The 174,472-nt window shown below is 64.9% G+C and carries 154 protein-coding genes and 2 tRNA genes; 59 read left to right on the plus strand and 97 right to left on the minus strand.

What is annotated here, in order from left to right:
- Nucleotides 1-116 precede the first annotated feature (116 nt).
- Nucleotides 117-431, minus strand: coding sequence for an ABC transporter substrate-binding protein (locus RBR52_RS07155; RefSeq protein WP_320376516.1), 315 nt, complete (start codon nt 429-431; stop codon nt 117-119).
- Nucleotides 432-673: 242 nt separating this feature from the next.
- Between RBR52_RS07155 and putA the strand changes: the two genes are divergently transcribed.
- Complete coding sequence (gene putA / locus RBR52_RS07160) at nt 674-4,528, plus strand: trifunctional transcriptional regulator/proline dehydrogenase/L-glutamate gamma-semialdehyde dehydrogenase (protein ID WP_320376517.1); 3,855 nt, start codon at nt 674-676, stop codon at nt 4,526-4,528.
- An 83-nt stretch (nt 4,529-4,611) separates the two neighbouring features.
- Here putA and mdoH read toward each other — a convergent pair whose 3' ends face one another.
- From mdoH to RBR52_RS15430, 5 genes are all read right to left on the minus strand, one after another.
- The gene (gene mdoH / locus RBR52_RS07165) at nt 4,612-6,417 is read right to left on the minus strand and encodes a glucans biosynthesis glucosyltransferase MdoH (protein ID WP_320376518.1); all 1,806 of its coding nucleotides are present in this window, start codon (nt 6,415-6,417) and stop codon (nt 4,612-4,614) included.
- Between the two features lie 3 nt (nt 6,418-6,420).
- Nucleotides 6,421-8,031, minus strand: a complete 1,611-nt coding sequence (locus tag RBR52_RS07170) for a glucan biosynthesis protein D (RefSeq protein ID WP_320376519.1) — start codon at nt 8,029-8,031, stop codon at nt 6,421-6,423.
- A gap of 33 nt (nt 8,032-8,064) precedes the next feature.
- Nucleotides 8,065-9,264: an efflux RND transporter periplasmic adaptor subunit gene (locus tag RBR52_RS07175; protein ID WP_320376520.1), complete on the minus strand. Its 1,200-nt coding sequence runs from the start codon at nt 9,262-9,264 to the stop codon at nt 8,065-8,067.
- On the minus strand, nt 9,257-10,207 hold the full coding sequence (locus RBR52_RS07180) for a type I secretion system protein TolC (RefSeq protein WP_320376521.1): 951 nt from the start codon (nt 10,205-10,207) through the stop codon (nt 9,257-9,259). The genes RBR52_RS07175 and RBR52_RS07180 overlap by 8 nt, the downstream gene beginning before the upstream one ends.
- Before the next feature lie 234 nt (nt 10,208-10,441).
- Entirely contained in the window at nt 10,442-10,633 is a 192-nt protein-coding gene (locus RBR52_RS15430) for a potassium-transporting ATPase subunit F (RefSeq protein ID WP_413818303.1), read from the minus strand.
- Nucleotides 10,634-10,814: 181 nt separating this feature from the next.
- On the opposite strand from RBR52_RS15430, the gene RBR52_RS07185 reads away from it, so the two are divergent.
- The 3 genes from RBR52_RS07185 to RBR52_RS07195 are packed head-to-tail and all read left to right on the plus strand — an operon-like array spanning nt 10,815 to nt 12,494.
- The gene (locus RBR52_RS07185) at nt 10,815-11,354 is read left to right on the plus strand and encodes a septation protein A (RefSeq protein ID WP_320376522.1); all 540 of its coding nucleotides are present in this window, start codon (nt 10,815-10,817) and stop codon (nt 11,352-11,354) included.
- The gene (locus RBR52_RS07190) at nt 11,354-11,650 is read left to right on the plus strand and encodes a BolA family protein (RefSeq protein ID WP_320376523.1); all 297 of its coding nucleotides are present in this window, start codon (nt 11,354-11,356) and stop codon (nt 11,648-11,650) included. The genes RBR52_RS07185 and RBR52_RS07190 overlap by 1 nt, the downstream gene beginning before the upstream one ends.
- 55 nt (nt 11,651-11,705) lie before the next feature.
- Nucleotides 11,706-12,494: a peptidylprolyl isomerase gene (locus RBR52_RS07195; RefSeq protein WP_320376524.1), complete on the plus strand. Its 789-nt coding sequence runs from the start codon at nt 11,706-11,708 to the stop codon at nt 12,492-12,494.
- 99 nt (nt 12,495-12,593) lie between these two features.
- Here the strand turns inward: RBR52_RS07195 and RBR52_RS07200 are convergent, their stop codons facing one another.
- From RBR52_RS07200 to RBR52_RS07240, 9 genes are all read right to left on the minus strand, one after another.
- A complete protein-coding gene (locus tag RBR52_RS07200; RefSeq protein ID WP_320376525.1) occupies nt 12,594-13,841 on the minus strand; it encodes an NAD-binding protein in 1,248 nt (415 codons plus the stop codon).
- Between the two features lie 407 nt (nt 13,842-14,248).
- A complete protein-coding gene (locus RBR52_RS07205; protein ID WP_320376526.1) occupies nt 14,249-14,614 on the minus strand; it encodes a cytochrome c in 366 nt (121 codons plus the stop codon).
- An 11-nt stretch (nt 14,615-14,625) separates the two neighbouring features.
- Complete coding sequence (locus RBR52_RS07210; RefSeq protein WP_320376527.1) at nt 14,626-15,018, minus strand: cytochrome c; 393 nt, start codon at nt 15,016-15,018, stop codon at nt 14,626-14,628.
- Between the two features lie 133 nt (nt 15,019-15,151).
- Nucleotides 15,152-15,886 carry a cytochrome c oxidase assembly protein gene (locus RBR52_RS07215; protein ID WP_320376528.1) on the minus strand — a complete coding sequence of 245 codons (735 nt, stop codon included), beginning with the start codon at nt 15,884-15,886 and terminating at the stop codon, nt 15,152-15,154.
- On the minus strand, nt 15,883-16,548 hold the full coding sequence (locus tag RBR52_RS07220; RefSeq protein ID WP_320376529.1) for an SCO family protein: 666 nt from the start codon (nt 16,546-16,548) through the stop codon (nt 15,883-15,885). The genes RBR52_RS07215 and RBR52_RS07220 overlap by 4 nt, the downstream gene beginning before the upstream one ends.
- Nucleotides 16,549-16,552: 4 nt before the next feature.
- Entirely contained in the window at nt 16,553-18,256 is a 1,704-nt protein-coding gene (locus RBR52_RS07225; protein ID WP_320376530.1) for a cbb3-type cytochrome c oxidase subunit I, read from the minus strand.
- Complete coding sequence (locus RBR52_RS07230) at nt 18,253-18,789, minus strand: cytochrome c oxidase subunit II (protein ID WP_320376531.1); 537 nt, start codon at nt 18,787-18,789, stop codon at nt 18,253-18,255. The genes RBR52_RS07225 and RBR52_RS07230 overlap by 4 nt, the downstream gene beginning before the upstream one ends.
- Before the next feature lie 8 nt (nt 18,790-18,797).
- The gene (locus RBR52_RS07235; protein WP_320376532.1) at nt 18,798-18,992 is read right to left on the minus strand and encodes a hypothetical protein; all 195 of its coding nucleotides are present in this window, start codon (nt 18,990-18,992) and stop codon (nt 18,798-18,800) included.
- A 159-nt stretch (nt 18,993-19,151) separates the two neighbouring features.
- Entirely contained in the window at nt 19,152-19,637 is a 486-nt protein-coding gene (locus tag RBR52_RS07240; protein WP_320376533.1) for a group III truncated hemoglobin, read from the minus strand.
- Nucleotides 19,638-19,707: 70 nt separating this feature from the next.
- On the opposite strand from RBR52_RS07240, the gene RBR52_RS07245 reads away from it, so the two are divergent.
- Together RBR52_RS07245 and RBR52_RS07250 are read left to right on the plus strand one after the other, a co-directional pair.
- Nucleotides 19,708-20,193 (plus strand): Rrf2 family transcriptional regulator, encoded by a 486-nt coding sequence (locus RBR52_RS07245; protein WP_320376534.1) that lies wholly within the window; start codon nt 19,708-19,710, stop codon nt 20,191-20,193.
- On the plus strand, nt 20,183-20,635 hold the full coding sequence (locus RBR52_RS07250) for a DUF2214 family protein (RefSeq protein WP_320376535.1): 453 nt from the start codon (nt 20,183-20,185) through the stop codon (nt 20,633-20,635). Before RBR52_RS07245 ends, RBR52_RS07250 begins: the two co-directional genes overlap by 11 nt.
- A 6-nt stretch (nt 20,636-20,641) precedes the next feature.
- On the opposite strand, the gene RBR52_RS07255 is transcribed toward RBR52_RS07250, so the two are convergent.
- The 5 genes from RBR52_RS07255 to map all read right to left on the minus strand — a co-directional run bounded on the left by RBR52_RS07255 (nt 20,642) and on the right by map (nt 29,644).
- Nucleotides 20,642-20,911 carry a hypothetical protein gene (locus tag RBR52_RS07255; protein WP_320376536.1) on the minus strand — a complete coding sequence of 90 codons (270 nt, stop codon included), beginning with the start codon at nt 20,909-20,911 and terminating at the stop codon, nt 20,642-20,644.
- A 3-nt stretch (nt 20,912-20,914) separates the two neighbouring features.
- Nucleotides 20,915-21,637, minus strand: a complete 723-nt coding sequence (locus tag RBR52_RS07260; protein WP_320376537.1) for a heparan-alpha-glucosaminide N-acetyltransferase — start codon at nt 21,635-21,637, stop codon at nt 20,915-20,917.
- Nucleotides 21,638-22,070: 433 nt separating this feature from the next.
- Nucleotides 22,071-26,078 (minus strand): phosphoribosylformylglycinamidine synthase, encoded by a 4,008-nt coding sequence (gene purL, locus RBR52_RS07265; RefSeq protein ID WP_320376538.1) that lies wholly within the window; start codon nt 26,076-26,078, stop codon nt 22,071-22,073.
- Nucleotides 26,079-26,166: 88 nt separating this feature from the next.
- Nucleotides 26,167-28,779, minus strand: a complete 2,613-nt coding sequence (locus RBR52_RS07270; protein ID WP_320376539.1) for a [protein-PII] uridylyltransferase — start codon at nt 28,777-28,779, stop codon at nt 26,167-26,169.
- 46 nt (nt 28,780-28,825) lie between these two features.
- Nucleotides 28,826-29,644, minus strand: a complete 819-nt coding sequence (gene map / locus RBR52_RS07275; protein WP_320376540.1) for a type I methionyl aminopeptidase — start codon at nt 29,642-29,644, stop codon at nt 28,826-28,828.
- 178 nt (nt 29,645-29,822) lie between these two features.
- Between map and ftsH the strand changes: the two genes are divergently transcribed.
- Nucleotides 29,823-31,658 (plus strand): ATP-dependent zinc metalloprotease FtsH, encoded by a 1,836-nt coding sequence (gene ftsH / locus RBR52_RS07280; protein WP_320376660.1) that lies wholly within the window; start codon nt 29,823-29,825, stop codon nt 31,656-31,658.
- A gap of 12 nt (nt 31,659-31,670) precedes the next feature.
- Here ftsH and RBR52_RS07285 read toward each other — a convergent pair whose 3' ends face one another.
- A complete protein-coding gene (locus tag RBR52_RS07285; RefSeq protein ID WP_413818304.1) occupies nt 31,671-32,975 on the minus strand; it encodes a D-amino acid dehydrogenase in 1,305 nt (434 codons plus the stop codon).
- 129 nt (nt 32,976-33,104) lie between these two features.
- On the opposite strand from RBR52_RS07285, the gene RBR52_RS07290 reads away from it, so the two are divergent.
- The 5 genes from RBR52_RS07290 to RBR52_RS07310 all read left to right on the plus strand — a co-directional run bounded on the left by RBR52_RS07290 (nt 33,105) and on the right by RBR52_RS07310 (nt 37,081).
- A complete protein-coding gene (locus tag RBR52_RS07290; protein WP_320376661.1) occupies nt 33,105-33,572 on the plus strand; it encodes a winged helix-turn-helix transcriptional regulator in 468 nt (155 codons plus the stop codon).
- A 73-nt stretch (nt 33,573-33,645) separates the two neighbouring features.
- Nucleotides 33,646-34,644, plus strand: a complete 999-nt coding sequence (locus RBR52_RS07295) for an LLM class flavin-dependent oxidoreductase (protein ID WP_320376542.1) — start codon at nt 33,646-33,648, stop codon at nt 34,642-34,644.
- Nucleotides 34,641-35,066, plus strand: a complete 426-nt coding sequence (locus RBR52_RS07300) for an RNA-binding S4 domain-containing protein (protein ID WP_320376543.1) — start codon at nt 34,641-34,643, stop codon at nt 35,064-35,066. Before RBR52_RS07295 ends, RBR52_RS07300 begins: the two co-directional genes overlap by 4 nt.
- Before the next feature lie 168 nt (nt 35,067-35,234).
- Nucleotides 35,235-36,101 carry a CoA transferase gene (locus tag RBR52_RS07305; RefSeq protein WP_320376544.1) on the plus strand — a complete coding sequence of 289 codons (867 nt, stop codon included), beginning with the start codon at nt 35,235-35,237 and terminating at the stop codon, nt 36,099-36,101.
- On the plus strand, nt 36,089-37,081 hold the full coding sequence (locus RBR52_RS07310) for an alpha/beta hydrolase (RefSeq protein WP_320376545.1): 993 nt from the start codon (nt 36,089-36,091) through the stop codon (nt 37,079-37,081). The genes RBR52_RS07305 and RBR52_RS07310 overlap by 13 nt, the downstream gene beginning before the upstream one ends.
- Here RBR52_RS07310 and RBR52_RS07315 read toward each other — a convergent pair.
- A complete protein-coding gene (locus tag RBR52_RS07315; RefSeq protein WP_320376546.1) occupies nt 37,057-38,001 on the minus strand; it encodes a folate-binding protein in 945 nt (314 codons plus the stop codon). The genes RBR52_RS07310 and RBR52_RS07315 overlap by 25 nt on opposite strands.
- Before the next feature lie 112 nt (nt 38,002-38,113).
- Here RBR52_RS07315 and mltG point away from each other — a divergent pair, with 112 nt between their 5' ends.
- The 6 genes from mltG to RBR52_RS07345 are packed head-to-tail and all read left to right on the plus strand — an operon-like array spanning nt 38,114 to nt 42,645.
- Nucleotides 38,114-39,112, plus strand: coding sequence for an endolytic transglycosylase MltG (mltG, locus tag RBR52_RS07320; protein ID WP_320376547.1), 999 nt, complete (start codon nt 38,114-38,116; stop codon nt 39,110-39,112).
- A complete protein-coding gene (gene tmk / locus RBR52_RS07325; RefSeq protein ID WP_320376548.1) occupies nt 39,109-39,756 on the plus strand; it encodes a dTMP kinase in 648 nt (215 codons plus the stop codon). The genes mltG and tmk overlap by 4 nt, the downstream gene beginning before the upstream one ends.
- Nucleotides 39,753-40,748, plus strand: a complete 996-nt coding sequence (locus RBR52_RS07330) for a DNA polymerase III subunit delta' (protein WP_320376549.1) — start codon at nt 39,753-39,755, stop codon at nt 40,746-40,748. The genes tmk and RBR52_RS07330 overlap by 4 nt, the downstream gene beginning before the upstream one ends.
- Nucleotide 40,749: 1 nt before the next feature.
- Nucleotides 40,750-41,121, plus strand: a complete 372-nt coding sequence (locus RBR52_RS07335) for a PilZ domain-containing protein (protein WP_320376550.1) — start codon at nt 40,750-40,752, stop codon at nt 41,119-41,121.
- 20 nt (nt 41,122-41,141) lie between these two features.
- Nucleotides 41,142-41,924 (plus strand): TatD family hydrolase, encoded by a 783-nt coding sequence (locus tag RBR52_RS07340; RefSeq protein ID WP_320376551.1) that lies wholly within the window; start codon nt 41,142-41,144, stop codon nt 41,922-41,924.
- A gap of 31 nt (nt 41,925-41,955) precedes the next feature.
- Entirely contained in the window at nt 41,956-42,645 is a 690-nt protein-coding gene (locus RBR52_RS07345; protein WP_413818305.1) for an ankyrin repeat domain-containing protein, read from the plus strand.
- Between the two features lie 130 nt (nt 42,646-42,775).
- Here RBR52_RS07345 and RBR52_RS07350 read toward each other — a convergent pair whose 3' ends face one another.
- Nucleotides 42,776-45,040, minus strand: coding sequence for an arginine/lysine/ornithine decarboxylase (locus RBR52_RS07350; protein ID WP_320376552.1), 2,265 nt, complete (start codon nt 45,038-45,040; stop codon nt 42,776-42,778).
- Between the two features lie 92 nt (nt 45,041-45,132).
- On the opposite strand from RBR52_RS07350, the gene RBR52_RS07355 reads away from it, so the two are divergent.
- Nucleotides 45,133-45,606, plus strand: coding sequence for an NfeD family protein (locus RBR52_RS07355; RefSeq protein ID WP_320376553.1), 474 nt, complete (start codon nt 45,133-45,135; stop codon nt 45,604-45,606).
- Nucleotides 45,607-45,645: 39 nt separating this feature from the next.
- The gene (locus RBR52_RS07360; RefSeq protein ID WP_320376554.1) at nt 45,646-46,551 is read left to right on the plus strand and encodes an SPFH domain-containing protein; all 906 of its coding nucleotides are present in this window, start codon (nt 45,646-45,648) and stop codon (nt 46,549-46,551) included.
- A 62-nt stretch (nt 46,552-46,613) separates the two neighbouring features.
- On the opposite strand, the gene RBR52_RS07365 is transcribed toward RBR52_RS07360, so the two are convergent.
- From RBR52_RS07365 to RBR52_RS07390, 6 genes are all read right to left on the minus strand, one after another.
- Complete coding sequence (locus tag RBR52_RS07365) at nt 46,614-47,159, minus strand: DUF924 family protein (protein WP_320376555.1); 546 nt, start codon at nt 47,157-47,159, stop codon at nt 46,614-46,616.
- The gene (locus RBR52_RS07370; protein WP_320376556.1) at nt 47,156-47,557 is read right to left on the minus strand and encodes a DUF488 domain-containing protein; all 402 of its coding nucleotides are present in this window, start codon (nt 47,555-47,557) and stop codon (nt 47,156-47,158) included. Before RBR52_RS07370 ends, RBR52_RS07365 begins: the two co-directional genes overlap by 4 nt.
- A 13-nt stretch (nt 47,558-47,570) precedes the next feature.
- A complete protein-coding gene (locus RBR52_RS07375) occupies nt 47,571-48,071 on the minus strand; it encodes a cyclic nucleotide-binding domain-containing protein (RefSeq protein ID WP_320376557.1) in 501 nt (166 codons plus the stop codon).
- Between the two features lie 91 nt (nt 48,072-48,162).
- A complete protein-coding gene (locus RBR52_RS07380; protein ID WP_320376558.1) occupies nt 48,163-48,759 on the minus strand; it encodes a MarC family protein in 597 nt (198 codons plus the stop codon).
- A gap of 17 nt (nt 48,760-48,776) precedes the next feature.
- Complete coding sequence (gene xerD / locus RBR52_RS07385) at nt 48,777-49,730, minus strand: site-specific tyrosine recombinase XerD (protein ID WP_320376559.1); 954 nt, start codon at nt 49,728-49,730, stop codon at nt 48,777-48,779.
- Nucleotides 49,723-50,235 (minus strand): methylated-DNA--[protein]-cysteine S-methyltransferase, encoded by a 513-nt coding sequence (locus RBR52_RS07390; RefSeq protein WP_320376560.1) that lies wholly within the window; start codon nt 50,233-50,235, stop codon nt 49,723-49,725. The genes xerD and RBR52_RS07390 overlap by 8 nt, the downstream gene beginning before the upstream one ends.
- A 100-nt stretch (nt 50,236-50,335) precedes the next feature.
- Here RBR52_RS07390 and RBR52_RS07395 point away from each other — a divergent pair, with 100 nt between their 5' ends.
- Both RBR52_RS07395 and msrB read left to right on the plus strand, forming a co-directional pair.
- Nucleotides 50,336-51,877, plus strand: a complete 1,542-nt coding sequence (locus RBR52_RS07395) for a protein adenylyltransferase SelO (protein WP_320376561.1) — start codon at nt 50,336-50,338, stop codon at nt 51,875-51,877.
- An 11-nt stretch (nt 51,878-51,888) separates the two neighbouring features.
- Nucleotides 51,889-52,323, plus strand: coding sequence for a peptide-methionine (R)-S-oxide reductase MsrB (msrB, locus tag RBR52_RS07400; RefSeq protein WP_320376562.1), 435 nt, complete (start codon nt 51,889-51,891; stop codon nt 52,321-52,323).
- Here msrB and RBR52_RS07405 read toward each other — a convergent pair.
- From RBR52_RS07405 to smc, 10 genes are all read right to left on the minus strand, one after another.
- Nucleotides 52,287-53,270: an ROK family protein gene (locus RBR52_RS07405; RefSeq protein WP_320376563.1), complete on the minus strand. Its 984-nt coding sequence runs from the start codon at nt 53,268-53,270 to the stop codon at nt 52,287-52,289. The two genes, msrB and RBR52_RS07405, sit on opposite strands and share 37 nt — an antisense overlap.
- Before the next feature lie 108 nt (nt 53,271-53,378).
- Nucleotides 53,379-53,879, minus strand: coding sequence for a GNAT family N-acetyltransferase (locus tag RBR52_RS07410; RefSeq protein WP_320376564.1), 501 nt, complete (start codon nt 53,877-53,879; stop codon nt 53,379-53,381).
- On the minus strand, nt 53,848-54,171 hold the full coding sequence (locus RBR52_RS07415) for a DUF1778 domain-containing protein (protein WP_320376565.1): 324 nt from the start codon (nt 54,169-54,171) through the stop codon (nt 53,848-53,850). Before RBR52_RS07415 ends, RBR52_RS07410 begins: the two co-directional genes overlap by 32 nt.
- 72 nt (nt 54,172-54,243) lie before the next feature.
- Nucleotides 54,244-56,841, minus strand: a complete 2,598-nt coding sequence (locus RBR52_RS07420; RefSeq protein WP_320376566.1) for a DEAD/DEAH box helicase family protein — start codon at nt 56,839-56,841, stop codon at nt 54,244-54,246.
- Nucleotides 56,834-58,507 (minus strand): Eco57I restriction-modification methylase domain-containing protein, encoded by a 1,674-nt coding sequence (locus RBR52_RS07425; RefSeq protein WP_320376567.1) that lies wholly within the window; start codon nt 58,505-58,507, stop codon nt 56,834-56,836. Before RBR52_RS07425 ends, RBR52_RS07420 begins: the two co-directional genes overlap by 8 nt.
- Nucleotides 58,504-59,325 carry a KilA-N domain-containing protein gene (locus RBR52_RS07430; protein WP_320376568.1) on the minus strand — a complete coding sequence of 274 codons (822 nt, stop codon included), beginning with the start codon at nt 59,323-59,325 and terminating at the stop codon, nt 58,504-58,506. Before RBR52_RS07430 ends, RBR52_RS07425 begins: the two co-directional genes overlap by 4 nt.
- Before the next feature lie 2 nt (nt 59,326-59,327).
- On the minus strand, nt 59,328-60,038 hold the full coding sequence (locus RBR52_RS07435; protein WP_320376569.1) for an N-6 DNA methylase: 711 nt from the start codon (nt 60,036-60,038) through the stop codon (nt 59,328-59,330).
- 36 nt (nt 60,039-60,074) lie between these two features.
- Entirely contained in the window at nt 60,075-62,141 is a 2,067-nt protein-coding gene (gene ligA / locus RBR52_RS07440; RefSeq protein WP_320376570.1) for an NAD-dependent DNA ligase LigA, read from the minus strand.
- Complete coding sequence (locus RBR52_RS07445) at nt 62,141-63,196, minus strand: cell division protein ZipA C-terminal FtsZ-binding domain-containing protein (protein ID WP_320376571.1); 1,056 nt, start codon at nt 63,194-63,196, stop codon at nt 62,141-62,143. The genes ligA and RBR52_RS07445 overlap by 1 nt, the downstream gene beginning before the upstream one ends.
- Nucleotides 63,197-63,230: 34 nt before the next feature.
- Entirely contained in the window at nt 63,231-66,758 is a 3,528-nt protein-coding gene (gene smc / locus RBR52_RS07450; RefSeq protein WP_320376572.1) for a chromosome segregation protein SMC, read from the minus strand.
- A 133-nt stretch (nt 66,759-66,891) separates the two neighbouring features.
- On the opposite strand from smc, the gene nth reads away from it, so the two are divergent.
- Nucleotides 66,892-67,533, plus strand: coding sequence for an endonuclease III (gene nth, locus RBR52_RS07455; RefSeq protein ID WP_320376573.1), 642 nt, complete (start codon nt 66,892-66,894; stop codon nt 67,531-67,533).
- Nucleotides 67,530-68,435 carry a cobalamin-binding protein gene (locus tag RBR52_RS07460; RefSeq protein ID WP_320376574.1) on the plus strand — a complete coding sequence of 302 codons (906 nt, stop codon included), beginning with the start codon at nt 67,530-67,532 and terminating at the stop codon, nt 68,433-68,435. The genes nth and RBR52_RS07460 overlap by 4 nt, the downstream gene beginning before the upstream one ends.
- A 283-nt stretch (nt 68,436-68,718) precedes the next feature.
- Here RBR52_RS07460 and RBR52_RS07465 read toward each other — a convergent pair whose 3' ends face one another.
- From RBR52_RS07465 to acs, 3 genes are all read right to left on the minus strand, one after another.
- Nucleotides 68,719-70,329, minus strand: a complete 1,611-nt coding sequence (locus RBR52_RS07465) for a glucan biosynthesis protein (protein ID WP_320376575.1) — start codon at nt 70,327-70,329, stop codon at nt 68,719-68,721.
- A 521-nt stretch (nt 70,330-70,850) separates the two neighbouring features.
- Nucleotides 70,851-70,941 (minus strand) — tRNA-Ser (locus RBR52_RS07470).
- A 72-nt stretch (nt 70,942-71,013) separates the two neighbouring features.
- A complete protein-coding gene (gene acs / locus RBR52_RS07475) occupies nt 71,014-72,993 on the minus strand; it encodes an acetate--CoA ligase (protein ID WP_320376576.1) in 1,980 nt (659 codons plus the stop codon).
- 189 nt (nt 72,994-73,182) lie between these two features.
- On the opposite strand from acs, the gene RBR52_RS07480 reads away from it, so the two are divergent.
- The 8 genes from RBR52_RS07480 to RBR52_RS07515 all read left to right on the plus strand — a co-directional run bounded on the left by RBR52_RS07480 (nt 73,183) and on the right by RBR52_RS07515 (nt 81,340).
- The gene (locus RBR52_RS07480; protein WP_320376577.1) at nt 73,183-74,709 is read left to right on the plus strand and encodes a fumarate hydratase; all 1,527 of its coding nucleotides are present in this window, start codon (nt 73,183-73,185) and stop codon (nt 74,707-74,709) included.
- A gap of 6 nt (nt 74,710-74,715) precedes the next feature.
- Nucleotides 74,716-74,955: a cysteine-rich CWC family protein gene (locus tag RBR52_RS07485; protein ID WP_320376578.1), complete on the plus strand. Its 240-nt coding sequence runs from the start codon at nt 74,716-74,718 to the stop codon at nt 74,953-74,955.
- On the plus strand, nt 74,952-75,743 hold the full coding sequence (murI, locus tag RBR52_RS07490) for a glutamate racemase (protein WP_320376579.1): 792 nt from the start codon (nt 74,952-74,954) through the stop codon (nt 75,741-75,743). Before RBR52_RS07485 ends, murI begins: the two co-directional genes overlap by 4 nt.
- A 335-nt stretch (nt 75,744-76,078) precedes the next feature.
- Nucleotides 76,079-77,593, plus strand: a complete 1,515-nt coding sequence (locus tag RBR52_RS07495) for a cytochrome c (RefSeq protein ID WP_320376580.1) — start codon at nt 76,079-76,081, stop codon at nt 77,591-77,593.
- Between the two features lies 1 nt (nt 77,594).
- Nucleotides 77,595-78,830 (plus strand): hypothetical protein, encoded by a 1,236-nt coding sequence (locus tag RBR52_RS07500; protein WP_320376581.1) that lies wholly within the window; start codon nt 77,595-77,597, stop codon nt 78,828-78,830.
- Between the two features lie 23 nt (nt 78,831-78,853).
- Nucleotides 78,854-79,228, plus strand: coding sequence for a c-type cytochrome (locus RBR52_RS07505; RefSeq protein ID WP_320376582.1), 375 nt, complete (start codon nt 78,854-78,856; stop codon nt 79,226-79,228).
- 10 nt (nt 79,229-79,238) lie between these two features.
- Nucleotides 79,239-80,576: an FCSD flavin-binding domain-containing protein gene (locus RBR52_RS07510; RefSeq protein WP_320376583.1), complete on the plus strand. Its 1,338-nt coding sequence runs from the start codon at nt 79,239-79,241 to the stop codon at nt 80,574-80,576.
- Nucleotides 80,573-81,340: a c-type cytochrome gene (locus tag RBR52_RS07515; RefSeq protein ID WP_320376584.1), complete on the plus strand. Its 768-nt coding sequence runs from the start codon at nt 80,573-80,575 to the stop codon at nt 81,338-81,340. Before RBR52_RS07510 ends, RBR52_RS07515 begins: the two co-directional genes overlap by 4 nt.
- Here RBR52_RS07515 and RBR52_RS07520 read toward each other — a convergent pair.
- From RBR52_RS07520 to RBR52_RS07535, 4 genes are all read right to left on the minus strand, one after another.
- Complete coding sequence (locus RBR52_RS07520; protein ID WP_320376585.1) at nt 81,337-82,347, minus strand: PA2778 family cysteine peptidase; 1,011 nt, start codon at nt 82,345-82,347, stop codon at nt 81,337-81,339. The genes RBR52_RS07515 and RBR52_RS07520 overlap by 4 nt on opposite strands.
- 10 nt (nt 82,348-82,357) lie before the next feature.
- A complete protein-coding gene (locus RBR52_RS07525; RefSeq protein ID WP_320376586.1) occupies nt 82,358-82,735 on the minus strand; it encodes a PA2779 family protein in 378 nt (125 codons plus the stop codon).
- Between the two features lie 98 nt (nt 82,736-82,833).
- Nucleotides 82,834-83,640: a sulfite exporter TauE/SafE family protein gene (locus RBR52_RS07530; RefSeq protein ID WP_320376587.1), complete on the minus strand. Its 807-nt coding sequence runs from the start codon at nt 83,638-83,640 to the stop codon at nt 82,834-82,836.
- 159 nt (nt 83,641-83,799) lie between these two features.
- A complete protein-coding gene (locus tag RBR52_RS07535; protein WP_320376588.1) occupies nt 83,800-85,089 on the minus strand; it encodes an FAD/NAD(P)-binding oxidoreductase in 1,290 nt (429 codons plus the stop codon).
- A gap of 434 nt (nt 85,090-85,523) precedes the next feature.
- Here RBR52_RS07535 and RBR52_RS07540 point away from each other — a divergent pair, with 434 nt between their 5' ends.
- The 12 genes from RBR52_RS07540 (at nt 85,524) to RBR52_RS07595 (ending at nt 108,730) form a co-directional block, all read left to right on the plus strand.
- Entirely contained in the window at nt 85,524-86,033 is a 510-nt protein-coding gene (locus RBR52_RS07540; protein WP_320376589.1) for a YeeE/YedE thiosulfate transporter family protein, read from the plus strand.
- The gene (locus tag RBR52_RS07545) at nt 86,030-86,638 is read left to right on the plus strand and encodes a YeeE/YedE thiosulfate transporter family protein (RefSeq protein ID WP_320376590.1); all 609 of its coding nucleotides are present in this window, start codon (nt 86,030-86,032) and stop codon (nt 86,636-86,638) included. The genes RBR52_RS07540 and RBR52_RS07545 overlap by 4 nt, the downstream gene beginning before the upstream one ends.
- 103 nt (nt 86,639-86,741) lie before the next feature.
- Complete coding sequence (locus RBR52_RS07550; RefSeq protein WP_320376591.1) at nt 86,742-86,966, plus strand: hypothetical protein; 225 nt, start codon at nt 86,742-86,744, stop codon at nt 86,964-86,966.
- A 69-nt stretch (nt 86,967-87,035) separates the two neighbouring features.
- Nucleotides 87,036-87,755 carry a DUF6969 family protein gene (locus RBR52_RS07555; RefSeq protein WP_320376592.1) on the plus strand — a complete coding sequence of 240 codons (720 nt, stop codon included), beginning with the start codon at nt 87,036-87,038 and terminating at the stop codon, nt 87,753-87,755.
- Between the two features lie 85 nt (nt 87,756-87,840).
- Nucleotides 87,841-88,827: a sulfurtransferase gene (locus RBR52_RS07560; protein WP_320376593.1), complete on the plus strand. Its 987-nt coding sequence runs from the start codon at nt 87,841-87,843 to the stop codon at nt 88,825-88,827.
- Nucleotides 88,828-89,096: 269 nt separating this feature from the next.
- Nucleotides 89,097-89,714 carry an XrtA/PEP-CTERM system exopolysaccharide export protein gene (locus RBR52_RS07565; protein WP_320376594.1) on the plus strand — a complete coding sequence of 206 codons (618 nt, stop codon included), beginning with the start codon at nt 89,097-89,099 and terminating at the stop codon, nt 89,712-89,714.
- A 40-nt stretch (nt 89,715-89,754) separates the two neighbouring features.
- Nucleotides 89,755-91,413, plus strand: coding sequence for a TIGR03016 family PEP-CTERM system-associated outer membrane protein (locus RBR52_RS07570; RefSeq protein ID WP_320376595.1), 1,659 nt, complete (start codon nt 89,755-89,757; stop codon nt 91,411-91,413).
- A gap of 8 nt (nt 91,414-91,421) precedes the next feature.
- Nucleotides 91,422-93,569, plus strand: a complete 2,148-nt coding sequence (locus RBR52_RS07575; protein ID WP_320376596.1) for an XrtA/PEP-CTERM system-associated ATPase — start codon at nt 91,422-91,424, stop codon at nt 93,567-93,569.
- 52 nt (nt 93,570-93,621) lie between these two features.
- Nucleotides 93,622-95,217: an XrtA system polysaccharide chain length determinant gene (locus RBR52_RS07580; protein ID WP_320376597.1), complete on the plus strand. Its 1,596-nt coding sequence runs from the start codon at nt 93,622-93,624 to the stop codon at nt 95,215-95,217.
- Between the two features lie 22 nt (nt 95,218-95,239).
- Complete coding sequence (locus RBR52_RS07585; protein WP_320376598.1) at nt 95,240-96,184, plus strand: XrtA-associated tyrosine autokinase; 945 nt, start codon at nt 95,240-95,242, stop codon at nt 96,182-96,184.
- Nucleotides 96,185-96,419: 235 nt separating this feature from the next.
- Nucleotides 96,420-103,754: a polyketide synthase gene (locus RBR52_RS07590; protein WP_320376599.1), complete on the plus strand. Its 7,335-nt coding sequence runs from the start codon at nt 96,420-96,422 to the stop codon at nt 103,752-103,754.
- Complete coding sequence (locus RBR52_RS07595; RefSeq protein ID WP_320376600.1) at nt 103,754-108,730, plus strand: non-ribosomal peptide synthetase; 4,977 nt, start codon at nt 103,754-103,756, stop codon at nt 108,728-108,730. Before RBR52_RS07590 ends, RBR52_RS07595 begins: the two co-directional genes overlap by 1 nt.
- Before the next feature lie 8 nt (nt 108,731-108,738).
- Here the strand turns inward: RBR52_RS07595 and rnhA are convergent, their stop codons facing one another.
- A complete protein-coding gene (rnhA, locus tag RBR52_RS07600; RefSeq protein WP_320376601.1) occupies nt 108,739-109,194 on the minus strand; it encodes a ribonuclease HI in 456 nt (151 codons plus the stop codon).
- Between the two features lie 5 nt (nt 109,195-109,199).
- Complete coding sequence (locus RBR52_RS07605) at nt 109,200-110,090, minus strand: class I SAM-dependent methyltransferase (protein WP_320376663.1); 891 nt, start codon at nt 110,088-110,090, stop codon at nt 109,200-109,202.
- Between the two features lie 24 nt (nt 110,091-110,114).
- Between RBR52_RS07605 and gloB the strand changes: the two genes are divergently transcribed.
- Both gloB and RBR52_RS07615 read left to right on the plus strand, forming a co-directional pair.
- Nucleotides 110,115-110,933 (plus strand): hydroxyacylglutathione hydrolase, encoded by an 819-nt coding sequence (gene gloB, locus RBR52_RS07610; protein WP_320376602.1) that lies wholly within the window; start codon nt 110,115-110,117, stop codon nt 110,931-110,933.
- A gap of 57 nt (nt 110,934-110,990) precedes the next feature.
- Nucleotides 110,991-112,547: a transglycosylase SLT domain-containing protein gene (locus tag RBR52_RS07615; RefSeq protein ID WP_320376603.1), complete on the plus strand. Its 1,557-nt coding sequence runs from the start codon at nt 110,991-110,993 to the stop codon at nt 112,545-112,547.
- A gap of 33 nt (nt 112,548-112,580) precedes the next feature.
- Here the strand turns inward: RBR52_RS07615 and RBR52_RS07620 are convergent, their stop codons facing one another.
- From RBR52_RS07620 to RBR52_RS07670, 11 genes are all read right to left on the minus strand, one after another.
- Nucleotides 112,581-113,921 (minus strand): CaiB/BaiF CoA-transferase family protein, encoded by a 1,341-nt coding sequence (locus RBR52_RS07620; protein WP_320376604.1) that lies wholly within the window; start codon nt 113,919-113,921, stop codon nt 112,581-112,583.
- Complete coding sequence (locus tag RBR52_RS07625) at nt 113,914-114,312, minus strand: MAPEG family protein (RefSeq protein WP_320376605.1); 399 nt, start codon at nt 114,310-114,312, stop codon at nt 113,914-113,916. Before RBR52_RS07625 ends, RBR52_RS07620 begins: the two co-directional genes overlap by 8 nt.
- Nucleotides 114,313-114,406: 94 nt before the next feature.
- Nucleotides 114,407-115,948, minus strand: coding sequence for a monocarboxylate uptake permease MctP (gene mctP / locus RBR52_RS07630; RefSeq protein WP_320376606.1), 1,542 nt, complete (start codon nt 115,946-115,948; stop codon nt 114,407-114,409).
- 4 nt (nt 115,949-115,952) lie between these two features.
- Complete coding sequence (locus RBR52_RS07635; RefSeq protein ID WP_320376607.1) at nt 115,953-116,165, minus strand: DUF3311 domain-containing protein; 213 nt, start codon at nt 116,163-116,165, stop codon at nt 115,953-115,955.
- 208 nt (nt 116,166-116,373) lie between these two features.
- A complete protein-coding gene (gene moaE, locus RBR52_RS07640; RefSeq protein WP_413818306.1) occupies nt 116,374-116,865 on the minus strand; it encodes a molybdopterin synthase catalytic subunit MoaE in 492 nt (163 codons plus the stop codon).
- 4 nt (nt 116,866-116,869) lie between these two features.
- The gene (gene moaD, locus RBR52_RS07645) at nt 116,870-117,127 is read right to left on the minus strand and encodes a molybdopterin converting factor subunit 1 (protein ID WP_320376608.1); all 258 of its coding nucleotides are present in this window, start codon (nt 117,125-117,127) and stop codon (nt 116,870-116,872) included.
- A gap of 3 nt (nt 117,128-117,130) precedes the next feature.
- A complete protein-coding gene (glp, locus tag RBR52_RS07650; protein WP_320376609.1) occupies nt 117,131-118,366 on the minus strand; it encodes a gephyrin-like molybdotransferase Glp in 1,236 nt (411 codons plus the stop codon).
- Nucleotides 118,363-118,884 carry a molybdopterin-guanine dinucleotide biosynthesis protein B gene (gene mobB, locus RBR52_RS07655; protein WP_320376610.1) on the minus strand — a complete coding sequence of 174 codons (522 nt, stop codon included), beginning with the start codon at nt 118,882-118,884 and terminating at the stop codon, nt 118,363-118,365. Before mobB ends, glp begins: the two co-directional genes overlap by 4 nt.
- Nucleotides 118,884-120,326 carry a threonine synthase gene (thrC, locus tag RBR52_RS07660; RefSeq protein ID WP_320376611.1) on the minus strand — a complete coding sequence of 481 codons (1,443 nt, stop codon included), beginning with the start codon at nt 120,324-120,326 and terminating at the stop codon, nt 118,884-118,886. Before thrC ends, mobB begins: the two co-directional genes overlap by 1 nt.
- A complete protein-coding gene (locus RBR52_RS07665) occupies nt 120,326-121,648 on the minus strand; it encodes a homoserine dehydrogenase (RefSeq protein ID WP_320376612.1) in 1,323 nt (440 codons plus the stop codon). The genes thrC and RBR52_RS07665 overlap by 1 nt, the downstream gene beginning before the upstream one ends.
- 17 nt (nt 121,649-121,665) lie before the next feature.
- Nucleotides 121,666-122,904 (minus strand): pyridoxal phosphate-dependent aminotransferase, encoded by a 1,239-nt coding sequence (locus RBR52_RS07670; protein ID WP_413818307.1) that lies wholly within the window; start codon nt 122,902-122,904, stop codon nt 121,666-121,668.
- 216 nt (nt 122,905-123,120) lie between these two features.
- On the opposite strand from RBR52_RS07670, the gene RBR52_RS07675 reads away from it, so the two are divergent.
- The 3 genes from RBR52_RS07675 to RBR52_RS07685 all read left to right on the plus strand — a co-directional run bounded on the left by RBR52_RS07675 (nt 123,121) and on the right by RBR52_RS07685 (nt 126,002).
- Nucleotides 123,121-123,495: an Mth938-like domain-containing protein gene (locus tag RBR52_RS07675; protein WP_320376613.1), complete on the plus strand. Its 375-nt coding sequence runs from the start codon at nt 123,121-123,123 to the stop codon at nt 123,493-123,495.
- A gap of 132 nt (nt 123,496-123,627) precedes the next feature.
- Nucleotides 123,628-124,092: a peroxiredoxin gene (locus RBR52_RS07680; RefSeq protein ID WP_320376614.1), complete on the plus strand. Its 465-nt coding sequence runs from the start codon at nt 123,628-123,630 to the stop codon at nt 124,090-124,092.
- A 233-nt stretch (nt 124,093-124,325) separates the two neighbouring features.
- Nucleotides 124,326-126,002: a PhoH family protein gene (locus RBR52_RS07685; RefSeq protein WP_320376615.1), complete on the plus strand. Its 1,677-nt coding sequence runs from the start codon at nt 124,326-124,328 to the stop codon at nt 126,000-126,002.
- A gap of 24 nt (nt 126,003-126,026) precedes the next feature.
- On the opposite strand, the gene dnaB is transcribed toward RBR52_RS07685, so the two are convergent.
- From dnaB to ppsA, 6 genes are all read right to left on the minus strand, one after another.
- A complete protein-coding gene (dnaB, locus tag RBR52_RS07690; RefSeq protein ID WP_320376616.1) occupies nt 126,027-127,385 on the minus strand; it encodes a replicative DNA helicase in 1,359 nt (452 codons plus the stop codon).
- Nucleotides 127,386-127,578: 193 nt separating this feature from the next.
- Nucleotides 127,579-128,031 (minus strand): 50S ribosomal protein L9, encoded by a 453-nt coding sequence (gene rplI / locus RBR52_RS07695; RefSeq protein WP_320376617.1) that lies wholly within the window; start codon nt 128,029-128,031, stop codon nt 127,579-127,581.
- A 15-nt stretch (nt 128,032-128,046) separates the two neighbouring features.
- Nucleotides 128,047-128,334, minus strand: a complete 288-nt coding sequence (gene rpsR / locus RBR52_RS07700; protein WP_320376618.1) for a 30S ribosomal protein S18 — start codon at nt 128,332-128,334, stop codon at nt 128,047-128,049.
- A 2-nt stretch (nt 128,335-128,336) separates the two neighbouring features.
- Nucleotides 128,337-128,630, minus strand: coding sequence for a primosomal replication protein N (priB, locus tag RBR52_RS07705; RefSeq protein WP_320376666.1), 294 nt, complete (start codon nt 128,628-128,630; stop codon nt 128,337-128,339).
- A complete protein-coding gene (rpsF, locus tag RBR52_RS07710) occupies nt 128,627-128,989 on the minus strand; it encodes a 30S ribosomal protein S6 (protein ID WP_320376619.1) in 363 nt (120 codons plus the stop codon). Before rpsF ends, priB begins: the two co-directional genes overlap by 4 nt.
- 161 nt (nt 128,990-129,150) lie before the next feature.
- Complete coding sequence (gene ppsA, locus RBR52_RS07715; protein ID WP_320376620.1) at nt 129,151-131,538, minus strand: phosphoenolpyruvate synthase; 2,388 nt, start codon at nt 131,536-131,538, stop codon at nt 129,151-129,153.
- A 151-nt stretch (nt 131,539-131,689) separates the two neighbouring features.
- On the opposite strand from ppsA, the gene RBR52_RS07720 reads away from it, so the two are divergent.
- On the plus strand, nt 131,690-132,508 hold the full coding sequence (locus RBR52_RS07720; RefSeq protein ID WP_320376621.1) for a pyruvate, water dikinase regulatory protein: 819 nt from the start codon (nt 131,690-131,692) through the stop codon (nt 132,506-132,508).
- Between the two features lie 15 nt (nt 132,509-132,523).
- Nucleotides 132,524-133,582, plus strand: coding sequence for a hypothetical protein (locus RBR52_RS07725; RefSeq protein WP_320376622.1), 1,059 nt, complete (start codon nt 132,524-132,526; stop codon nt 133,580-133,582).
- A gap of 8 nt (nt 133,583-133,590) precedes the next feature.
- Here the strand turns inward: RBR52_RS07725 and RBR52_RS07730 are convergent, their stop codons facing one another.
- The 16 genes from RBR52_RS07730 to rpsB all read right to left on the minus strand — a co-directional run bounded on the left by RBR52_RS07730 (nt 133,591) and on the right by rpsB (nt 148,941).
- Complete coding sequence (locus RBR52_RS07730; RefSeq protein ID WP_320376623.1) at nt 133,591-134,379, minus strand: RNA methyltransferase; 789 nt, start codon at nt 134,377-134,379, stop codon at nt 133,591-133,593.
- 13 nt (nt 134,380-134,392) lie between these two features.
- Complete coding sequence (rnhB, locus tag RBR52_RS07735; RefSeq protein WP_320376624.1) at nt 134,393-135,007, minus strand: ribonuclease HII; 615 nt, start codon at nt 135,005-135,007, stop codon at nt 134,393-134,395.
- Nucleotides 135,004-136,143, minus strand: coding sequence for a lipid-A-disaccharide synthase (lpxB, locus tag RBR52_RS07740; protein WP_320376625.1), 1,140 nt, complete (start codon nt 136,141-136,143; stop codon nt 135,004-135,006). Before lpxB ends, rnhB begins: the two co-directional genes overlap by 4 nt.
- Before the next feature lie 88 nt (nt 136,144-136,231).
- A complete protein-coding gene (gene lpxA / locus RBR52_RS07745; RefSeq protein ID WP_320376626.1) occupies nt 136,232-137,023 on the minus strand; it encodes an acyl-ACP--UDP-N-acetylglucosamine O-acyltransferase in 792 nt (263 codons plus the stop codon).
- An 8-nt stretch (nt 137,024-137,031) separates the two neighbouring features.
- Nucleotides 137,032-137,481: a 3-hydroxyacyl-ACP dehydratase FabZ gene (fabZ, locus tag RBR52_RS07750; RefSeq protein ID WP_320376627.1), complete on the minus strand. Its 450-nt coding sequence runs from the start codon at nt 137,479-137,481 to the stop codon at nt 137,032-137,034.
- Nucleotides 137,478-138,533, minus strand: a complete 1,056-nt coding sequence (lpxD, locus tag RBR52_RS07755) for a UDP-3-O-(3-hydroxymyristoyl)glucosamine N-acyltransferase (protein ID WP_320376628.1) — start codon at nt 138,531-138,533, stop codon at nt 137,478-137,480. The genes fabZ and lpxD overlap by 4 nt, the downstream gene beginning before the upstream one ends.
- Nucleotides 138,534-138,565: 32 nt before the next feature.
- Nucleotides 138,566-139,054, minus strand: coding sequence for an OmpH family outer membrane protein (locus RBR52_RS07760; RefSeq protein ID WP_320376667.1), 489 nt, complete (start codon nt 139,052-139,054; stop codon nt 138,566-138,568).
- 90 nt (nt 139,055-139,144) lie between these two features.
- Nucleotides 139,145-141,430: an outer membrane protein assembly factor BamA gene (gene bamA / locus RBR52_RS07765; RefSeq protein ID WP_413818308.1), complete on the minus strand. Its 2,286-nt coding sequence runs from the start codon at nt 141,428-141,430 to the stop codon at nt 139,145-139,147.
- Nucleotides 141,431-141,446: 16 nt separating this feature from the next.
- Nucleotides 141,447-142,811, minus strand: a complete 1,365-nt coding sequence (rseP, locus tag RBR52_RS07770; protein ID WP_320376630.1) for an RIP metalloprotease RseP — start codon at nt 142,809-142,811, stop codon at nt 141,447-141,449.
- Nucleotides 142,808-144,007 carry a 1-deoxy-D-xylulose-5-phosphate reductoisomerase gene (ispC, locus tag RBR52_RS07775; protein ID WP_320376631.1) on the minus strand — a complete coding sequence of 400 codons (1,200 nt, stop codon included), beginning with the start codon at nt 144,005-144,007 and terminating at the stop codon, nt 142,808-142,810. The genes rseP and ispC overlap by 4 nt, the downstream gene beginning before the upstream one ends.
- On the minus strand, nt 144,004-144,840 hold the full coding sequence (locus tag RBR52_RS07780) for a phosphatidate cytidylyltransferase (protein ID WP_320376632.1): 837 nt from the start codon (nt 144,838-144,840) through the stop codon (nt 144,004-144,006). Before RBR52_RS07780 ends, ispC begins: the two co-directional genes overlap by 4 nt.
- Nucleotides 144,841-144,864: 24 nt before the next feature.
- Nucleotides 144,865-145,602, minus strand: a complete 738-nt coding sequence (gene uppS, locus RBR52_RS07785) for a polyprenyl diphosphate synthase (RefSeq protein WP_320376633.1) — start codon at nt 145,600-145,602, stop codon at nt 144,865-144,867.
- A 69-nt stretch (nt 145,603-145,671) separates the two neighbouring features.
- The gene (gene frr, locus RBR52_RS07790; protein WP_320376634.1) at nt 145,672-146,232 is read right to left on the minus strand and encodes a ribosome recycling factor; all 561 of its coding nucleotides are present in this window, start codon (nt 146,230-146,232) and stop codon (nt 145,672-145,674) included.
- An 87-nt stretch (nt 146,233-146,319) separates the two neighbouring features.
- Nucleotides 146,320-147,030 (minus strand): UMP kinase, encoded by a 711-nt coding sequence (pyrH, locus tag RBR52_RS07795; protein WP_320376635.1) that lies wholly within the window; start codon nt 147,028-147,030, stop codon nt 146,320-146,322.
- Between the two features lie 116 nt (nt 147,031-147,146).
- The gene (gene tsf, locus RBR52_RS07800) at nt 147,147-148,025 is read right to left on the minus strand and encodes a translation elongation factor Ts (RefSeq protein ID WP_320376636.1); all 879 of its coding nucleotides are present in this window, start codon (nt 148,023-148,025) and stop codon (nt 147,147-147,149) included.
- A 157-nt stretch (nt 148,026-148,182) separates the two neighbouring features.
- Nucleotides 148,183-148,941, minus strand: a complete 759-nt coding sequence (gene rpsB / locus RBR52_RS07805; protein ID WP_320376637.1) for a 30S ribosomal protein S2 — start codon at nt 148,939-148,941, stop codon at nt 148,183-148,185.
- A gap of 387 nt (nt 148,942-149,328) precedes the next feature.
- On the opposite strand from rpsB, the gene RBR52_RS07810 reads away from it, so the two are divergent.
- A complete protein-coding gene (locus tag RBR52_RS07810) occupies nt 149,329-150,636 on the plus strand; it encodes a DUF3422 domain-containing protein (RefSeq protein ID WP_320376638.1) in 1,308 nt (435 codons plus the stop codon).
- A 1-nt stretch (nt 150,637) separates the two neighbouring features.
- Here the strand turns inward: RBR52_RS07810 and rlmB are convergent, their stop codons facing one another.
- Nucleotides 150,638-151,372: a 23S rRNA (guanosine(2251)-2'-O)-methyltransferase RlmB gene (gene rlmB, locus RBR52_RS07815; protein ID WP_320376639.1), complete on the minus strand. Its 735-nt coding sequence runs from the start codon at nt 151,370-151,372 to the stop codon at nt 150,638-150,640.
- Entirely contained in the window at nt 151,369-152,064 is a 696-nt protein-coding gene (locus RBR52_RS07820; RefSeq protein WP_320376640.1) for an ABC transporter ATP-binding protein, read from the minus strand. Before RBR52_RS07820 ends, rlmB begins: the two co-directional genes overlap by 4 nt.
- A gap of 12 nt (nt 152,065-152,076) precedes the next feature.
- Here RBR52_RS07820 and RBR52_RS07825 point away from each other — a divergent pair, with 12 nt between their 5' ends.
- Together RBR52_RS07825 and mnmH are read left to right on the plus strand one after the other, a co-directional pair.
- Nucleotides 152,077-152,766, plus strand: a complete 690-nt coding sequence (locus tag RBR52_RS07825) for an arylesterase (RefSeq protein WP_320376641.1) — start codon at nt 152,077-152,079, stop codon at nt 152,764-152,766.
- A complete protein-coding gene (gene mnmH / locus RBR52_RS07830; RefSeq protein WP_320376642.1) occupies nt 152,763-153,893 on the plus strand; it encodes a tRNA 2-selenouridine(34) synthase MnmH in 1,131 nt (376 codons plus the stop codon). Before RBR52_RS07825 ends, mnmH begins: the two co-directional genes overlap by 4 nt.
- Here the strand turns inward: mnmH and dusA are convergent.
- The 5 genes from dusA to RBR52_RS07855 all read right to left on the minus strand — a co-directional run bounded on the left by dusA (nt 153,863) and on the right by RBR52_RS07855 (nt 158,838).
- Nucleotides 153,863-154,918 carry a tRNA dihydrouridine(20/20a) synthase DusA gene (gene dusA, locus RBR52_RS07835; protein WP_320376643.1) on the minus strand — a complete coding sequence of 352 codons (1,056 nt, stop codon included), beginning with the start codon at nt 154,916-154,918 and terminating at the stop codon, nt 153,863-153,865. The genes mnmH and dusA overlap by 31 nt on opposite strands.
- A 92-nt stretch (nt 154,919-155,010) precedes the next feature.
- On the minus strand, nt 155,011-156,534 hold the full coding sequence (locus RBR52_RS07840; protein ID WP_320376644.1) for a lipopolysaccharide biosynthesis protein: 1,524 nt from the start codon (nt 156,532-156,534) through the stop codon (nt 155,011-155,013).
- Nucleotides 156,521-157,690: a glycosyltransferase family 4 protein gene (locus tag RBR52_RS07845; RefSeq protein WP_320376645.1), complete on the minus strand. Its 1,170-nt coding sequence runs from the start codon at nt 157,688-157,690 to the stop codon at nt 156,521-156,523. Before RBR52_RS07845 ends, RBR52_RS07840 begins: the two co-directional genes overlap by 14 nt.
- A gap of 83 nt (nt 157,691-157,773) precedes the next feature.
- Nucleotides 157,774-158,340: a serine acetyltransferase gene (locus tag RBR52_RS07850; RefSeq protein WP_320376646.1), complete on the minus strand. Its 567-nt coding sequence runs from the start codon at nt 158,338-158,340 to the stop codon at nt 157,774-157,776.
- Between the two features lie 141 nt (nt 158,341-158,481).
- On the minus strand, nt 158,482-158,838 hold the full coding sequence (locus RBR52_RS07855; protein WP_320376668.1) for a hypothetical protein: 357 nt from the start codon (nt 158,836-158,838) through the stop codon (nt 158,482-158,484).
- On the opposite strand from RBR52_RS07855, the gene RBR52_RS07860 reads away from it, so the two are divergent.
- On the plus strand, nt 158,783-159,262 hold the full coding sequence (locus tag RBR52_RS07860) for a hypothetical protein (RefSeq protein ID WP_320376647.1): 480 nt from the start codon (nt 158,783-158,785) through the stop codon (nt 159,260-159,262). The genes RBR52_RS07855 and RBR52_RS07860 overlap by 56 nt on opposite strands.
- An 8-nt stretch (nt 159,263-159,270) precedes the next feature.
- Nucleotides 159,271-159,717, plus strand: coding sequence for a hypothetical protein (locus RBR52_RS07865; protein ID WP_320376648.1), 447 nt, complete (start codon nt 159,271-159,273; stop codon nt 159,715-159,717).
- 1,016 nt (nt 159,718-160,733) lie between these two features.
- On the opposite strand, the gene RBR52_RS07870 is transcribed toward RBR52_RS07865, so the two are convergent.
- The 4 genes from RBR52_RS07870 to RBR52_RS07885 form a co-directional block, all read right to left on the minus strand.
- A tRNA-Ser gene (locus RBR52_RS07870) sits at nt 160,734-160,823 on the minus strand.
- Nucleotides 160,824-160,899: 76 nt separating this feature from the next.
- Entirely contained in the window at nt 160,900-162,192 is a 1,293-nt protein-coding gene (serS, locus tag RBR52_RS07875; protein WP_320376649.1) for a serine--tRNA ligase, read from the minus strand.
- A 72-nt stretch (nt 162,193-162,264) separates the two neighbouring features.
- On the minus strand, nt 162,265-163,260 hold the full coding sequence (gene ispH / locus RBR52_RS07880) for a 4-hydroxy-3-methylbut-2-enyl diphosphate reductase (protein WP_320376650.1): 996 nt from the start codon (nt 163,258-163,260) through the stop codon (nt 162,265-162,267).
- Nucleotides 163,257-163,721: a transposase gene (locus RBR52_RS07885; RefSeq protein WP_320376651.1), complete on the minus strand. Its 465-nt coding sequence runs from the start codon at nt 163,719-163,721 to the stop codon at nt 163,257-163,259. Before RBR52_RS07885 ends, ispH begins: the two co-directional genes overlap by 4 nt.
- Before the next feature lie 132 nt (nt 163,722-163,853).
- On the opposite strand from RBR52_RS07885, the gene radC reads away from it, so the two are divergent.
- Together radC and RBR52_RS07895 are read left to right on the plus strand one after the other, a co-directional pair.
- Entirely contained in the window at nt 163,854-164,534 is a 681-nt protein-coding gene (radC, locus tag RBR52_RS07890) for a RadC family protein (RefSeq protein WP_320376652.1), read from the plus strand.
- Nucleotides 164,531-165,253, plus strand: coding sequence for a Smr/MutS family protein (locus RBR52_RS07895; RefSeq protein WP_320376653.1), 723 nt, complete (start codon nt 164,531-164,533; stop codon nt 165,251-165,253). Before radC ends, RBR52_RS07895 begins: the two co-directional genes overlap by 4 nt.
- Before the next feature lie 39 nt (nt 165,254-165,292).
- Here the strand turns inward: RBR52_RS07895 and RBR52_RS07900 are convergent, their stop codons facing one another.
- The 5 genes from RBR52_RS07900 to RBR52_RS07920 all read right to left on the minus strand — a co-directional run bounded on the left by RBR52_RS07900 (nt 165,293) and on the right by RBR52_RS07920 (nt 173,102).
- Nucleotides 165,293-165,760 (minus strand): group II truncated hemoglobin, encoded by a 468-nt coding sequence (locus RBR52_RS07900; RefSeq protein WP_320376654.1) that lies wholly within the window; start codon nt 165,758-165,760, stop codon nt 165,293-165,295.
- Nucleotides 165,761-165,870: 110 nt separating this feature from the next.
- A complete protein-coding gene (locus RBR52_RS07905) occupies nt 165,871-168,399 on the minus strand; it encodes an ABC transporter permease (RefSeq protein ID WP_320376655.1) in 2,529 nt (842 codons plus the stop codon).
- Nucleotides 168,400-168,501: 102 nt separating this feature from the next.
- Nucleotides 168,502-170,766: a nitric oxide reductase activation protein NorD gene (locus tag RBR52_RS07910; protein ID WP_320376656.1), complete on the minus strand. Its 2,265-nt coding sequence runs from the start codon at nt 170,764-170,766 to the stop codon at nt 168,502-168,504.
- A 25-nt stretch (nt 170,767-170,791) separates the two neighbouring features.
- Nucleotides 170,792-171,598, minus strand: coding sequence for a CbbQ/NirQ/NorQ/GpvN family protein (locus tag RBR52_RS07915; protein ID WP_320376657.1), 807 nt, complete (start codon nt 171,596-171,598; stop codon nt 170,792-170,794).
- Between the two features lie 118 nt (nt 171,599-171,716).
- Nucleotides 171,717-173,102, minus strand: a complete 1,386-nt coding sequence (locus RBR52_RS07920; RefSeq protein ID WP_320376658.1) for a ribulose-bisphosphate carboxylase — start codon at nt 173,100-173,102, stop codon at nt 171,717-171,719.
- 140 nt (nt 173,103-173,242) lie between these two features.
- Here RBR52_RS07920 and RBR52_RS07925 point away from each other — a divergent pair, with 140 nt between their 5' ends.
- Nucleotides 173,243-174,193 carry a LysR family transcriptional regulator gene (locus tag RBR52_RS07925; protein ID WP_320376659.1) on the plus strand — a complete coding sequence of 317 codons (951 nt, stop codon included), beginning with the start codon at nt 173,243-173,245 and terminating at the stop codon, nt 174,191-174,193.
- Nucleotides 174,194-174,472 lie beyond the last annotated feature (279 nt).

Consider the following 174,472-nt stretch of genomic DNA (forward strand, 5'->3'; position numbering starts at 1 on the left):
GAGGACAGTTTTTGCCGATTTCGCCGGGCAATAGTCGAACTATTGCCCAAGAAAACGGTGAAAAATGGACCGGCGAGGCCGTTTTGCAGCCGACGATCCTCAAGTCCGACAGGCTCCTAGCTACCGATCACGGCAAGCACCCCGTCATTGACGAGCTGGCGGGCGCAGATCGCCGCAGGCGCCGCCTCACCCTGGTCGTCGCAGACCCTGACCTCCAGCGGATGGCCGAGCAGCCCGCCCTTGGCGTTCTGCTGCTTGACCAGCAGCTTCACCGCGTCGGCGATGCCCTGGCCTTCGTTGGCGTATTGCCCGGTGATCGGTGCCTGCACGCCGATCCTGATCGGGGTCGCAGCCAGCGCCTGGGTCGCCCCCAGGCCCGGCGCGACGGCCATCAGGGCCCACAGCATCGTCTTGTAAAACGGTCGCATCATGGTCTCCTTGTGAAAACGAACCAGCGATTTCGCCCTCCGCGGCGATCCGCGAGGGTTCTCCTGCCGCTGCGGCCGGGATCGCCGGCCACGCCGCAGCCGTGCAACATAGCGTGAGCACAATCGTTCGACATTAGTGGTTGTACCAATCAAACCGCAAAAGGTTGCACTTATAGTTGGCGCGCTCTTCCCATTTCCTCGGGCGGTGCAACCGCTGCCGATTCGAACGCAAACCAGGTGCAACCATGACCATCACGACCATTGGTGTGAAGCTCGACGAACAGGTGCGCCAGCGAATCCGCGCCGCCGCCGAGGCGCATGGCCGCACCCCCCATTTCGTCGTCAAGCAGATGATCCTGCAGGGCCTCGAGCGCCTCGAGCGCGGCGAGCCGCTGCAACCCGCCGCCGCAGGCGATGACGGCGAAACCCCGCCGCCCCCGCCGGCCGAGGCCGACGCGGCGCAGATCGTGCCGTTTCTCGATCTCGCGCAGGAGGTGCAACCGCAGACCGTGCTGCGCGCCGCGATCACCGCCGCCTACCGTCGCCCCGAGACCGAATGCGTTCCCGCGCTGCTGTCTCAGGCCGCCTTGCCGCCCAGGCTGGCCGCTGCCGCGCAGCAGACCGCGCGGTCGCTGGCGACCAGGCTGCGCGCCAAGCGCACCCGGGGGATTGTCGAGACCCTGCTGCAGGAATACGCGCTGTCGAGTCAGGAGGGCATCGCGCTGATGTGCCTGGCCGAAGCGCTGCTGCGCATCCCCGATACCCCGACGCGCGATGCGCTGATCCGCGACAAGATCGGCTCGGGCGACTGGCAAAGCCACCTCGGCACCGGTCGCTCGCTGTTCGTCAACGCGGCGACCTGGGGACTGCTGCTCACCGGCAGGCTGGTGGCGACCAGCAGCGAGGCCAGCCTGTCGTCGGTGCTCACCCGGCTGGTTGCGCGCAGCGGCGAGCCGGTGGTGCGCGGCGGCGTGAACATCGCGATGCGGCTGATGGGCGAGCAGTTCGTCCTCGGCCAGACCATCGCCGACGCGCTCGCCAACAGCCGCAAGTGGGAGGCCAAGGGCTTTCGGCATTCGTACGACATGCTCGGCGAGGCGGCGCTGACCGCGCATGACGCCGAACGCTATCTGCGCGACTACGAGCAGGCGATCCACGCCATCGGCAAGTCGGCGCAGCGCCGCGGCATCTACCAAGGCCCGGGAATTTCGATCAAGCTGTCGGCGCTGCATCCGCGCTACGGCCGGGCGCAGCGCCGCCGGGTGATGGACGAACTGCTGCCGCGGCTGACGCACCTGGCGCGGCTGGCACGGCAGTACGACATCGGTCTGAACATCGATGCCGAAGAGGCCGACCGGCTGGAGATTTCGCTCGACCTGCTCGAAAGCCTGTGCTTCGACCCGGCGCTGCAGGGCTGGAACGGTATCGGCTTTGTCGTGCAGTCCTACCAGAAGCGTGCACCCTTCGTGCTCGACTTCCTGATCGACCTCGCGCAGCGCTCGAGGCGCCGGCTGATGGTGCGGCTGGTCAAGGGCGCCTACTGGGATACCGAAATCAAGCGCGCGCAGGTCGACGGTCTCGAAGGCTTCCCGGTGTTCACCCGCAAGGTGCACACCGACCTGTCCTACCTCGCCTGCGCGCGCAAGCTGCTGGCTGCGCCTCAGGCCGTGTTCCCGCAGTTCGCCACCCACAACGCGCACACCGTCGCCGCGATCCACGCCATGGCCGGGGAGAATTTCTACCTCGGCCAGTACGAGTTCCAGTGTCTGCACGGCATGGGTGAACCGCTGTACGAGGAGGTCGTCTCCGCTGCCGGGATGAACCGCCCCTGCCGCATCTACGCCCCGGTGGGGACGCACGAAACCCTGCTCGCCTACCTGGTGCGCCGGCTGCTCGAAAACGGCGCCAACACCTCGTTCGTGCACAGGATCAACGACCCCTCGCTGAGCCTGGACGAAATCATCGCCGACCCGGCCGAGGTCGCCGCGCGCATCACTCCGCTGGGCGCGCCGCACGACAAAATCGTGCTGCCGCGCGCGCTGTACGGCAGCGAGCGCGCGAACTCGGCGGGGTTCGACCTCAGCAACGAGCAGCGCCTGGGGTCGCTCACCGCGGCCGGGCTGGCCGGGGTCGACACCGCCTGGATCGCGCGGCCCATCCTCGCCAGCGGCGAGGTCGACGGGCCGTCGCGCCCGGTGCGCAACCCGGCCGATCTGCGCGACCAGGTCGGCTCGGTCACCGAGGCCACGCCCGAGCTGATCGACACCGCCGTCGCGCTCGCGCTGCAGGCAGCGCCGGTGTGGCAGTCGACTCCGGCGGCGGACCGCGCTGCGATTCTGTCGCGCGCCGCGGACTTGATCGAGGAACGCCTGCCGCGGCTGGTCGGGCTGATCGTGCGCGAGGCCGGCAGGACGCTGCCGGCGGCGATCGGCGAGGTGCGCGAAGCCGTCGACTTCCTGCGCTACTACGCCGCGCAGGTGGCCGCGCGTTTCCACAATGCCGAGCACCGTCCGCTCGGGCCGGTGGTTGCGATCAGCCCGTGGAACTTCCCGCTGTCGATTTTCACCGGCCAGATCGCCGCGGCGCTGGCCGCGGGCAACGTGGTTCTGGCCAAGCCGGCGGAGCAGACCCCGCTCGTCGCCTACACCGCAGTGCATCTGCTTCTCGAGGCCGGAGTGCCGCCTGGCGCGCTGCAACTGCTGCCGGGCGACGGCCGGGTCGGCGCGGCGCTGGTCGCCGACTCCCGGGTGCGCGCAGTGCTGTTCACCGGATCGACCGAGGTGGCGCGGCTGATCCAGGCGCAACTCGCCCAGCGGCTGGACGCCGGCGGACTGCCGATTCCGCTGATCGCCGAGACCGGCGGGCAGAACGCGATGGTCGTCGACTCGTCGGCGCTGCCCGAGCAGGCAGTGGCCGACATCATCGCGTCGGCGTTCGACTCGGCTGGCCAGCGCTGCTCGGCGCTGCGCATCCTGCTGGTGCAGGAAGACGTCGCCCCGAGGCTGCTCGACATGCTGCGCGGCGCGATGGCCGAACTCACCATCGGCCGCCCCGACCGTCTCGACACCGACGTCGGCCCGGTGATCAGCGCCGAAGCGCGCGACACCATCGATGCACATATCGACGCCATGCGCGGCCGCGGCCTGCGCGTCGACGCGCCCGCGCTTGCCCCCGACACCCGGCACGGCTGGTTCGTCGCCCCGACGCTGATCGAAATCGAATCGATCGACGTCCTCGGCCGCGAGGTGTTCGGCCCGGTGCTGCATGTGCTGCGCTACCGCAGCGGCGAGCTCGACGCCGCGATCGACGCGGTCAATGCGCTCGGCTATGCGCTGACCTTCGGCATCCACAGCCGCATCGACGAAACCATCGCGCATGTGATTTCGCGCATCGAGGCGGGCAATATCTACGTCAACCGCAACATCATCGGCGCGGTGGTCGGGGTGCAGCCGTTCGGCGGCCACGCGCGCTCGGGCACCGGGCCGAAGGCCGGCGGGCCGCTCTACCTGCGCCGGCTGATCGCTCCGGCATGCGCCCCCTTCCTGCGCTGCGCCGATCCGCCCGACGCACTGCGGCAGTTGATCGCGGCGCTGCACGGCCACGGCATCGACATCGAAGCGCTGCGCACCTACGCCCGCCAGGCGCCGGCGCTCGAACCCGCGGTGCTTCCCGGCCCGGTGGGCGAGCAGAACCAGTACCTGGTCAAGCCGCGCGGCGCGCTGCTGTGCCGCGCCGACAGCCGCGACGACCTGTTGCGCCAGGTCGGCGCGGCGCTGGCCAGCGGCAACCGCGCGCTGCTGTCCGGCCCGCACGCCGACGCCGTTGCCGCGCTGATTCCCGAGGCGCTGCGCGGGCGCGTCCGCCAGGTCGCCGCCGACGACGCCCCGGACGCGGCGCTGTACTGCGGCGATCCGGCCGGACTGCTCGCGCTGCAGGCCGAGGTCGCGCGCTACGAACACGCTGTGGTTCCCGTCCACGCCCTGCCCCGCGACAGCCTGGTCGATGCCGACTACCCGCTGGAACTGCTGCTGCACGAACAGTCGATCAGCGTCAACACCGCCGCCGCCGGCGGCAATGCCAGCCTGATGACCATCGGCTGACGCCGCGCGGCGCCATCGGCTCGGTCGCCCGCGCATGTCCCGGCCCAGAGGGATCAAGAACACTTGCGGCGGCCCTGCATTTTTCAGGAATCCGCCACCGGTGCGTCTTCGCCCAATTGCACAGGCGGCACCCAGAAAAAACCCCAGGCATGGGTCAGGGTGCCCAGACGCTCGCTCGAAGTCCAGCTGATTAGCCACGGTGAACTGAGCAGCCCGAGCGCGATGGGCGAGAACCACAGGCCGATCTGCGGATCGAACCAGGCCAGCGAGGCGAAGGCCAGGCCGAGCAGCAGGTGCTCGCGCAGTCTGCGCAGCACCGACAGCACCGGGATGCTGCGGGCCTCGCGCACCTGGGCCGCCCAGCCGGAGGGAATTCCCACCACCATTTCCACAAGGCTCTTGGTCTGGGCCACCATGGTCACCGGCGCCATCAGGACCGCCAAGGGAATGTCGAGCGCAACGGATCGCAGGATGCGCGTGGTGCCGCCGAATCTGCGCCTGCGGGCGGCGGACGCCAACATCCAGATCAGGCCCATCAACTTGGGACCGAACAACAGCAGCAGGGTCAACCACAGCACCCAGGAGGTCGACAGGCTCTGCAGCGCGGCGTCGCTGGAAAAGAACACCTGCGCTGCGCTGGCCAGCAACAGCACCAGCCAGAACGGGGACATCAGGTAGGCCGCAGCGCCCAACAGCAGGTGCAGCCGATTGACCCAGTGCAGCCCCGAGGTGCCGAGCAGCCGCAGATGTTGCATATTGCCCTGCATCCAGCGCCGGTCGCGCTTGACATAGTCGACGATCGACGGCGGGAATTCCTCGTAGCTGCCGTCGATCATCACCATGTGCACCGCCCAGCCGCGGCGGCGCAGCAGTGCCGACTCGAAAATGTCGTGGCTCTGGATATGGCCGCCGAAAGGAGGTTTTCCCGGCAACTCGGGCAGGCCGCAGCTTTGCGCGAACGCGCGCGTGCGCACGATCGCGTTGTGCCCCCAGAAACTGGCCTCCGATCCCGACCACCACAGCAGCCCGGCACTGGCGATGGGGCCGTAGGCCTCGCTGGCGAACTGCATCCAGCGCTGGAACAGGGTGCGCGCGTTGGTGATCATCGGCACCGTCTGCAGCAGGCCGATCGATGGCCGTGCCTCCATGATCGACGCCATACCGACGATGGCGTCGCCGCTCATCAGGCTGTCGGCGTCGAGCACCAGCATGCACTCATAGGCCGCGCCGAACCGGCGCACCCATTCGGCGATATTGCCCGGCTTGCGCGCGGTGTTGTGTTCGCGCCGGCGGTAGTACACCGCGATGGGAGCCTCGCGGGCGACTTCGAGCCACGCCGCCTGCTCGCGCCTGCCGTTGCTTTCGTCCGAGTCGCTCAGCACGAAAAAGTCGATCCAGGGCGCTCCCCCCGCGGCGGCGATGGAGCGCGCCATGGTGAGCACACGGCCGAAGGTGGCGTCGACATCCTCGTTGTAGACGGGCATCAGTACCGCGACCCGATGCCGCAGCGTCTGCGCCGGACGGGGCACCGCGGTGAAGCCTGGATGACCCCCGCTGATCAACTGGTAGAAGCCGATCGCGGAGTTCACGAAGCCGAAGGAAATCCACGTGAACAGCGGCATGAACACCACCAGCAGCACGATGTCGATGGCGTTGACCTGCTCGCGTGCGAGCACCATGCGCAACTGCGTGGACGCGGCGAGCGCCAGCACCAGCGTCAGCGCAATGAGCAGCAGGCGTTTGACCAGCAGACCTTGCGGCTGGGTCTTGACTTCGATCGACCCCGGCGGCGGGCCGTCCAGTCGCTGGATGGGCATGTCCAGCGCGGCTTCGGGGGGCAGCATCGCGGGCGTGGATTCGGCTGCGCGATCGGCGGACGATGGGTTCAAAGCTCAGTCTCCGAGCGCGATCACGACGGTTTCACTCAGCGCCTGCGCGCCGCGGCGCAGGAACAGGCGGAACTCCTTTTGCGCCAGACCGGTCAGCCGCAGGTCGAGCACGACCCGCCAGGCGTTGTTGCGGCCGTACAGCGGGTGAGCGCGCAGGCCGATGACCGCGGCGGCCGGCAGGTTGGCCACCGCCTGCACGCCGCAGGCCTCGTCGAGCCCGGCGAGCACGTCGCCGTGAAAGTCGATCACGTACTTGCGCTGGGTCGGATCGGGCGGCTCGTGCACCGGGCCGGAGGGTCCGATCAGCAGATTGCGGCAATGCGCGTTGGTATCGGTGCTGGGATCGGCCGAAGTCCAGGTCAGGCGGTATGCCAGGTCGCGGCGCTGCCCGGCACGGGCCGGTTCGTCGGCGACCCAGAACGCGCCGATGTTGTCCACGGTCTCCGAAATCGACGCCATTTCGTAGAGCATCACGCTGCCCGTGCCCCAGTCGCCCTGCGGCTGCACCCACAGCGAAGGCCGCAGTTCGTAGAACAACTCGTCGTCCTCGTAGCTGCAGAAATCGCGGTTGCGCTGCATCAGGCCAAAGCCGCTGGGGTGATCGGCGCGAAAGGCGTTCATGCGCGCCGCAGGCGGGTTGCGCAGCGGACGCCAGATGCGCTCGCCGATCCCGGTGCGGATGGCCAGACCCCCGGAGTCGTGCACCTGCGGGCGCCAATCGCCAATGGCATGGGCATGCGGCATGCCGTCGGCGCGCGTCTGGTCGTACAGGAACATGCTGGTTTGCGGCGCGATGCCCAGGCGCTGCACGTCGCGCCGCAGGAACAGGGTGCAGCGCACGTCCTGCACCACGTCGACGCCCTCGCGCCGCCGGGTGTCGATGGCATACGCCCCGGTCAGCGACGGGCCGTCGAGCAGGGCGTGGGCGATCACATGGTCGTCCGACGGCTGCTCGATCCAGAAATCGGTGAATGCCGGAAACTCCTCCAATTCGCCCAGGCCGGTGTCCACGGCGATGCCCCGCGCCGAAAGACCGTAGCGGTTGGACGTTCCCGAGCAGCGAAAGTACGACGCCGAGAGAAACGCCATCCAGTCGGTGCGCGCGTCGGGTGCGAGCACGCGCCACCCGGCCGCATCGACCGCCTGCCCGCCGCCGAACAGCCCGCGGGTGTCAATCAGCTTGCGCGCCACGCCGTGGTCGACGACATGGATCGACACCGGCAGCGGCGCCACGCCGCGGCGCGTCGGGAACAGGCGCACCGTGCCGGTGACGTACTCGGCGGCGCCGTAGGCCATGCGCACGAAACTGTCCCAGTCCGCCGCCGCGTGCGCCGACGGGCGCGGCGCGACGTAAGGCTGAGTCGCCATTCGGCGCGCGCGATCGACCAGCAGATCCCAGGAGAACCGGCGTGGCGGCCCCCAGCGCCCGCCGCCGGGCCGCCCCAAGGCGGGGTGCGCCCCCCCGGGGGGCAGCGACGGCGAAGCCGGAGCGTGGGGGCCGTCCACCCCGCCGCCGGCGGCAAATGCCACGCCAGGCTGAAGCAATCCGGCGGCCAGCGACGCAAGGGCTCCGCCAACCTGGCGGCGGGTAAATCGGGGAGTGGAATCGGACATGGTTGGTGACGGCCGTTGGGGCATTGCGTTGGATCAGGGGCCGGAGGACCCGGATTTCGGGCTTGATGCGGCCGGCGCCTTGCGCCAGCCGATGATCGCCAGTTGTCCCGAACGCACCGGCCCGCCGACGATCTGCGTGCGACGGCCGTCGCTGGGGCCGGCGATGATGGCCACGCTGCGCGCCGTGCCGTCGCGATCGAGCACGCAGATGCTGCTGCCTTCGTGTTCGGGTTGTGTCGAGCAAAAGGGGGCAAAGGCGAGCGCTGCGTTGGGCACCAGCAGCACATCGTGGCGCAGCGGCAGGGTCAGCTTGACCGTGGCCGCGGAGGTCGGCGCAATGCTCGGGTCGGGGGCGAGTGCGAACACGGCCTGGCGCACCCCCGTCGGATCGGTGTCGATTCGCAGCAACCTGGCATCGCGCTCTGCACCGTCGGTCCCGGCGACGATCACGCGCGCCGGCATGCCCGCAGGCAGCGGCCCGATGCCTGCGGGAAGCGGGACGACCAGGTGAGCGGCGGCCCCCAGAGGCGCCAGCTCGAGCAGCGCCTGTCCGGCCTGTACCCGGCTTCCCGGCTCGATCAGCCGCTGCACCACCACGCCGGCGAACGGAGCGCGCGGCAGTGAAGTCAGCAGATCGGCCATATCGTCGTCCAGGCGGCGCCTGGCCGCCTCCAGCAGCTCGCGATCGCGCCGCACCGCAAGCGCGGCTCCGGCCGCCGCGACACGCGCGGACTCCATCTCGTTCAGCGAGGGCACGCGGTGGTCCGACTCGCGCCACACCCTGGCGTAACGCGCCAACCGATTCCGGGCCAGCCTGGAATCGATCGAGGCGCGCGCGAGCTGGTCGTGCGCGGCCTGCAGCGCCGAGCGATCGGCGGCGAGGGTCTGCGCGAAGCCGCTGGTATCGACCACGGCCACCGCCTGGCCGGCCGCCACGGTCGTGCCTGCAGCCGCCGGCAGCGCGATGATCAGCGCGTTGCGCGGCGCGCGCACCGTGACCTCGCCGGTCAGGTACACCCGGCCCGAGAGGGTCAGATGCGGACGCAGGTCGCCCTGAACGATCGGCGCCATGTAGTACGGAGTGGTATTGCCTTCGAGAAAACGCAGCAGCAGCCAGCCCGCCACGCCCAGCGCCAGCAGCAATAGCGCAATGCTGATCCAGCGACGCGCGCGACTGCTCGGACGCACATCGAGCAGGGCATCGACCTGAGACGGCTCCCCCGGCTCAATCACCGCAGCCTCCGCAGTCCCCCGGCGCGCTGCCGGCCGTCGTGCACAGTCTGGCCCGGATGCTGCGCAGACCGGCGTCGGTCCACAGGTCGATCGCCGCCTGCGCCAGGCTCGCCTGGGCGTCGATGTGCGCCTGGCGCACCGCCAGCACCGCGGTTTGCGCCACGTAGACGGTGGCGAAATCGCCGGTGCCCAGGCGGTAGGCAGCGCGCGCGTCGTCCGCAGTGCGCTCGGCGTCGCTTTCGGTCTTGGCCAGATCCGCCTCGCGCTCGCGCGCCGCGGTCAGCGCGGCGCGCACGCTAGCCGCTTGCGCGTCGTCGCACGCCGCCGCAGCGCCGTCGGCGTCGAGCCGCGGCACTTGCGCGCCGCCATCGAGCCACGACCCCAGTTGCGCGGGAGCAACGGCGGCACGCCGCGCCAGTGTCGCCTCGGCTGCAACCAGGCGGGCCTGTGTGTCGGCCAGCGCGCTGGCATGGGTGCCCAGCAGCGACTGCGCCAGCCCGCCGTCGACCGCCGAGACCAGGCCGGCCTCGCGGCGCCAGCGGGCGTAGTCGGCATCGTCGTGGAATCGGTCCTGGAAAGCCTGGCGCAAGTCCAGGATCGCCTGCAGGCGGCGCACCTCGACATAGGCGCGCGCGATGCGCGCGGCCTTGCGCTGACGCGCCTCAGCCAGCCGCATAGCCTGCAACTCGGGGTCTACGGGTGGCCGATGCAGGCCGCCTTCGATCCAGCGCGCCAAGCGAACGCGCCAGTTCTGCGGACGCGGCTGCAGGTTGTTGTCCAAATCCCGGGCTTGGCGCCTCAGCAGCGGATCGGCCGCCAGCCCGTCGTCGATCAAACGCGCCAGTAAGGGATCGCCCGCCGCCGTCCACCACGGCATGGCGGCAGCGGCGTCGGCGCTGAGCGTGACCTCGGATGCCTGCGGGCTGGCCGGGTTTTGCAGCACGGCGCAACCGCCCAACGCACACAGTATGAGCAACCCGCTCCATAGGGCTTGGAATGTTCGATACAAGGTGCGTCGGAATCCGCTTCGAGAAGCAAGAATTGCTGCTGTGATGGGAGGATTGTAAGAAGTATCGCGAACGGCCTGCGCGCCCTTCGCTTTGTGCCGGGCCATGCGCAAGCCCTCGTGCCTGGGCTAGGCGCAGGGCGACGGCCAACGCCCAGAACTGGGGCGTCATCAGAAGTCCTCCGCACGAATCAGCGCATAGTCGAGATGGTCGAACAGCAGCACGGTGACGACACCGCCCAACACATAGAGCGCGGTACTTACTTGCGGTTGCCGGTAGTCTTGCTCAGGTAGCGCTGCAGCGTCTTCTGCGTGGGCGGCGCAGCTGCGACGTGCGAATCTCCCCCTCCCAGCCTCCCCCACGAGTGGGGGAGGTGAGGATAGAGCAGAAAATCAGAAAAAAACGCACTGAAATACCCTGCCGCCTGAGCGCAGACGGCTGAACATGGGACAATTTTCACTTGAGCATTCTGCACTATCCGCCGCGCCCTCGAGTTGAGTTCATCCCCCGCGACACAAACAAACCTTCGATCTGGCAGACACCTTGAAGATCCTGTTCGATTTCTTCCCCATCATCCTGTTTTTCATCGTGTTCAAGGTGGCGGGCATCTACGCCGCCACGGCGGTGACCATCGCCGCAACCTTCGCGCAGATCGGCTGGGTCTGGTTCAGGCACCGCAGAATCGAGCCGATGTTGTGGCTGAGCCTGGCTGTCGTCGTCGTCTTCGGCGGCGCCACCCTGCTGTTTCACAACGACACCTTCATCAAATGGAAACCCACCGTGCTGTACTGGCTGTTCGCCCTGATTCTCGCCGGGGCGCAACTGCTTCAGGGTAAGAATCTGATGCGCGCCCTCATGGGCAAGCAGATGCAGCTCCCCGACCCGATCTGGAACCGGGTCAACTGGTCGTGGGTGGCGTTCTTTGCGCTGATGGGCGTGCTCAACATCGTGATCGCCTACAACTTTTCCACCAATCTCTGGGTGGACTTCAAGCTGTTCGGCAGCCTGGGGCTGACGCTGGTGTTCGTCCTCGGGCAGTCGCTGCTGCTGGCCCGGCACATGAAGCTGGACGAAAACGCCTGATGCCTGTCTCGATGTCCCGACTGGCGCGTATCGAAATGCTGTTGCAGCAGGCGCTCGAACCCGAAACCCTGCAGGTCATCGACGATTCCGCCGCGCACGCCGGACATGGCGGATTCGATGCGCAGGGCAGTCATTTCCGCGTGCGCATCGTCAGTGCGCAGTTCATCGGCAGGTCGCGCCTTGCCCGGCATCGCCTCGTGTATGATGCCTTGGCTTCGATGATGCACCACGAGATTCATGCGCTGGTGCTCGATTGCCAGGCCCCCGGAGACCCCCCCGAGGTCAGTGCACACTAAAAAATGCCGGTCCGTGCCCCCTGGCCATTTGTTCCCTCCCCTTTTGGATGACTTCATGTTCAAACTCTCCCGCATTCTGGCCGCCGCAGCGTTGAGCTGCGCGTTCGCCGCCCCCGTCTGGGCGCAGAACATTGCCACGGTGAATGGCAAGCCCATCCCGCAGTCCCTGGCCGACTCCGTGGCCAGCAGCATGGCCAAGCAGCAAGGTCAGCCCGTCACGCCCCAGCTCAAGGAAATGGTCAAGAACGAGCTGATCAGCCGCGAAGTGATGGTGCAGGAAGCCGACAAGCTCGGCCTCGACAAAGAACAGGCGGTGCAGGACGAAATCCGCATCTCGCGGCAGAACATCCTCATCCGCGCGCTGTTCAACGCCTATCTGCAAAAACATCCGGTCACCGATGCGCAAATCAAGGCCAAGTATGACGAATTCACCAAGAACTTCGGCACCACCGAATACAAGGCGCAGCACATCCTCGTGCCCAGCGAAAAGCAAGCGCAGGACATCATCGCCCAACTGAAAAAGGGCGCGAAGTTCTCCGAGCTGGCGAAGAAATACTCCAAGGACACCGGCAGCGCGGCCAACGGCGGCGATCTGGGCTGGTCCACCCCCAACAACTATGTGCCGCCCTTCGCCAAGGCCCTAGAAGCCCTCAAGCCCGGCCAGTACACCCAGACCCCGGTGCAGAGCCAGTTCGGCTGGCACGTGATCAAGCTCGACGCCACCCGTCCGGCCAAACCGCCCACCCTGGAGCAGATCAAGCCGCAGATTCAGGCCGAACTGCAGCGTGAAGAAATCACCAAGTATCAGGACGAACTGCGCGCCAAGGCCAAGATCACCGAGTGATCCGTCCGCTTCCTGCTGACAAAACGCCTGCGACTGCGGGCGTTTTTTTCATCTGGCCCGCGACTGCGGACATTTTTTCATCGCGCCTGCCGCCGTGCTTCAAGACCCTGGAAACAGCAGTTTGTGCACCGTACTGTTGTCGATGGGCTCGTCGAACAGGTCGCGCGCGAGCAACTGGCTGCCGAGAAGCTGCGGGGCGAACAGCACATCGGGCTGGACGCGCCGGATTTTGTTCACATGGCGCACGTCGTTGACCCCGGCGATGGTCTTCACGCCCGGGGCCAATTCCTTCACGGCGAGCACGGCGAAGGCGTTTTCGGCATCGTCGTCATGCAGGGTGAGCACGGCTTTCGCCCTGGGCACGCCGGCGAGTTCGAGGACATCGCTGTGCTTGGCGTCCGCGGTGACGACGTCGGCGGTTTCAGGAAAAGGAGAGGGATGACCGCTGGGCGCGATGATGGTGACCGGCACGCCGCGGCTGCTGAGTTCCTTCCACATGGCGTAGGCCAGGCTGGATGTGCCGATGATGACGTAATGGTTCTTGCGCTGCTCGCGTTGCATTTTGCCCTCCAGGGTCCGTTTCAGACTGCCGCCGATCAATGGCCCGATCACCACCGACAGCGTGGTGGCGAAGATTGAAATGCCCAGCACGATCATCGACACGGTGAACATGCGCGCCTGCGTCGTGTGCGGCACGATGTCGCCGTAACCCACCGTGGACATGGTCTCGATGGCGTAATAAAACGCCGTGGGCAGACTGTGGATCGGCGGGGTGTATCCGGCGCCAAACCACAGGCTGCCCAGTGTGCCATAGATCAGCAGGCTGCCCACGCCCAGCAGGGCGAACAGCGAGCTGGCGGCCAGACTGCTGCGGGCGAAGCGCCTGGCGTACAGCAGCAGTGCCAATTGCAGCAGGCCCGAGAGCACGAAGGTTGCGCTCAGGCCATGCGTGGCCCACAGCGCCAGCCCGGCTGACAGGGCGCCGAGCAGCAAGGCGAGCACCCAGGCCACGCGCGCCTGCAGCAGCAGTCCCGGCACCATCAGCATGAGCCCGATGCCGATGATCACATGCGGAAACGCGGCCAGATCGGCCAGGCCAGACAGACCATCCGCCCCATGCGCCAGGATGCCGAGCACGGCTTGGCGCATCTGCACGAATTGCGGACTGATCTGCACCACGCCCGTCAGCACCGCCAGCACGGCGATGAGCCAATGCGGCCCGTTTTGCTCCAGCCAGTTGAAAAACAGCCGCGCCGCCGTGCTCGCCCTGGCCTTGAGAACCCGCCAGAGGCTGGCCTTGGGCAGCGGGGGCTTGGGAGTGTCGCGGGGAAGGGAGGGTGTCGCCATGGCGTAAGTATCGGCGATCCGCGGCTCTCAAGGAAACGCAGGGCCGCCCCAAGTTTCCTTGACCCCCACGGGGGGCGGGTCGGCGAGCCGACCCTGGGGGCGCTCATGAGGAAACGCACGGCCGCCCGAAGTTTCCTCATCCCCTCGGGGGGGCTGACGCGAAAGCGGCAGGTCTGGGGGCGCTCTCAAGGAAACGCCGGGCCGCCCCACTCGGTTCAAGTGGTTAAAGTAACACCTCCACTTTGGCACAAAGATGCCGCTGCGGGTGGGGGCGTCCATCGCATTGCCTTCAACTTGAGCGAAGTAGCGTTGGTGGTGCGCTGGAGCGAGAACGTGTCCACACTGCCCGTTTTCGCCTTCCGCGCCCCAAGCCCGACAGTCTCCCAGGGCATTCCCCTCCGGCCCACTCAATGCATTTCGCCCCGGATGTACAGATCGCCCTTGAGGCTGGCGATGTAGGCGGCGATGTCCTGCAGATCCTGCGTGTCGTACTGCGCCACCATGCCGCTCATGATGGGGTTGTTGCGGCCGTACAGCGGGGTCTGGTGCTTGGCCTGGTATTGCTGCAGGGCGTGGAACAGATAGCTCTGGTACTGGCCGGCCAGCTTGGGGTAGTTGGGGGCGATGGGCTTGTCCAGACCGGCGCCGTGGCAGGCGATGCAGCCGCCCTTGTTCACCAGTTCTTCACCCCTCTTGATGTCGGCGGCGTGGGCGGCGCTCGCAAGGGCAAGAACCGCGGCGGCCGCAGCCAGTGAGTCAGTGAATCGTTTCATGTCGGATCTCCTCATTTGATTTTTTGGTTTTTGGCAACGGCGTAGTACGCCGACAGATTGGCGATCTGCTGCGGGGACAGTATGGAAGCGACCGACTGCATCGTCGGGTTGTGGCGCACGCCGCTACGGTAATCCTCAAGACATTGCGCGATGTAGGCGGCGCTTTGCCCATCGAGCATGGGCGCGCGGTAGACCTCGGGGAACTCGGTCTTGAACCCGCCATGCGCGTTATGGCAGCCTTCGCACATGACGACTTCGTCTTTGCCTGCGGCGGCGTTGCCCGTCACGGTTTGCGCTTGTGCGCTGGCGGCGAGGAAAAAGCTCATCAAGAGCGCACTGATGTAAGGTTGTTTCATGATGGATCCAGAGTGAGTCGTGCAATGAAAACTGAGGTCGAGCGCCATGCCGACGATTGCATTGCATTCGGCGGCGCTGCGCGGGTCTTGGGATGAAGCCGCTGCGAATACCGCATGGCCCCACTCCTGCGCAATGCGCAGGCGCGGTCATTCGCGCAAGCAGACATGGAGATGCCCTGCATCAGCGCGCATCCTCGTCGCCTGGCATGATGAGCAGCCACGCCGCGCGCAGTTGCAGCGGCAGGCCCGCGATGAACATCACCAGACCGGCGTAGTGCTGATCGTCCAGCGGGCTGAGGTTCCACAGACACAGGACATCGAGGTAGGGGGTGTAGAGCACATGGCCGCTCCAGACCCAGATCGAGGCGATGATCATCATCGGCAGACTGCCCAGCCAGCCGTAGAGACCGGCTACCCAGCGGTGCGCCAGGCTGCTGCAGCCGGACAGCAACTGGGCCCAGAACATCAGCCCGGAGGCCAGCAGAAACAAGCCGATCGGCCCGGAAAACAAGGCATTCGATAGGGCGCTGTTGAACACGCCGGGAAGATTCACCCCCAGGGTCAGGATGATGAAGACTGCCGCAGCCACCCAGGCATCGAGCAGCCAGACGCTCCAGGCGTCGTGCCGGGGTGCATGCCATTGCGCGCGCACCTGCGGCGGAAATCCGATCAGGATCAGCGGCGAGACGATCTGCCCCATGGTCATCAAGGCGATGGTGTAGCCCGTCATCGAGGCCAGCGGGTTGTGCAATCCCCAGGCCGAGAGCAGCACGAGAGCGCAGCCCGTTGCGAAGACCCAAACGCGCCACCAGGGCCAGCGCCCGCGCCAGGCAGCCAGGCCGTAAGCCGCCATCGCCGCGCCGACGAACGAGAGCCATCCTCCCCAGAGCGCCAGCGGCCATGTGCTGCCCGTCATCCACGCTCCAGAACGGCGCGCAGGTCATCCGCCAGCCAGTCGGGGTTGGTGAGCTGGCCATAGCCATAGCGTGCGAGCCACCGGCCGTTCGGCCCGACCAGAGTGACCGCGGCGGTGTGGTCGATCCAATATTGGCCCCCGCCGGTATCGACGCGCCGCCAGGTGACGTTCCATTGCCGGGTCGAGGCGGTGACTTGAGGCAGGGTGGCGCGCAGGCCGATGATGTCGGGCATGAATGAATCGAGGTAGGCGCGCAGCACCGGCGCCGTGTCGCGCGCGGGGTCGAGGGTGACGAACACCACGCGAACCCGCTGACGCAAGGGGCCGAGTTGCCTGAGGCTTTGCGCCAGAGCCGCCAGCGTGAGGGGGCAGACGTCGGGGCAGTGCGTATAGCCGAAAAACACCAGCACGGCCCTGCCTCTTTCGTGCGCCCAGGAGAACGCCTTGCCCTGCGTGTCCGTGAGTCCGGGCAAGGTGGGTGCCGGGAGGGGTTTGAGCGCAGTGCCATGAAGATCGACTGAGTGGGATTGCAGGTGCGCCCAGGCCCATACCGCAGCCAGCAGCACGAGAGAAGCCAGCGCAGCCCGCCGCGCGGAACCCTTCCAGCCGCCATGCCGCCGTGGCGACGCGACGACTGGGCCGGCGACTTCGGTCTGCGTCATCCGGTCACCACAGCACGAAGCCCGGCGCGTGGATCGGATGGGTGAGCATGGGCCAGAACACGGGGATGTAGACCGCCAGGGTGATGACGAAGGTAATCAGCGTCCACAGCCCCAGTGGCTCGGCGACACGCGCCAGCACCGATCCCTCGGCGGGGGTGATGTAGTCGGTGAAGGGAATCTCGACCATCGCCCCTGGCTCCTTCTTGCCGAACAGGGTGCCGAAAAACACGATGAAGTAGAGAACCGCGCCGATGGCCGCAATCGCCCCGCCGATGCCCACGATGATCAGCGCCGGGTGTACCGCGCCATAGAGCTGCATGTACTGGTCATGCGGCAAGGCCGAAACCCAGGCTCGCCGCGGCACCCCGTCCATGCCGGCCCAGTGCCCGCCCAGGCCCCAGGTCATCAGGCCGAGAAACCACAGCCAGACGCCGGCCAGGGCCATTTTCGGGCTGTAGAGCTTGCGGCCCGTGAGGTGCGGCAGCAGCCAGAAGCTCACGCCCATGAACACCAGCGTGGTCATGGTGCCGACGGTGAGGTGAAAGTGCGCCGGAATCCACAGGGTGTTGTGCACCACGTTGTCGAGCTGCCAACTGGCGTTGACGATGCCCCCTGCGCCGCCGAAGATGAAACTCACCAAGGCCAGCACCTGCGCGGCCACCGAGGGATCTTTCCACGGCAAGGCCGTCCACCAGCCCATCAGCCCTTTGCCGCCGCGACGGCGACCGCCATATTCCAGGCTGAGCGCGATGGTGAAAGCCGTGATCAGGCTGGGCACCGCGACCGACAGCGTCAGCGCCGTCACAATGCCTTTCATCACCGGCGAGATGCCGGGATCGGTGTACTGGTGATGGGTGCCCACCGGCAGCGAGAACACGAACAACAGCAGAAACGCCAGACGGGCCAAAGGATCGGAAATCAGCTTGCCTCCCGCCTGGCGCGGCAGCATGGCGTAGATCGAGATATAGCCCGGCATCAGCCAGAAATACACGATGGGGTGACCCGTCCACCAGAACAGCGTGCGCGCCAGCAGCGGGTCGATGGTGTGCGTCAACCCGAGCGACCAGGGGTCGAGCAGGAACACCGCCTCGGTGCCTGCACCCAGCGCGGCGAGCAGCCACATCAGCAGCGTCGTGGCGCTCATATACGTCACCAGCGGGGTGAACTGCCCCGGATGCGCGCGCTTCCAGCGGGCGCGCATGTCCAGCACCACGAACAGCGGCAGAAGGCTCGCCACCACCACCAGGGTGATGCCCAGGTAGAACCAGGCACTGCCCTTGAGCGGGGCATACATGGTGTAGAGCACGCTCGACGAGTTGTCGAACATGGCGTAAGCCGCCATCAAGGTGCCCAAGAGCATCAGCGCATAGGTCAACCACGCGATGCTCATATTGGGTTTGAGTTTGAGCTCGCGCGCCGGCAAATACATCAGCCAGCCCGAAATGGTGAAAAACGTGAACACGTAGGCGTTGAGCACGCCGTGCAGGGTCAGTCCCTGGTAGTACGACTTGAGGAAAGGCTGCAGATAGGGATAGAGATCGATCCCGGCGTAGTTGGTGCTTTGCAGCACGCCGATGGCGATGCCGACCGCCAGCGCCGCAAAGCCCGTGACCCAGAAGGCCAGAAGCATGGCTTTTTCACCGGCGATCTCTTTGACAGAAGGCGCCGCCAGGCTGTGCGGCGCGTTATGGCTCAGGGTTGCGCTCATGATTGTTTTGCTCCGGTGATGATGATCCGACCGATCATGGCCTGATGGCCGGCGCCGCAATACTCATTGCAGATGATGTAGTAGGTGCCGGGCTTGTCGAAGGTGTAGCTCACATGCCCGACCACGCCGGGGATGGCGGTGAGGTTGATGCTGGTGCCCTGCACCTCGAAGCCGTGCAGCACGTCGCCGCTGGTCACATAAAACGTCACATGCGCGCCGACGGGAAGCCTGATCGGCGTGGCGGTGCCCGGCGTCCAGCTCCAGGCGCGGCCGATTTCATACACCTCGTAGCTGTTGGGCCCGGTCTGCTTGATGCCCGAGCCCTGGAAACCGGCCATTTCCGCAGGGGTGTTGGGGTTGGAGTAGAACTGCGTGGTCTTGGCGACCAGGCCGTAGTCGTGCACCACGAACCACACCGCCACGATGAACAGCACGGCGATCAGGGCCAGTGAAATAAAGATCCAGATGCGCTCGTGCCGCAGGGCGACATGATGGAACCGGTCTTCGAAAGCGTCAGGAAGGGTTGTTGACATGACGGGTCTCAGGCATGGATGGAGAAATAGGTGGCGACCATGGCCCACAAGCCGACCACGACGACGAACAACGCGGCGACGATGACCCACGCCCCCATCGGTCTGGCGTAGCCCAGGTCGGGCGCGGGCATATCTGCCGCGGCGACGGCTCGCCCGCTGGAATCGGTGACCGGCAGGGGTATGTAAGGCATTTCGTCAGGCATGGCTCTCTCCTCGGGGTGGCGCGACAAAATGTCGCATATCGTGATGACAGAATAAGTAGTGACTTATATGTCCGCTTGCGATGGATCAAACGTCCGAGAGAGGCGATGTATCGTTTGTGAACCGATGTAAAACTCTTCCGGGAAAACCCTGGAAAAGAGCTACGACGGGCACAGGCGGCTGCTCAGAGTCGCCGCGATCCGCCGCGCGATGGTCAGCAGATGGTCTCGCGCGGGCGCCGAGACTTGTTCCTGCAAGGCCTGATCGAACAGGCCCAGCCAGCGCTCGAAGTGCTCCGGTCGCAGTTCCATGGCACGGTGCGCTGCAAGCGCGTTGCGGTGGTAGCGTCCGGCGAGCAGGCCGACCGAGGCCCAGAAATCGACCATGCGGGCGAAGTGAGCCTCCCAGTCGACGATCTGTGCGTCGAAAATCGGCCCCAGATCGGGATCAAGACGGGCCAGACCGTAAAAGCGCCGTACCAGGCGATCCAGAGCAGCGTCATCCAGGCCGGTTCGATCGCGCAGTTGGCGGGCCAGAACAGCGCGGCGGTCTGCCGGATCGACCGAATCGGGCGTTTGGTCCAGAATGTGCCGAAACAGGCTTTGTTCCTCGCCCGGCGACTCGGCTGGAATCGCGTTAGGATGCATCATTTTCTCCGCATAAGTGGATTACGAAATACCACTATAGAATTGCGCGACTTCACGGGCAAGTAAGCAATTGAAACTCACCCAATTCACCGATTATGGCTTGCGCGCACTGATGGTGCTTGCTTCCAGGCCTAATGTATCCTTGAACAGCCATGAGATAGCTGCTGTACTTGATATATCACGTGAACATCTGGTGAAGGTCCTCCAACGGCTCTCCGCAGGAGGCTATGTGCAGGTCCAGCGTGGCGCCAGAGGTGGTGTGCGGCTGAAACAACAGGCAGATGAAATACTTCTTGGCAATCTGGTGCGTTGGATGGAGGAAGGTCAGGGCCTGGTCGAATGCCTGCGGCCCGATGGCGGGCATTGCAATCTCACCCCGCTCTGTCTGCTCAAGCCGCTGCTGGGCGATGCCGCGCAGGCGTTTTATGCGCGCCTGAACGCCGCCACCCTGGCCGACTGCCTGCACCCTCCGCTGCAGCATTTCGTCGGGGTGCGCCAGCAGGCGATCACGTTATTGACCCAGGGCAAACCGGAACAAACCGATCATGCTGGCTGATGCCCTGCTGCTTTACCTTCATCTCTCCGCCATGCTCGGGCTGGCGGTCTTTCTCACCGCCAAAACCAGCCTGACCCGGGCGGGCGCCGTCGATGTTCAGGCGCTGACCCGTCTGCGCAGGCTGGATGTGTGGGTCTGGGGCAGCTTTGCCGCGGTGCTGCTCAGCGGATCGGCACTCGTGTTCTGGGGCATCAAAGGCCCGCAATGGCTGCTGCACAACCCCTTGCTGTGGGCCAAGGTGATCCTGCTGGCGCTGATGGCGGCGATGTCCTGGCCGTCCACGCGGCAACTCGCGCGCTGGGACGTTCAGGCGCGGATCATGGCCGCGTGGCAGCCTGCCGAAGATGAGGTGAAAAAAGAGCGCCGCTGGCTGATGGCGCAATCGCATGTGATGGTGGTCATTCCCTTGCTGGCCACGCTGATGAGCCACGGCTTTGGCTGAAATGCGTCACGACCCTTCTTCCGCTTCGCGCCGGGCGCGAATCTCCCGCCGCATGCGCTCGACGCGGCGCTCCACAGCGTCTCGATCCTGCAGATACTCCTGCAGCGGGATGAGCACGCAAAGCTCGCGCCGCAGGGTGCCGAACTGGCGGCTCTGGCCGTAACCCTCGATGCAGAAAAAATAGCGCAGCGCGTCTTCTTCATCCCTGGCCTGCGGAATGAAGAACCAGTGATCGCTGTCGCCGTAGTGCAGCAGATAGTCGATGGCTTGGTCCATCGCTCACCCTCCTCGCAGGTGTGCGGCCAGCCACACCAGCCCGACAAAAACGGGTTGATGCAGCAGATAAATGGTCAGCGGCCAGCGCCCGAGGAATGACAGCGGGCGAATTTCTGGCAGATGGCGCAGGGGTCGGAATTGCACTCGCGCCAGCAGCCAGCCCAGTCCCGCGCCGATCCACAACACGCCGATCCAGGGCAGCAGCGGCGCATAGTCTTCGGTGACGGGTTTTTGCGTGATCAGCCCGGTCCAGTTCCACCAGGGCGGGTTGAAAAACGCATGTCCCCAGAGCTGCGGCGCAACGATAGCGATGGGGGCGAGCAGCAGCACCCAGGCGCGGGCGTGGCGGAACACCAGCCGATGCAGCAGCAGCATCGCCGCGATGCCCTGCAGAATGCCGAAGTAAATGAAGCTTTGGGGAAACGCGGCATAACTGCCCGCCGTGACCAGCAGCGAGCTACCTACGATCTGCGCCCAGCGCTTCCAGAAATGCCGCGCCGGGCGGCCGCTCACGTCGGTGAAGGTCTGCGTCAGCCCGACGGTGAACAGAAACAGGCTGACGATGGCGATGCGCTGATCGAGCCACCAGGGATTGGTGTAGAAGTCGGTGTGGATGAAGCCGAACCAGTTCAGGTCGAAGCTGAAGTGAAAAAACATCATCCACACGATCGCCAGACCGCGCAGGGTATCGACGCCGCCGTAGCGGCTGGGTTGTCTGGCTTGCATGCTCAGCTCACTGCGTTCGCCGCGATTCGGGTCGAGGAGCACGCCGTAAAGCGCTGCGGGTCAAGGCGCACCCGCTCTGCCACAGTGCCGTCCCAAGGCGGGCATCTCCCCCTCCCGACCTCCCCCAGCAAGTGGGGGAGGAGAGAACGGCGCTGCGCAAGACAAAGGATGCCCCTCCCGACCTCCCCCAGCAAGTGGGGGAGGAGCAATCCACTCCCTCCCCACTCGTGGGGAGGGTTGGGGTGGGGTGCGCTCCCTCGGGGTTGAGTGCCGCGGCTCCAGTCTGGCCTGCGCCAGACTGGACGGCACGAAGAGGCTTCGCCTCGGGCGAAGCCGGAGCGTGGGGGCCACCCACCCCGCCGCCGGGCCGTCCCAAGGCGGGGTGCGCCCCCTCGGGGGGCAGCGACGGCGAAGCCGGAGCGTGGGGGCCACATCACTCACACCACACCCGCGCATTGCGGAACAGGCGCATCCACGGGCTGTCTTCCCCCTGATCCGGATCGGTCCAGCTCATCTGCACGCTGCGGAACACCCGCTCGGGATGCGGCATCAGCGCGGTGAAACGGCCATCGGGCGTGGTCACCGCCGTGATGCCCTCGGGGCTGCCGTTGGGGTTGAAGGGGTAGCGCTGCGTGGCCTTGCCGTGATGATCGACGAAGCGCAGGGCGACCTGCAGCAGCTTGGCGTCGCCCTGCTGCGAAAAGTCGGCCCGGCCTTCGCCATGCGAGACGGCGATCGGCGCGCGGCTGCCGGCCATGCCCTGGAAAAAGAGCGACGGCGACTCGGTCACTTCCACCAGCGACAGCCGCGCCTCGAATTGCTCGGAGCGGTTGCGGGTGAAGCGCGGCCAGGCGCGGGCGCCCGGAATCATGGGGGCCAGCGCGGCCAGCATCTGGCAGCCGTTGCACACGCCCAGCGCGAAGGTGTCGGTGCGGCCGAAAAAGCGCGCGAACTGGTCGGCGAGCTCGGGGTTGAACAGGATGGAGCGCGCCCAGCCTTCGCCCGCGCCGAGCACGTCGCCGTAGCTGAACCCGCCGCAGGCGACGAAGCCGCGGAAATCGTCCAGCCGGGCGCGGCCCGCCATCAGGTCGCTCATGTGCACGTCCACCGCGTCGAAGCCGGCGCGGTGCATGGCGTAGGCCATTTCCACCTGCGAGTTCACACCCTGCTCGCGCAGGATGGCGACCCGCGGGCGCGCGCCGCGGGCGATGAAGGGCGCGGCGATGTCTTGCTGCGGGTCGAAAGTGAGGTAAAGGTGCAGGCCGGAATCGGCGCAGTCGGCCAGCGCGTCGTGCTCGGCCTGGGCGCATTCGGGGTTGTCGCGCAGCATCGCCATGCGCCACGACACGCTGTCCCAGGTTTGTTGCAGCCTGGCGCGCGGGGCGGTATAGATGCACTGCGTGTCGCGCCAGATTTCGATGACATCACCATCGTTCACCGTGCCGATGGCATGGCTGTGCGCGGACAGGCCATGCCGCCGCAGGGTCTGCAGCACGGCGTCGCGCTGCGCTGCGGGCACTTGCAGCAGCACGCCGGGCTCTTCGTTGAACAGCGCGCGCAGGGTTTGAATGTGCCGGCGCGGGCCGACCTGCCTGGCCCAGTCGTTCGCGTCGCCCCAGTCGTCGGCTTCATTGCCTTCGAGCGTGAGCACGTCGACATTCAGGCTGATGCCGCAATGCCCGGCAAAGGCCATTTCGCAGGCAGAGGCCCAAAGGCCGCCGTCGGAGCGGTCGTGATAGGCCCAGACCTGGCCTGCGGCGCGCAGTTCGGCCAGCGCGGCGGCAAACGACTTCAGCAAATCCGGGTTGTCGAGATCGGGCGTGATGTCGCCGATTCTCCCGAGCGTCTGCGCCAGGATGCTCGCGCCCATGCGCTTTTTGCCCTGTCCCAGATCGACCAGAATCAGGCTGCTGGGCGCATCGGTGCGCAACTGCGGCGTGAGCGTGCCGCGCACTTCGGGCAGGGTGGCGAAGGCCGACACCACCAGCGACACCGGCGATGTCACGCTCCGGGTCTGCCCGGCCTCTTCCCAGCGCGTGTGCATCGACAGCGAATCCTTGCCCACCGGCACCGAAATACCCAATGCCGGACATAGCTCCATGCCGATGGCGTGTACGGTGTCGTACAGCGCGGCGTCCTGTCCGGGCTGGCCGCAGGCGGCCATCCAGTTGCACGACAGCTTGATGTCGGCAAGGCGCGGCACCGGCGCGGCCAGCAGGTTGAGCACAGCCTCGCTCACCGCAAGCCGGCCCGATGCCGCCGGGTTGAGCACCGCCACCGGTGCGCGCTCGGCCACGCTCATGGCCTCGCCGCGGAATCCGGCGTAGTCGGCCAGGGTGACGGCGCAGTCGGCCACCGGCACCTGCCAGGGACCGACCAGGGGATCGCGATGGCTCAGCCCGCCCACCGTGCGGTCGCCGATGGTGATGAGAAAGCGCTTGCTCGCCACCGTGGGATGGCGCAGCACCGCTTCGCAGGCCAGGGCGAGGTCGACCTCGGCCAGGTCAAGCACCTCGCCATGCGGCAACTGCCGCTGCGCCTGACGATGCACGCGCGGCGGCTTGCCCAGCAGCACGTCCAGCGGCAGATCGACCGGGCGGGCCAGATCGGGCTGGTCGGCGTGCAGGCGATCCTCGACGATCAGGGTTTGCTCCTGGGTTGCCACGCCCACCACGGCGAAGGGGCAGCGCTCGCGGGCGCACAGCGCGGCGAAAACCTCCTGCTGCTCGGGCGCGATGGCCAGAACATAGCGCTCCTGGCTTTCGTTGCTCCATATTTCACGTGGACTTAAACCAGTTTCTTCAAGTGGAATATCACGCAACTGGAACACCGCTCCCCGGCCTGCGCCTTCGACCAGTTCGGGCAAGGCATTGGACAGCCCGCCCGCGCCCACATCGTGGATCGACAGAATGGGGCTGTGCTCGCCCAGCGCGCAGCAGGCGTTGATGACCTCCTGCGCGCGGCGCTGCATTTCCGGGTTGCCGCGCTGCACCGAATCGAAATCGAGATGCGCGGCATTGCTGCCGGTGGCCAGACTCGACGCCGCACCGCCGCCCAGCCCGATGCGCATGCCCGGCCCGCCGAGCTGAACCAGCAGCGTGCCGGCGGGAAAGGCCATCTTGTGCGTCAGACGGGCATCGATGGAGCCCAGACCGCCGGCGAGCATGATGGGCTTGTGATAGCCCCAGACCTGGCCATCCACCGGCTGCTCGAACACACGGAAGTACCCGGCCAGATTGGGACGGCCGAACTCGTTGTTGAACGCCGCGCCGCCCAGCGGCCCGTCGAGCATGATCTGCAGCGGGTTGGCGATGTGGCCGGGTCTGCCCAGGTCGGCGGTGGCGGCCTCCCAGGGTTCTTGCGCTCCTGGCAGGCGCAGATTGGAGACCGAGAATCCGGTCAACCCGGCTTTGGGACGCGAACCGCGGCCGGTGGCACCCTCGTCGCGGATCTCCCCGCCAGCACCGGTTGCGGCGCCGGGAAACGGCGAAATGGCCGTGGGGTGGTTGTGCGTTTCCACCTTCATCAGCACATGCCGCAGCGCCTCTTGCGCAGCGTAATGATGCGTGCCCGGATCGGGCTGCCAGACCTGTACCGTGCCGCCCTCCATCACCGAGGCGTTGTCGGCATAGGCCACCACCGTGCCCTGCGGCGCTAAGGCGTGGGTGTTGCGGATCATCTGGAACAGGGTGTGCGGCTGCTCCACGCCGTCGAGGGTGAAGCGGGCGTTGAAAATCTTGTGGCGACAATGCTCGCTGTTGGCCTGGGCGAACATCATCAGTTCGACATCGCTGGGGTTGCGCCCGAGCCTGCGGTAAGCCTGCAGCAGGTAGTCGATTTCGTCTTCCGACAGCGCCAGTCCCTGCTCGACATTCGCCCGCGCCAGCGCCAAGCGCCCGGCCTCGATGGAGCCCGAGAGCACGTCCACATGCTGCAGCGGCTGGGGGGGCAGTTCGGCGAACAGATGCTCCAGATCGCTGCGCTGCAGCGCCACGGTTTCGGTCATGCGGTCGTGCAACAGGGCCGCGACGCGCAGCAATGCGTCATCCGTCAATGGTTTGGCCGCGCGCATCATGCCGCCTTGCATTTCGAGACGGTACTCGACCGCGCGCTCCACCCGGTGCACGGGCGCGCCGCACAGACGGGCGATGTCGGTGGCCTTGGACGCCCAGGGCGAAACGGTGCCCAGGCGCGGCATGACGTACAGACTCTGGCCGTGCGTGGGCCCGCCGTAGGGCTCGCCATAGCGCAGCAAGCCTTCGAGCTTGTCGTGAAGCGCGCGAGTCGGCGCGTTGTCGAGCGCCACCGCATGCACATACCGGGCATGGATGCGGCGCACGCGGGCGGCGAGGTCCGGCTCGATCTGGCGCAGGCGCGCCTGCAGAGCGTCCTGACGAAAGGCGGACAAGGCGTTGGCGCCTTCAAAGTAAAGGATGTGCATGCGAGAACCCGCAACGGGCGGGCAGGGGAGGGAGATCGGCGGCAAGCGCCGAATTATAGAAATCGCAGGTTTCTGGCGCCGCTGGCGCTCAATCCGCAATCGCCTGCAGCAATTCGTTTTCGATGAGGTTCTGAATCCGCGTGTCTCCCAGGCCGGGGCCGGAAACGAGGAAGGTGTCTTCTACGCGTTCGCCCAGGGTGGTGATCTTGGCCAGTTGCAGGTCGATGTGATGCCGCGCAAGAACCTGCGCAATGCCGAACAGCAGCCCGGCCCGGTCGTGCGCGGTCACGCTGAGGATCCAGCGCTGTCCGCGCTCGTCAGGACGCAGGCCGACGCGCGGGCTGACCGGGAAGTTGCGTACCCGCCGCGACAGCCGCCCGTGATGCGCAGGCGGCAGCGGCGCGGTGCTGTCGAGCTCTTGCAGCAGCGTGGTCTCGATCACGCCGATCATCGCGCGGTCGTGCACCGGGGCGTGCGGTGAGACGGCGACGAAGCTGTCGAGCGCCCAGCCGTTGTGCGTGGTGTGGATCTTGGCGTCGAGGATGTTGAAATTCTGGCGGTCGAAATAACCGCAGATGCGCGCGAACAGATCGGGGCGGTCGGGCGCGTAGACCAGCACTTCCAGCCCTTCGCCTTCGGGCGCCAGGCGCGCGCTGACCACCGGCCTGGCGCTGGCGACGCGGGCGTAGAGTTTGCGCGTGTGCCAGGCGATGTCCTGCGGATCGTTGCGCAGGAAGTAGCCCATGTCCAGCGTGTCCCAAAGCGGCTTTTGCGCACCTTCGGGCAGGGCATAGAGGTTGAGAATGCGCAGCGCTTCCTGCTGGCGCAACTGCAGTTCGGTCTGGGGCTGCGGCGTCTGCCCGCCGAGCGCGCGCAGGGTGGCGCGGTAGAGGTTTTCCAGCAGCCTGCCTTTCCAGGCGTTCCAGACCCTGGGACTGGTGCCGCGAATATCGGCCACGGTCAGCAGGTAGAGCGCAACGAGATGGCGCTCGTCGCCGACGCGCCGGGCGAAGGCGGCGATGACCTCGGGGTCGCTCAGATCTTCCTTCTGGGCGACACGCGACATCGTCAGATGCTCGCGCACCAGGAACTCGGCGAGTGCGGCGTGTTCGGCGGCGATGCCGTGGGCCTTGCAGAATTTGCGCACCTCGATCGCCCCCAGCTCGGAATGGTCGCCGCCGCGGCCCTTGGCGATGTCGTGAAACAGCGCCGCGAGAATGAGCACCCACGGCGGATCGAAACGCGCGGCCAGCTCAGAGCACAGCGGGTATTCGTGCACATGCTCGGGCATGAAAAAACGCCGCACGTTGCGCACGACCATCAGGATGTGCTGATCGACGGTGTAGACGTGAAACAGATCGTGCTGCATCTGGCCGACGATGCGGCGGAACGCCCACAGGTAACGCCCGAGCACGCTGGTGCGGTTCATCAGCCGCAGGGCGTGAACGATGCCTTGCGGCGCCTGCAGAATGCGCACGAACTGGGCGCGGCTGCGGGGATCGTGGCGGAAGGCGCTGTCCATGCGGTTGCGCGCCAGATAAATGGCGCGCAGACAGGCGGGCGTCAGCCCCCGGGCGCCGGGTGCGCGCTGGAACACCGCAAAAATCTCCAGCAAAGCCCACGGCTGTTGCTCGAAAAGCTGCAGGTTGGCCGGCTCGATCATGCCGTCGCGCAGCACATAGCGGCCGTCCTGCACGCCCTCGATGCCGACCACGGGCTGCGCCACGGCCACCGACTGCGGCCACAGTCGCCCCTCGATGTCGAGCAGCACGATCTGGTTGATCTGCTCGACGGCCTTGGCCGCCCAGTAATAGCGCTGCATCAGCCGCTCGCCTGCGCGCTTGGTCGACGTCGGCGCGAAGCCGAGCACCCGGGCGACGGCCGATTGCAGATCGAACACCAGCCGGTCCTCGCGCCGCCCGGCCAGCACATGCAGATGCGCGCGGATGCGTTTGATCACCGTCTCGTTGCGCCGTATCTGACGGACGGAGTGGGCATGGATGACGCCATGCGCGGCCAATTCCTTCCAGCTTCGGCCCAGACCGCTGGCCTGCGCGACCCAGAGCAGGATTTGCAGATCGCGCAGCCCGCCCGGACTCTCCTTGCAATTGGGTTCGAGCGCATAGGGCGTATCCTCGAACTTGAGGTGGCGCTGCTGCTGCTCGCGCATCTTGGCCTGGAAGAAGGCGCGTGCATCGAGGTGGGCGAAAAACGCGCGGCACATCGCTTCGGCCAGGGCGCGGTCGCCGCAGAGAAAGCGCGATTCCAGCAGCGCCGTCTGCACCGTGATGTCCTTGGCGGCCTCATCGATGCAGGCCTCGACGGTGCGCACGCTCGCGCCGATTTCCAGGCCGATGTCCCAGCACGCGGTGATGAAGCCTTCGGCGGCTGCATCGGTGGCGCCATCGCTGCCCTGGGCCTGCGGCAGCAGCAGCAGCAGATCGATGTCGGAATAAGGAAACAGTTCGCCGCGGCCATAGCCGCCCACGGCGATCAGCGCGGCACCGGGCGGCATGCCGGTTGCCCTCCACAGCGACTGCAGGGTCTGGTCGGCATGACGGCTGAGGCCATGCAGCAGCGGCACCACCCGCATGGGATGCTGCTTGAAGTGGTCGAGCAATGCGCCGCGACCCTGCTTCCAGCTCAGGCGTATTCGGTTCAGCGCGGCGCCAGCCGGGCCGGCGACGGCGGACGCGGTCATGGGCGTGGCGGGCACGAAATCGCGATGACGGCGGACGCTGCGTCGCTCAGGCGGCCAGGGCAGACTGGCGCACGAAGGCGGGTGCAGGCTGGCAGCCGGCGGAGGTGGTCAGCACCTCGAAACCCGCGGGCGTGACCAGCACCGTGTGCTCCCACTGCGCCGAGAGCGAGCGGTCCTTGGTGACGATGGTCCAGCCATCGGCCATCTCGCGGATGTCGCGCCGACCGGCGTTGATCATCGGCTCGATGGTGAAGGTCATGCCTTCGCGCAATACTTCACCCGTACCCGCCTTGCCGTAATGCAGCACCTGCGGGTCTTCGTGGAATTTGCGCCCGATGCCGTGGCCGCAGAACTCGCGCACCACGCTGTAGCCGGCGTTCTCGGCGAAGGTCTGGATGACGTGACCGATGTCGCCCAGACGCGCGCCGGGTCTGACCAGCGCGATGCCATGCCACATGGCCTCGAAGGTGATGTCCACCAGCCGCTGCACATGCCTGGGCACGGTGCCGATGCAGAACATGCGGCTGCTGTCGCCGTGGAATCCGTCCTTGATCACGGTGACGTCGATGTTCATCACGTCGCCGCTTTTCAGCGGCTTGTCGTTCGGAATGCCGTGGCAGATCACGCTGTTGACCGAGGTGCAGATCGACGCGGGGTAGGGCGTGTAGCCTGGCGGGGCGTAATTCAGCGGCGCCGGTATGGCCTGCTGCACCTGGGTGATGTAGTCGTAAGCCAGCTTGTCGAGCGCCTTGGTGCTGATACCGGGCTGCACATGAGGGGTGAGATAGTCGAGCAGTTCGGAGGCCAGTCGCCCGGCCACGCGCATTTTCTCGATTTCTTCGGGGGTTTTGATGGTGATGCTCATGGCGCAATTATCACACTCCTGAAATGTATTCATGACGTGCCATCGAAAAGAGCCCCACGGGGCGACCCTGCGATTCGTTTCGAGAAGCTATGCTTCTCGCGGCATGCAAAAGGAGAGATATCCCATGGCAGACGAACAGAACCCGCAGCCGCCCGGGGGCGGCAAGAACCGGCCCAAGATCGACCCGAAGACACAGGTGCATCTGGGCTACTGGCTGCTGGCCATCACCCTGCTGTTTCTGGTGCAGAGCCTGTGGACCTCGTACAGCAATGTGCAGACGGTGCCCTACAGCGAGTTCCAGACCTATCTCAAGGAGGGCCGCATCAAAAACGTGGTGATCGGCGGCCAGACCATCACCGGCACGCTCAAAACCCCGGACGCCAACGGCAAGACCCTGGTGGTCGCGGTGCGCGTGGAGCCGCAACTGGCCAGCGAGCTGCAGAAGTACGGCGTGACGTATTCGCAGCAATATACCGACACCTGGCTGTCGAACATTCTGTCGTGGGTGCTGCCCGCTGTGGTGTTCGTCGGACTGTGGTTTTTTCTGGTGCGCAAATTCGCCGACAAGGCGGGCGGCATGGGCATGGGCGGCTTCATGTCCATCGGCAAGAGCCGGGCCAAGGTTTATATGGAAAACCGCACCGGGGTGACTTTTGCCGATGTCGCCGGGGTGGACGAAGCCAAGGCCGAGCTGGAGGAAGTGGTCGACTTCCTCAAGAACCCCGTCGAGCACAGCCGCCTGGGGGCGCGGGCCCCCAAGGGCGTGCTGCTGGTGGGGCCGCCGGGGGTGGGCAAGACGCTGCTGGCGCGCGCCGTGGCGGGGGAGGCCGGCGTGCCGTTCTTCTCCATCAGCGGCTCGGAATTCGTGGAAATGTTCGTCGGTGTGGGCGCGGCGCGGGTGCGCGATCTGTTCGAGCAGGCGCGGCAGAAGGCGCCGGCGATCATTTTCATCGACGAGCTCGACGCACTGGGCCGCGCCCGCGGCGCCGCGCCCTTCGGCGGCGGACACGATGAAAAGGAGCAGACGCTCAACCAGTTGCTGGTCGAGCTCGACGGCTTCGACTCCTCCTCGTCGATCGTCATCCTCGCCGCGACCAACCGGCCGGAAATCCTGGACCCCGCCTTGCTGCGCGCCGGGCGCTTCGACCGTCAGGTGCTGGTCGAACGCCCCGACAAGGTGGGGCGGGTGCAGATTCTCAAGGTGCATGTGGCCAAGATTCGCCTCGATCCGGCGGTCGATCTGGAACAGGTGGCCGCGCTCACGCCGGGGTTCTCGGGCGCCGATCTGGCCAATCTGGTCAACGAGGCGGCGCTGCTGGCCACGCGCGAGAACGCGCGCACCGTCACCCTGTCGCATTTCACCCGCGCGGTCGAGCGCATCGTCGCCGGGTTGGAAAAGCGCAACCGCCTGCTCAACCCGAAAGAGCGCGAGATCGTGGCGCACCACGAAATGGGGCATGTGCTGGTCGCCATGACGCTGCCGGGAAGCGATGCGGTGCACAAGGTGTCCATCATTCCGCGCGGCATCGGTTCGCTGGGCTATACCATCCAGCGCCCCACCGAAGACCGCTATCTGATGACCCGCGAGGAATTGAAAAACAAGATGACCGTGCTCATGGGCGGACGCGCCGCCGAACATCTGGTGTACGGGCATTGGTCCACCGGCGCGGCAGACGATCTGGCGAAAGTCACCGACATCGCCCGCAGCATGGTGACGCGCTACGGTATGGTGGAAAAGCTCGGCGGCGTCAGCCTGGAAGAAGTCCAGCAGCCCGTGCCCGGCATGCCGGGCCTGCCGCCGAAGCACGAATACAGCGAGCAGACCGCGCGCGAAATCGACTGCGCGGTGCGCGACCTGGTGGGCGATGCCTTCAACCGCGCCCAGGATATCCTGCAGCGCGAACGCGCCATTCTGGAGGAGGGCGCGCGGCAATTGCTGGAAAAGGAAACCCTGAGCGAAGCCGAACTCAAGGCACTGTTCGCGCCGCTGGCGGCGGCGCATGCCGAAGCTTGATGTGCCGCTGGCTCAAGCGTGACTGGAATGCAGCACCTTGGGCGGCGCGGCGGTGCGCGCGTAGCGCTCGATGCCCAGTCCGGCGATGCTGATCTCTGGCTTGCGGCCAAGCACCAGATCGCTCACCACGCGGCCTGAGCCGCAGGCCATGGTCCAGCCCAGCGTGCCGTGGCCGGTGTTGAGGTAGAGGTTGGAATAGCGCGTGGCGCCGACGATGGGCGTGCTGTCGGGCGTCATCGGGCGCAGGCCGGTCCAGAAGGTGGCGGCAGCGAGATCGCCACCGGGAAACAGGTCGCGGGTGACCATCTCCAGCGTTTCGCGCCGACGCGGGTTGAGGCGCAGATCGAATCCGCCCAGTTCGGCCATGCCACCCACGCGGATGCGCCGGTCGAAGCGGGTGAGGGCGATTTTGTAGGTTTCGTCGAGCACGGTGGAACGCGGCGCGAGCGACTCGTCGGTCAGCGGCACGGTGAGCGAGTAACCCTTGACCGGATATACCGGCAGATCGATGCCCAGCGGGATCAGGAAGTCGCGGGTGTAGCTGCCCAGCGCCAGCACATAGCGGTCGGCGGTGAGGGTGCGCTCGTTTTCGGGATCGACAACGCGCACCCCGGTGATGCGTTGGCCGTCGCTGCTCAACCCGCGGATCGTCTGGCCGAATTCAAATTTCACGCCGAGTTCGCGCGCCATCTCGCCAAGCCGGGTGGTGAAAATCTGGCAATCGCCGGTTTCGTCGTGCGGTAGCCGCAAGCCGCCGACGAGACGGTCGCGGGCGTGCGCCAGGCCGGGTTCCACCTGGGCGAGCTGGTCGCGGTCGAGGAGTTCATAGGGCACGCCGCATTCATCGAGCACGGCGATGTCGCGCTGCACGGCATCGAGCTGCGACTGGCTGCGGAAAATTTCCAGGGTTCCGCCAGTGCGCTGTTCGTAAGCGATGCCGGTCTCTTCCCGCAGGGTCTGCAGGCTGGCGCGGCTGTATTCGGCCAGGCGCATCATGCGTTCCTTGTTCACCGCGTAGCGCTCTGCGGTGCAATTGCGCAGCATCTGCATCATCCAGCGCAGTTGCCACAGCGTGCCGTCGGGGCGGATCGCCAGCGGCGCGTGACGCTGGAACATCCACTTCACCGCCTTGAACGGAATGCCCGGCGCGGCCCAGGGGGTGGAATAACCCGGCGAAATCTGCCCGGCATTGGCATAGCTGGTTTCCATCGCGCAGGCGTTCTGCCGGTCGATGACGGTGACCTGTGCGCCCGCTCTGGCCAGGTAATACGCTGTGGTCGTTCCAATCACACCTGCACCGAGAACAATGACTTTCATTGCAAACACCCGTTCAATAACTTGATGAACGAAATTTACTCGTTCATCAGCAAAAAGTTTTCTTGTATTCGTGGTGCACCGCGGTGAAAATCACTGAAACCACTTCCTCTTTTGGTGCGCCAACCCGCCATGTACGAACTCGACCGCATCGACCGCCGCATTCTGGACATCCTGCAGCGCAACGGCCGCATCACCATGACCGAGCTGGCGGGCGAAGTCGGCCTGTCGGCCTCGCCGTGTACCGAGCGGGTCAAGCGCATGGAGCGCGCCGGAGTCATCACCGGCTACAACGCCCGCATCGACCCGCAAGCGCTGGGCAAGACCCTGCTGGTTTTTGTCCAGATCAAGCTGGCGGCCAAGTCGGGCGATGTGTTCGATCGCGTGCGGCAGGAGTTGTTGCACATGCCCGACGTGATGGAATGCCATCTGGTGTCGGGCAGCTTTGACTATCTGGTGAAGTTCCGACTTCGGGGCATGAAGGAATACCGCCATCTGCTGGGCAACATTCTCAAGCGCCTGCCGGTCCCGGCCGAATCGCACAGCTATGTGGTGATGGAGGAGATCAAGGAAAGTTTTTACGTCCCGACCGACCGTTGAGGTCGCATCTATTCGCTGCTCGCGTGCCCAGGCTCCGTCTGCAAGGCTCGCGCAACCGCAGCAAAATGCAGTCATGCACGCTCTGAAAAAAATCGCTCTATCGCTTCTCGATCTGGTGGCCGTGCGCGAAAACGGCACCGTGGCCGAAGCGCTGCACATCGCCCTGCGCACCGCGCAACATGCCGAAGCGTTGGGCTTCAAACGATACTGGCTGGCCGAGCATCACAATCTGCCCGGCGTGGCGAGTTCGGCCACGGCGGTGCTCGTGGGCTATGTGGCGGGCGGCACCCGGCGCATTCGCGTGGGCTCGGGAGGCGTGATGCTGCCCAACCACGCGCCGCTGGTCGTGGCCGAGGCCTTTGGCACATTGGCGGAGCTGTATCCGGGGCGCATCGACCTCGGCCTGGGCCGCGCTCCAGGAACCGATCCGCTGACCATGCGGGCGCTGCGCCGCGACCGCGTCGAGCGCGAAGACGATTTCCCGAGAGACGTGGCCGAGCTGCAGCACCTGCTCGCCCCGCCCGAGCCGGGCCAGCGCCTGGTCGCCATCCCCGGCGCGGGAACGCAGGTGCCCATCTGGCTGCTGGGCTCCAGCCTGTTTTCCGCACGGCTGGCGGCGCAGCGGGGGCTGCCGTATGCGTTTGCCTCGCACTTCGCGCCGCGTCTGCTGCATCAGGCGCTGGCGCTGTATCGGCAGGAGTTCAGTCCCTCGAACGTCTTGGCCCGGCCCTACGTCATCATCGGTGTGCCGATGATCGCCGCGCCCACCGACGACGAGGCGCAATTTCTTGCCAGCAGCACCTATCAGCGCGTGCTGGGCATACTCACTGGCCAGCGTGGTCGGCTGCAGCCGCCGGTGGCGCATTATCTGGAGCAGCTTCACCCGCAGGAGCGCGCCGCGGTGCAAGACTTTCTCGCCGCCGCCGTCATCGGCGGACCCGAAACGGTCCGGCAGGGTTTTGCCGCGCTGGCCGAATCGACGCAGGCCGATGAATTCATGCTGGTCTGCGATGTGTTCGACCCGTCGCTGCGGCTGCGCGCGCTCGACATCGCGGCGCAGGCGATGCAATGAGCGCCAGGACACGTTCCATCCCGGCTGCACCCGCCGCCCAATCGCAACGCCTGGACAAATGGTTGTGGGCGGCGCGCTGGTGCAAGACCCGCGCGCTCGCGGCGGCGCAATGCGAGCTGGGGCGCGTGCTGGTGAATGGCGCCCCGGCGAAACCGGCCAGGGAGGTGCGCATCGGCGACGTGCTGGTCATTCAACAGGAGCGGCAACGGCGTGAGGTGGAGGTGCTTCAGCTCGGCCTGCAGCGACAGTCCGCGCCGCTGGCGCAGGCCATGTACCGCGAGACCGAGGCCAGCCGTCTGCAGCGCGAAAGACGGGCCGAGTTGCAGCGCCTGAGCCCGGAGCCCGAAACCATGCGCCACGGGCGGCCGAGCAAAGTCGATCGCCGCGAGCTGCAGCGTATGCTCGACAGAAACCTCGACTGAGAGGGTGTGAACAAATCCGCCATGCCCGCTCATCGCGCCCAAAGCGCCCCACTCTACGTTGCAAATGCGCGCCGTGCCTACGGGCACGGCTGTGCTTTGCGCCTTGATTGGAACGCTTTGGGCACGCCGCTCGGCCACGCCGGATTCATTCACACCCTCTGACCCGCCATGCCGGACACCGCACGCCTCTACCCCCGTCATCCCCGAAGCTACAAGCCGCTGCAAGGCGTGCGCATCGTCACGCTTGCTTTGAACCTGCCCGGTCCGGCCGCCGCTGCCCGGCTGCGGGCGCTGGGGGCGAAGGTGCTCAAAATCGAGCCGCCCGGCGGCGACCCGATGGGGCAACTCTCGCCCGATCTTTACCGGGCCATGCACAAGGGCGTGCCGGTGCGCAGCCTCGATCTGAAAACCGCCGAGGGCCAGACCGCGCTGCATGAGCAACTGCAGCAAAGCGATCTGCTGCTGACGGCGTTTCGCCCCGCCGCGCTCGAGCGGCTGGGGCTGGACCGACACGGTCTGGCGGCGCGCCACCCTCATCTGAGCGCGGTGTTCGTCGTCGGCTATCCGGGCAGGCAGGGACATCTGCCGGGGCATGACCTGACCTTCCAGGCCGAGGCCAGGCTGATCGACGGCGCGCATCTGCCCACCACGCTGCTGGCCGACATGATGGGCGCGATGCTGGTGAGCGAGGCGGCGATGGGCGCGCTGCTGCACCAGCGTGCGCAGGGCAGGGGGGCGCTGCTGGAGGTGGCGCTCTCCGATGCCGCCGGTTTTGCCGCCGTGCCGCGCGCGCTGGGCATCACCGCGCCGGGGCAAGTGCTCGGTGGCGCCTTACCCGAGTATGGCGTCTATCGCTGTGCCGACGGCCTGGTGGCGATCGCCGCGCTGGAGCCGCATTTCCAGCGCGCGCTGACGCAGGCCGCCGGAGGCATGACGCGCCGCGCCATCGCCCACTGGTGCAAGGCGCGCACTGCCGCGCAGTTGAGCGAACTGGCGCAGCAACACGATCTGCCGCTCAAGGCGTGGGCGAGCTGAAGCGCCAGGGTCCGCCCGAGGCCGACCTCACGCCGCGCATGCGCGAGCTGCTGCTGCGCATCGCGCGCGCGGGGCAGCCCGCGTTGCAGCAGTTGAGCCCAGAGCAAGCCCGCCTGGCCTATGCACGCAGGGCCGAGGTGCTCGATTTCCGCCCCGCCGAACTGCCGCTGTGCGATATTCTCGATTGCCCGAGCCGCGACGGCGAGCGCCTGGCGCTGCGCCGCTACGCCTGCCGCGCCGCCGACTGGCAGGCGCCGCAGCCTGCCTTGCTCTACCTGCACGGCGGCGGCTTTGTCATCGGCAGCCCGGCCACGCACGATGCGCTGTGCCGCCAGCTCGCGCTGCGCTCGGGCTGGATGGTGCTGTCGCTCGATTACCGGCTTGCGCCGGAACACCGCTTTCCCACCGCGTTCAACGACAGTTGGGACGCGCTGCAATGGCTGCACGCGCATGGCGAGATGCTCGGCGCGGACCCGCATTGCCTTGCTGTCGGCGGTGACAGCGCCGGGGGCACGCTGGCCGCCGCCTGCGCGCTGGCGGCGCGCGATGCCGCGCTGCCGCTGGCCTTGCAATTGCTGTTCTACCCCGGCATGGGTTGTGGACACGAGACGCCGTCGCAACAGCGCTATGGCCATGGTTTTCTGCTCGAACGCGAACAGATCGACTGGTTCTTCGGCCACTACCTGCGCGATCCGAGCGACTGCGACGACTGGCGTTTCTCCCCGCCGCGGGCGGCGCAGCACCGGGGCCTGGCCGCGGCGTGGATCGCAGTCGCAGGCTGCGACCCGCTGCGCGACGAAGGTCTGGCCTACGGCGCGCTGTTGCGCAGCGCCGGGGTGAAGGTCGAGGTGACAGAATGGCCGGGCGTCACCCACGATTTCGTCAAAATGAGCCGCGCCTTGCCCGAGGCGGTTCAAGCCGTGGAGTCGGCCGCGCTCGCATTGCAGGCGGCGGCTCAATCTGGCGTGCCGAGCGCGTAGGGCAGGGCGCCCAGCTTCAATTCCGGGCCGTCGACGCTGCCCAGATGCAGCCCCGGCTGCTCGGCCAGGGCGATTTTCAGCTCGGCCAGCGCCCACCCCAAGCCAGCGTCATCCACCGCCGCATTCACCACCACGCCGCAGGGCTGGCCGGGATCGGTGGCATGCACCAGTTCCTGCCCCGGCTGCATGGCGGCCGGGCCGCTGACCAGATACATCCGGCGCTTGAGTGTGCCGCGGTACTGGCTGCGCGCCACCACTTCCTGCCCCGGATAACAGCCTTTTTTGAAGTTCACCCCGCCGATCAGCTCGAAATTGATCATTTGCGGCACGAAGAGTTGCTGAGTGGCCGCGGTGAGATGCGGCAGCCCCGCTCGAAGGTCCTGCAAGGCCCATTGCGACGGCGACAGCGCGGGCAGGGCGGCGAGTTGCGCCTGCAGCGCGGCCTGCGCGGGCTGATCTCGCTCGGTCAGGAGCACACAGCGCACGCCTGAGCCGACCTGCGGCAGGCGCAGCAGCAGCGCACCATTCTCCAGCCGGCGCACGCTCCAAGGCTGCTCGGGCGGGGTGAGCGACGCCGGATAGTCGTTGGCCGTGTCGCCCAGCAGTCCGCGCCGCATCCACTGCGCGCTGGCATCCTCCAGGGTGCATTTCAGACGCAGCACGAACATGCTCAGGCGCTGCAGCGCGGCGGTCGCAATGGAAGAATCGAGCAGCAGGCCGATCTGCTGGGGCGCGAGTTGCACGGCGATGAAGTCGGCCAGCATCCGTCCCTGCGGATTGAGCAGGGCGGCCAGCCTGGCCTGCTCGGGCGGCCCATGCTGGAAGTCCTGGCTCAGTTGGGCGTGCAGCAGGTCCGCGCCCTGCGGCCCGGAAACACGCAGGAGAGAGAGTTGATCGAGAGGGCAGCAGAGCAGAGGCATGGGCGGCGGGTGTCAATGAGAGCCCCCCATAATCGGGGGCTAGGCTAGTATAGGAAGGTTATTCGCGCCGGGCTCGCGATGATCTGCCCGGCGCTCCTTCCTCATTCACAACGTGCGTTTGCTGCGAAAACTCTTTCTGCTCGGCTTGATCGTTCTGGCGCTGATCGGCGCGGCGTTTGTCTGGTGGGCCAACCAGCCCATCGCGCTGAGCGAGAGCCCGCTCGATTTTTCGGTGCGTCCCGGCAGTTCCGCGCTGTCCGCCGCGCAACAGATCAGGGCGCAAGGCGCCGACCTGCAACCGCGCCTGTTTTACTGGCTGGCCCGTCTGAGCGGGCGCGGCACCGAAATCAAGGCCGGCAGCTATGAAATCAGCACCGGGATGACGCCGTGGATCCTGCTCGAACGCATGGCACGCGGCGATCAGACGCTCAAATCCATCACCATTCCCGAGGGCTGGACCTTCGGACAGATGCTGCAGGCGCTGGCCAAGGCGCCCGGCCTGCAGCACGATGTCGGCAGTCTCACCCCGGAGCAGATCATGCAGCGCATCGGCGCACCGCCGCGGACTCCGCCCGAAGGCGCATTCTTCCCCGACACTTATCTGTATGCGCAGGATTCCTCGGAGCTGGACGTGCTGCGTCGCGCCTATCAGTCCATGCAAAAACGACTGGCCGACGCCTGGGCGCAGCGCGCACCCGACCTGCCGCTGAAAACCCCCGAGCAGGCGCTGATTCTGGCCTCGATCATCGAAAAAGAGACCGGCAAGCCGTCGGACCGGGAAAAGATCGCCGCCGTGTTCATCAACCGTCTGCGCGCGGGCATGCCGCTGCAGAGCGATCCCACGGTGATCTACGGCATGGGTGCGCGCTACCAGGGCAATCTCAGCAAACGCGATCTGCAAACCCTCACGCCCTACAACACCTACGTCATCAACGGCCTGCCGCCCACGCCGATCTGTCTGCCCGGCGTAGCCTCGCTGCACGCGGCGCTGCATCCGGCGCCGATCAAGGCGCTGTATTTCGTGTCCCGCGGCGACGGCGCCAGCCAGTTCTCCGACACGCTGGCGCAGCACAACGCTGCCGTGGCGCGTTACATTCTCAAGACTCCATGAGCGCACTCAATCCCTACCGCCCCGGTCTGTTCGTTTCCCTGGAGGGCATCGACGGCGCTGGCAAATCGACCCAGTTGCAGACCGTGGTCGGGGTGCTTCAGGCGGCCCATCGCCAGGTGCTGCTCACGCGCGAGCCGGGCGGCACCGAAATCGGCGAGAAAATCCGCGAACTGCTGCTGCATCAATCCATGCGGGCCGCCACCGAAGCCCTGCTGATGTTCGCCGCAAGGCAGGAGCATGTGCTGTGCGTCATCGAGCCCGCCCTGCTCGGCGGAACCGACGTGGTGTGCGACCGGTTCACCGCGGCGACGCTCGCCTATCAGGGCGGCGGCAAGGGCATTCCAGTCGAGCGGCTCCAGGCGCTGGCCCGTTGGGTGCACCCGGGACTGTGCCCCGACTGCATTTTTCTGATCGACGTGCCGCCGGAAGTGGCCGCGCAGCGTCTGGCGCAGACCCGGCGGCGCGACCGCTTCGAGCGGGAGAGCGTCGATTTTTTCGCCCGGGTGCGCGCCAACTACCTGCAACAGGCGGCCGGCGCGCCCGAAAAATGGTGCGTGATCGACGGCACGCAAGCACCGTCCGAAGTGCAAAAAGACATCACAAATCACTTGAACAAAGTCTTGCAAGAGTTTGATGCAAAATGAATTCAGCCTGGCTGATTCACGCACCGCAGGGCTATGGCAAATGGCCGCTGCTGCAACGCGCCGCCCACGCGCTGTTGTGCGAGTCGCCCCAAGTGCTCGATGCCGCCGAGCGTGAGGCGGCCCGGCTTCCTGATGCCCTGTCCACACACAAGGCCTGCGGACACTGCGCCAGTTGCGCGCTGCTGGCGGCAGGCACGCACCCCGATCTGCTGATTGCCGCGCCCGAGGCGATGTGGCCTGAACTCGGACTGAATCTGGCAGACGATGCCCCGTCGCGCTCAGAAACCAGGACGGCGAGCCAGGAGATTCGCATCGAGCAAATCCGCCGTCTCAACGACTGGTCGGTGGGCACCAGCCATCGTGGCCGCGCCAAGGTGGCGCTGGTCTATCCCGCCGATGCGCTGGGCGCGGCGGCCGCCAACGCGCTGCTCAAGACGCTGGAAGAGCCGCCGCAACACGTGCAGTTTCTGCTTGGTGCGCATCGGCTGGATGCCCTGCTGCCCACCCTCCGCAGCCGCTGCCGACTGGTGGCGCTGCCACGTCCGGCGGCTGCCGAAGCGCAACGACAGATCGGCGATGCGGCAGGGCGGCAGCAGGCGGTGCTGGCCTGGTGTCAGCACGCGGTTTATCAGACCAACCCGGCGCAGGGCCTGGAATGGGCCGAAAGCCTGCTGCACGCGCTGTCGCCTCAAGCCGCCAGAGCGCAGTCTTGCGCCCTGCCGCCACCGCCCGATCAGGCGGTCGGTCTGGCGACCCTGTTGAAAATCGGCAGCGATCTGCAGCGCGTGCAGGCGGGCGCACCGCCGCTTTATCTGCCGCAGAAGTCGCAGGCCCTGTCCCTGCTTGCCCAGCGCGTCGCGCCGCTGAAACTGGCCGAGACCCTGAGCGCCTGGAGACAGAAACAACGGCTGGCCGGATTTCCTCTGAACCAGGCGCTCGCCAGCGACGCACTGCTCCTAGAATTTGCCCAGCTTTTCTCCCAGGGAGATTGACATGGCCATCGCCCCCCGCGTCACGACCGCCGCCAGCAAGCCCCGCGTGCTTCAGCTCGCCATCAAGGAAAAACCGGCGCTGTATGCCTCGTACATCTCCTTCTTCCCCGAGGGGGGCATCTTCGTGCCCACGCCGCACGACTACCGGCTGGGGGAGAACGTCTATCTGCTGCTCACGATTTTGGACGACCCGCAGCGCTATCCGGTGGAAGGCAAGGTGGCGTGGATCAACCCCGCCAACGCCGCCAACCATCGACCGCAGGGCATCGGCGTGCGGTTTCCTGCGGACGACAAAGCCCGGCATCTGAAGGTCAAGATCGAAGAAGCCCTGGGCGCCGCGGAGGCGAGCGGCAAGCCGACCAACACGATCTGATTTCCACTGGAACCCCTTGCATGAGCGCTGCGCTGACCGATTCCCACTGCCACCTGGCCTATGCGGGCCTGGAAGAACGCCTCGATGAGGTGATCTCGAACATGCACGACAGGGGGGTGACAAGGGCGCTCAACATCTGCACCACCCTCGAAGAATTCGACGCGGTGCACGCCATCGCGCTGCGCTATCCCGGCGTGTGGGCCTCGGTGGGCGTGCACCCCGACAATGAGGACGTGCGCGAGCCCACGGTCGAAGACCTCACCCGCCTGGCCCGGTTGCCGCGCGTGGTCGGCATTGGCGAAACCGGGCTGGACTATTTCCGCCTGGGCGAGCGCACCGTGGCCGACATGGCCTGGCAGCGCGAGCGCTTTCGCGTCCACATCCGCGCCGCGCTGCAGCTCGACAAGCCGCTGATCATCCACACCCGCGCTGCGGCCGAAGACACGCTGGCCATACTGTCGGAGGAAGGGCAGGGGCGCGCACGCGGGGTGATGCATTGCTTCACAGAAAACTGGGATGTCGCGCGCCGCGCGCTCGATCTGGGTTTCTACATTTCCATCGCCGGCATCGTCACCTTCAGGAACGCGCAGGCGCTGCGCGACGTGGCGGTGCGGATTCCCGCCGATCGCCTGCTGATCGAAACCGACAGCCCCTATCTGGCGCCCGTGCCGCATCGCGGCAAGACCAACGAACCGGCTTATGTGAGCTTTGTGGCCGAGTTCCTGGCCGAGTTGCGCAGGGTTGACCTGGAAGCCCTGGCGGAGCAGACGAGCGACAACTTCACCCGACTTTTTCTTCAATGAATCAATCGGTTGAAGGATTATATTAAAGCAAATGATGAATCATTTACGACGCCGTTTCCTTCGGTCTGCGACTGCTGCGACCCTGCTTGCAGCCTCAGTTGCAGCCTCAGGAAAGTGGGCTTTCGCCGGCGCCTACACCGATTTTTTCCGCGCCGTCAACATCGACGACGCAGGCGCGGTGCGCAGTCTGCTGGCGCAAGGGTTCGATCCGAACGCGGTGGACAGCCACGGCAATTCGGCGCTGTATCTGGCGCTGCGCTACAACTCGCTCAAAGTCGCCAGGGTGTTGATCGACGACCCGCACATCCATCTCGATCAGCTCAATCCGTCGGGCGAAAACGCGCTGATGATTGCCAGTCTGCAAGGCGATCTGGACATCGTCAAGTTGATGGTCGACAAAGGCGCCGAGGTCAACAAGCCGGGCTGGACGCCGCTGTCCTACGCGGCAACCCGCGGGCATACCGAGATCGTCAAGTATCTGCTGGAACATTCCGCCTACATCGACGCCGCCGCGCCCAATGGCTCGACGCCGCTGATGATGGCCGCGTACTTCGGCTACGACGGCACGGTCAAGCTGCTGCTCGAAGAAGGCGCCGACCCGAAGCTGAAAAATGCCATGGGCTTCACCGCGCTGACGCTGGCGACGAAGATGGGTCATCAGGACATCGCCGACATGATCGCCAAGGCGCTGGGCAAGGACAGACCGCAGGGCTCATGGTGAGCGCCATTCCTGCGCACGGCAGGCACCCAAATACAAGAGCATATGTGCATTATGTTAAATGCAATCTACGGCAGCTCTATCGAGTACCCAACCCCGCTCTTGATTCCGCTCGGGGTCGGCTGCCGCTCTGTTACGCCGCGTTGCGCACGCAGTCCACGAAATAGCGCTTGTTGCCGCTGTCGTCGGTTTGCGTCACCAGCCCGTGCACGTCGGTGGCAAAGCCTGGGAAGCGCAGATTGAAATCGCGGGCGAATTGCAGGTAGCGCATGATGGGCGCGTTGAAGCGCTCGCCCGGGATGAGCAGCGGAATGCCCGGCGGGTACGGCGTGACCAGTGCCGCGGTGATGCGCCCTTCGAGCTGATCGATCTCCACGCGCTCGATGTCGCGGTGCGCCATCCTGGCGTAGGCGTCGGTCGGCGTCATGGCCGGCTGCAGATCGGAGAGATACATCTCGGTGGTCAGGCGGGCCACGTCTTTTTCCCGATACGCCTCGTGGATCTGCTGACAGAGATCGCGCAGGCCGATGCGCTCGTAGCGCGGGTTCTGCGCGACGAATTCGGGCAGGATGCGCCACAGCGGCTGATTGCGGTCGTAGTCGTCCTTGAACTGCTGCAGCGCGGTGACCAGGGTGTTCCAGCGGCCTTTGGTGATGCCGATGGTGAACATGATGAAAAAGCTATAGAGCCCGGTTTTTTCGACGATCACGCCATGCTCGGCGAGGAAGCGGGTGACGATGGCGGCCGGAATGCCGGTGGCGTCGAAATCGCCGTTGATGTTCAGCCCCGGCGTGACGATGGTCGACTTGATGGGGTCGAGCATATTGAAACCCTCGGCCACGGCGCCGAAGCCGTGCCAGTCGTCTGCGGCGTGCAGCAGCCAGTCGTCGCGCTCGCCCGTGCCCTCCTCCGCCAGCGCGTGGGGCCCCCAGACCTTGAACCACCAATCCTGGCCATAATCGGCCGCGACCTTGCGCATGGCGCGGCGGAAGTTCATGGCTTCCAGAATGCTTTCCTCCACCAGCGCGGTGCCGCCGGGCGGCTCCATCATGGCCGCGGCCACGTCGCAAGACGCGATGATGGCGTACTGCGGCGAGGTGGAGCTGTGCATCAGGTAGGCCTCGTTGAAGCGGTAGAAGTCGAGCTGCTGGTTTTGCGCGTTCTGCACCAGGATCTGCGAGGCCTGGCTCAGGCCCGCGAGCAACTTGTGCGTGGACTGGGTGGAGAACACCATCGATTCCTGGGTGCGCTCGCGGTCGGGGCCGATGGCGTGCATGCCGCGGTAGAAGTCGTGAAACGCCGCGTGCGGCAGCCAGGCCTCGTCGAAATGCAGGGAGTCGATGTGGCCGTCGAGCATCTGCTTTATGGCGTCGACGTTGTAGACCACGCCGTCGTAGGTCGACTGGGTGAGGGTGAGCACACGCGGCTTGACTTTGCCCGCCAGATGGCGCGTGAGCGGATTTTCGGCAATCTTGCGGGCGATGTTGTCGGGGTGGAACTCGGCCAGCGGGATCGGCCCGATGATGCCGTAATGGTTGCGCGTGGGGGTGAGAAACACCGGCAGCGCGCCAGTCATGATGATGGCGTGCAGGATGGACTTGTGGCAGTTGCGGTCCACCACCACCACGTCGCCCGGCGCCACGGTCGAGTGCCAGACGATCTTGTTCGAGGTCGAGGTGCCGTTGGTGACGAAAAACAGATGATCGGCGTGGAAAATGCGCGCGGCGTTGCGCTCGCTGGCCGCTACCGGCCCGGTGTGATCGAGCAACTGCCCCAGCTCATCCACCGAGTTGCACACGTCGGCGCGCAGCAGGTTTTCGCCAAAGAACTGGTGGAACATCTGCCCCACCGGGCTCTTCAGGAAGGCCACGCCGCCGGAATGTCCGGGGCAATGCCAGGAGTAGGAGCCGTCTGCGGCGTAGCCGACCAGGGCGCGAAAGAACGGCGGCGCGAGCGACGCCATATACGCCCGTGCCTCGCGGATGATGTGACGCGCCACGAACTCGGGCGTGTCCTCGAACATGTGGATGAAGCCGTGCAGTTCGCGCAGGATGTCGTTCGGGATATGCCCCGAGGTGCGCGTCTCGCCATACAGGTAGATGGGAATCTCGGCGTTGCGAAAGCGTATCTCCTCGATGAAGGCGCGCAGCGAATGCAGCGCGGCGGGCTCGACGCCCTCCTCCGCCGTGGCGAGCTCCTCGTCGTCGATGGACAGAATGAAGGCGCTAACCCGGCTTTGCTGCTGCGCGAAGCTGGATAGATCCCCATAGCTGGTCACACCCAGCACCTCCATGCCCTCTTTCTCGATGGCCTGCGCCAGCGCACGGATGCCCAGGCCCGAGGAGTTTTCCGAGCGGAAGTCCTCGTCGATGATGACAATGGGAAAACGAAAGTGCATGACGGCTCCGGCGCGGAAGGGATAAAGTGCGAGAGTGTAGGAAATCTGTGTGAAGCACCCTGCTTCGCGCCACATAAAAGGAAGCCCCCGAGATGGACAACCCGACCGCCTGGTGGATTCTGGCCGGTTTCTTTGTCGCCATGGAACTGGTGACCGGCACGTTCTACTTGCTGATGCTGGCCGTGGGCGCCGCAGCGGGTGCACTCGCCGCGCACGCCGGGTTGCCGCAGCCCTGGCATTGGGTCGCGTTCACCGGGGTCGGCGGCGGTGCGGTGGTGGCACTCTATCTCGCGCGTCGGCGTCTGGGCAAGCGCTCGGCTGAGGATGTGCGGCACGACAACCTCGATCTCGGTGCCACGGTCGACGTCTCCGCCTGGTCTGCCGACGGCATCGCGCGGGTGCATTACCGCGGCTCGGAGTGGTCGGCGCGGTTGATCCGGCGCGGCCCGCTGCATACCGGAGCGCACCGCATCGCCGGGCAGGATGGCAATGTGCTGCTGATCGAGCCGCTGCCTGCCCAGCCCACCGCATCGATCGACACCAACGCACGACATAATGCGGGCTGAGCGCAGGGCCGAAGAATCACCCCCTCAACGGAGACTTGTATGGAAATCGCCATCATCCTGGCCGTCATCGCTGTGCTGTTCGTCAGCCGCGGCATCAAGATCGTGCCGCAGCAAAACGCCTGGATTCTTGAGCGCCTCGGGCGTTATCACTCCACGCTGCAACCGGGGCTGAACATCATCATCCCCTTCATCGACAGCGTGGCCTACAAGCACTCGCTCAAGGAGATTCCGCTGGACGTACCCAGCCAGGTCTGCATCACCAAGGACAACACCCAGCTCACCGTCGACGGCGTGCTGTATTTCCAGGTGACCGATCCCATGCGCGCCAGCTATGGCTCGTCCAATTACATCGTCGCCATCACCCAACTGGCGCAGACCACGCTGCGTTCGGTGGTCGGCAAACTGGAGCTGGACAAGACCTTCGAGGAGCGCGAATTCATCAATCACAGCGTGGTCAATTCGCTCGACGAGGCGGCCGCCACCTGGGGGGTCAAAGTGCTGCGCTATGAAATCAAGGACCTCACGCCGCCGAACGAAATCCTGCACGCCATGCAGCGCCAGATCACCGCCGAGCGGGAAAAACGCGCCGTCATCGCCACTTCCGAGGGCGCGCGGCAGCAGGCCATCAACGTGGCCGAAGGAGAACGTCAGGCCTTCATCGCCCGCTCCGAAGGCGAGCGGCAAGCCGCGATCAACACCGCCCAGGGCGAAGCTGCGGCGATCGAGGCGGTGGCCAATGCCACGGCGCACGCGCTGGAGGTCGTGGCCGCTGCCATCCAGAAGCCCGGCGGCGCCGATGCGGTCCAGCTCAAGGTCGCCCAGCAGGGGCTGGAGGCTTATGCGAATCTCGCCAAGACCGGCACCAGCCTGATCGTGCCCGGCGACATGAGCCAGGCGGCTGCTCTCATCGCCTCGGCCATGACGGTGTTGAAAAAAACCCAGTGAATGAGTTGCCTCGGCCCTCATCGGCCCGCGAGTCGGTGCGTTGCCGAAGCGCTTTCCGACGCTCAGAAACTCGAACCCGGCTGCTTCAGGAATTCGATTTCCTCGGCGGTCGATTCCCGACCGAGGATGGCGTTGCGGTGCGGATAGCGGCCAAAGCGGTCGATGATGGCCTTGTGGCGCAACTCGAAGTCGAGGTTGTTCGCCAGCCCGTTGGCGCGGAACAGGGTTTCGGCCACGACGTGAATCGCGGCGGATTCGCTGTGCATATAAGGCATGTAGGCAAAGGCGCGCTGTTGCTGCGTCAGTGACTGATCGGCGCCGCAGGCCACGACCTCCTGCGCGAGAGTGAGCGCCTGCGCGTCGGCGGCGAAGGCGCGTGAATCGCCGCGGTACAGATTGCGCGAAAACTGGTCGAGCACGATGATTTCCGCCAGCCTTCCCTGCGGCGTCGCCCGCCACGCAAACAGCTCGCAGCGCACCGCCTGGCTGTGAAGCGCGCCAAAACGCGCCCGCAGCAACTCATCGAAAGCGGGGGCGGACTTGAACCACTGCGCGGCCTCGATGTCGCGGAACCAGAAATCGAGAATGGCATCCGGCGTGAAAGTCATGTGTCTTGTTTTGCCGAGAGCCAGGCGTGCGGCCGGCGCAGCCAGTCTTCGAGCACCCGGGCGTGGTTGATCTGCGGATCGTGTGCGGCGAACAGCAGGGTGACGCGCCCTGCCCTCAGCGCGTGGCTCAGGGTTTGCAGCGCGGCGGCGTCAGCGGGCATGGCATCGAGTTCGGCCGTGTAGCGGCTGGAAAACTCGGCAAAGCGCTGCGGTGCATGCCCGAACCAGACGCGCAGCGCCGGGCTGGGGGCGAGGTCTTTCAACCAGTGGTCGATTTGCGCACCGTCCTTGCGCAGACCGCGCGGCCAAAGGCGGTCGATCAGGATGCGCGTGCCGTCGTCAGGGCTCGGCGGGTCGTAGGCCCGCCGAATCTGCAGATCGAGGCGCGGGGCGGACATGGCAGCAGAGCGCTCAGCGCCCGGTGCGGTACATATAGCGGTTGATCTGCGCCATCTCCGACGAGGTGCGGCGGTAGAGGTGGTCGAGGCTGATGATGGCCACTTCGAGCAGCAGCACGGCGAGCAGCGGGCGCTCCAGGCGCAGGCGATCGTACATCGTGCGGCTGATGCGCAGCAGACGGGTGTCTTCGCCGGCGCGCAGGCGTACCTCGCGCGGCTTGCGGTCGAAAAAGCTCATCTCGCCCAGCATCTCTCCCGGCATGATCTTGCCGATTTCCATTTCGCTCTCGGGCAGTTGCGCCATCAGGCAGCCCTGCCCTTCGAGCACAAAAAACAGACTCTCGCCGACCTGACCGATGTCGGCGATGACTTCGCCCTTTTTCGGCGCCATGAGGTCGCAGTAGTCGAGAAAATCGTGGATTTCGCGGCGGGTGAGGATGGTGGTGTCGACGAGCTGGCCCAGAAAATGGGCCAGGGCCTCGCGGTCTTCCGGGGTGAAGGACAGGCGTTCCATGATGGGTTTGGAGTGGATGAAAGTTCTGCGCGGCGCGTGGCGGCTATCGTAATGGCGGCCCAAGGGTTTTCCAATGGGTTTTGATCGCGCATCAAAGTCCGAAATAACTGCGTATGCCTGACAACAACATGTTCACCGCAATCGCCGTGAGGATGAGGCCCATGAGCTTTTCGGCGGCGTTCATCACCGAGTCGCCCAGCCACCTCAGCAGCGTTTCGCTCATCAGCAGCAGGCCGCCCGTCAGCGCCACCGCGGAACTGAGCGCGCCCACCCAGGTCCAGATTTCACCGGGCTGGCGCGAGGCGAGCAGCAGCACCGTCGCCAGCGCCGACGGCCCGGCCAGCAGCGGCACGGCCAGCGGGAAGATCAGCGGCTCGCGCGCGCCCTCGCCGCCGAAAATCTCGGACGTGGTGGAAAAAATCATCTTGATCGCCACCAGCAGCAAAATCACCCCGCCGGCCACTTCGATGGAAGGCTGGCTGAGGTTCATCAGTTTGAGAAAGCCATGCCCACCGAACATGAAGGCCAGCAACACGACGTAGGCGATGCCGATTTCGCGCAGCGCCACGGGCAGGCGTCGCGCGGGCGGCAGCTTGCGCATGATGGCGATGAAAAACGGCAGATTGCCGAACGGGTCGAGAATCAGCAGCAGCAGGACGAAGGCGGACCAGTAGTTGTCTTGGGCCATGATGGAGCCCTGCGCGATCAGGCGCGGGGATGGTGGCGGGCGTGCAGCGTCTTGAGCCGCTCGCGCGCGATGTGGGTGTAGATCTGCGTGGTCGAAATATCGGCGTGGCCGAGCAGCAATTGCACCACACGCAGATCGGCGCCGTGGTTGAGCAGATGCGTGGCGAAGGCATGGCGCAGGGTGTGGGGCGACAGCGGCACGGCTATGCCGGCCTGGCGCGCGTAGGCCTTGATGCGCATCCAGAACATCTGCCGCGTCATGCCCGCGGCTTCGCGCGCGCTGTGCCCGCTGCGGGCGGTGACGAACACAAAGGGGCTGTCGCGGCCCTGCAGCAGCGCGGGCCGCGCGGTGCGCAGATAGTTCTGCAGCCAGTCCTGCGCCGCGCTGCCGAAGGGCACGAGCCGTTCCTTGCCGCCCTTGCCCGCGATCTGCACCACACCCTGATCGAGCGACAGCCGCACCACCGGCAGCGCCACCAGTTCGCTCACCCGCAGGCCGCTGGCGTAGAGCAGTTCGAGCATGGCGCGGTCGCGCAGGCCCAGCGGAGTGTCCACCTCGGGGGCGGCGAGCAGCGCCTCCACCTGCGCTTCGCTCAGGGTCTTGGGGCGGCGCGGCGGCTGGCGGGCGGTGTCGAGCTGCAGCGTGGGATCGTCGCTGCGCAGGTGCTCGCGCAGCGCCCAGCGGTAAAACCGGCGCAACACCACCAGCCGGCGGTTGGACGATGTCGCCTTGCTCTGCACGAAACGCGCTGCGATATAGGCCTGCACGTCGCGCAGCGCCGCCTCGATCAAGGGCGGGCGCTGCGAAAACGCCAGCCAGCGCGCCATCAGGGTGAGGTCGCGCCGATAGGCCGCAAGCGTGTTGGGAGACAGGCCGTCTTCCAGCCAGAGGGCGTCGCAAAACCGGTCGATCAAGGCGGCGCAGGCTGGCGGCGCGGGCGGCCAATCGAGGTGAACCGGCGCTTCAGGCATGGCGCTGAGTCGATTCCAGGCCGGCTTCGTGCTGCAGCAGCCAGCGTTTGATGCCCAGCAGATACCCGTCTTGCGCCGTGGAATGGGCGAACCCGCCCAGCCCGCCTTGCGCGACGATGCGGTGACAGGGCACGATCGGCGCGAAGGGGTTCGCGGCGCAAGCCTGTCCCACGGCGCGCGCGGCGCTGTGCAGTTCCCCGGCGGCATCGCCATAGGTGCGCGTCCGCCCCGGTGGGATCTGCTGCAACAGTGCCCAGACGCGCTGCTGAAACGCCGTCCCCGCCGTCGCCAGCGGAAGGTCGAAGCGATACGCCGGGTCGCCGGCATAGGCCAGCAGTTGCGCGGCCAGTTCGCTGCACAGCGGGGTAGCCGGTGTGGTCAACGGAGTCTCGGGTGGGAGATAGTCCAGGTGCAGCACCTCCTCGTCCGAGCAGAACAGACCCATGCGGCCGAACGGCAGCGCGATGACCGCATCGGGTTTGACGTCGCTTGAGGGCATAGACATGGAAAAAGGAACAGGCCAACTCAGAAGAGCCGGGAACGGCTCAAGCGCACAGGATACCCCGCCGCCCACTGGGGCTGCGGCTTTCTCCGAGAATGCGGGCATGACTTCCGCCGCTCTGGATACTCCCGCCTCTGCGCCGGCTGCAAGCCGCGCCTGGCCGCCGCTGGCACAGCACTTCGCCGCGCTGGGCGAGGCCTTCAGCGTGCCGGTTGCGGTCAGCGCCCTGCCCGATCCCGTGCTGGTCGCCAGCAGCGCCGAGGCGGCGGCGCTGGTCGGGCTGACGCCGACGCGTAGCCTGGATGACGAGCGCGACTGGGCGCTGGCCTTTGGCGGGCATGTGGCGGCGATCAGCGCAAACAGCCGCGCCACCGTGTACGCCGGACATCAGTTCGGCAACTGGGCCGGGCAGCTCGGCGACGGCCGCGCGCTGCTGCTGGGCGACTGGCCAGATGCCAGCGGCGGGCAGCACAGCGGCGGCCATGCGCGCTGGGAAGTGCAGTTCAAGGGCAGTGGCCGCACCCCGTTTTCGCGCATGGGCGATGGTTGGGCGGTGCTGCGTTCGTCCATCCGCGAGTTTCTGTGCTCCGAGGCCATGGCGGCGCTGGGCCTGCCGACCACGCGGGCGCTGTGCATCGTGGGCTCCAGCCGCCCGGTGCGCCGCGAGCGCATCGAAACCGCAGCCATGGTCACCCGGCTGTCGCCGAGCTTCGTGCGCTTCGGTCATTTCGAGCATTTCAGCTACAGCGGCCAGACCGCGCCACTGCGCGCGCTGGCCGACTGGGTCATCGCCCAGTATGCCCCGCAATGCGCCGAAGCGCCGCAGCCCGCGCTGGCGCTGCTGCAATGGGTGGTCGAGCGCACCGCGCGGCTCATCGCGCAGTGGCAGGCGGTGGGCTTTATCCACGGGGTGATGAATACCGACAATATGTCGATTCTGGGCTGGACCATCGATTACGGCCCGTTCGCCTTTCTCGACGCCTACGATCCCCTGCACACCCCCAATACCACCGACCGCGAGGGCCGTTACGCCTACGGCCGCCAACCGGCGGTGGCGCACTGGAACCTGCTGGCGCTGGGCCAGGCGCTGCTGCCGCTGATCGACAAGCCCGAATCCGCGCTTGAAGCCGTGAACCGATTTCGCCCGCAATATGTGCAGGCCATGCAGCAACAACTCGCGGCCAAGCTCGGGCTGACCGAGCCGCAGCCGGATGATGGCGATCTGTTTCAGGAATTGCTCGACACGATGCAGGCCAACCGCAGCGACTGGACGCTGACCTTCCGCGCGCTCGCCAAGCTTGGCGCCGATGCAAGCGAACCCATCCCTGCTGCGCTGGCTGACCAGTTTCGGCGCGAGCCGCAAGCCTTTGCCGACTGGGTCGCCCGCTACCGCGAGCGCCTGCGGGCGGAAAACCGCGACGACGCGGCGCGTGCCGCGGCGATGAATGCCGTCAACCCGCACATCGTGCTGCGCCACTATCTGGCGCAGGCCGCCATCGCCCAGGCCGAGGCGGGCGACTTCGCCGAAGTGCGGCGCCTGCTGCATGCGCTGCAGCGGCCCTTCGATGCGCAGGCCGCGCCGCCGCATTACGCCGAACCTCCCCCGGAACACGCCCCGCCCGCCTGCCTGTCCTGCTCGTCCTGAAAGGAATCCCGATGAAGACGCCGACTTCCAACGACGCCAACGACGCGCTGTGGCGCAGCAAACTGACCGAAGAGCAATACCGCGTGACGCGCTGCAGCGCCACCGAACCGCCGTTCACCGGCCTGTACTGGGATCACCACGGCGACGGCGTCTATCGCTGCGTCTGCTGCGGCACGCCGCTGTTCGACTCGCGCACCAAGTATGAATCGGGCAGCGGCTGGCCCAGTTTCTGGCAACCCACCGCACAGGCCGTCATCCGCGAAGTGCGCGACGTCAGCCACGGCATGGTGCGCACCGAGGTGCAGTGCGGAAATTGCGGCGCCCACCTCGGTCATGTGTTCCCTGACGGCCCCAACCCCACCGGCCTGCGCTACTGCATCAACTCGGCCGCGCTCGACTTTTCCGAACGTCAGGAGGCTGATAAAGGCGTATCCGACAAAACCTGATCGCGCCACAACCAGGCCGCCCCGCGCACCCCGGAAGAGTCGCCGTGCCGCGCGGGCAGCAGCCGGGTGCGTACCGTGTCGGAGAACACCCACGCCCCCCAGCGCTGCGGCACTTCGTCGTAAAGCTCGCTCACATTGCTCATGCCGCCGCCCAGCACGATGACATCCGGGTCGAGCAGGTTGATGACCTGCGCCAGCGACCGGGCCAGACGGTCGGCATAGCGGATGAAACTCGCCCGCGCGGCGCTTTCGCCTGCGCGCATGGCCGCAATCAGATCCTTGGCGCTGCGCTGCTGCTCCGTGTGCGCGAAATGATCGGCGGCGAAACCCGGCCCGCTCAACCAGGTTTCGATGCAGCCTTGCAGCCCGCACCAGCAGCGCGGCCCGGGCAGTTCACGCCAGGCTGCGGATGAGCGCGGCCAGGGCAGCGGGTTGTGCCCCCACTCGCCCGCCACCGCATTGCAGCCCAGCCAGTCGACGCCATCGATGGCGATGCCCGCCCCCACGCCCGTGCCCAGAATCACCGCAAACACCACGCGAGCGCCCTGCCCTGCGCCGTCCACCGCCTCGCTGATCGCCAGGCAGTTGGCGTCGTTGTGCAGCCGCACCGGGCGAGCCAGCCGCTGTTGCAGGTCGTGCAGCAGCGGCTGGCCGTTGAGCACGGTGGAATTGGCGTTGCGGATCAGCCCATTCACCGGCGACACCGAGCCGGGAATCGCCGCGCCCAGCGGCAGCCTGCAGCCGAGTTGTGCATCGGCGGCTTCCACCAGCCCAGCGATGGATTCAATCGTGGCGGCGTAATCGCCCTGCGGCGTGTCGCAACGCTGCCGCAGCAGAAACCGGCCTTCGCCATCGAGCGCGGCGATTTCGATCTTGGTGCCGCCCAGATCGAGGCCGAGGCAGGCCGTCGGTTCAGACCGGTCCGCGTGGCTGGGTGGGGCGGGCATCAGGGCCGCAACCGAAACGTGAGGCAACTCAGGCATGTGCAGGAACGCTGAATATCCATCGATTGAATAGCCATGCAGCGGGCTGGCGAGGGAGTGCGGGCAAGCCGCTCACCACAGCGACAGGAACAGCTTCAGTGGCTGGTCGGCGCAAGGGGTGAATCCATAGCGTCGGTAGAAACGCGCGGCTGCTTCATTCTTCGCGTCCACGAACAACCCTGCGCTACCCACGGCCTGCGCCGCCGTGCGGTCGCGGTTGACGGCATCGGCCAGCAACAACCGGCCCAAACCTTGGTCTTGCATATCGGATCGCGTGGCCAAGCGCCCGAGCCGAGTGACCGGGATCTGGCGCGGATAGCGCCTGGACTGCTGGGCAGGCAGGCCTTCGGTCAGCACGAACGCCGAGGTCAGCGTGTAGAAGCCCAGAATGCTGGAGGCCTGCACCGGGTAGCCGGACTTCGCCCATGACTGCACCGCCGATTCATCGGCGGGCACGGCGACGAAGCTGCGCGAGATCCCCTTGCCCTGATGCTGGAGCGCGGTCTGCTTCAGCCAGACGTTGAGAACCTCGACGCCGCAATCAAACCCGTTTCGGTCGTGGCGCCCAGTCAAGGGTTCCAGTCTGATCATTGCGTCGTGTCGCGTAGTCTGCGAGGGCCGCCTTCAGCGTGGCGTTGGGCGGCAGCGGCTTGTCCAACGCCGCGAGAAACGCCTCGGTATCACGGGCGCAAAGACGGATGACGCGTTCCTGCTCGATGATGCGTTCGGCCTCGCGCAGGGCGGCCTGGACGACGAACTGGTTCAGGGTCGCGCCCGTCAGGCTGGCGGCCATCTCCAAGGTTTCCTGCACGGTCATCGGCACACGGACCGTGATGCGGCCACGGTCAAGCGTTGCGGTTGTCATCAGTCGGACTCCACCGGGTTGAGGGGCGAAGTCTAACAGGGTGGTGTCAAATTGTCACCAATATATGCCGTTCTACCTGAAACCATCCGCTGTAACCGATCGTCGACCCGCAGTCGCGTAGGGCGCCGCATCTTCCCTCGCCACCACCGTGTCATACAGCCCGATGTGCGCCAGTCCCTCGTGGCTCTCAATGCCCGTATAGCGAAGCGAAGCATCTTCATAGCGGCGAAAGGCGAAGACCGCCTGGTTCATCTGCTCGGTGTTGAACACCCTCAGACGCACCAGTAAATGGAAGTCCTGCACCGTCAGGCCGGTGACGGCCAGGAACAGGTCCGGCTCCAGCCTGGTGATCACATCCTGCAGCGTGTTTTCGCGGAAATCGGTGAGGTACATGAAAGCCGGGATGCGGGTGGCGAACTTGATCAGCTTTTCCTGCACCAGCTTGCGCTTGGACTTGTATTCCTTTTCCTCGGCGGTGAGCTCCTTCTTCTCCTTGGCCGACAATTCCTGTTCCTTCGCCTTGTTCTTGAGCGCCTTGACTTTTTCGCTCTTGTTGATGATGGTCTCGATGATGTTGTCGCCCAGCGCGCGCCAGCCCTCGATGCGCTCCACGGCAGACATCGCCTCGGGGCTGTCCATGATCCGTCGCAGCGTATCGTTGTCCACGTTCACCAAGAGCGCCGACTCCCACTTGCGCGCCAGCAGCGTGGCCGAGGTGCCCGCCATGGCGATGTCGAGAATGCCGCCGGCGTCGATCTGCGTCATGTTGGCGCCATCAAAAGCCAGCACGGGCAGGAAGGACACCAGTTCCTTGACCGCGTTTTCCGGGTTCGGCTCGTTGGGCGACAGGCCGATGCCGTACTCCGAGAGTTGCCGCAGGGCGCGGGTCGGCGCGAAGTCGAACACGAAGCAGACCGGCTTGAGGATTTCCTCCTCCTTCGGGTTGTCGCCGTTCGGGTTCTTGATCGACCACGGCGACTGCACGCGGAACGCCGCCTGGAAATAGGTCTCCGGCGACTTGAGATTGCGCAGCATGAGGATGGACGACCACTGCGGCACGGTCACGCCGGTGGTCAGCTTGCCGCAGGACAGCGTGATGGTCTTGGTGTCGAATCCGCTGCCGATGGAGCGGCGCACGGGGGGCAAGGCATCCAGCCCGATGCCGGCCTGCGCCCCGGCCGCGACGATCACGTCGTAGTCGTGCCAGAAGGTGTTGTGCTTTTCCGCCAGCAGGTTGGCCATCGCGTGGCAGGCCGCCACATTGGGCAGGAACCAGAACGAATGTTGCAGATAGGGCAGCAGGCGCACGTCCGAATACGGAAACGGCGGCCGCGTGCCCGTCTTCAGATGTTCGACCGACCGGGGCGCGTAGCCGCCACGGATGATGTCCAGCCACTTCTGCACGTCGCTCTTGTGCTTGAACTGCGCCGCCTTGCCTGACCCCGTTGCCTCGAAGAATGCATTGAGATCGAACTCGTCGAATTCCCCCGCGCTTGCAATCGCCACCAGCTCGTCCGGCATCTGGTAGGTCAGCAGGCGCATCTGCGGCAGCGCGCCGTAGGGATTCCGCTCACCCGGATGCGCCGCGGCGAACGCCGCCTTGGCGCGCTGCTCGTCGGTGTAGGTCCAATTGAAAATCTGCTCCTCGATGAACTCGCCGGTCGCCAGCGCCTTGAACGGCGTGCCGGACAGGTACAGATACGCCCGGGTGGTGATGGGCAGAAACTCGGATTCCTGCTCCGAAAGCACGGTGAAGTCTTCGTTCACCACCTCCAGGTCGGCGGCATATTCGAGTCCGGCCTCCTTCCTGGCGACGGCCTCTTCCTCGCCCTCGAACAGCTCCTTCGCCGTCTCGCGCCAGGCCCCGAAGTGGTACTCGTCGAACACCACGAGGTCCCAGTTGATGGTGTGAATCCACTCGTTCTTGGGCTTGATGTTGCCGGTTTCCTTATCACGCCCCAGCAGGTCCTGGAAGGAGCCGAAACAGATGACCGGCTTCTCGGCGTCAATCTGCCTTGGATCGCCGTTGGTGTTGCGCGACAGGTACTGCCAGCCGTCGAAATCCACGTGAGATTCCAGGTCCGTCTGCCAGGCATCCTCAACGGCCGGCTTGAAAGTCACCACCAGCACCCGTTTCGCGCCGAGCTTCCTGGCCAACTGGTAGGCGGTGAAGGTCTTGCCGAAGCGCATCTTCGCGTTCCACAGAAAACGCGGCGCGGCGTTCTTGTTCTCGGCCCGGATCGACTGGTAGTAGGCGAAGGTCTTGTCCACTGCCTCCGCCTGTTCGCGGCGCATCGCAAAAGTTTCGTGATGCGTGCCCGTGAGCGGTTTCCCGGTGCGCAACTCGGTCAGCACGGTTTTCACGTCCTCGACCGAGCACCGCACCCATTCCAGTTCCGCGCTCGGCAAGCCCTTCCTGACCAGCGCCGCGCGCACATCAAAGTCGCTGAAGAGGGTGCCGTCCTCACGCTCGGCGGGTTCGTCGAGCTCGATGGTGTAGTTCCTGATGGCGGCCGTTCGGAGTTGCTCGGCCACACGCTGTTTTACATCGCGCGTGGTCTGGCCGATTTTGAGCAACCCTGCGTGCGCCGCGTCGGCGATCGAGTAGGCGTAGATGCGCGGCCGGGCCTCCGGCTTGGGCGCGAGGATTTCCTCGATGGTCTTACTCATCGTCGCCTTCGTCCACGGAGACTTCATCGAACAGATCGGTCGTCAGTTCCATCGGGCGGACAATCTTCTCGATAAAGGCGACTTCCTCATCATTCAGGCCGTATTTCGCATAAAGATCAGCGTCCGTCCAGTGCCGTGTCCAATCCTGCGTTGGCACGAAGGTGTAGACCTTGCGTGTGGTGTCTTGGGATGGCTTGTGCAGCAGAATCAGCAGCCGAGTCAATCGGCAAGTCAGGTAGGACAAAACGCTTTCGGCTTCGCTCTTTGAATCGAACGGGCCGATGCAGAGATAGGTCTCCGATGAAATGCTGCCCGGCTCGCCGATGAAGGGGGTACTGATGATTCTGTGCGGGTAAGTGTCTCGGTTGCCGGTTCCCGGCGCGGCTCGCCCCACGAACACCTTCCACGAATCAATTAGCTCAGTGCCCGTTGTGATGGCGTTTCTCGGCGCGTAGCCCGTCCCGCCGTTCTGATAAACCAGAACATCGCCGGGTGATTTTTTCGCCTTGCCTTTGAACTTTGTTTCAAGCCCAAACGGTTTTCTGGAACTAACCAATCGATCGAAGCGCTTGGGAGCAGGCAATTCCAATTGAGCCGCATTCCCGCTCTCCACAGCCATAACCTTTTTCAGAATCGACAAACCCTCGTTGAAGCGGATGAATACATCCGCACCCTTTTCAAGCAGCGGTCGCGTGGCGGTGGAAACCGGCCAATCCTTGAAGTGCGTCGTCACGCGACATGGGCCGGGGTTGTCCCGTTCCCAGAGGAAATAGCAAACGCCGCCCTTGAGCCCAACACCCGGAAAAACATCGGCAGCGCTGAGATAGTCGTCAATCGAGCGCACGCGATCATCGGCAAGCATGGCCTCACGGAACTCGTCCAGTCCCTTGCCGCCAGCAAACCAGCGCGAGGGAATGACCAACGACAGATAACGCGGCTCCAGCTTCTTTGCCTGCTCTACAAACAACTGGTAAATCGGCGCGGCGCTCTTGCCGTGCCCGCCATCGTCCAACTGATACGGCGGATTTCCAATAATCACATCGAACTGCATATCGCCTCCAAACAACTCGGTGAGCCGAGTCTTGATGTCGTCGGTGTGGATGAACGCATAGGCGTGGCTTTCCAGCCCTTCGCCGCGATCCAGTGCGCTTTGGCTGGCCCCGCAAAAGGCGCATTTGCCATTGGCCCACGTGTGCTCTGTGCGCTCGAACCAGATGTTGCCCGAGTCGCTCTTGAAAGATTTCGCAACGGAGTGCGGCCCATTGGCGTGCTTGCTGCAATACACGCTGCGCCGCGCCAGCATGGCGGTGAGCCGGGTGATGCCAATGCCGAACACCTGTCGGGTGAGGATGTGATCGACGCGCGCCTGGAGGTCCGGTATTTCGTCGGCCAGCCCCTCGGTCAGGCGGCCGGTGATCTCGCGCAGGAACACGCCGGACTTGGTGCAGGGGTCCAGAAACTTCACCGAGCTGTCGGCCCAGATATTCGCCCCGCCGTGACTGGCCGCCCACGCATCGGCCAGGGTATCCAGCATGCGGTTGGCGAACTCCGGTGGCGTGAACACCTCGTCGTTGGAGAGATTGGCGATGCAGGTCAGCACATCCGGGTTGCGCCCGCGCAGTGCAAAGCCGGCCTGTCCGGTCAAGGCTTCCCCCATCCCGCTCATGGTCGCTTCCCTTCCAGTCGCTGCACGCCCGTGTCCGCCAACAGCACTGTCATTTGCTGGATGGCGGTCTGGTTGAGCAGTTTCAGCCGTTCGGCCTGCGCCAGCCCCTGGTGGATGAAATGGGCGTTCAGCGTTTCCAGATTGGCGAGGCACACCAGTTGCGCGGCATTGGCCTCATCGCGGATGTTGCCCTTGCTGCCGGGGTTTTCATCGCGCCACTGTTTCGCGGTCTTGCCGAACAGCGCCATGTTCAGCAGGTCCGCCTCGCTGGCGTAGATGAGGTTGATCTGCTGCGGCGTCAGTTTGGGCGGGATCAGCCTGGCCTTGATGGCGTCGGTGTGGATGCGGTAGTTGATTCTGGCGAGGTTGCGGCGGATGTCCCAGCCGAGTTGCTGGTATTCCGTCTCCTTCAGGCGCTGGAATTCCTTGATGAGGTAGAGCTTGAATTCGACCGACACCCAGGAGGCGAACTCGAAGGCGATGTCCTTGTGGGCGTAGGTGCCGCCGTACCGGCCCGCCCTGGAAGTGATGCCGATGGCGCCGGTGGACTCGATCCAGCGTTTGGGGGTGAGCACGAAGCTGTTCAGCCCGGCCTGGTTTCTAATCCCATCGAATTCGATGGGTTTGAAATCCGGGTTGTTGAGATGCTCCCAGATGCCGAGGAATTCAATGGTGTTCCGATTCCTGAGCCAGTTCTGGATGATGTAGTCGGTACGTTCGCTATCCTTGTAGCGGGCGATGTCCGTGAGGGAAATATAGTCATCGACGCCGCCGGAAACGACGGTGACGGACGTGCCTTTTACGTCGATCTTTGCCATGTTCAATCTCCCTCCAGAGCAGCCAGATCACTCACGGTCATCGGCGGGTGGGACTTCACCGGCGTGAAGATTTCGTGCTTGGCAAAAAGCGAACCCTGCACGGTGTGAGTGGACATGCCGGTGAGGATGTCCAGGCGGAAGTCGCGGCGCTTGAATTTTCCCTTGCCGAGGTAGCCCCACTCGGCAAAGGTGATCGGCTTGCCATCGCTGGTAAGCATCGTCAAAGCGTCACCGTGGACGAGGTTCTGCGACAGCACATAGGACGCTGCGCGATACAGGTCATCCGATTCCTCGATCTTCAGGTAGTCGGCAAAAATCTCCAGCATATTCGCCCGGCACTCGGCAATGTTGTCCGGCAAGAGTTCAATTCCGTAGGCGCACATCAGGCCGAACAGCGCAAAGTGCCGCCGCTCGAAGTCCGACTTGCCGTACTTGAGTTCGACGGCGGCGAGCTTGCGTTGCAGTATCCGCACCAGGAAATTACCGCTTCCGCATGCCGGCTCCAGGAATCGAGAGTCAATGCGTTCGGCCTCCTCCTTCACGAGGTCGAGCATCGCTTCGACGAGCCACGCCGGGGTGAAGACCTCCCCGTGGTCAGCCACGCGTTGCTTGGATTTGATGTGGTTCATGGGGCTGATCCCTTTCGGGTCATGCGTCCTATCGGTCACTGCGGCCAATGCATCCCGCAAAGCTTGCGCATCAAACTGATCCATGCGGGATATTCTGGTCATCGTCTACCGATCCTTGCACTACGCCGAATATCCCGCCAGCAGCGCCATCAGCCCCGCTTCGTCGAGCACCGTCACACCGAGCTCCTGTGCCTTGGCGAGCTTGCTGCCTGCCTCAAAGCCGGCAATGACGTAATCGGTTTTTTTGGACACCGAGCCGGCCACCTTGCCGCCTGCGGCTTCGATGCGGGCCTTGGCTTCTTCCCGACTGAGTGTGGGCAGCGTGCCGGTGAGCACCAGGGTTTTGCCAGCGAGCGGTTTGGGGGCGTTGCGGTCGGGCGCGGCCTCACTCCAATGCACGCCGCAGGCGCGCAACTGCTCGATCACCTCGCGGTTGTGCGGCTGATCGAAAAAGGTGCGGATGCTCTGCGCCACCACCGGGCCGACATCGGGCACTTGGAGCAACTGCTCCAGCGGCGCGTCGAGAATTGCGTCCAGGCTGCCGAAGTGCCGCGCCAGATCCTTGGCGGTCGCTTCGCCGACGTGGCGGATGCCCAGGGCGTAGAGAAAACGCGCCAGGGTGGTCGATTTGCTGGCCTCCAGCGCCTGCAGCAGATTGGCCGCGCTTTTTTCGGCCATGCGGTCGAGCGCGGCGAGCCGGGGCAGGTCCAGGCGGTACAGATCGGGGAGCACGCGCACGATACCGCCATCGACGAGTTGATCGACCAGCTTTTCGCCCAGCCCTTCGATGTCCATCGCACGACGGCTGGCGTAGTGCAGCAGGGCCTGTTTGCGCTGCGCCGCGCAGTACAGGCCGCCGGTGCAGCGCCAGTCGGCCTCGCCCTCCTCGCGCACGATGGCCGAGCCGCAGACCGGGCACTTGCCCTGCAGCATCCGGTACATGTCGAAGGGCTCGCCCACATTCGCCGGGCGGGCTTCGAGCACCACGCTGACCACTTCGGGAATCACGTCGCCCGCGCGGCGCACGATGACGGTGTCGCCCACGCGCACGTCCTTGCGGCGCACTTCGTCCTCGTTGTGCAGGGTGGCGTTGGTCACGGTCACGCCGCCGACGAACACCGGCTCCAGCTTGGCCACGGGGGTGAGCTTGCCGGTGCGCCCGACCTGCACGTCGATGGCCAGAACCCGGGTGCTGCGTTCCTGCGCGGGGTATTTGTGCGCCACGGCCCACACCGGCTCGCGGTTGCGAAAGCCCAGTTCGCGCTGCAGTGCCAGGCTGTCGACCTTGTAGACCACGCCGTCGATGTCGAAGGGCAGGCTGTCGCGCGCGGCGGCGATGTGGGCGTGAAAGTCGATCAGCGTCTGCGCGCCCGGCCCGTGCACCCGCTCTTTCGCCACGGGCAGGCTGAAATTCTCGAAAGCATCGAGCATGGCGTGGTGGGTGTCTGGCTGATCGGCCCAGCCTTTGATTTCGCCCCAGCCGTAGGCGTAGAAGCTCAGCGGGCGCTGCGCGGCGATGGCCGGATCGAGCTGGCGAATGCTGCCGGCCGCGCCGTTGCGCGGGTTGATCAGGGTGGGCAGGCCCTTGTCGCGCTGGCGGGCGTTGTAGCGCTCGAAGTCGGCGCGCTTCATCAACACCTCGCCGCGCACTTCGAGCACGGCGGGCGCGGCGCCGCGCAGTTGCAGCGGCACGCTGCGGATGGTGCGCACGTTTTGCGTGACGTCTTCGCCGGTCTCGCCGTCGCCGCGGGTGGCGGCCTGCACCAGCCGTCCCTGTTCATAGCGCAGGCTGATGGCCAGGCCGTCGAACTTCAGTTCGGCGCTGTAGATCACCGGCGGATCGTCGGCGCTCAGGCCGAGACGGTTGCGCACACGCTGGTCGAAGGCCACCGCGCCCTGCGGAGTGGTGTCGGTTTCGGTCTGGATGGACAGCATGGGCACGGCATGCCGCACCGGAGCGAACTCGGGCAAGGGCGCTCCGCCCACGCGCTGGGTCGGCGAATCGGGGGCGATGAGTTCAGGGTGCGCCGCTTCGAGCTGCTGCAGTTCTCGAAACAGCGCGTCGTAGTCGGCATCGGCGACCAGCGGGGCGTCGAGCACGTAGTAGGCGTGATCGAGGCGGGCGATTTCGGCGCGCAATTGCGCCGCGCGCTCGGCGGGCCGCGCAGAAAGATTCGGCGGGGTCATCACGAGAACAAGCGCTGTGCGGCGGGGGAACCCGCGGGCAGGCCGCGCTGCTCCAGCACCTCATACAGCAGATCGAGCTGTTTTTCGATGTGGTCGAGCGCGGCGTCGGGCAGCGGCGCGTTGTTGTCGTCCACCACCGCGGCGTCCAGCGCACTGGCCAGTTCGCGCGCGGCCTGGCGCATGCGGGCGAATGGCTTTTGCGTCGCCGGAGCCTGCGGCACTTCGAGCAGCAGGGTGGCATGGCTCACGGCGGCGGCGCCGTCGGACAGATCGGCGCGCGCATCGAATTGCAGATGCACCAGCGGCGTGGGCGCCTGCTCCACGTCCTGATAGAGCAGGACCATGCGCCCGGCCTCGGCGCCGGGCACGAAGCCCGCGGCCTGGGCGCGCTGGCGCAGGAAGTCGATGCCCCAGGGCACGCTGCGGGCGCGCAGGGTGATCGAGAGCTGGGCGTCGTTGTCGCCGGCGAAGGCGTCGAGCGCCCGAGCCTGCTCCAAGGCCTCGGCCATGTCGGGCAGATCGGGCGCCACGCTCAGGGCTTCGCCGAGTTCGTGGCACTTGGCGATGAACTCGGAAAATTCGATGGCGTTGATCGGCCCGGCCCGGTTGCTGAGTTGCACCGCCGCCTGCAGTTCGGCGTAGGGATGCTGAGGCTGCAGCGGCTCCCATCGCCCGGTTTGGGCATGGCGTCCCTCGAACAGCATGCGCTTGCCGCCGGCGCGTGCGGTCTTGGGCAGGCGTGACAGCAGCATGTCTCCCGTTCTCACGGGGTCGAGCAGGAAGCTGGCGATGGCGTCGATCAGCGGGTCGATCTGCAGCGGCACCAGCCGTGGCCGGGGGGCGACTTCGGGGCTGAGCGCAAGGGGTTCGAGCAGGTGGCCGTGCGTGTCTGCCGTCAGGGTGTCGAGGCCCGCGGGTTCGATGGCGGTCTGCGCATCGTCTTCGACGGCGGCGCGCTGGCGCTTGAATTTGCCCGATTGCCAGGTGTTGTAGGCAATGACGGCGGCGATGATGATCGCGCCGATGACGATCAAGGCGATTTGCAACTGTCCCATCCAGGAATCCTCGGGGGTGTGTGGGTTGTGGGGCTCAGGCGGCCTGGGCAAAGCGTAGCGCCGCGTCCATTTCCACGGCAACGGTACGCGAGACGCCCTGCTCCTGCATGGTCACGCCGATGAGCTGGTCGGCCATTTCCATCGCAATCTTGTTGTGCGAGATGAACAGGAACTGCGTGCTGGCCGACATGTCCTTCACCAGCCGGGCGTAGCGCTCGGTATTGGCGTCGTCCAGCGGCGCGTCCACCTCGTCGAGCAGACAGAACGGCGCCGGGTTGAGCTGGAAGATGGCGAACACCAGCGCGATGGCCACCAGCGCCTTTTCGCCGCCGGAGAGCAGGTGGATCGAGCTGTTCTTCTTGCCCGGCGGCTGCGCCATGACCTGCACCCCGGCGTCGAGAATTTCCTCGCCGGTGATGATGAGGCGAGCGTTGCCGCCGCCGAACAGCAGCGGAAACATGCGGCCGAAGTGGTCGTTGATCTGCGCGAAGGTCGTGGCCAGCAGGTCGCGGGTTTCGGCGTCGATCTTGCGGATGGCGTCTTCGAGCGTGGTGATGGCCGTTTGCAGGTCGTCGTGCTGGGCGTCGAGAAACTGCTTGCGTTCGCGCGCCTGACCCAGTTCGTCGAGCGCGGCCAGATTCACCGCGCCCAGTGCGGCGATGTCGCGCTGCAGCCGCTCCTGCTCGCGCGCCAGCGCCGGGGCCTGCGCGCCCTCGGGCAGGCTGGCGCGCACCGCGTCGATGTCGGCCTGCGCCTCGGTGAGCTGCTGCGCGAACTGCTCGGCCTGCAGCCGGAACTCCTGCTCCTTGAGCTGCAATTCGGTGATGCGCTGCCGCAGCGGATCGAGGTCGCGCTCCAGCGCCAGCCGCGCCTCCTCGCGCTGGCGCAGTTGCAGCGCGATGTCGTCGGCCTCGCTGCGGCGCGCGCCCAGCACGGCCTGCGCGCCTTGCTGCTCGGCCAGCGCCGTCTGCAGACCGGCTTGCGCGCCTTGCTCGTCGAGCCGCGCGAGTTCGGCCTGTGCCGCCTCGCGCGCGCCGACTTGGCGGGCCATCTGTTCCAGCGCCATCTGCGCCTCGCGTTGCAGGTCGGCCAGCTTTTGCCGCAGGCTGCGCACCGCATAGCTGCCCTCACTCGCCTGCGATTCGAGCTGGCGCTGCTGCGCCCTGGCGGCGGCAAGCGCCTGCTGCGCATCGATCACTTCGGTTTCGAGATCGGCCTGTCTTTGTTGCTGGTCGGCCAGGCGGGCGTCGAGTTCCTCGAAGCGCGCTTCGCTCTCGGCCTGCTGCGCCTGCAGTTCGTCGAGCTGAGCGTCGATGTCGGCCAGGTCGGTGGCGATCTGCTGTTTGCGCGCGGCGCTCTGCTCGGCCTGCTGCGTGAGTTTGAGCAGTTCCACCTGCACGCCGTGCAGTTGCTGGGTGTCTTGTTGCTGGCGGCGCTGCAGCGCGGCGAGCTGTTCCTGCGCCTGACCCAGATCGTGCTCGGCCTGATGAAGCTGGGCGCGGCTTTGTTCGGCGATGAGCTGCTCGGCCTTGATCTGTCGCTCCAGATTGTCGATTTCCTGCTGCCGGGCGAGCACGCCGGACTGCTCTGAATCCGGGGCGTAAAAACTCATGCTCTGGCGCGATACCGCATGGCCTTCGCGCGTGAGCAGCACGGCTTGCGCGGGCAGACTGCCGCGCAGCGCCAGCGCCTGCTGCAGCGACGGGGCGATGAACACGGCGCTCAGCCAGTCGTCGAGCAAGCCGGCCAGCGCCGCATCACCGCTGCGCACGCCTTCGCGCAGCGGTCTGCATCCGGCTGGTGCAGTCGGCTTCGCCTCTGCTGTTTGGGTCTGCACTGTGGCCGAATAAAACGCCAGCTTGGCCGGCGGCGCATCGTCCGCGAAGCCCGCCGCCCTATCGAGCTGGCGCAGCTCAAGAGCCGAGAGGCGCTCGCGCAACACGGCTTCGAGCGCGGTTTCCAGACCGTTTTCCACTTGCAGCCGCGACCAGAGCGGCGACAGGCCATCGAGCCCGTGCCGGGCCAGCCAGGGCCGCAGCCTGCCTTCGGTGAGCACGCGATCCTGCAAGGCCTTGAGCGCGGAAATGCGCGCGCTGGTGGCCGCGAGCTGCGCTGCGGCGCCTTGCTGCGCCTGCTGCGCCTGCTGCCGCGCCTGCTGCAGATCGGGCAAGGCTTCGTCGAGCCGTTCGCGCTGCGCGCGGAGGGTGTCGAGCGCGTCGTTCAGGCTCTCCTGCTGGCGCTGCAGGTCGGCCAGACGCTGACTGTCGGGCGCGACCACGGTGCGCTGCTCGGCGCGCAGCCTCTCGGCGCGCTGTTGCAATTGCTGCATTTGCTGCCCGAGGCTGCGCTGCCGTGCGGCTTCGGCCTGCAGCGCCTGCTGGGCGCCTGCGGCCTGCGCGCGCTCGTCCGCAGCGCGCAACTGCGCCTCGCTCAAGGCCGCTTCGAGCGCGGGCACGGTCTCGCCCTGCTCCTGCGCGCGGGCCTGCGCCACTTCGGCCTGCACCTCGGCATCGGCCAGGCGCTCGGAAGTATCTGCGGCCTGCGCCATGGCCGCGTCGTGGCGCTGCTGCCATTCCTGCGTTTGCATGTCGATGGCCTGCAGCGCAGCCTGGGCGCGCTGGCGGGCTTCGACGACGAAGCGGATTTCCGCTTCGAGCTGGCTGACGCGCGACTGCGCAGCGTAGAACGCGGCCTGCGCCCGGTTGAGGGTGTCGCTGCTGGCGAACTGCGCCTGTCTGAGGGTTTCGATTTCGGCCTCGATGCCGCGCTGCTCGGCAATGCGGGCCTCCAGCGCATTCATCGCCTCGCCTCCGGCCAGCGTGATCTGCTGGCGTCTGGCCTGCGCCTCGTCCTGGCGCAGCAGCCAGAGCTGGTGCTGCACTCGCGTCGCACTGGCCTGCAAATCCTGATAGCGGGTGGCGACCTCGGCCTGTTGCTCCAGCCGCCCCAGATTGCTGCCCAGCTCGCGCAGGATGTCCTGCACGCGGGTGAGGTTCTCGCGGGTGTCCTGCAGACGGTTCTCGGTTTCGCGGCGGCGTTCCTTGTACTTGGACACGCCCGCGGCCTCTTCGAGCATCATCCGCAGGTCTTCGGGACGCGATTCCAGAATGCGAGTGATGGTGCCCTGGCCGATGATGGCGTAGGAACGCGGCCCCAGGCCGGTGCCGAGAAAAATATCGTGCACATCGCGGCGGCGCACGGCCTGGTTGTTGATGAAATAGCTCGACGTGCCGTCGCGGGTGAGCACGCGCTTGATGGCGATTTCGGTGAACTGCCCCCACTGCCCGGCGATGCGGTGATCGCTGTTGTCGAACACCATTTCCACGCTGCAGCGGCTGGCCGGCTTGCGCTGCGCGCTGCCATTGAAAATGACGTCCTGCATGGACTCGCCGCGCAGCTCGCTGGCCTTGCTCTCGCCCAGCACCCAGCGCACCGCATCGATCACATTCGATTTGCCGCAGCCATTGGGCCCGACGATGCCGCTGATGCGGCCGGGGAAAGGCAGCGTCACCGGTTCGGCAAACGACTTGAATCCGGCCAGACGGAGCGAGGTCAAACGCATCGATATGTTCTAACTCTATGATTTACAAAAGAAATTGTGAATTTCACCACAGCGGGAAATCATACCATCGCCATACTACCTGCCGCCGATGCCGACCGAGGGGCATCACCCGCCTCGCCTATCATCGCACCGCATGGAACCCGCCCAGATCCAGACCCTGTTCGAGCGCTTCGCCGCCGCCAACCCCGAACCGCGCACCGAGCTGGAATATCGCACGCCTTTCGAGCTGCTGGTCGCGGTGATGCTCTCGGCGCAGGCCACCGATGTCAGCGTGAACAAGGCGACCCGGCCGCTGTTCGCCGTGGCCAACACCCCGCAGGCGCTGCTCGACCTGGGCGAAGACCGGCTGCGCGAAGCCATCCGCACCATCGGGCTGTACAAGACCAAGGCGAAGAACCTCATCGCCACCTGCCGCATCCTCGTCGACCAGTACGGCGGCGAAGTGCCGCAAAGCCGCGAGGCGCTGGAGTCGCTGCCGGGCGTGGGGCGCAAGACGGCCAATGTGGTGCTGAACGTGGCGTTTGGGCAGGACACCCTCGCGGTGGATACGCATATCTTTCGCGTCGCCAATCGCCTCGGGCTGGCCAAGGGCAAAACCCCGCTGGAGGTCGAGACCCAGCTGGAGAAGGTGATACCGCCACGGTTCCGTCACCACGCGCACCATTGGCTGATCCTGCACGGACGCTATGTCTGCAAGGCGCGCAAGCCCGAATGCTGGCGCTGCGGCGTGGCCGATCTGTGCGCCTTCCAACCCAAGACCCCCGCGCCGCCATGAGCAGGTTCCGTTGGCTTTGCGCGGTCTTCACGGTCGCGTTCTGGACCGTGCTGTGGACGGCACCTGTCGTCTGGGCAGCTCCGGTGCGGGTGACGGACGACGCCGGACACGAGGTTTCCCTGCCCGCGCCAGCCAAGCGCATCATCGCACTGTCGCCACAGTTGCTCGAACTCAGCGCGGCGGCCGGGGCGAGCAAACAGATCGTCGCCAGGATTCAGGGCACGGACGATGTGCCCTGGGCGCGCAGCCTGCCCATCGTGGGCGACGCTTTCGCGCTCAATCTGGAAGCCATCGTCCGCCTCAAACCCGATCTGATCCTGGCCTGGCAATCGGGCACGCCACCGCGCGAGGCGGCTCGGCTCAAAGCCCTGGGTATTCCCATTTACTGGAGCCAGGCCAACACCTTCGAGTCGCTGGCTTCGACCGTCAGCCGCATCGGCGAACTCGCAGGTACGCAAAAGCAGGCCAGGCGCTGGGTCCGCGATTTCAACGCACGTCTGGCCGCCATCGAGCAGCGTTACGCCGCGCAAAAACCCGCTGTACGGGTGTTTTACGAGGTCTGGAACCAGCCGCTGATCACCGTGGGCGGCAAACAGCTCATCAGCCAGGCCATCACCCTGTGCGGCGGACGCAATGTGTTCGGCGCGCTTTCGGTTCTGGCGCCCACTATCGGCCTTGAAGCCGTGCTGCAGGCCGACCCGCAACTCATCGTCACCGCCAGCCCCCAGGCCGCGCAATGGCTCCGGGCGTGGAAACGGTTTCCGCAGTTGAGCGCGGTACGGCATGACCAGCTCGTCGCCCTCTCGCCCAATGCCCTGCCGCGCATGGGCGTGGATGTGCTCGACGGGGTGCAGCAACTCTGCAACGCCGTCTCGACGGCCCGCCGGGCCGTGCAACGCTGACGGTCCATGGGTTGCGCATAGCGTTTTTGGGGCGCAATTGAGCAGGAGCTGTCGTCGGACAACGCAAGCCCGTGCCTCGTCTTACTGCGTTATAGATCAATCCATTATCGGCACTTCTACAAGTCCGGTGGATCATCGACGACACGGGCTTTCCAGGCAGGGCCGGAATTCGGTGGGGTGGCGCGCACTGCCAGGGGACGCGCCGAAACCGCAGAAGCCGGCCGCCGCTGGCGGCATGCCGACGGCCGCCCGCTCGAACAGCAGGCCGAGCGCCAGACGTGTCTTAGCACGAGCGCGCGGCAATGTATTGGTACAACCAGGTCTCGGTCAGCACTCGCTCGCCCAGCCGTACGTAGCAGCGCAGTTCGATCGGGTCGTTGGCGCTGGCGTCGTCGGTGTACAGATCGAACGACGCCCGCCAACGGTCGGTGCCGACCACCTTGAGAACGTGGCGGTCGTCGATGCGCCCGCGCGAGGCGGTCACCACCGCGTCGAGGTCGTAGCGCTGCTCGATCGCGGCGAGCGGTCCCCCGGAAAAATCGATGACGAACTTGATGCCCGGCGGCAGCGCGGCGACCTGACTGGCCGACAGGCCGGCCATGCCGGGGCGCCCTTTCCAGGTGTCGCGCACGCGGCCCACCGGCGGCACGAACGGCTCGTCGTTGCCCCAGTACAGGCGGTAGTCGAAAGTCCAACTGGTTCCGGCGCGCACCGGCTGCCTCGGCGTCCAGTAGGCGACGATGTTGTCGTGAATCTCGTCGTTGGTCGGAATTTCCACCAGTTGCACGGCGCCCCCGCCCCAATCGCCCAGCGGCTCGACCCACACCGACGGCCGGAGGTTGTAGAACGCGCCGTCGTCCTGGTAGTGATCGAAGTTGCGATCGCGCTGCGACAGGCCGAAGCCGCGCGGGTTGTGGTCGACGAACGACGAAGTCTTGACCACCGGCGGGTTCTCCAGCACCCGCCACAGCCGCTCGCCGGCACCGGTCCACACGGCCAGACCGTCCGAATCGTGGATCTCCGGCCGCCAGTCGACCGCGCGCTGGCGGTTGTTCTCGCCGTACCAGAACATGCTGGTCAGCGGCGCCACGCCGAGCCGGCCGATGTCCCGGCGCATGAACAGCTCGGCGTGCACCTCGGTCACCACCGGATCGCCCCGCCGGCAAACGAAGCGGTAGGCGCCGCTCAGGCTCGGACCGTCGAGCAGCGCGTACAGCGTGACGCTGTCACCGACAGGCCGCTCGAGGTAGAACGCCGTGAAATCCGGAAACTCCTCGGGCTGCGGCATCGCGGTGTCGATGGCAATGCCGCGCGCCGACATGCCGTACTGCCCGCTGGGACCGCAACTGCGGAAATACGACGCGCCCTGGAAGGCCAGCCAGTCGGTTTTCGCCGGGGCCGGGTCCATGACCCGAAAACCGGCAAACCCGCGGTGATGGGCGAGCCGCCGCGCCAGCGCAGGGTCGCCGTACTCGAACAGATCGGTCGAAAACGGCACCTCGCGCGCCTGCCCTGCGTCGACCAGGTAGATGCGCACCGGCTTCTGCGCAAAGCGGTGCGGGTGAAACAGCTGCACGGGAAACGGCGCGTCCTTCCACAGGGCATCCTCCGGCCGGAAACGAATCTTCTGAATGGCATCGAAGTCGATGCTGTAGAGCAGGTCCGCATCGGAGATCACCGGCGCCGCATAGGGCTTGCTCGCCAAGGCCCGTGCCTGCTCGCGCAAATCATCGAAACTGAACGGGCGCGCCGAGCCCAGGCGCACGCGCGCTTCGGCCGATTGCGCAAACGAGCCGGCGACCGCCAGCAATCCACCGGCGCCGGTGAATTTCAACAGGTTGCGACGCGTGGTGCGCGGTGGCATGAAGCGCTTACTCCCAGGGAAAAGGCCCAAGAAACGACCTCTTGGGCGAAGGCGCGGCCACCCATGGTGGCAAACCGCGAAATCGGCGAGCGGTTCGCTGCGAGCAGGCGCAAAAATAGGCCGAAAATCGCCGGCGCACGCCGCCTTTCGCTCCAATTCTCACACGGCGGGCGCACCTCGGGTGTCGAGGCTCGAAACGCGCCTGCGCGCCAGCATCAGATTGGCCAGGGCAAAAACATTTTTGAAATTTGGCCGCGGAATGTGTGGAGGGGGTTGTAGCAATTTTTTCAGCCCTCCTCCCCCGGTGAATTCCAGAGTTTGCAGCCCGCAGCGCCTCAATCGCCGTTGCGCCTACGGCAACCCGCCTGACGATGCTATCCGAGGCAGTCAATGGCGTATTGATGCGCCGTTGCATCGTTGCGACGCCGCACTGAGCTATGGAACACGCTTGCTCATCCGGCGCATGACCACCCTATCCGTGCACGCGGGCAAGACAGCCGAGATTTCGAAAAGAAAAAATCCAATGAAATCACTGGATTAGATCATTGCATTGGCGGAGAGAGGGGGATTCGAACCCCCGAAGGGCTATTGACCCTTACACGCTTTCCAGGCGTGCGACTTAAACCGCTCATCCATCTCTCCGGGAACCCATCACTATACCAGGGTCAGGCGGGGTATTGCGGGATCTGTTTGGGCAGCGGCCTGCTCTAAGGCTCAGTGCGCCTTGCCGAGCTGATCGAGGATGGCGGGGTTCTCCAGGGTGGATGTGTCCTGGGTGACTGCTTCGCCCCTGGCGAGCGAACGCAGCAGCCGGCGCATGATCTTGCCCGAGCGGGTCTTGGGCAGGTTGTCGCCGAAGCGGATGTCCTTCGGCTTGGCGATCGGGCCGATTTCCATGCCGACATGGTTGCGCAGTTCGATCGCGATCGCCTTGGCCTCCTCGCCTTCCGGACGGGGGCGCTTGAGCACGACAAAGGCGCAGATCGATTCCCCCGTGATCTCGTCCGGCCGCCCCACGACCGCGGCCTCGGCCACCAGTGGGTGCGCCACCAGCGCGGATTCGATTTCCATCGTTCCCATGCGGTGTCCGGAGACGTTGAGCACGTCGTCGATGCGCCCGGTGATGGTGAAGTAGCCGTCGCTGGGATCACGGATCGCGCCGTCGCCGGCGAGGTAATAACCGCCGAGTTCCTCAGGGTAATAGCTCTTCTTGAACCGCTCCGGATCGCCGTAGATGGTTCGGATCATCGACGGCCAGGGCTTCTTGATCACCAGGATGCCGCCTGTTCCCCACTCGACGTCTTGGCCGGTTTCATCGACCACGTCGGCGATGATGCCCGGCAGCGGCAGCGTGCAGGAGCCCGGCACCATGGGCGTGGCGCCCGGCAGCGGTGTGATCATGTGCCCTCCGGTTTCGGTCTGCCACCAGGTATCGACCACCGGGCAGCGCCCGCCGCCGATGTTTTCGTAGTACCACTCCCAGGCGGCCGGGTTGATCGGTTCGCCCACGGTGCCGAGGATGCGCAGGCTGTCGAGCTTGTAGTTGCGCGGATGCACGGCCGCGTTGGTTTCCGCCGCCTTGATCAGCGAGCGGATCGCTGTCGGCGCGGTGTAGAAGACGCTGACCTTGTGATCCTGGATCATCTTCCAGAACCGGCCTGCGTCGGGATAGGTCGGAATGCCTTCGAATATCACCTCGGTTGCGCCGCAGGCCAGCGGGCCGTAGGTGATGTACGTGTGTCCCGTCACCCAGCCGATGTCGGCGGTGCACCAGAACAGGTCGTCGGGTCGGATGTCGAAGGTCCAGAGCATGGTGAGCTTGGCCCAGAGCAGATAGCCGGCGCTGGAATGCTGCACGCCCTTGGGTTTGCCGGTGGAGCCGGAGGTGTAGAGCAGGAACAGCGGGTGCTCGGCCTCGACCCATTCGGGCTCGCACTGCGCACTTTGCCCTGCGACGATCTCGTGCATCCACAGATCGCCCTGCGGGTTGAAGGCGACATGGCCGCCGGTGCGGCGATAGACCACGACATTGCGCACCGAGTCGCAGCCGCCGAGGCCGAGCGCCTCGTCGACGATGGCCTTGAGCGCAAGCGACTTGCCGCCGCGGCGCTGCTCGTCGGCAGTGATGACCAGCACGGCGCCGGCATCCTGGATGCGGTCGCGCAGCGAATGGGCGGAAAACCCGCCGAACACCACCGAGTGGATGGCGCCGATCCGCGCGCAAGCCTGCATCGCGACCACGCCCTCGATCGACATCGGCATATAGATCACCACCCGGTCGCCCTTTTTCACGCCCAGCATCTTGAGCGCATTGGCCATGCGCCCGGTGCGCGCCAGCAACTCGGCATAGGTCACGCGGGTGACCGTGCCGTCGTCGGCCTCGAACACGATCGCGGTCTTTTCCCCCTTCCCCGCCTGCACCTGCACGTCCAGGCAGTTGTACGAGACGTTCATACGGCCATCGTCGAACCACTTGTAGAACGGCGCCTGGCTGTCATCCAGCACATGAGTGAAAGGTTGCTGCCAGTGCAGATGTTCTCTGGCCAGCCGTGCCCAGAAACCGGTGTAGTCGGCCTCGGCCTCGTCGCACAGGGCGCGATACGCGTCCATGCCGGAAATGCGGGCCGACTGCACGGCTTGCTGGCTGGGGTAATACACCTTGCGTTCGTGCGGGTGAGTGGGGGTGTCGCTCATGACAGTCTCCTTGGTTTTTGGGTCTTGCTGGAAAAAATGCGGACCAGACAATGCTATGTGAATTTTGCGCCCTTACGCAGCCCTGACGCAGCGCTCCAAGCATAGTGCGATGCACAGGCACCAAGAGGGACCGGGTTGCCTTGACAGGCTCCTAGAATCGCCTTGTTCACTACAAAACACGTTCACGACATGACCCCCACAGTCCAAGCGAAAGACCTGCGCGACAGCATCGCCGCCGCGCTGCAGTTCATCAGCTACTACCACCCGGCCGATTACATCAGTCATCTTGCGCGCGCCTACGAGCGCGAACAGTCGCCCGCGGCGAAGGACGCCATCGCGCAGATCCTGACCAACAGCCGCATGTGCGCCGAAGGGCATCGACCGATCTGCCAGGACACGGGTATCGTCAACGTGTTCCTCGACGTCGGTTTGAATGTGCGTTTGCAGGGGTTTGACGACGGCCTCGATGCAGTGGTCAATGCCGGAGTGCGCCAGGGCTATCTCGACCCCGAAAACAAGCTGCGCGCTTCCATCGTGGATGACCCGATCTTCGCCCGCAGGAACACCCGCGACAACACCCCGGCCGTCATCCACGTCAACCTCGTGCCCGGCGACACCGTGTCGGTCAGGGTCGCGGCCAAGGGCGGCGGCAGCGAGAACAAGAGCAAGTTCATCATGATGAATCCCAGCGACAACCTGATCGACTGGGTGCTCGCCACCTTGCCGACCATGGGCGCAGGCTGGTGCCCGCCGGGCATGCTGGGCATCGGCGTGGGCGGCACGGCGGAAAAAGCCATGCTCATGGCCAAGCAAGCCCTGATGGACGACATCGACATGTCCGATCTGCTGGCGCGCGGCCCCCAAAACGAGCTGGAAGCGCTGCGCATCGAGCTGTTTGAGAAGATCAATGCGCTGGGCATCGGCGCTCAAGGGCTGGGCGGTCTGTCCACCGTGCTGGACGTGAAAATCAAGACCTATCCCTGCCACGCCGCCAGCAAGCCGGTAGCCATGATCCCGAACTGCGCCGCCACCCGCCATGCCCATTTCGTGCTCGACGGCAGCGGCCCGGTGTTTCTCGATCCGCCCAGCCTCGACCTCTGGCCGGACGTACATTGGCAGCCCGATGCTGCACGCAGCCGCCGCGTCAACCTCGACACCCTCACCCGCGAAGAGGTCGCGAGCTGGAAACCGGGCGAAACCCTGCTGCTGTCGGGAGAATTGCTCACCGGGCGCGACGCCGCGCACCAGCGCATCGCCGACATGCTGGCGCGCGGCGAAACACTGCCGGTCGATTTCACCAACCGGGTGATCTACTACGTCGGCCCGGTCGATCCGGTCCGCGACGAAGTGATGGGCCCGGCCGGCCCGACCACCGCCACCCGAATGGACAAGTTCACCGAGACCCTGCTGGCGCAGACCGGGCTGATCGCCATGATCGGCAAGGGAGAGCGCGGCCCCGTGGCGATCGAGTCGATCAAGAAGCACCGCAGCGCCTCGCTCATGGCTGTGGGCGGCGCGGCCTATCTCGTGGCCAAGGCGATCAAGGCTGCTCGCGTGGTCGCGTTCGAAGACCTGGGCATGGAGGCGATCTACGCCTTCACCGTGCAGGACATGCCGGTCACCGTCGCGGTCGATGCGCAGGGCATCTCGGTGCACCAGACCGGCCCGGCGCAGTGGAAGGCGCGCATCGCCCAGATTCCGGTCACCACCGTCTGAGCGGGTGTGAACAAATCCGCGATGCCCGTCGATACGCCTGCTTGCGACCCCACGCGCTGTCCGCTGTGTGGGCAGCCCAATCAGTGCGCCATGGCGTGCGGCATCAACGGCTCGAATTGCTGGTGCGCCTCGGTGCGCATCGCGCCGCAAACCCTGGCGCGCATCCCCCTCGCCCTGCAAGGCGTGGCCTGCCTATGCCCGAAGTGCGCGGCAGCAGCGCCCCAAGCGCAACATGACCCTCGATGAACAAACCCGCCTGCATCGGCGTATTCGATTCCGGCGTGGGCGGCCTCACGGTGCTGCGCGCCCTGCGCACGCGAATGCCCGGCGCCCGCCTGATGTATGTCGCCGACTCGGCGCATGCGCCCTATGGCGACCGACCCGATGCCTTTCTGCTGGAACGCTCGCGTCTCATCACCCGATTCCTCATTGAGCAGGGTGCGCGCCTCATCGTCGTGGCCTGCAACACGGCCACGGCAGCCGCCATCTCGACCTTGCGTGCGCAATTCGATCTGCCCTTCGTCGGCATCGAGCCCGGCATCAAACCCGCTCTAGCCCGCAGCCAGGCGCGGCGCGTCGGCGTGCTGGCCACCCCTGCCACCCTGCGCAGCGCCAAGTTCCGCGCGCTGCTGCGTGCCCATGCCGCCAGCGCCGAAGCGGTGTTGCAGCCCTGCCCCGGTCTGGCAGACGCCGTTGAGCGCGGCGATCTGAAGGCGCCGGATTTGTTGTCACTGATCCGCCAGTTCTGCGCTCCCTTGCGCGAGGCTGGCTGCGACACCGTGGTGCTCGGTTGCACCCATTACCCCCTGCTGGCTGAGCAGATTCAAGCCGAACTCGGCCCGCAGGTTCACCTGCTCGACACGGCCGAACCCGTCGCGCGGCAAACCGCCCGCCTGTGGCGTCATCCTGTCGACCCGCCCTTCGAGCCCCCGCGGCTCTATACCAACGGCAATACGGCCGTGCTGCGCCGCATGGCGCATCTGTGCGGGCAGCACGACGCAAGCGTGCATGAGTGGGCGGCAAACCCGAGCTGAACCCCTGCTTGCGCACGACTGAATCGGAGGGAAGGGCCAAGGTTTCCGCTTGATGCCTTGCGACAGATCAAATGAAACCGCGCCGCATGGAATACATGCTCCAGGCTGGAACGATGCCATTCACGGCAAAACAATCCGCATTAACCCTGATTTTTTGCCCGATGCCTGCCTTTTGTGACTGCCGTCACTCACACATAGATGAACCTGCACGTCTCAATTGGCAATTTGATAAAGATTAAACCCCCACTTCCCTTGAGTCCCGATACTCCCTCAAGTAACAAATTGTCGCTATTTGCAACAAACAGGCGTGGAACACGCCGAGACAAGGAGTCGAGATGGATTGGGTCGGTCTTTATCCCACTTGGTATGAACCGGGGGTAGGCAGCGGATGGGTGGTGGGCATCATGGCCACCATTCACGTGCTGGCCTCGCACACCTCGGTGGGCGCAGCCATTCTGTTTGCGTATCTGGCGGTCATCGCCTACCGCCGCAACCAGCCGCAGTTGCTGGACTACATCCGCAAGTACGGCATGTTCCTGCTGGTGTTCTCTTACGTCATCGGCTCCATCACCGGGCCGGGCATCTGGTATTCGACTACCGTGGCCAGCCCGCGCGGCATTTCGGCGCTGATCCACAGCTTTGTGTGGAAGTGGGCGACCGAGTGGGTGTTCTTCGTCATCGAAGTGGTCGGCGTGTATCTGGTGATCTATCTGGTCGGCCGGGTCGATCAGCGCACCCATATGCGCATCGCGGTGATCTTCGGCATGGCGTCCTACACCACCATGCTCATCATTCTGGGCATCCTGTCGTTCATGATGGTGCCGGGCAAGGAGGTCTGGTACACCGAAGGCGGCTATCTCAACGGCTTTTACGGCAGCAATACCTTCGCCCAGCTCGCCATGCGCACGGCGTTCATGTTCACCATGACGGCGGTTGTCGGCGGCATCGTGGCCGCACGCATCAACGATCCGGCCTTCAAGCGCGAGATCTCGCGCAAGCTGGCCTGGCTGGGCATCGTGTCGTCGATCATCGGCGCGGCGCTGTTTCAGTGGTATTTGCGCACCCTGCCAGAAACCGCGCACCTGGTGATGGACAACCGCCTGCCCTCGTATTTCCAGCCGGCCATCCTCACCGTGTTGCTGGGCATTCTGGCGTATTTCGTCATGACGCTGATTTCCTCGCGCACCCTGGTGGTATGGGGCGCCTCGGTGGCCACGGTGAGCATTCTGCTGTTCGGCCTGTGGCCGGAGGAAGTGGCGCGCGAATCCATCCGCAAACCCTGGGTAGCCGGGCAGTATGTCTATTCCAACCAGGTCATCGGGCGCGACGTGCCGGGCATGAACATCAAGAGCGAAATTCCGCTGCTGGAAACCCACGGGTTTCTCAAGACGCAGGTGTTCGTCCCTGAAAACCTGCGCGTGGTCACGCCCGACAACATGCTCAAGGTGGGCGAGTCGCTGGCGCTGACCACCTGCTCCAACTGCCACTCGCTGAGCGATACCGGCATGCGTCCGCTGCATCAGTACTTCGGCGGCACGACCAGCGTCACCGAGGTCGAGCACTACCTGCGCGGCGCGCTCTCCACCGGGGCCACGCTGTACATGCCGATGATTCCGCTCAAACCCGAGGAAGCCGAGGCGCTGGCCGTGTTCATCGTCCACATGAAACAGCCGCAGGCCGCCATCGCCCACATCCAGCACAAGGCGGCGCTGGCGCAAGCCGAACAAGCCGACGCGCTGCCCGCAACCCTGAACCAAGAGTGCCCCCTGACCTGCCGCGTTCGCGTCAGGCCCCCCGAGGGGGATGAGAAAACTTGGGACGGCCCGGCGTTTTCTCATGAGGTACGCTGACATGAATTCCGAAATGCTCTATGCCCTGCGCGATGTGGCCGGGGTTCCGTCTCACCCCATCATCTTTCTGGCGCTGGGCGTGCTGACCTTCGCGATGCATATTGCCGCAGTCCAGGTCATGCTCGGCGGCACCGCGCTGGTGCTCGCCAACGCCTTCAGCCGCAACCCCATGCGCCGGCGATTGGCCGCGGCCATGACCACCACCGCCAAGATCGCCGTCTCGGTGGCCGTGGTGCTCGGCGTGGCGCCGCTGCTGTTCGTGCAGGTGACTTACGACCCGTTCTGGTACACCAGCAATGTGCTGTCGGCCTGGTGGGTGATTGGCTTCATCGTGCTGTTGATCGCGGGCTATATGGCGCTGTATTTCTTTTACAGCCGCAACCATCACCTCGAAGACGCCCAGCAGACCACGCGCTCGGGCTGGAGCCTGGTGGCCGCGCTCGCGCTGTTTCTGCTCGTGGGCTTCATCATGCATGTGCTCACCCAGCAGATGCTCAGTCCCGAAAAATGGATGAGCTGGTACGCGCCGGGCGGCGTGATCGACCCCAGCGGTCGCACCCTGCACGACTACAACCTGTGGCGCTTCGGCTTTTTCATCGCCCTTTCCGCGCCGGTGACGGGCGCCTGGCTGTTCGCCTATCGCCGCTACCTCAGCGCAGGCCAACTCGCCGATGCTGGCTATCTGCAATGGATCGGCGCGCTCGCCAGCAAGCTGCTCAACATCGGCGGCGTCATCGCGCTGGTGTTTCTCGGCGGCTGGATGGCCACCCTGCCCGCCAACATTGCGGGCTTTGCCACCTCGCCCATCGTGCTGCTCAGCGTGGCGCTGCTGCTGTTGACCGTGGCGCTGCCCACTGTGCTGGGGCGGCGCACGCTGAATACCTCGCTGGGCTACGCCCCCTTCGCCCTCGGCGCCGTGGCGCTGATTGCCGTGGCGGCGCTGCGCGAAGTGCTGCGCTGGACCGTGCTCAAGGGTGTGCACGGGTATGACGTGTTCACCTACCCCGTCCATCTCGACTGGTACAGCAATGTGATGTTCTTCGCCACCTTCGCCCTCATCGGCGGCAGCACCCTGGCTTACTTCCTCACCATTGCGTGGAAGGTCGGACAGACGCCCAAGGGTCAGATCTACACCCCAACGCCCGCCGTCGACCGCATCGGCACCGTTTCGATGTGGCTGGTCGGTCTGTGGATCGTGCAGTTCTTCGTGGTCGGCTTCGTCGTCTGGGCGAGGTAAGGATTCAAGGACAAGGATTTCTCATGCGACTTCATCACCTCACTCTTGCCCTGATCGGGCTCGTGTTCGCCATCGGCCTGCTGGGCGCCCATGCCCCGGTCTTTGCCGCTCCCGCCTCCCCTGCGGCAGCCGCGCCGTTGCCTCCTGGACCGAAGGCGCCGCCCAGCGGCCCTGCAATGGCACAAACCTGCGCAGGCTGCCACGGCACCGACGGGCGGCTGCACGCCGCCGCCTTCATGCCCCTGGCCGGCATGCCCAAGGCGCAGTTCGTGCAAGCCATGCGCGACTTCCGCGACGGCAAACGCCCGGCCACGCTGATGCGCCATGTGGCCGAAGGCTTCAGCAACGAAGAGATCGACGCCATGTCGGTCTACTTCGCCGCTGTCAAACCGGAATAAGAGGCATCCCATGAACTCTCGTCGTCAATTTCTGCTCGCCAGCGCTGCAGCGCTCGGCACAGCCGCCTTCCCCGCCCTCGTCCGCGCGGGTCAGGCATCGGCCCGCATCGTCATCGTCGGCGGTGGTGTGGGCGGTGCCACTGCGGCCAAATACCTCAAGCTAGCCGATCCCAGCCTGCAGGTCACGGTGATCGAAAAGAATCCGGTCTACATTCGCCCTTACGGATCGAGCGAAGTGCTCAACCAGCATGCCAGCTTTCAAGACCTGGAGGTGCGCTATGACGTGCTGCGCCAAAAGTACGGTGTGGCCTTCGTGTTCGACGCCGCCAAGACGCTCGATCCGGTCAACAAGACCGTGACGACCGCAGGCGGCAAGGTGCTGGCCTACGACAGACTCATCGTCTCGCCCGGTATCAAGCTGCGCTACGACAGTCTGCCCGGTTACAGCGAACCATTGGCCGAAACGCAAGTGCCCAGCGGCTGGATTGCCGGCGCGCAGACCGCCCTGCTCGCCAGGCAGTTGCAAAGCATGCGCGACGGCGGCACCTTCGTTCTGGCCGCGCCGCCCAACCCCTACCGCTGCCCGCCCGGCCCGTATGAGCGCGCCGCATTGATGACCGAATGGTTCGCCAAACACAACCCGCGCGCCAAGGTCATCATCGCCGACCCGAAAGACAGCTTTGTCACCGACGAAACCGCGCTTCTCGGCTGGAACCGGCTCTACGGCTACCAACCGCCGCAGGAGTACCGCGCCAAGATCAAGGCCGAGCTGATGCCCTCCACCAAGCCCTGCGCGCTGGAGTGGATACAGGCCAGGGCCGGCGGTACGCCGCAGCGCCTGGACGTCAAGACCCTGACCCTGCACACTGCGGGCGGGGCGATCAAGGCCGATGTGATCAACATCATCCCGGCCATGGTGGCGGGGCAGATCGCCTTCGATTTCGGCCTGACCGATGCGAGCGGCTTCTGCCCGGTGCACCGCGCCACCTTCGAGTCCACGATCCACAAGGATGTGCATGTGATCGGCGATTCCAGCATCGCCGACGCCATGCCCAAATCGGGCTTCTCGGCCAATACCCAGGCCAAATGGGTGGCGCGGGTCATTACCGACGGTCTGGCCGGGCGCGACCCCGGCACCCCCGTCTGGGAAAACACCTGCTACGCCTTGGCCGGTAAAGACTACGGCCTGTTTGTCGCCGACGTATTCAAGATCAAGGAAGACGGCAGAATCGGCCGCGTCAACAAGGCGCGCTATCTGCCGCTTGACGCCTCGCCGGCGCAAATCCGTCTGTCCGCCGTCTATCAGCAAGCCTGGATTCAGGCCTTCACTCAGGACATCTTCGCATGACCCCCGCCGCATTCCCCACCACGTGGCGCACCCTTGCGCTGGCTGCTGCCCTGTTCGCCAGCCCCTTGGCGCAAGCCAGCGAACACGGCAAGACCGCGCCCAAGGCCTGGAGCCCCGTCACCCTGCAGACCGCGCTGCGCGACCTGCCCAAAGGCAACGCCGCAGCGGGCAAGTCGGTGCACGATTCCATGATGTGCGCCTCCTGTCACGGCGCGGCGGGCAACGCCCAGACGATGAACTGGCCCAGCGTCGCCGGTCAGCGCCACGACTACACCGCCAAGATGCTGCTCGACTATCGCAGCGGCCTGCGCGATGAAGACGGGCGCGCCGGGCTGATGACCAGTATCGCCCGCATGATGACCCCGCAACAGATCGCCGATGTCTGCGCCTACTACGCCAGCCTGCCCAAGCCCGTGGCGCCCCAGGCGCAGGCCGCGCTTGCCGCCCCGCTGAGCGCCGCCGAGCAAAAGCGCGTGGAGCAACTCGTGCGCAAGGGCGACGCCAATCGGCTCATCACCGCCTGCGCGTCCTGTCATGGCCTGCACGGCGAGGGCAAGGGTACGACGCCTGCCATCGCTGGCCAGACCACCGATTACTTCATCCGCACCATGCGTCTGTATCACGGCGGCGAGCGTCACAACGATGTGTACAAAGGGATGAGCCAGTTCAGCCGGCGCCTGAGCGATGCCGACGCGCAGCTCATCGCCCGCTACTACGCCAGCCTGGGAGTATCCCGAAGCGCCGAGGTCACCGAGGTCAATTAGGGCTGGGATCTGGGCTTGATGCCGAGCGCCGCCGCACGCGCCTTGGCGATCTCGGCCGCCGTGCTGCGATACGCCTCGGGGTGCGGCTGGCCCAGGCGCAGCGCCACATCGATCGCCCCTTGCGCGGCCTTCCAGTCTCCCGCGGCGAGCAAGGCCTGCGCGAGGTTGTTCATCGGATCGCCGTCCGTGGGGTTGACGCGCGCCGCTTCGGCGAAATGAATCGCGGCCTTGGCATAGTCCTTGCGCGCATAGGCCAGATTGCCCAGCCCCATCATGGCGATCCAGGCCTTGGGCCAGCGCTTGAGCGTCGCTTCGTAGGCCGCGCGCGCCGCATCCGGCGCCACACCTTCGAGCGGAGCCACCGCCCGCAAATAACGGGCTTCATCCACGCCCGGCGGAAACTGCCCCGGCTTGACTGCGATGAAAGCCCATCTGCCGCCCACCGCCCAGGAACGATCGAATTGCTCGATCGACAGTTGCAGATCGCGGGCCGTACTGGAACGCAGGGTGACGCGATCAGCCTGCAAGTCATACCCGATCAGCACGGCGTAGTGCCAATCGCGCGCGCCCAATCCGACCTTCTGCAGCACCACCACCGGAAATCCTGCAGCCACCTGCGCGAACACGACGCCCAGCTTGGGCGGCAGGACGATGGGAATGCGTCCGGCCCGGCGCGACGCCCCGAGCAGGTCGAATTGCAGGCTTCCTTCCAGCCCCGGCGTGAAAACCTGCGGGATCAACTGCCCCGGCGTGGTGTGTACCCCGCTGAAAACCAGCACGGAGGCGAGCGAGGCCGGGCCGCAATAGTGACTGTCATCCGAAAAAAACGGCACGCCAGCCACATTCGCCGAGGTCGGCAGGCCAGCAGGTTCATCGACCAAGCGTCCATGCTGAAACTGCAACGGCACCGTCGAAAAGACCCCGGGCGGCAAAGCGGAACAAGCGCCCAGCAACAGACTGAGTGCCAGAGCGAGGCGAGGTGCCGTGCGCAGGCGATGAACCGTCATGCGCAGGGACTCAAAGCGCCAGAACCACCAGAATCGCCACCAGCAGAATGATCACCATTTCCTGAAAACTCAGCGAACCGGCTGCCGGCATGTTGTCGATCCGCGCCGCCAGTTGCGCCACTTCGGCATTGCTCAGCGCGGCAAGACGTTGCTGCGTCACCTCCTGGCTCAGCCCCATTTGCTCGAGCTTGGCCTGCACATCGGCCCGCGCCATGAAATGGTCCAACGTCGCCCGGTCTTTGGCCAGCGTTGCCGCGCCCTGCCCAGACTGCGGCTGGGTGAGCTGCTGCGTACCGATCAGTTCGGCACGCGCGGCAGGAGCGGCTGCCATCAGACTCACACCCAATGCAGCGACCAGAAATTGACGGGAAATACGAGATGCAAACATGCGTCGGCCCTTTCAAAAAGTGAAATTTTCCAAATCCTACCCTCTGCAATCCGGGAATTTTTGCAACGGACCAAGTTTAGCGATCCGCGAGGTCCTCCTTATCCCCCCAGCGCAATCAGCACCCCCACGAACACCAGAAAAACCGCAAATACCCGCTTGAGCGCGTCGCCGGAAATGCGGTGCGCCACACGCACCCCATACGGCGCCAGCGCCATGGAGGCGACGGCAGTCGCTGCCGCAGCAGGCAGAAAAACATAGCCGAACGCCCCGGGCGGAAGGGGATGGCTGGGCGCATGAACCGAGAGCATATAGCTCAGCGCACTGGATATTGCGATGGCCAGGCCGCAAACCGTACTCGTCGCCACCGCCTTCACCGGCTGAACGCCCAGCGACACCAACAAGGGCACAGTCATCGATCCCCCTCCGATCCCCACGATGGAAGAAACCGCGCCGATACCCGCACCCGCCGGCAGCAACCAGGGCGAACGGGGACTGTGCTCCTGACCTTGAGCCGTCTTTTTGCTTTTTCCCGTCGCCATCTGCACCGCCATGAGCATGCAGAATCCGGCAATGACATAGCGCAGAGTCTGGCCGCTGAGCATTTGCGCCAGATGCGCCCCGACAAAACCGCCGATCACCATGCCCGGCGCCAGCCAGCGCCAGCTCGGCCACAGCACGCCGCCACGCCGGATATGCGCCGTGGCGGAGGAAACAAAGGTGAGCACGATGCTGGCCATCGACGTTGCCACCGCCACGTGAATGACTTCATCGGACGGAATGCCCAGCGCGGGCAAGGCAAAACTGAGGGCGGCGACCAGCAGCAAACCGCCCCCGATGCCCAGCAGCCCGCCCAGAAACCCCGCAGAGGCTCCGGCCAACAGAAAAATTGCAATCGACAGCCACATGGTCATTTTCTTTTCGTTGGGGTTCAGGCATTCGCGGCATGGCGAACAGGCCATGCAGCCTAACCGCTCCAACTTCCATTTGCAGATGCGTGATCGTCTTGACCCAAACAAAAAGCCCGCAGACCGGGCGGCCAGCGGGCTCGAATGAGACCGGATGGATCAGTCCTTGCGCTCGGGATGCAGCAGACGCTCCATGCCGATGAGCTTCATCATGTATTTTTCATAGATCGGCTCGGAATTGCCCTTTTTCATCTTGCGGATGAAATATTTCTCGAATGCGATCTTCGCCAGATGCACCCACTTGCCCTCGCCGAACCAGTTGACGTTGCGCGGCGGAATCTGCGGAATGGCGACGAAAGCCGCCCCGGTATTGCCGAAGTCGGCCAGACAGATGGCCTGCCAGGTGCCGCGGTGCGTGGGCTGCTTGCCGGCAAGCTCCTCCTCGATGTTGTGCACGATGGCCGTGACCATCGACTCGATCATGTACCCCGTCTTGGGCACGCCGCAGGCCACGGGAGTCGGACCGACGGGCGGAATGGCGATACAGACCCCTGCGGAATAGATGTTCTTGTACTTCGGGCTGCGCTGGTTCTGGTCGACGATGACAAAGCCGCGCGGATTGCACAGGCCCTCCACCGCAGCCACCGCATCCACGCCCTTGAACGCCGGCAGCATCATGGAGTGCTTGAAGGGCAGTTCGTGCTGCTTGACGAGGTTGCCCTGCATGTCGAGTTCGTCGACGAACATCTTGCCGTCTTCCACCTTGGTGGTCTTGGCGTTGGTGATCCAGCGCACGTCGTGACTGCGGAAGGCGCTCTCCATGATGCTCTTGGAGTCGCCCACGCCGTCGAGCCCCAGATGGCCGATGTAGGGCTCCGACGTCACATAGGTGATGGGCACCTGGTTGCGGATCTTCTTCTTGCGCAGCGCGGTGTCGAGCACCATGGTGTATTCGTAAGCGGGGCCGAAGCAGCTCGCGCCCGGCATGGCGCCGATGATCACCGGACCGGGATTGGCGACCAGCTTTTCATAGTCGGCATAGCACTTCTCGGCGTGGTCGATGGTGCAAATCGACTGGGTGAAACCGCCGTGCGGACCCGCGCCCGGCACTTCGTCGAACGAGAGTTTGGGCCCGGTGGTAATGACGAGATAGTCGTAACTGACCTTGGCGCCGTCCTGCAGGGTCAGGGTATTGCTCTCGGGCTCGATCCTGGTCACGGCTTTCGCAATGAAATCGATGCCCTTGCGTTCCAGGTAGGGCTTGATGCCGAAGATCACCTCGTCGCGGCTACGCCAACCCACGGCCACCCAGGGGTTGGATGGCACGAACTGAAAGTAGTCGACGGTATTGATCACCGTGACCTTGTGCGCCTTGCCGAGCGCTTCGCGCAACTCATAAGCGGCCGGCATGCCGCCTATGCCCGCTCCCATAACAACGATATGTGCCATACCCTGGTCTCCTGGTGTGCATGTCAATGCCCGAATGCGCTCGGGCGACCCTTCGACAACTCTGGCCGGACTCGATCCCCCGAGCAGCCAGAGCAGCCATTGTGGCGTAGCTTGTCAACATTGCCCGTCAATCCGGCGAAGACCCCTACAGGCTCGGGGATGGCAACGGCGTTGTCGAAGCATACGCACCTTCAAGCATATCCATACCGTTGATCGCGCCCCGTGAATTCCCGTCAAGCCCGTCGAAATGGTTTGATTAAACGCAAATTTGAAAAAACCGCATCCGTGTTAGTCCTAGTCTGGATAAACCCTAATACTCCCGGAAGCATTGTGAAATCCTTTCCTATACTTGGATCCGAGACAAGTTGATCCATCGATCAACGGCGGCTGAACACATAGATGTCACCGCACGACCACCTGGAGGAAGCCCACTCATGCGCAACACACCTCGCCCGCTCTGGAACCCTTACGTTGCCGGGGTTCTGCTGGGCCTTGGCCTGCTGGCCACCTTTCTCGTCACCGGCAACGGCTATGGCGTCACCGGGGCGACCACGCTGGCCACCGCTGCCGTAGCCGGCAGGGTCGCCCCCGATACCGTCGCCGCCCACACCTACTTCCACAACCTGTTCGAAGTCGGGCTCAATCGCTGGGTCGTCTGGGAAGTCGTCGGCCTGGCCATCGGCGCGCTGATTGGCAGCGTGCTCGCCGGTCGCTTCAAGTTCCAGATCGACGGCCCCACCCAGGCCGGTCGCACCCTGCGGCTGGTGCTTGCCGTGATCGGCGGCATTGCCGCCGGTTTCGGTGCGCGCCTGGCGCTGGGTTGCACCAGCGGCATGGGCCTGTCCGGATCGGCCACTCTGGCGGCTGCCGGATTTCTGTTCCTCATCGGCTTTTTCATCGCGGGCACCGTGTTCGGGCAACTGACGAAAGGACTCTGGAAATGAGCTTCCCTCTTGGGTACACCGGCCCGATATCGGGCATCATCCTCGGCCTGATTTTCGGCTATGTGCTTGAAAACGCGGGTTTTGGCAGCGGCTGCAAACTCACCGCCCAACTGCGCTTCAAGGACTGGTCCGTCTTCAAGGTCATGTTCACCGCCATTCTGGTGTCGTCTGGCGGTCTCTATCTGCTACAAGGTCTGGGCATTCTCCAGGTCAACGATATGTTCGTGCCCTCGGTGTTCATCTGGGGCAGTTCGCTCGGCGGCGTGCTCATCGGCGTGGGCATGGCGGTGGGCGGATACTGCCCGGGCACTTCGCTGGTTGCGATGTTTTCGGGCAAGCTCGATGGTTTGATTTTCCTGCTGGGCATCGCCATCGGCACCCTGGGCTTCAACTCGGTGTTCAGCTCGATCGAAGGCTGGGCATGGAAGCAGGTCGGGCCGGATGGCCTTACCCTGCCGCAACTGCTGCATCTGCCCGCCTGGGCCGTCTGGGGTCTGCTGTTCGCGGTACTGTTGATCGTCGGCTACCTCACTCGCACGAATATGCAGTCGCGCAGCAGCAAGAGTGGAGCTTCATCGAGCTCCCTGGCAGCACAGAATAGTTGAATCGATTGCGCCGTCAGCGCACAGCCCTGCCCGCACGTTGTCTGCGGGCAGGGTCGCGGACACGCTGCCCTGTCTTTCCCAACCCTTCCTTCAGGAGTTTCATATGGCTAAAACCCGCATCATCAAACTGTCTCAAGCCCTCCCCGCACTGGCCCTTGCCGCCGCTGTCGTGGCCCCCATGCCGCAAGCGCTGTCGAGCCTGTCGGCCACCGGCATTGCCCAGGCTGCAGGCAACCCCTGCGCGCCGAGCAACCCCTGCGCGCCGTCGAAAAAAATGGACAAGAAGATGAACAAGAAGAGCAGCAACCCGTGCGCGCCTTCCAAATAAATTGACTCCCCCCCATGGCGCGGTTCGCGGTGATCGACTCGTGATCTGCTTGCCGCGTCATGTTTGCTCATGAATCAGTCCACTTCGCTGTTGTCCGGTCATGCCCCTGGAGGTCGGCGTTTTGTCGTCGACCTTCTGCGTGAACTGACGGTACAAGAGCGAAGCGATCTGTATGCCGCCGGGCTGCGGGCGCTCGACGCCACGCAGTCTCTGCTGAAAAAAGGCAAGACGGTGATATCGGAAATCATCGGGCCATCCGCTTACGTCGAATGGGAGCACTACCCCAAGCGCGATGCCAAGAGCCGCGACGGGGCGCTGTTCTATTACCACGCGCACGCCGCCACGCAGCGCATGGCCGGAGAACATGGGCATTTTCATGTGTTCGCGGCCAACGACCGCGCCGCCTGCCCCTCCGACCAACGCTATACCCACATTGCGGGGCTGTCGGTCGATGATCGCGGCATGCCCCTGCGCGTGTTCACCACCAACCAATGGGTAACCGCGGAATGCTGGGAGGATGCCGATCGCGTGTGCGCCCTGGCCCGACAGACCGAGCTCAAGCACGCCAGGCCGCACAAGGTCGGCCAATGGCTCGATGCCGTGTTGGCTTTTTTTCGTCCGCAGATCGACCATGTCGTGCATCTGCGCGACGCGCGGATCAAGGCGCTGGAACAGCGCGGGCGTGCCCATCTGCTGGAAGACCGGCGCACGCACATCCTGAGCCAGTGCCGGATTGATTTTTCGACGCAGATTCTTGCGTTGGAGGAGTTGGGCGTGCAAGCGCCTTGAAAGTTGGGCGCGCAAGCGCCCTGAATCGAGCCGGGCGGGTACACGCCCTGTCAGTGCAGTTCTACCAACCAAACGAGGAGCCACCATGAAACTGAAACATCTGATCGGCCTGAGCATCATCGCCCTGGCCGCAGCGAAAACGGCGGGCGCAACCACCCTGCCCGGCCCGCTGGTCACGCCGCAATGGCTGAACGCCAACAAGGATGCGGTCACCCTCATCGACATCCGCGATGATCCCAAGACCTTCACCGAAGCGCCGAAATTCGAGGTCGATAAAAAGACCAAGGCCAAGACCCTGGTGAAGACCGGCGGACACATCGCAGGCGCCATCCCTGTGGACTTTGGCAAGATTCGGCAAGAGCGCACGATCGACGGCGTGAAAATCAAGGCACAGCTTCCAACCGCCGAGTATTTCACCAAGGTCATGGACGATGCCGGCCTGAACAAGACCGACAAGCCCATCGTGATCGTGCCCACCGGCGAAAGCGTCGACTCAATGGACATGGCCACCCGGCTGTACTTCCAGTTGCGCTATTTCGGCGAGCCGCGCGACAAGCTGGCCATACTCAACGGCGGGGTCAACGCCTGGATTCAGGCGGGTTATCCCGTGTCGACCGCCAAGGTGACCCCCGCCAAAGGCAACTGGACTGCAGGCCCCGAGGACAAGGCCATCCTGGCCTCGATGCAGCAGGTCAAGGAAGGACTGCAAGGCGGCAAGGACCAGTTCATCGATGCCCGCCCGACGGCGCAATTCCTCGGCATTGTCAAAAAGCCGGTCAACAAGACGGCAGGCCACCTGCCTGGCGCCCGCTCCTTCCCGACGGATGCGATCGTCAAGCCCGTTGGCGCCGCGCATGAATTCATGAGCGCAGACGATTACAAGAAAATCTACGCCGAGTTCAACATCCAGCCCGATGCGCCGACCATCACCTACTGCAACACCGGTCACCTGGCCTCGGGCGCGTGGTTCGTCTCCCACGAAATCCTGGGCAACAAGAACTCCAAGCTCTACACCGGCTCGATGATCGAGTGGACCAACCTCGGCAATCCCACCGTCGGCCTGCCGCAATAAAACAAACCCTGCGCGGCTTTCACGACAACGCCCGGGCATCCCCCGGGCGTTGTCGTTTCATCCCCCGTGTTCATGCGGGTGAACGACTCTTGCGGCCCTGCGTCCCACGCGCTCATTTGCGGGGGGTGGTGGTGATCACCGAGGCAGATGTGAGAAATTTCACACGCAAGCTCGACACAAAGCCGATCAAATGGGGGCTTGAACCTCCTGCACTGCCTGTCGACAATTCGCAGCGCTTTCATTCTTTCCCCTGACTTCAGAGGTCGAGCATGTTGATCCGCAACTCTCGTTTCAGTCTTTGGCGCTTGGCCGCCACCTCCATGGCGGCCCTCCTGCTGGGCGCCTGTGCCGCGAACAACTATCCGCCCGCACCGCAAAAGATCACTCAGGGCGCCTACCACTACCAGGTCGGCGCGGGCGATACGCTCAACGTCAACGTCTGGCGCAATCCCGATCTGTCGATGTCGATCCAGGTCCGCCCGGACGGCAGAATCTCCACCCCGCTGGCGCCTGATGTCCAGGCTGCCGGCAAAACCCCGGGCGAAATCGCCAAGGAGATCGAAACCAAGTTGTCCAAGTATGTCCGCGATCCGGTGGTGTCCGTGGTCGTGACCGGGTTCCAGGGGCCGTACAGCCAGCAGATCCGCATCGTCGGCCAGGCCGTGCGCCCGATCGCCATTCCCTACCGGGAAAACATGACTCTGCTCGACGTGATGATCGCCGCCGGTGGCCTGACCGAATTCGCCGACGGCAACGCCGCCGTGCTGCAGCGCCACGGCAAGACCTACAGCATCAAGCTCGGCGACCTGCTCAAGCGCGGCCAGATGTCGGCCAATGTACCGGTCGAACCGGGAGACGTCATCATCATTCCGCAGAGCATGTTCTGACCTGGCCCTGTCCTTTCATACCCCTCAACCGCATCCCGCCATGCAGACTCCTGGCCGCAAGGTCTTGTTCGCGCTGACCCCGCTGGCTTTTTGTCTGCTGCAGGCGGGATCGGCCTGTGCGCAAGCCATTCCCGGACTCAACCTTGCAGTCCCCGGTGGCGGGGAGTTGCCCCAGCAACTCGAAGGCGGTCAGGCGCAGGGCGGCCTGCTGGCGCCTCTGGGAACGGCCAGCGCGCCGGCTCCCGCCCGCGGCAACTTCATCCAGCCGTCCGTGGGCATGTCGGTCGTGCAGACCAGCAATGCCTACTTCGGCACGGCGAATCCTGCCCGCTCGGACACCATTCTCAGCATCACCCCGGGCATTGCATTTCAAACGCAGGGGCCGGATTTGCGCACCTTCGGCAACTTTGAGCTCAACGCCCAGTACTACGCCCGCAGTTCCTACAGCAACACGGTGCTGCCCTCGGGCACCCTGGGCCTGAGTGCCCGGCTGGTGGATCAATGGCTGTATTTCGATGCGGGCATCAACTCGCAGCAGAACGCCTTGCTCACCATTCCGTCCCAGTCCACCGGCACGGCGACGTACACCACCACGCAATACACCCTCAGCCCTTACATCGACCATCGTTTCGGCGACGATCTGCGGCTGCGGGCGCGCAGCGAAAACACCTGGACCCGCATCAGCGGCAATCAGACCGGCGCGGCCCTGAGCAATGGCCGCTATGGGCGGCAGACCATCCGCCTGGATCGGCGTCCCACCCCCCTGGGCTGGGGCCTCGATGCCCGGCAGGAGGAAACGGTTTACACCAACAGCGGATCGCTCGCCGTGCGTGACGAAATCGCTCGTGCCCGGGTTCTCTACGCCTTCACCCCGCATTTCGAGGGCGGACTGATCGGCGGCTACGAGCATTACTCCACGGGCTATGCCAGCCTGGGGCACAGCATTTATGGCGTGCAGCTCGACTGGCGGCCCAATGTCTTCACCCGTTTTCACGGCGTGGTGGAGCGGCGGTTTTTCGGCACGGGCTGGAACATCGACGCCTCGCAGCAGATCCAGCGCATCAGCCTGCGCCTGAACTGGAACCGCGCGCCTTCGTCCTACCTGGCCTCGCTGCAGACCCTTCCGTCCGGGGTGAGTTTGTCCACCCTGCTCGGTGGCATGCTGGCCTCGCAATACCCCGACCCGGCCGCACGGGCGCAGGCGGTGCAGAACCTGCTGGCCGTCACGGGTCTGCCCGCCACCCTGCCCAACGCCATCAACTTCTACACGCAGTCGGCCACGCTGCAAGACACGCTGACGCTTACCGGGGTGCTGCTGGCACAGCGCAACAGCTATACCGTCTCCGCGTTTCACACCAAGACGCAGGATCTGATTCTGCCGGGCTCGCCGCCGCTCAGCAATCTGCTGGCCGCCTCGGCCGATTACATGCAGAACGGCATCGGCGTGAGCTACGGGAGACGCCTCACCCCGGTGATGAGCCTGAATGTCGGGCTGCTGCGCGCACTGAGCACCGGGTTCGGCCGCAACGAGGGCTTCAGCAGCCGCCAGACCACCTTCATCGTGCAGCTCAGCCGCCGCCTGACCCCGCAGACCATTCTGGTCGTCGGTGCACGCAGGCAGTTGCTCGACACCGCCCATACCGGCATCCTCAGCGCCAACGAGTCCGCGATCTACGCCGGGCTCACGCATCGATTCTGAAACGGGCCATGTACGCCGCACACTTTGGTCTGAGCGCCCCGCCTTTCCAGCTCAACCCCGATCCCAGCTTTCTGTACGAAAGCAAGGGGCACAACTACGCGCACCAGTACCTGCGCTTCGGCGCCATGCAGGGCGAAGGGTTCATCATCGTCACGGGAGAGATCGGCGCGGGCAAAACCACCCTGGTGCGCGCGCTCCTGGCCGAGCTCGATCCGGCCAGAGTCGCCGCGGCGCAGATCGTCAGCACCCAGCTCGAAGCCGACGATCTGCTGCGCGCGGTGGCCAACGCCTTTGGCGTGCCCTCGAAAAATGCATCCAAGGCCGAGTTGCTGGCTGCGCTGGAAGCGCACTTCACCACCCTGATGCTGCAGAACCGTCGTGCGCTGCTGGTCATCGACGAAGCGCAGAACCTGAATGCGGCAGCGATTGAAGAGTTGCGCATGCTGTCGAACTTCCAGTATGGCAACCGCGCCCTGCTGCAGAGTTACCTCGTCGGGCAACCCGAGCTGCGCGAAGTGCTGCGCGCACCCAATCTGGAGCAACTGCGTCAGCGCATCATCGCCAGTTGCCATATCGGCCCGATGGACGCCGACGAAACCCGCGCCTACATCATCCACCGCCTCAAGCGGGTGGGCTGGACGGGCCGTCCGCAATTCAATGAGGCCGCCTTCGCCTCGGTGCACGACTGGACGGGCGGGCTGCCGCGGCGCATCAACATGCTGTGCAACCGCCTGCTGCTGTCGGCCTTCCTCGACAACACCGACCTGATCGACGCGAGCCGTGTCGCCACCGTGGCCCGGGAAATCCGCGAGGAAATCGGCGGTCTGCTGCGTCCCGTCGAGCCGACAGCGCCGCAGCCGCCCACCATCACCGCCCCGGTGCAGCGCACCGCGCCCGCAGCGCCTGCGCCGCATGCCCGGACGGAAACGGCATCGGAACTGCCCATTTTGCGCGATGTCGCCGAGGCCCTCGCCCGCGCCCCGGCGCCGCCAAGACCCGGCGAACCCGGCCCCCTGCTGTGTATCGCGCAAACCCAGGAAGATCGCATCGCCCTGCGCCCGCTGATGCAGGAATTGAAGGCCTACCCCGGCCTGCCCCAGCCCCTGCTGGTCGGCCTGGAACAACTGTCCTCGTCGGCCATTGCCCGCGACCCGGCGCTGGCCGAAATCGATCTCGCCCTGCTGCCCGACACGCAGGATGAGGCGCCAAGTCTTGCGGTCTGGGTGAACTGGCTCGATCAAATTTTCTCCACCTACCGCCCGGCTGCGGTGCTCACTTTTTCAGCCAGCGACGCCGCCCTGGCCGCCGGCCTGATGGCCCGGCGCCAGGGCATCTCGCTCGCCCACATCGAATCCGGTCTGCGGCACTCACAGCGCGCCGATGCGCAGGAAATCGACCGCATCGTGATCGATCAGTTGACCGATCTGCATCTGACCCTGGCAACGCGCTGCGCCGACCTGCTCACGCAGGAGGGCATTCCTCCCGAGTCCATCCGCGTCGTCGGCAATCTGCGCATCGATGCCGTCGCGCAGAGCCTGGCCGATTCGCCCGCCCCCGAGCAGTTCGCTGCGGAAATCGGGGTGCCCAAGACCTCTCTCTCCAACCCCCAGGGCTATGCGCTGCTGCTGCTCGAAGACGCCCAGTGGGCCGCCTCGCGCGACAACATGCTCGACATGCTGACCAACGCCAAGCGCCTGAGCCGCATCCTTCCCGTCATCTGGCCGATGCCGGCAGCCGTGCACAGCCGCCTGCTGCAATACGGCTTGAGCCAGGCCTTGCGAGGTTCGCGCGTGGCCTGCGTGCCCGAACTGAGCTTCGCGCAGACGCTGGGTCTGCTCAAACCGGCCACCTGCCTGTTGACCGACCGTGCCAATCTGCAGGATGCCAGCTCGTATCTCGCCGTCCCCTGCCTGACCCTGCGCGACCATTGCGCCCGCACCCAAACCCTCACCCAGGGCAGCAACCAGATCGTCGGGCGCGATTTCCGCCGCATTTTTCAAGCGATGGGCGACATCCTCGAAGGCGACAAAAAGGCGTTTTCCAATCCGTTCGACGGCGATGGCCGGGCCTGCGAGCGCATCGCGCAGGCGCTGGAAACCTGGCTGATGACCCAATGGGAAAACCGGGTGCTCGAAACCCTGGAGGCCCAGACATGATCCACCGGGACACGCGCGTTTTTTGCCATACACCACTTTGAAAAGCGACACCATGAACGACTTGCTGCGTCCCTTGTTCAATCTCCTGCCCGGCATGTGGGAAAGGCGCTGGGTCGGACTGCTCACCGCCTGGATCGTGATGGCGCTCGGTGGCGTCGGCGTGGCCATGTTCCATGAACGCTACATGGCCTCGGCGCGCGTCTATGTGGACACGCAGACCCTGCTCAAACCGCTGATGCAGGGACTGACCGTGCAGCCCGACATCGACGAGCAGGTCGCCATGGTGGCCCGCACCCTGCTGGCGCGCCCCAATCTGGAACGGCTGGTGCGAGAAAAGGGCCTGGCGATCGACGACGGCAAGCCCGAAGCCGTCAGCCGCACCGTCGATCAATTGCTCAAGAGCATCAGGCTGGGCATCAACGCGCGGGAAAACCTCTACAGCGTCAGCTACGTCAACAGCGATCCGCAAGTCGCGCTGGGGGTGGTCAAGGATCTGGTGCACATGTTTCTCACCTCGGGCATCGGCGGCAAGCAGCAGGACACCCAGCAGGCGCTGAATTTTCTCGATGCGCAGGTGGCCGACTATGGCCGCAAGCTCAGTGCCGCTGAACAAAAGCTCAAGGACTTCAAGACCCAGCATCCCGGCTACTCCGGCGCGGCCAATACCGACTATTACACCCGCGTCAACCAGGCTTCCGACCAGGTCGCGCAGCTTCAGGGCCAGCTCAGCGCCGCCATCGCCGCGCGCAATGCCATCAGCGGTCAGATGCGCGCCGAATCTCCCACCATCAGCGTGACTTCGCCTTACATGGCGGCAGCCGCCGGCCCCGCGGCGCCGGGCGTTCCTGCTGCCGTGCTCGATGTGGATCGGCGCATCCAGGAGCAGCGCGCCCGGCTCGACGACCTGCTGCAGCGCTACACCAACGACTACCCCGATGTCATCACAGCGCGCCAGACCCTGGCCCGGCTGGAGGCGCAAAGAAAATCGCGCCTGAAGGCCGCGGCCGAACATCCCGCGCAAGCCGCTGAACAAGCCCCCATCGGCGCCACCACCATCAGTGCCGCCAACCCCGCCTATCAGCAATTGCGGGTGCAGGTCGCGCAGGCCGATGCCAACGTGGCCTCGATTCAGGCCCAGGTGGGCGAGGCCCAGGCGCGCCTGGCCGAACTGCGCAGCCAGGCCAACAAAATGCCCGAGCTCGACCAGCAATACGCCGAACTCATGCGCGGGTACAACGTCATTCGCAGCAGCTATGACGATCTGGTTGCGCGCCGCCAGTCCGCCGGGCTGACGCAGAGCGTCGATGCCTCCTCGCAGCTTGCCGTGTTCCGCGTGGTCGACCCCCCGCGCGTGGGACACCATCCGCTGTTCCCGAGCAAGCCCATGCTCATTGCCATGCTGGTGTTTTTCGCCCTGGCCTGCGGGATAGGCGCGAGTTTCCTCGTGTCGCAAATCATGCCCACCTATCACAGCCCGCGCCATCTGCGCGAAACCATCGACCGTCCCGTGCTCGGCAGCATCTCGCTGCTGAATTCCCCGGAAATCCTCAGTCACGAGAGGCGCGGCAATGTGAATCTCGCGCTGGGCATCGCCGGGCTCGTGCTGATCGGCCTGCTCTGGGCCATAGGGTCCCATTTCACGCGATAACCCGGCGTTTGAGGAAAACACCATGAGCACCATAGAACAAGCCGTCAAACGCCTCGAGGAACTCCGCACCGCCGGGATGGATGTCCTCTGGAAGCCTGAATCTGCCGCAGAAGCCGCCCCGGCCGCACCCTCGCCCTTCCTGAGCGCACCGCCGGGGGCGGCGAGCGCGCAGCCGCAAACCGCCCCGGCCATGCCGCCCGAGACGACGCGGCGCGCTGCGAAGCCCCAGGACATGGGCACGCGTTCCAAGCAGGTCGAGATCGACCTGAACAAGCTGGCGGCCCTGGGCTACATCGTGCCGCACGCCACCCGCTCGCTGCTGGTCGATGAGTTCCGCGTCATCAAGCGCCCGCTGCTGGGCAACATCACCGGGGCCGCCTCGTCCAAGATCGACCGCCCCAACCTCATCATGGTCACCAGCTCGCTGCCGGGCGAGGGCAAGACCTTCGTCGCGGCCAACCTCGCCATGAGCATTGCCGCCGAGCTGAACCACACCGTGCTGCTGGTCGATGCCGACCCCTCGCGCAGCAGCCTGCTCGAACGCCTGGGCATCGCGCCGGCGCAGGGTCTGATCGACAAGCTGCTCAACCCCGAGCTCGATCTGTCGGACCTCATCCTTGCCACCAACGTGCCCAAGCTTGCCGTGCTGCCCGTGGGCACGCCCAGTGCGCAAGCCACCGAGCTGTTCGCCAGCGCCACCATGGATCTGCTGCTCGAAGAAATGGCGCACCGCTACCGCGACCGGGTCATCATCCTCGATGCCCCGCCGCTGCTGCCTTCCGCCGAAGCCCGCGCGCTGTCGCTGCACGCCGGGCAGATTCTTTTCGTCGTCCAGGCCGGGCGCACCCACCAGGGCACGGTGCAGCAATCGCTCAACGTGCTGCAGGATCATCCCATGGTGTTCACCCTGCTCAACCAGAGCCGCGGCCCGAAGGCCGGTTCGCCCTACGGTTATTACGCCTACTGAGCACCCCCAGCGACGGCCCGGCGTTTTCTCAGGAACGCATGCCGCAACCCTTGCCGCCACGAACCCAGGGGGGACTTTTTGTCCATCCGAGGAAAAGTTCACATATCGAGCGATAGATTAAACGTCCTCCCCCGCTTGGGTGCTAGTCAAACAGATTTTGATGCCGTGCAATGAAAGCCCATGAAAAAGTCTGTCGAACGAGGGTTCGCACAGATGCTCGACCTTGGTGGACCTCATGCACAGCCATGCAAACAGCGGCGTCACCCCTTCCCGGCTGGGCGATTTGACGACGCTCGTCCCGCCCGCGCAACGCACCCCCTTTCGTGCCGATCTGCCATCCCTGGCGGGCCTGCCCTCTGAAATGGCGATGGCCGCAGCAGCCATCGCGCTGCAACGGCTGTGCGGTACCGGCGCTGGCTTGTTGGTGCTGTCGCGGCAAGCCGCACCGTTCCTCCTGGCCGCCTGGCCCGATGAGACAGGTCTGCACGTCATGGAGCGTGCGGGCGGTGAACTCTCCGAGTCATCCGCCCCGCCCGCTCCGGAAGCGGTCGATCTGGTCTGGCTCGCCGATCCGGCTAGGCAAGGCGAAGCGCTCACCCGATACCCCTCGGCCCTCGTTCTGATGAACGAGCCGCAACGGCACACCCTGCAACGGGTCTCCACAGGGCTCTATCCCGAAGCATTCGTGCGGTCGCTGCTGCATACCTTCGGCGTCGTGGCGCGGGCGCTGCAGGCCGATCCGACGCAGCGCGTCGAGCGGTTCGGGCTGCTCGACGCCGAGCAGCAAGCCGAACTCCTGGCGCTCAATCCCGACTGCCGCAATGCCCCCGCTGCACCCAGCGTGCAGGCCCGCTTCGGCGAGATGCGAACCCAGTATCCCGATGCCCCTGCGCTGCGCTGGAACGGGGGCCAATGGACCTACGCGCAACTCGACGCCAAGGCCCGCGCGGTGGCGGCTGCGCTGCGAACGCAAGGCGTCGCGCCGGGCGATGTCGTCGCGCTCTGCCGCGATCGCGGCCCCGCCTCCATCGCCTCGATGCTCGGCATGCTGATGGCCGGGGCGAGCTATCTGCCCATCGACCCCAAGTTCCCGCCGGAGCGCGTGGCCCATATGGTTGAAGACGCGGGCGCGCGGCTCGCCCTCGCCCAGCCCGACACCGCCGGGCTGTTTCCCGACAGACTGCAGACCCTCGACCCCCAAGACCTGCTCGACAACGCCGGCACGCCGCGACTCAGCGGCGACGTGCCGAGCGCGCCCGAAGCGATCGCCTATGTGATGTACACCTCCGGCTCCACCGGAGCGCCCAAGGGCATCGCCATACCGCACCGCGCCATCCTGCGTCTGGTGGTCGATGCCACCTTCATGCCGCTCGACGCCGCGACCGTCATGCTGCACGCCGCGCCGCTGGGTTTCGATGCCTCCACGCTCGAAATCTGGGGACCCTTGCTCAACGGCGGTTGCTGCGTGCTGCACGACGAGTCCATTCCCACCGGCCCCGGCATCGCCCGCAGCATCGCGCGCCACGGCGTGCGCAGCGCCTGGCTGACCGCGGCGCTGTTCAACGCCATCGTCGATGATGATCCGCACGGGTTCAAGGGCCTGAGCCACCTGCTCACCGGCGGCGAAGCCTTGTCAGTCTCTCATGTTCGCCGCGCGCTGCAAGCGCTGCCGCAGACCACCCTGATCAACGGTTACGGCCCCACTGAGTGCACCACCTTCACGGCCACCTATCGCATTGCGCATGCGCTGCCGGCCGACACCCTGGCCATCCCCATCGGCCACCCCATCCAGGACACGCATGTGCTCATCCGCTCGGCCACGGGCGCGCTGTTGCCGCGGGGCATGGTGGGCGAGCTGTGCGTGGGCGGGCGAGGCGTCGCGCAGGGCTATCTCAACCGACCCGAGTTGAGCGCCGAACGCTTCGTGCCCGACCCGCTCGATGCCCAGGGCAGGCTCTATCGCAGCGGCGATCTGGTGCGCTGGCGCGACGATGGCGTGCTGGAGTTCATCGGCCGTGCCGACGGCCAGATCAAGATTCGCGGCTACCGCATCGAACTCGGCGAAATCGAAGCCGCGCTGGGCGCGCAGCCCGGTGTGCAGGCCTGCGCCGTGACCCTGCATACCGACGCCGCGCTCGGCCCGCAGCTCGTCGGCCATGTCGTCGCGCACAGCGGCGTGGCGCTCGATCTCGAAGCGGTGCGCCGTGCGCTCGCCGCCCGCCTGCCCGAATACATGATCCCCGCGCACCTGATCGCGCTCGAACGCCTGCCGGTCACCCTCAACGGCAAGCTCGACCGCAAGGCCCTGCCCGCGCCCACGCGCGCCACCAAGAGCGAACCCGCGGCCTCGTCGCAACCCGGCGGGCTCGCGCAGGAAATCGCCGCCGTGTTCGCCGAAGTGCTCGGCCTGGATCACGTCGGCCCGTCGGACCACTTCTTCACCCTCGGCGGCAATTCCCTGCTGGTCCTGCGTGCCCTGGCCGCGCTGCGCCAGCGCGGGCACGGCGAGCTTGGCGTCGCCGCGTTCTTCGGCGACCCGACGCCGCGCGGCATCGCCGCGCACATCGGCGGTCAGGTCGGCATCGCGGCCCACCGCCTCACCGCCGCCCACCGCGGTGAGCCTCATGGCGACACCCTGCGCGACGAGCCCATTGCGATCATCGGCATGGCCGGGCGCTTTCCCGGCGCCCCCTCGGTGGAAGCCTTCTGGAACCTGCTCGAAGAAGGCCGCGAAGGCATCCGCTTCTTTCGTCCCGACGAGCTCGACCCGGCCATCCCCGCCGCCTTGCGCGCCGATCCGGCCTATGTCGCCGCACGCGGCGTGCTGCAGGGCGTGGCCGATTTCGACGCCGCCTTCTTCGGCATCAGCCCGCTCGAAGCCGAGCTGATGGACCCGCAGCAGCGCGTGTTCCTGGAACTGTGCTGGCAGTGCATGGAGCGCGCGGGGCATGTGCCGGGCCAGACCGCCACCCCTGTGGGCGTGTTTGCCGGCATGAACAACGCCACCTATTTTCAGCGCCACGTCAGCGCCCATCCCGACAAGGTGCAGCGCCTGGGCGAGTTCCAGGTCATGCTGGCCAACGAGAAGGACTATATCGCCACCCGCACCGCCAACCGCCTCGACCTCACCGGCCCGGCGGTGAGCGTGCACACCGCCTGCTCGACCTCGCTGGTGGCCATCGGCCAGGCCGTGGACAGCCTGCGCAGCGGCCAGTGCGGCATGGCGCTGGCCGGCGGCGCGTCCATCACCTGCCCGCCCGACAGCGGCTACCTCTACCAGGAAGGCGCGATGCTCTCGCCCGACGGCCACACCCGCACCTTCGACGCGCAGGCGCAGGGCACGGTGTTTTCCGACGGCGCCGCCGTGGTGCTGCTCAAACCCCTGAGCGCGGCGCTGGCCGATGGCGACACTATCCACGCCCTGATCCGCAGCGTCGCCATCAACAACGACGGCGGCGGCAAGGCCAGCTTCACCGCACCCAGCGTGGATGGACAGTCCGCCGTGGTCGCCGCGGCGCTGGCGGCAGCAGGCGTGAACGCCGAAGACATCAGCTACGTCGAGGCGCACGGCACCGCCACCCCGCTGGGCGATCCGGTGGAGGTCGAAGCGCTCGCCCGCGCATTCGGCCAGTCCACCGCACGCAAACAGTTCTGCCGCATCGGCTCGGCCAAGAGCCATATCGGCCACACCGTGATCGCCGCCGGAGCCGCCGGGGTCATCAAGACGGCGCTTGCGCTGCAGCACGAGCGCATTCCGCCCACGCTGCATTTCACCGCGCCCAATCCCAAGCTCGCGCTGGAGCAAACCCCCTTCGTCGTCAACGACACCCTCACGCCCTGGCCGCGTGCTGCGAAGCCGAGGCTGGCCGGGGTCAGCAGCTTCGGCGTCGGCGGCACCAACGCCCACGCCATTCTGGAAGAAGCGCCGCTGCGAGCGCCCGGCAGCCCGGCGCGGGGACCGTTCATCCTGCGCCTGTCGGCCCGCAGCGAAGGCGCGCTGGCCGCTTCCGCCGAGCAACTCGCCGACCATCTCGCCGCCCAGCCCGACACCCCGCTGGGCGATTGCGCCTACACCCTGCGCGTGGGCCGCAAGACTTTTGCCCAACGCCTGACCGTGGTGGCCGACGACGTAGCCGACGCAATCCAGTCCCTGCGCGATCCCCAAGCCCCTTTGCGCGCGCAGCGCAAAGCGCCCGCCGCGCCGCCGCCTCTGGCCCTGCTCTTTCCGGGCCAGGGCGCGCAATACGCGGGCATGGGCAGCGGCCTTTACGACGCCCTGCCCGAGTTCCGCGACGCGCTCGACGCCGCCCTTGCCGCGTTTGCGCCCCACACCGCCTTCGATCTCGAGGCCCTGCTGTTCGGCGACGATGCCGCCGCGCTGCAGCCGACCGCAGTCACCCAGCCCGCGACCTTCTGCGTCGAATACGCGCTGGCGCAATGGTGGTTGCAGCGCGGCCTGCAGCCCAGCGTGCTCATCGGTCACTCGGTGGGTGAATTCGTCGCCGCCGTGCTGGCCGGGGTGTTCTCGCTCGAAGACGCCGCCGCCCTGGTGGCCTTGCGCGGCCAGCTCATGCAGGCCCAGCCGCCGGGCGCCATGCTCTCTGTGCGGCTCTCCGTCGGCGCGCTGCAACCCTACCTCACGGACGATCTCGACCTCGCCGGAGAAAACGGCCCGCAGGCCAGCGTGGTGGCGGGTTCGTTCGAGGCCATCGCGCGTCTGCAGGCCAGGCTGGACGCCGACGGCCTCGTCAGCCGTGCGCTGCAGACCTCGCACGCCTTTCATTCCGCCATGATGGATGCGGCGCTCGCGCCATTCGAGGCGGCGGTGCGCGCCGTGCCGCGTTCGGCGCCGCAGCGCACTATCGTTTCCACCCGCACCGGCCAGGCCCTCACCGCCGAGCAGGCTACCGACCCCGTCTACTGGGCCAGGCATCTGCGCGACACCGTGCGCTTCTCCAGCGCGGTGCGAACGGCGCTGAGCACGCAGCCCGATCTGGTCTGCATCGAGTGCGGCCCGCGCGGCTCGCTCAGCACCCTGGTTCGCCAGCACGCCACGCCCGGCCAGCCTGCGCCCATCGCCCTGCCCAGCCTGCACGATGCCGCCGCCAGCGAACTGCGCCAGCTCGCCGTCGCGGTCGGCCAGCTCTGGACGCTGGGGCACGACATCCCCTGGTTCGATGCCGCGGAAAAGCGCCAGCGCATCCTCCTGCCCACCTACCCGTTCGAGCGCAAGCGCTATTGGCTGGACGCCGCCATGGCGCCATCAGTCAGTCCACAACCCGCCAGCCCGCAACCCGCCGCATCGCAACCCGCCGCCATCCCCGCAGGCGAAGCGCCCTGCGCAGCCCCTCCCTGTCTTCCCATTCCGACGACCGCCGCCATGACCCAAGCCGCCTCGCGCCTGCCGACGCTCATCTCCCGCCTCAACACCCTGTTCGAAAACAGCTCGGGCATCGAACTGGCCGATACCGACCCGACCGCCGCCTTCGTCGAACTCGGGCTCGATTCGCTCACCCTCACCCAGGCCGCGCTGCAGATCAAGAAAGACTTCGCCCTGCCCATCACCTTCCGCGACCTGATGGAACGCTACCGCAGCGTCGACGCCCTGGCGCGCCACATCGACAGCCAGCTCCCGCCCGAAGCGGCCCAACCCGCCGCCACGCCGCAAGCCGCACCGCAAGCCCCGCTCGCGCCAGCTGCCGGAGACCTCGCCATGACCCAACCCGCCCCTAGCTTCGCCGCGCAACCTCTGCCCGCCCCCCAGACCGTGGCCGCGAACGCGCCCTTCATGCAACAGCTCATCGCCCAGCAGATGCAGCTCATGGCGCAGCAGCTCGCCCTGCTGGGCGGCGCTCCAGCCGCGTTCAGCGTCCCGGCATCCGCCGAGGCGCCGGTCGCCCCGCAAGCCATTCAAGCCGCCACGCCAACGGCCAGCGCAGCAGCAGCCCCCGCGCCAACCGCCGTCCCCGCCGCCGCGAGCGCCCCTCCCGCCGATGACGAAGGCCCGAACGCCAACGCCAGGTACGACGTGAAAAAGGCCTTCGGCGCCATCGCCCGCATCCACACCACGCCCACCGGTGACCTCAGCGCGCGGCAGCAGGCGCGGCTCGACGCCTTCATGCGCCGCTACATCCAGCGCACCCAGGCGTCCAAGGCCTACACCGTGCGCCATCGCCCGCATCTGGCCGACCCGCGCGTGGTCAACGGCTTCCGCCCGCAGATCAAGGAAATCATCTACCAGATCGTCATCGCGCGCAGCAAAGGCTCGCACATGTGGGACCTCGATGGCAACGAATATGTCGACGCCCTCAGCGGCTTCGGCATGAGCCTGTTCGGCTGGCAGCCGCCCTTCATCAATGACGCCGTGCGCAAACAGCTCGACGACGGCTACGACATCGGCCCGCAGCATCCGCTGGCCGGTGAAGTGGCCGAACTCATCTGCGAACTCACCGGCAGCGACCGTGCCGCGCTGTGCAACACCGGCTCAGAGGCCGTCATGGGCGCGGTGCGCGTGGCCCGCACCGTCACCGGCCGCAGCAAGATCGCCATCTTCGCCGGGGCCTATCACGGCATTTTCGACGAAGTCATCGTGCGCGGCACCAAAAAAGGCCGCTCCATTCCCGCGGCGCCGGGCATCATGCCCAACACCGCGGAAAACGTCGTCGTGTACGACTACGGCACCCCCGAAACCCTGGCCGCGCTCAAGGAACGCATGGAGGAATTCGCCGCCATCGTGGTCGAGCCCGTGCAGAGCCGCCGCCCCGATTTCCAGCCGCGCGAATTCCTCCACGCCCTGCGCGAGGCCACCGCGCAAGCAGGCACGCTGCTCATCTTCGACGAAGTGGTCACCGGATTTCGCTCGCACCCCGGCGGCATCCAGGCCCTGTTCGACATCCGCGCCGATCTGGTGAGCTACGGCAAGGTGGTCGGCGGCGGCTTCCCCATCGGCGTCATCGCCGGCAAGCGCCAGTTCATGGACGCGCTCGACGGCGGCCAATGGCAATACGGCGACGACTCCGTGCCCACCGTGGGCGTCACCTACTTTGCCGGCACCTTCGTGCGCCATCCCCTCGCCCTGGCCGCGGCCAAGGCCGTGCTGCTGCACCTCAAGGCCGCAGGCCCCGACCTGCAGCACACCCTCACCACCTCCACCGCCGCGATGGTGGACGAACTCAACGCCCACTGCCGCGAAGTCGGCGCGCCCGTCGTCCTCAAATCGTTCTCCTCGGTGTGGAAAATCTTCTTCACCGAAGACCACCCCATGCAGGACCTGCTGTTCGCCATGATGCGCAGCCGCGGCGTGCACATCCTCGACAACTTCCCCTGCTTCCTCACCACCGCCCACGCCCCGCAGGACATCGCCGTCATCAAGACCGCGTTCAAGGAAGCCGTGGCCGAACTGCAGGAAGCCGACTTCATCCCCCGCCACGTCGATACGGCCCCCGCCGCCTTCGACGCCAGCCGCCCGCCCGTGCCCGGCGCGCGCATCGGCAAAGACCCCGGCGGCAACCCCGCCTGGTTCGTCCCCAACCCCGAGCAACCCGGCAAATACCTGCGCCTCGACGCCTGATGAACGATCACGCCTACGCCTCGGCCGCCACGGCGGTCGACTACGACCCCTTCGCCGACGCCGCGCCCGTCGCCCGCGTCGCCCCCACCACCGAAGCCCAGCGCGAAATCTGGCTGGCCTGCCAGCTCGGCGGCGACGCCACGCTGGCTTACAACGAGTCGGTCAGCGTGCGTCTGCGCGGGCCCATCACGACCGATGCGCTGCGCAGGGCCATTCTGGGCCTTGTCGCGCGACACGACGCCTTGCGCGCCACCTTCGGCGCCGACGGGCTGAAGATGTTCATCGCCGAAAGCCTGGCGCTCGATATTCCGGAACAGCACCTCGACACGCTCGGTCAGGACGCGCGCGATGCCGCCTTGCAGGCCCACATCCGCACTCACGTCGAAACGCCCTTCGATCTGGAGCAGGGACCGCTGCTGCGCGCCAGCATCGTCCGCTTCGGGCCGGACGAGGTGGTTCTGATCCTGACCGCGCACCACATCATCTGCGATGGCTGGTCGTTCGGCGTTCTGTTGGGCGAGCTTCCAGCCTTGCTCCGCACGTCCGGATCGGCGTCCGACCTGCCCGCGCCCGAGGGCTATGCCGACTACGCCGAAAGCCGGTACGACTCCGCGCATCAGCAACAGACCGATCTCGACACACGCTACTGGATCTCGATCTACGACCGTTCAACCCCTGCACTCGATCTCCCTGCGGTACGTCCACGACAGCCGGTGCGCACTTTCGCATCGCGGCGCGAAGACCTGCGGATCGAGCCCAGCCTGCTGGACGCCGTGCGCAAGCTCGGTGCACGCCACGGCGCCAGCCTTTTCGCCACCCTTCTGGGGGTCTACGCCGCGTTCGTCTCCCGCGTCTGCGGGCAGGACGACGTGGTCGTCGGCGTATCGGCGGCGGGCCAGCCCGCCGAAGGCAGCCAAAGCCTGGTCGGACACTGCGTCAATCTGCTTCCCATCCGGTTCCGGATCGAATCCGAGTCCGACATCGCCAGTCTGCTGGACAAGTCGCGCAGTGCCGTACTTGACGCCTACGACCATCAAAGTGTGAGTTTCGGCGGCTTGCTCAAGCATTTGCAGATCGGGCGCGAACCGGGACGGCTGCCCCTCGTTTCGGTCCTGTTCAATCTGGATGCAAGGCTAGACACCAGCGCCTACAGCGCCCAGGGCCTGCAAGCCGATATCTTCTCCAATCCGCGCAGTGCCGAGAATTTCGAGCTTTATCTCAATGTCACGCAGGACGCCCAAGGCCTTCTGCTGGAATGCCAGTACAAGACCGACCTGTTCGATCAAGCCACTGTCCAGCGCTGGCTGGGGCTCTACCGGGAAGCGCTGGTGCGCGCCACGACCGACCCGGCCCAGACCTTGGCCTCGCTACTGGCGCCTTCCCCTGCTGAACAAGCCCTTTTGGCGCAATGGAATGACACGGCGCGCGATTACCCGGCCGGTCAACGTCTGGATGCGATGCTGGCCCAGGGCCTGCAGATCGATCCCGGGGCCATCGCGCTGGTGTTCCAGGGGCAGCATCTCAGCTACCAAGACCTGCACGCGCGTGCGCGGCAGCTCGCGCACATGCTGCGTGAGCGGGGCGCAGGCCCTGGCGTGCTCGTTGGCGTCTGTGTGGAGCGCAGCCTGGAACTGGTCGTGGCCCTGGTGGGCGTCATGCTCAGCGGCGCCGCCTATGTGCCGCTTGACCCATCCCTGCCCGCCGAACGTCTGAGCGGCATGGCCGAGGACGCCGACATCAAGCTGCTGCTCGCGCGACACGCCGACTACGCAGGCCGCGCCCATGCTTTCCCAATGCAGACGCAGGCGCTGTTCCTGGACGACATGGCCTGGCAGCCGCATGAGGCCGTGCCGTCGCTGCCTGCCATCGGCAGCGAGCGAGATCCGGCCTATGTCATCTTCACCTCGGGCTCCACGGGACGGCCCAAGGGGGCCATGAATGCGCATCGCGGCATCGTCAACCGTCTGCGCTGGATGCAGGAGGCCTACGCGCTTCAACCCGGTGAACGCGTACTGCAGAAAACGCCGTTCAGCTTCGACGTGTCGGTGTGGGAATTCTTCTGGCCGCTCACGGTCGGCGCCACCCTGGTTGTCGCGCGGCCTGATGGTCACCGAGACAGCGCCTACCTGGTCGACCTGGTGCAGCGTGAGCGCATCGACGTGATGCATTTCGTTCCGTCCATGTTGCGATTCTTCCTCGACGAGCCCGGCGCAGCGGCCTGCGGGCGCCTGCGGCAGGTGGTGTGCTCCGGCGAAGCCCTGCCGCTCGATCTGGTCGAGCGCTTTTTCACCCTGCTGCCGACGACCCGTCTGGCCAATCTTTACGGCCCGACCGAGGCCGCGGTCGATGTCAGCGCCTGGGAATGCCGCCCCGGCGAGCCCTCGGGCATGGTCCCCATCGGCGGGCCCATTGCGAACACCCAGTTGTACGTCCTCGACGCCCGTCTGCGGCCACTGCCCATCGGCACGCCGGGAGATCTGTATATCGGCGGGGACCAGGTCGGCATGGGCTATACCAAGCGGCCCGATCTGACGGCCGAGCGCTTCATCGCCGATCCATTCCGCAGCGGGGGCCGTCTTTACAAGACGGGAGACATCGCCCGCTGGCGTGGTGACGGCGCTCTCGACTACCTGGGCCGCAGCGATCATCAGGTCAAAGTGCGCGGCTACCGCATCGAGTTGGGCGAGATCGAGAACCAGATGCTCGCTTTGCCGGGCATCCAGCATGCAGTGGCCATCACCCGTGAGGATCAGCCAGGAGACCTTCGCATCGTCGCCTATGTCACCGCCGAGGAACCCGCCCTCGACAGCGAGGCGCTGCGTGATCAACTGCGCCGGGTTCTGCCCGACTTCATGGTCCCGCAGAACATCGTCCAGCTCGACGCCATACCGCTGCTGACCAGCGGCAAGGTCGACCGCCGCGCCTTGCCTGCACCGAACCCGGCGCAGAGCAGCGCCGGGCGCGAGCGCGTGCCTCCACGCAGCCCCACCGAGCAGATGGTGCTCGGTCTGATGGAGCAGGTGCTCAAGCTGCCCGAGATGAGTGTGCTCGATGACTTCTTCGCCATGGGGGGGCATTCCCTGCTCGCCGCCCGCCTCATCGCTCAACTCAACGCCGCGCTCGATCTCAACCTGCCCTTGAGACTGGTCTTTGAATCTCCCACGGCGCAGCGCATGGCCGTGGCCATCGACAAAGCCAAGGCGAAGGGCGGTGGAGGCCGCGTCGCCATCCGTCACGATCCCAGCCGGAAGTCCGCGCCGCTGACCGCGCAGCAGCAGCGCATCGCCTTCATGGAAGAGCTGCATCCGGGCCGTGTGGTCTACAACACGCCTTCCGCCCACCGCCTGCGGGGGCCGCTGCAGTTCGAGACGTTCAAGCAGGCATTGCACGACATGGTGCTGCGCCAGCCCGTGCTGCGCAGTGTCATCCAGACGGTCAATGGCCAGCATGAGCAATGGGTCCTCGATGAAGTGGCGTTCGACCTCCCGCTCATCGACCTGTCGGCGTGGGCGCCAGAGGCGCGCGAAGGCGAACTGATGCGACGCATGCAGGCCATCGTCGACCAGCCGATCGACATCCATCGGGCGCCGCTGTTTCGCGTGGCGCTGTTCAAGCTCGCGCCGGACGAACATGCCCTGCTGTTCATGCCGCATCACATCATCTGGGACGGCTGGTCCTTCGATCTGCTCTACAGCGATCTGGCCGCCTGTTACAGCGCCCGCCAACAGGGCACTGTCAACACCCTGCCCCCCTTGCCCGTCACTTATGCCGACTATGCCCATTGGCAGCAGGAATGGCTGGGCAGCCCCGCCTTTGCGGCTCAATTGCAGGAATGGAAGCTGCGCATGGCCCAGGCGCCGCAGCCCAGAGCGCCGCAGACCGACAAACCCCGCAGTGCAGGCATGAGCGGCGAAGGCGCCACGCAATGGGTTCGGATCAACAAGGCGGACACCGAGCAGTTGCGCGACATCGCTCGCCAGACCGACCTCACCCTCAACATGCTGGCGCTGGCTTTGTACGGGGCCATGATGGCACAGACCTCGGGTAGCGAAACCATCGTCATCGGCGTGCCGGTGCGTGGCCGCATGATGACCGAAGTCGAACCCGTCATGGGGTTTTTCAACAACCTGCTGCCCTTGCAACTGCGCCTCGTACCGGGCCAGACGACCCCAGACTATCTGCGCAGTGTCAAACAGGAATTCCTCGACGTTCTGAACTTCCAGGACATCCCGTTCGAGCGCCTCGCCATGGAGCCGGAAATGATGGCGCGTTCCCAGCGCGCTGGCATTTACCAAGCCTTGTTCTCCTTCCAGGATGCAAGAGAGCGCACACGACGCTGGGGCGATGTCCAACAGAGCAGCATTCTGATTTTCCAGAAGGGCGCCACGGAAGACCTGGGCCTGTGGCTGATGGAAGTTCCGGGTGGACTGGAAGGCGGCTTCACCTACAACGCCGACATCTACACCGAAGCCACGGCCTGCGCTTTCAAGGCGCGCTTCCTCGAACTGGTTGGGCGCGTGATCCGCAACCCGCAGCAGCCCCTCGGCGACTTGCTGGAGGCCGAACAATCCGACTCCGCGCGGGCTCTGCGACATCTGGCCACAGCCGAGGCAACCGGGCCAGCGATGCCCACCCACGCGGGGTCAGCAGTTTCTGCAACCCCCCGCGAGCGCACTCCCACCGAGCAGACCATGACCGAGGTCTGGTCATCCCTGCTGGGGCTCAAACCCGAGCAGATTGCGCTCTCCGACAACTACTTCGATCTGGGCGGCGATTCCCTCTCGGCCATGCAGGCCGTCCAGGGCATGTATCAGCGCACGGGCAAGCGAGGCAATGCGCGCCTGCTCATCTTTGAATCGCTCGAGCAAATCTCGCGGCACTACGACGAGACGCCCCAGGATGAGGTCGCGGTCACCGCCAAAGCCAGGGGCGGCTTCGTCAAGCGTCTGTTCGGCGGCCTGTCGCGCAACGACTGAGGCCGCCCCTACCCCCGCCCAGCCGCCTCCACGCCCTGGTTCGCCAGGGCGTCGGCGCGTTCGTTGTCGGGGTCGCCGGTGTGTCCGCGCACCCAGACCCAGCGCAGGGCGTGGGGTGCCGCGGCCTTTTCCAGTCGCTGCCAGAGATCGACGTTCTTCACCGGCTTCTTGTCGGCCGTGGTCCAGCCGCGCCGCTTCCAGCCGACGATCCACTCGGTCATGCCCTTGAGCACGTATTGCGAGTCGGTGTGCAGCAGCACGCGGCTGGGGCGCTTGAGGGCTTCGAGCGCCATGATGGCGGCCATCAGTTCCATGCGGTTGTTGGTGGTCTGCGGCTCGCCGCCGTGCAGGGTTTTTTCATGCGCGCCGCTCTTGAGCACCACGCCCCAGCCGCCAGGGCCGGGGTTGCCTTTGCAGGCGCCGTCGGTGTAGATGATGATTTCTTGTTCAGATTCGAGGGTCATGTGTTTCAGGAGTTTGTTTTCACCCGGCGCTGCGCGATGGGCCGCAACGCCACGGCGCGGCGCTTGGCGCGCAATTCCACCTTGCCGACCAGGCGCATGGCGGGCACGCGCTTGATCGCCGCGAGGAAGTACACCGCACCGAACACGGGCCACCAGCGGTCGCCCGCCTGGTCCATGAAGCGCCAGCGGTGCAGCCACAGCGGCGAGCACAGCGCGGGCCGGTAGCAGCCGAAGCGCCCCTGCGTGATTTCGAAGCTCAGCAGCCGCAGCCAGTCGCGCACGCGGCGGGGGGCGAGAAATTCGCCATGCTGCGGCAGATACCAGCCGCCGCCCACGCGCCCGACCAGTTGTCGCATGCCCCACAGGCTCCAGGTGTTGAAGCCGCTGATGACCACCTGCCCGCCGGGCACGAGCACGCGGTCGACCTCGCGCAGACAGGCGTGCGGGTCGTCCACCCACTCCAGCGTGTGCGGCAGCACTACCAGATCGAGCGACTGCGCGGGAAACGGCAGCGCGGTGAAGTCGCATTGCAGGTGTTCGGCAGGGATGGCGTGCGGATCGGGCGGCAGCGGCTCGGGCGGGAGCAGCGCGTTTTCGGCGGCCACGCCCACGGCGTCCACCAGACCGGGCTCGGCATAGACCGGCTCGCCGCCGTAATGTTCCGGCAGCAGGCAGGCCGGACGCACGCCGGGTCGATCTGGCTGCGCCGCCTCAGTGCCATCGAGCGCCAGCCAGCGATGCGGCATGCGGTTGTGCGCCAGACCCTGCAAGGCCGGATTGCCCAGTTGCAGCGCGTGATAGCCGAAAATATCGCTCACCACGCGGTCGATCTGGCTCTGTTCCCAGGCCAGCGCATAGCGACCGGGCGGGGTCTGCAACCAGTGCTGCAGGCTCATCAACGGCCACAGATCGGAGTCACCATGCATACAGAAGCGCTTGCAGCCTTTCGGGATAACTACATCTGGTTGATCCGGCCCGGCGTGGACGATCCGCGCACGCTGGTGGTGGACCCGGGCGACGCCGCGCCGGTGATCGACGCCTTCGAGCGGCGCGGCCTGGAACTGCGCGGCATTCTAGTCACGCACCACCACAGCGACCACGTGAGCGGCATCCGCGACCTGCTGCAGTGGTGGCGCGAAAAGCGCCCTGCCGACGCGCCGCCGGTCTGGGGGCCCGCCGCCGAGCCGATACCCGCACGAACACAGGCCCTGCGCGAAGGCGACGGGTTCACGCCGCCGGGGTGGCCGCTGCGGTTTGCGGTGCTCGAAGTGCCGGGCCACACCCTGGGGCACATCGCCTATGTCGCCAGTGCGCTTCAGGGCGATCAACCTGCCGCGCTGTTCTGTGGCGACACGCTGTTTTCCGCGGGCTGCGGCCGTCTGTTCGAAGGAACGCCTGGCCAAATGCACGGCTCTTTGAACAAACTGTCGCAACTCCCTGAAAATACGACCGTAAATTGTGCCCACGAATACACCCTCTCTAATCTACAATTCGCACGGGCCGCGGATCCCCTGAATGAGGCCGTGGTCGCGCATCAGAAGCGGTGCCTGGCGTTGCGCGCCGAAGGGCTGCCTACCTTGCCCAGCCATATCGGCCTGGAGAAGCAGATCAACCCGTTCCTGCGCACCGACCAGCCCGGCGTGCTGCAGGCGCTGGAGCGGCTCAGGGGCGAAAAGCCCAGGGACGCGGTACAGGCGCTGGCCTGGCTGCGAGAGTGGAAAAACGATTTCAAGGGGTAAGAACCGATGCGGCAACTGAGAAGACTGCGATTTTGGGCTTTGGCTGCAATGGTCGCCATGGCCGCCGGATGCGCCGCCGTCCCTCCCTCAGAAAAAACCGCCGCGCTCTCTCCTCCCGACAGTTCTCCTGCCGCAAGCTCCCCCGCCCTCACCACGCCGCTCGAGGCCGAGGTGGTCGGCAACGGCGCCGTCACCCCCGCAGAGCAGACGGCGCTGCAAGACGACACCCAGGACATCATCCCGCAGTACAACGACATCTGGCAGCGCATCCGCGCCGGTTTCGCCATTCCCAACATGAACAGCCCGCTGGTGCAGCAGGCGGCGCAGTGGTACACCACCCGCCCCGACTACGTCGCCCGCATGACCGAGCGTGCGCGCAAATACCTCTACTACACCGTGCAGGAAGTGCAAAAGCGCGGCATGCCCACCGAGCTGGCGCTGCTGCCCTTCATCGAGAGCGCCTACAACCCCAACGCCAGATCGGTCGCGCACGCAGTGGGCATGTGGCAGTTCATCCCGTCCACGGGCAAGCACTACAACCTGAAGCAGAACCTGTTCCAGGACGATCGCCGCAGCGTGCTGGCCTCGACCAACGCCGCTCTCGACTATCTGCAGAACCTCTACAACATGTTCGGCAACTGGCAGATCGCGCTGGCCGCCTACAACTGGGGCGAAGGCAGCGTGCAGCGCGCCATCGCCTACAACAAGGCGCACAACCTGCCGGTCGATTATCAAGACCTGCGCATGCCGAGTGAAACGCGCAGTTACTACCCCAAGCTGCAGGCGGTGAAAGACCTCATTTCCGACCCGCAGAAGTACGGCATCACCCTGCCCGACATTCCCGATCACCCCTACTTCAAGGCCGTCACCATCACCCGCGACATCGACGTGACTCTGGCAGCCAAGCTGGCCGGTCTGACCGTGGAGGAATTCCGCTCGCTCAACCCGGCCTACACCAAGCCAGTCATTCTCGGGGCGGGCAATCCGCGCATTCTGATGCCGTATGACAACGCCACGCATTTCGCCCAGGCGCTGCAGGCGTACAACGGCCCGCTGTCCACCTGGACGGCGTACACCGTCAAGAATACGCAATCGCCGCTGCAACTGGCTCGCGCCCTGAAGGTCAGCGAAGCCGTGCTGCGCGACATCAACGACATTCCGGCACGCCAGCTCATCCGGGCGGGTTCCACCGTGCTGATTCCCAAGGCCGATGACCACAGCAACAAAAACGTCAGCGCCGCAGTTGCCGAAAACGCCGTGCTGGCCTTCGCCCCCGAAGCGCCCGCAGGCCGCCGCATGCGCCTGCGTGTGGGCAAACAGGGCGACTCGGTCCAGGGCGTGGCCCGGCGCTACCACCTCAGCCCGCTGCAGGTGGCGCAGTGGAACCACACCACCGAGCGCGGCATCTTCCGCAACGGTCAGTACGTGACCATCTACGTCACGCACACGCCCAGCATTTTCGTGGCCGAACGCAAACCGCAGGCCAAACGCCGCCACATCGTGCGCAAGCCCGTCAAGGTCGCCGATCGCCAGCGCAAGGAACTGCGCTACAGCGTGCAGACGAACGACAAAAAGACGCGCGACAAAAAGCTGGTCGACGTGGCGCAGCAATAATCGGGACGGCGGACGCGACCAACAAGAGGACGTTCAAATGACGCCATCCTGCCGCAGCGTGGCGATCTGCCCCGCGTCCAGGCCCAGCTCGGCCAGCACTTCATCGGTATGCGCCCCCAATGCAGGGCCGAGCCAGCGCGTCGCTCCAGGCGTGGCGGACAGCCGGGGCGCAGGCGCAGGCAGATCGACCGGCGTGCCGTCTGCCAGGGCGTGCGCCTCGATCATGCCGCGCGATCGAAACTGCGGGTCGGCGACGATGTCGGCAATGCTGTAGATGCGGGTTGCGGGCACTTCAGCGGCGCGCATGGCCTGCACGATGGCTTCGGGCTCCTGCTGCGCGGCCCACTGCTGAATCGCCGCATCGATCTCGTCGGCGCGGGCCATGCGTCCCGGATTGCGCGCCAGACCCGCATCACCGGCCATATCGGGGCGGCCGATCGCCAGCATGAGACGCTTGAAAATCGCATCGCCATTGCCCGAAATCTGCACCCATTCCCCGCCCTTGCTGCGATAGACGTTGGACGGCGTGATGCCCGGAATGCTGGTACCCGTGCGCTGCCGCACCGTGCCATCCAAGCTGTATTCCATCAGCGTGCTCTCCATGAGGTTGAACACGCTCTCGGTCAGCGCCACATCGACCATCTGCCCTTCCCCGCAGCTTGTGCGCCCCCAGGGCCGGGCTGCGCCCGGCCCGCCCCCCGAGGGGGTCAAGAAAACTTGGGGCGGCCCTGCGTTTTCTTGAGCCCCGTTCCACCGCCCGCCGGTGGCGTCGCGGTGGCGCAGCGCCATGAGCGCGCCGATCACCGCATGCAGCGCGGCGACGGAATCGCCCAGTGACAGATTGGCGCGCATCGGCGGGCGATCCGGGTCGCCGGTGACATAGCGCATGCCGCCCATCGCCTCGGCAATCGCGCCGAAACCCGGCTGCAGGCGCATCGGTCCGGTCTGGCCGAAGCCGGAAATGCGCACCATCACCAGGCTGGGATTGACCGCACGCAGATCGTCCCATCCCAGGCCGAGCTTTTCGAGCGCGCCGGGGCGCATGTTCTCCACCACCACATCGGCGCGCTCGGCCAGGCGCAGCGCGATATCGCGCCCTTGCGGGTGCTTGAGGTTCAGGGTGATGCAGCGCTTGTTGCGCGCCTGCGCCGTCCACCACAGCGACTCGCCCTTGTGCAGCTTGCGCCAACTGCGCAAAGGATCGCCGCCGGGATCATCGCCCTGCGCGGGCGCCTCGACCTTGATCACATCCGCGCCGAACTCGGCCATCAGCCGGGCGGCAAACGGCCCGGCGATCAGGCTGCCGAATTCGAGCACGCGCAAGCCATCGAGCGCACCGCGTGCGGGCTGGATTGAGGCGGGTGACTCATCCATAGAACGGCGCAAACAACAGGGCGATGTTGACGAGCAGGGCGACCGACCACACCAGGGACCGCAGCGAGGCTTGGTCGTTGAGGTAGCACCACAGATACACCGCGCGCAGCACCAGCCAGGCGATGAGCAGGCCGTTGATCAGACCCAGCGGCGCTTTCAGATACAAGGCGAACAAGGCCGCAGCGAACAGAAACGGCAAAGCCTCGAAGCTGTTGGCCTGCGCCGCATTGGCGCGACGTCTGCGCGGGTCGGTCTGCCGCTCCATCCAGAGTCGGGGTTCGTGGTTGTCGTAGCGGTTTTCCTTTGAGCGAAAAGTACCCGACTTGGCCATGCCCGCGGCGACGATGGGCAGTTGCGAGGCGATGAGCAGCAAGATGGCGGTAAGCAGCATGACGAATCTCCAGGGTGAAACGGCAGCATACAAAAACACCAAGGGCCGACTGCTGTCGGCCCTTGGTGCGCAGTGTTTCACGCTGTCTGGAACATCAACCGGCGTAGTCCGCTGCCACGGTCGCATCCTGCTTGTCGGCCATGCCCACGGCGTTGAGCACCAGCGTGGCAACGATGGCCACGGCGAAGTTGAGCACCAGCGCATACAGGCCGATGTAGGCCGGAATCACCATCCCGCCCAGATGCAGCGCATAGCCGGACTTGTGGAAACCCGACAGCGAGGCCGCCCAGATACCCCAGGCCAGACCTGCGGCCCAGCCCAGCAGCAGCGCCTTGGCGTCGAACCAGCGGGTGTAGATGCCCGAGACGATCGCCGGCAGGGTCTGCAGAATCAGAATGCCGCCCAGCAGTTGCAACTGAATGGCGTAGGTCAGCGGCAGGAACACGATGAACAGCAGCGCGCCGAACTTCACCACCAGCGAGGCCAGCTTGGCCATCTCGGTTTCCCTGTGCGTGGAGCAGCCTGGGTTGATATAGGCCTTGTAGATATTGCGCGTGAACAGATTGGCTGCGGCAATCGACATGATGGCCGCAGGCACCAGCGCCCCAATCGCCACTGCAGCAAAACCCACACCGACGAACCAGCTCGGGAAGTAGTGCAGCAGCAGGCCTGGCATGGCGAACTGCGGGCCGTACTGCTTGAAGTAAGGCGCCAGATCAGGCAGTTTGGCAATCCCCGAGGCATAGGCCATATAGCCCAGCAGCGCAATCAGGCCGAGCATGAAGGAATACGCCGGCAGGAACACCCAGTTGCGCCGCAGGGTGTTGGGGCCCTTGGCCGAGAGCACGGCGGTGGTGGCGTGCGGATACAGCATCAGCGCCAGCGCCGAGCCGAAGGCCAGCGTGGGATAGAACGATTGCAGTCCCAGATTGCCGTCTTTCACCGGCGGCAGCAACAAGTGCTCTTTAGGGATCGCAGCAAAGATATTGCCGAAACCGCCCAGCTTGTAGGGCACGACGATGATCAGCGCAATCACCGTGATGTAGACCAGCAAGTCCTTGACTACCGCGATCGACGCCGGGGCGCGCAACCCACTGGTGTAGGTGAAGGCCGCCAGGATGATGAAGGCGATGATCAGCGGCAGATCGCCCACCAGCCCGTGCCCGGTCGGGAAGCCCAGCCCGCCGATCACCACCTGAATGCCCACGAGCTGCAAGGCGATATAGGGCATGGTGGCGACGATCCCGGTCACCGCGATGGCCAGCGCCAGCGCCGGGCTGCCATAACGCCCGGCGACGAAGTCGGACGCGGTGATGTAGTTGTGCTTTTTCGCCACCACCCACAGCCGCGGCAGAATGGCGAACACCATGGGATACACCAGCACGGTGTACGGCAGCGCAAAGAAGCCCAGCGCCCCGGCGCCGAACACCAGCGCGGGCACGGCGACGAAGGTGTAGGCGGTGTAGAGGTCACCCCCAATCAAAAACCAGGTGATCCAGCCGCCAAAGCGGCGCCCGCCCAGGCCCCATTCATGCAGGTGACTCATATCGCCCTTGCGCCAATGCGCAGAGAGAAAACCCAGGGCCGTGATGAACAGAAAAAGCCCGACGAAAACGATAGTGGCGACGATGTTCATGGCCTCAGTCCCCGCTTCCTGACGGCACGACCATCTTATAGACGATGGCGATGAACACCCCGGACAGCGGCACCCAGACGAGTTGCCACCAGTAGAAGAAGGGGATGCCGAACACACTGGGTTCGAGCTTGTTGAAGTAGGGAATGACGAGCACGGCAACACAGGGAATCGCCAGCAGAATGAACTGCAGCGGCCCCAGTTTTTTGGGTGTGGACATGGAACGGTCTCCTGGACTTGGCAGGCGCGCTTGTGGCGGCCTGCCTTGGTTTTGTTTACCGGCGCACGAGGCCGGTGCACTGACCCCACAGATTAGTCCAGCGATTGACGAATTCGTGTATCGGAATGCGTCAGACGCAAGCGAACGCAAACGAACGAGCGTTCGCAAGGGTTTTCACTGGGTCTGCGCAAAAAAGCCTGCGGTGTCTTCAAGCCGCGTTATCGGACTTCACCCCCCAGCGGCGCAGGGCGGCGTCGTCGGATTCGCGCGCGTCCACCCACTGTCCGCCGTCTGGCGTGGTTTCCTTCTTCCAGAACGGGGCCTGGGTCTTGAGGTAGTCCATGAGGAATTCGCAAGCCGCAAACGCTGCGGCGCGGTGGCTGCTGGCCACGAGCACCAGCACGATGTCGTCGCCCGGCAGTAAACGTCCCACGCGGTGGATCACCGTGACCCCGAGCAGAGGCCAGCGGCTTTGAGCGGCCTGCACCATGTCGGCAATGGCGCGCTCGGTCATGCCGGGGTAGTGCTCCAGTTCCATGGCCTGCACATGCCCCGGATCACAGACACCCGGATGATGGTCGCGGCACAGGCCGATGAAGCTGGCGATCGCGCCCACATCCGGCCGTCCGGCGCGCAGGGCCTGCGTTTCGGCGCCGAGGTCGAATGGCTCGGTCTGAATGCGGATCTGGATCGGCACCATGGCGTCAGCCCCCAGTGACCGGCGGGAAAAAAGCGACTTCACAGCCGGGTTGCAGAGCCGTATCCGCACCGCACATCACCTGATTGCAGGCCATGCGCAGCGGTCTGTCGGCAGAGAGCGCCAGGGCGTAGCGCCCGCCCTGCGAGCGCAGCCAGTCTCGCGCCTGGCCGACGGTGTGCACGGTTTCGGGCAGATCATGGGTCTCTTGCGCCAGGCCGACGATTTCGCGCACGCTGGCGAAGTAACGGACTTGCACTCGCATGATTCAGCCTTGCAACAGAGCGGAAAACGAAAAATAGCGGAGCACGTCGCCACGCTGAATGACGTGCTGCGGCGGATTGTCCACCAGCCCGTCCGCCCAGACCGTGGAGGTGAGCACGGCGGCATTCTGCGAGGGGAACAGCTCGGCCTCGCCTTGCGCATTGAGGCGCACGCGCAGATATTCGCGGCGATTGTCGGGCTTGGGCCAGTCGAACGCGGCGCGCACCGGCAGGGTTTGCGCCGCGGTGTGCGCGGCGCCCTGCAAGGCGCGCAAAAAGGGGCGCACAAACAGCAGAAAGGTGACGAAACTCGACACCGGGTTGCCCGGCAGACCGATGAAGGCGGCTACTCCCGCTTCACCTGAACGGCGCAGATGGCCGAAGGCCAGCGGCTTGCCGGGCTTCATCGCGATCTGCCACAGATCGAGCGTGCCTTCGGCCTGCACCGCGGGCTTGACATGGTCTTCCTCTCCGACCGACATGCCCCCGGTGGACACGATGAGATCGTGGCCCAGCGCAGCCCGGCGCAGCACCTCGCGCGTGGCATCGAGCCGGTCGGGAACGATGCCGAAATCAGTCACCTCGCACCCGGCGGCCTCCAGCAGCGCGCGGATGACGAAGCGGTTGGAGTTGTAGATGGCACCGGGGCGCAGCGGCTCGCCGGGCATGGCGAGTTCATCGCCGGTGAACAGCATGGCCACGCGCGGCTTGCGGCGCACGCGCACCGAGGCCACACCGACCGAGGCGATCAGCCCGAGGTCCTGCGGCCGCAGGCGCTGGCCCGCAGCCAGCACGACGCTGCCCGCAGCCACATCCAGCCCGCGCCGCCGCACCCAGTCGCCCGCCTTTGGTTTCGTGTCGATGCGCACCACATCGCCCTCGGCGGTGCATTGTTCCTGGATCACCACGGCATCGGCGCCTGCAGGCATGAGCCCGCCGGTAAAGATGCGCGCCGCCGTTCCCGGCTGCAGGGGCTGCGGCACGGTGCCTGCCGGTATGCGCTGGCTGACCGGCAGGCGGGTGCCCGCTGCAGACACATCGGCGCTGCGCAAGGCGTAGCCATCCATCGCCGTGTTGTCGGCTGGAGGGACGTCGAGGGTCGAGCGCACGTCTTGCGCCAGCACCCGCCCCAAAGCGCAGGAGAGCGGCAGAGTCTCGGTCTGGTCGATCACCTGCGCAGCGCTCAGCAGGCGCTGCAGGGCGATGTCGGGGTCCATCAGGGAAGAAGCCGGAGCAGTCATGGCTGATACTCGAATAGAACGGCATTGTCCAACAACCAGGCGGCCACCGCAGCCGGGGCGTTGATATCGAGGATGGCGTCAGGGGCGGGCTGCGGGAGTTGCTGCGGTGAATCGGTGGCGATGGCAAGCACTCGTGCGTCTTCGGCATAACAAACCGGACGCCCGGTGCTGGCGCGCCACACTTCCACCTTCGGCAGCCGGGCCTGCTTGAAGCCTTCGACGAACACCCAGTCTGCGGCCGAATCGAGCATGGGCAAGAGCTCCGCCACGCCCAGCTCCTGCGGCTCGGGCAGGCGGCGCTGCAGCGCGATCAGGCGGTCGGATGCGGCCAGCACCTCGTAGGCGCCGGCCTCTCGGTGCCGCCAGGTGTCCTTGCCCGGATGATCGAACTCGAAGCGATGGTGCGCATGCTTGAGCACCGACACCTTCACCCCCTGCTGCACGAACCGTCTGACCAGGGCTTCGACCAGCGTGGTCTTGCCGCTGCCGGAATACCCGGCGAACCCGACGACCTTCATCAGGAGGCGGCCGGCCCGGCGCCGCAGTGCATCGCGATATACGACTTGACCGCCTCGACCTCAACCGGCATCACCGCAAAGCGCTGCGGGCGGCGTTCGAGGTCTTCGAGCCCGGCAGGGCGCGGCGGGGCCATGCCCACGGCTTGCTGAAGGGTCTCGGGGAATTTGGCGGCCAGCGCGGTTTCGAGCACCAGCATGGGCACGCCCGGCTCCATGTGCTCGCGCGCGACCTTCACGCCGTCGGCGGTATGGGTGTCGATCAGCCGCCCGCTGCCCTGCCACACGCTGCGGAGGGTGGCGAGCCGGTCGGCGTGGGTGCTGCTGCCCGAGGCAAAACCGTAGTCCGCCGCGACCTTGGTGAATGCGGGATCGGCCGAAAGGTCGAAAAAGCCCTTGCCCTGCAGTTCGTTCGCAAACAGATCGTGCACCCGCGAGGCGTCGCGCCCGAGCAGATCGAAAACGAAGCGCTCGAAGTTCGACGCCTTGGAAATATCCATCGACGGGCTGGAGGTGTGATGCGTCTGCTCCGGCTTGCGCGGGCGATACACGCCGGTGCGGAAAAACTCGTCGAGCACATTGTTCTCGTTGGTCGCCAGCACCAGCTTGCGGATCGGCAGGCCCATCATGCGCGCCACATGCCCGGCGCAGATATTGCCGAAGTTGCCCGAAGGCACGGTGAAGCTGACCGGCTCGTCGTTGCCGCGCGTGGCCTGAAAGTAGCCGGCAAAGTAATAGACAATCTGCGCCGCCAGCCGCGCCCAGTTGATGGAGTTGACGGTGCCGATGCGCCAGCGCCGCTTGAAGTCGAGATCGCCCGACACGGCCTTGACCAGGTCCTGCGCATCGTCGAACACGCCCTGCACCGCGATGTTGTGGATATTGGCGTCGGCCAGCGAATACATCTGCGCCGTCTGGAACGCGCTCATCCTGCCGAAGGGCGAAAGCATGAACACGCGAATGCCGCGCTTGCCGCGCATGGCGTATTCGGCCGCGCTGCCGGTGTCGCCCGAAGTCGCACCGAGAATGTTGAGCTCGCTGCGCTGGCGCGCCAGCGCGTACTCGAACAGATTGCCGAGCAACTGCATCGCCATGTCCTTGAACGCCAGCGTGGGCCCTTCGGACAGCCCCAGCAGCGCCAGGCCAGGCTCTCCCTTCAGGGTTTTCAGCGGCACGATCTCGGCATGGCCGCCGAACACCTCGGGCGTGTAGGTCCTGGCGATCAGGGCGCGCAGATCGTCCGCCGGAATGTCGGTGATGAAACGCGACAGGATCTCGAATGCCAGATCGGCATAGGACAGCCCGCGCCATTGCGCCAGCGTGGCCGCGTCGATTCTCGGATAGCGCTCGGGCAAATACAGACCCCCATCGGGCGCCAGCCCTTCGAGCAGGATGTCGGAAAAACCGCGGGTCGCGGGCTCGCCGCGGGTACTCAGATAACGCATCAGCGCAACTCCTCTTTGCGAATGCGCACGATGGGCGCGTGCACGCTGGGCAGAGCCTGCATGCGGGCGATGGCCGCGTTCATGCGCGCCTCCACGGTGTCGTGCGTGAGGATGATGAGGTCCGTCTGCCGCTCGCCCTCCCCGGCCTCGCGCTGAATGAGTCCGTCGATGGATATGCCCTCATCGGCCAGGATGCGGGTGAGGTCGGCCAGCACCCCGGTCTGATCGGCCACGCGCAGGCGCAGGTAGTAGGCGGTGACCACCTGATCCATCGGCAGGATGGGCAAATCGCTCATCGCATCGGGCTGGAAGGCCAGATGCGGCACGCGGTGTTCGGGGTCGGCGGTGTGCAGCCGGGTCACATCCACCAGATCGGCTATGACGGCAGATGCCGTCGGCTCCGAGCCCGCGCCCTTGCCGTAATACAGCGTCGGCCCGACCGCGTCGCCCTGCACCACCACCGCATTCATCGCGCCTTCGACATTGGCGATCAGCCGCGTGGCCGGAATCAGTGTCGGGTGCACCCGCAGCTCGATGCCCGCGCCGGTGTTCTTGGTGATGCCCAGCAGCTTGATGCGGTAGCCGAGTTGCTCGGCGTAACGAATGTCGGCCGCCTGCAGCGCGGTGATGCCCTCGACATAGGCCCGGTCGAACTGCACCGGCACGCCGAAGGCGATGGCGCAGAGGATGGTCGCCTTGTGCGCCGCGTCCACCCCCTCGATGTCGAAGGTGGGATCGACCTCGGCATAGCCCAGCGCCTGCGCCTGCTTGAGCGCGGTGGCGAAATCCAGCCCCTTGTCGCGCATCTCCGACAGGATGAAATTGGTCGTGCCGTTGATGATGCCTGCGATCCACTCGATGCGGTTGCCTGCCAGCCCTTCTCGCACCGCCTTGATGATGGGAATGCCGCCGGCCACCGCCGCCTCGAAGGCCACCATCACGCCCCTGGACTGCGCCGCGGCGAAGATCTCGTTGCCATGCAGCGCCAGCAGCGCCTTGTTCGCCGTCACCACATGTTTGCCGGCGCCGATGGCCGCCAGCACCAGCTCGCGCGCGGGGCTGATGCCGCCCATGAGTTCGACCACGATGTCGATGTCGGGCCGGGTCGCCAGCGCCATGAAGTCTGTGGTAATCGCGGTGGTGATGGGCAGGGCATCACCCAGGGCCGCACGCGCCTTGTCGGGGTTGCGCGCGGCAATCGCCGCGATGGCAATGCCGCGCCCGGCGCGGCGCTGCAGTTCTTCCCGGTTGCGCGCCAGCACCTGGACCACGCCGCTGGCGACGGTGCCCGCGCCGAGCAGGGCAATCTGTAAAGGTTTCATGGAGAACGATGGGGGATTCAGGCCGCGGCGCGGCTGCGCTTGCGGAGGTGTTCGAGGAAGCGCGCCACGCGGCCGATGGCTTCGGTCAGATCGTCGGCATTGGGCAGGAAGACGAGTCGGAAGTGGTCGGGCTGCGGCCAGTTGAACCCGGTTCCTTGCACGATCAGCACCTTTTCCTGCGCCAGAAGGTCGTAGGCGAACTGCTGATCGTCGGCAATCGGGTAGATCCTGGGATCGAGCCGCGGGAACATATACAGCGCAGCCTTCGGCTTCACCACGCCGACGCCCGGAATCTGCGTGAGCAGTTCATAGGCCAGATCGCGCTGTTTCGTCAGGCGCCCCTGCGGCGCGACCAGATCCTTGATGCTCTGGTAGCCGCCCAGCGCAGTCTGGATGGCCAACTGGCCCGGCGTGTTGGCGCACAGCCGCATCGAGGCCAGCATGGTCAGCCCCTCGATGTAGTCGCGCGCATTGCGCTTGTCGCCCGAGACCACCATCCAGCCCGAGCGATAGCCGCAGGAACGGTAATTCTTCGACAGACCGTTGAAGGTGATGAACAGCACATCGTCGGCCAGCGAGGCGATGCTGGTGTGCGTGTTGCCGTCATAAAGCGTCTTGTCGTAGATCTCGTCGGCGAACACGATGAGCTCATGTTCGCGCGCCACCTGCACGATCTCTTCGAGCAATTCGCGCGGGTAGAGCGCGCCGGTCGGGTTGTTGGGGTTGATCACCACGATGGCCCGGGTATTGGCCGTGATCTTGCTGCGGATGTCGGCAATGTCCGGATACCAGTCCGACTGCTCGTCGCAGATGTAGTGCACCGGCTTGCCGCCGGACAGCGCCACCGAGGCGGTGTAGAGCGGATAGTCCGGCGCCGGGATCAGCACCTCATCGCCATTGTTCAGCAGCGCATTCATGCTCATATTGATGAGCTCGGATGCGCCATTGCCGATGAACACATCGTCGATGCCCACCCCGGCGATGCCCTTCTCCTGCGTGTAATGCACGATGGACTTGCGCGGCGCGAACAGCCCCTTGGAATCGGTATAGCCGGCCGCACTGGGCAGGTTGTGGATCATGTCCTGCACGATCTCGTCGGGCGGCTCGAAACCGAACACGGCCAGATTGCCGATGTTGAGCTTGATGATGCGCTGCCCATCCTCTTCCATCTGCCGCGCCTTGTCGAGCACGGGGCCGCGGATGTCGTAGCAGACATCGGCCAATTTGTCGGACTTGCGGAATTCGCGCACAACCACCTCACTCGCTGGGCTTGGAAAAACACTCCGGCTGTCATTGGCGCATGCCCGCAGCCCCCTGAGCGTCCGGGGAATCGAGCCATTGCACGCCAGTCACGCGCAGGGCGAACCCTATAATTTACCTTGATCTGCACTTCCTGCCCTTGTCATCGCGGCCGTTTGCATCCCTCATCTTCCTGGCGCGAACCCGATGTATCGGCCATTCCTGCCGCAGTCATGAAACTCCAGCCCGACTTCTCCCCCGATACGCAAATGGTTTCCGCTTATGGGCCGGGCTATGTCGAAGTCAACGGCGTGCGCTTCACCAGCGCCTGCGTGTTTACCCCGCAGCAAGCCCCCATGCCCTGGGGCGCCGGGCCCGTCGCTGCACTGCAAGCCTCGCACATCGAAGCCCTGTTGCGCGATCCGCTGCCCGAGGTCGTGCTGATCGGCACGGGGCGACAGCAGCACCTGCTGCCCCCCGCCTTGATGCGCCAGCTCATCTCGCGTCGCATCGGCTGGGAGGTCATGGACACCGCAGCCGCCTGCCGCACCTACAACATTCTGGCCGGTGAAGGCCGCCATGTTCTGGCCGCCCTGTTGATCGAATGAGCGGGTCGGTGCGAAGCGGATTTGTCCGACAGGATAAAATGAGGTTTCAAATCCTTGCGTTTCCCTCGGCAGTACGTACAAGACGGATCCAATCGAGGAGAAACACGATGCAGCAGCCCAGCAGGAGACTTCATGGCTTTGGTCTTGAATAAAGTGGTTCCCGATTTCGAAGCCGCCGCCACCAGTGGCGTGCAATTCAGCCCGAAAAACTACCTGGGCAAAAAAATTGTTCTCTACTTCTACCCCAAGGACATGACGCCCGGCTGCACGACCGAGTCCATGCACTTTCGCGACAACTTCGCGGCTTTCGAGCAGGCGGGTGCCGTGATTTTCGGCATCTCGCGCGACAATCTGCTGTCGCACGAAAAGTTCAAGGCCCATCTCGAATTGCCCTTCGACCTGATCGCCGACACGGAAGAAAAACTCTGCCACATGTTCGGCGTGGTGAAGAACAAGATCATGTACGGCAAGAAGGTCAAGGGGATCGAGCGCAGCACCTTCGTCATCGATGCCGACGGTGTCCTGCGCCAGGAATGGCGCGGGGTCAAGGTCGCAGGACATGTGGACGAAGTGCTCGACGTCATCCAGAAACTCTGATCCCCGATCATCCACGCGCGGCGCTTTGTTTTGAACATCGGACTCCGCAGCATCCTGAGCCGCCACGACGGGGTGCGCATGCTCCACAGTGGCAGCAGGCGCACATCTTCGCCAAGGGTGGCCAACATGCCAAAAACCGCTGCGCCATTTTGCGATGGCCAGCGGTTTTTTGTTGTCCAGCCGAGACCAGCGCCCTCTCCTTTCCCACGTCTGCAAGACCCTCCATTCGCCTCATGCCCCTGCCTCCCCCACCCAAATCCATGGGCAGCCTGCTGACCCAAGCCACCCCGTCGATCACTCAGGCGCCTCCCGCAGCGAGAAAGACGACGGCACGCAACAAGACCCGCCAAGAGTCTCCAGAGACCGCGCCAGCCTTTGCAAGTGCGCAGACTGCAACGCTGCCCGCGGCTTCCACGCGCCCATCGCGTCAGCCGACACCGCGTGAGATCACCCCCGCGGTGGTAGACCGCTGCGCCCAGAAAGCGGAGCAGCCCAAGCGCACGCCCGCTGCGCCGCAGCCCGCCAAACTCTTCGTCCTCGACACCAATGTGCTGCTGCACGACCCGATGTCGCTCTACCGCTTTGAAGAGCACGACATCTACCTGCCGATGGTCACGCTGGAAGAGCTCGATGCACACAAAAAGGGCCTCTCGGAGGTGGCGCGCAATGGCCGCCAGGTCAGCCGCGAGCTCGACGCCCTGGTGGCCGATACCGGCAGCGCCATCGACCAGGGCATCGCACTGAGTCGTACCGGCCATGCCGAGGCCAAGGGTCGCCTGTTTTTCCAGACCCGCGCCCACGAAGTCGAACTGCCCATCGCCCTGCCTCAGGGCAAGGCGGACAACCAGATTCTGGCCGTGCTGCAGGACCTCACGCACATCCACACCGAGCGACCCGTGGTGCTGGTGTCCAAGGACATCAATATGCGCGTCAAGGCCCGCGCACTCGGGCTCCACGCCGAGGATTACGCCAACGACAAGACGCTCGACGACGCCGATCTGCTCTACACCGGCATGATGATGCTGCCTCCCGATTTCTGGGAGCGGCAGGCCAAGTCGGTAGAGAGCTGGCAGCAAGGCGGCCACACCTTCTACCGCGTCCAGGGCAAGTTCGTCGGGCAGATGCTGGTCAATCAGGCGGTGTATTGGGAAAACGGCAGCGCGCCGCCGCTTTATGCCCGCGTCAAGGAAATTCGCGCCAACACCGCCGTGCTGCAGGTCATGCGTGACCATACGCACCTGAAAAACGCCGTATGGGGCATCACCGCGCGCAACCGCGAGCAGAATTTCGCCCTCAACCTGCTGCTGGACCCGGATGTGGACTTCGTCACCCTGGCAGGCCAGGCAGGAACGGGCAAGACCCTGCTCGCACTCGCAGCGGGACTGTCGCAGGTGCTTGACACGCGGCGGTACAACGAAATCATCGTCACGCGCGTGACCGTTCCCGTGGGCGAGGACATCGGCTATCTGCCGGGCACGGAAGAAGAGAAGATGAGCCCCTGGATGGGGGCGCTGGACGACAACCTCGAAGTGCTCAATCAAAGCGAGGGCGGCAACTCCGGCGGGGAATGGGGCCGCGCCGCCACGCAGGAACTGATTCGATCCAAGATCAAGATCAAAAGCCTGAACTTCATGCGCGGCCGCACCTTCCTCAACAAGTACGTCATCATCGACGAGGCGCAGAACCTCACGCCCAAGCAGATGAAGACCCTCATCACCCGCGCGGGCCCCGGCACCAAGCTGGTGTGCATGGGCAATATCGCGCAGATCGACACTCCCTACCTCACCGAGGGAAGCTCGGGCATGACCTATGTGGTCGACCGCTTCAAGGGCTGGGGCCATAGCGGCCACGTCACCCTGGCGCGCGGCGAGCGCAGCCGCTTGGCCGACTACGCCAGCGAAGTGCTGTGAGTCCGCTCGTGATCTGACGCGCGATCAGAACTCGCGCGTCAGATTCTCGAATCGCGTCAGCGGCTTGAGGAAGGCGAGGTGCACGACGCCGATCGGCCCGTTGCGTTGCTTGCCGATGATGACTTCGGCCACCCCGGCGTCTTTCGAGTCCTTGTTGTAGACCTCGTCGCGGTAGATGAACAGGATCACGTCGGCATCCTGCTCGATGGCGCCCGATTCCCGCAGATCGCTCATCACCGGGCGCTTGTCGGTGCGCTTTTCCAGATCGCGGTTGAGCTGGGACAGCGCGATCACCGGACAATGCAATTCCTTGGCCAGGGCCTTGAGCGAGCGGGAAATCTCGGAAATCTCCGTGGCGCGGTTCTCCCCATCGCGCGATGACGACATGAGCTGCAGGTAATCCACCACGATGAGCCCCAGACGCCCGCCGAACTGCCGTGCAAGACGCCGCGAACGCGCGCGCAGTTCCAGTGGATTGAGCGCCGGGGTTTCGTCGATGTGCATGTGCACTTCCTGCAGGCGTTCGATGGTTTCGGGCAGCCGCGTCCATTCGTCTTCGGTGAGTTGACCGGTACGCAAGTGGCTCTGGTCGATCCGCCCCATCGAACCCACCACGCGCAATACCAACTGCGACGCGCTCATTTCCATGCTGAACACCGCCACCGGCAACTGTTCATTGATGGCCACATGCTCGGCGATGTTCAGCGAGAATGCGGTCTTGCCCATCGATGGGCGGCCTGCGACGATGACCAGATCGCCAGGCTGCAAGCCAGCGGTCATGCGATCCAGATCGGCAAAACCGGTAGGCACTCCAGTCGTATCGGTGCCGCCGCGCTCGGCCAGTTCGGTCACGCGATTGAGCAATTCGCCCAGCAGCCCCTTCATCGACTGGAAACCCGCGGTGGACTTGGCGCCTTCTTCCGAAATGGCGAAAATCCGCGACTCGGCCTCGTCGAGGATCTGCTGTACGCCGCGCCCCTGCGGATTGAGCGCACTCTGCGCAATGTCGTCGCTGATCGTCACGAGCTGGCGCAGCACCGCCCGCTCGCGCACGATTTCGGCATAGCGACGGATATTCGCCGCACTGGGCACGCACTGCGCCAGCGAGTTCAGATAGGGCAGGCCGCCGCATTCCTCATGCTTGCCGATCGATTGCAGCGCCTCGTGCACCGTGATCACATCGGCCGGCTTGTTCACATTGATCAGGTCGGCAATGGCCTGAAAAATGGAGCGATGCTCGAAGCGGTAGAACTGGGCGCTCACCAGCAGATCGGCCACCTTGTCGAAAGCCTGGTTGTCGAGCAGCAGCCCGCCCAGCACCGACTGCTCGGCCTCGATGGAGTGCGGCGGGGTACGAATGACATCGATGGCGTGGTCTTGCATGGCGGGCGAAGGGCGGCATTTGCCGTCGGGAACGAGGAAAAACGATGGGGGCATTGTGCCGCACGACGGGCGCGCGACCAAACAGCGGCGCAGACAGCAGCGCAATCGACAAGGGCCGCATTCGCGGCCCCTGTTTCAAGCGTGCATGACACTGCAACGATCGCTGCAATGTGCACTGCAACGAGCGCCGCGATTACATCGCTTCGGCCTTGACCTGAAGGGTGATGTCGGCAATCACATCGGTGTGCAGGGCGATCGAGACCGGATGCTCGCCCGTGGTCTTGACATGGCCCGCCGGGAAGCGAACCTGCGCCTTGCTCACTTCAATGCCTTGCCTGGCCAGCGCCTCGGCCACATCGCCGTGGGTCACCGAGCCGAACAGTCGGCCATCCACACCCGCCTTCTGCACCAGGGTGATGACCAGCCCACTGAGTTTTTCCCCGGCGGCCTGAGCCTGAGCCAGTTTTTCTGCGGCCTGTTTTTCCATTTCGGCACGGCGTGCCTCGAATTCCGCCATGGCGGCGGCCGTTGCCCGGCGCGCCATTTTTTTCGGGATCAGGTAGTTGCGGGCATAGCCGTCCTTGACCTTGACCACATCGCCCAGGTTGCCGACGTTCAGAACTTTTTCGAGAAGAATGATTTGCATGATGTCGTCCCTGGATCAGCCCTTGTGCAGGTCGGTGTAGGGCAGCAGCGCCAGAAAACGTGCACGCTTGATGGCGGTGTTGAGCTGGCGCTGGTAGTGCGCGCTGGTGCCGGTCAAACGGGAGGGAATGATGCGGGCGTTTTCCGCGATCAGGTCCTTGAGCACATCGACATCCTTGTAGTCGATTCTCTCGACCTTGGCCACCGTAAAGCGGCAGAAGCGTTTGCGCTTGAACAGCGACGATTGCTGGTTGCGACGACGCTTGGGGTCATTCTTTTTGTCGAATTTGCGTGGTGGTGCCATGATTAAACCTCAATGTATTGCGTGACGTGCAACTTGATCTGGCGCGAGCCGCGACGCGTTGCACGCAAAAAACCGGAAACCTGCAGCAGGACTCCAGGGCTGAGACGGTGCATTTCGTGAGCAATCTTTCCGAACCCGACGCAGCCGATCTGAAGCTGTACCTCGCAAGGCATGTCCGCCTCGGACTGGGTGGATTGATGCTGCAACACGAAATCCAGCGCTTCGATGCCGGCCGGCGTATAGCGCAGTTCGCCCCGCTCGGCCAGAATGCCCTGAAGTTCGAGCCGATTGATCAGACCGTTTGCTCCTGCTGTGCCTTGCGCGCCTCATCGCGCTCGACCTGCTTCATCATGATGGAAGGCGCGGTTTCGGCCTTGTCCATCTTGATCACCAGGCTGCGCAACACAGCGTCGTTGAACTTGAAGCTGTGTTCGAGTTCACGCAGGGTTTCCAGATCGCATTCGACATTCATGCAGGCGTAATGCGCCTTGGCAAGCTTCTGGATGGGGTAGGCCAGTTGGCGCCGACCCCAGTCTTCGACCCGGTGGATCTGTCCCGCCTTGGCAGTGACGGCGCTCTTGTAGCGCTCGATCATCGCGGGCACTTGCTCGCTCTGATCCGGGTGGAAGATCAACACAATCTCATAGTGACGCATGCAGATTCCTTCAGTGATGGCCGCACACGGCCTCGATTGGGTTTGAGACCGGCGTGCTGTCCTTGTGGATAGAAGCCGCCCGAAAGCGCGTGAAGCGTCAATTCCGGCTCTTTTCGGTGCGGCAAGGAACCAAGCATTATAGACGAGTCGTTTTCATCGTCTCAATGTTTCGCCAATTGCTGCCACGTGGCGATCACGGTGTCCGGATTGAGCGAGATCGACGAGATGCCCTGCTCCATCAGCCATTGCGCCAGATCGGGATGGTCGGACGGCCCCTGGCCGCAGATGCCCACATACTTGCCCTCGGCGCGGCAGGCAGCGATGGCCTGCGCCAGCAGCACCTTCACCGCAGGATCACGCTCGTCGAAGGCCTGCGCCACCAGGCCGGAGTCGCGGTCCAGGCCCAGGGTGAGTTGGGTCAGGTCGTTGGAGCCGATGGAGAAGCCGTCGAAATGCTGCAGAAACTCCTTGGCCAGCACGGCGTTCGACGGCACTTCGCACATCATGATGACCCGCAGGCCGTTTTCACCGCGCTCGAGTCCGTGACGCGCCAGCAGATGGATGACCCCCTCGGCTTCGCCCAGGGTGCGCACGAACGGCACCATGATTTCGACGTTGTCCAGCCCCATCTGCTCTCGCACCCGCTTGAGGGCGGCGCACTCCATTTCGAAGCTCTGCGCAAATTCGGGCGACACGTAGCGCGAGGCGCCGCGGAAACCCAGCATGGGGTTTTCTTCGTCCGGCTCGTAGCGCGAGCCGCCGATGAGCTTCTTGTACTCGTTGGATTTGAAGTCGGACAGGCGCACGATGACCGGCTTCGGATAAAACGCCGCGGCAATGGTGGCGATGCCTTCGGCGAGCTTGTCCACATAGAAGGCGCGCGGGCTGGCATGGCCGCGCGCCACGCTCTCCACGGCTTTTTTCAGATCGCTGTCGACGTTGGGATACTCCAGCACCGCGCGCGGATGCACGCCGATATTGTTGTTGATGATGAACTCCAGCCGCGCCAGGCCGACCCCCTGATTGGGAATCTGAGCAAAATCGAAGGCCAGCGTGGGATTGCCCACATTCATCATGATTTTCGTCGGCACCTCGGGCATGGCGCCGCGCGCGACTTCGGTGACTTCGGTTTCGAGCAGGCCGTCATAGATCGCGCCGGTGTCGCCCTGCGCGCAGGACACCGTGACCAGCATGTCGTCCTTGAGCACGTCGGTCGCGTGCCCGCAGCCGACCACCGCCGGAATGCCGAGTTCGCGCGCGATGATCGCCGCATGGCAGGTGCGCCCGCCGCGGTTGGTGACGATGGCCGAGGCCTTTTTCATCACCGGCTCCCAGTTCGGATCGGTCATGTCGGTGACCAGCACATCGCCCGTCTGCACCAGGTGCATGTCCGCCGTGGAGTGCACCACGCGCACCGGCCCGGCGCCGATTTTCTGGCCGATTGCGCGCCCCGTCACCAGCACCGCGCCCTTGCCCTTGAGGGTGTAACGCTGCTCGGTGCGCGTGTGGCCATTGGATTTCACCGTCTCGGGGCGCGCCTGCAGGATGTAGAGGTGGCCGTCGATGCCGTCCTTGCCCCACTCGATGTCCATCGGCCGCTGGTAATGCGCCTCGATGGTCAGGGCAAAGCGCGCGAGTTCCTGTGCTTCATCATCGGTCAGGCAGTAGCGGTTGCGCAGCTCCGAGGGCGTATCGACCGTCTGCACCAGATGCGGCGAACCCGGCGGCGCAAATTCCATGCGGATCAGTTTGGAGCCGAGATTGCGGCGGATCACCGCCTGCTTGCCAGCCTTGAGCGTGGGCTTGAACACGTAGAACTCGTCGGGATTGACCGCGCCCTGCACCACCGTCTCGCCCAGGCCGTAGGACGCGGTGATGAACACCACGTCCGGGAAGCCCGATTCGGTGTCGAGGGTGAACATCACGCCCGACACCGCCTTGTCGCTGCGCACCATGCGCTGCACCCCGGCCGACAGCGCCACATCGCTGTGCACGAAGCCCTTGTGCACCCGGTAGGAAATCGCCCGGTCGTTGTAGAGCGAGGCAAAAACCTGCTTGATCTTTTCCAGCACGGCGTCGATGCCGCTGACGTTCAGATAGCTCTCCTGCTGTCCGGCAAACGAGGCGTCGGGCAAATCTTCTGCGGTGGCGGACGATCGCACCGCAAACGAAGCGTCGGGATGGCCCGCAGTGAGATCGGCATAGGCGCTGCGGATGGCCTGTTCCAGATCGGTCGGAAACGGCGTTTCGAGCACCCATTGGCGGATCTGTGCGCCGCAGCGCTCCAGCGCGCGCACGTCGTCGGCGTCCAGCGCCGTCAGCATGGTTTCGATGCGCTCTTCCAGCCCCCCGCTGCGCAGGAATTGCCGAAACGCATGCGCGGTCGTGGCGAACCCGCCCGGAACCCGCACCCCGCTTCCCGACAATTGGCTGATCATTTCCCCGAGCGACGCATTCTTGCCGCCAACTTGATCGATGTCGTTCATGCGCACTTCATCGAGCCGCAAAATGAGTTCATTGCCGCTATGCGCGGGATTTCGTTGAGTCATGATCAAAGTCCTTCATAGAATGAAAAAAAGGGCTCGGCGCGATAGGTGGCGAAAACGACAGGTCTTGTTCGAATCGTTGTCGTCGTCTTCGCCGCCATTTGGATGAACTACACCGACAATGCGATCCATTCTAGGTTTTGAACGCTGACCCATGCCCAACCGCTCGGTCTTTTTCGTCTCGGACGGCACCGGAATCGCTGCCGAGACCTTCGGCAACTCCGTCCTGGCGCAGTTCGACGTGCAGCCGCATCGCATCCGCCTGCCCTTTGTCGACACGGTGGAGAAGGCGGTGCACGCGGTCGAGCGCATCAACGAGGTCGAACGCATCGAGGGCAAGCCGCCCATCGTCTTCGTCACCCTGGTCCATCCCGATGTGCTCGACATCATTCAGGGCGCGCGCGCGCTGGTGCTCGATTTGTTCAACAGCTTCGTGCAGCCGCTCGAAGTCGCGTTCGGCGCCAAATCCAACCATCGCATCGGGCGGTTTTCCGATGCGGCTTACAGTCCGCAGTACCACAACCGCATCGACGCGATCAATTTTTCGCTGATGCACGACGACGGCCAATCCACCCGCAATCTGCACGAGGCCGAAGTCATTCTGGTGGGGGTGTCGCGCTGCGGCAAAACGCCGACTTCGCTCTATCTGGCCATGCAGCACGGCATACGCGCTGCCAACTATCCGCTGATTCCCGACGATTTCGAGCGCATGCGCCTGCCCGACGGGCTGAACGGTTTGCGGCACAAACTGTTCGGGCTTTCGATCACGCCCGAGCGTCTGAGCGAAATCCGCACCGAGCGGCGGCCCAACAGCCGTTATGCCGCGCTCGACAATTGCCGTTATGAAGTGAGCGAGGCGGAAAAGCTCATGCGGCGCGAGGGCATCCGCTGGCTGTCCTCGACGCACAAGTCCATCGAAGAGATCGCCACCACCATCCTGCAGCAGATCCGCCCGGATCGGCTGGAATACTGAGTTGAGCCCATACCCATGCGCAACAGCGAACGAAACGCCTACCTGCTCGGCTTTGCCTCGACCCAGCAGAAAATCCCCGAACGCGAGGAGGCGCTGCCCATCGATCCCGATCGGGCGCAGATTCCGCTGACCGGATTGATGGTCGATGCGGGCACCGATCTGTCGGGCACCCTGGCGGCGGATCGGCGGGTGCGCATTCTGCCGCTGACCATCCAGTGGCCGGGACGAACGCTGCTGGACAAGGGAACGGCGGAAGTCCGCACCGTGTCGCGCCAGCTCAGCCACGAGCGCATTCGCAGCGCCGAGGTCAGCGCGCCGTCCGTCGAGGCGCTGAGCTACCGCATGCACCCCCATCTGGCGCTCAACTTCGATCGTCTGTTGCTGCTCGCCACGCACCCGGCGCTGGTGGAGGCCAGCCGCAGCGTCGAGCAGATGATCAAGCATCATCAGGACGAAATCGCCCATCTGCGCCGCGAACGCCATCTCCGGCCCGACTATGCCCTGGAGGTCATCGACACCCGCTCGCTGCTCAGCGGCCCGGCCCTGCTGGCGCGCCTGCTGCTGAATTCGCCCGAGATGCGCATGGGCGACATCCCGGCCCTGCGACAACATGCCCAGACGCTGGCCGACCAGACCGAGGTGTGGCTGGCTCCGGGTCATCCCGCCGATGTCGCCTTCACGCTGGGGCGGCTTGAGCATCCCGACCTTTCCCCCTGGGTACAGGCATGCAGCACGCGGCTGACGCAGATCATGCACCGCTACCCGGTCTTGAGCTGCAAGGCCGGAGCGTTCGAGCTTGAAGCGCGAACGAGCAAGTGGAAGACCGCCGCCTCGCAGGTGATCGATGCCGCGGCGCAGGCCATCTGGACCAACGCCCTGGCGGCCCCGGTGATTCAGCTCAGCTTCGATGGCAGTCTGCGTGAACTGCGCGACTGGCCCGAAATGCAGGCGCTGAAAAAGCTGGCTGCCGAGCATGGCGTCAAACTCCACGTCACCCACATGAGCCTGGGCGGCCGGGTCTGGGCTTCGGCCCAGTCGCTGTCGCTGGCGCTGCTGCGCAAACCTGCCGCCTGAAACAGACTTCAGCCAGGGAGCACGTTGAACTGAGACTGCCGCACGCCTTCATAGAGGCAGATCGCCGCCGACGCCGCCACATTGAGCGACTCCACGCCATCGGCCTGGGGAATGCGCACCAGCGCGGAGCATTTGGCCACCAGCGCGTCGGAGATGCCCTGCCCTTCGTTGCCAAAGATCCAGGTCACGGGCTGCCTCAGATCGAGTTCATACAGCAGCGTATCCGCCTGCAGATGCGTGGCGTAGATCGGGCGCGGCACGATGTTGAGCACCTGCTCCCAGGGCGGGTCTTCGAACACCGGGATGACGAAATGCGCGCCCATGGCGGCGCGCAGCACTTTCGGCGACCACACCCCGGCGCAACCCCGCAGCAGATAGGCCGCGCCGCAACCCGCCGCGGCGGCGGTGCGCAGCATGGTGCCCACATTCCCGGCATCCTGCACCCGGTCGAGGATGAGCGCGCTGCCTGCGCGGGGCTTGGACGACTTGGGTCGAGCGATCAACATACCCACCGGCGGGCCGTTTTCCACCGCGGTGATCCAGTTGAACAGGGCCTGGTGGAGGACGACGGTCTGCGTGGTGCCGACCCGTTCGACCAAAGCGGCGATTTCGGGGTCGAGCAGGCCCGTGTCGGTGGTGATCAGCGGCTCGGCGGCATGGCCCGCGGCGAGCGCGGCTTCGATGAGATGAATGCCCTCCAGCCAGACCTGCCCGAGCTTGCGCACAGCACCCGGCTCGGTGGACAGGCTGCGCAGGGTTTTGATCAGCGGGTTTTCAGCCGAGGTGATGCGCTTCACGACACGACGTCCTTCAACGAGGGGGAACCAACAGACGGCGGATGGGGGCAAAGCTGCGGCGGTGTGCCGCGCAGGGCCCCAGTGTAAGCAAAGCCGCGCGGTGCGCCGCCGTGCCATAGCCGCTGTGGCGCTCGAAACCGTAGCCCGGGTGGCGCTGCGCCAACTCGGCCATCAGGCGGTCGCGGTACACCTTGGCGATGATGGAAGCCGCGCTGATCGCCGGGTGCGCGGCATCGCCGCCAACGATGGCGCGGCAGGGCATGGCGACCCGGGGCGTTTGCTTGCCATCGACGAGCAGCAGGTCGATCTGGCAGGGCAGCGCTGCCACCGCGCGCTGCATGGCCAGCAGCGTGGCCTGCAGGATGTTGTGCCGATCGATTTCTTCGACCGAACTCTCGGCGATGCTCCACCCCAGGCTGTACGCCCGGATTTGCGCATCGAGTTCCTCGCGGCGGCGGGCGCTCAGCAGCTTGGAATCGGCCAGCCCGGCGATGGGATGGGCGGGGTCGAGCACCACGACAGCCGCCACCACCGGCCCGGCCCACGGCCCCCGCCCGACTTCGTCGCAGCCGGCAATGCGGGCGACGGGGGCGTCGTGTGCTGCGGCGAACAAGGCGGTCTGCGTCATGCCGGCATCAAGTCGAGAATGGCCTGCGACGCCAGCGCCGCCGTATCCCGCCTCAGACTCAGGTGCATCTCGGCAAAGCGGTCTTGCAGTTGCTGCAATTGCGCCGGATGCTCCAGCAGATCACTGGCGGCATCGGCCAGAGTCTGTGGGGTGCAGTCATGCTGTAACAACTCGGGCACCAGACGTTTGCCCGCGAGGATATTGGGCAGGCCGACGTCGGGCAGATAGCCTCGTCCAGCCATCATGCGGTAAGAAATCCCCGACAGGCGATAGCCGATCACCATGGGCCGCTTGAACAACGCACATTCCAGCGTGGCCGTGCCGCTGGCGACCAGGGCGAGATCGCAGGCGGCCAGCACCGCGTGCGACTGGCCGTCGATCAAGTGCAAGGGCAGGTCAGGATAGGCGGCCGCCGCCTGCAACACCCTGGGCCGCAGCCCCGCGTGCGCGATCGGCACGACCACCCGCGACATCAGGCCGCGCTGCACCAACTGCTCAGCGGCTGCCAGAAAAGGGTCGATGAGATGCTTGACCTCCGCCCGGCGGCTGCCCGGCAACACGGCCAGACAGCGGCCTTCAGCAGGCAGGGCCAGCGCGCGCCGCGCCGCCTCGCGGTCGGGTTCGAGCGGAATGACCTCGGCCAGGGGATGGCCGATGTAAGTCGCCTTCACGCCCGTATCGGCATACAGCGCGGGCTCGAAGGGAAAAACACAGAGCATGTGATCGACGGCTTGGCGGATCAATTCGATGCGCTCGCGTCGCCAGGCCCAGATGGATGGACTCACCAGATGCGCCACCGGTATACCCGCCTGCCGCAGGCGCCGTTCCAACTGCAGATTGAAATCCGGCGCATCCACCCCGACGAACACTGCAGGCGGCGCGGCCAGCAGGCGTTGGCGCAGACGCCGCCGCATCAGCAACAGCTCGGGCAGGCGCGCCAGCACGTCGGCATAGCCGTTGACCGCGAGGCGTTCGCTGGGCCACCAGGCATCGAATCCTGCAGCCTGCATGCGCGGCCCGCCGATACCCACTGTGTTCAGCCCAGGAGCCCGATCGTGCAGTGCCCGCAGGATATGCCCGGCCAGCAGGTCGCCCGAGGACTCTCCGGCGACGAAGGCCAAGGTGCGGGCGTTCATCGCCATCCTGAGAAACACGCCGGGCCGCCCCAAGTGTTTCTCACCCCCTCGGGGGGCCTGACGCGCAGCGGCAGGTCTGGGGGCGCTCTCATGATCGGACGATGCCCCGGCCGGAATCGGCCAGGAACGCCAGCAGCACACCGAGCGATTCGGCCGCCTGCGGCCGCGCGGCGATCAGATCGGCCAACGCAGCGCGCGCCTGCTCCAGCGTGAGTCCCTGGCGATACAGCACACGGTACGCAGCACGCAGTGCGGAGATCTGATCAGGCGTGAATCCTCTGCGGCGCAACCCTTCGGCGTTGATGCCATGCGGCCTGGCCGGATTGCCGGCGACCAGGGCGTAGGGCGGCACGTCCTGCAGGATGACCGAGCTGATGCCCGTCATCACATGCGCGCCGATGCGCACGAATTGATGCACACCGGTATAGCCGCCCAGCACCGCCCAGTCGCCTACATGCACATGGCCCGCCAACTGCGCATTGTTGGCAAAGATGGTGTGACTGCCGACCTGACAGTCGTGCGCGATATGCACGTAAGCCATGATCCAGTTGTCGCTGCCGACCCGGGTGATGCCGCCATCCTGCACCGTGCCGATGTGCAGGGTGCAGTATTCGCGGATCACATTGCGATCGCCGATTTCCAGCGCCGTCTCCTCGCCCCCGTATTTTTTGTCCTGCGGCTCGCCGCCGATCACGCTGAAAGGGTGCAACCGGTTGAAGTCGCCGATGCGCGTTCGTCCCTCGATGATGACATGCGCCCCCACGCGCGTGCCCGCACCGATGCGCACCTTGGGACCGATCAGTGCATAGGGGCCGATCTCGACATCGTCGGCGATTTCCGCACCCGGATCGACCTGCGCCGTGGAATGAATCTTGGTCATGCGGAAATTCAGGACACGCTGCGCTCGGTGCACATCAGTTCGGCCTGCGCGACTGCCCGCCCTTCGACCGAGGCCTCTGCCGTGAATTTGTAGATGCCCCGCATATTGCGCGTCATCTCGACAAACAGATCCAGCCGATCGCCCGGAACGACCGGCTGCTTGAAGCGCGCGTTGTCGATGCCCACCAGGTAGTAGAGCGAGCCTTGCGCAGGGGTCTTGCCCACTGATCCAAACGCCAGAATGCCCGAGGCCTGCGCCAGCGCCTCCAGAATCAGCACGCCGGGCATGATGGGCTTTTGTGGAAAATGACCGGTGAAAAACGGCTCGTTGACGGTGACGTTCTTGTAGGCCTTGATGTACTGGCCATTGACTTGTTCGACCACGCGATCGACCAGCAGCATGGGGTAGCGGTGCGGAAGCAGTTCAAGGATTTGTGTAATGTCTTGCGTGATCGTCATGTCGATGGTTCTATTTTCAAAGACTCGATGTATTGCTCAAGATGGCGGATGCGGTCGCGCAATTGGTGCAACTGCCGCACGGTCGCTGCATTGCGTTCCCAGTTGGCGTGGGTGTCCAGCGGAAAGGCGCCTGTGTACATGCCCGGCTGGCGCACCGAACGCGATACCAGCGACATGCCGCCGATGACCACGCCGTCGGCGATGCTCAAATGCCCCGCGATGCCGACCCCTCCGCCGATGAAGCAGTAGGCGCCGATTTCCGCGCTGCCCGATACGCCGACACAGCCCGCCAGCGCGGTATGCGCGCCGATGCGAACGTTGTGCGCGATCTGCACCAGATTGTCGATCTTCACTCCCACACCGATTTCGGTATTGTCGAGCGCGCCGCGATCGATGGTGCTGTTGGCTCCCACCTCCACATCGTCCCCCAGCACGGCGATGCCGACCTGCGCGATCTTCACCCCGGCGCCGCTCGCATCCCGGGCATAGCCGAAGCCATCGCTGCCGATGACTGCACCCGACTGCAGCACGCAGCGCGCGCCGAGCCGACATCCCCACCCCACGCTGCTGCGCGGATGCAGGATGCAGCCAGGCCCGATGACCGCATCGCGCCCCACAAAACACCCTGCTCCGATATGCACCCCTTGCGCAATTTCGGCTCCTGCCTCGATGACGGCAAAGGCCTCGATGCGGGCATCCGGCGAGACCCGGGCAGCGGGATCGATCTGCGCAGTGTGATGACGCCCCGGCTGGAATGCCGGCTGCCCCAGCTGCCAGAACCACTGCGACAGGTGCGCGTAATACAGATAGGGGTCGCGGGTGTAAATCGCGTTGCCCGACTTCGGCAAGATGCCTCGCAGGGACTCGGGCAGGATGACCGCGCCCGCTGCGGTTTCGGCCAGCAGTGGGCGCAGTTTGTCCCGGTTCAGGAAGGTGATGTCGGATGCCGTGGCCGTGGCGATCGGCCGCAGGCGCTGAACGACCGCTTGCCCGTCGCCGACGAGTTCACCGCCGAGCCGAGCCGCGATCTGCTCAAGCGTCAGCCCGTCCATGGATGCATCAGGCGTCGACAAGGCCCACAGGCTCACTTGCCCGACTGTGCATCCAGCGCCTTGAGCACCTTGTCGGTGATGTCGATGCGCGGATTGACGTACACCGCTTCCTGGAAAATGATGTCGTAGTGATCTTTCTGCGCAATGTCGCGCACGACCTTGTTGGCCTTGTCGAGCACCGTGGCCAGCGCCTCGTTGCGGCGGGCATTGAGGTCTTCCGAAAATTCACGCTGCTTGCGCTGGAATTCCCGGTTCATGTCCACGAGGTTCTGCTGCGCCTTGATGCGATCGGCGTCCGACATGACCGGGCCGTTCTTTTCCAGGTTGTCGTTGGCTGCCTTGATCCTAGCCGCCATGTCCTGCAATTCCTTGTCGCGCCGGGAAAACTCGGCCTCGAGTCTCTGCTGCGCCGCCTTGGCCAGAGCCGAGTCCTTCAGAACCCGCTCGGTATTGATGAAGCCGATCTTGATCGGCGCATTCGCCGCAGCGACGGCCGCTGATGCCGTCGCCGTCTGCGCCATGACGGGCGCGCAGACCAAAAACGCAGTGGTGCAGACCGCGGCCAGAAGGGTGCGAGTTAGGGTGTGAAATTTCATGGAAATCGAATGAGGTTAGAAACCGGCGCCAACCGTGAACTGGAAGCGCTGGAGTTTATCGGTGGACTTGTAGCGTATCGCCTTGGCCACACTGAACTTCAACGGGCCGATGGGTGAAATCCAGGACACGCCGATACCGACGGACGAGCGCATATCGCTCAGGCTGACTTTCTGGTTCTCGCCCCAGACATAGCCGTTGTCATTGAAGAACGACATGCGCAGCGATTTATCCGCGCCCGTGCCGGGGAAGGGAAACTGATACTCGAAATCGGCGACCAGCATTTTGGCGCCGCCCAGCGCATTGCCTTGGGCGTCCTGCGGGCCCAGCGAGCTTTGCTCAAACCCGCGCACGGTGCCGATTCCGCCGGCGTACAGATTCTTGAATACCGGCAGCGGACGGCCGTTCAGCCCGTGGGCATAGCCCACCAGCCCGTTGAACGCCAGATTGGTGGTTCGTGTGAGCGGCAGGTATTGCTGGTATTGGTAGGTGATGCGGTCGTAGCGCAGGGTGCTGAACGGACTGATCTCGAAGCTCAGGCGCTGATAGCGGCCATCGGAGGGAACCAGGGCACTGTTGCGGCTGTCGCGCTGCCAGCCGATGGTCAGCGGAATGCCGCTGGAGGTCTTGCCGAACTGGTTGACATAGGCAATGTACGAGGCTGGCGCGCCGGGCGAAAGATCGAGGGTGTAGCGCTCGTAACCGGCGCCGAAGAACACCCGATCTTCCTCGGTGAACGGAATGCCGAACTGCAGATTGAATCCCGGCGTGACGATCTTGTAGTTGTTGCCCTGGCTGCTGTATGGCTGGATGGTGCGGTAGTACGCATTCACCGTGCGACTGATGCCGTCTTCGGTGAAGTACGGATTGGTGCTCGACACCGACAGGGTGCGGTAATAGCTCGACGTGTTGAAATCGACCGCAAGATTGTTGCCGCTGCCGAAGACATTGTCCTGGCTGATCCCGGCGTTGAACGAGAGCTTGTCCGCGCTCGAAAAGCCCACCCCCAGAGACAGACTGCCGGTGGGCTTCTCTTCCACGTTCATGTCCAGATCGACCTGGTCGTTGGTGCCGGGCACCTCGCGCGGCTGCAGGGTCACATTCTTGAAGTAGCCCAGGCGATCCACCCGGTCGCGCGAGAGCTTGATGCGGTCGGAGTCGTACCACGAGTCTTCGAATTGCCGGAATTCGCGGCGGATGACTTCGTCGCGCGTGCGGGTATTGCCCGCAATGTCGATGCGGCGCACATAGATGCGCTTGCCCGGTTCGGCGGTCAGGGTGAAGGACACCTGATCGGTCTGGCGGTCGATCACCGGCTTAGCCTCCACCCGGGCAAAGGCGTAACCATACACACCGAACTGGTTGGTGATGGCCTTGACGCTGTCGTTGAGCGCCTGTGCGCTATAGGTTTCGCCCGGTTTGAGCTTGACCAGGGCACGGAATTCATCGTCCTGTCCGAGATAGTTGCCCGCAAGCTGATAGCCCGACACGGTGTATTTCGGCCCTTCGTGGACGTTGACGGTGATGTAGATGCCATCCTTGTCGGGCGACAAAGCCACCTGCGTGGACTCGATGCGGAAATCGAGATAGCCCCGATCCTGATAGAAGGAACGCAGGGTTTCCAGATCGGTATTGAGCTTGGCCTTGGAATACTGGTCGTCCTTGGTATACCAGCTCAGCCAGCCCGGCGTACTCAGGGTAAACAGACCCAGCAGCGTGCCCTCGCTGAACACCTTGTTGCCCACGACGCGAATGGAACGGATCTTGGCGATCTGCCCCTCGACCACGGTGAACAGCACGTTCACCCGGTTGCGCGGCAGCGGCGTGGTCGTGACGTTGACCTCGGTGCCGTAGAAACCCTTGGCCAGATACTGCTGCTTGAGTTCCTGAACGGCCTGATCGATCAGCGCCTGGTCGTAAGGCCGGGCCTCGGCCAGCCCGACGGAGGCCAGCGCTGTCGTCAGGGCTTTTTTGTCGAACTCCTTGGTTCCGGCGAACTCGACCCCGGCGATGGTCGGACGCTCCTCGACGATGAGGGTGACGACATCATGGTCGGTTTCGATGCGGACGTTCTTGAACAAGCCGGTGGCGAACAGGGCGCGAATGGCTGCCGCCCCGCTCTCGGGCGTATACGTCTGACCCACCCGAAACGGCAGATAGCTGAACACGGTGCCGGGTTCGGTTCTTTGCAGACCAACGACGCGGATGTCCTTGATGGTGAACGACTCAGCTGCGTGTGCTTGCACGCCCGCAACGGCGGCCACGGCCACCGTCGCACAACGAAGTGCGGGAGAAAACCTCAAATTGACCTCGATGGAATCAGTGCATCTGGCCGAGCAAGCGCGCCAGATCGTTGTAGAGGGCGATGGCCATCATCATGGCGATGACCGCGAGACCGCCTTGCTGCAGCCTTTCCTGCCAGCGCTGCGAGACGCTGCGGCGGGTCAATCCCTCATACGCATAATACAGGAGATGCCCCCCATCCAGAACGGGCAGAGGCAGCAGGTTGAGCACGCCCAGACTGACGCTGACCACGGCCAGAAAACTCATGTAGGCCATCCATCCCAGCTCGGCGCTTTTGCCGGCGTAATCGGCAATCGTGATCGGGCCGCTCAAGTTTTGCAGCGAAGCCTGACCGATCACCATGCGCCCGAGCGTCTTGAGAGTCAGCACCGAAAGATCCCAGGTGCGCTGCACGCCGTCCTGCAGGGCCTGCAGCGGGTTGCGCTCGATTTTCACGGTGGGGATTTCCCCGCCCAGCATGGCCTCGATGCGCCAGACCTTGCGGCCACCCACCTGCACCGGCTCGGCTCGCAACTCGGTTTGAAAGAGGCGTCCGGCCCGGTCCACCTCGAGCCTCATGGGCTTGCCCTCCGAGGTTTGAATGGCGCGCATCAGCGCGTTGGCCGTAGCGATGCGCACGCCATCGACTGCAACGATGCGGTCGCCGGCAAGCAGGCCGCTGCGCTGCGCCGGTCCGCCCGCGACGACCTCCCGGATCTCGGCCGGCGGGCTTTGCAGATGCAATCCGTAGGTCGTGAGGAAACCGGCGCTTTCTGCTGCACGCATGCTGGCAGAGAAATCGAGCGGGATTTCATGCGTCGCTCCCCCCGCCTTGCGTTCCACGACAAGGATGATGCGCTGGCCGTTCATCGCTGCGTTCAACAGCGTCCAGCGCAGACCCGTCCAGCTCTGCACCGCCTGTTCCGCGCCATCGCGCACCACCGCGACGACCCGCTCGCCGCCCTGCACGCCCGCTGCGGCTGCGGCCGACTGTGCCGGCGGCGCGCCCAGAATGGCAACCGGCTCGCGCACGCCCACCATCGCCACCACGGCAAACAGCGCTACGGCGAGCAAGAGATTGGCCGCCGGGCCTGCGGCAACGATGGCCGCGCGCCTGGACAGGCTCTGCCGATTGAACGCGCGCGGCAGTTCGGCATCAGGCACTTCGCCCTCGCGCTCGTCGAGCATCTTCACATAGCCACCCAGCGGTATCCAGGCCAGGGTGAATTCGGTGCGGTCGGCGCCTCGCGTCCAGCGCAGCAGGGGCTTGCCAAAGCCGATGGAAAACCGCAGCACCTTGACGCCGCAGGCGACGGCGACACGGTAGTGGCCGTACTCGTGGATGGTGATGAGCACGCCGAGTGCAAAGGCAAACGCCAGCAGGGTGATGAGCAGGTTCATGGTTTCGCGCCTTCTAAACCCAATGCGCAGAGCTGTGCGACACGCTGCAGCGCCTGGCGCCGCGTCCGGGCGTCGAGTTCGGCCAGGGCCTCCAGCGAATCACAACCCACGCATTGTGCACTCTCCAGCAAATCCGCATTGATCCGGTAAATATCGGTGAACCGAATGCGTTGACCAAGGAAGGCTTCGACGGCGATTTCATTCGAGGCATTGAGCACGGCGCAGGCCCCCGCCGGCATGCGCAAGGCTTCGAACGCGAGCGCGAGTCCTGGAAACCGCTGCGGGTCGGGCTGTTCGAAATCGAGCCTCCCCACGCGAGCGAGATCGAGCCACGGCGCCCCCGATGCGATGCGCGCGGGATAGGACAGACCGTAAGCGATGGGGGTGCGCATGTCGGGCTGTCCGAGCTGGGCGATCACCGAGCCGTCGTGATAGTTGACCATCGAATGCACGATGCTCTGGGGATGGATCAGCACCTCGATCTGCTCGGGCCGCATGCCAAAAAGATAGTGCGCCTCGATGACCTCCAGCGCCTTGTTCATCATGGTGGCGGAATCGACCGAGATCTTGGCGCCCATGCGCCAGTTGGGGTGCGCGCACGCTTCTTCGGGCGTGACCGCATGCAGGGTGTGCGCCGCGCGCTGGCGAAACGGTCCGCCGGACGCCGTCAGCACGATATTGCGCACATCCGCCCGCCAACGGCTGCGATCGTCGGGCAGACTTTGCTGAATGGCGCTGTGCTCGCTGTCGATGGGAATGAGGTCACCGCCTCCCTGAGCCAGTGCCTGCAGCAGCAGATCGCCGGCGACGACCAGCGACTCCTTGTTGGCCAGCAGCAAGCGCTTGCCGGCGCGCGCAGCGGCGAGGCTGGCCGATAGTCCGGCAGCGCCCACGATGGCCGCCATCACCAGATCGACCTCGGGCGCGGCGGCCACGTCGTCGAGCGCCTTGGGTCCGCTCAACACCTCCGTGGGGCAGTTCTCGGCGCGCAAACGCTGCTGCAGGCGGCTTGCCGCCTGCGTACTGCCGAGCACGGCGTAGGCGGGGCGAAAGGCGAGGCACTGCGCAAACAGCTTGTCGGCATTGCGGTGCGCCGCCAGGGCAAACACGCGAAACCGCTCCGGGTGCAGCGCCAGCACCGCCAGGGTATTGGCGCCGATCGATCCCGTGGAGCCGAGAATGGTGACCGTTTTCATAGCGTCAGCAGCAGCAAGGCCAGGGGCAATACGGGCAGGAGCGAGTCGATGCGGTCCAGCACACCGCCATGCCCCGGCAACAACTTGCCGCTGTCCTTCTGCCCCGCCGCACGTTTGAGCAGCGACTCGAACAGATCGCCCCCGATGGCAAAGGCCAGCAGCACGACGACCCAAAAGACGAGCCCCACCCAGCCGAACCGCGTTTCGAGTTGCGAAAAATAATTGGGATGAAGCGGCGTCAGACTGACGCAGACCACGGCATAGAACAGCGTGGCGGCCAGCGCCGACCAGGCGCCCGCGCGCGTTTTCCCAGGGCTGATCGACGGTGCGAGCTTGCGGTGTCCCCAGGCCCTGCCGCCAAAATAAGCGGCGATATCCGCCACCCAGACCAGCGCCAGCAGCGACAGCATGAAAAGGGCGCCCTGCATGCGCAGCTGCACCAAAGCCAGCCAGGCGGCCTGCAACAGCAAAAAACCCAGCAGAGCCAACGCCAGGGGATGAGCCAGCACTGCGGGCAAATGGGCCCGGGGCAGACTCAGCCCCAGAGCGAGCAGCCAGGCCGTGCCGCAGGCCAGCCAGAGCCAGGTCGCAGCCAACTCCCACGCCTGCTGTTGCAACAGCCAGAGCAATGCGACAGCCATCACCGCCCAGATCGATGCCCAGAAAGTCAGAATGCCCCAACCACGATAGCCCGCCAACCGTGCCCATTCCCCCATGCCCACGGCGCAAAACGCCAAGGTCAGCAGCGCAAATGGCAGGGGATCACGCCAGAACAGCGTGGGCAGCAGCAGCGCCATCAACACCAGGGCGGTCAGGACGCGCTGTCGCAACATGATGCCGATCCGGTGACAGCCGCCTCAGGCGGCGGCCTGCGATGGGGCTTCGGGCACACCACCGAAGCGGCGCTGGCGGCTGGCAAAATCGGCCAGCGCGGCGTCAAAAGCCTCGGGGTTGAAATCAGGCCAGAGAATATCGCTGAAATAGAGCTCGGTGTAGGCCAGTTGCCAGAGCAGGAAATTGCTGATGCGGTGCTCGCCGCCGGTGCGGATGAGCAGGTCCGGGTCGGGCGAATGCGCCAGCGCCAGATGCCGCGCCAGCGCCTGCTGCGTAGGGGCCTCGTGCGCGGCGAACAGCGCCTGGGCCGCCTGCGTCATGTCCCAACGTCCGCCGTAATTGAGCGCAACGTTGAGCACCAGCAGCTCATTGTGGCGGGTCAGCGCTTCGGCCTGATCGATCAGTGCGCGCATCTCGCTTGAGAAGGCCGACAGATCGCCCACCACATGCAACTGCACACCCTGTCTGGCCAGTTCCGCAGACTCGCGCTGCAGCGCCTTGACGAACAGATCCATCAGGGTCTGCACTTCTTCGGCCGGTCGCGCCCAGTTTTCAGAAGAAAAAGCAAACACCGTGAGATGTCCAACGCCGATTTCGGCGCAGTGGCGCACGATTTTTTTCAGCGCATCCACACCGAACTTATGTCCGGAAGAACGCGGGAGAAAGCGGCGCTGCGCCCAGCGTCCGTTACCGTCCATCACCACGGCGACATGGCGCGGCAGCGTGGACGGGTCTCTCTTGGCGGGTTTTTTTTTGCTCATGCCATCTGAATAGGGGGAAACGCAGCTTTTGATGCCGATCGAAACAGCGAAACGTGCCGCCGCTTCAACTCAGACCGCCATGATCTCCGCTTCTTTTTGCGCCAGTTGCTTGTCGATCTCGGCGATATAGCGGTCGGTGATTTTCTGCACTTCGTCCTGCGCCCTGCGCTCCTCATCCTCGGAGATTTCCTTGGCTTTGACGAGATCCCTGAGGCTTTGGTTCGCATCCCGGCGCAGATTGCGCACGGCCACCTTGGCCCCCTCGCCTTCCTGCTTGACCACCTTGACCAGATCGCGGCGGCGCTCTTCGGTCAGCGCGGGCATGGGCACGCGGATGACGTCGCCCTGGGTCTGGGGATTGAGTCCGAGATCGGATTCGCGGATGGCCTTCTCGACCACCTGCACCATTTTCTTTTCCCACGGCTGCACGCTGATGGTGCGGGCGTCGATCAGGTTCACATTCGCCACCTGATTGATCGCCATCAGGGTGCCGTAGTAATCCACCATCACATGGTCGAGCAGGCCGGTATGCGCGCGTCCGGTACGCACCTTGGCCAGATCGAGCTTGAGCGACTCGATCGACTTGTGCATTTTTTCTTCCGTGGTTTTCTTGATCTCTGCGATTCCCATGATGCACTCCAAAAACGGGACGGGAAAAAACAAAACCCGCTGCGCGAAAAAAGCAGCGCGGCGCGGGCTTGAACATGGCGATGGTAATCAGACGTAGACGTCGGTGCCTTCATCGGCTCCCTGGACCACGCGCATCAGCGCCCCCGGCTTGAAGATGCTGAACACGCGGATCGGCATTTTCTGATCGCGGCAAAGGGCAAAGGCCGTCGCATCCATCACTTGCAGGCGCTGGGCAATGGCTTCGTCGAAGCTGATGCGCGCATAGCGCCTGGCGGCCGGGTCTTTGGCCGGATCGGCGGTGTAGATGCCATCGACCTTGGTCGCCTTGAGCATGACCTCGGCCCCGATCTCGGCTGCACGCAGTGCGGCCGCCGTGTCGGTGGTGAAGAACGGATTACCCGTACCTCCCGCAAAAATTACCGATTTGCCTTCCTCGAGGTATTGCAGCGCCTTGGGCCGCACATAGGACTCGACGACCTGATCGATGGCAATGGCCGACATCACGCGCGGATTGAGCCCGGCATGCTTCATGGCGTCGCCCAATGCCAGCGAATTCATCACCGTGGCCAGCATGCCCATATAGTCGGCCGTCGCCCGGTCCATGCCCACGGCACCACCGGCCACGCCCCGAAAGATGTTGCCCCCGCCGATGACCATGGCCAGTTGCACGCCGGAGTTCACCACTTCGGCAATGTCCCGCACCATGGCCTCGATGGTGGCGCGGTTGATGCCATAGGCATCGTCGCCCATCAGGGCCTCGCCCGAGAGTTTGAGCAGAACGCGTTTGTATCCGGGCATGGTGAATCCTGGTGGGGCGGCAGAAAGACGGGAAAGCGAAGAGGAGAGCGAAAGAACGCAAGGACAGAGTCAGGCATCCGGGCTGCGGTCGGTCTCGGTCAGCCGGGCGACAGCGCTCAGCCTTGCTTGGCTGCAGCCATCTGCGCCGCCACCTCCTGCGCAAAATTCTCCGACTTTTTTTCGATGCCCTCCCCCACTACATACAGGGTGAAACCGTGCACGGTGGTGTTGGCGGATTTCAGCATCTGCTCGACCGTCTGCTTGTCGTTCTTGACGAAGGCCTGATCGAACAGCGAGACTTCCTTGAGGTATTTCTGCACCGCGCCTTCGACCATTTTGGCAACGATGTCGGCAGGCTTGCCCGACTCGGCCGCTTTCTGCGAGGCGATGGATCGCTCCTTCTCGATCAGCTCGGCGGGCACCTGCGTCGAAGACAGCGCCACCGGTTTCATCGCGGCGATGTGCATGGCCGCATCCTTGGCCGCCACCTCATCACCGGTGAACTCGACCATGACGCCGATGCGCGTGCCGTGCAGATAGCTCACCAGCCTGTGGTCTCCGGCGAAACGCTTGAAGCGGCGAATGGTCATGTTCTCGCCGATCTTGCCGATCAGCTTGCTGCGGCGCGCCTCGACGGTCTCGCCGTCGAGGCTCAGCGCAGACAGCGCCGCCACGTCCGCAGGACCCTGCGCGGCGATCAGCTCGGCCAGATCTTGGCCAAAGGCGAGGAAGTCGTCGTTCTTCGCCACGAAATCGGTCTCGCAGTTCAGTTCGACCAACGCCCCGGTGGTGCCGTTGATGTATGCCGCCACGATGCCTTCGGCCGTCACGCGCGAGGCCGCCTTGCTGGCTTTGCTGCCGAGCTTGACGCGAAGAATCTCTTCGGCGCGCTCCATATCGCCGTCGGCCTCGGTCAGCGCCTTCTTGCACTCCATCATCGGGGCATCGGTCTTGGCACGCAGTTCTGCCACCATGCTTGCGGTAATCGCCGCCATTGTGAAACTCCTTGAAATCAAAAAGAAAAGATACGGTTGAAAAATGCAGTCGAAAAATCTGTAAAAAAGGGGCTGTGTATAGCAGCCCCCGGGGTGTTTCAGGCCGGTCATTCAGCTCACTGACCGGGCCCGTTGCAACAGCATCATCGCGGTAAGATCAGGTGGCGGAGGCGTCTTCCTGCACTTCGACGAACTCTTCTTCGCCTTCGGAGACAGCGTGCACGACCTCGTTGACCGCGTCGTTCTTGCCTTCCAGAATCGCATCGGCCATGCCCTGCGCATACAGCGCCACGGCTTTGGCCGAGTCGTCGTTGCCCGGAATGATGTGGGTCACACCCATCGGTGAATGGTTGGTGTCGACCACGCCGATCACCGGAATGCCCAGCGCTCTCGCCTCGGCGATGGCGATCTTGTGGTAGCCGACATCGATGATGAACAGCGCATCGGGCAAAGCCGCCATGTCCTGAATGCCGCCTATGGATTTTTCCAGCTTTTCCATCTCGCGCTGAAAGGTCAGCGCCTCTTTTTTGCTCATCTGCTCGAGCACGCCTTCGGCGACCTGGGCCTGCATGTCCTTGAGCTTCTTGATGGATGTCTTGACCGTCTTGAAGTTGGTCAGCATGCCGCCGAGCCAGCGCTGGTCGACGTAGGGCATGCCGCAGCGCTCGGCCTGTTCACGCACGATCTCGCCGGCCTGGCGCTTGGTGCCGACGAACAGGATGGTGCCGCGACGCGCAGCGAGCTGGCGCGCGAACTTGAGGGCGTCCAGGTACATCGGCAACGTCTTTTCGAGGTTGATGATGTGGATCTTGTTGCGATGGCCGTAAATGAACGGGGCCATTTTGGGATTCCAGAAGCGGGTTTGATGACCGAAGTGCACCCCGGCTTCCAGCATTTGACGCATCGTGACTGACATAGGGTTTCCAATCCAAGTTGGGTCTGAAATCCGGCTCCGATCGACACGCCGCCCGGATTCTCCAGTGCAAGCACTGAACCCTTTGGGCAGCGGTCAACACCTGGTTGAGCCGGTTTGCGGGTGGTTTGCGCAGGTCCCCTTGCGCCGATAGGACGGATCGGCCGGGATAGGCCGAAAAGCATCTCGGTCGCATGGTTACCATGGCATGTTTCATGCTGGCTTTGTTGCTCATCAAGTTGCTTAAGCCGGGCGCGCTCATGCGTTCATTCCAAACGGTGAGTCAACGCACTGCAAAAAACCTTGGCATCATAACAGACATCATCCCAGATCATCGACCTGCACAGATTCAGTCACCTCGTCCTCGCCATTTCGACCCGCCTGCCACCCATGCTTGAACATCCCTTGCGTCAGCCGCTTCACAACGAGATTCACGCCCGTCCGTTCGAGCGGGTCGGCGCACCGGCGCAGGTCAGCCACCAAGTGATGCTGGTCAATCCAGCCGAATCGCAACAAGCGTTCGAACACTTGAGCGAACTGCTCGGCAATCTGCACCTGCCGCCCCCATCGATGGGCAGCATGTTTCACACCGAGAGAATCGGCCCGGTGCGCCTGCGCTGGGAGCGACACGGCGAGTTCATCAGTTACACCTTTATCACGCACGAGCCCCTCGGCCCGGGAGATCCGCTGTTCCAGCGCTGCGCCTGTGATCGGATCTCGGCCGACTGGCTGGCGCGCATTCCGGGGCAGCGCCTGTGCGCCAACCACGTTGCCCTCATGCCCGAGGGCGAACTGGGCTGCGACGCGCTGCCCGATTTTTCTGCGGTTCTGGACGTCGATGCGCTGGTGGGCTCCGATGTCGCCGACGGCCATGCGCAGGTATTCACCGATCTGCGCATCGCCGCGGACGGTTTCACCCGCTTCATCGTCCTGAGCAAGGCCATGTCGGCGCGACGGCGCGGACGGCTGGTGCAGCGTCTGCTGGAAATCGAAACCTACCGCCTACTGTCCCTGCTGACGCTGCCGGTGGCGCGGGAACTCACCCCCCGCCTCAGCCAATACGAGCAGGACCTGGTGAGCATCATGAACGCCATCGGCGGCAACGGCAGCAGTGACGATGCCGAGACTCAGCGCGACCACCAGACCCTGGACCGCCTGACCTTGCTGGCGTCTGCGGTGGAAGGCGTCTATGCCGCCTCACACGGCCGGTTCACCGCGGCCAATGCGTATTACGACCTGGTCAACCGGCGCGTGGCCGAACTGCACGAAAAGCCGATCTTCGGCCTGCAGACCATCGGCCAGTTTCTGGAGCGGCGGCTGGCGCCCGCGATGCAGACCTGCGCCTGGGCGGCGCGGCGGCAGCAGGCGCTTTCCGAGCGCGTCTCGCGCTGCAGCAACCTGCTGCGCACGCGGGTGGAGGTGGCGATGCAGCAGCAGAACCGCAGCCTGCTGGCGTCGATGAACCGCCGGCAGTATCTGCAGCTCCGTCTGCAGCAAACGGTGGAAGGTCTGTCGGTGGCGGCGATCACGTATTACATGGCTTCGCTGGTCGGCCATTTGTTCGAGGCGGCAGAGCCCTGGCTGCACATCCAGCCCAAGCTGGCCGAGGGCATTTCCATTCCGATCATCGCCTTGACCGTCTGGATTGCGTTGCAGCGCATGCACCACCGGCTGGAACGCGCGAGCGAAGGCCGATAGGTCAAGACGCGGTACGCCGTTGACGGACGGCCTCGTACAGGCACACCCCGGCAGCAACGGAGACGTTGAGGCTTTCCACGGCTCCGAGCATGGGGATTTTCAGCAGTTGATCGCAGGTCTCGCGCACCAGGCGGCGCATGCCGGCGCCCTCGGCGCCCATCACCAGCACCGCGGGCTGTGTCCAGTCGGCAGCGTAGACCTCGTCGGTTGCGGCCTCGTCGGTACCCATCACCCACAGACCGCGATCCTGCAATTCCCCCAGGCTGCGCACCAGATTGGTCACCATGAGGTAGGGCACGGTTTCCGCCGCGCCGCTGGCCACGCGAGCCACCGTGGGATTCAGGCCCACGGCCCGGTCTTTGGGCGCAATGACCAGATGCACTCCCGCCGCATCTGCGGTGCGCAGAATGGCGCCGAGGTTGTGCGGATCGGTCACGCCATCGAGCGCCAGCACCAGCGGCGGGCCTTCCACGGCATCGAGCACGGCATGCACGTCGTGCGCGCTGGGCAAATCGTCGACCTGCGCCACCACCCCCTGGTGGCGATCGGTGCCCGCCAGCGCGGCCAGCCGCTCGGCGCCGAGGGTTTTCAGCGCCACGCCCGAAGCCTCGACCTTGCGCAGAAATTGCTGCATGCGCGCATCGCGCCGACCGGCATCGACATACACCGCGTGCACCGAAGCGGGAGCTGCGCGCAGGCGGGCGCCCACGGCGTGAAATCCGTAGAGCGCCTTCATGCGGCCACTGCCTGCATCGGTTCGCTCAGGCGGCCGGCGTGCAGGGTGCAGACACGGTCGCAGCGTGCGGCCAGCGCCGGATCGTGTGTCACCAGCACCAGCGTCGCCTCCATTTCAGCCCGCAGGCGGAACATCAAATCCATGATGCGTTCGCCCGTGGCCGCATCGAGATTGCCCGTGGGCTCGTCGGCCAGGACCAATCTGGGACGGCCCACGAAAGCGCGGGCCAGAGCGACGCGCTGCTGCTCCCCGCCAGACAGCAAGGCGGGCCGATGATGCAGGCGCTGGCCGAGTCCCACGGCGTGCAGCAGAGTCGTTGCGGCCTCCACCGCGCCGTGAGCGCGGCCGGAAATTTCCAGAGGCAGCACCACATTTTCCAGCGCGGTGTAGTGATCGATGAGCTGAAAATTCTGGAACACGAAGCCGATTTTCTGCGCGCGCAGATCGGCCCGGCCGTTCTCGTCGAGGCTGTCCAGATCGACGCCGTCGATCCACACCCGGCCGGTGCTGGGACGATCCATTCCCGCGAGCAGGGCCAGCAGCGTGGATTTTCCCGAGCCCGAAGCGCCGGTGATGGCCACGCTCTGTCCCGCAGGAACACGCAGTTGCACCGCGTGGAGAATGGTGAGGGCGTCACCGACATCGGAAACGGTCTTGCCCAGGTCCTGCGCGACAATCACATCGACCGCCATGGAAGCCTTGTCATGAAAAATGGAATGCTGTCGATTGTAGAAAGCCCGCACCCGGTATCGCGGCGCAAGGTCTTGGCGCTTGTGGCTGGCCTTGGTCTCGCGGGCGCAGCGCAAGCCGCGGCACCGTCCGACTCCACGCTGCTGGTGGTGGGCGACAGCCTGTCGGCCGGATACGGGCTGGAGACCGGGACAGGCTGGGTCGATCTGCTGCGCCAGCGGCTCGAAGCCGACAAGCTCCACTGGACAGTGATCAACGCCAGCATCAGCGGCGACACCACGGCGGGCGGACTGGCACGCCTGCCCGCACTGCTGGCGCGGGACAAGCCGCGCGTAGTCATCATCGAATTGGGCGGCAACGACGCCCTGCGGGGGCTTTCCCTGGAACAAACGCAGAAGAATCTGAGCAGCATGGTGATGCTTTGCAAAAAGGCGGGCGCTCGGGTTTTGCTCGTCGGCATGCAAATTCCGCCAAACTACGGCCCTGCGTACACCCAGCGTTTTGCCGCCGTGTTTCCCGCAGTTGCAAAATCGCAGCATGTGGCGCTGGTACCGTTTCTGCTCGCAGGCGTCGTGGGTCATCCCGACTGGTTCCAGGCGGACAACATTCACCCTACTGCACAGGCTCAGCCCACCCTGCTCGATACGGTCTGGCCGCACCTCGCCCCTTTGCTTGCTCTGCCTGCTGCGAGGAAGGCGCCATGAATCCTCGCTTCATGCAAGCCGCCGAGGCGCTGCAGAAACTGCAATCCTTCAGCGCCGTGATCGACGTGCGCAGCCCGTCGGAATTCGCGCTCGATCACATGCCGGGCGCGCAGAACTGGCCCGTGCTCAGCGACGCCGAGCGCGCCGAAGTCGGCACGCTCTACACCCAGGTGGACCCTTTCCTGGCCAATAAACGCGGCGCCGTCCTCGTCGCGCGCAATATCGCCAACCACATCGAAGCGCATGCGGCGGACCTGCCCAAGTCATGGGCGCCGCTGATCTATTGCTGGCGCGGCGGCAACCGCTCGGGCGCGATGGCCCACATTCTGGCGCGCATCGGTTTTTCCGTGGTGGTGGTCCAAGGGGGTTATCGCGCCTTGCGCCGCGCGCTGCGCGCCGATCTGGAGAAACTGCCGGGACGACTGCAGTTTCACGTCATCTGTGGTCGCACGGGCTGCGGCAAAAGCCGGCTGCTGCAATCGCTGCACGAAGCCGGGGCGCAGGTGCTCGACCTCGAAGCACTGGCCCAGCATCGGGGCTCCGTGCTTGGGCTCGAGCCGGGCGAAACGCAGCCCTCGCAAAAAGGATTCGAGACCCGCTTATGGGCCGCGCTGCGCCATTTCGAAACGGATCGCCCGGTATTCGTCGAAGCCGAGAGCAAAAAGATCGGCGCCCTTCACCTTCCCGATGCGCTGATGGAGTCGATGCGACTGGGACGCTGCATTGCGCTGGAACTCCAGATGCCGCAGCGCGTTGCGCTGTTGCTGGCCGATTACGCCCGCCTGTCGGCCGATCGTCCCCTGCTGCTGCAGCGCCTGGCCGGCCTGCGCGCCTTGCGAGGGGGCGATGCCGTCATGCGCTGGCAGGAACAGATCGCGCGAGGTGATCTCGCGGCCTTCACGGCCGACATTCTGCAGCACCACTACGACCCGAGCTACATGAGGTCGATAGGGCGCAATTTCCGACACTTCGAAACCGCCCCCATCATCACCCTGGAGAGCCTGGACGCCGGGTCGTTCCACGAAGCCGCATCGAGGGTCTTGGCGCTGTCGGCTGCAGCAACTGCGCCCGGATCGAACGCCAAAACCACCGGCACTCAGGCGCAGTCCGAGGTCATCGGTGGGTGATCGGCACACCCATCGGGACAAGCCGAAAGACTCGCCGTGTCGTCCGCCTGGGCCGACAGACGGGCGCGTCTGGCTGCCGTGAACAATTCGGACACCGACAGCGTCGCCAGCCTGTTCGAATCGCTCAACACCTGTCGCCACAGACGGCCTCCGGGCTGTCCCTTCCATAAATTGAGCATGTGCCGGGTGATGGCCTGGGGATGCAGCCCCTTGTCCTTCCATCCGGAGATGTAACGGATCATCTGCTCCTCGACGTCCTCGCGCTCGGGCACCGAGGCCTGCGGCTGCCCCAGATGATCCCGGTCCCAGTGCGCCATGCTCCAGGGATCCTGGTAGGCCGACCGCCCCACCATGACGCCCCCGACCCGCGGCAACCAATCACGAAGCTGTTGATCGGTTTTGATGCCGCCGTTCAGCACAAAGGACAAATCCGGAAAATCCCGCTGGAGTTGCAAAACGAACTCCGGCCGCAACGGCGGCACCTCCCGGTTTTCCTTCGGACTCAATCCTTCGAGCCAGGCCGAGCGGGCATGCACGATAAAGGTCCGGCACCCGCCCTCGGCAACCGTTCCAACGAAATCGCGCACAAACGCGTAGCTGTCCTCGTGGTCGATGCCGATGCGGTGCTTCACCGTCACGGGGATGGCGCCCGACACCGCATCGCGCATGGCCGCGATCGCATCGCGCACCAGCGCGGGTTCGGCCATCAGGCAGGCGCCAAACGCACCACGCTGCACCCGCGGGCTCGGGCAGCCGCAGTTCAGATTGACTTCGTCGTAGCCCCAGTCCAGCGCCAGCCTGGCGCATCGCGCCAGATCGGCAGGCTCGCTGCCGCCCAGTTGAAGCGCAATGGGATGCTCCTGCATACTGAAATCGAGGTGGCGCGCGACGTCTCCAAAAAGCAAGGCGCCGGTGGTCACCATTTCAGTGTAGAGCAGGGTTTTCCGGGTGATCAGACGATGAAAAAATCGGCAATGTCGATCCGTCCAATCGAGCATCGGCGCCACAGAAATTGCAAACGACATGAAAAAGATTCAGGTTCAGGAGAAAAAACGTGCCATCGCGGACAGTCAGGGCGGTTTCAAGTGCGAAGCGCAGTTCCTCGCGTCCTCTGCGCCTATCTCGTGCCACGCTGCCTGAGCAGCACCTTTTGAAACAATCCCCGTATCTCCCGATCAAATGCCACGATCAAAACGCCATAAACCAGCGTTCCGGTCGCAATCTGAGAAAAAATCCTTATCGAGAGGTCGGCGGGGTGAACCCAGATCACCACCGCATACATGATCAGAGAGAAAGTTCCATATTTCATCAGGTCAAGCCAGGGTATGAGAATTTTGACGACCTTGCGTCCATAATATGCCGCCATGATGGTATAGACCAGGTAACTGACGAGCGCCGCGAAAGCCGCACCCTCGATTCCAAACGGCCTGACGAGAATGAAGGTCAAAGCTATATTGACCGCTGCTGCCGTCAAGACCGAGCGCATGACCACCTTGGTCAGCTTATTGATATAAATTCCCGCGCTGAAAATCGGCGTTCCCCCGGAAACCAGCATGCCGCCAACAATGAAAACAATCAGCGGGGCGCTGACCTCATACTTGGACGATGCCAATAAACGAAGCAATTCCGGCCCGACTGCGGCCATCCCGCCCAGAATCGGCAGAGCCAAGGCGATATAATATTTCAGCGCCTGCTGGATGAAAGCCACGGTTTTTTCCCGTCCCTGCTGCTCCCACATTCTGAAATACATCGGCACAACCGCTTGTGCAAATGATGCGGTCAATACACCCTGCAAATAATCGCTGAAATTGAACGCAGCCGAAAAAGCCCCCAACGGCTCCGGCCCAAGCTCATAATTGATGATATAGCGACCACTCATATTCAACAGCAGCATGGAAAGCTCACTTGCAAGCAGTGGCAATCCGAAAACGAGCATGGACACGAAAAGCGGCTTGCTGAAATCTCGCGGATCGAATACCTGCTGGCGTGCATAGTAAAATATGATCACCGACACAGCGATGAATTCACCTAACATCGAGGAGAGAAAAAATCCTTCAAGCGTGCGCGAAACATAAAAAAGAACAAAAAATATCAAGGCCAGGCCCAAATATTTTCTCACCGTAAAATAGGTACTGTAGATACCACTCTTCTGCTGCGCACGCAGCAGGTTATACATGGCGCTATCAACCACGCGAATGAATATGAGAGGCGATGCCAAAATAATGAGGTATTTAGTCTGCTCATTGGACAGCCAGGCCGTGGGCGTGAAATACACCCCGACGACACTCAGCAAGGTCACGCTCAGTCCGACAGCAATCATGCCGAACAGAACCGTGGAAAAAAATTGCTTTTTTGTATTTTCCCTCGTACCAGCTTCCACTTCGCTGTAATACCGCACGACAGAGTGCTGCAATCCCAACTTGCCGACCCCGACCAAAAACAGAATCGTGGAAGTAACCAAGGCCATGGTTCCGTATTCCGCCACGGAAAAAATCCGTGTCAGGACTGGAAATGAAATCATGCTGGCCAGCATGACGAGCACACTCCCAATCGAATAATTCGAGGTGTGCTGGAACAGGCGTGCCAGCACACCACGCTTTTCCGTCTTGGTTGCGGACATGACTTCTTTACTGACTTGCATCGATTTTCAGATCCGAAGACCGGCTGACCGCGACGTCCTGACGCCGATAGATCGCCAGCAGCGATTCCAGAACGGTCTCCGTGGAATAGTGTCGCTCGACGGCGCGACGCGCCGCAGCCCCCATGGTCTGCCTTGATTCGGGGCAATCAGCCAGTTGCGACAACGCATCGGCAAGCGTCTGGGCCTGATTGGGCGGAACCAGAATACCTGACACGCCGTCTGCGACGACATCTTCATGGCCACTGATGCGTGTCGCTATCGTGGGCAATCCATTGGCCATGGCCTCCAGCACGGCATTGGGCAAGCCCTCCTGATGCGACGCTTGCACATACAGGTTGTTTGCCCGCAGCAGTGAAGGCACGTCCTGCACCAGGCCGGGAAAGATCACGCTCTGGGCAATACCCAACTGGCGCGCCAGTGCCATCAGCCGTTCCCGCTCGGGCCCATCGCCTGCCACGGTCAATCGGGCACCAGGCGGCAGCACTGCCTTCGACCACGCCTCCAAAAGGATGTCCAGGCCTTTCACCGCAACATGACGCCCGACAAAGACCGCACGCAGGGTGGACTGGTCTCTCGACACGGGTGGAGAAAATCGCCCTAGGTCAACAGCGTTGGGCAGCAAGTGCAGGCGCTTTCGATCAAAGCCCGCCTCCTCCATGATCTGCGCAGTTCTCCTGCTGATGCACTGATAACCGTCCAGGCGCCGCGCACCGCTTCGCAAAATTCGATGAATGGGCTTGCCCTGGAGCATGGGATCGAGAATACCCCCCTGAAACTCGGCAGCGCCGGAAACCTTGACGATGACGGTCGGTTTCAACCAGTGCTTAATCCATCCCGCGGCGCCCGCCAGGTTATGCATCATATGGATGTGAACGGCATCGAATTCACTCTGGTGTCTCAGCAGCCAATAGGCAAAGCGGACATTCAGCAGAATGGCGCCGATCCCTTTGATGCGAGGATAGGACAGGCGCACCACCGGCACTCCATCCACTGCGTCGATTCTTGGAAGCGAGCAGTCGAGCAAGGGCACGAGAACCTGGACACGGTGCCCTGCTGCCGCGAAAGAACGGCTGAGCAGTCTGGCCTGCATCTCGGCGCCCCCGGTGGCCGGATAGCGCCCATCTACCACCATCAGAATGCGTGCAGGTGACATCATATCGGGATAGGTACCTTATTCCATTGAATGGGTGAAAGAGTAATGAAAACCCTGCAGTGACGATTGGACGCCGGCATGAATTTTCAGAACCGACTGTCTCCATGAATGAAAAGACCTGCGGTGGATTTATTTGAAATAACCCTTGCAGGTATTCCACCAAGGGTCACATTTCCCTCAGGAAAGCTCTTGTTGACCACCGCGTTCGCCCCGATTGCCGTATTGTCGCCAATTTCTATCGCGCCAAAGAGCTTTGCGCCTGGCGCAATATAACAATTATTTCCGATTTTTGGCGCTGCCCCGCCGCTGCCGAGCTGGGCACCGATATTGACGCCCGTATGAATTCTGCAGTTTGAGCCCACTCTGGTACCGGAATTCACCACAATTGTCCCATAGTGAAGAATCGCAAGCCCAGGACCGAAAACATTGATGGGAATCGAAAAACCCAATCTGATCGAAAGTCTACGAAAGCGATAGACTGCAATGCGTCTGCGTAGAAAATTTTTCCTGCAATTCGTGAGAAATTCGACTTTTCTCAGCAAGCGCTGGAACTGAAAAATTTCGTCATGGAGCCACGCCCAACGGGAATGCACTCCGAGCGCGATGCGGTCGGCCTCTAGATACATCTGGTAGTCCGCAGACGACTGGATCAAAGTGGCTCCTCCTGGTGTCATGGCTCGTGGCCTTCTATTCTTGCACCTCCATGTTGCGATGCACTCCCCCGACTGAGCGCCAAATGACCTTGCCCCTGAAATCCGTATCCCATAGCCGACTCATGCTCTGGCTTGCCAGGGTCAGTTGGCCAAACAGGTCGATGACCACAGCCAAGAACAGCCACCCTTCGTCGGGGGCGATGTACGTGATGTCGCCCGCCCAGACCTGGTTGGGCTCGGCCACCCGAGTTCGACACCAACCGCGCCAAGCTGTTGTTTTTGTTGAGGCAGGTTAAAAATTACCACTACAGCAGAGTCATCTGGGCGTTGCGGGTCGGTTTCGGGAGATTGAAGGGCCTGGAGCAGGTCGGCCTGTGCAGCGTCGATGCTGAAGATGCCGTCGATGGGGGCGGCGTCGTTGATGCGCACACGGTGACGCTGGATGGCGCGTAGCTGCTTCAGCGCGCGTTGCGGGGTCGAGCCGATCTGCACCGCCATGCGCTATGCCGTGGCGACTTCGCGCGCCAAGGCCGATTCAACGACGGTTCTTGTCCGGGCTTTGCCTGCGGCCAAGGAGCGGCACTTTGCGGCCATCACCGACCCGGCGCAACTGGCGACCTTGCTGCGCGCCATCGACGGTTACAGCGGCGGGCCGGTGGTCTGCGCGGCGCTGCGTCTGGCCCCGCTGCTGCTTCAGCGACCGGGCGAACTGCCGCAGTTGCAGTGGTCATGGATTGATCTGGAAGCACAACAGCCGGAAGCCCGGATACCGGCAGAGATCATGAAGCTGAAGCGGCCTTTGCGTGTGCCTTTGTCGCGCCAGGCCGTGGCGATTCTGCGCGAGGTGGCAGCCTTTTCCGATGGGCGCAATGTGTTTCCAGCGCGCGGCGCATCGGGCGGGTCATCAGCGGCGGCACGCTGATTGCCGCGATGAAGTCGCTCGGTTACGGCGGCGATCTGATGACCTTGCACGGATTGCGAGTGACGGCGCGCACGCTGCTTGATGAGGTCTTGCAGTTCGCCCCGGTCGTGATCTCGCTTAAATTCCATAAAATGATCTTTGATATTAGAATTTCAGGTTTTCCTTTTTGCTTTTCGTCAGGCACACCGCCTGATCTTCTAGCCGTGATGGCGGAATCGGTAGACGCAGTGGACTCAAAGACAGGTGCTTGTACCTACGGCCAGTCTGGGTTCATCGTTCGCGAAGCCGCATCAGGCAAGGGATTGAGCGAAAAACACGCTTTTTGCATCAGGTGTCAAGCAGGAGCCAGGGCGACGCAGACTGGCTCCAAGCGAGTAGTAGAAGGTAGTGCTGTACGATCGCGTCACGCCCGAGTGGTGGAATTGGTAGACGCAGAGGACTCAGACCAAATTTGAGCCCTCCGGGGGAAACCCCAGAGGTGAAGCCCGTCAAACTCGGTGAAGGCCCTGGACGCAAGTCCGAGCTAATGCCGAGCCAAGCCCTCGGATCGAAAGATCCAAGGGAAGGTGTAGAGAGCAGACGGCGGGCACCTACGGCCGCAAGGCTATGGTGAAGGCGTGCTCCAGACCACGAACGACCTGCCTCGCGCAGGACGGCGGCGAAAGCCGAAGTGGGAAGAAAATCCTCCGCCGCAAGGCTTGTCGGTTCGAGTCCGACCTCGGGCACCAATTCGGAAGGCCGCCTCTGTTCACGCAGAGGCGGCTTTTTCGTTCCGTCGGACGTTGCTGCCGTTCGCCCGCCGGAATCCCCGGCCTCACACCAATAACGCTTCCAGCATGTGTGGGATCAGCGGCCACTGGGTCGGCAACCGCGCGTGGCAGCTGTGGCTGACCGCGAGGGAAGCCTGCGCAGCCTCATCGTGAGTGGTGCAGGTGTCGGCGTCCTTCGGAGACCCGAAGTCGCATCGGAAGAGATTGTGGCCTGGCCATATTGGAGTGGATCGACCTAGTTTTGTTGGGTGAGCCAAAGTGGCGAACGTGGAGCGGTCGTCTCAACCGGTCGTGACATCGTCTTGCAGACGTGAAAGTCGTCTTGATTGCTCGATGTCGGCGACGTTGCACGCATTCCGCGCCCATGCCGTCATCGAGCATGGCGTAGCGCCCGCTGGCGAGCGTAACGCCACGGCGGCAGATGCCTGCTACCCGCTGGCCGTCGTTGACTGGCTACCCCGTGCTGGCGCTGCAAGCCGCTCAAGCGCCCATGTCTTGCATTCGGCAGCGCCCGGCCCGCCCCTGTCGCAACTGTCGCACCCACCACCCCAGCGCATCTGTCGGCAGAGTGCGACGCCCGCAGATGCAGCCCCAGCCTGTGGATAACCCGACTATCGCTGCACGCGGGTAAGACCGGAGGTAAGACCGCCGAAATTCTAAAAAGAAAAATCCCAATAAATCATGGGCTTAGATCATTGAACTGGCGGAAAGGGAGGGATTCGAACCCTCGGTAGGCTTGCACCTACGCCTGATTTCGAGTCAGGTACATTCGACCACTCTGCCACCTTTCCGGGGTATTTGCGGCAGTTTGCCTGCTGTTCACGCTAGCTGGCCAACTGCGATGATCGCGAAAAACGAGTGAGTATATCAGGCGCTCGGTCCCAGCTTGCTCTGACCCGCCATATAGGGCTGAAGCGCCTGGGGAATGTCGACACTGCCGTCGGCGCGTTGATAGTTTTCTAGGATGGCCACGAGCGTTCGCCCCACGGCAAGGCCGGAACCGTTCAGAGTGTGCACGAGTTCAGTCTTGCCGCTTTCTGTCCGGTAGCGAGCCTGCATGCGGCGCGCCTGGAATGCCTCCATATTGGAGCAGGAGGAAATTTCGCGGTAGGTGTTCTGCGCCGGGAGCCAGACCTCGATGTCGTGGGTACGCGCGCTGCCGAATCCCATGTCGCCGGTGCACAGGACGACGGTGCGGTAGGGCAATTGCAGGCGTTGCAGGATACTCTCGGCGTGGGCGGTGAGTCGTTCCAGCGCGGCGCTGGATTCTTCGGGCCGCGTGACCCAGACCAGCTCCACTTTATCGAACTGGTGCTGACGAATGAGTCCGCGCACGTCGCGCCCGCCCGATCCGGCCTCGGAGCGAAAGCAGGGTGTGTGCGCCACATAACGCAACGGCAGTTGGGTCGCGTCGAGAATCTGCTCGCGCACCAGATTGGTCAGCGGCACTTCGGCGGTGGGAATGAGGTAGTGGCTCTCGCCCTCGCCGTGCCGGACGGGGAACAGGTCTTCCTCGAACTTGGGAAGCTGCCCGGTGCCGCGCAGCGCCTGAGCCGACACGATGTAAGGCACATAGGCCTCGGTGTAGCCATGTTCGGTGGTATGAACGTCGAGCATGAATTGCGCAAGGGCGCGATGCAGGCGGGCAACCGGGCCGCGCAGCACGGCAAAGCGCGAGCCGGAGATGCGCGCCGCAGACTCGAAGTCCAGTCCGAGGCCGGCGCCGACATCGACGTGATCGCGCACCGGAAAGTCGAATTGGCGCGGCACGCCCCAGCGTCTGAGCTCGACGTTCTGATGCTCATCCAGGCCGATGGGCACGTCGGCCGCGGGCAGATTGGGCACGGCCATGAGCAGGTCGTGCAGTTCGGCCTGCAGGACATCGAGCCGGGCTGCGTCGGCTTCCAGCGTGGATTTGATGTGGCCGACCTCTTCCATGATGGGAGCGACATCCTCGCCTTTTGCCTTGGCCTGGCCGATCTGCCTGGAGAGTTGGTTGCGCCGCGCCTGCAGATCTTCGGTGCGCTTCTGCAGGGTCTTGCGCTCGGCTTCGAGGGCTTCGAAGCGGGACACATCGAGAAAGGGCTGTGGGGACTGGCGGGTTTCGAGCCGGGCGATGACGTGTGAAAGATCTTTGCGCAGCAGGGAGATGTCGAGCATGATGCGTTGGTTGGGAAGGAAAAATGAGGCCGCCGCAGCGCTTTTGTGCTGCAGGTCAGATCGGCAAGCGGGTCATGCGCGCCTGGAGTCGCCCTTGACGGCCAGCTCGCGCGGCAGCGGAAACTGCACCGCCTCGGTCACGCCTTCGAGTTGCCGCACGGCGACCGCGCCCAGCGCCTTGAGACGGGCGACGACCTGTCCGACCAGTTCCTCCGGAGCGGAAGCGCCCGCCGTCAGACCGATTCTGCGCGCACCCTGCAGCCATTCCGGGCGCAGGTCTTCGACCCGGTCGACCATGTATGCGGGCTTGCCCATGCGCTGGGCCACTTCGCGCAGGCGGTTGGAATTCGAACTGGTCGGACTGCCTACCACGATGACGACATCGACCTGTGGAGCGAGCATCTTCACCGCGTCCTGGCGGTTCTGGGTGGCGTAGCAGATGTCTTGCCGTTTGGGCTCTTGCACCTGCGGAAACCGGGCGCGCAGCGCGGCGACGATTTCGGCGGCATCATCGACCGACAGCGTGGTCTGGGTAACAAAGGCCAGCGGCGCGTCGGGCGCAAGGGTCAGCCTGGCGACATCTCCTGCGGTCTGCACCAGATGGATGCCCTCGGCCTGCCCCATGGTGCCTTCGACTTCGGGATGCCCCGCATGGCCGATCATCACGATTTCCAGGCCGTTGCGCCGCATCTTGGCCACCTCCACATGCACCTTGGTGACCAGCGGACAGGTGGCGTCGAACACCTGCAAACCCAGCGCCTGCGCCTGCGCGCGAACCGCTTGCGAGACCCCGTGCGCAGAAAACACCACCGTGCCACCCTTGGGCACTTCGTCGAGTTCTTCGACGAAAACCGCGCCCTTGGCCTTCAGGTCGTTGACCACATAGGTGTTGTGCACGATTTCGTGACGCACATAGATGGGCGCGCCAAAGCGTTGCAGCGCGCGCTCGACGATGTCGATGGCCCGACTCACACCAGCGCAAAAACCGCGCGGGTTGGCCAGCAACACCTGCGGCGCGGGCGCGGAGGTTTCAGTTTCCTGCGATGGTGGGGAGGCGTCTGGCTTCATAGCACGGCGAGAATCTTGACCTCGAAAGTCGTGGGGCAATCGGCCAGAGGATGGTTGAAATCGAGCAGCAGGGTGTCGCCCGCGGCGTCGATCTCGCGCACCAGCGCCGTGAGCAGACCGGTTTGGCCTTCCACACCCGTGGGCAGATGCAGGCGCAGCACGTCACCGACCTGCGCCTCGGATCCGGGATGCTCGCACGCGCGCTCGACCTCTGCGCGCGAAACCCAGCGCAACAAACCCGGAACGCGCGCCCCGAATGCAGCGCCCGCCGGCAGATCGAAGCGCGCATGCGCGTCTTCTTCGAGGCCGATGAGCAAGGCCTCCAGCGCCGGGCTGAGTTGCCCCTGTCCCAGCGTGAGCGTGGCGGGGGTGGTGCCGAAGGTGTTGACGGCATCGACGCCGGCCGGATCGCTGAGGCGGTAATGCAAGGTCAGGTAGGAATCTGGCTGAACGAAGGACATGATGGAGAGCGGGCAGGCAAAATAGCCGCTGAAGAGCGCCCCCAGACCTGCCGCATTCGCGTCAGGCTTCCCTGGGAGCGCTCATGAGCGAGCCGTAAAGACGACATAAACCGCATTTTAGGGGGAACCCGCATGGCCACACGCATCGCCGATCTTCCCGCTGACGCGCGTCCGCGCGAAAAACTGCTGGCGCGCGGACCGCAGGCGCTGGCCGATGCCGAACTCGTCGCCATCGTGCTGCGCACCGGGGTGCGCGGGCAAAGCGCCCTCGATCTGGCCGCCGCCCTGCTCGACCGGTTCGGCGGACTGCATGGCCTGCTCAACGCCCCGCCGGAGCAACTGCGCAGAATCAAAGGACTGGGCGCCGCCAAATATGCCGAGATTGCCGCCGTGCTGGAGCTCGCCCGTCGCAGCCTGAACGAGCAGATGATGCAGCAACCCCTGCTCGATTCACCCGCCGCGGTGCGCGATTACCTGCGACTCTGGCTCGGCCCGCAGCCGGTGGAAATTTTTGCGGTGCTGTTTCTCGACAATCAGCACCAGCTCATCGCCTCGGAGGAGCTTTCGCGTGGCACGCTGGCGAGCACCAGCGTCTACCCGCGCGAGGTGGTGAAGGCCGCGCTGCGCCGCAATGCCGGTGCGCTGATTCTGGCGCACAACCATCCCAGCGGCCTGGCCGAACCGTCTGCGGCTGATCGCGCCATCACCCAAACCCTGAAGTCGGCGCTGGCCCTGGTGGATGTGCGCGTGCTCGATCATCTGGTGGTCACCCGGCAGAGTGTGGTCTCGTTTGCCGAACGGGGGCTGTTGTGAAGCCTGCCATCCCTGCGCCCAAGGCGAGCAGCCAGGACGCGCTGCGGGATTTGCGCAGGCGCCTGCGCCAGCCTCAGACTGCGCGCGTGAAACCGGAACCAACCCCGCCGCCCATTGCGGCCGTTCGCGCCGAACCTGTGCCTACGGCGGCGGATCGCGCCTTGTTTCGCGCGGCCGCTGCGGGCGCCATGTGCTTGGGGGCATCGATGCACCCTCCCCCGCCGGGATTGCAGCCCGTGCCGCCCCAACCCATTCCGCGCCAGTCACTGCGCGACGAGCGGGCCGTGCTGGTGGAGGCGATGTCGGACGAGCTCGACCTCGATCACTTGCTGGAAACCGACGCCGCGCTATCGTGGCGGCGCGAGGGCGTGGGAGCAGACACGCTGCGCAAGCTGCGCCGAGGTCACTGGACGATCCAGCATGAAATCGACCTGCACGGCCTGCGCCGCGACGAGGCGCGCGAGGCGCTGGGGCAGTTTTTGCGCACCGCGCTGCAGCGCGAATGGCGCTGCGTGCGGGTGATCCACGGCAAGGGGCTGAGTTCGCCACAGCGCGAGCCCGTGCTCAAGCACAAGGTGCGAAGCTGGCTGATGCAGCGCGATGAAGTGATGGCCTATGTGCAGGCCCGGCCCAGCGATGGCGGCGCCGGTGCCCTGGTGGTGCTGCTGCGTTCGGCGCGGCGCATGGAGCGCAGCGTTTCGGGCAAGCCCGGAGATTGAGCGGCGGAATCTGCCGGGCAAAACAATCCGGCCGTACGTTCAGCCATGCACCACATTGCCTGCCGGCATATTGCCCGGCTCGGCCTTGTTGCGCATCCAGTCGGCCGTGCCGGCGAAGGCTTCGTGCAACTGGCGGCGCAAATCGTCTTCCATCTCGATTTCGTTCAAGGTCTGCGTCATGCAGGCCATCCAGTCGTCGCGCTCCTTGGTGCCGATGGCGTAGGGAAAGTGGCGCATGCGCAGGCGCGGGTGCCCATATTGCGGGGAATACAGATCGGGACCGCCCAGCCAGCCGCTCAGAAACAGGTAGAGCTTTTCCCGCGTTTCTTCGGAATGCGTGGGATGCATGGCTCGCAGCTCGGTGTATTGCGGCTCCAGTTCCATCAAGTCGTAGAAATGATCCACCAGCCTGCGCACACCCTGCGCACCGCCGAGGCGGTGATAAGGCGTGCTGGAAACCGGTTGGTGCGCGGGCGCAGCAGGGGTGATGGCGATGGTTTCTGACATGGAGAGGAGCGACTTCGGAAGGAAAGCGAAACAAAATGGAGCGCATTATGGAAGAAGCGCCCCGACAAAACTTGCCTCAGGTCAATCTGCGGCCAATCAGCAGACTTTCTTCAAGACAACGCGCGCAAACTCTGCCCCGGCGTCCTGCGCAGCACCTCGCGCAGACTCCACCACCCGGCGGCCATCGCCAGCGCGGATGCCACCAGCATGGCCGCTGGCCAGAGCCACCAGGGCGGCTGCCAGGGGAACAGGAACACCCAGTGCGCCAGCGCCGCGCTCACCCCCGCCGCCCCGGCCGCGCCGAGCAGCCCGGCGAGCGCGCCGACCCACATCATTTCCACCAGGGCCATGCGACGGAGCAACCGCGAAGAGGCGCCCAGGGCGCGCCACACTGCCATCTCGCGCGATCGGTCCTGCCTGGACAGAGCCAGCGAGGCAGAGAGCACGGTCAGCCCGGCCGCCAGCGCGAACAGGAACAGAAACTGCACGGCGGTGATGACCTGCTCGATCAGCTTGCGCAAATGCGCCAGCAGACTGCCGACATCGATGACGGTGAGGTTGGGAAACTGCCGCACCAGCGCATCGTCCATGCGCTGCGCATCGCCGGGGGCGCGATAGGCGGCGAGATAGGTCACGGGCTGATTTTTCAGCATGGCCCGCGGCAGCAGCACGAAGAAGTTGGCGTGCATCGAACTCCAGTCCACATGCCGCACGCTGGTGATCGGTGCGCTCACGCGCTGGCCGGCGATATCGAAGGTCAGGGTATCGCCAAGTTTGAAGCCCAGCGTCTTGGCGATGCCCTGCTCTACCGACAGGCCTTGGGCGTCTGGCCCGCCGGTGTCGTTCCAGTCGCCCGCCACCAGGGTATTGGCCTTGGGCAGCGTGGCGCTGGCCGAGAGATTGAATTCGCGGTCGATCAGCTCGCGGGCGCGGGTGTCGTCGTAGTCGCGGCCGAAAACCGGCCTGCCGTTGATGGCCACCAGACGGCCGCGCAGCATGGGGTACCAGTCTTCGTGGTCCACCCCGTCGCGGCGCAGCGCGGCCAGAAAGTCCCGACTTTGCGCGGGTTGGATGTTGATGACGAAACGGTCGGGCGCGTTGGGCGGGATGGAGGCGCGCCAGGCATCGATCAGACTGGTGCGCATGAGCACCAGCAGCACCAGCGCGAGCAGGCCCAGGCTCAGCGCGGTGATCTGGATCACCGCGCTCCATGGCCGGGTTGCCAACTGTCGCGCCGCCATTTGCATCAAGCCGCCGGCGGCCGCGCAAGACGCCGCCCGGCTGCGTAGCCAGCGTTTGAGCCCCTGCAGCATCAGCCAGGCCAGCAGGGCGAATACCAGCGTCAGACCGATGAAACCGCCTGCGGCGATCAGCCCCAGGCGCAGATCGCCGGCCTGCAGCCACAGTAACAGGCCGAATGCGGCAACACCCGAAAACACCGTGATGAACGGCGCCGACTGCAGCCGCCCCAGACTGCGGCGCAGCAGGGCCAGCGGCGGCACGCGCGCCAGTTGCAGAATCGAGGGCAGGCCAAACGCCAGCAGCAGCACCAGGCCCGTCGCTGCGGCGAACAGCGCGGGCGCCCAACTGGGGGCGGGCAGTTCGCGCACCTGAACCTGGATCAAGCCGTGCAGCAGTCCGATCATCGCCGCCTGCACCGCCAGGCCGAGCAACACGCCCAGCAGCGCCGCAAACCCGCCCAGCCAGAAAAACTCCGCAGCGTAGCGACGCAGCAAAACGCCCTGACGCAATCCCAAGGCCTTGAACACCGCGCAGGGTTGCAGGCGTCGACGTGCAAAGTCGCGTGCGGATTGAGCCACCGCCACTGCGGCCATCAATGCGGTGATCAGTGCCACCAGATGCAGAAAATCCGACGCGCGCTTGAGCGTCTGCTCTTGCGCCGGGCCGCTGTCGGCGACGGTTTCCACCCGCATGCCGCGCGCGGTCGTCTGGCGTATCTGCTCCTGCGCCCACTCGCCATAGGCGGCCACCGTCGGCGATGGCCCTGCGACCGCGAGGCGATAGGTCACCCGGCTGGCGGGCTGGATCAGCCCGGTGGCCGGCAGATCGGCGCGATTCATCATCACCCGCGGCGCAAGGTTGATGAAGCCCGCGCCCGTGTCGGGCTCGCGCACCAGAATCGCGGCAATGCGAAACTTCGCATTACCCAGTTGAAGAGAATCACCCACCTGCAGCCGCAGCGCGCCCAGCACCCCGGCGTTCACCCAGACCGTACCGGGCTCGGGCGGCCCGCTGCGCGACACCTCGGGGGCCTGCAGACCGTCGCGCAGCACCACCAGCCCGATAAGCGGGTAATGCGCGCCCACCGCCTTGAGCGACACCAGCCGGGTATGGTCGCCCGTGACATCGAGCGCCATGCTGGAAAACACCGCCGTCTGCATAGACCGCAGACCCAGCGCTTGGGCGTGCTGCAAATACGGCGGCGGCAAGGGATGATCGCTGACGATCACGACATCGCCGCCGATCAATTGCGCGGCATCGCGCACCAGAGCGCCCTGCAGCCGCTGCGCGACGAAGCCCACCGCCGACAGCGCCGCCACCGCCAGTACCAGCGAGAAAAACAAGAGTCGCAGTTCGCCGCTGCGCCAGTCACGCCAAAGCTGTCGCAAGGATTGCATGAAAGAGGTTTGTGGAATGGAAAGGATGGGCCGGGTGAAATGAGGCCCTATTGTCCACAGCGCCTCTTTTCCGCGCAGAAGCGAGGCCTTGCGGCGCCCGGCTCAACGCGACTTCGTCAACGCCAGAAACACTTCCGGCAGTTTCTCCGGCAGGCGCTCGATGTGGTCGATCACGGTGTAGCGGCGGCCAAAAATATCCGACACATAGGCATCGGCGCGCGGATCGAGGCTGATGCAGTAAGTGAAAATGCCGTCGCGTTCGAGCTCCCTCACCGCCTGGCGGGCGTCCTCGATGAGCAGGCGTTCGTCATTCACATCGACGTCGGCGGGTTCGCCGTCGGTGAGGATGAGCAGCAGCTTTTTATCGTTCTTGCGCGCGCGCAGCGAGTGGGCGGCATGTCGCAGCGCCGCGCCCATGCGGGTGGAATAGTTCGCCTGCATTGCGGCGAGGCGCGCCTTGACCTCGTCGCCCCACTGCTCGCCAAAGCCCTTGAGGTGCACATAGCGCACTTCGTGCCGGGTGTTGGACTGGAAACCGGCAATCGCCAGCGGATCGCCCAGGCGATCGATCGCCCAGGCCAGCAGCGAGACGGCTTCCTGCGAGAGTTCGAGGATGGTCTGGTCCGAGCTTCCCGCCTTGTCGTTGAGCGAGGCCGAGAGGTCGAGCAGCAGGGTCACGGCGATGTCGCGCCCGTTGGTGCGGTGGCTCATATTGATGCGCGGATCGGGGGTGGAGCCCGCCTTGAAATCGATCAGCGAGCGAAGCGCCACGTCGAGATCGAGTTCGCTGCCCTCCTCCTGATAGCGGATGCGCACCTTGTCCTGCGGCTTGAGCGCTTCAAGCAGCCGTTGCAGCCGTTTGGCCAGTGGGGCGTGCTTTTGCAGCAGACGGTCGATGTCTGCTGCGCGGCCCGACGGATGCAGCGCCTCGTACACGCTCACCCAGTCGGGCCGGTAGGTCTGGCTGTGATAGTCCCACTCGGGATAGTGCCGCGGCGGCAGGCGCTGCACCTCCTCCTGCGTATCGTGGCGGCGGGTCTCGTCGAAGCTTTGTTCCTCGTCTGCCTCTTCGATGAAGCGCCACAGATGCCGGTTGTCGTCGCGGTAGTCGATGACCGTGTCGTCGAAGTGCACGTTCGCAAACTGGTCGCTCGGCCTGCGGGTTTTGGCGACGAAGGCCAGCGCCAGCGCGGCCATGTCGCGAGTGGACGATGCGCCCGGCGTCATCAGGTCGTGAAAGCGCGCAACAAAGTCGTTCAGATCGGCATCGCGGTAGCCGTGCTGGGGGTCGAGCAGCGCCCGCGACAACATCGCCAGGCGGTGGCGCAGGCAGGAGGTGGTCTCGGGGTCGCAGGCGTCTTCCGCGGGCCGGGGATGTAGCGCGAGAAACAGCCGCCGCAGTCCGGGGTATTCGCGGATCAGCAGGGTCTCAACCCGGCAGTCCTCGAAAAACTCGACGGCCATGCGCTGAAACGGGCTCCAGTTGTCGGCGATCTGCGGGGTGGACCAGCGTCTATGCCCCACCATATGGGCGAGCATCGCGCGATAACGGTCGAGGCCGGACACGCCTTGCGCATCGTCCTGCACATCGGGCAGACGCATGCCCAGCGGGTCGTAATAGGGCACGGGCTTGCGCAGTTGATCGAAGGCAGTGGAGTACGGAATGAGCAGATCGCCATCGCGCCACAGGCCGCGCAGATACAGGTCGAGCCTGCGCTCCACATCCACCAGCAGCGTGCCGTGACGTTCGCGCTGCAGCACGGCGCGCGAGTCGGCCGACTGCAGGCTGAAGTAGTCTTTTTGCCGCTCGGGATGGGTGGCATAGTTGCGCACGCCGTAATCGACCCAGCGCCGCAAGCCACCGATGTCGAGCTGGGCCAGCAGGGTCGGCGCCTGCGCAAAAAAGTCGGGCAGCCCCGGGCTGGGATAGGTGGTGTGAAAGCCGTGGATGGAACGCGTGGTCCGCGCCATCAAGTCCAGCGTGAGATCGAGATAGTGCTGGAGTTGCTCGCCCGCTTGCAGGCGCTGCGCCACCGGGGCCAGGGTCTGCAAAAAGGGCGTGATGGCCCGGCCGTTGGGCGACTTCTGCAGGCCTTGCACCACAGCCATCACGGGCGCCAGCATGCCCTCGCCGACGACGCGCGCCGCAGCCGGCCAGGCTTCGAGAAAGGCCAGCAAGGGCTCGGCGCCCCGCCCCAGTTTGCCGATGAGTCGGCCCGCTTCGAGAAAGGCGTCCAGGCCCTTGGGCGTGAGCACGCTGTGGGCATCGGCCAGGCAGGCGGGGAACATCGCCTCCACGAGCGGAAAGCGCGTGTCGAGCCGCGCCCAATAGGTGCGCGTCGATTCGTCCATGACGGCATCACTCACGACGGCTGGGCCTTGCTTGGCGTGATTACGCGAAGGTCACGTCGATGGCATGATCGAGCGTCTGGCGAATGTCGGCATCGTCGGTGATGGGGCGCACCAGCGCCATGCGGCAGGCGTCGGCTGCATCGACGCCATCGTGGATGAGCTGGGCGGCATACACCATCAGGCGGGTGGAGATGCCCTCGTCGAGGCCGTGACCCTTGAGGTTGCGCGCGGTGTGGCCGATTTTCACCAACTTGCTGGCCATCTCGGCGTCGAGGCCGCTTTCCTTGCACAGAATGGTGGTTTCGAGCTCGGCTTCGGGGTAGTCGAAATCGAAGGCGGTGAAACGCTGCTTGGTGGACTGCTTCAAGTCCTTCATCAGCGACTGGTAGCCGGGGTTGTACGAAATCACCAACTGAAAATCCGGGTGCGCGGCAATCAGCTCGCCCTTCTTGTCCAGCGGCAACACGCGGCGGTGATCGGTCAGCGGGTGGATGACCACGGTGGTGTCCTGACGCGCCTCGACGATTTCGTCGAGATAGCAGATGGCGCCGATGCGCGCGGCCGTGGTCAGCGGGCCGTCGAGCCAGCGCGTGCCGCCGCCTTCGAGCAGATAGCGCCCGACCAGATCGCTCGCGGTCATGTCTTCGTTGCAGGCCACGGTGATGAGCGGCTTGCCCAGCTTCCATGCCATGTATTCGACAAAGCGCGATTTGCCACAACCGGTCGGCCCCTTGACCATGACCGGCAGACGGTTGCGGTAAGCCGCCTCGAACAAGGCTACTTCGCGGCCCTGCGGCTGGTAGTAGGGCTCCGCATGAACCCGATACTGCTGCGCGTCACTGCTCATGCATCGCACCTCCAAAACAACACGCCCCCGTGAGACCGGGGGCGCAAAACGCAAGGAAAAAACGCAAAACGACGTCGAAAACGGCGTCAGGATCGACGCCAAACGACGCCAAGACAGCTTACTTGTGCACGCCCAGCTTCTCGCGCCAGCCTGGGAATAGCTTGTCGGCATCGCCTGGGAAGGATTCGAACGCGCGTGCGAACTCTCTGTGCTCCTTGGCCCATTCGATCGGGTCGGCTCCCGCCTTCCAGCACTCATAGGCCTGGCGCAGCGACTTGGCGCCGGCGGCCGGCGAGTCGATATGGCCGTAGGAGCCGCCGCCCGCGGTGTTGATCACGTTGCCGTGGCCCAGGTTCTCGAAAAAACCGGGCAGACGCAGCGCGTTCATGCCGCCGGAGATGATGGGAGTGGTGGGCTTCATGCCGTACCACTTCTGGAAGTAGACCGGCCCCTGGCATTCGTCGCGTTCGATCATGTAGGCGATGTTGCGGTCGTCGCCCTCGCCTTCCATCTTGCCGTAGCCCATGGTGCCCACGTGGATGCCCGAGGCCCCCTGCAGACGGCTCATCTTGGCCAGCACGAAGGCGGTGTAGCCGCGCCTGGAACTCGGCGAGGTGATCATGCCGTGGCCGGCGCGGTGGTAGTGCAGGTACTGGTTGGGATACTGGCGGCGGGCGGTGGTGACCATGCCGGGACCGCCGACGAAACCGTCGACCAGGAAGGCCAGTTTGTCGGCATCGGGGCCGAAGGTTTCCAGCGCGAAGTCGGCGCGGGCGCACATTTCGTGATAGTCGTCGGCGGTGATGTTCATGGAGAACAGCTTGGCCTGACCGGTTTCGTCCTGCGCGCGCTTCATGGCGTCATAGACCAGAGGAATGGTCTTTTTCACCGGGGCGAACACCTGGTTGCCCTGCGGCTCGTCGTTCTTGATGAAGTCGCCGCCCAGCCAGAACTGATAGGCCGCCTGGGCGAACGGTTCCGGGCGCAGACCCAGCTTGGGCTTGATGATGGTGCCGGCGATGTAGCCGCCGTCCTTGATCGGACGACCGAGGATGCGCCACAGGTCGGAGATATCCTTGGATGGGCCGTCGAACATCTGGATCGCGCGCTCGGGCATGTAGAAATCGATCATCTTGCCGTACTCGACGTCGCCCATGCCCTGGTTGTTGCCGATCACCAGCGTGAGGAAGGACACGATCATGAAGCGGCCGTCGATCACGTTACGATCGAACAGCTCGATCGGATAGGCGATGCGCATGTCCTCGCTGGCTTCGTCGATGTAGTAGACCAGCGCGTCGACGCCCTTGGTGAAGTCGTCGGTCGTGCTCACTTCCACATTGGTGCCGGTGGACGATTCGGCCGCGAAGTGCGCTGCCGTGGCCAGATAGTCGTAGCCCGCCTTGGGTTTCATCTTGTAGGCCACAAGAATGTGCTTGCCGCCCGCAATCAGATCTTCTTCCTTCAGATCCAGATTGGCGTAGCGGCTGGATTGATCGTGAGCCATGTCGTTCCTCCGAGTACAGTGGGTGGGCCATTGCGGCCCGATGCAGTTCAAACCAACAGCCACTATAGGGGAGATTTTCAATAAGATAAACTAAGAGTTTTTTAAGCCGTTCATATTGTTTGGTGATGATAAAAATCACATTGAGGCAGCTCGAAATCCTCCAGGCCGTCGCCGATTGCGGCAGTTTTTCCCGTGCGAGCGAGGCGCTGCACCTCACGCAACCGGCCGTTTCGATGCAGATGAAGCAATTGGAGCATCTGCTCGATGTGCCGCTGTTCGAGCATTTCGGCAAGAAAATCCGCCTCACCGAGGCGGGCAACGAAACCTTGCGCAGCGCCCAATCCGTCTTCCGCGAACTGGCCAATCTCGAACAGTCGCTCGCCAGCCTCAAGGGGCTCAAAGGCGGCGTGCTCACGGTTTCTGCCGTGAGCACGGCCAGCGTGCTCGCCGCACGGTTGATGGCAGTGTTCCGCAACCAGAACCCCGAGGTGCGAGTCTGCCTCAACGTCATCAACCGCGAAACCCTGCTCAAGCATCTGACCGAGAACATCAGCGATCTCGCGCTGATGGGCACCCCGCCCGAGGGCTACCACCTCAGCGCCACGCCTTTCATGGAGAACCCGCTGGTCATCATCGCTGCAGCCAATCACCCTCTGGCGCGCAAGCGGCGCATCCCCCTGGCCCGCCTGCTAGAAGAGCCCCTGGTCGTGCGTGAGCCCGCATCCGGCACTCGAAGAGCCCTGGAAAATTTCATTCTCGACCAGCATCTGCCGTTCAGACCGGCGATGGAGATGAACAAGAACGAGGCCATCAAGCAAGCCGCCGAGGTGGGGCTGGGCGTGGGCCTGGTGTCGCTGCACACGGTGCAGGCGGAGCTGGCCTGCGGCCAGTTGTGCGTTCTCGATGTCGAAGGCTTTCCCCTCAAACGGCAGTGGTATCTGGTTCAACGCGAAGGAAAACGCCTCAGTCCTTCGGCGCAAGCCTTTGCCGAACTCGTTCTGCAGCGTGCCTCGCAGGTGCTGCTCCCTCATGAAAAATCGCCGGGCCGCACCGAGTCATCTCGCCCACCTCGCGGCGCGCAAGCAGTCTGACCTCGACAGGCGACCGCCTCAGCCTGCTCCAAAGGCCTGACGCGAGCGCCGCAATCTGGGGGTGCTCAGGTCGAGACCACAAACAGCAAACGTGCAAAGGCGCTTTTTTAGGTTCCAGATCGCGTGAAACACTGCACCAGAGCAAGCCTGTCTGTACCGGCTCGGGTTGTCTGGACACGGTTTTGCAACTCAGGCCGCCTTTCGCAAAGCATAGGTCTGTCGGGCTTCGAGGGGTGACATGAAGCCCAATTTTTCGAGACGCCAATGGCGGTTGTACCG

It is taken from the genome of Thiomonas sp. (assembly GCF_034007205.1).
In the GTDB taxonomy this organism is placed as follows: domain Bacteria; phylum Pseudomonadota; class Gammaproteobacteria; order Burkholderiales; family Burkholderiaceae_C; genus Thiomonas.

Excerpts from the sequence above, each read along its gene's own strand:
- rlmB (WP_320376639.1), bottom strand. The coding sequence starts at position 151,372 with ATGAAGGCGCTCTACGGATTTCACGCCGTGGGCGCCCGCCTGCGCGCA.
- RBR52_RS07335 (WP_320376550.1), top strand. The coding sequence starts at position 40,750 with ATGGCCATCGCCCCCCGCGTCACGACCGCCGCCAGCAAGCCCCGCGTG.
- RBR52_RS07425 (WP_320376567.1), bottom strand. The coding sequence starts at position 58,507 with ATGAGCGGGATGGGGGAAGCCTTGACCGGACAGGCCGGCTTTGCACTG.
- RBR52_RS07560 (WP_320376593.1), top strand. The coding sequence starts at position 87,841 with ATGAAACTGAAACATCTGATCGGCCTGAGCATCATCGCCCTGGCCGCA.
- lpxD (WP_320376628.1), bottom strand. The coding sequence starts at position 138,533 with ATGGACGGGCTGACGCTTGAGCAGATCGCGGCTCGGCTCGGCGGTGAA.
- RBR52_RS07530 (WP_320376587.1), bottom strand. The coding sequence starts at position 83,640 with ATGTGGCTGTCGATTGCAATTTTTCTGTTGGCCGGAGCCTCTGCGGGG.
- RBR52_RS07370 (WP_320376556.1), bottom strand. The coding sequence starts at position 47,557 with ATGTCCGCCCCGCGCCTCGATCTGCAGATTCGGCGGGCCTACGACCCG.
- msrB (WP_320376562.1), top strand. The coding sequence starts at position 51,889 with ATGAAGACGCCGACTTCCAACGACGCCAACGACGCGCTGTGGCGCAGC.
- RBR52_RS07340 (WP_320376551.1), top strand. The coding sequence starts at position 41,142 with ATGAGCGCTGCGCTGACCGATTCCCACTGCCACCTGGCCTATGCGGGC.
- RBR52_RS07495 (WP_320376580.1), top strand. The coding sequence starts at position 76,079 with ATGGATTGGGTCGGTCTTTATCCCACTTGGTATGAACCGGGGGTAGGC.
- RBR52_RS07515 (WP_320376584.1), top strand. The coding sequence starts at position 80,573 with ATGACCCCCGCCGCATTCCCCACCACGTGGCGCACCCTTGCGCTGGCT.
- rnhA (WP_320376601.1), bottom strand. The coding sequence starts at position 109,194 with ATGACCCTCGAATCTGAACAAGAAATCATCATCTACACCGACGGCGCC.
- RBR52_RS07155 (WP_320376516.1), bottom strand. The coding sequence starts at position 431 with ATGATGCGACCGTTTTACAAGACGATGCTGTGGGCCCTGATGGCCGTC.
- RBR52_RS07810 (WP_320376638.1), top strand. The coding sequence starts at position 149,329 with ATGCTTGAACATCCCTTGCGTCAGCCGCTTCACAACGAGATTCACGCC.
- RBR52_RS07380 (WP_320376558.1), bottom strand. The coding sequence starts at position 48,759 with ATGGCCCAAGACAACTACTGGTCCGCCTTCGTCCTGCTGCTGCTGATT.
- RBR52_RS07390 (WP_320376560.1), bottom strand. The coding sequence starts at position 50,235 with ATGTCTATGCCCTCAAGCGACGTCAAACCCGATGCGGTCATCGCGCTG.
- RBR52_RS07840 (WP_320376644.1), bottom strand. The coding sequence starts at position 156,534 with ATGCAAGTCAGTAAAGAAGTCATGTCCGCAACCAAGACGGAAAAGCGT.
- tmk (WP_320376548.1), top strand. The coding sequence starts at position 39,109 with ATGAGCGCACTCAATCCCTACCGCCCCGGTCTGTTCGTTTCCCTGGAG.
- RBR52_RS07190 (WP_320376523.1), top strand. The coding sequence starts at position 11,354 with ATGCCTGTCTCGATGTCCCGACTGGCGCGTATCGAAATGCTGTTGCAG.
- RBR52_RS07725 (WP_320376622.1), top strand. The coding sequence starts at position 132,524 with ATGCGCAACAGCGAACGAAACGCCTACCTGCTCGGCTTTGCCTCGACC.
- map (WP_320376540.1), bottom strand. The coding sequence starts at position 29,644 with ATGAGCATCACCATCAAAACCCCCGAAGAAATCGAGAAAATGCGCGTG.
- RBR52_RS07360 (WP_320376554.1), top strand. The coding sequence starts at position 45,646 with ATGGAAATCGCCATCATCCTGGCCGTCATCGCTGTGCTGTTCGTCAGC.
- RBR52_RS07855 (WP_320376668.1), bottom strand. The coding sequence starts at position 158,838 with ATGGCGGTGCAGATCGGCTCGACCCCGCAACGCGCGCTGAAGCAGCTA.
- RBR52_RS07675 (WP_320376613.1), top strand. The coding sequence starts at position 123,121 with ATGAAACTCCAGCCCGACTTCTCCCCCGATACGCAAATGGTTTCCGCT.
- RBR52_RS07575 (WP_320376596.1), top strand. The coding sequence starts at position 91,422 with ATGTACGCCGCACACTTTGGTCTGAGCGCCCCGCCTTTCCAGCTCAAC.
- RBR52_RS07170 (WP_320376519.1), bottom strand. The coding sequence starts at position 8,031 with ATGTCCGATTCCACTCCCCGATTTACCCGCCGCCAGGTTGGCGGAGCC.
- RBR52_RS07550 (WP_320376591.1), top strand. The coding sequence starts at position 86,742 with ATGGCTAAAACCCGCATCATCAAACTGTCTCAAGCCCTCCCCGCACTG.
- acs (WP_320376576.1), bottom strand. The coding sequence starts at position 72,993 with ATGAGCGACACCCCCACTCACCCGCACGAACGCAAGGTGTATTACCCC.
- RBR52_RS07395 (WP_320376561.1), top strand. The coding sequence starts at position 50,336 with ATGACTTCCGCCGCTCTGGATACTCCCGCCTCTGCGCCGGCTGCAAGC.
- RBR52_RS07585 (WP_320376598.1), top strand. The coding sequence starts at position 95,240 with ATGAGCACCATAGAACAAGCCGTCAAACGCCTCGAGGAACTCCGCACC.
- RBR52_RS07570 (WP_320376595.1), top strand. The coding sequence starts at position 89,755 with ATGCAGACTCCTGGCCGCAAGGTCTTGTTCGCGCTGACCCCGCTGGCT.
- ispH (WP_320376650.1), bottom strand. The coding sequence starts at position 163,260 with ATGAAGCCAGACGCCTCCCCACCATCGCAGGAAACTGAAACCTCCGCG.
- putA (WP_320376517.1), top strand. The coding sequence starts at position 674 with ATGACCATCACGACCATTGGTGTGAAGCTCGACGAACAGGTGCGCCAG.
- xerD (WP_320376559.1), bottom strand. The coding sequence starts at position 49,730 with ATGCCTGAAGCGCCGGTTCACCTCGATTGGCCGCCCGCGCCGCCAGCC.
- RBR52_RS07500 (WP_320376581.1), top strand. The coding sequence starts at position 77,595 with ATGAATTCCGAAATGCTCTATGCCCTGCGCGATGTGGCCGGGGTTCCG.
- dnaB (WP_320376616.1), bottom strand. The coding sequence starts at position 127,385 with ATGCAAGACCACGCCATCGATGTCATTCGTACCCCGCCGCACTCCATC.
- RBR52_RS07545 (WP_320376590.1), top strand. The coding sequence starts at position 86,030 with ATGAGCTTCCCTCTTGGGTACACCGGCCCGATATCGGGCATCATCCTC.
- RBR52_RS07510 (WP_320376583.1), top strand. The coding sequence starts at position 79,239 with ATGAACTCTCGTCGTCAATTTCTGCTCGCCAGCGCTGCAGCGCTCGGC.
- RBR52_RS07915 (WP_320376657.1), bottom strand. The coding sequence starts at position 171,598 with ATGAGCAGTGACGCGCAGCAGTATCGGGTTCATGCGGAGCCCTACTAC.
- RBR52_RS07680 (WP_320376614.1), top strand. The coding sequence starts at position 123,628 with ATGGCTTTGGTCTTGAATAAAGTGGTTCCCGATTTCGAAGCCGCCGCC.
- RBR52_RS07525 (WP_320376586.1), bottom strand. The coding sequence starts at position 82,735 with ATGTTTGCATCTCGTATTTCCCGTCAATTTCTGGTCGCTGCATTGGGT.
- purL (WP_320376538.1), bottom strand. The coding sequence starts at position 26,078 with ATGCACATCCTTTACTTTGAAGGCGCCAACGCCTTGTCCGCCTTTCGT.
- moaD (WP_320376608.1), bottom strand. The coding sequence starts at position 117,127 with ATGCGAGTGCAAGTCCGTTACTTCGCCAGCGTGCGCGAAATCGTCGGC.
- RBR52_RS07215 (WP_320376528.1), bottom strand. The coding sequence starts at position 15,886 with ATGACGGGCAGCACATGGCCGCTGGCGCTCTGGGGAGGATGGCTCTCG.
- RBR52_RS07235 (WP_320376532.1), bottom strand. The coding sequence starts at position 18,992 with ATGCCTGACGAAATGCCTTACATACCCCTGCCGGTCACCGATTCCAGC.
- RBR52_RS07605 (WP_320376663.1), bottom strand. The coding sequence starts at position 110,090 with ATGAGCCTGCAGCACTGGTTGCAGACCCCGCCCGGTCGCTATGCGCTG.
- RBR52_RS07240 (WP_320376533.1), bottom strand. The coding sequence starts at position 19,637 with ATGCATCCTAACGCGATTCCAGCCGAGTCGCCGGGCGAGGAACAAAGC.
- RBR52_RS07540 (WP_320376589.1), top strand. The coding sequence starts at position 85,524 with ATGCGCAACACACCTCGCCCGCTCTGGAACCCTTACGTTGCCGGGGTT.
- RBR52_RS07445 (WP_320376571.1), bottom strand. The coding sequence starts at position 63,196 with ATGGGACAGTTGCAAATCGCCTTGATCGTCATCGGCGCGATCATCATC.
- RBR52_RS07820 (WP_320376640.1), bottom strand. The coding sequence starts at position 152,064 with ATGGCGGTCGATGTGATTGTCGCGCAGGACCTGGGCAAGACCGTTTCC.
- thrC (WP_320376611.1), bottom strand. The coding sequence starts at position 120,326 with ATGCGTTATCTGAGTACCCGCGGCGAGCCCGCGACCCGCGGTTTTTCC.
- RBR52_RS07305 (WP_320376544.1), top strand. The coding sequence starts at position 35,235 with ATGCCGGACACCGCACGCCTCTACCCCCGTCATCCCCGAAGCTACAAG.
- RBR52_RS07210 (WP_320376527.1), bottom strand. The coding sequence starts at position 15,018 with ATGGCGCTCGACCTCAGTTTTCATTGCACGACTCACTCTGGATCCATC.
- rplI (WP_320376617.1), bottom strand. The coding sequence starts at position 128,031 with ATGCAAATCATTCTTCTCGAAAAAGTTCTGAACGTCGGCAACCTGGGC.
- RBR52_RS07195 (WP_320376524.1), top strand. The coding sequence starts at position 11,706 with ATGTTCAAACTCTCCCGCATTCTGGCCGCCGCAGCGTTGAGCTGCGCG.
- RBR52_RS07220 (WP_320376529.1), bottom strand. The coding sequence starts at position 16,548 with ATGACGCAGACCGAAGTCGCCGGCCCAGTCGTCGCGTCGCCACGGCGG.
- RBR52_RS07480 (WP_320376577.1), top strand. The coding sequence starts at position 73,183 with ATGACCCCCACAGTCCAAGCGAAAGACCTGCGCGACAGCATCGCCGCC.
- RBR52_RS07435 (WP_320376569.1), bottom strand. The coding sequence starts at position 60,038 with ATGGATCAGTTTGATGCGCAAGCTTTGCGGGATGCATTGGCCGCAGTG.
- pyrH (WP_320376635.1), bottom strand. The coding sequence starts at position 147,030 with ATGCCCGGATACAAACGCGTTCTGCTCAAACTCTCGGGCGAGGCCCTG.
- smc (WP_320376572.1), bottom strand. The coding sequence starts at position 66,758 with ATGCGTTTGACCTCGCTCCGTCTGGCCGGATTCAAGTCGTTTGCCGAA.
- rnhB (WP_320376624.1), bottom strand. The coding sequence starts at position 135,007 with ATGACGCAGACCGCCTTGTTCGCCGCAGCACACGACGCCCCCGTCGCC.
- RBR52_RS07330 (WP_320376549.1), top strand. The coding sequence starts at position 39,753 with ATGAATTCAGCCTGGCTGATTCACGCACCGCAGGGCTATGGCAAATGG.
- radC (WP_320376652.1), top strand. The coding sequence starts at position 163,854 with ATGGCCACACGCATCGCCGATCTTCCCGCTGACGCGCGTCCGCGCGAA.
- RBR52_RS07290 (WP_320376661.1), top strand. The coding sequence starts at position 33,105 with ATGTACGAACTCGACCGCATCGACCGCCGCATTCTGGACATCCTGCAG.
- RBR52_RS07205 (WP_320376526.1), bottom strand. The coding sequence starts at position 14,614 with ATGAAACGATTCACTGACTCACTGGCTGCGGCCGCCGCGGTTCTTGCC.
- RBR52_RS07355 (WP_320376553.1), top strand. The coding sequence starts at position 45,133 with ATGGACAACCCGACCGCCTGGTGGATTCTGGCCGGTTTCTTTGTCGCC.
- RBR52_RS07365 (WP_320376555.1), bottom strand. The coding sequence starts at position 47,159 with ATGACTTTCACGCCGGATGCCATTCTCGATTTCTGGTTCCGCGACATC.
- RBR52_RS07825 (WP_320376641.1), top strand. The coding sequence starts at position 152,077 with ATGAAAAATGGAATGCTGTCGATTGTAGAAAGCCCGCACCCGGTATCG.
- mnmH (WP_320376642.1), top strand. The coding sequence starts at position 152,763 with ATGAATCCTCGCTTCATGCAAGCCGCCGAGGCGCTGCAGAAACTGCAA.
- RBR52_RS07300 (WP_320376543.1), top strand. The coding sequence starts at position 34,641 with ATGAGCGCCAGGACACGTTCCATCCCGGCTGCACCCGCCGCCCAATCG.
- rpsR (WP_320376618.1), bottom strand. The coding sequence starts at position 128,334 with ATGGCACCACCACGCAAATTCGACAAAAAGAATGACCCCAAGCGTCGT.
- ligA (WP_320376570.1), bottom strand. The coding sequence starts at position 62,141 with ATGACCCCGCCGAATCTTTCTGCGCGGCCCGCCGAGCGCGCGGCGCAA.
- RBR52_RS07595 (WP_320376600.1), top strand. The coding sequence starts at position 103,754 with ATGAACGATCACGCCTACGCCTCGGCCGCCACGGCGGTCGACTACGAC.
- mctP (WP_320376606.1), bottom strand. The coding sequence starts at position 115,948 with ATGAACATCGTCGCCACTATCGTTTTCGTCGGGCTTTTTCTGTTCATC.
- RBR52_RS07270 (WP_320376539.1), bottom strand. The coding sequence starts at position 28,779 with ATGACCGCGTCCGCCGTCGCCGGCCCGGCTGGCGCCGCGCTGAACCGA.
- RBR52_RS07200 (WP_320376525.1), bottom strand. The coding sequence starts at position 13,841 with ATGGCGACACCCTCCCTTCCCCGCGACACTCCCAAGCCCCCGCTGCCC.
- RBR52_RS07375 (WP_320376557.1), bottom strand. The coding sequence starts at position 48,071 with ATGGAACGCCTGTCCTTCACCCCGGAAGACCGCGAGGCCCTGGCCCAT.
- RBR52_RS07555 (WP_320376592.1), top strand. The coding sequence starts at position 87,036 with ATGAATCAGTCCACTTCGCTGTTGTCCGGTCATGCCCCTGGAGGTCGG.
- RBR52_RS07685 (WP_320376615.1), top strand. The coding sequence starts at position 124,326 with ATGCCCCTGCCTCCCCCACCCAAATCCATGGGCAGCCTGCTGACCCAA.
- RBR52_RS07720 (WP_320376621.1), top strand. The coding sequence starts at position 131,690 with ATGCCCAACCGCTCGGTCTTTTTCGTCTCGGACGGCACCGGAATCGCT.
- RBR52_RS07905 (WP_320376655.1), bottom strand. The coding sequence starts at position 168,399 with ATGCAATCCTTGCGACAGCTTTGGCGTGACTGGCGCAGCGGCGAACTG.
- frr (WP_320376634.1), bottom strand. The coding sequence starts at position 146,232 with ATGGGAATCGCAGAGATCAAGAAAACCACGGAAGAAAAAATGCACAAG.
- RBR52_RS07565 (WP_320376594.1), top strand. The coding sequence starts at position 89,097 with ATGTTGATCCGCAACTCTCGTTTCAGTCTTTGGCGCTTGGCCGCCACC.
- RBR52_RS07345 (WP_413818305.1), top strand. The coding sequence starts at position 41,956 with ATGATGAATCATTTACGACGCCGTTTCCTTCGGTCTGCGACTGCTGCG.
- RBR52_RS07665 (WP_320376612.1), bottom strand. The coding sequence starts at position 121,648 with ATGAAACCTTTACAGATTGCCCTGCTCGGCGCGGGCACCGTCGCCAGC.
- RBR52_RS07535 (WP_320376588.1), bottom strand. The coding sequence starts at position 85,089 with ATGGCACATATCGTTGTTATGGGAGCGGGCATAGGCGGCATGCCGGCC.
- RBR52_RS07900 (WP_320376654.1), bottom strand. The coding sequence starts at position 165,760 with ATGTCAGAAACCATCGCCATCACCCCTGCTGCGCCCGCGCACCAACCG.
- RBR52_RS07415 (WP_320376565.1), bottom strand. The coding sequence starts at position 54,171 with ATGACAACCGCAACGCTTGACCGTGGCCGCATCACGGTCCGTGTGCCG.
- glp (WP_320376609.1), bottom strand. The coding sequence starts at position 118,366 with ATGACTGCTCCGGCTTCTTCCCTGATGGACCCCGACATCGCCCTGCAG.
- RBR52_RS07580 (WP_320376597.1), top strand. The coding sequence starts at position 93,622 with ATGAACGACTTGCTGCGTCCCTTGTTCAATCTCCTGCCCGGCATGTGG.
- RBR52_RS07635 (WP_320376607.1), bottom strand. The coding sequence starts at position 116,165 with ATGTCCACACCCAAAAAACTGGGGCCGCTGCAGTTCATTCTGCTGGCG.
- nth (WP_320376573.1), top strand. The coding sequence starts at position 66,892 with ATGGAACCCGCCCAGATCCAGACCCTGTTCGAGCGCTTCGCCGCCGCC.
- RBR52_RS07920 (WP_320376658.1), bottom strand. The coding sequence starts at position 173,102 with ATGGCTCACGATCAATCCAGCCGCTACGCCAATCTGGATCTGAAGGAA.
- RBR52_RS07420 (WP_320376566.1), bottom strand. The coding sequence starts at position 56,841 with ATGAGTAAGACCATCGAGGAAATCCTCGCGCCCAAGCCGGAGGCCCGG.
- murI (WP_320376579.1), top strand. The coding sequence starts at position 74,952 with ATGAACAAACCCGCCTGCATCGGCGTATTCGATTCCGGCGTGGGCGGC.
- mobB (WP_320376610.1), bottom strand. The coding sequence starts at position 118,884 with ATGAAGGTCGTCGGGTTCGCCGGGTATTCCGGCAGCGGCAAGACCACG.
- serS (WP_320376649.1), bottom strand. The coding sequence starts at position 162,192 with ATGCTCGACATCTCCCTGCTGCGCAAAGATCTTTCACACGTCATCGCC.
- lpxA (WP_320376626.1), bottom strand. The coding sequence starts at position 137,023 with ATGACCAAGATTCATTCCACGGCGCAGGTCGATCCGGGTGCGGAAATC.
- RBR52_RS07295 (WP_320376542.1), top strand. The coding sequence starts at position 33,646 with ATGCACGCTCTGAAAAAAATCGCTCTATCGCTTCTCGATCTGGTGGCC.
- rseP (WP_320376630.1), bottom strand. The coding sequence starts at position 142,811 with ATGAACCTGCTCATCACCCTGCTGGCGTTTGCCTTTGCACTCGGCGTG.
- RBR52_RS07285 (WP_413818304.1), bottom strand. The coding sequence starts at position 32,975 with ATGAAAGTCATTGTTCTCGGTGCAGGTGTGATTGGAACGACCACAGCG.
- fabZ (WP_320376627.1), bottom strand. The coding sequence starts at position 137,481 with ATGACGATCACGCAAGACATTACACAAATCCTTGAACTGCTTCCGCAC.
- RBR52_RS07430 (WP_320376568.1), bottom strand. The coding sequence starts at position 59,325 with ATGGCAAAGATCGACGTAAAAGGCACGTCCGTCACCGTCGTTTCCGGC.
- RBR52_RS07780 (WP_320376632.1), bottom strand. The coding sequence starts at position 144,840 with ATGTTGCGACAGCGCGTCCTGACCGCCCTGGTGTTGATGGCGCTGCTG.
- RBR52_RS07230 (WP_320376531.1), bottom strand. The coding sequence starts at position 18,789 with ATGTCAACAACCCTTCCTGACGCTTTCGAAGACCGGTTCCATCATGTC.
- RBR52_RS07505 (WP_320376582.1), top strand. The coding sequence starts at position 78,854 with ATGCGACTTCATCACCTCACTCTTGCCCTGATCGGGCTCGTGTTCGCC.
- RBR52_RS07845 (WP_320376645.1), bottom strand. The coding sequence starts at position 157,690 with ATGATGTCACCTGCACGCATTCTGATGGTGGTAGATGGGCGCTATCCG.
- RBR52_RS07460 (WP_320376574.1), top strand. The coding sequence starts at position 67,530 with ATGAGCAGGTTCCGTTGGCTTTGCGCGGTCTTCACGGTCGCGTTCTGG.
- RBR52_RS07350 (WP_320376552.1), bottom strand. The coding sequence starts at position 45,040 with ATGCACTTTCGTTTTCCCATTGTCATCATCGACGAGGACTTCCGCTCG.
- RBR52_RS07250 (WP_320376535.1), top strand. The coding sequence starts at position 20,183 with ATGCTGGCTGATGCCCTGCTGCTTTACCTTCATCTCTCCGCCATGCTC.
- RBR52_RS07865 (WP_320376648.1), top strand. The coding sequence starts at position 159,271 with ATGAAGTCGCTCGGTTACGGCGGCGATCTGATGACCTTGCACGGATTG.
- RBR52_RS07255 (WP_320376536.1), bottom strand. The coding sequence starts at position 20,911 with ATGGACCAAGCCATCGACTATCTGCTGCACTACGGCGACAGCGATCAC.
- RBR52_RS07260 (WP_320376537.1), bottom strand. The coding sequence starts at position 21,637 with ATGCAAGCCAGACAACCCAGCCGCTACGGCGGCGTCGATACCCTGCGC.
- uppS (WP_320376633.1), bottom strand. The coding sequence starts at position 145,602 with ATGAGCAAAAAAAAACCCGCCAAGAGAGACCCGTCCACGCTGCCGCGC.
- RBR52_RS07590 (WP_320376599.1), top strand. The coding sequence starts at position 96,420 with ATGCACAGCCATGCAAACAGCGGCGTCACCCCTTCCCGGCTGGGCGAT.
- RBR52_RS07520 (WP_320376585.1), bottom strand. The coding sequence starts at position 82,347 with ATGACGGTTCATCGCCTGCGCACGGCACCTCGCCTCGCTCTGGCACTC.
- lpxB (WP_320376625.1), bottom strand. The coding sequence starts at position 136,143 with ATGAACGCCCGCACCTTGGCCTTCGTCGCCGGAGAGTCCTCGGGCGAC.
- RBR52_RS07860 (WP_320376647.1), top strand. The coding sequence starts at position 158,783 with ATGGCGCGTAGCTGCTTCAGCGCGCGTTGCGGGGTCGAGCCGATCTGC.
- ppsA (WP_320376620.1), bottom strand. The coding sequence starts at position 131,538 with ATGACTCAACGAAATCCCGCGCATAGCGGCAATGAACTCATTTTGCGG.
- RBR52_RS07620 (WP_320376604.1), bottom strand. The coding sequence starts at position 113,921 with ATGGATGAGTCACCCGCCTCAATCCAGCCCGCACGCGGTGCGCTCGAT.
- tsf (WP_320376636.1), bottom strand. The coding sequence starts at position 148,025 with ATGGCGGCGATTACCGCAAGCATGGTGGCAGAACTGCGTGCCAAGACC.
- RBR52_RS07615 (WP_320376603.1), top strand. The coding sequence starts at position 110,991 with ATGGCCGCCGGATGCGCCGCCGTCCCTCCCTCAGAAAAAACCGCCGCG.
- gloB (WP_320376602.1), top strand. The coding sequence starts at position 110,115 with ATGCATACAGAAGCGCTTGCAGCCTTTCGGGATAACTACATCTGGTTG.
- RBR52_RS07225 (WP_320376530.1), bottom strand. The coding sequence starts at position 18,256 with ATGAGCGCAACCCTGAGCCATAACGCGCCGCACAGCCTGGCGGCGCCT.
- rpsF (WP_320376619.1), bottom strand. The coding sequence starts at position 128,989 with ATGCGTCACTATGAGATTGTGTTGATCTTCCACCCGGATCAGAGCGAG.
- moaE (WP_413818306.1), bottom strand. The coding sequence starts at position 116,865 with ATGGTGCCGATCCAGATCCGCATTCAGACCGAGCCATTCGACCTCGGC.
- RBR52_RS07405 (WP_320376563.1), bottom strand. The coding sequence starts at position 53,270 with ATGCCCGCCCCACCCAGCCACGCGGACCGGTCTGAACCGACGGCCTGC.
- RBR52_RS07315 (WP_320376546.1), bottom strand. The coding sequence starts at position 38,001 with ATGCCTCTGCTCTGCTGCCCTCTCGATCAACTCTCTCTCCTGCGTGTT.
- ispC (WP_320376631.1), bottom strand. The coding sequence starts at position 144,007 with ATGAAAACGGTCACCATTCTCGGCTCCACGGGATCGATCGGCGCCAAT.
- RBR52_RS07885 (WP_320376651.1), bottom strand. The coding sequence starts at position 163,721 with ATGTCCTTCGTTCAGCCAGATTCCTACCTGACCTTGCATTACCGCCTC.
- RBR52_RS07760 (WP_320376667.1), bottom strand. The coding sequence starts at position 139,054 with ATGGCGCAGACGGCGACGGCATCAGCGGCCGTCGCTGCGGCGAATGCG.
- RBR52_RS07625 (WP_320376605.1), bottom strand. The coding sequence starts at position 114,312 with ATGCTGCTTACCGCCATCTTGCTGCTCATCGCCTCGCAACTGCCCATC.
- dusA (WP_320376643.1), bottom strand. The coding sequence starts at position 154,918 with ATGTCGTTTGCAATTTCTGTGGCGCCGATGCTCGATTGGACGGATCGA.
- rpsB (WP_320376637.1), bottom strand. The coding sequence starts at position 148,941 with ATGTCAGTCACGATGCGTCAAATGCTGGAAGCCGGGGTGCACTTCGGT.